The sequence below is a fragment of the Pseudomonas berkeleyensis genome (assembly GCF_014109765.1).
GTDB classification, from domain to species: Bacteria; Pseudomonadota; Gammaproteobacteria; order Pseudomonadales; family Pseudomonadaceae; genus Aquipseudomonas; species Aquipseudomonas berkeleyensis.
In genome coordinates this window covers 1936037-2166722 of record NZ_CP059139.1, presented here as the reverse complement: position 1 = coordinate 2166722, position 230686 = coordinate 1936037, and the positions used below count along the sequence as shown (strand labels likewise).

Annotated in this window: 209 protein-coding genes, 5 tRNA genes and 1 pseudogene (2 of these 215 cut by a window edge); 43 read left to right on the top strand and 172 right to left on the bottom strand. The window is 62.8% G+C overall.

Going from position 1 to position 230686, the window contains the following annotated elements; genetic code table 11:
* The 5 genes from ccmE to ccmA all read right to left on the bottom strand — a co-directional run.
* Positions 1-216: the 5' end (the start) of a cytochrome c maturation protein CcmE gene (gene ccmE / locus HS968_RS10140; protein ID WP_106739942.1), read on the bottom strand. It extends 273 nt beyond the left edge of the window; 216 of the gene's 489 nt are visible here — the first part of the coding sequence; the start codon lies at positions 214-216; its stop codon lies off the left edge, out of view.
* Positions 213-389, bottom strand: a complete 177-nt coding sequence (gene ccmD, locus HS968_RS10135; protein WP_119691762.1) for a heme exporter protein CcmD — start codon at positions 387-389, stop codon at positions 213-215. The genes ccmE and ccmD overlap by 4 nt, the downstream gene beginning before the upstream one ends.
* The gene (locus HS968_RS10130; protein WP_119691763.1) at positions 386-1141 is read right to left on the bottom strand and encodes a heme ABC transporter permease; all 756 of its coding nucleotides are present in this window, start codon (positions 1139-1141) and stop codon (positions 386-388) included. The genes ccmD and HS968_RS10130 overlap by 4 nt, the downstream gene beginning before the upstream one ends.
* A 65-nt stretch (positions 1142-1206) precedes the next feature.
* Complete coding sequence (ccmB, locus tag HS968_RS10125) at positions 1207-1878, bottom strand: heme exporter protein CcmB (RefSeq protein WP_037002833.1); 672 nt, start codon at positions 1876-1878, stop codon at positions 1207-1209.
* Positions 1875-2519 carry a cytochrome c biogenesis heme-transporting ATPase CcmA gene (gene ccmA / locus HS968_RS10120; protein ID WP_119691764.1) on the bottom strand — a complete coding sequence of 215 codons (645 nt, stop codon included), beginning with the start codon at positions 2517-2519 and terminating at the stop codon, positions 1875-1877. Before ccmA ends, ccmB begins: the two co-directional genes overlap by 4 nt.
* Before the next feature lie 221 nt (positions 2520-2740).
* Here ccmA and fliK point away from each other — a divergent pair, with 221 nt between their 5' ends.
* Positions 2741-4273 carry a flagellar hook-length control protein FliK gene (fliK, locus tag HS968_RS10115; RefSeq protein ID WP_182371141.1) on the top strand — a complete coding sequence of 511 codons (1533 nt, stop codon included), beginning with the start codon at positions 2741-2743 and terminating at the stop codon, positions 4271-4273.
* The gene (locus HS968_RS10110; protein WP_182371140.1) at positions 4270-4617 is read left to right on the top strand and encodes an EscU/YscU/HrcU family type III secretion system export apparatus switch protein; all 348 of its coding nucleotides are present in this window, start codon (positions 4270-4272) and stop codon (positions 4615-4617) included. The genes fliK and HS968_RS10110 overlap by 4 nt, the downstream gene beginning before the upstream one ends.
* A 23-nt stretch (positions 4618-4640) precedes the next feature.
* On the opposite strand, the gene HS968_RS10105 is transcribed toward HS968_RS10110, so the two are convergent.
* The 45 genes from HS968_RS10105 to HS968_RS09885 form a co-directional block, all read right to left on the bottom strand.
* Complete coding sequence (locus HS968_RS10105) at positions 4641-5054, bottom strand: DUF2802 domain-containing protein (protein WP_119691767.1); 414 nt, start codon at positions 5052-5054, stop codon at positions 4641-4643.
* A 3-nt stretch (positions 5055-5057) separates the two neighbouring features.
* Positions 5058-5537 (bottom strand): chemotaxis protein CheW, encoded by a 480-nt coding sequence (locus HS968_RS10100; RefSeq protein ID WP_003243242.1) that lies wholly within the window; start codon positions 5535-5537, stop codon positions 5058-5060.
* A gap of 95 nt (positions 5538-5632) precedes the next feature.
* Positions 5633-6445, bottom strand: a complete 813-nt coding sequence (locus HS968_RS10095) for a CheW domain-containing protein (protein ID WP_182371139.1) — start codon at positions 6443-6445, stop codon at positions 5633-5635.
* A gap of 84 nt (positions 6446-6529) precedes the next feature.
* The gene (locus HS968_RS10090) at positions 6530-7318 is read right to left on the bottom strand and encodes a ParA family protein (RefSeq protein ID WP_182371138.1); all 789 of its coding nucleotides are present in this window, start codon (positions 7316-7318) and stop codon (positions 6530-6532) included.
* Positions 7319-7400: 82 nt separating this feature from the next.
* Positions 7401-8210, bottom strand: a complete 810-nt coding sequence (gene motD / locus HS968_RS10085; protein ID WP_182371137.1) for a flagellar motor protein MotD — start codon at positions 8208-8210, stop codon at positions 7401-7403.
* A 12-nt stretch (positions 8211-8222) separates the two neighbouring features.
* Entirely contained in the window at positions 8223-8963 is a 741-nt protein-coding gene (locus HS968_RS10080; protein WP_106739921.1) for a flagellar motor protein, read from the bottom strand.
* A gap of 25 nt (positions 8964-8988) precedes the next feature.
* Positions 8989-10128, bottom strand: coding sequence for a protein-glutamate methylesterase/protein-glutamine glutaminase (locus HS968_RS10075; protein WP_182371136.1), 1140 nt, complete (start codon positions 10126-10128; stop codon positions 8989-8991).
* 42 nt (positions 10129-10170) lie between these two features.
* Positions 10171-12378, bottom strand: coding sequence for a chemotaxis protein CheA (locus tag HS968_RS10070; RefSeq protein WP_182371135.1), 2208 nt, complete (start codon positions 12376-12378; stop codon positions 10171-10173).
* A 12-nt stretch (positions 12379-12390) separates the two neighbouring features.
* Positions 12391-13179, bottom strand: a complete 789-nt coding sequence (locus HS968_RS10065; protein WP_179624598.1) for a protein phosphatase CheZ — start codon at positions 13177-13179, stop codon at positions 12391-12393.
* A 19-nt stretch (positions 13180-13198) separates the two neighbouring features.
* A complete protein-coding gene (locus HS968_RS10060; protein WP_169968482.1) occupies positions 13199-13573 on the bottom strand; it encodes a chemotaxis response regulator CheY in 375 nt (124 codons plus the stop codon).
* Between the two features lie 108 nt (positions 13574-13681).
* The gene (gene fliA, locus HS968_RS10055) at positions 13682-14428 is read right to left on the bottom strand and encodes an RNA polymerase sigma factor FliA (protein ID WP_170965121.1); all 747 of its coding nucleotides are present in this window, start codon (positions 14426-14428) and stop codon (positions 13682-13684) included.
* Positions 14425-15255 carry a flagellar synthesis regulator FleN gene (gene fleN / locus HS968_RS10050; protein ID WP_162843938.1) on the bottom strand — a complete coding sequence of 277 codons (831 nt, stop codon included), beginning with the start codon at positions 15253-15255 and terminating at the stop codon, positions 14425-14427. Before fleN ends, fliA begins: the two co-directional genes overlap by 4 nt.
* Positions 15256-15346: 91 nt before the next feature.
* Positions 15347-16657: a flagellar biosynthesis protein FlhF gene (gene flhF, locus HS968_RS10045; RefSeq protein WP_119691774.1), complete on the bottom strand. Its 1311-nt coding sequence runs from the start codon at positions 16655-16657 to the stop codon at positions 15347-15349.
* A gap of 11 nt (positions 16658-16668) precedes the next feature.
* A complete protein-coding gene (gene flhA / locus HS968_RS10040) occupies positions 16669-18792 on the bottom strand; it encodes a flagellar biosynthesis protein FlhA (protein ID WP_182371605.1) in 2124 nt (707 codons plus the stop codon).
* Between the two features lie 270 nt (positions 18793-19062).
* Complete coding sequence (flhB, locus tag HS968_RS10035; RefSeq protein ID WP_182371134.1) at positions 19063-20199, bottom strand: flagellar biosynthesis protein FlhB; 1137 nt, start codon at positions 20197-20199, stop codon at positions 19063-19065.
* A gap of 2 nt (positions 20200-20201) precedes the next feature.
* The gene (gene fliR, locus HS968_RS10030) at positions 20202-20978 is read right to left on the bottom strand and encodes a flagellar biosynthetic protein FliR (protein ID WP_119691776.1); all 777 of its coding nucleotides are present in this window, start codon (positions 20976-20978) and stop codon (positions 20202-20204) included.
* Between the two features lie 13 nt (positions 20979-20991).
* Positions 20992-21261: a flagellar biosynthesis protein FliQ gene (fliQ, locus tag HS968_RS10025; protein WP_119691777.1), complete on the bottom strand. Its 270-nt coding sequence runs from the start codon at positions 21259-21261 to the stop codon at positions 20992-20994.
* Positions 21262-21272: 11 nt separating this feature from the next.
* On the bottom strand, positions 21273-22058 hold the full coding sequence (fliP, locus tag HS968_RS10020; protein ID WP_119691778.1) for a flagellar type III secretion system pore protein FliP: 786 nt from the start codon (positions 22056-22058) through the stop codon (positions 21273-21275).
* The gene (gene fliO, locus HS968_RS10015; RefSeq protein ID WP_182371133.1) at positions 22058-22489 is read right to left on the bottom strand and encodes a flagellar biosynthetic protein FliO; all 432 of its coding nucleotides are present in this window, start codon (positions 22487-22489) and stop codon (positions 22058-22060) included. The genes fliP and fliO overlap by 1 nt, the downstream gene beginning before the upstream one ends.
* A 2-nt stretch (positions 22490-22491) precedes the next feature.
* Entirely contained in the window at positions 22492-22968 is a 477-nt protein-coding gene (fliN, locus tag HS968_RS10010) for a flagellar motor switch protein FliN (RefSeq protein WP_106739896.1), read from the bottom strand.
* A gap of 71 nt (positions 22969-23039) precedes the next feature.
* Positions 23040-24011: a flagellar motor switch protein FliM gene (gene fliM / locus HS968_RS10005; protein ID WP_119691780.1), complete on the bottom strand. Its 972-nt coding sequence runs from the start codon at positions 24009-24011 to the stop codon at positions 23040-23042.
* Positions 24012-24024: 13 nt separating this feature from the next.
* Positions 24025-24543 (bottom strand): flagellar basal body-associated protein FliL, encoded by a 519-nt coding sequence (gene fliL, locus HS968_RS10000; protein ID WP_119691781.1) that lies wholly within the window; start codon positions 24541-24543, stop codon positions 24025-24027.
* A 285-nt stretch (positions 24544-24828) separates the two neighbouring features.
* A complete protein-coding gene (locus HS968_RS09995; protein WP_182371132.1) occupies positions 24829-26046 on the bottom strand; it encodes a flagellar hook-length control protein FliK in 1218 nt (405 codons plus the stop codon).
* A gap of 77 nt (positions 26047-26123) precedes the next feature.
* Positions 26124-26477 carry an Hpt domain-containing protein gene (locus HS968_RS09990; protein WP_106739885.1) on the bottom strand — a complete coding sequence of 118 codons (354 nt, stop codon included), beginning with the start codon at positions 26475-26477 and terminating at the stop codon, positions 26124-26126.
* 82 nt (positions 26478-26559) lie between these two features.
* Positions 26560-28248, bottom strand: a complete 1689-nt coding sequence (locus HS968_RS09985) for a fused response regulator/phosphatase (protein ID WP_119691783.1) — start codon at positions 28246-28248, stop codon at positions 26560-26562.
* A gap of 2 nt (positions 28249-28250) precedes the next feature.
* Positions 28251-28556, bottom strand: a complete 306-nt coding sequence (locus HS968_RS09980; protein WP_182371131.1) for an STAS domain-containing protein — start codon at positions 28554-28556, stop codon at positions 28251-28253.
* 83 nt (positions 28557-28639) lie between these two features.
* A complete protein-coding gene (fliJ, locus tag HS968_RS09975) occupies positions 28640-29089 on the bottom strand; it encodes a flagellar export protein FliJ (RefSeq protein WP_119691785.1) in 450 nt (149 codons plus the stop codon).
* A gap of 70 nt (positions 29090-29159) precedes the next feature.
* Positions 29160-30506, bottom strand: coding sequence for a flagellar protein export ATPase FliI (fliI, locus tag HS968_RS09970; protein ID WP_182371130.1), 1347 nt, complete (start codon positions 30504-30506; stop codon positions 29160-29162).
* Positions 30496-31290, bottom strand: a complete 795-nt coding sequence (gene fliH, locus HS968_RS09965; RefSeq protein ID WP_182371129.1) for a flagellar assembly protein FliH — start codon at positions 31288-31290, stop codon at positions 30496-30498. Before fliH ends, fliI begins: the two co-directional genes overlap by 11 nt.
* Before the next feature lie 10 nt (positions 31291-31300).
* Positions 31301-32317, bottom strand: coding sequence for a flagellar motor switch protein FliG (fliG, locus tag HS968_RS09960; RefSeq protein ID WP_106739871.1), 1017 nt, complete (start codon positions 32315-32317; stop codon positions 31301-31303).
* Positions 32310-34094 (bottom strand): flagellar basal-body MS-ring/collar protein FliF, encoded by a 1785-nt coding sequence (gene fliF / locus HS968_RS09955; protein WP_182371128.1) that lies wholly within the window; start codon positions 34092-34094, stop codon positions 32310-32312. Before fliF ends, fliG begins: the two co-directional genes overlap by 8 nt.
* Before the next feature lie 10 nt (positions 34095-34104).
* Entirely contained in the window at positions 34105-34434 is a 330-nt protein-coding gene (fliE, locus tag HS968_RS09950) for a flagellar hook-basal body complex protein FliE (RefSeq protein ID WP_106739866.1), read from the bottom strand.
* 239 nt (positions 34435-34673) lie between these two features.
* Entirely contained in the window at positions 34674-36089 is a 1416-nt protein-coding gene (gene fleR / locus HS968_RS09945) for a sigma-54-dependent response regulator transcription factor FleR (protein WP_182371127.1), read from the bottom strand.
* A gap of 3 nt (positions 36090-36092) precedes the next feature.
* Positions 36093-37307 carry a sensor histidine kinase gene (locus HS968_RS09940; RefSeq protein ID WP_119691790.1) on the bottom strand — a complete coding sequence of 405 codons (1215 nt, stop codon included), beginning with the start codon at positions 37305-37307 and terminating at the stop codon, positions 36093-36095.
* A gap of 226 nt (positions 37308-37533) precedes the next feature.
* Positions 37534-39009 (bottom strand): sigma-54 dependent transcriptional regulator, encoded by a 1476-nt coding sequence (locus tag HS968_RS09935; RefSeq protein ID WP_106739859.1) that lies wholly within the window; start codon positions 39007-39009, stop codon positions 37534-37536.
* A gap of 260 nt (positions 39010-39269) precedes the next feature.
* Positions 39270-39563 carry a flagellar protein FliT gene (gene fliT, locus HS968_RS09930; protein ID WP_182371126.1) on the bottom strand — a complete coding sequence of 98 codons (294 nt, stop codon included), beginning with the start codon at positions 39561-39563 and terminating at the stop codon, positions 39270-39272.
* Between the two features lie 22 nt (positions 39564-39585).
* Complete coding sequence (fliS, locus tag HS968_RS09925; RefSeq protein ID WP_182371125.1) at positions 39586-39969, bottom strand: flagellar export chaperone FliS; 384 nt, start codon at positions 39967-39969, stop codon at positions 39586-39588.
* Positions 39970-40063: 94 nt separating this feature from the next.
* Positions 40064-40456, bottom strand: a complete 393-nt coding sequence (gene fliS / locus HS968_RS09920; RefSeq protein WP_119691793.1) for a flagellar export chaperone FliS — start codon at positions 40454-40456, stop codon at positions 40064-40066.
* A gap of 3 nt (positions 40457-40459) precedes the next feature.
* On the bottom strand, positions 40460-41929 hold the full coding sequence (gene fliD, locus HS968_RS09915; RefSeq protein ID WP_182371124.1) for a flagellar filament capping protein FliD: 1470 nt from the start codon (positions 41927-41929) through the stop codon (positions 40460-40462).
* Between the two features lie 80 nt (positions 41930-42009).
* The gene (locus HS968_RS09910) at positions 42010-42402 is read right to left on the bottom strand and encodes a flagellar protein FlaG (protein WP_182371123.1); all 393 of its coding nucleotides are present in this window, start codon (positions 42400-42402) and stop codon (positions 42010-42012) included.
* A 72-nt stretch (positions 42403-42474) separates the two neighbouring features.
* Complete coding sequence (locus HS968_RS09905) at positions 42475-43959, bottom strand: flagellin (RefSeq protein WP_182371122.1); 1485 nt, start codon at positions 43957-43959, stop codon at positions 42475-42477.
* 248 nt (positions 43960-44207) lie between these two features.
* A complete protein-coding gene (locus tag HS968_RS09900) occupies positions 44208-49766 on the bottom strand; it encodes a glycosyltransferase (protein WP_182371121.1) in 5559 nt (1852 codons plus the stop codon).
* A 71-nt stretch (positions 49767-49837) separates the two neighbouring features.
* On the bottom strand, positions 49838-50248 hold the full coding sequence (locus HS968_RS09895; protein WP_119691798.1) for a sugar 3,4-ketoisomerase: 411 nt from the start codon (positions 50246-50248) through the stop codon (positions 49838-49840).
* A 148-nt stretch (positions 50249-50396) separates the two neighbouring features.
* Positions 50397-51506 carry a DegT/DnrJ/EryC1/StrS family aminotransferase gene (locus HS968_RS09890; RefSeq protein ID WP_202884205.1) on the bottom strand — a complete coding sequence of 370 codons (1110 nt, stop codon included), beginning with the start codon at positions 51504-51506 and terminating at the stop codon, positions 50397-50399.
* 1 nt (position 51507) lies between these two features.
* The gene (locus HS968_RS09885) at positions 51508-51972 is read right to left on the bottom strand and encodes an acyltransferase (RefSeq protein ID WP_182371119.1); all 465 of its coding nucleotides are present in this window, start codon (positions 51970-51972) and stop codon (positions 51508-51510) included.
* Between the two features lie 128 nt (positions 51973-52100).
* Here HS968_RS09885 and HS968_RS09880 point away from each other — a divergent pair, with 128 nt between their 5' ends.
* Genes HS968_RS09880 through HS968_RS09865 form a run of 4 tightly spaced genes read left to right on the top strand, consistent with a single transcriptional unit; the run spans position 52101 to position 54980 of the window.
* A complete protein-coding gene (locus tag HS968_RS09880) occupies positions 52101-53165 on the top strand; it encodes a CDP-glycerol glycerophosphotransferase family protein (protein ID WP_115297426.1) in 1065 nt (354 codons plus the stop codon).
* Positions 53165-53686, top strand: coding sequence for an adenylyl-sulfate kinase (locus HS968_RS09875; RefSeq protein ID WP_013714963.1), 522 nt, complete (start codon positions 53165-53167; stop codon positions 53684-53686). Before HS968_RS09880 ends, HS968_RS09875 begins: the two co-directional genes overlap by 1 nt.
* Entirely contained in the window at positions 53683-54258 is a 576-nt protein-coding gene (locus tag HS968_RS09870; RefSeq protein WP_119691801.1) for a hypothetical protein, read from the top strand. Before HS968_RS09875 ends, HS968_RS09870 begins: the two co-directional genes overlap by 4 nt.
* Positions 54255-54980 carry a formyltransferase family protein gene (locus HS968_RS09865; protein ID WP_119691802.1) on the top strand — a complete coding sequence of 242 codons (726 nt, stop codon included), beginning with the start codon at positions 54255-54257 and terminating at the stop codon, positions 54978-54980. Before HS968_RS09870 ends, HS968_RS09865 begins: the two co-directional genes overlap by 4 nt.
* Before the next feature lie 12 nt (positions 54981-54992).
* On the opposite strand, the gene HS968_RS09860 is transcribed toward HS968_RS09865, so the two are convergent.
* The 16 genes from HS968_RS09860 to HS968_RS09785 all read right to left on the bottom strand — a co-directional run bounded on the left by HS968_RS09860 (position 54993) and on the right by HS968_RS09785 (position 72754).
* On the bottom strand, positions 54993-55733 hold the full coding sequence (locus tag HS968_RS09860) for a phosphocholine cytidylyltransferase family protein (RefSeq protein WP_119691803.1): 741 nt from the start codon (positions 55731-55733) through the stop codon (positions 54993-54995).
* Between the two features lie 7 nt (positions 55734-55740).
* Positions 55741-56343, bottom strand: a complete 603-nt coding sequence (locus HS968_RS09855; protein ID WP_238338930.1) for a gamma-glutamyl-gamma-aminobutyrate hydrolase family protein — start codon at positions 56341-56343, stop codon at positions 55741-55743.
* Positions 56340-58667, bottom strand: coding sequence for a PEP-utilizing enzyme (locus HS968_RS09850; protein ID WP_182371118.1), 2328 nt, complete (start codon positions 58665-58667; stop codon positions 56340-56342). The genes HS968_RS09855 and HS968_RS09850 overlap by 4 nt, the downstream gene beginning before the upstream one ends.
* 68 nt (positions 58668-58735) lie before the next feature.
* Positions 58736-60424, bottom strand: coding sequence for a flagellar hook-associated protein 3 (locus tag HS968_RS09845; RefSeq protein ID WP_238338929.1), 1689 nt, complete (start codon positions 60422-60424; stop codon positions 58736-58738).
* Positions 60425-60492: 68 nt separating this feature from the next.
* Positions 60493-62538 (bottom strand): flagellar hook-associated protein FlgK, encoded by a 2046-nt coding sequence (flgK, locus tag HS968_RS09840; RefSeq protein WP_106739810.1) that lies wholly within the window; start codon positions 62536-62538, stop codon positions 60493-60495.
* 9 nt (positions 62539-62547) lie between these two features.
* The gene (flgJ, locus tag HS968_RS09835) at positions 62548-63732 is read right to left on the bottom strand and encodes a flagellar assembly peptidoglycan hydrolase FlgJ (protein WP_182371117.1); all 1185 of its coding nucleotides are present in this window, start codon (positions 63730-63732) and stop codon (positions 62548-62550) included.
* A 14-nt stretch (positions 63733-63746) separates the two neighbouring features.
* Positions 63747-64826, bottom strand: a complete 1080-nt coding sequence (locus tag HS968_RS09830) for a flagellar basal body P-ring protein FlgI (protein ID WP_119691876.1) — start codon at positions 64824-64826, stop codon at positions 63747-63749.
* 256 nt (positions 64827-65082) lie between these two features.
* Positions 65083-65805, bottom strand: a complete 723-nt coding sequence (gene flgH, locus HS968_RS09825) for a flagellar basal body L-ring protein FlgH (protein WP_119691808.1) — start codon at positions 65803-65805, stop codon at positions 65083-65085.
* A 38-nt stretch (positions 65806-65843) separates the two neighbouring features.
* Entirely contained in the window at positions 65844-66629 is a 786-nt protein-coding gene (flgG, locus tag HS968_RS09820; RefSeq protein WP_182371116.1) for a flagellar basal-body rod protein FlgG, read from the bottom strand.
* Between the two features lie 46 nt (positions 66630-66675).
* Positions 66676-67416, bottom strand: a complete 741-nt coding sequence (locus tag HS968_RS09815; RefSeq protein ID WP_179624580.1) for a flagellar basal body rod protein FlgF — start codon at positions 67414-67416, stop codon at positions 66676-66678.
* 212 nt (positions 67417-67628) lie between these two features.
* Positions 67629-68999 (bottom strand): flagellar hook protein FlgE, encoded by a 1371-nt coding sequence (flgE, locus tag HS968_RS09810; RefSeq protein ID WP_119691811.1) that lies wholly within the window; start codon positions 68997-68999, stop codon positions 67629-67631.
* A gap of 36 nt (positions 69000-69035) precedes the next feature.
* A complete protein-coding gene (flgD, locus tag HS968_RS09805) occupies positions 69036-69701 on the bottom strand; it encodes a flagellar hook assembly protein FlgD (protein ID WP_179624578.1) in 666 nt (221 codons plus the stop codon).
* A 22-nt stretch (positions 69702-69723) separates the two neighbouring features.
* Entirely contained in the window at positions 69724-70167 is a 444-nt protein-coding gene (gene flgC, locus HS968_RS09800; RefSeq protein WP_013714948.1) for a flagellar basal body rod protein FlgC, read from the bottom strand.
* 11 nt (positions 70168-70178) lie between these two features.
* On the bottom strand, positions 70179-70586 hold the full coding sequence (gene flgB / locus HS968_RS09795; protein WP_119691813.1) for a flagellar basal body rod protein FlgB: 408 nt from the start codon (positions 70584-70586) through the stop codon (positions 70179-70181).
* A gap of 363 nt (positions 70587-70949) precedes the next feature.
* Positions 70950-71777, bottom strand: a complete 828-nt coding sequence (cheR, locus tag HS968_RS09790) for a protein-glutamate O-methyltransferase CheR (RefSeq protein ID WP_119691814.1) — start codon at positions 71775-71777, stop codon at positions 70950-70952.
* A 44-nt stretch (positions 71778-71821) separates the two neighbouring features.
* Positions 71822-72754: a chemotaxis protein CheV gene (locus HS968_RS09785; RefSeq protein WP_106739788.1), complete on the bottom strand. Its 933-nt coding sequence runs from the start codon at positions 72752-72754 to the stop codon at positions 71822-71824.
* A 77-nt stretch (positions 72755-72831) separates the two neighbouring features.
* Here HS968_RS09785 and flgA point away from each other — a divergent pair, with 77 nt between their 5' ends.
* The 4 genes from flgA (at position 72832) to HS968_RS09765 (ending at position 75423) form a co-directional block, all read left to right on the top strand.
* Positions 72832-73590, top strand: a complete 759-nt coding sequence (flgA, locus tag HS968_RS09780) for a flagellar basal body P-ring formation chaperone FlgA (protein ID WP_119691815.1) — start codon at positions 72832-72834, stop codon at positions 73588-73590.
* Positions 73591-73724: 134 nt separating this feature from the next.
* Positions 73725-74060 carry a flagellar biosynthesis anti-sigma factor FlgM gene (gene flgM / locus HS968_RS09775; RefSeq protein ID WP_106739783.1) on the top strand — a complete coding sequence of 112 codons (336 nt, stop codon included), beginning with the start codon at positions 73725-73727 and terminating at the stop codon, positions 74058-74060.
* A 50-nt stretch (positions 74061-74110) separates the two neighbouring features.
* The gene (locus tag HS968_RS09770; RefSeq protein WP_119691816.1) at positions 74111-74578 is read left to right on the top strand and encodes a flagella synthesis protein FlgN; all 468 of its coding nucleotides are present in this window, start codon (positions 74111-74113) and stop codon (positions 74576-74578) included.
* 95 nt (positions 74579-74673) lie between these two features.
* On the top strand, positions 74674-75423 hold the full coding sequence (locus tag HS968_RS09765) for a flagellar brake protein (RefSeq protein ID WP_119691817.1): 750 nt from the start codon (positions 74674-74676) through the stop codon (positions 75421-75423).
* A gap of 16 nt (positions 75424-75439) precedes the next feature.
* Here HS968_RS09765 and HS968_RS09760 read toward each other — a convergent pair whose 3' ends face one another.
* The 6 genes from HS968_RS09760 to HS968_RS09735 form a co-directional block, all read right to left on the bottom strand.
* On the bottom strand, positions 75440-76759 hold the full coding sequence (locus HS968_RS09760; protein ID WP_119691818.1) for an MFS transporter: 1320 nt from the start codon (positions 76757-76759) through the stop codon (positions 75440-75442).
* Between the two features lie 41 nt (positions 76760-76800).
* Positions 76801-78042, bottom strand: a complete 1242-nt coding sequence (locus HS968_RS09755) for a glutamine synthetase family protein (protein ID WP_182371602.1) — start codon at positions 78040-78042, stop codon at positions 76801-76803.
* Between the two features lie 231 nt (positions 78043-78273).
* Positions 78274-79164, bottom strand: a complete 891-nt coding sequence (locus HS968_RS09750) for a LysR family transcriptional regulator (protein ID WP_119691820.1) — start codon at positions 79162-79164, stop codon at positions 78274-78276.
* A gap of 43 nt (positions 79165-79207) precedes the next feature.
* On the bottom strand, positions 79208-80179 hold the full coding sequence (gene speB / locus HS968_RS09745) for an agmatinase (RefSeq protein ID WP_182371115.1): 972 nt from the start codon (positions 80177-80179) through the stop codon (positions 79208-79210).
* Positions 80180-80221: 42 nt separating this feature from the next.
* Positions 80222-81784: an amino acid ABC transporter permease/ATP-binding protein gene (locus HS968_RS09740; RefSeq protein ID WP_182371114.1), complete on the bottom strand. Its 1563-nt coding sequence runs from the start codon at positions 81782-81784 to the stop codon at positions 80222-80224.
* Between the two features lie 97 nt (positions 81785-81881).
* Positions 81882-82703, bottom strand: a complete 822-nt coding sequence (locus HS968_RS09735) for a transporter substrate-binding domain-containing protein (RefSeq protein WP_182371113.1) — start codon at positions 82701-82703, stop codon at positions 81882-81884.
* A 421-nt stretch (positions 82704-83124) separates the two neighbouring features.
* Here HS968_RS09735 and sstT point away from each other — a divergent pair, with 421 nt between their 5' ends.
* Together sstT and HS968_RS09725 are read left to right on the top strand one after the other, a co-directional pair.
* On the top strand, positions 83125-84348 hold the full coding sequence (gene sstT / locus HS968_RS09730) for a serine/threonine transporter SstT (RefSeq protein WP_182371112.1): 1224 nt from the start codon (positions 83125-83127) through the stop codon (positions 84346-84348).
* A gap of 146 nt (positions 84349-84494) precedes the next feature.
* A complete protein-coding gene (locus HS968_RS09725; protein WP_182371111.1) occupies positions 84495-85262 on the top strand; it encodes an ATP-binding cassette domain-containing protein in 768 nt (255 codons plus the stop codon).
* Positions 85263-85269: 7 nt separating this feature from the next.
* On the opposite strand, the gene fhuF is transcribed toward HS968_RS09725, so the two are convergent.
* From fhuF to HS968_RS09705, 4 genes are all read right to left on the bottom strand, one after another.
* Positions 85270-86019, bottom strand: coding sequence for a siderophore-iron reductase FhuF (fhuF, locus tag HS968_RS09720; protein WP_182371110.1), 750 nt, complete (start codon positions 86017-86019; stop codon positions 85270-85272).
* Between the two features lie 31 nt (positions 86020-86050).
* On the bottom strand, positions 86051-87031 hold the full coding sequence (locus HS968_RS09715) for a GNAT family N-acetyltransferase (RefSeq protein ID WP_182371109.1): 981 nt from the start codon (positions 87029-87031) through the stop codon (positions 86051-86053).
* Between the two features lie 59 nt (positions 87032-87090).
* Positions 87091-88413 carry a lysine N(6)-hydroxylase/L-ornithine N(5)-oxygenase family protein gene (locus HS968_RS09710; RefSeq protein ID WP_182371108.1) on the bottom strand — a complete coding sequence of 441 codons (1323 nt, stop codon included), beginning with the start codon at positions 88411-88413 and terminating at the stop codon, positions 87091-87093.
* Positions 88414-88581: 168 nt separating this feature from the next.
* Entirely contained in the window at positions 88582-89058 is a 477-nt protein-coding gene (locus tag HS968_RS09705) for a sigma-70 family RNA polymerase sigma factor (RefSeq protein ID WP_238338963.1), read from the bottom strand.
* 138 nt (positions 89059-89196) lie between these two features.
* On the opposite strand from HS968_RS09705, the gene HS968_RS09700 reads away from it, so the two are divergent.
* The 5 genes from HS968_RS09700 to fhuB all read left to right on the top strand — a co-directional run bounded on the left by HS968_RS09700 (position 89197) and on the right by fhuB (position 97622).
* A complete protein-coding gene (locus HS968_RS09700) occupies positions 89197-90195 on the top strand; it encodes a FecR family protein (RefSeq protein WP_182371107.1) in 999 nt (332 codons plus the stop codon).
* Positions 90196-90401: 206 nt separating this feature from the next.
* Positions 90402-92087: a cyclic peptide export ABC transporter gene (locus HS968_RS09695; RefSeq protein ID WP_182371106.1), complete on the top strand. Its 1686-nt coding sequence runs from the start codon at positions 90402-90404 to the stop codon at positions 92085-92087.
* Positions 92088-92201: 114 nt separating this feature from the next.
* Complete coding sequence (locus HS968_RS09690) at positions 92202-94610, top strand: TonB-dependent siderophore receptor (RefSeq protein WP_182371105.1); 2409 nt, start codon at positions 92202-92204, stop codon at positions 94608-94610.
* A gap of 98 nt (positions 94611-94708) precedes the next feature.
* Positions 94709-95635 carry an ABC transporter substrate-binding protein gene (locus HS968_RS09685; RefSeq protein WP_182371104.1) on the top strand — a complete coding sequence of 309 codons (927 nt, stop codon included), beginning with the start codon at positions 94709-94711 and terminating at the stop codon, positions 95633-95635.
* A complete protein-coding gene (fhuB, locus tag HS968_RS09680) occupies positions 95628-97622 on the top strand; it encodes a Fe(3+)-hydroxamate ABC transporter permease FhuB (RefSeq protein WP_182371103.1) in 1995 nt (664 codons plus the stop codon). The genes HS968_RS09685 and fhuB overlap by 8 nt, the downstream gene beginning before the upstream one ends.
* A gap of 55 nt (positions 97623-97677) precedes the next feature.
* On the opposite strand, the gene HS968_RS09675 is transcribed toward fhuB, so the two are convergent.
* From HS968_RS09675 to HS968_RS09650, 6 genes are all read right to left on the bottom strand, one after another.
* Positions 97678-98646, bottom strand: coding sequence for an alpha/beta hydrolase (locus HS968_RS09675; RefSeq protein ID WP_182371102.1), 969 nt, complete (start codon positions 98644-98646; stop codon positions 97678-97680).
* Entirely contained in the window at positions 98643-107747 is a 9105-nt protein-coding gene (locus tag HS968_RS09670) for a non-ribosomal peptide synthetase (RefSeq protein ID WP_182371101.1), read from the bottom strand. Before HS968_RS09670 ends, HS968_RS09675 begins: the two co-directional genes overlap by 4 nt.
* The gene (locus HS968_RS09665; RefSeq protein WP_182371100.1) at positions 107747-120532 is read right to left on the bottom strand and encodes a non-ribosomal peptide synthase/polyketide synthase; all 12786 of its coding nucleotides are present in this window, start codon (positions 120530-120532) and stop codon (positions 107747-107749) included. Before HS968_RS09665 ends, HS968_RS09670 begins: the two co-directional genes overlap by 1 nt.
* 63 nt (positions 120533-120595) lie before the next feature.
* Positions 120596-121567 carry a TauD/TfdA family dioxygenase gene (locus HS968_RS09660; RefSeq protein WP_182371099.1) on the bottom strand — a complete coding sequence of 324 codons (972 nt, stop codon included), beginning with the start codon at positions 121565-121567 and terminating at the stop codon, positions 120596-120598.
* Between the two features lie 12 nt (positions 121568-121579).
* Positions 121580-122311 carry a thioesterase II family protein gene (locus HS968_RS09655; protein WP_182371098.1) on the bottom strand — a complete coding sequence of 244 codons (732 nt, stop codon included), beginning with the start codon at positions 122309-122311 and terminating at the stop codon, positions 121580-121582.
* Positions 122312-122313: 2 nt separating this feature from the next.
* Positions 122314-122532 carry an MbtH family protein gene (locus tag HS968_RS09650; protein ID WP_182371097.1) on the bottom strand — a complete coding sequence of 73 codons (219 nt, stop codon included), beginning with the start codon at positions 122530-122532 and terminating at the stop codon, positions 122314-122316.
* A gap of 318 nt (positions 122533-122850) precedes the next feature.
* Here HS968_RS09650 and HS968_RS09645 point away from each other — a divergent pair, with 318 nt between their 5' ends.
* Positions 122851-123387, top strand: coding sequence for an RNA polymerase factor sigma-70 (locus tag HS968_RS09645; protein ID WP_179624557.1), 537 nt, complete (start codon positions 122851-122853; stop codon positions 123385-123387).
* Between the two features lie 59 nt (positions 123388-123446).
* Here HS968_RS09645 and HS968_RS09640 read toward each other — a convergent pair.
* The 3 genes from HS968_RS09640 to HS968_RS09630 all read right to left on the bottom strand — a co-directional run bounded on the left by HS968_RS09640 (position 123447) and on the right by HS968_RS09630 (position 128251).
* Positions 123447-123521: transfer RNA gene (locus HS968_RS09640), tRNA-Arg, on the bottom strand.
* A 76-nt stretch (positions 123522-123597) separates the two neighbouring features.
* Positions 123598-124710: a Leu/Phe/Val dehydrogenase gene (locus HS968_RS09635; RefSeq protein WP_182371096.1), complete on the bottom strand. Its 1113-nt coding sequence runs from the start codon at positions 124708-124710 to the stop codon at positions 123598-123600.
* A 73-nt stretch (positions 124711-124783) separates the two neighbouring features.
* Complete coding sequence (locus HS968_RS09630) at positions 124784-128251, bottom strand: indolepyruvate ferredoxin oxidoreductase family protein (RefSeq protein ID WP_182371095.1); 3468 nt, start codon at positions 128249-128251, stop codon at positions 124784-124786.
* A gap of 198 nt (positions 128252-128449) precedes the next feature.
* On the opposite strand from HS968_RS09630, the gene HS968_RS09625 reads away from it, so the two are divergent.
* Positions 128450-128917 (top strand): Lrp/AsnC family transcriptional regulator, encoded by a 468-nt coding sequence (locus HS968_RS09625; protein ID WP_013714912.1) that lies wholly within the window; start codon positions 128450-128452, stop codon positions 128915-128917.
* 53 nt (positions 128918-128970) lie between these two features.
* Here HS968_RS09625 and HS968_RS09620 read toward each other — a convergent pair whose 3' ends face one another.
* The 22 genes from HS968_RS09620 to phnC all read right to left on the bottom strand — a co-directional run bounded on the left by HS968_RS09620 (position 128971) and on the right by phnC (position 147376).
* A complete protein-coding gene (locus tag HS968_RS09620) occupies positions 128971-129855 on the bottom strand; it encodes a metal ABC transporter substrate-binding protein (protein ID WP_119693918.1) in 885 nt (294 codons plus the stop codon).
* Entirely contained in the window at positions 129852-130757 is a 906-nt protein-coding gene (locus HS968_RS09615) for a metal ABC transporter permease (RefSeq protein WP_119693917.1), read from the bottom strand. Before HS968_RS09615 ends, HS968_RS09620 begins: the two co-directional genes overlap by 4 nt.
* Positions 130754-131512, bottom strand: coding sequence for a metal ABC transporter ATP-binding protein (locus HS968_RS09610; RefSeq protein ID WP_119693916.1), 759 nt, complete (start codon positions 131510-131512; stop codon positions 130754-130756). The genes HS968_RS09615 and HS968_RS09610 overlap by 4 nt, the downstream gene beginning before the upstream one ends.
* Positions 131509-132447 (bottom strand): metal ABC transporter substrate-binding protein, encoded by a 939-nt coding sequence (locus HS968_RS09605; protein WP_119693915.1) that lies wholly within the window; start codon positions 132445-132447, stop codon positions 131509-131511. The genes HS968_RS09610 and HS968_RS09605 overlap by 4 nt, the downstream gene beginning before the upstream one ends.
* 14 nt (positions 132448-132461) lie before the next feature.
* Positions 132462-133028, bottom strand: a complete 567-nt coding sequence (locus HS968_RS09600) for a DUF6162 family protein (RefSeq protein ID WP_119693914.1) — start codon at positions 133026-133028, stop codon at positions 132462-132464.
* The gene (locus tag HS968_RS09595; protein ID WP_119693913.1) at positions 133025-133345 is read right to left on the bottom strand and encodes a hypothetical protein; all 321 of its coding nucleotides are present in this window, start codon (positions 133343-133345) and stop codon (positions 133025-133027) included. Before HS968_RS09595 ends, HS968_RS09600 begins: the two co-directional genes overlap by 4 nt.
* Positions 133342-133881, bottom strand: coding sequence for a thiamine pyrophosphate-binding protein (locus tag HS968_RS09590; protein WP_119693912.1), 540 nt, complete (start codon positions 133879-133881; stop codon positions 133342-133344). Before HS968_RS09590 ends, HS968_RS09595 begins: the two co-directional genes overlap by 4 nt.
* Positions 133878-135080, bottom strand: a complete 1203-nt coding sequence (locus HS968_RS09585; protein WP_119693911.1) for a PepSY-associated TM helix domain-containing protein — start codon at positions 135078-135080, stop codon at positions 133878-133880. Before HS968_RS09585 ends, HS968_RS09590 begins: the two co-directional genes overlap by 4 nt.
* A gap of 348 nt (positions 135081-135428) precedes the next feature.
* Positions 135429-136637, bottom strand: a complete 1209-nt coding sequence (locus HS968_RS09580; protein ID WP_119693910.1) for an MFS transporter — start codon at positions 136635-136637, stop codon at positions 135429-135431.
* A gap of 83 nt (positions 136638-136720) precedes the next feature.
* Positions 136721-137470 carry a phosphonate metabolism protein PhnP gene (gene phnP, locus HS968_RS09575; protein WP_179624554.1) on the bottom strand — a complete coding sequence of 250 codons (750 nt, stop codon included), beginning with the start codon at positions 137468-137470 and terminating at the stop codon, positions 136721-136723.
* On the bottom strand, positions 137461-138027 hold the full coding sequence (gene phnN, locus HS968_RS09570) for a phosphonate metabolism protein/1,5-bisphosphokinase (PRPP-forming) PhnN (RefSeq protein ID WP_119693908.1): 567 nt from the start codon (positions 138025-138027) through the stop codon (positions 137461-137463). The genes phnP and phnN overlap by 10 nt, the downstream gene beginning before the upstream one ends.
* Positions 138027-139172: an alpha-D-ribose 1-methylphosphonate 5-triphosphate diphosphatase gene (locus HS968_RS09565; protein WP_119693907.1), complete on the bottom strand. Its 1146-nt coding sequence runs from the start codon at positions 139170-139172 to the stop codon at positions 138027-138029. The genes phnN and HS968_RS09565 overlap by 1 nt, the downstream gene beginning before the upstream one ends.
* On the bottom strand, positions 139162-139878 hold the full coding sequence (gene phnL, locus HS968_RS09560; RefSeq protein WP_119693906.1) for a phosphonate C-P lyase system protein PhnL: 717 nt from the start codon (positions 139876-139878) through the stop codon (positions 139162-139164). The genes HS968_RS09565 and phnL overlap by 11 nt, the downstream gene beginning before the upstream one ends.
* 181 nt (positions 139879-140059) lie before the next feature.
* A complete protein-coding gene (gene phnK, locus HS968_RS09555; protein WP_119693905.1) occupies positions 140060-140869 on the bottom strand; it encodes a phosphonate C-P lyase system protein PhnK in 810 nt (269 codons plus the stop codon).
* Positions 140866-141735, bottom strand: a complete 870-nt coding sequence (locus HS968_RS09550; protein WP_119693904.1) for an alpha-D-ribose 1-methylphosphonate 5-phosphate C-P-lyase PhnJ — start codon at positions 141733-141735, stop codon at positions 140866-140868. The genes phnK and HS968_RS09550 overlap by 4 nt, the downstream gene beginning before the upstream one ends.
* The gene (locus HS968_RS09545; protein WP_119693903.1) at positions 141735-142811 is read right to left on the bottom strand and encodes a carbon-phosphorus lyase complex subunit PhnI; all 1077 of its coding nucleotides are present in this window, start codon (positions 142809-142811) and stop codon (positions 141735-141737) included. The genes HS968_RS09550 and HS968_RS09545 overlap by 1 nt, the downstream gene beginning before the upstream one ends.
* The gene (phnH, locus tag HS968_RS09540; RefSeq protein ID WP_119693902.1) at positions 142811-143422 is read right to left on the bottom strand and encodes a phosphonate C-P lyase system protein PhnH; all 612 of its coding nucleotides are present in this window, start codon (positions 143420-143422) and stop codon (positions 142811-142813) included. Before phnH ends, HS968_RS09545 begins: the two co-directional genes overlap by 1 nt.
* Positions 143422-143871 (bottom strand): phosphonate C-P lyase system protein PhnG, encoded by a 450-nt coding sequence (gene phnG / locus HS968_RS09535; RefSeq protein ID WP_119693901.1) that lies wholly within the window; start codon positions 143869-143871, stop codon positions 143422-143424. The genes phnH and phnG overlap by 1 nt, the downstream gene beginning before the upstream one ends.
* A gap of 11 nt (positions 143872-143882) precedes the next feature.
* Entirely contained in the window at positions 143883-144605 is a 723-nt protein-coding gene (gene phnF / locus HS968_RS09530; RefSeq protein WP_119693900.1) for a phosphonate metabolism transcriptional regulator PhnF, read from the bottom strand.
* Positions 144606-144625: 20 nt separating this feature from the next.
* On the bottom strand, positions 144626-145417 hold the full coding sequence (gene phnE, locus HS968_RS09525) for a phosphonate ABC transporter, permease protein PhnE (protein WP_169969771.1): 792 nt from the start codon (positions 145415-145417) through the stop codon (positions 144626-144628).
* Positions 145418-145499: 82 nt separating this feature from the next.
* Entirely contained in the window at positions 145500-146501 is a 1002-nt protein-coding gene (gene phnD, locus HS968_RS09520) for a phosphonate ABC transporter substrate-binding protein (RefSeq protein ID WP_119693899.1), read from the bottom strand.
* Between the two features lie 50 nt (positions 146502-146551).
* Positions 146552-147376, bottom strand: a complete 825-nt coding sequence (gene phnC / locus HS968_RS09515; protein WP_119693898.1) for a phosphonate ABC transporter ATP-binding protein — start codon at positions 147374-147376, stop codon at positions 146552-146554.
* Between the two features lie 393 nt (positions 147377-147769).
* Between phnC and HS968_RS09510 the strand changes: the two genes are divergently transcribed.
* A complete protein-coding gene (locus HS968_RS09510; RefSeq protein WP_106739667.1) occupies positions 147770-148087 on the top strand; it encodes an Arc family DNA-binding protein in 318 nt (105 codons plus the stop codon).
* A gap of 195 nt (positions 148088-148282) precedes the next feature.
* Here HS968_RS09510 and HS968_RS09505 read toward each other — a convergent pair whose 3' ends face one another.
* Positions 148283-149176, bottom strand: coding sequence for an AraC family transcriptional regulator (locus HS968_RS09505; protein ID WP_119693950.1), 894 nt, complete (start codon positions 149174-149176; stop codon positions 148283-148285).
* Positions 149177-149357: 181 nt separating this feature from the next.
* Between HS968_RS09505 and HS968_RS09500 the strand changes: the two genes are divergently transcribed.
* The 3 genes from HS968_RS09500 to HS968_RS09490 all read left to right on the top strand — a co-directional run bounded on the left by HS968_RS09500 (position 149358) and on the right by HS968_RS09490 (position 150902).
* Positions 149358-150080: an SDR family oxidoreductase gene (locus HS968_RS09500; protein WP_119693897.1), complete on the top strand. Its 723-nt coding sequence runs from the start codon at positions 149358-149360 to the stop codon at positions 150078-150080.
* A 68-nt stretch (positions 150081-150148) separates the two neighbouring features.
* On the top strand, positions 150149-150424 hold the full coding sequence (locus HS968_RS09495; RefSeq protein WP_394337719.1) for an Atu4866 domain-containing protein: 276 nt from the start codon (positions 150149-150151) through the stop codon (positions 150422-150424).
* A gap of 16 nt (positions 150425-150440) precedes the next feature.
* Positions 150441-150902: a nuclear transport factor 2 family protein gene (locus tag HS968_RS09490; RefSeq protein ID WP_119693895.1), complete on the top strand. Its 462-nt coding sequence runs from the start codon at positions 150441-150443 to the stop codon at positions 150900-150902.
* Positions 150903-150908: 6 nt separating this feature from the next.
* On the opposite strand, the gene mgtE is transcribed toward HS968_RS09490, so the two are convergent.
* Positions 150909-152351: a magnesium transporter gene (mgtE, locus tag HS968_RS09485; protein ID WP_119693894.1), complete on the bottom strand. Its 1443-nt coding sequence runs from the start codon at positions 152349-152351 to the stop codon at positions 150909-150911.
* 321 nt (positions 152352-152672) lie between these two features.
* Here mgtE and HS968_RS09480 point away from each other — a divergent pair, with 321 nt between their 5' ends.
* Positions 152673-153170 carry a DUF4124 domain-containing protein gene (locus tag HS968_RS09480; RefSeq protein ID WP_182371094.1) on the top strand — a complete coding sequence of 166 codons (498 nt, stop codon included), beginning with the start codon at positions 152673-152675 and terminating at the stop codon, positions 153168-153170.
* A gap of 44 nt (positions 153171-153214) precedes the next feature.
* On the opposite strand, the gene HS968_RS09475 is transcribed toward HS968_RS09480, so the two are convergent.
* The 29 genes from HS968_RS09475 to gspE form a co-directional block, all read right to left on the bottom strand.
* Positions 153215-153291, bottom strand: a tRNA-Arg gene (locus tag HS968_RS09475).
* A 73-nt stretch (positions 153292-153364) separates the two neighbouring features.
* A tRNA-Arg gene (locus tag HS968_RS09470) sits at positions 153365-153441 on the bottom strand.
* A 71-nt stretch (positions 153442-153512) separates the two neighbouring features.
* Positions 153513-153589 (bottom strand) — tRNA-Arg (locus HS968_RS09465).
* A 71-nt stretch (positions 153590-153660) separates the two neighbouring features.
* Positions 153661-153751, bottom strand: a tRNA-Ser gene (locus tag HS968_RS09460).
* A 61-nt stretch (positions 153752-153812) separates the two neighbouring features.
* Positions 153813-153998: a carbon storage regulator CsrA gene (gene csrA / locus HS968_RS09455; protein WP_003244478.1), complete on the bottom strand. Its 186-nt coding sequence runs from the start codon at positions 153996-153998 to the stop codon at positions 153813-153815.
* Between the two features lie 192 nt (positions 153999-154190).
* A complete protein-coding gene (locus HS968_RS09450; RefSeq protein WP_179624545.1) occupies positions 154191-155429 on the bottom strand; it encodes an aspartate kinase in 1239 nt (412 codons plus the stop codon).
* Between the two features lie 102 nt (positions 155430-155531).
* Complete coding sequence (gene alaS, locus HS968_RS09445) at positions 155532-158156, bottom strand: alanine--tRNA ligase (protein ID WP_182371093.1); 2625 nt, start codon at positions 158154-158156, stop codon at positions 155532-155534.
* Positions 158157-158425: 269 nt separating this feature from the next.
* Positions 158426-159430 (bottom strand): low-specificity L-threonine aldolase, encoded by a 1005-nt coding sequence (gene ltaE, locus HS968_RS09440; protein WP_182371092.1) that lies wholly within the window; start codon positions 159428-159430, stop codon positions 158426-158428.
* 282 nt (positions 159431-159712) lie between these two features.
* A complete protein-coding gene (gene astE, locus HS968_RS09435; protein ID WP_182371091.1) occupies positions 159713-160726 on the bottom strand; it encodes a succinylglutamate desuccinylase in 1014 nt (337 codons plus the stop codon).
* A 152-nt stretch (positions 160727-160878) separates the two neighbouring features.
* Positions 160879-161163: a topoisomerase II gene (locus tag HS968_RS09430; RefSeq protein WP_106739657.1), complete on the bottom strand. Its 285-nt coding sequence runs from the start codon at positions 161161-161163 to the stop codon at positions 160879-160881.
* Between the two features lie 19 nt (positions 161164-161182).
* On the bottom strand, positions 161183-162529 hold the full coding sequence (gene astB / locus HS968_RS09425) for an N-succinylarginine dihydrolase (protein WP_182371090.1): 1347 nt from the start codon (positions 162527-162529) through the stop codon (positions 161183-161185).
* Positions 162529-163992, bottom strand: coding sequence for a succinylglutamate-semialdehyde dehydrogenase (gene astD, locus HS968_RS09420; RefSeq protein WP_182371089.1), 1464 nt, complete (start codon positions 163990-163992; stop codon positions 162529-162531). Before astD ends, astB begins: the two co-directional genes overlap by 1 nt.
* Positions 163993-164050: 58 nt before the next feature.
* Positions 164051-165067, bottom strand: coding sequence for an arginine N-succinyltransferase (astA, locus tag HS968_RS09415; RefSeq protein ID WP_119693885.1), 1017 nt, complete (start codon positions 165065-165067; stop codon positions 164051-164053).
* A gap of 88 nt (positions 165068-165155) precedes the next feature.
* Positions 165156-166181, bottom strand: coding sequence for an arginine/ornithine succinyltransferase subunit alpha (gene aruF / locus HS968_RS09410; RefSeq protein ID WP_119693884.1), 1026 nt, complete (start codon positions 166179-166181; stop codon positions 165156-165158).
* A gap of 124 nt (positions 166182-166305) precedes the next feature.
* The gene (locus tag HS968_RS09405; RefSeq protein WP_179624538.1) at positions 166306-167526 is read right to left on the bottom strand and encodes an aspartate aminotransferase family protein; all 1221 of its coding nucleotides are present in this window, start codon (positions 167524-167526) and stop codon (positions 166306-166308) included.
* Between the two features lie 341 nt (positions 167527-167867).
* Entirely contained in the window at positions 167868-168848 is a 981-nt protein-coding gene (argR, locus tag HS968_RS09400; protein ID WP_119693882.1) for a transcriptional regulator ArgR, read from the bottom strand.
* A 55-nt stretch (positions 168849-168903) separates the two neighbouring features.
* Positions 168904-169668 (bottom strand): ABC transporter ATP-binding protein, encoded by a 765-nt coding sequence (locus HS968_RS09395; RefSeq protein ID WP_017677551.1) that lies wholly within the window; start codon positions 169666-169668, stop codon positions 168904-168906.
* Between the two features lie 28 nt (positions 169669-169696).
* Positions 169697-170395 (bottom strand): ABC transporter permease, encoded by a 699-nt coding sequence (locus tag HS968_RS09390; protein WP_106739650.1) that lies wholly within the window; start codon positions 170393-170395, stop codon positions 169697-169699.
* A 10-nt stretch (positions 170396-170405) separates the two neighbouring features.
* Positions 170406-171095: an ABC transporter permease gene (locus tag HS968_RS09385; protein WP_119693879.1), complete on the bottom strand. Its 690-nt coding sequence runs from the start codon at positions 171093-171095 to the stop codon at positions 170406-170408.
* 328 nt (positions 171096-171423) lie between these two features.
* Entirely contained in the window at positions 171424-172197 is a 774-nt protein-coding gene (locus HS968_RS09380; protein ID WP_106739648.1) for an ABC transporter substrate-binding protein, read from the bottom strand.
* 495 nt (positions 172198-172692) lie between these two features.
* A complete protein-coding gene (locus HS968_RS09375) occupies positions 172693-173214 on the bottom strand; it encodes a type II secretion system protein M (protein ID WP_238338928.1) in 522 nt (173 codons plus the stop codon).
* 5 nt (positions 173215-173219) lie between these two features.
* Complete coding sequence (gene gspL / locus HS968_RS09370; RefSeq protein WP_182371087.1) at positions 173220-174359, bottom strand: type II secretion system protein GspL; 1140 nt, start codon at positions 174357-174359, stop codon at positions 173220-173222.
* The gene (gspK, locus tag HS968_RS09365; RefSeq protein ID WP_182371086.1) at positions 174356-175330 is read right to left on the bottom strand and encodes a type II secretion system minor pseudopilin GspK; all 975 of its coding nucleotides are present in this window, start codon (positions 175328-175330) and stop codon (positions 174356-174358) included. The genes gspL and gspK overlap by 4 nt, the downstream gene beginning before the upstream one ends.
* A complete protein-coding gene (gene gspJ / locus HS968_RS09360; RefSeq protein ID WP_182371085.1) occupies positions 175327-176001 on the bottom strand; it encodes a type II secretion system minor pseudopilin GspJ in 675 nt (224 codons plus the stop codon). The genes gspK and gspJ overlap by 4 nt, the downstream gene beginning before the upstream one ends.
* A 164-nt stretch (positions 176002-176165) precedes the next feature.
* On the bottom strand, positions 176166-176549 hold the full coding sequence (gspI, locus tag HS968_RS09355; protein ID WP_119693874.1) for a type II secretion system minor pseudopilin GspI: 384 nt from the start codon (positions 176547-176549) through the stop codon (positions 176166-176168).
* Positions 176546-177067, bottom strand: coding sequence for a type II secretion system minor pseudopilin GspH (gene gspH, locus HS968_RS09350; protein WP_182371084.1), 522 nt, complete (start codon positions 177065-177067; stop codon positions 176546-176548). The genes gspI and gspH overlap by 4 nt, the downstream gene beginning before the upstream one ends.
* A 7-nt stretch (positions 177068-177074) precedes the next feature.
* Positions 177075-177461: a type II secretion system major pseudopilin GspG gene (gene gspG / locus HS968_RS09345; protein ID WP_218893459.1), complete on the bottom strand. Its 387-nt coding sequence runs from the start codon at positions 177459-177461 to the stop codon at positions 177075-177077.
* A gap of 42 nt (positions 177462-177503) precedes the next feature.
* Positions 177504-178721, bottom strand: a complete 1218-nt coding sequence (xcpS, locus tag HS968_RS09340) for a GspF family T2SS innner membrane protein variant XcpS (protein WP_182371083.1) — start codon at positions 178719-178721, stop codon at positions 177504-177506.
* A 123-nt stretch (positions 178722-178844) separates the two neighbouring features.
* Positions 178845-180332 carry a type II secretion system ATPase GspE gene (gene gspE, locus HS968_RS09335; RefSeq protein WP_182371082.1) on the bottom strand — a complete coding sequence of 496 codons (1488 nt, stop codon included), beginning with the start codon at positions 180330-180332 and terminating at the stop codon, positions 178845-178847.
* Positions 180333-180707: 375 nt separating this feature from the next.
* On the opposite strand from gspE, the gene HS968_RS09330 reads away from it, so the two are divergent.
* Together HS968_RS09330 and gspD are read left to right on the top strand one after the other, a co-directional pair.
* Positions 180708-181355 carry a type II secretion system protein N gene (locus HS968_RS09330; RefSeq protein ID WP_238338927.1) on the top strand — a complete coding sequence of 216 codons (648 nt, stop codon included), beginning with the start codon at positions 180708-180710 and terminating at the stop codon, positions 181353-181355.
* 4 nt (positions 181356-181359) lie between these two features.
* A complete protein-coding gene (gspD, locus tag HS968_RS09325) occupies positions 181360-183297 on the top strand; it encodes a type II secretion system secretin GspD (RefSeq protein WP_182371080.1) in 1938 nt (645 codons plus the stop codon).
* Between the two features lie 164 nt (positions 183298-183461).
* On the opposite strand, the gene HS968_RS09320 is transcribed toward gspD, so the two are convergent.
* A complete protein-coding gene (locus tag HS968_RS09320) occupies positions 183462-185165 on the bottom strand; it encodes an amidase (RefSeq protein ID WP_182371079.1) in 1704 nt (567 codons plus the stop codon).
* Positions 185166-185391: 226 nt separating this feature from the next.
* Here HS968_RS09320 and HS968_RS09315 point away from each other — a divergent pair, with 226 nt between their 5' ends.
* Positions 185392-185745: a DUF7079 family protein gene (locus tag HS968_RS09315; protein ID WP_182371078.1), complete on the top strand. Its 354-nt coding sequence runs from the start codon at positions 185392-185394 to the stop codon at positions 185743-185745.
* Between the two features lie 8 nt (positions 185746-185753).
* Here the strand turns inward: HS968_RS09315 and HS968_RS09310 are convergent, their stop codons facing one another.
* The gene (locus tag HS968_RS09310) at positions 185754-186668 is read right to left on the bottom strand and encodes a LysR family transcriptional regulator (RefSeq protein ID WP_182371077.1); all 915 of its coding nucleotides are present in this window, start codon (positions 186666-186668) and stop codon (positions 185754-185756) included.
* Between the two features lie 64 nt (positions 186669-186732).
* On the opposite strand from HS968_RS09310, the gene HS968_RS09305 reads away from it, so the two are divergent.
* Positions 186733-187350 (top strand): LysE family translocator, encoded by a 618-nt coding sequence (locus tag HS968_RS09305; RefSeq protein WP_182371076.1) that lies wholly within the window; start codon positions 186733-186735, stop codon positions 187348-187350.
* A gap of 52 nt (positions 187351-187402) precedes the next feature.
* Entirely contained in the window at positions 187403-187792 is a 390-nt protein-coding gene (locus HS968_RS09300; RefSeq protein ID WP_179624522.1) for a GFA family protein, read from the top strand.
* Between the two features lie 10 nt (positions 187793-187802).
* Here HS968_RS09300 and HS968_RS09295 read toward each other — a convergent pair whose 3' ends face one another.
* Positions 187803-188507, bottom strand: a complete 705-nt coding sequence (locus HS968_RS09295; RefSeq protein WP_182371075.1) for a class I SAM-dependent methyltransferase — start codon at positions 188505-188507, stop codon at positions 187803-187805.
* Between the two features lie 146 nt (positions 188508-188653).
* Between HS968_RS09295 and HS968_RS09290 the strand changes: the two genes are divergently transcribed.
* Positions 188654-189715 (top strand): AI-2E family transporter, encoded by a 1062-nt coding sequence (locus HS968_RS09290; protein ID WP_182371600.1) that lies wholly within the window; start codon positions 188654-188656, stop codon positions 189713-189715.
* A 176-nt stretch (positions 189716-189891) separates the two neighbouring features.
* Here HS968_RS09290 and HS968_RS09285 read toward each other — a convergent pair whose 3' ends face one another.
* The 5 genes from HS968_RS09285 to HS968_RS09265 all read right to left on the bottom strand — a co-directional run bounded on the left by HS968_RS09285 (position 189892) and on the right by HS968_RS09265 (position 194503).
* The gene (locus HS968_RS09285; RefSeq protein WP_182371074.1) at positions 189892-191133 is read right to left on the bottom strand and encodes a three-Cys-motif partner protein TcmP; all 1242 of its coding nucleotides are present in this window, start codon (positions 191131-191133) and stop codon (positions 189892-189894) included.
* Positions 191134-191160: 27 nt separating this feature from the next.
* The gene (locus HS968_RS09280; protein ID WP_182371073.1) at positions 191161-191949 is read right to left on the bottom strand and encodes a DUF5131 family protein; all 789 of its coding nucleotides are present in this window, start codon (positions 191947-191949) and stop codon (positions 191161-191163) included.
* A 252-nt stretch (positions 191950-192201) separates the two neighbouring features.
* A complete protein-coding gene (gene darG, locus HS968_RS09275; RefSeq protein WP_182371072.1) occupies positions 192202-193293 on the bottom strand; it encodes a type II toxin-antitoxin system antitoxin DNA ADP-ribosyl glycohydrolase DarG in 1092 nt (363 codons plus the stop codon).
* Entirely contained in the window at positions 193293-193934 is a 642-nt protein-coding gene (gene darT, locus HS968_RS09270) for a type II toxin-antitoxin system toxin DNA ADP-ribosyl transferase DarT (RefSeq protein ID WP_182371071.1), read from the bottom strand. The genes darG and darT overlap by 1 nt, the downstream gene beginning before the upstream one ends.
* Positions 193931-194503, bottom strand: a complete 573-nt coding sequence (locus tag HS968_RS09265) for a DarT ssDNA thymidine ADP-ribosyltransferase family protein (protein ID WP_182371070.1) — start codon at positions 194501-194503, stop codon at positions 193931-193933. Before HS968_RS09265 ends, darT begins: the two co-directional genes overlap by 4 nt.
* A gap of 721 nt (positions 194504-195224) precedes the next feature.
* On the opposite strand from HS968_RS09265, the gene HS968_RS09260 reads away from it, so the two are divergent.
* Positions 195225-195467: a hypothetical protein gene (locus HS968_RS09260; protein WP_182371069.1), complete on the top strand. Its 243-nt coding sequence runs from the start codon at positions 195225-195227 to the stop codon at positions 195465-195467.
* A complete protein-coding gene (locus tag HS968_RS09255) occupies positions 195460-195762 on the top strand; it encodes a LasR-specific antiactivator QslA (protein WP_119693859.1) in 303 nt (100 codons plus the stop codon). The genes HS968_RS09260 and HS968_RS09255 overlap by 8 nt, the downstream gene beginning before the upstream one ends.
* A 137-nt stretch (positions 195763-195899) precedes the next feature.
* On the opposite strand, the gene HS968_RS09250 is transcribed toward HS968_RS09255, so the two are convergent.
* From HS968_RS09250 to HS968_RS09215, 8 genes are all read right to left on the bottom strand, one after another.
* A complete protein-coding gene (locus HS968_RS09250) occupies positions 195900-196775 on the bottom strand; it encodes an AEC family transporter (protein ID WP_182371068.1) in 876 nt (291 codons plus the stop codon).
* A gap of 42 nt (positions 196776-196817) precedes the next feature.
* Positions 196818-197705 carry an NAD(P)-dependent oxidoreductase gene (locus tag HS968_RS09245; protein ID WP_182371067.1) on the bottom strand — a complete coding sequence of 296 codons (888 nt, stop codon included), beginning with the start codon at positions 197703-197705 and terminating at the stop codon, positions 196818-196820.
* Between the two features lie 49 nt (positions 197706-197754).
* Positions 197755-199014, bottom strand: a complete 1260-nt coding sequence (locus HS968_RS09240) for a TRAP transporter large permease (RefSeq protein ID WP_182371066.1) — start codon at positions 199012-199014, stop codon at positions 197755-197757.
* Complete coding sequence (locus tag HS968_RS09235) at positions 199011-199574, bottom strand: TRAP transporter small permease (RefSeq protein WP_119693856.1); 564 nt, start codon at positions 199572-199574, stop codon at positions 199011-199013. The genes HS968_RS09240 and HS968_RS09235 overlap by 4 nt, the downstream gene beginning before the upstream one ends.
* Before the next feature lie 2 nt (positions 199575-199576).
* Positions 199577-200548 carry a TRAP transporter substrate-binding protein gene (locus tag HS968_RS09230; protein ID WP_119693855.1) on the bottom strand — a complete coding sequence of 324 codons (972 nt, stop codon included), beginning with the start codon at positions 200546-200548 and terminating at the stop codon, positions 199577-199579.
* A 102-nt stretch (positions 200549-200650) separates the two neighbouring features.
* A complete protein-coding gene (locus HS968_RS09225) occupies positions 200651-201415 on the bottom strand; it encodes an SDR family NAD(P)-dependent oxidoreductase (RefSeq protein ID WP_182371065.1) in 765 nt (254 codons plus the stop codon).
* Positions 201416-201481: 66 nt separating this feature from the next.
* Complete coding sequence (locus HS968_RS09220) at positions 201482-202480, bottom strand: transketolase family protein (RefSeq protein WP_179624507.1); 999 nt, start codon at positions 202478-202480, stop codon at positions 201482-201484.
* Positions 202477-203328, bottom strand: a complete 852-nt coding sequence (locus HS968_RS09215; protein WP_182371064.1) for a transketolase — start codon at positions 203326-203328, stop codon at positions 202477-202479. Before HS968_RS09215 ends, HS968_RS09220 begins: the two co-directional genes overlap by 4 nt.
* A gap of 193 nt (positions 203329-203521) precedes the next feature.
* On the opposite strand from HS968_RS09215, the gene gcvA reads away from it, so the two are divergent.
* From gcvA to HS968_RS09190, 5 genes are all read left to right on the top strand, one after another.
* Positions 203522-204424 carry a transcriptional regulator GcvA gene (gene gcvA, locus HS968_RS09210; protein ID WP_182371063.1) on the top strand — a complete coding sequence of 301 codons (903 nt, stop codon included), beginning with the start codon at positions 203522-203524 and terminating at the stop codon, positions 204422-204424.
* A gap of 115 nt (positions 204425-204539) precedes the next feature.
* The gene (locus tag HS968_RS09205; RefSeq protein WP_119693851.1) at positions 204540-205100 is read left to right on the top strand and encodes a type 1 glutamine amidotransferase domain-containing protein; all 561 of its coding nucleotides are present in this window, start codon (positions 204540-204542) and stop codon (positions 205098-205100) included.
* Between the two features lie 164 nt (positions 205101-205264).
* Positions 205265-205804, top strand: a complete 540-nt coding sequence (locus HS968_RS09200) for a PAAR domain-containing protein (protein ID WP_106739610.1) — start codon at positions 205265-205267, stop codon at positions 205802-205804.
* 1 nt (position 205805) lies between these two features.
* Entirely contained in the window at positions 205806-206522 is a 717-nt protein-coding gene (locus tag HS968_RS09195) for a peptidoglycan recognition protein family protein (RefSeq protein WP_182371062.1), read from the top strand.
* Positions 206519-206806 carry a hypothetical protein gene (locus HS968_RS09190; protein WP_179624502.1) on the top strand — a complete coding sequence of 96 codons (288 nt, stop codon included), beginning with the start codon at positions 206519-206521 and terminating at the stop codon, positions 206804-206806. The genes HS968_RS09195 and HS968_RS09190 overlap by 4 nt, the downstream gene beginning before the upstream one ends.
* Before the next feature lie 7 nt (positions 206807-206813).
* On the opposite strand, the gene HS968_RS09185 is transcribed toward HS968_RS09190, so the two are convergent.
* Positions 206814-208508: a sensor domain-containing diguanylate cyclase gene (locus tag HS968_RS09185; RefSeq protein ID WP_182371061.1), complete on the bottom strand. Its 1695-nt coding sequence runs from the start codon at positions 208506-208508 to the stop codon at positions 206814-206816.
* 105 nt (positions 208509-208613) lie between these two features.
* The gene (locus HS968_RS09180) at positions 208614-209522 is read right to left on the bottom strand and encodes an alpha/beta hydrolase (RefSeq protein WP_238338926.1); all 909 of its coding nucleotides are present in this window, start codon (positions 209520-209522) and stop codon (positions 208614-208616) included.
* 282 nt (positions 209523-209804) lie between these two features.
* On the opposite strand from HS968_RS09180, the gene HS968_RS09175 reads away from it, so the two are divergent.
* Positions 209805-211856, top strand: a complete 2052-nt coding sequence (locus HS968_RS09175; protein WP_182371060.1) for a TonB-dependent receptor — start codon at positions 209805-209807, stop codon at positions 211854-211856.
* 160 nt (positions 211857-212016) lie between these two features.
* Here HS968_RS09175 and HS968_RS09170 read toward each other — a convergent pair whose 3' ends face one another.
* Positions 212017-212358 carry a YggL family protein gene (locus HS968_RS09170; RefSeq protein WP_119693845.1) on the bottom strand — a complete coding sequence of 114 codons (342 nt, stop codon included), beginning with the start codon at positions 212356-212358 and terminating at the stop codon, positions 212017-212019.
* A gap of 185 nt (positions 212359-212543) precedes the next feature.
* Here HS968_RS09170 and dacB point away from each other — a divergent pair, with 185 nt between their 5' ends.
* A complete protein-coding gene (gene dacB / locus HS968_RS09165; RefSeq protein WP_182371059.1) occupies positions 212544-213980 on the top strand; it encodes a D-alanyl-D-alanine carboxypeptidase/D-alanyl-D-alanine endopeptidase in 1437 nt (478 codons plus the stop codon).
* 69 nt (positions 213981-214049) lie between these two features.
* On the opposite strand, the gene rlmKL is transcribed toward dacB, so the two are convergent.
* Positions 214050-216230 carry a bifunctional 23S rRNA (guanine(2069)-N(7))-methyltransferase RlmK/23S rRNA (guanine(2445)-N(2))-methyltransferase RlmL gene (gene rlmKL / locus HS968_RS09160; RefSeq protein ID WP_182371058.1) on the bottom strand — a complete coding sequence of 727 codons (2181 nt, stop codon included), beginning with the start codon at positions 216228-216230 and terminating at the stop codon, positions 214050-214052.
* A 419-nt stretch (positions 216231-216649) separates the two neighbouring features.
* Between rlmKL and rmf the strand changes: the two genes are divergently transcribed.
* Positions 216650-216865 carry a ribosome modulation factor gene (rmf, locus tag HS968_RS09155; RefSeq protein ID WP_003244273.1) on the top strand — a complete coding sequence of 72 codons (216 nt, stop codon included), beginning with the start codon at positions 216650-216652 and terminating at the stop codon, positions 216863-216865.
* Positions 216866-216953: 88 nt separating this feature from the next.
* On the opposite strand, the gene HS968_RS09150 is transcribed toward rmf, so the two are convergent.
* Both HS968_RS09150 and HS968_RS09145 read right to left on the bottom strand, forming a co-directional pair.
* A complete protein-coding gene (locus HS968_RS09150; protein ID WP_182371057.1) occupies positions 216954-217976 on the bottom strand; it encodes a quinone-dependent dihydroorotate dehydrogenase in 1023 nt (340 codons plus the stop codon).
* A gap of 87 nt (positions 217977-218063) precedes the next feature.
* Positions 218064-218285: a DUF2835 domain-containing protein gene (locus HS968_RS09145; protein ID WP_179624496.1), complete on the bottom strand. Its 222-nt coding sequence runs from the start codon at positions 218283-218285 to the stop codon at positions 218064-218066.
* A 135-nt stretch (positions 218286-218420) separates the two neighbouring features.
* Between HS968_RS09145 and HS968_RS09140 the strand changes: the two genes are divergently transcribed.
* On the top strand, positions 218421-219296 hold the full coding sequence (locus HS968_RS09140) for a DUF6685 family protein (protein ID WP_182371056.1): 876 nt from the start codon (positions 218421-218423) through the stop codon (positions 219294-219296).
* A 7-nt stretch (positions 219297-219303) separates the two neighbouring features.
* Here HS968_RS09140 and recX read toward each other — a convergent pair whose 3' ends face one another.
* From recX to HS968_RS09125, 3 genes are all read right to left on the bottom strand, one after another.
* Positions 219304-219765: a recombination regulator RecX gene (gene recX, locus HS968_RS09135; protein WP_182371055.1), complete on the bottom strand. Its 462-nt coding sequence runs from the start codon at positions 219763-219765 to the stop codon at positions 219304-219306.
* 11 nt (positions 219766-219776) lie between these two features.
* Positions 219777-220820, bottom strand: coding sequence for a recombinase RecA (gene recA / locus HS968_RS09130; RefSeq protein WP_182371054.1), 1044 nt, complete (start codon positions 220818-220820; stop codon positions 219777-219779).
* An 87-nt stretch (positions 220821-220907) separates the two neighbouring features.
* The gene (locus tag HS968_RS09125) at positions 220908-221408 is read right to left on the bottom strand and encodes a CinA family protein (RefSeq protein WP_182371053.1); all 501 of its coding nucleotides are present in this window, start codon (positions 221406-221408) and stop codon (positions 220908-220910) included.
* Between HS968_RS09125 and HS968_RS26640 the strand changes: the two are divergent.
* Positions 221407-222228, top strand: a pseudogene (locus HS968_RS26640) (PAS domain-containing protein); the annotation flags it as partial. The gene HS968_RS09125 and the pseudogene HS968_RS26640 sit on opposite strands and share 2 nt — an antisense overlap.
* 18 nt (positions 222229-222246) lie before the next feature.
* The gene (locus HS968_RS26635) at positions 222247-222825 is read left to right on the top strand and encodes a methyl-accepting chemotaxis protein (protein ID WP_238338961.1); all 579 of its coding nucleotides are present in this window, start codon (positions 222247-222249) and stop codon (positions 222823-222825) included.
* Between the two features lie 326 nt (positions 222826-223151).
* On the opposite strand, the gene umuC is transcribed toward HS968_RS26635, so the two are convergent.
* The 9 genes from umuC to HS968_RS09075 form a co-directional block, all read right to left on the bottom strand.
* Positions 223152-224453, bottom strand: coding sequence for a translesion error-prone DNA polymerase V subunit UmuC (gene umuC, locus HS968_RS09115; protein WP_272970989.1), 1302 nt, complete (start codon positions 224451-224453; stop codon positions 223152-223154).
* Positions 224416-224853 carry a LexA family protein gene (locus tag HS968_RS09110; RefSeq protein WP_182371051.1) on the bottom strand — a complete coding sequence of 146 codons (438 nt, stop codon included), beginning with the start codon at positions 224851-224853 and terminating at the stop codon, positions 224416-224418. Before HS968_RS09110 ends, umuC begins: the two co-directional genes overlap by 38 nt.
* Before the next feature lie 145 nt (positions 224854-224998).
* A complete protein-coding gene (locus HS968_RS09105; RefSeq protein WP_182371050.1) occupies positions 224999-225478 on the bottom strand; it encodes a DUF2514 family protein in 480 nt (159 codons plus the stop codon).
* Entirely contained in the window at positions 225475-225951 is a 477-nt protein-coding gene (locus HS968_RS09100; RefSeq protein WP_182371049.1) for a hypothetical protein, read from the bottom strand. The genes HS968_RS09105 and HS968_RS09100 overlap by 4 nt, the downstream gene beginning before the upstream one ends.
* 330 nt (positions 225952-226281) lie before the next feature.
* Complete coding sequence (locus HS968_RS09095) at positions 226282-226518, bottom strand: hypothetical protein (protein ID WP_182371048.1); 237 nt, start codon at positions 226516-226518, stop codon at positions 226282-226284.
* Positions 226518-228233: a CBS domain-containing protein gene (locus tag HS968_RS09090; protein ID WP_238338925.1), complete on the bottom strand. Its 1716-nt coding sequence runs from the start codon at positions 228231-228233 to the stop codon at positions 226518-226520. The genes HS968_RS09095 and HS968_RS09090 overlap by 1 nt, the downstream gene beginning before the upstream one ends.
* Before the next feature lie 31 nt (positions 228234-228264).
* Complete coding sequence (locus tag HS968_RS09085) at positions 228265-228984, bottom strand: hypothetical protein (protein WP_182371047.1); 720 nt, start codon at positions 228982-228984, stop codon at positions 228265-228267.
* 72 nt (positions 228985-229056) lie between these two features.
* Entirely contained in the window at positions 229057-230097 is a 1041-nt protein-coding gene (locus tag HS968_RS09080; RefSeq protein WP_182371046.1) for a hypothetical protein, read from the bottom strand.
* Positions 230097-230686 carry the 3' portion of a hypothetical protein gene (locus tag HS968_RS09075; protein WP_182371045.1) on the bottom strand. Its footprint extends 2992 nt past the window's final position, so only the last 590 of its 3582 coding nucleotides appear in the window; its start codon lies beyond the right edge, outside the window; its stop codon occupies positions 230097-230099. The genes HS968_RS09080 and HS968_RS09075 overlap by 1 nt, the downstream gene beginning before the upstream one ends.

Below are 230686 nucleotides of genomic sequence, written 5' to 3'. Positions count from 1 at the left end.
CAGCGAATCGGCCGAACGCTTCACCGAGCCCTCCTCCACCAAACCGCCAGCGCGGATGCGCGTATCGACCGGCGCCTCGCCGTTGGCGATCTGGCTTGGGGTGTAGAACAGGTTGATGTTCTCCTGCAATGCGGTCAGCGCCAGCGCCACGGCGATACTGACGCCGCAGAGGATGGCCAGGACGATGTACAGACGTTTCTTGCGAACCGGATTCACTTCGACTTCTCCCGGCGCAAACGACGCGCCTCGTCTTGCAGGTAACGGCGGCGCGCCAGGATCGGCAACACCACATTCAACGCCAGGATCGCCAGGCTGATGCCGTAGGCGCTCCAGACGTAGGGGCCATGGGTGCCCATGGCGAGAAATTCGGCAAAGGACGAGAAACTCATGCCTTGCCCTCCACCAGGTTCTGCACTTCGGCTTTCACCCAGCTGCTGCGCGATTCACGCTTGAGCACTTCCAGGCGCATGCGATAAAGCAGCACAGCGCCAAAGAAACAGTAGAAACCCAGCACCGCGAGTAGCAACGGCAGCCACATCTCGACGGGCATCGCGGGCTTTTCGGTGACTTTGAAAGTGGCAGTCTGGTGCAACGAGTTCCACCACTCCACCGAGTACTTGATGATCGGGATATTCACCACGCCGACAATGGCCAACACGGCGCAGGCCTTGGCGGCACTGTCGCGGTTGCTGATGGCGTTGCCCAGGGCGATGACACCGAAGTAGAGGAACAGCAGGATCAGCATCGAGGTCAGGCGTGCGTCCCAGACCCAGTAGGTGCCCCAGGTCGGCTTGCCCCAGATGGCGCCGGTGAGCAGTGCGATAGCGGTCATCCAGGCACCGATGGGCGCGGCTTGCTGCAGCGCAACGTCGGCCAGTTTCATCTTCCACACCAGACCGACCAGACCGGCAATGGCCAACGTGACGTAGATGGACTGAGCGAGAAAGGCCGCGGGAACGTGGATGTAGATGATGCGAAAGCTGTTGCCCTGCTGGTAGTCCGGCGGCGCGAAAGCCAGGCCCCAGACCAGACCGGCGGCAATCAGCAACACGGCAGCGATGCTGAGCCAGGGCAGCCAGCGGCCGCTCATCTCATAGAACCACTTGGGCGAACCCCATTTGTGAAACCACGTCCAGTTCATGCTCGACTCATTATTCAGGCCTGATCCGGCGGCTATCCGGTTCAGATGTCAGTCACGGTTCGTTCTTATTCGCCGACGCTGATGGTCAGACCGGCGGCAATCGCAAAAGGTGTCAGGGTCACCGCCAAAGCGGTGAGGCTGGCCAGCCACAACAGATGACCGGTCGCCGGCAGTCCTTGCAGGGCCGCCTGCAACGCCCCGCTGCCCAAGATCAGCACCGGGATGTACAGCGGCAGAATCAGCAGCGCCAGCAGCAGGCCGCCGCGCTTGAGGCCCACGGTAAGCGCCGCGCCCACCGCGCCGAGCAGGCTCAACACCGGGGTGCCGAGCAGCAGGGAAATCAGCAGAACCGGCAGGCAACGCCCTGGCAAACCGAGCATCAACGCCAGCAAGGGCGCCAGCAGAACCAGCGCCAGCCCACTGAACAGCCAGTGTGCCAGCACCTTGGCCAACACCAGAAGAGGCAGGGGGTGCGACGAAAGGACCCACTGCTCGAGCGAGCCATCCTCGAAATCACTGCGGAAAAGCCCGTCCAGCGAGAGCAGCACGGCCAAAAGCGCCGCTACCCAGACCAAGCCCGGAGAAAGGGTTTGCAACAATTGCGTCTCCGGCCCCACCGCCAATGGAAACAGGGCGATGACGATGGCGAAGAACACCAGGGGGTTGGCCAGATCGGACGGGCGGCGCGCCAACAGACGCATCTCGCGCGACAGCAGCTGAGTGAAGACGTTACTCATGCGGCGTGTTGCCCCAGATCCAGGTCGCGATAGGTCGCCGGCTTGTGCTGCAGACTGTGATGAGTGGTCAGCACCACCACACCGCCGCGCTCGCAGTGCCCGGCCAGGTGCGCTTCGAGTTGCGCCACACCGCTCTTGTCCAAAGCGGTGAAGGGTTCATCGAGCACCCACAGCGGCGGCGTATCGGCAAGGTACAGGCGCGCCAGAGCCACGCGGCGCTGCTGGCCAGCAGACAGGGTGTGACAGGGAACGTCCTCGAAACCACGCAGACCGACCGCCTCAAGCGCCTGCCAGATCGCCTCGCGGCTGGCAGGACGGTGCAGCGCGCAGAGCCAGGCCAGATTCTCTTCGGCAGTCAGCAGGCCTTTGATGCCGGCGGCATGACCGATCCACAGCAGGTTGCGCGCCAGCTCACTGCGTTGCTCGGACAAGGCCTTGCCCTGCAGCAGGATATCGCCGGCAGTCGGCTGGCGCAGACCGGCAATCAGGCGCAGCAGGCTGGTCTTGCCGCTGCCATTGGGCCCACTGATCTGCAGCATGTCGCCAGCGTCGAGGCGAAACGCCAACTGCTCGAAAAGCATGCGCCAATCCCGCTCACAGCTGAGCGCCACGGCTTCTAGAAGGGGTACGGGACGGGTCATCGATACCTGGCAGGGTTAAAGTCGACGGTGCTCCGGCCGCTATACTGACGCGTGCCGGAGGTACTATGCGCAGCGGGGCGGCATTATACATGGCGCGCCGCTGTCCCCGCAGTCAGCATTTTCGACAGGGTGTGAATCGCGTAGGGTGCGCAGTGTGTGCCGCCAGCCGACGCACGGCGCCCCTACGGCACCTTCGATGGACGGAGCCTATACGAGAGCCCATGAGCGAAATCAGCAGCCCACGCCCGCTTCCCCCTTCGGCGCCGGTCATCCGCAGTACGGCGACGGCCGCCGATATGGCCGTGCGCCTGCTGCAACCGCTGGAAGGCATGCTGGCCGCCGGTGAAAGCGCCAAGGCCGAAGTGATCGCCGTACGCGAACAGGCGCAGAGCTTTCAATTGCTGCTCAAGCTGACGCTGGAAGGCGGCCGCCAGGCGACCGTGCAGGCGGACAGCTCACGGCCACTGGCGCAGGGTACTGCCCTGACCGTTACCGCACTGTCCGACACGCGCCTGAGCGTGCTGCTGCAACCCGGTGGCGACAAGGCCCTGACCAAGCTCGACCTGCAGCAACTACCACCCGGCACACTGGTACAGGGCAAGGTCGTCAGCAACGCTCCGATGCCTGCGCAGAATGCGCAAACGATCTATCGCCTGGTGGTCAACCTGCTCAACACACCGCTGGCCGGCAACCAGCTGGCCATCGACAGCCCCCTGAACCTGCCGCTCGGCAGCCTGCTCAGCGCCCAGGTACAAGGCAGCCAGAGCCTCGCCTTTCTACCGCTCAGCGGCCGCCTCGATCAGTTGGTACTAGGCCAGCAGTTGGCCGCTCAGCAAAACCGTCAGGCCTCGCTGGAGGGCTTGTTCAAAGGCTTGCAAGGACTGGCCGGCACCAACGACGCGCTGCGCGGCAGTATCGACAAGCTGCTCGGCGCCCTCCCCGACAGCAGCCAACTCAGCACCGCCAAGGGCCTGGCGCAGGCGCTCGAAGGCAGTGGCCTACTGCTTGAGGCCAAATTGCTGCAAGGCCAGACCAGTGGCCTGGCGCAGGATCTCAAAGCCAACCTGCTGCGTCTGATCGCGCAACTGGCCCCGCAACTGCCCGGCGGCGCCGGCACACTGACCGGCCTGCAGAACGCCCTCAACCAGAACCTGCCGAACCTGGCTCGGCAGTTGCTCGGCGTCAATGCCAATGGTACGGCCCGCCAGCAGGCGCTGACCTTTCCCCTGCCCTCACGACTGCTGCAGAACATGGACGGTGAGGCCGACCTGGAAACCCTGCTCAAGCTCGCCGCTGCTGCCATCTCCAGGCTGCAGACTCACCAGTTGTCGAGCCTGGCGCAGACTCAGGTAGACGCCAACGGCAACCTGCTGACCACCTGGCAGCTTGAACTGCCGATGCGCCACCAACAGGAAGTGATTCCCCTGCAGATCAAGCTGCAGCGCGAGGAACAGAACGCCAAGGGCGAGAGGAACGAACCCAAGGAAACCCTCTGGCGAATCGACCTGGCCTTCGATCTCGATTACCTGGGGCCGCTGCAGGTTCGCGCGCAGCTGCTGCGCGGCAGCCTCTCCAGCCAGCTGTGGGCAGAGCGCGCCGATACCGCATCGCTGATCAGCGCCGAGCTGGGCAACCTGCGTGAACGCCTGCAGTCCGCAGGCCTGGAGGTTGGCGAGCTGGCCTGCAGCCAGGGCATGCCGCCACAGGGGCCGAAGACCTCGCTGGAGCAACGCTGGGTGGACGAAACCGCATGAGCCGTAAGACGCCCCCCGAAGCTCGCCAGGCCATCGCCCTCAATTACGACGGGCAGAGTGCGCCGATACTCAGCGCCAAGGGCGATGACGAGCTGGCCGAGGCCATCCTCGCCATCGCCCGCGAGTACGAAGTGCCAATCTATGAAAATGCCGAACTGGTACGCTTGCTGGCTCGCCTGGAACTGGGCGACGCGATTCCCGAATCGTTGTATCGCTGCATCGCCGAAATCATTGCCTTCGCCTGGTACCTGCAAGGCAAGGCGCCCGAGGGTTTCACTCCCGGTGAGGAAACCGAGCACGACGTCACGCCGCCGCTGCCTCGCCTGAGCGGGCCAACGCGCTGAAGTAGGGGAAAGACGCGGTTGGACTATTGCGTCTTGGGCCGATGCAAGCGACTGATCAGCTCGGCTTCGGCCGTGCTCAGGCCGCAGGATTGGGTGAGGTCATCGACGCTGGCGCCCATCCCCACCAGCCGAGCGGCCTGGGTGAAGGACAGGCTGTCCGGATCACGCTGCTCGATCTGACTGACCTTGTCAGGTAGCGGCGCCACCACCCGGCGCAACTCGTGCAGCTCCTCGCCCATGCGGATGCTGCCGGTCAGGTAAGCATCCAGGCGCTTGCTGAGTTCGCGGATCCGACTGTCACGCACAGCATCGCGCTTGGCCTGCTCCGCCAGCATGCGCTGCTGATTGCGATACAGGCCGTTGCAGACGATGCCCAGTGCCACGCATAGCAGCGCCACGAAGGCCAGGGCCGCAGCAAGCATGGCAAACTCGGACATGGCTCAGATGCTCTCCAGCTCCGACCATTCTTCCTCGGACATCATCTTGTCCAGCTCGACCAGGATCAGCAGCTCGCCGTTCTTGTTGCACACGCCCTGGATGAACTTGGCCGACTCGTCGTTGCCGACATTCGGCGCGGTCTCGATCTCGGACTGACGCAGGTAGACCACTTCAGCCACGCTATCGACCAGGATGCCAACCACCTGCTTGTCCGCTTCGATGATGACGATGCGGGTGTTGTCGGTGACCGGCGCAGAACCCAGGCCGAAACGCTGGCGGGTATCGATCACGGTGACCACGTTGCCACGCAGGTTGATGATGCCCAGTACGTAGCTCGGCGCACCCGGCACCGGGGCAATCTCGGTGTAGCGCAGCACTTCCTGCACCTGCATCACGTTGATGCCATAGGTTTCGTTATCCAGGCGAAAGGTCACCCACTGCAGAATCGGATCTTCGGCACCTTGTGCAGAACTTTTCTTCATGTCCCTAGCCTCGTCAAAAACCGCTCAGTGCGGCATGCGCGGGTCGACCCGCTTGTCATCAACTATAGAGCCCGCTGACGCAGGCTCACCAATTCTCAATGCAGTTTTCCTGCGGCCAGGCGTTTGGCACCACCGCTGGCGATCAATTCGGCCAAGGCCGCGACGTCGAGCAGTGCGCACATGTGTTCGATCACTGTTCCCGCCAGCCAGGGCCGCTGGGTACGCTGACTGCGCCACTTGACCTCACTCGGATCAAGGCGAATCGAGCGGCTGACCTGATGCACGGCCAGCCCCCACTCGTAGCCTTGTACCGAAATCACGTACTGCAAGCCATCGCGAAAATCATCGCGATAGCGATCAGGCATCACCCAGCGCGCGGTATCCAGTACTTTCAGGTTGCCGGTCTGGCTCGGCAGAATGCCGAGGAACCATTCCGGCTGACCGAACAACGGCGTCAGCTCCTGCCCTTCCAGCGGATAGATCGATCCCAGGCAGATCAGCGGTACCGCCAGGGTCAACCCGGCGACATCGAACAGCAGGCACTCGAACGGTTCCTCGGCCCAGGTCGGCCGCCCATCTGCCAGAACACCGGCAGGCTGCGTGGCGAAATCCACCACAGCGGCAACCACTGGGGGCGCGATGTCCTCGACGACAGGCGCTTGCACCGGCGCAAGCAACTCGACAGGCGCGACCTCGACTGCTGCGAGCACCGGTGGCTCGACGATCTCGGCGAACGCGACGGGCTCGATCAGGCGCGCATCGCGCACCTGCTCCTCGAGCACGGCAGCCTCGAACTCGTCGAGACTGACGGACATCTCCAGCTCGGCAGCAGCCTCCTGCAGCAGACCATCGAGGTACGACTGCAAGGCCAGCTGGGAACGCGTGGCAGTGGCGAGGTTACGACTCATGACTGAAACCCGGAATGGAAAGCTTCACAGCCTATCGGCCGCAGCACGGCCCGACTTGAGCACAGTTCAACACAGACGCTCATTTCAGGCCACCTGCGCCGCTGGCTGATGATTCAGCAGATGCTTGAGCAGGGCACGATAAGCGATCACGCCGCGGCTATTGGCGTCGAACTGGGATGGCGTGCGGCCAGCGCGGCTGGCATCACGCAAGCGCGTGTCGACCGGAATGTACGCCGGCCACAGATGCTCGGGATAGGTATTGCGCAGCACGCGCAAGGTGCTCATGGACGCCTGGGTTCGGCGATCGAACAGCGTCGGCACGATGGTGTAGGGCAACGCCTGCTTGCGCGAACGATTGATCATCGCCAGGGTGCTGATCATGCGCTCCAGCCCCTTGACCGCGAGAAACTCGGTCTGCACCGGGATCACCAGTTGCTGGCTGGCTGCCAGGGCGTTGACCATCAACACGCCAAGCAAGGGCGGGCTGTCGATGACGGCGTGATCGAAATCACCCCAGAGTTGCGCCAGGCTCTTGGCTATCACCAGGCCCAGACCGTTCTGCCCAGGCGACTGGCGCTCGAGCGTGGCCAGCGCGGTGCTCGATGGCAACAGGGAAATCCCTTCGTGGCTGGTGCTGTGCAGCAACTGCTTGGGCAAGCCTTGCGGCACGTTGCCCTGATGCAGGAACAGATCGAAGCAACTGTGCTCCAGCGCATCGGGATCATGACCGAAATAACTGGTCATCGATCCATGCGGATCGAGATCGACCACGATCACACGCTTGCCGGCATCGGCCAACAGGCCTGCCAGGGCGATGGAGGTGGTGGTCTTGCCGACCCCACCTTTCTGATTGGCTACTGCCCAGACTTTCATGTTCTCTCATCCTCCCGGCGTGAGGCGCTCAGGCCGAGAATGGCTGTCGCCGACATGCAGCAGGCGACTGGGATTTGACGGCTCACGACTGTGGAACCCCCGACGCAGACGCTGGTGCAGGTTGCGTGCCAGCCTCGGACTGCTGAGTCGCGGCGCTGCCATCGCTGCGGCGGGTTTCGAGGTTACGCGAAATCACCAGTACCACCCGGCGATTGCGTCCCCTGCCCTCCGCCGTGGCATTGTCGGCCACCGGCTGGAACTCGCCGTAACCGACGGCCGCCAAACGCGAAGGGTCGACGCCATCCATAGCCAGCATACGCACGATGCTCGACGCGCGCGCCGAAGACAACTCCCAGTTGGTTGGGTACTGGGCGGTCTGAATCGGCAGATTGTCAGTGAAGCCTTCGACTTTTACCGGATTCTGATACGGCGCCAGAATCTTGGCGACCTTCTCGATAATGTCGAACGCCTGATTGTTCGGAATGGCGTCGCCGCTAGGAAACAGCAGGCTCGAACTCAGCTCGATCTCGATCCACATCTCGTTGCCACGCAGGGTCAACTGGTCGCTCTGGATCAACTCACCGAACACTTCACGCACGCTGGAAGCAATGCTCTGCAAGGTGGCGTCCGAGCTGGGATCGTCCAGTGCAGTGTTGTCGGGCTCACTGGTGCGTGGCCGCTCTTCACCCACCGGAATGGGCTTGATCGCGCGGTCAGGCTGGTTGAATACGCCTGTCAGCGACTCCGAGAGGATCTTGTACTTGCCTTCGTTGATCGAGGAGATCGAATACATCACCACGAAGAAGGCGAACAGCAGCGTGATGAAGTCGGCGTAGGAAACCAGCCAACGCTCATGGTTCTCATGTTCTTCCTGATGCCGCCTGCGTGCCATGCCATGCCTCCATCAGTCCATGAAGCCTTGCAGCTTCAGTTCGATAGAGCGCGGGTTCTCACCCTCGGCGATGGACAGGATGCCCTCCAGCAACATCTCGCGATAGCGCGACTGGCGCAGCGCAATGGACTTGAGCTTGTTGCCGATCGGCAACAACAGCAGGTTGGCGAAGCCGACGCCATAGATGGTGGCGACGAAGGCCACGGCGATACCGCTGCCGAGCATGCTCGGGTCAGCCAGGTTACCCATCACGTGGATCAGGCCCATTACCGCACCGATGATGCCGATGGTCGGGGCGTAGCCGCCCATGCTCTCGAATACCTTGGCCGCCTGGATATCGCGTGCTTCCTGGGTGTAGAGATCGACCTCCAGGATGCTGCGAATGGATTCCGGCTCGGCACCGTCGACCAGCAATTGCAGGCCCTTGCGCGCATAAGGATCGGGCTCGGCATCGGCCACCGACTCGAGGCCGAGCAGACCTTCCTTGCGCGCCACCATGCTCCAGCCCACAACCCGGTTGATGCCGCCCACCAGGTCGATGCGCGGCGGAAAGAAGATCCAGCGCACGATACCCATGGCGCGTTTGAACACACTGACGGGGGCCTGCAGGAACGCCGCGCCCAGGGTACCGCCGATAACGATCAGTGCCGCCGGGCCATTGAGCAGCGCCCCGGCGTTACCGCCTTCGAGATAATTGCCACCCAGTATCGCGACGAACGCCAGGATGACGCCGATTAGGCTCAATACATCCATGCAGACACGCTCGACTCAGCCTTCATCATTGGCAAGCCTCGGTCAGATGCCGACCGATGTCATCCAGGCTGTAGATCGCATCGGCCAGACTGGCCTTGACCACCGCCATCGGCATGCCATAGATCACGCAACTGGCCTCATCCTGAGCCCACACCTGACTGCCACCCTGCTTGAGCAGGCGCGCGCCCTCACGGCCGTCGGCGCCCATGCCGGTCAGTACCACTGCCAGCACCTTGTCGCCATAGGACTTGGCCGCCGAACCGAAGGTGATATCCACGCAGGGTTTGTAGTTGAGGCGCTCATCGCCGGGCAGAATCTTCACCACGCCACGGGCATCGACCATCATCTGCTTGCCGCCAGGAGCTAGCAGCGCCAGGCCAGGGCGCAGTACATCGCCATCCTCAGCTTCCTTGACCTGGATGCGGCAGAGCTTGTCCAGGCGCTCGGCAAAGGCCTTGGTGAAAGCTGCCGGCATATGCTGGATCAACACCAGCGGTGCCGGGAAATTAGCCGGCAATTGGGTCAGTACACGTTGCAGTGCCACCGGGCCGCCGGTGGAGGTACCGATGGCCACCAGCTTGTAAGACTTGCGCTTGGGCGCAGCCGAGCTCGGCGCGGCACTGGAAGCGCCTGGCGTCGATGCGGTACGCGGCGTGGCGGCAGGCGTGGCTGGACGCACTGGCGCGACAGCAGGACGACTAATCGGCGCCACTGCCGGACTGGCCGCAGTCGGCGCCGGAGCCACTGCAGCCGAGCTGAAACGGCGATTGCTGCGCGCGATGGTATGCACCTTCTCGCACAGCATCTGCTTGACCTTCTCGGGATTGCGCGAGATGTCTTCGAAATTCTTCGGCAGGAAGTCCACCGCCCCGGCATCCAGTGCATCGAGGGTGACACGGGCACCTTCGTGGGTCAGCGAGGAGAACATCAACACCGGCGTCGGGCAGCGCTGCATGATGTTTCGTACCGCAGTGATGCCGTCCATCATCGGCATCTCGTAATCCATGGTGATCACGTCAGGCTTGAGCGCCAACGCCTGATCGATGGCTTCCCGCCCGTTGGTGGCCGTGCCCACGACCTGAATACTGGGGTCAGCAGACAGAATTTCCGAAACGCGCCGGCGGAAAAAACCGGAGTCGTCCACTACCAGAACCTTAACTGCCATACACACTCCTAGACAGCGCAGACCTCGCCTGCGCCGCAACCATCAGAAACGTCGAGCATAGCGCTTGAGCATGCTCGGTACGTCGAGAATCAACGCGATGCGTCCATCACCAGTGATCGTGGCGCCGGACATCCCGGGCGTGCCCTGAAGCATCTTGCCCAGTGGCTTGATTACCACTTCTTCCTGGCCGACCAATTGATCGACGACAAAGCCGATGCGTTGGCTACCGACGGTGAGGATCACCACATGACCTTCGCGCTGACCTTCATGGAAGGCCTGCGGCACCAGCCAACGCTTGAGATAGAACAGGGGCAGCGCCTTGTCACGCACGATCACCACTTCCTGGCCATCGACCACGTTGGTGCGCGACAGGTCGAGGTGGAAGATCTCGTTGACGTTGACCAGCGGGAAAGCGAAAGCCTGGTTCTCCAGCATCACCATCAGCGTCGGCATGATCGCCAGGGTCAATGGCACCTTGATGATGATCTTCGAGCCCTGGCCCTTCTGCGAGAACACGTTGACCGTGCCGTTGAGCTGGGAAATCTTGGTTTTCACCACGTCCATGCCGACACCGCGGCCGGACACATCGGAAATCTCGGTCTTGGTCGAGAAGCCCGGGGCGAAGATCAGGTTGTAGCACTCGAACTCGTTCAGGCGATCGGCCGCGTCCTTATCCAGCAGGCCTTTCTCGACGGCCTTGGCACGTAGCACGTCGGCATCCATGCCTTTGCCGTCGTCGGTGATCGACAGCAGGATATGGTCGCCTTCCTGCTCGGCGGACAGCACCACGCGGCCTGCGCGAGCCTTGCCAGCCTTCTCGCGCTCTTCCGGGGTTTCTACGCCGTGGTCGACGGCATTGCGCACCAAGTGCACCAGCGGGTCGGCGAGAGCCTCGACCAGGTTCTTATCGAGGTCGGTCTCTTCACCCACCAACTCGAGGTTGATTTCCTTCTTCAGGTTGCGCGCCAGATCGCGTACCAGGCGAGGGAAGCGGCCGAAGACCTTCTTGATCGGCTGCATGCGGGTCTTCATCACCGAGGTCTGCAGATCCGCAGTCACCACGTCGAGGTTCGACACGGCCTTGGACATGGCCTCGTCACCGCTGTTGAGCCCCAGGCGTACCAGGCGGTTACGCACCAGCACCAGCTCGCCGACCATGTTCATGATCTCGTCGAGGCGAGCGGTATCGACCCGCACGGTGGTTTCCGCCTCGCTCGCCGGTGCTACCGCCTTGTCCGCAACCGGTGCCGGAGCGGCCGGCGCACGCGCCGCGGCAGGCTCGGCCTTGGCTGCGGGCTTGGCCGGAGCAGCCTTGGCTGCAGCAGGCTTGGCTACCGCAGCAGGTGCCGGTGCAGGCTCGCTCGGAGGAACGAATTTGCCTTTGCCATGCAACTGATCGAGCAGGGATTCGAACTCGTCATCGGTAATGTCATCACTGACCGGCGCAGCGGCTTCGACTGCCGCAGCGACCGGAGCGGCCGCTTCAGGTGCTGTGGAAAACTGGCCCTTGCCATGCAGTTGATCGAGCAGGGCCTCGAATTCGTCGTCGGTGATATCGTCACCAGCCGGAGTTGCGGCAGGGGCTGCCGCGACGGCAACGTCAGCCGAAGCCTCGACCGTACCGCTGAACTGGCCCTTGCCATGCAACTGATCGAGCAGAGACTCGAACTCGTCGTCGGTAATTTCATCGCTGGCAGCAACGCTCTCGCTGGCCGGCGCATCCCCCAGGGCATCGAGCAGTTGCTCGAATTCGCTGTCAGTGATGTCGCCCGAGGCGGGAGCCGCAGCGACCGGCTCGGGCACTGCTACAGGCTCGGGCTCACGAGCAGGAGCCGGGGCTGCGGGAGCCGAGTCGGCGCCCGCCGGCTCGGCCAGGCGCGCCAATGCCGCCAGCAGTTCAGGAGTGGCTGGTGTCGGCTCGCGGCGCTCACGCACCTCGCCGAACATGCCATTGACAGCATCAAGAGCCTCGAGCACCACATCCATCAATTCCGAATCGACGCGACGCTCACCCTTGCGCAGGATGTCGAAGACGTTTTCGGCGATATGGCAGCACTCCACCAGCTCATTGAGCTGGAGGAAGCCCGCTCCGCCCTTGACGGTATGGAAACCGCGAAAGATGGCGTTGAGCAGGTTCATGTCGTCCGGTCGGCTTTCCAGCTCGACTAATTGTTCGGACAACTGTTCGAGAATCTCGCCGGCCTCTACCAGGAAATCCTGGAGGATCTCTTCATCGGCGCCGAAGCTCATATTGTGTGCTCCTTAGAACCCTAGGCTGGACAGCAGGTCGTCGACATCGTCCTGGCTGGAGGCAACGTCATCACGCTTATCGGCATGAATCTGCGGACCTTCACCCCGCGATGGCTCTTTTAATTTTTCCTGTTCGGTGCGCAGCACTTCATGGTCGTGCTGAATACCGGCAAAACGGTCGACCTGACTGGCCATCAACATCAGCTTGAGCAGGTTGCTTTCCACCTCGGTCACCAGTTGGGTGACACGCTTGATCACTTGCCCGGTCAGATCCTGATAGTCCTGTGCCAGCAAAATGTCGTTGAGGTGACTGGAAAGTTTGTTGCCATCACGCTCGCTGCGAGCGAGGAAAAGTTCGATGCGTTTGGCCAACTCACGAAAGCCATCGGCGCCCATTTCACGACGCATGAAACGGCCCCACTCGACGCTCAGACTCTGCGCCTCATCGCTCAGGTCATTGACCAGCGGCGCGCTCTGCTCCACCAGATCCATGGTGCGATTGGCAGCCTTCTCGGTCATGGTGACAACGTAATTCAGGCGTTCGGTGGCATCGGCGATCTGCGACAGCTCCTGGGCATGCGGCATACGCGGATCAAGCTGGAAATTGACAATGGCGTTGTGCAGCTCACGGGTCAGCTTGCCGACCTCGTGATACAGGCCACGATCACGAACCTTGTTGAGCTCATTAATCAGTTGTACCGCGGCGCCGAAGTTGCCTTGTTCGAGGCTATCGACCAGATCGCGGGCATTGCTTTTCAGGGTCGACTCAAGGTCACCCAGCGTGGAGTCATCGTGTTCCATAGCACCCTCGCGGCCGACATCAGCCGTTGACCCGCTCGAAGATCTTCTCGATCTTTTCCTTCAGCACCTGGGCGGTGAAGGGTTTGACCACATAGCCGTTCACACCAGCTTGGGCCGCCTCGATGATCTGATCGCGCTTGGCTTCGGCAGTCACCATCAACACCGGCAGGTGCTTCAGGCGTTCATCGGCGCGCACGGCACGCAGCAGGTCGATGCCGGTCATACCGGGCATGTTCCAGTCGGTCACCAAAAAATCGAAACTGCCGCTTTGCAACATCGGCAACGCCGAGGTGCCATCGTCGGCTTCTGCGGTGTTGGTGAAACCCAAGTCCCGCAAGAGGTTCTTGATGATCCGTCGCATCGTCGAGAAATCGTCAACGATGAGGATTTTCATGTTCTTGTCCAAGTCGACCTCCGTACAGTCCCAAACGTATTGCGCTCGCAACCACGTCCTTTAATCATGAAACCGTTAACAGGCCGTTTAAGCCTGCGAATACGCTGTTCAGCCAGCGCGCCATTCACTCAGCCGCGAACGCAGACGCGCTGCGCACTGGCTGTGCAACTGGCTGACGCGTGACTCGCTAACCCCCAGCACTTCGCCGATTTCTTTCAAGTTCAGTTCTTCGTCGTAATACAGCGCCAGCACGAGACGTTCACGCTCCGGCAAACCAGCGATGGCATCGGCCAAGGCCGCCTGGAAGCGTTCGTCTTCGAGGTCCCGCGAAGGTTCGAGGTGGGTGTGCCCGGCGTCTTCGTGCAGCCCGCCATGCTCGCCGTCCTGCAACAGGTCGTCGAAGCTGAACAGGCGGCTGCCCAAAGTGTCGCCAAGAATGCCGTAGTAATCCTCCAGACTCAATTGGAGTTCGGCCGCAACTTCGTGATCTTTAGCGTCACGCCCCGTTCTGGCCTCAACAACGCGAATCGCATCGCTGACCATACGGCTGTTGCGGTGTACCGAACGCGGTGCCCAATCGCCCTTGCGCACCTCGTCGAGCATGGCCCCACGGATACGGATACCGGCGAAAGTTTCGAAGCTGGCGCCCTTGCTGGAGTCGTATTTGCGCGAGGCTTCGAGCAGACCGATCATGCCGGCCTGGATCAGGTCATCGACCTGCACGCTGGCCGGCAGACGTGCCAGCAAGTGATAGGCAATCCGCTTGACCAGTGGCGCATAGCGCTCGATCAGCTGATGCTGGGAATCCTGCGCCTGAGCCTTGTTGTACATACGAAGTCCAGAGGCTGCTGTCATACGGCCGAGTCTGCAGTCGGTTGCTGCACCAGACGCTCGACGAAAAACTCCAGATGGCCACGGGGATTGGCCGGCAACGGCCAGGTGTCGACCTTCTGAGCTATCGCCTTGAACGCCAGAGCGCACTTGGATCGAGGGAAGGCTTCATAGACGGCGCGCTGTTTCTGCACGGCCTTGCGCACGCACTCATCGTAGGGCACGGCACCGACATACTGCAGGGCGACATCGAGGAAACGATCCGTCACCTTGGTCAGCTTAGCAAAGAGATTGCGCCCTTCCTGCGGGCTGTGGGCCATGTTGGCCAAAACGCGGAAGCGGCTGATGCCGTGGTCGCGATTGAGCAGCTTGATCAGCGCGTAGGCGTCGGTGATCGAGGTCGGCTCATCGCACACCACCACGAGAATTTCCTGCGCTGCGCGAACGAAACTGACCACCGCATCGCCAATACCGGCCGCGGTGTCGATCACCAGCACGTCGAGGTTCTCGCTGATGTCGCTAAACGCCTGGATCAGGCCAGCGTGCTGCATGGGCGTAAGGCTGACCATGCTCTGCGTACCGGACGCCGCCGGCACGATACGAACACCACCGGGCCCCTGCAGCAGCACGTCACGCAGATCGCATTCACCGGCGATCACATCGGCCAGGGTGCGTTTGGGCGTCAGTCCCAACAGAACGTCGACGTTGGCCAGGCCAAGGTCAGCGTCCATCAGCATCACCCGACGGCCGAGATCGGCCAGGGCCATGGACAGATTGACCGACACGTTGGTCTTGCCGACGCCACCTTTGCCGCCAGTCACCGCAATCACCTGTACGGGATGCATACCCATGTTATTTCTATACCTTGTCTAACTTCGACTTGACCCTGACAGGCCGTTCACTCTCGCCTACTCGGCAAAAGGATGCACGATTCTTATTGCCTCAACCGGCACGAGCCGGCTTCTGGTAGAGCCCGGCAAACATCTGCGCCATGGCATCTTCACTCGGTTCTTCGGCGGCCTGCAAACCTACTGCGCGACTGACCAGTTGATGACTGCGCGGCACCTGCAGATCGTCCGGAATACGCGGCCCGTCCGTGACATAGGCTACCGGCAGATGCTGGCCTATAGCCAGACCTAAAACCTCGCCCAGGCTCACCGCCTCGTCCAGTTTCGTCAGTATGCAGCCTGCCAGTCCACAACGCTTGTAACTATGGTAGGCCGCCTTGAGCACTTGGCTCTGACTTGTTGCCGCCAGAACCAGATAATTTTTCGCATTGATACGCGCCGACGCCAGGCTTTCCAGTTGCAGACGCAGTGCGGGATCGTTACCCGGCAGGCCTGCTGTGTCGACCAGCACCACACGTTTCTTCGCCAGCGGAGTCAGCGCCTGCAACAACGACTGACCAGGATCGACCTGAGTCACCGATACGCCCAGGATACGCCCCAGGGTCTTGAGTTGCTCCTGCGCGCCAATACGGTAACTGTCCATGCTCACCAGAGCGACCTGCTGCGCGCCGTACTTAAGCACGTAACGCGCGGCCAGCTTGGCCAGGGTGGTGGTCTTGCCCATACCGGCCGGACCGACCAGGGCAATCACCCCGCCCTCCTCCAGCGGCTCTACCTTCGGCGTTCTGATCGCGTGAGCCAGGTGCGCCAGCAGCATGCGCCAGGCCTGGCGCGGCTCAGCCACACCTGCCACCTTGCTCAGCAGCGCCTGCGACAGCTCGGCAGACAGACCCATGCGTTGCAGGCGGCGCCACAGATTAGCTTGTTGCGGACGGCGATTTTGCAGCTGGCCCCAGGCGATGGAGCCCAGTTGCACTTCGATCAGCTCACGCAGGCCGTGCAACTCGAAACGCATGGCATCCAGCGCACGGGGGTCGACGGCCGGCGTAGCAGGTACTGCGGCCTCGACCGGACGCTGCGGCTTGACCGGAGTGGCTGGCAGCTCGGGTGCCAGCAGAGATTCGTTGGCGAATAACTGGCGATCCTTGCCGGCGTCCTGCTCGGCACGGGTGGCGAGTTCGGCCTGGGCACTGGCGATGCGCGCCTGGGTCTTGCGCAGCTCGGCTTCCAGCGCCGGGTTCGGTCGCACCGGAGCCGGCGTCACCTGATAGTCCAGCGCGGCAGTCAGCTCGACACCACCGGCCACGCGGCGGTTGCCAATGATCGCAGCATCGGCACCCAGCTCGTCACGCACCAGTTTCATGGCGGTTCGCATATCGGCGGCGAAGAAGCGTTTGACCTGCATGACCCTTTACCTCAGTTCTGGCCCACAGTGGCGACTATGGTGACCTGCTTGTTGTCCGGAATTTCCTGGTAGGCCAGCACGTGCATGCTGGATACCGCCAACCGCGCGAAGCGCGACAACATCGCCCGGATCGGGCCGGCCACCAGCAGAATCACCGGCTTGCCGAGCATTTCCTGGCGCTGCGCCGCTTCCACCAGGGAACGCTGCAGCTTCTCGGCCATGCCCGGTTCCAGGAGGATGCCATCCTCACTGCCCTGACCGGCCTTCTGCAGACTATTGAGCAATATCTGTTCCAACCTCGGTTCGAGGGTGATCACAGGCAGCTCCGGCTCTAGTCCCACAATGCTTTGCACGATTGCACGGGCCAACGCCACCCGTACGGCGGCGACCATAGCGGCGGGATCTTGACTCTTCGGCGCCACGTTGGCGATGGCTTCGGCAATGGTGCGGATATCGCGCACCGGCACCTGCTCCTGCAACAGCGCTTGCAGCACCTTGAGCAGGGTCGACAGCGACACCAGGCCCGGCACCAGCTCTTCGGCCAGCTTCGGCGAGCTCTTGGCCAGCAATTGCATGAGCTGCTGCACTTCCTCATGCCCGAGCAGCTCGTGAGCGTGCTTGTGCAGGATCTGGTTGAGGTGGGTGGCAACCACGGTACTGGCGTCGACCACGGTATAGCCGAGCGACTGCGCCTGATCACGCTGAGTGGGGTCGATCCACACGGCCTCCAGACCGAACGCCGGATCCTTGGCGGCAATGCCATTGAGTGGGCCGAACACCTGACCGGGGTTGATCGCCAATTCACGATCCGGATAGACCTCGGCCTCGGCCACGCTGACGCCCATCAGCGTCAAACGGTAGGCGTTGGGCGCCAGGTCGAGGTTGTCGCGGATATGCACCGAGGGCATGAGAAAGCCCATCTCCTGCGACAACTTCTTGCGTACGCCCTTGATCCGCGCCAGCAGTTGCCCGCCCTGATTACGGTCGACCAGTGGGATAAGGCGATAGCCAACTTCCAGGCCGACCATGTCCACAGGCATGACGTCATCCCAACCCAGCTCCTTGACCTCCTGCGCCTTCTGCGCCGGAATCAGCTCCTGCTGACGCTGCACTTCCTGCTGCTCGACCTCTTGCGCCCTGCGCTTCTTGTTGGCGATCCAGTAGGCGCCACCTGCAGCGATCAGGCCCAGACCAATGAAGGAAACATGCGGCATGCCCGGCACCAGGCCCATGACGATCAGGATGATCGCCGCCACAGCCAGCGCACGCGGCGAAGCGAACATCTGCCGGTTGACCTGCTGGCCCATGTCTTCGGAGCTGGATACGCGAGTAACCATGATGGCTGCAGCGGTGGACAGCAGCAGCGAGGGAATCTGCGCGACCAGGCCGTCACCGATCACCAGCAGCGCGTAGATCTTGCTCGCGTCGGCAAAGCTAAGGCCATGCTGCAGCATGCCGATGGCCATGCCGCCGATCAGGGTAACGAACATGATCAGCAGGCCGGCGATGGCATCACCGCGAACGAATTTGCTGGCACCGTCCATGGAACCGTAGAAATCCGCTTCCTGAGCGACTTCGGAGCGACGTTTCTTGGCTTCGGCCTGGTCAATCAGACCGGCGTTCAGATCCGCGTCGATGGCCATCTGCTTGCCGGGCATGGCATCGAGGGTGAAACGCGCGCTGACTTCGGAAATCCGCCCGGCACCCTTGGTGACCACCACAAAGTTGATGATCACCAGGATGGCGAAGACCACCACACCGACCACGTAGTTACCGCCGATCACCACCTCGCCGAAGGCCTGGATTACCTTACCCGCGGCGTGCGGCCCCTCCTGACCGTGCAGCAGCACGACACGCGTGGAAGCGACGTTGAGCGCCAGGCGCAACAAGGTGGCGACCAGCAGGATGGTGGGGAATACGGCGAAGTCCAGCGGGCGCAGCGCGTAGACGGCGACCAGCAGCACGACGATGGACAAGGCGATGTTGAACGTGAACAGGGTGTCGAGCAGTAGCGGCGGCACCGGCAGCGTGACCATGCCCAGCAGCGCCAACAACAGCAGCGGGATGCCAAGGCTGCCCTGGCGCAGGCCGGCCAGGTTGCCACGAGCGTCCCCGATGATTTGCGAGCGGTTGATGTTGAATGCCACGTGACTACCCCAGCCAATTCAATCTTTTGACGCAGAGCTGCGCTTTACAGGGGTAATGGCAAGAAGCGTTCCAGAAACGCGGCGACAGGCTACAAGCCTCGATCTACAGGGTAAAAACGCCTGGTTCCGTAGGGCGCACCGGGCGGCGATCCGTTCGCGAAGCAGTACGCTGCTGGATTTGTGCCGCGCCCAGACACGGCGGACTGTTCGCTGGCGCTCCTGAGTCCGCCCTACGAGCGGTCGGCGTCCCGATCCGCCCTACGAATCGCGGCGCAGATCCGGCGGAATCGGCAGATCGGGCAACGGCCCTGGCCGCTTGCCCTTGCCGGCGCGGTACTGACGCAACTGGTAGACGTAGGCCAACACTTGCGCTACGGCGAGATACAGACCGGCCGGAATCTCCTGTTCGAGTTCCGTGGAGTAGTAAACCGCCCGGGCCAGAGCCGGCGACTCCAGCACCATGACCTGGTGCTCCTGAGCGATCTCGCGAATCTTCAGCGCCAGGAAGTCGCCACCCTTGGCCAGCAGCACCGGTGCGCCGCCATTGTCCGGATCGTACTTGAGCGCCACGGCGAAGTGGGTCGGGTTGGTGATCACCACGTCAGCCTGAGGTACGGCCTGCATCATGCGGCGCTCGGCCATCTCACGTTGCAACTGACGAATACGCCCTTTGACCTCCGGCTTACCTTCGGTGTCCTTGTACTCGTCGCGCACTTCCTGCTTGGTCATCTTCAGCTTGTTCTTGTGGCTCCACAGCTGGAACGGCACGTCCACCGCTGCGATCAGAATCAGCCCACACGACAGCCACAGCGCGCTCCAACCCACCACCTGCAAGCTATGCAGGATGGCGGGTTCCACCGGTTCATTGGCGATGGCGAGCAGATCGTCCTGATCCATCGACAGCACCAGCAAGGCCACAGCGAGGATCACCAGAAACTTGGCTAGAGCCTTGAGCAGCTCAACCAGCGCCTGCACCGAGAACATCCGCTTGAGCCCGGCCAGCGGGTTCATGCGACTGCCCTTGGGCTGCAACGCCTCGACCGAGAACAACCAGCCGCCCAAGACGATGGGGCCGGCGATGGAGGCGATCAACAAGGCGATGAGAAACGGCAACATGGCCTGCAAGGCATGCTTGCCGGACGCGAGCAGGTGCAGCGCCATGCTGCCTTCGTTCATCAGCACGTCACGTGACAGGCTGAAGTTGCCGCGCATCAGGTCGAGCATGGCGTCGCCCATCTGCGCACCGAAGATCATCAGCGCGATGGTGCCGGTCAGGGTCACCGCCAGGGTATTGAGCTCCTTGGAGCGAGCGATCTGGCCTTTTTTCCGCGACTCTTCGAGCCGCTTACCAGTGGGTTCCTCGCTCTTGTCGGCGCCGCTCTCGCTCTCGGCCATGGCTACCTCATCCGGGCGAATTCGCCCAGTTGCTGCAAGGCTTCACTGGCCAACCCCTGAAACAGGTTGCCGAAGTCGGAAAGCCCCACCCAGAAGATCACCAGGCCCAGGGCCAGGGTCAGGGGGAAGCCGATGGAAAAGATGTTCAGCTGCGGCGCGGCGCGGGTCATCACACCGAAGGCCAGGTTGATCACCAACAGCGCAGTGACCATTGGCAGGGTCAACAACAGGCCAGCACCGATCACCCAGCTCAGCTTGCCAGCCAGTTCCCAGTAGTGGTTGACCATCAGGCCCTGCCCGGAGGGCAAGGCGACGAAGCTCTCGGCGAGAATCTCCAGCGCCACCAAGTGGCCATTGATGGCCAGAAACAGCAAGGTCACCAGCATCAGCATGAACTGACCGAGCACCGGTACCGACACACCATTGGCCGGGTCGACCATGGAGGCGAAGCCCAGGCCCATCTGCATGGCGATGATCTGCCCAGCCACGGCGAACAGGTGGAAAAACAGCTGCAGGATGAAACCGAACATGGCACCAATCAGCACCTGCTCGAGGATCAGCAACAGGCTGCGCAGGCTCAGCGCATCCACTTGCGGCATGGGCGGCAGGGTGGGCACCAGCACGACGCTGATGGCCAGCGCCAGGTACAGCCGCACCCGGGTCGGCACCAGCTGGGTACCGATGATCGGCATCACCATCAGCATCGCGGCAATACGGAACAACGGCAGCAGAAACTGGCCGATCCAGCCGCTGATCTGCTCGTTGCTCAATTCCAGCATCGTGCCCTGCCCCTCAACCTATGAGGTACGGAATGTTCTGAATCAGCGTCTGGGTGTACTCCATCAGCTGGCTCACCAGCCAGGGGCCGGCCCAGATCAGGGTGATCAGCATCACCATCAGGCGCGGCAGAAAACTCAACGTCTGTTCGTTGATCTGTGTAGCGGCCTGGAACATGGCGACCACCAGGCCCACCAATAGGCTCGGTACCACCGCCAGGCCGACGATCACCACGATCAGCCAGAGCGCTTCGCGAAACAGGTCAACTGCCACCTCGGGAGTCATCGTGAGCCTCGCTATATCGTGCCGAAACTGGCGGCCAGGGTGCCCATGATCAGCGCCCAGCCGTCGACCAGTACGAACAGCATGATCTTGAACGGCAAGGAAATGATCAGGGGCGAGAGCATCATCATGCCCATCGCCATGAGGATACTGGCGACCACCATGTCGATGATCAGAAACGGGATGAAGATCATGAAGCCGATCTGGAACGCCGTCTTCAGCTCCGAGGTCACGAAGGCCGGCACCAGAATGGTCAAGGGTACGTCTTCGACACCAGCCAGATCAGTGCGCTTGGACAGGCGCACGAACAGCGCCAGATCGCTCTCACGGGTCTGTGCCAGCATGAAGTCGCGAATGGGCACCTCGGCCCGCTTCAAGGCCTCCTGCGCGACGATCTCCTCATTGAGGTACGGCTGCAGCGCACTGGTATTAATCCGATCGAAGATCGGCGCCATGATGAACATGGTCAGGAACAGGGCCAGGCCGACCAGAATTTGGTTCGACGGCGTCTGCTGCAGGCCCAGGGCCTGACGCAGGATGGAAAAGACGATGATGATCCGGGTAAAGCTGGTCATCAGCATGACGAACGCCGGGATGAAGCTCAGCGCGGTCATGATCAGCAGAATCTGCAGGCTGACCGAATACTCCTGCTGACCTTGCGCATCGGTGGACAGCGTGATCGCTGGGATCGACAACGGGCTGTTGCCCTGCTGGATCAGCGAACTGCCTGTCGGTGGGTCTTCGGCAAAAGCCAATGAAGCGGCCAGGCTGAGCACTACCACCAGCAACAAACGCAGCATCAGGATTTGTCCTTCTGATCCTTGCCCAGCAGCTCCATCAGGCGCTGGGCGAACTCCGGCGTGGCCGGTTCGGCATCGGCCAGGTGCACCGGCTCCTTGAGCACGTGCAGCGGCGTGATGCGTCCGGCGGATAGACCCAGCAGAATTTGCTCGTTGCCCACCTGCACCAGCACCAGACGATCACGCGGGCCGAGCGCCTGGGTCGAGAGCAGCTTGATCACCTGCCCGCCCCGCGGGTTCAGTTGCTGCACACGGCGCAGCAGCCAGGCCAGCAGAAAGATCAGGCCGATTACCAGCAACAGGCCAAGCAGCAATTGGCCGAGCTGGCCGGCGATGTCGCTGCCCGCCATCGGCGTGGCGGCCTTGCCGGCAGGTTCGGCGGCCAGTACGGCACCCGGCAGCGCCAGCAGCAATGCGAAAAATCGAGCCATGATCAGCGCAGCTTCTTGATACGTTCGCTGGGGCTGATCACGTCGGTGAGACGGATGCCGAACTTCTCGTTGACCACCACCACTTCACCGTGGGCGATCAGCGTGCCATTGACCAGCACATCGAGCGGCTCACCCGCCAGGCGATCCAGTTCGATCACCGAACCCTGATTGAGCTGCAGCAGGTTGCGGATGGTGATATCGGTGTTGCCCACTTCCATGGAGATGGACACCGGAATGTCCAGAATCACATCCAGGTTGGGCCCCTCCAGGTTCACGGGGAGGCTCATGGCAGGCGGTGCGCTGCCGAACTCTTCCATCGGCGCTCGCGGCGCCGCAGGTGCTGCCGGCTGAGCAGCGCTCTGCCCGGCCAGCATGGCATCGATATCGTCCTGGTCGGCATCGCCCGCCTCGGCCAGCGCGGCCGCCCACTCATCGGCCAGCGCCTGCTCCTCGGGGGAGGTGTTTTCTTCATCTGCCATCGTCTTTCCTCGCCTGGCTTCAGCTATTCGTTCGCATTGAGCCCAATGGCCCTCTTGGAGTTACCAGCGTCTCAGCGCTGGCGTTCGATCGGTTCGAGCACTTGCAGCGCCAGATTACCCTTGTGGGCGCCCAGCTTGACCTTGAAAGTCGGTACGCCATTGGCGCGCATGACCACGTTCTCCGGTAACTCGACCGGAATCACGTCGCCCGGCTGCATATGCAGAATGTCACGCAGCTTCAACTGCCGACGCGCCACGGTGGCGCCCAGCGGTACGCTGACGTCGAGGATGTCCTCGCGCAGCGCCTTGATCCAACGCTCGTCCTGATCGTCGACGTCGGACTGGAAACCGGCATCGAGCATCTCGCGGATCGGCTCGATCATCGAGTAAGGCATGGTGATGTGCAGGTCGCCACCGCCACCATCGAGCTCGATGTGGAAGGTGGACACCACCACCACTTCGCTGGGGCTGACGATGTTGGCCAGCGCCGGGTTGACCTCGGAGTTGACGTACTCGAAGTGGATGTCCATCACCGCATGCCAGGCTTCGCGCAGGTCGACGAAGGCCTGGTCGAGCACCATGCGCACCACGCGCAGCTCGGTCGGGGTGAATTCACGGCCTTCGATCTTGGCATGGCGCCCATCGCCGCCGAAGAAGTTGTCCACCAGCTTGAACACCAGCTTGGCGTCGAGAATGAACAGGCCGGTGCCACGCAGCGGCTTCATCTTCACCAGGTTGAGGCTGGTCGGTACGTAGAGCGAGTGAACGTACTCGCCGAACTTCATCACCTGCACACCGCCGACCGCCACGTCAGCCGAACGGCGCAGCAGGTTGAACATGCTGATGCGGGTGTAACGGGCAAAACGCTCGTTGATCATCTCCAGGGTCGGCATGCGCCCACGGACGATACGATCCTGGCTGGTCAGGTCATATTGCTTGACGCTACCGGGTTCCGCGGCGTCTTCGGTCTCGACCAGACCGTCATCGACGCCATGCAACAGCGCATCGATTTCGTCCTGGGAAAGCAGATCCTGCACGGCCATGTTCAGCTCCCGGCTACTGCAAAACGAAGTTGGTGAACAGCACCTGCTCGACCACGGTGCTGCCGGTTTCCGTCTGGGCCAGTTCCTGCACGCTGGCCAATGCCTGCTGCAGGAGCATCTCCTTGCCCAAGGGGGTCTGCAGGGCTGCGAAATCCTGGCCGGAGAGCAACATCACCAGACGGTTACGCAGCACCGGCATGTGTACCTTGAGCTTCTCCATGCCAGCGGCATCGCGACTCATCAGAGCCATGCTCACCTGCAGATAGCGGGTACGGTTCTGGTAATTGAAATTGACCACGAAGGCCGGCTGCAGATCCTGGTATATCGCGGGCTGCCGCACTGGCGTCGCGCTGGCCGCTTCTGCCGGCTTGGCCTCTTCAGTCTTGTCACCCTTGCTGAGAATGAACCAGGTGCCGCCGATGGACAGGCCGATAGCCAAAAGCAAGCCCACAACGATGAGGATGATGAGCTTGAGTTTGCTCTTGCCAGCCGGCTGCCCGTCGGCGGCCGGTGCTGCTTCTTTCTTAGCCATGCCAATAATCCGTCACTGTCGGAGTTCTTTCCGCTTTCAAAGGGTTAAGAGCAAGTGTTATGCCAGCATATGAGCAGGCTTGTCTAACTCTGGGCTGCGGATTTAACAGGGCCGCGCCCTTGCTGTCACCCAAAATGCATTCGCCCAGGCGGCCTATCGACCACCCGGGCGAATACAAGTCTAGCGGAGTAACACCGACCAGCGGGGATCGAGCGCTTCATGTGTGGCTCAATCCTCACCGGCAGCCGAGGTGGGTGGCACGTCAATCACCCGCCTCACAGCGCTTCAGGCGTAGTAGTCGACCAGACCACGCCCCGAGCTCAGGTGCTCGCTGCGAACCTCCTGATGTACGCCTGGCAACGCCTCATCGGCAGCCAGGCGCCCGTCGGCAGAACCCGCACCACCACGGCCGCCCTCACCTTGTCCCTGTCCCTGCCAGCCACGATTGAGTGACTGATCGGAGACGTTGGCGTCAGCCAGGTTCATGCCCTGCTGGGCGAACAGCTCGCGCAGCCGATGCATCTGCCCTTCCAGTGCTTCACGTACACCGGCGTTGGGACTGGCAAAGGTCACCTGGGCCTGATCCTGGGACAGGTTCACCCGCACCTCGAGGCGCCCCAGCTCTGCCGGATCAAGCTGGATCTCGGCCGACTTGAGGTTCTGGCTGGACAACCACATAACGCGATCGACCACCGCCTCGCTCCAGCCCCCTTGATGCATGGGCACCGGCTGACCCGGCACCAACGGCAAGCGAGGCGCCGCCGTGGTCTGCTGGTTGAGCGCCTGGGTCAACGCGTTGAGCTTGCTGACGAATTGATCGGGACGGGTCGGTTGTACGCTGTCCTTGAGACTTTCCAGCGCGTCCTTGGCCAAGTCATCGAGTGGCAACTCCAGGCTCACCTCGTCGCTGGCCTTGGTCTTCTCCTCGCCCTTGCCCATGGCCGCCATTGCAGCAGCGAAGTCGGTGCTGTTCGCACGCGAATTCTTGCTCACGCTCTCCTGAGCCACTTGCGCCTTGCTGTCCTCTTCCGGCAGTTGCTTGAGCATGGCCATAGGATCGAGTGATTCGTCCTCCAGTACCGGCTCTGGCTCATCTGTCACGTTATTGGCAAGACCACTGATGATCAGCGCTGGCGCTTCCAGAGCATCCTCGGTAGGCGGCGCCTCCTCAGGCTGCGGCTGGATCCCGCCCAACGCCATGGCCAGCAGCGGATCGATGGCTTCAGGAGCCCGCTCATCGGTCGGCAAGGAATTGCCGGAGGCGGCAACATCCGCCTCCTCGGCGGCAGTACCGGGGGAGTCGGCCGCGGGCTTTGCCGGCTCCTGATTGTTTTGTGCAGAGCCATTGGCGCGCTCGCCAGGTTTGCTCTGACGCTCTTTGGCATACACCTCGGCAAAGCTCGAAGCCCCGTTCCTGCTGGGCTCCTGCGTTTTGGCGGGTGGCTGCGCTTTGCTCTTCACCTCAGGCGTGGCCTGTAGGCGTATGTCGGGCAACGCGGACATGGACGCTCTCCGTCTATTGGGTCGTGACGGTATCAGAGCAAAGGATGGGCCAAGTCGGGCAAAACGCGAGTGAAGGCTCAGACGCGGTAACGCTGGCGCTCGGATTTGAACAGGATGCGGACGATGGCGAACTCGCGCTCGATCTGCTCGATCAACGCGGGTGCCAGTTCCAGAGTCTCACGTCGGCCGGCATCTTCGAGCTGCTTGCACAGACCAGCGAGCATCACCGCCCCCATGTTGCTGCAGCTGCCCTTGAAGCTATGCGCAGCCAGGCGCAGTCCTTGCGCGTCACCTTCAGCTTCGGCCTGATGCAGAAGACGCAGGCGCTCTTCGGAATCTGCTACGAAGGTATCGAGCAGAATGGGGTATTCGTCTTCCATGACGTCCTGCAGGGCAGCCAGGACGGCATCGTCGAGATGGATATCGGACACCGAGAAACTCCCTGAACGACAACGATGCCTGCTCTGGCTTCAGCACGAGCAATGCGGCTGAGCCCGAGACAGAACCTGCACATTATGCCTCAGCGGCCCAACAAAACTCCACGCTGACGCCCTGCCCGTCAGGCCAGCCCTGGAATCCATCGCTGAGCTCACGCACCAGCGTCAGGCCACGCCCACACAGCGCTTCGTCCTGAGACGTGAGGAGGCTTGCCGGATCGAAGCCTGGGCCACTGTCCTCGACCCGTACGATCAGGCGACCACCACCCGCCTCCGGCAGCATCTGCAGATGAAAACGCACATAGCCATCGGTCAACGCCGCCAGGCGCAGGCGCCGCTCTCGATAGTACTCGGCAAACCCGCTGGCATCCTGTTTGAGTGACGAGTCCAGGCCCATCACGCCATGTTCCAGCGCATTGGAGTACAGCTCGGCCAGCACCGTGTAGAGCTCTCCGCCACGCGGCCTGAGCGCCTGCACATCCAGCAGTAACTGCAGCAGGAACGGCAAGGGATTGAAGTGACGCAGGCTCTGCGCACGGAATTCGAAACTCGCCGACCAGTCCAGCGGGCTGCTGTGGCCGCTATCGGCGAAGGCAAGCGGCCGAGGATGCTCGTCATCCTCGGCGAGGCCGACCTGAAGCATGCTGACGTCGTCCTGCTGCTCACCGCGAAACGCTACCAACGCCTGCTGGATTTCCTCGAACAGGGCCTGCGGTTGGCGATTGGCATCGAGCAAGGCCAGCAAGCGAGCTTCACCAAACAACTCACCCTGCTGATTGGTGGCCTCCAGCACGCCATCGCTGAGCAGGAAGATACGATCGCCAGTCGTCAGCGGATAAATCTCGCAGCGGTCGCTGAACGCTGCGGGCTCAAGAATGCCCAGCGGCAAGTGGCGCGACACCAGCGCCTGGCGAGGTCGCCCATCACCATGCAGCAGGTGCCCATCGGGCAGCCCGCCGTTCCATACCTCCAGCAGCCCGCGCTTGCTACTGATATTGAGCAAGGTGGCGCAGCAGAACACGCCGACCGGCAGGATGCGTTTGAGCTTGGCGTTGATCTCGCGAAGAATCTCGGCCAGGGCATGACCCTTGGCGGTCATGCCATAGAACACCTCGGCCAGCGGCATGGCGCCAATTGCCGCCGGCAGACCATGGCCGGTGAAGTCGCCGAGCATCACGTGCATGCCGCCCGAGGGCTTGTAGGCAGCCAGCAGCAAATCGCCGTTGAACAGCGCGTAGGGCGATTGCAGATAACGAATATTCGGGGCATTCAGACAACCGGAATGCGCCACCTTGTCGAATACCGCCTTGGCCACACGCTGCTCGCGCAGCAGGTGCTCGTTGTGCCGGGCGATCAGGTCACGCTGCTGCAGCACCGTGTCCTGCAAGCGACGCAGACGATCCATGGCGCCGATCTTGGCTTCGAGTATCACGCGGTTGTAGGGCTTGGCGAGAAAATCGTCACCACCGGCCTCCAGGCAGCGAACCAGCGCTTCACCTTCGGTCAACGAGGTAAGAAAGATGATCGGCACCAACGCCTCGCCGGCCTGTTGCTTGATCCTGCGCGCTGCCTCGAAGCCGTCCATTACCGGCATCAGAGCATCCATCAACACCAGTTGCGGACGCTCCTGCTCGAACAATGCAACGGCTTCCAGGCCGTTGCTGGCGGTGAGCACACGATGCCCCTGGCGGCTGACGATGGTGGACAGCAGCATGCGGTCGGCCGCGTTGTCCTCGGCGATCAGGATCGACAGGCGCTCAGGCATGCTCAACTGATCTGAAACAGTTGCTCGAAGTTGGAAATCGCCAGGATCTTGCGTACATCGCTGCTGCAATTGAGCAGGCGAATCTGTGCCGCATCACCACCGGCGTGATCACGCAGCAACAGGAGCATGCCTAATGCCGAGCTGTCCAAATAGCTGGTGTCCTGCAGGTCAACCTGATAACGCTTCGGTGTGATGTTGATGCGTTCGTAGGCGTCGCGAAACTCCTGGTGAGAGGCGAAATCGAATCGCCCTCGAATCACGATGGTCAGCTCTTGCCCGTCTGCGGACGGTTGCGAGGTGATGGCCATGTCTGCTCCTTAGTCGAGACCTTGCCGGATTAGTCGGCTTACGCTCAAGGTGTAGCATTTGGCAGAAAGCGAGACAACTGCTATCAGGGTTCGCCGCGGTCTGTCAGGCGTTGCGCCAGCTCATCGAGCAGCTTCTGCTCCCGTTTGTCCTCGGCCAGCCGCGCCTCGGTTATGTAGCGTTGCACCAACTTACGCAGCCCCTCCAGACGCGCATATCGTTGCTGCCAGATGGCGCGAACCTTCTCCAGGTTGGCACGATGCCATTCGATGCTCTGCTGCTGCTGGGCGACGGCCGTTTCCAGTTGTGAAAGGAAACGTTGGTAGTTCATCAGCCACTGCCCGGATACGCCCTTGCTGCCTTCGCTGATCCATTGCTGCTGGTAATCACCGCGAAAACGCTCCAGCTCGCCCAGCTTGGCCTCAGCCTGGCCAACCAGCCCCTGGCAGTGTCCCATCTGGCGCGCAGCCTCTCGCTCGGCCTTTTCCGCCATATCGACGACTGGTTGCAGACGCTTGGCGCGACTCAGGCTCATCCGCACCTCGATAGGCGGGGGCAGCCCGTCAGATCGCCCCAGCGGGTGTTATCCGCCCTACGGCCGCAGATCACTGCCCCAACACCCCGGCCAGTTGATCGCGACTTTGCGCCATCCCAACACTTTCACTGAGCCCCTGGCGCAGGTATTGCGCCATCACCGGCTGACGGGCAATGGCCAGATCGGTATCAGCATCGCCGCCAGGCACATAGGCACCGACGCTGATCAGGTCGCGACTTTGCTGATACCGTGCCCACAACTGCTTGAAGCGCTGCGCCTGTTTCAACTGCTCGGGCGGCACCACCTGCGGCATCACCCGACTGATGGAGGATTCGATGTCGATGGCCGGGTAATGCCCCTCTTCAGCTAGACGCCGCGACAATACGAAGTGCCCGTCGAGTACGCCGCGTGCGGCGTCGGCGATGGGATCCTGCTGGTCATCCCCCTCACTGAGCACGGTGTAGAACGCAGTGATCGACCCGCCGCCGGCCTCGGCGTTACCGGCACGTTCCACCAGCTTGGGCAGCTTGGCGAATACCGAAGGTGGATAGCCCTTGGTCGCGGGCGGCTCGCCGATGGCCAGGGCGATCTCCCGCTGAGCCTGGGCATAGCGGGTCAACGAATCCATCAGCAGCAGGACGTTCTTGCCCTTGTCGCGAAAGTATTCGGCGATGCGTGTGCAGTATTGCGCCGCGCGCAGGCGCATGAGCGGCGCATCGTCGGCAGGCGACGCCACGACCACGGAGCGCTTGAGGCCTTCCTCGCCGAGAATCTCGTCGATGAACTCCTTGACCTCACGGCCCCGCTCGCCGATCAGGCCGACCACGATGATCTCGGCCTCGGTAAAGCGAGTCATCATGCCCAGCAGCACCGACTTGCCCACGCCGGTACCGGCGAACAGGCCCAGGCGCTGGCCACGCCCCACGGTCAGCAGGCCGTTGATCGAGCGAATGCCAACATCCAGTGGCTGGCTGATGGGATCACGATTGAGCGGGTTGATAGCCGGCCCATCCATCGGCACCCAATCTTCGGCCTTCATGCCGCCCTTGCCATCCAGCGCGCGGCCGGCGCCGTCGAGCACCCGCCCCAACATGGTCATGCCCATGGGTAAACGCCCGGCGTCTGGCAATGGCACCACACGTGCACCCGGCGCAATACCGGCCAGGCTGCCGACCGGCATCAGGTAGATCTTGCCACCGGAAAAGCCCATGACTTCGGCTTCCACCTGCACCGGGTGATAGCTGTCGCTGTTGATCACCAGACAACGGCTGCCGATGGCAGCGCGCAGTCCTTCGGCCTCCAGGGTCAGACCGACCATGCGCAACAAGCGCCCTTCGAGTATCGGCTGACTGGGTAGGCTGATCGCGTCGCTGTAGCCCTCCAGGCGCCGGGCGAAACTCACGCGATCAATGCGCATCGGGGTTGTCCAGATCCAGGCTGATGTCCGCCTCCGGCGGCTCGGTGATCTGCGCCCGCTGCTGCTCGAACAACTGTTTGAGCGCTTGGGCCATGCGGGTTTCGACACTGGCATCGATCTGGCTGTGTTCTGCCTCGATGCGACAACCGCCCGGCAGCAGGCTCTCATCCTCGAGAATGCGCCAGTTCTCTTCATGGCGCTCGCGCAGTGCCTTGACGGTTTCGAAGTCTTGCGGATTGATCTGAATGCGCACGTTGCCCGCGCCCATCGGCAGCAGCTTGAGCGCCTCGCGCAATACCTGGCGGATCTGGCTGGAGTCGGTGCTCAGCTCGCGCTGAATGACCTCACGCGCCATGTGGCTGACCAGATTTACCAGAGCGACCTCCAGCTGCTGATCCTGGTCGGCGATGGGATCGAGCAACTGCGTCATGAGCTTTTCCAGGCCATTGACCTTGACCGCCAGGGCCGCGTCGGCCTCTTGCTTGGCCTTGATCTGGCCAGCGTGGAAGCCATCTTTCTCGCCGGTGGCAAAACCTTCGTTGTAGGCGTCCTGGCGAATGGCTTCGAGCTCATCGAGCGTCAGCGGCTTGACGTCCTCGAGCGCGACTTCCTCGATTTGCCCGGTTTGCTCAGGTTCGACGGGAGTGGCGGCCGGCTCGGCCGGCACCTCTTCGACCTCTACCGGCTCGGCACCTGGCTCGTCGAAGCTGGGCAGCGCCCAGCGGTCGAACATGCCGAGATCCTTGGCGCGAATCAGCTCGCTTTCCGGCTCCTTGGCAGCCATGGGTCAGCTCCTAGACCATCTCTTCGCCGCCCTTGCCGCCGAGCACGATCTCTCCGGCTTCGGCCATGCGGCGGGCGATGGTGAGGATTTCCTTCTGTGCAGTCTCGACGTCGCTGACACGTACCGGGCCCTTGGCCTCCAGATCGTCGCGCAACAGTTCGGCCGCGCGCTTGGACATGTTCTTGAATACCTTGTCCTTGATAGCTTCGTCGGCGCCCTTGAGCGCCAGCACCAGCACTTCGGAAGAGACCTCGCGCAGCAGCGCCTGGATGCCCCGGTCGTCGACGTCGGCCAGGTTGTCGAAGACGAACATCAGATCCTCGATCTGCGTCGACAGGTCTTCGTCCACTTCGCGGATCGAGTCCATCAACTGACCCTCAACCGAGCTGTCGAGGAAGTTCATGATGTCCGCCGCACGCTTCACACCGCCCATCGAGGCCCGCGTGGTGTTGGCACTGCCGGAGAACTGTTTCTCGAGGATCTGGTTCAATTCCTTGAGCGCGGATGGCTGCACGGTGTTGAGCGAAGACACGCGCAGGATGATGTCCAGGCGCACCTTGTGATCGAAATGGCTGAGCACTTCGCCGGCCTGATCCGGATCGAGGTAGGCGACGACGATGGCCTGGATCTGCGGGTGCTCGTAGCGAATCACGTCGGCAACGGCACGCGGCTCCATCCACTTGAGGCTGTCCAGGCCGCTGGTGCTGCCGCCAAGCAGAATACGGTCGATCAGGTTGCCGGCCTTGTCCTCGCCCAATGCCTGGGTGAGCATCTTGCGGATATAGCCATCGGCACCGACGCCCAGGCTGGTCTGGTCGCCGACGATATCGACGAATTCGGCCATCACCTGCTCCACCTGTTCGCGGTGGATGTTGCGCATGCCGGCCATGGCCACGCCGACTCGCTGCACTTCCTTCGGCCCGAGGTGACGCAACACCTGGGCGGCGTCGGTCTCACCGAGCGACAGCAAGAGAATGGCGGCCTTGTCGACCTTGTTCAGCTTGGTAGCGGTACGGTTGTCACTCATCGGCGTTGATCCACTCTTTCACGACCTGCGCGACGCGGCCAGGATCTTCCGCTACCAGACTCTTGATAGCGTTCAGTTGTGCATCATACCCCTCACTGGGGCTGGGCAACATGATGCTCTGCGGACCGCCGAGGCTGACCCGATCATCGGAGAGCTCGCCACCCAGACCACCCATCTCACCCAGCTCTACATCACCAGAACCTGCCAGATCCTTGCCGCGGCCACCACCGGTAATGTTGTTGAGCACCGGGCGCAGCACGCCGAATACCAGCACCAGGATGAACAGTACGCCGAGCACTTGCTTGACGATGTCCCAGAACCAGGGCTGGGTATAGAACGGAATGTCCGGAATTTCCTCGCCCAGCGAAGCGGTGAACGCGGTGTTGATCACGCTGACGCTGTCGCCACGGCTGGCATCGAAGCCCACCGAATCCTGCACCAAGCGGGTGAAGCGCGCCAGGTCATCGGCAGTCCATGGCACTCGGCTGGACTCGCCAGTGGCCGGATCGACACGCACCTGATCATCCACGACCACCGCAACCGACAGGCGACGCAAACGGCCCTGCTGCTGACGGGTGTAGCTGATGGAGCGATCCAGTTCGAAGTTGCGGGTGGATTGCTCACGCTTGTCCGCCGGATACGGTGCCAGCATCGGCTGACCAGTCGCCGGATCCATGATCTGCTGGCCATTGGCATCGACCAGCGGTTGGCCGGCGGCGATAGGCCCAGCAGGTGGTGCGGCGCCAGCAGCCTGCTGCGGAGCGGCAGCCGGGCCTGGCGGCTGGTTGGACAGCGCGCCGGGGACGCCTTGCGGCGGCAGGCTGCTCTGGCGCTGCTCGTTGACCTGTTGCTCGCTGCGCAGCGCTGGTTGATCCGGATTGAACATCTCGGAGGTGGACTCCACCGCGCTGAAATCGACGTCGGCGGAGACTTCTGCCTTGTAGCGGCCAGTACCCAGCACCGGCTGCAGAATGTTGTGCACGCGCTGTGTGAACAGGGTTTCCATGCGGCGGGTGTAGTCGAACTGCTTGCCGGCCATGGTCAGCTCGGACAGCTCCTGCTGATCGGACAGCAGATTGCCCTTCTGGTCGACGACGGTGACCTGGCCCTTGTCCAACTCCGGCACGCTGGTCGCCACCAGATTGACGATGGCCATCACCTGACTCGGTTCCAGGTTGCGGCCCGGGTAGAGCTCCACCAGTACCGAGGCGCTGGGCTTGCGCTCGTCACGCACGAAGACCGATGCCTTGGGCATGGCCAGGTGCACGCGCGCAGCCTTGACGTTGTTGAGGCTGGCCACCGTACGTGCAAGCTCGCCTTCGAGGCCGCGGCGATAACGGGTCGCCTCCATGAACTGGCTGGTACCCAGGCCCTGCTCACGGTCGAGAATCTCGAAGCCGACGCTGGTGTCGGTCGGCGCCACGCCGGCAGCAGCCAGACGCATACGCGCCCGAGCCAGGTCGTCGGCCTTGACCAGCAATGCGCCGGAGTTGGGTTCGATGGTGTAGTCGATGCCGGAGGTGGTCAGGGTGTCCACCACCTGAGTCGCATCCATGCCATTGAGGCTGCCATACAGCGGGCGGTAGTCCGGCTGCTGCGACCAGAGCACCACGGCAAAACCGATCGCCACGCTGGCCGCCAGGCCAACCAGCAGACCGAGCTGACGCAGCACCGACATCTCGGCGAGGTTCTCCAGAAAGCTCAACCCGAACAGCGGCCCCTTGGGCTCGCCAGAGGCGGCTTTAGCCGGTACGTTTGCTACTGCTGCTTCAGCCATGAATCAATCCTCAGACCGGCATCTGCATGATGTCTTGATACGCCTGAACCAGCTTGTTACGCACCTGGGTCATGGCCTGAAAGGATACGCTGGCTTTCTGCGAGGCGATCATCACGTCGGTCAGATCGACCCCGCTCTGCCCCATCTCGAAAGCGGTAGCCAGTTTATTGGAAGCCTGCTGGGTCTCATTGACGTTGTTCACCGCTTGGCCGAGCATTTCCGAGAAACTCGGCGCCCCTTGCACTGGCTCGCTCACAGCAGGTTTCTGACGCGCCATGGCCTCAGCCTGCATGGAACGCATTTCCAGCATCAAGCGATTGAATTCGACACCTTGGCTCATGACTTCCTCCACTGCCCGCTTTTTGACGCTAGCGGCGCTATGCAGGGGTATCTGCAACAAGGGTGCCAGAATATGAGAAAGAGCGCAGAACGCGCACGACCAGAGCTCTAGTCGTCATAGTCGGTGCGCACAGCGCCCCCTACGGATAGGGCATCCGCAGGGTGTGCCGTGTGCATCGTAAACAGGAATCGCCATGGAGCGCCGCCCCTGACAGGTCACGACGACGCCGTTGAAACGCTTCAACTGGCGTAGAGATAAGCCTCGACATCCATGCCGGCATCACGCATCTGCGCCAGCTTGTAACGCAGGGTGCGCGGACTGATGCCCAGACGCTCGGCGGCCTCCTTGCGACGCCCACGTTCGGCACGCAAGGTATCGATGATCACCTGGAATTCACGACGCCGAAGATCCTCGCCCAGCGCGCCGGAATCAACGGCATTCGGCGACTCGACAACCTGCGGCAGAGGCGGCGTGACACTAGACACCACGGCCAGACGCGGCGCCGCACTCTGCACCGTCTGACCGATGGGCGCATGCAGGCAGAGATCCTGTGCCTGAATCACCCCACCCTGCTGCAGGATCAATGCGCGCTGAATGGCGTTATCCAATTCACGCACGTTGCCCGGCCATTGATGTTGCACCAGGCTCTGCGCGGCGGACGCAGAAAGTCTTACTTGAGCCTGATTCATTTTTTTGACGTGCTTGGCCAGCAGTCGCTCGGCCAGCGGCAGAATGTCGGCAGGACGCTCACGCAACGGCCTCCAGGCCAACGGGAATACCGACAGGCGATAATACAGATCCTCGCGGAAACGCCCGGCCGCCACTTCACTGGCCAGATCACGGTTGCTGGTCGCCAGCACGCGAATGTCCAGATTGATCGGCTTGCGCGCACCCACCCGCTCCACTTCACGCTCTTGCAGCACACGCAGCAACTTGGCCTGCAGCCCCAGCGGCATTTCAGAAATCTCGTCGAGCAGAATGGTGCCGCCATCGGCCAGTTCGAACTTGCCCGGCTGAGCGGTGACGGCCCCGGTGAAGGCCCCTTTCTCATGACCGAACAGCGTGGCCTCAAGCATGTTGTCGGGAATCGCCGCGCAGTTGATGGCGATAAATGGGCCGGATGCCCGCGGCGACTGCTGATGGATATAGCGCGCCAGCACTTCCTTGCCGGTACCGGACTCACCGGTAATCATCACCGTCGAATCGCTCTGCGCCACACGGGCTGCCAATTCCAACAATTGCACGCTGGCCGGCTCAAGCGCCACCGGGCCGTCACGATCGCCTGCCGTCAACTTTCCAAGCGCATGCTTGGCCACCAGTTCGAGCAGCGTACGCGGCTCGAATGGCTTGACCAGGTAATCGGCAGCCCCCTGGCGAATGGCATCCACCGCACGCTCGACCGCGCCAAAAGCCGTCATCAACAACACCGGCAGTTGCGGGTAACGGCTGCGAATCTGCGCCAGCAACTGATGTCCGTCCATGCCTGGCATGTTGACGTCGCTGACCACCAACCCAAAAGGCTCCTCGGTCAGCGCGACCAGTGCCGCCTCGGCACAATCGACAGCCCGATAATCATGCCCTCCCAGGCACAGCGTATCGGCCAGGGCTTCGCGCAAGGCGCGATCGTCTTCAACCAGCAGGACTTTGGCAGCCATGGGTTACTCCTGATTCGAATGAGGCGCTGCATCGAGCAGCGGCAGAGAAACGATGGCGCAGGTTCCACGACCCGCGCGCGATTGCAGCAGCAGTTGGCCCTGATGAGCGCGCGCCACTGCCTTGACCACGGCTAGGCCGAGACCGGTTCCGGTGGTCTTGGTGGTAAAGAAGGGTTCGCCCAGACGTGCCAGGGTTTCCTTGTCCATCCCTGGCCCGTTGTCACTGACGCACAGGCGCAACTGGTTAGCGCGGCGATACAGATGGATCTTCAGGCGCGCATCGCGCCCAGAGGCCTGAATGGCGTTGTCGATCAGATTGAGCACCGTGCCGACCAAGGTGTCGCGGTTGCACAGCAGCTCGCCGTCACGCACATCGCACTGCCAGCGCACGGCCATATCGCCCACGTGAGCCTCGGCAGCAGCACGCAAGGCATCGAACAGCACCACCGGCGACAAACGATCCGGCAGCGGCAGTTCGCCCCGAGCAAAGATCAGCATGTCGCGCACCTGGTTTTCCAGCTCGTGCAGACGCTCCTTCAAACGGCCAGCAAAGCGCTGCTGCTGTTCGGCAGGCAGCACCTGCTCGTTCAGATGACTGGCATAGAGCAGCGCAGCAGAGAGAGGCGTACGAATCTGATGCGCAAGGGAGGCAACCATGCGCCCCAGGGCAGAGAGGCGTTCATGGCGAGACAGCTGATCCTGCAGGCGACGGGTTTCTGTCAGATCAGTCAAAAGCACGAGCTGCCCCGGCTCTCCATGCAGGGAACGGGTGGCAATGGATAAACGACGGCCGTCACGCATGGAGATTTCGTGACCATCGTCTTCACGCGGCGCGAAGTTGCGAGCAATCACCTGGCGCCAGAGCATGCCAACCAATGGCTGCCCGAGCAGCGCCCGGGCCACGGGGTTGGCCTCACGCACCACGCCCTGACCATCGATGACGATCACCCCACCGGGCAGCAGATCCAGCAAACTTTGCAGGCGGTGAGCCAGACGTTCCTTCTCCGCCAGCTCCTGCATACGCTGAGCACTGACCAGCGCCAATTGCCCCTTCAGCTCATTGACTCGCGCCTCGAGCAAACTGTAGGACTCGCTGAGCTGGCTGGACATCTGATTGAACAGGGCAAAAGCCTGCTCCAGCCCGGCACGACTGGCTTGTTCGAGGGGGGCCGAAACGCTTGGCTCGGCTGACTCGGAGGGACGAAGGTTGGCTGCCATCTGCTTCTCTCGCATGACGCACCGTCAGAAGACGGTCGGATACAAGAGCTTTAGCAATACCCGTGCCTACTTTTTTATGCTTATTTTTCAATAGCTTGAAAAAACAAAGCCGGAGCTTGCGTCAAAGCTCCGGCTTTTTGTTTGGCCATTCCCCCGTAGGATGCGCAGAGCGCACCAGATCTACGGGGGAATGGCTGCCCTACTGCGCGGCCGATACCTAGCCGAGTCAATCCTCGTCCTGGCCATCCTCTTCGCGGCGGCTCATGCCGTACTTGCGCATCTTCTCGACCAGCGTGGTACGGCGAATACGCAGGCGTTCGGCAGCACGCGCCACCACGCCCCCCGCATCATCCAGCGCCTGCTGGATAAGTCCTTGCTCCAGATTGCCGAGGTAGTCCTTCAGATCCAGACCTTCCGGCGGCAGCATGGCAGGCGTATCGAGACCCGGCAGGCCAGCCATGATCGCAGCACGCTCCTCCATCTCATCGCGCAGGCTGGCGGCGAGCTGTTCATCCTCGTCATCGACATGACGGAATTTCTTCGGCAGCTCGCCCACACCGATCACGCCATAGGGATGCATGATCGCCATGCGCTCCACCAGGTTGGCCAGCTCACGCACGTTGCCCGCCCAGTCATGCCGGCACAGCGACATGATCGCCGCCGAGTTGAAACGGATGGAACCGCGCTTTTCGTGCTCCATGCGCGAAATCAGCTCGTTCATCAGCAGCGGAATGTCTTCGATGCGCTCACGCAACGGCGCCATCTCGATCGGGAAGACGTTGAGGCGATAGTACAGATCCTCACGGAAGCTGCCGTCCTCGATCATCTTCTCCAGATTCTTGTGCGTGGCAGCGATGATGCGCACATCGGCCGTCTGCGTCTTGTTGCTGCCCACACGCTCGAAGGTGCGTTCCTGCAGCACACGCAGCAGCTTGACCTGCATAGGCAGAGGCATGTCGCCGATTTCATCGAGGAACAGTGTGCCGCCGTTGGCCAGTTCGAAACGCCCTGCCCGGCTGGTGATGGCACCGGTGAAAGCGCCCTTTTCATGCCCGAACAGCTCGCTTTCCAACAACTCGGCAGGAATCGCACCGCAGTTGACCGGCACGAACGGTGCTTCGCGACGCTTGGAGTGGTAGTGCAGGTTGCGCGCCACCACTTCCTTGCCGGTTCCGGACTCACCGAGAATCAGCACGCTGGCCTCGGTATCGGCAACCTGCTGCATCATCTGCCGCACCTGCTGGATGGCGCGACTAGTACCAACCAGGCTGCGGAACAGGTTGGGCTCGCGCTGCCGCCCACGATCTCGGGCCTGGTCGTACATCTCGCGATAGACCTGGGCACGGTGCAGGGAATCGAGCAGCTTGTTGTAGCTGAGCGGGGTTTCCAGACTGGCCAGCACACGCCTGCGCAGATCTTCCGGCCATTCACTGGCGGTGGACTCACCCACCGTCAGCAGCGGCAAAAACTCATCCCAGCCAGCAATATGCTTAGTCAGCTCGAGTGCACCGCCCTTGGACTCGACATCCCCCAGCAACACACTCAGCACTTCACGACTCGAACCCAACTCGGCAACCGCGTTGCGCCAGTCCTGACTCGTGCAGGCCAGATGCTCCTCGCCGAGAAAGCTCAGAATGATCGCCAACTCGTGGCGGCGCGCAGCATTGTCATCGATCAACAGGATTTTGGTTTCACGCCACATCTTGTGTTTGTCTGACCCGAGGAGTGAAAGAAATTGCGCGCCAGATCTTCGGCGCGCACCGGCAATTGGCCACTAGTAAAGTCAAAAAATTGGATCCAGTCAATTTTATGGCGTAATTTTTTTGCCCGTTAATGACATTAGCTAAGCAGCTGTTTGCATTATCGGGTAGCGAAAACCGATAAAAAGAGAAAGTTACTAGAAGCGGAAGAAGAGAGAAACCGAGCCGAACCTGTCGGCTAAGCTCGGAAACTGCGGTGAAGTCAGCCGAACAGCTGATAGACCTTAGCGCCCTGATGGGACTGATTGAGTTGAATCAGCTCACTGGCCAGACGCTGTTGCTCTGCCTGACAGACGGTCACCAGCTCACGGTAGAGCGCCAGCAGGTTTTCCATACTGCCGCGTAGCTCTTCTTCATCACGGCTGTCGACCATGGCCGCATCGACCGCGAGGCGGCACTGCAGATCAAGCTCGCCAATGGCTGCCCAGTCCTGCTTGGCCAAAGCGTCACGCATCGCTGAGCCGGTCGCTTGCAAATGCTGGACAGATGAACTCATTCGCTTCTCCTCCGATGCTCGCTCATTGCTGAGCGATGGCATCCCAACCCTGCTTGACGTTACGCAGCAAAACCGACACTTCTTCCAGAAGCTCCGGCTCGTTGCTGACGTTGGCTTCAGTCAAACGGGCGATCATGTATTCGTACAGGCTATCGAGGTTACCGGCCAGTTCGCCACCTTGCTGGTGATCGAGACTCTCGCGCAGTCCCGCGACGATGGCAATACTCTTGCCGATCAACTCGCCTTTCAGCGCAGTCTGTCCACGCTCCATGGCACCACGCGCCTGAGCGATTCGAGACAGCCCACCCTCCATCAACATCTGAATCAGACGATGAGGGCTGGCCTCTGCAGCCTGCGCTTGGTTGTTGACGGTCTGATACTGCTTGAGGGCCGCCATTGCGTTCATAGTCGCTCTCGCTCTACCGGTGGGCTGATACTCTGAGTATCGGCGTTGTCGAGCAAAGCTTTAGCGCTTTATGTTGCGAAAACTGCCGACTCGATCAGCCTGCGGGAGCGGGCTCGACTTCAGGGCCAATGGCATCCCAGGCGCTCTTGATATCGCCCAGCAGCGCCTGAACCTCTTCCAGATTACGCGGCGTATCGTCCAAGGCCACGCCCGCCAGACGACGGGTCATATAGTCGTACAGCGCATCGAGGTTCTCGGCGATTTCACCACCCAGTTCCTTGTCCAGAGCGGCCTGCAATACGCCCAGGATGGTGATCGTACTGCCCACTGCCATACCACGAATCTCGGTGTCGCCCTCGGCCTGTGCGTGCTTGGCAAGCATTACACGCTGAAGTGCCCCTTCAAGCAGCAACTGCACGGTGCGATAGGGAGAAACCTCTTGGCTGGTCTTGACCTGCTTGTAGGCATCGATAGGGTTCTTGCCCATTGCTTAATCCTTTTTCACGAAACCGGGGAGGTTGGCCAGCATACCGCTCAAGCTATCGCTGGTACGGGAGAGCTGTGCCACCAGGGAGTCCATTGCGTTGTACTGGGCATAGAGACGTGTTTGCAGGCTTTCGACGCGCTTGTCCAAGCTCTCCCGTTGTTTGTCAATGTTCTTCAGTGTGCCTCGCAAGGCACTGTCGCGCTGTTTCAGCACACCGTCGGTAGCCACATAATCGGAAACGAAACCAGAAAGACGCCCCATCAAGCCATCACTGCCGGTGAGGTAGGCACCGACCTGCTCAAAATTGCTATCCAGCGCCTTGGTCAGCGTGGCGTCATCGAGAGCCAGCTTGCCATCTTTACCAGTAGTGATACCCAGATCAGCCAATGCACGTACGCCAGTCTCACCGCCTCCGGTCATCTTAACGATTTCATTGCGCAGCCCCGCCAGTACGCTGCGCACCGTAGAGTCGCCGACCAGCGGGCCAGCCACGGGCTTGGAGCCTTCCACTTCCACGACGGCCGTCAGTTGAGCCGAGGACGTGATCAGGGCGTTATAGGCATCGACGAACTTCTGCAGGTTGCTCTTGACGCCCGACTTGTCGACGCCAACAGTAAGATTGATGGTCTTGCCATCCGTCAGATCAGCGGCGCTCTGTACGGCGACCAAGTCGAGCGTAACGCCCTCGAGCGCATCTTCGATCTTGTTACTACTACGCACCAGCTGCAAACCATCGATGGTCAGTTTCGCAGACTTGGCTTGGCTGATTACCCCACCCGCGCCACTGTCCGAGCTTGGCTTGAGGAAAGCGCCAGCATTGTCAGGATCAGCTTCTGGCGTGAACGCTTGAGTCGTCAGGGCGTTGCTGCCGGTCGTTTCACCATCTTCGGTAACCGCTACCTTGATGTCATTGCCTTCGCCAGTCTTGGTCGAACTCAATACTAGGCGGGAACCAGAATCATCGGTAATGATGGTTGCGCTTATACCGCTGCTTTTCCCGGCTTCGTTTATCGCGTCACGCATACCGGCAAGCGTGTTGTTGGCCGCCGTGACATCGACACTGATGCTGGTGTTGCCGGCGGAAATTTCCAGCGTACCGCTGTTGAAAGTAGCCGGGGCATCACCTACACGCGAAACGGACTGCAGGGCTACCTTGCTGCTGGCTGCCAGTTGCTGGACCTGAATGCTGTAGGTGCCGGCAGGGGCTGTGGTGGCCGCGGTAGCCTTGAGCACGCTGCTGTTGGAAGTACTTGCAGTGCGAGACTCGAAAAGCGCAGGCTTGTTGAGCGCATCGAGAGCGGTCTTGAACGAGTTCATCGCCCCGGTGAGCGTACCGATCGCCGAAATACGGGTGGTAGTCTGCTTTTCCAGGCGATCGAGCTGATTGGTCTTGGGCGCTCGCTCAGCATTGACCAACGCTGTAACGATATCGTCGATCTTGATGCCCGAACCGATTCCCGTGATACCCGCCATGATCTCGTACCTCGTCAAAAATTCGACTGCGCCCTGTAGATAGTGGGTTTACAGTCAAAACTCGTGCCAAGACAGTAGAACTATGCCTCGGCCTTGAACAGCAGGCTGCGCACCTCCGACAGATTCTCTGCCAGCTTGAGCGCCTCCTCCGATGGAATCTGTCGGATCACGTCGCCCGACCCGGCATCCGTCACCTTGACCACAACGCGCCCAGAGCCGTCATCCACCGCAAAGTTGATACTGCGACGCACAGACTGGACGAATTCCTGGATGGTGGCTACTGCATCCTCGACCTGTTCCCGACTCACATCCTGAGTCGGAGCAACTGGGCGAGCAGTGGATTGCTCATCGGCCGACTGGGCCGAGGCGATCTCCGCCAGGCTCTGCTTCTGCCGCGAATCCACAGCTGTGGAGACACCGCCATCACGAACCAGTGGGGGGTTAACTGGGGACTTTATCGAACCGACGTCCATAAATTACTCCTCAGAATGAGGTAACGGGGAGAAGAGCCAGGCCCTTCCCCCCGTAGTCTAGCGCCTTCGAGCTTAGCCCAGCAGACTGAGAACAGCCTGCGGCAGCTGGTTGGCCTGGGCCAGGATCGCGGTACCGGCCTGCTGCAGGATCTGATTCTTGGTCAGTTCCGAAGTTTCGGCAGCGAAGTCAGTGTCACGGATCCGGCTACGAGCAGCAGAGGAGTTCTCAGCGATGTTCTGCAGGTTCGAGATGGTGTTCTCGAAGCGGTTCTGCACGGCACCGAGCTGAGCACGCTGGCTGTCGATGTTGGAGATCGCACCGTTGATGATACCCAGGGCACTCTGCGCCCCAGTCGCCGTACTGATGTCGATGGTATTCACCGCATCCAGCTCACTGAAGCCATCGGCACCCAGACCGCCAGTCATGCCAGTAACCTGGAAGGCATCGGCTGCTTCGAGTTGCACCTGACCGTCGGCGCGAGCACCGCCACCGGCAACGATGGTAGCCACAGCACCGACATCGTCTGCGCCATCGAAGCTCTTGGTCTGCAGAGTCGCACCACCCGAACCAGCGTAGTTGGTGATCTGGATCGCATCACCGCGCGAGCTGACCAGCTCGATGGTGTCGCCTTTGGAAACAGCCGAGATGCCGGTTTTGCCAGTTTCACGGTTGATGGCGTCAGCCAGCGAGGACAGGTTGGAGAGATCGGTCACTACAGCGGACACGGTGGCAGCGTCGGCCTCCAGAGACTTGCTGGTCAGACCAGACAGGTTGAAGGAGACGGTACCCGAAGCAGTGATGCCGCCGAGCGTTGCCACGGTACGGGCGTTGGCGGTCACGCCAGTTTCATCACTCTTGGCGTTGATGGCACGAGCCACATCGCTGGCAGAACCGCTAGCTGCACCGGAGATGGCGACATCACCGTCGGACAGTTTGGAGTTGATGTTGAACGAAGCACTGCTGTAAGCGCTGCCCGAGGTGGCACTGAAAGCGGCACCGGAAGCGATGGCCTGAGCGCCCCCACCGGAGGTGGTCACACGGTTGATACCGATACGATCAGTGGCAGCGGAGCCAATGGAAACGCTGATGGTTTCGTAGGCGTTGGCACCCACCTGGAAGCTTTGCGAACCAAAGCTGCCGTCGAGGATCTTGCGACCGCCGAAGCTGGTGGTATCGGCAATACGATTCAGCTCTTGTTGCAACTGAGCGACTTCACCCTGAAGGGCGGAACGCTCGACGGCGCCGTTGGAACCGTTGGCCGACTGCAGGGCCAGGTCACGCATACGCTGCAGAATGCCGGTGGACTGCTGCAGGGCACCTTCAGCGGTTTGCGCCAGGGAGATACCGTCGTTGGCGTTACGGGTCGCTACGCCCAGGCCAGTGATCTGGCTGGTCAGGCGGTTGGCGATCTGCAGGCCGGCAGCGTCGTCTTTGGCGCTGTTGATACGGTAGCCAGTGGACAGGCGCTGGAGGGAAGTATCCAGGCCTTTGGACGAGGTGTTCAGGTTACGCTGAGTGTTGAGGGACGCAACGTTAGTGTTGACTGTAAGGGCCATGGTATTGCCTCCAGATGACCTTAGAACCGTTTGTCTGAGCTTGCGAGCTCGGGCCTGCATGCTCAGACGCCCAGAGAGTTCGCATTCGATCTCTTTATCGGCGCTTGCCTAAGGAGCTTTAGAGACAATTTTCAGCTTTTTTTTATTCTTTACAGTCAACCACTTAACCAGTCACTCACGCTTTATGGACGCCTTTGACTGAAATCCGTCGAGCGCTATTACAGCACTCGACGGTTTTTGCGGCACATTCAGTCAGGCATCCAGGCCTTGCGCCAGCGTTCCAGGTTCTCACCGTCCAGCATCCAGTCGCGATAAACCGCTTCGCGCAGGCGATCACCCGCCTGAGCAGTGGCATCCAGATCGCTGATATGCATGCGGATGGCGTCGACCCAATCGCGGAAGCGATTTTTCACCCGCGTCACAGGAAGATCTCCGCGATAGCACACCAGATCACTGCAGATCACCGGAAAGCCGCAGGCGCCATACTCCAGCAGGCGCAAGTTGCTCTTGCACTCGTTGAACAGATTGGCCTCCACCGGCGCCAGCGCCAGATCAAGATCCAGATTCGCGAGCGCAACCGGGTAAGACTCGATATCGACACCTGGGTGAAATTCATTAATGAAGGGCCGGATAGCATCCGGGCACATGCCCATGAATACCCACTCGACCTCTCCCGTCAACTCGCGGACGACATCGACGATCAGATCCAGGTCGCCGGTATGGCTGACCCCACCGGCCCAGCCGACCCGAGGCTTACGCCCTCGCCGGCGCTGACTTTGCAGCCCCTTCCACCATTTCAGAGGCAGGCGGTTCTCGATTACCCGGATATCACCATGCAAACCGGCGAACGCCTCTGCCAATGGCTGAGTGGAGACTACAAAGCGGTCGACGAACTCCAGACCGCGACGCAGAGACTTGAGGATATCGCGGGGCATCTGATCCCGATGCACGCTTTTCAGCGGCAGATTGGGTAGATAGTCGTCCAGCTCGTAGACCTTGAACGCGCGCGAGAAACGCTTGAGACGGCGCATGGCCTCCAGGCGATCATCGCCAATCTGGCGCTGCAACACGACCACGTCTGGGTCGTAGCGCTCCAGGTCGGTTACCTGCAACAACCCCATGGACAGGGTGCCGTCGGCCAGCCCCTGAGACTTAAGCGCAGAGAGCGGTTGGATGACGCGGTAATGACCACAGCCCCAGGGATCGGCCGGATGGGCCAATACCACCGGTAAAGGGCGCCAACTCAAGGGACGCCAGGTCAGGGACGCATCGCTTTCCAGATCGAAGCCCCGCCCGCTCAATGCCAGATTACGGTTGTAAGCACGGTCATTTGCAAGCTGCGGCAGGTAGCGCTCGTAGAGCTGGTCTTCTGCTGCAGTGCTGGCCCGTACCCGCTCCGCCTCATGCAGGATGATCGCGTTTGCCGCCCAGACTGTCAGATACCCGGCATCGCGCACGCGCAAGCAGAGATCCACATCGCGGAAGGCATTCAGCCCGGCATCCATCCCACCAATCTGACGGAACACTTCGGCACGCACCATCAGGCATTGCTCACCGACGGCGCTGTAGTTCTGATCCACCTGCAGACGTTGCATATAGCCCGCCGCATCCATCGCCTCACCGGCGAAGGCGGCAGTCGCCGGACCATTGACACCCAACAGCAGCCCAGCCTGGGCGATACGTCCGTTCGGCGTCAGCAGCTTGCCGCCGACCACACCGACCTCCGGCCTCTGAGCGTGGTTGAGCAACTCATCCAGCCAGTCAGCATTGACGATGGCCGCTTCGCCAGAAAGCAGCAGCAAGTATTCGCCACGTGCCTGCTCGGCAGCGCGGTTCTGCGCCAGCCCAGTTTCTGCGGGAAACACGCGAACCTTGTCGTCACCGAGTAACGCCACCTCGCGCAACCAAGCGCTGACGTCAGCCCGCGTGCCGCTATCGGCCAGCAACAGCTCGTAATGACCGTAGGCCGTCTTTTCCAGCAGGCTGTCAGTACAGCGCTGCAAAGCGGCCAACGGCACATCCGTGGCGAGAATGATCGACACCAGGGGAACAGCGCCATGGCCGTAGTGCACCCGATAACGCCCCGGCAAGCCGGGCAGCACCTGAGCCTGATAGCCTCGATTACCCAGGTGACGCTCGATTACCCGGCGCTCGTCAGGATTATCACGCAGTGCAGGCGCTTCGGTGATCAACAGCGGTTCATCGATATGCCCCAGGCCAGCCAGGCCTTCCTGTTCGATGAAGCGGGTCAGCAGTTCGAACTCAAAAGCATCGGGGAACGCCGAGTCGAAGCCACCGACAGCGAGGAACAGATCGCGGCGATACAACCAATGACGCGCCATCACCATCGGGAAGCTGAGCAGCAGATCCAGGTTGAAGCCCGGCAGGAAGGCCCCGCCCAAGCTGCCGTCCGGCAGGCGTTGCAGTTGATCGCCATACACCGCGCGGCATTCGGGGTTACCAGCCAGTTCGAGCCCGGCGACCATCAGACCGCTCTGGGTAAACTCATCGCCGGCACGCGCCAACATGAACCACTGGCAATCGCTCGCCTCGACCGCGCGGTTGATCTGCGCAACCATGGGCTCATCAGTCATTTGCAGGAAATGCAGCTTGTCCGCCGCCGAGGTGGCGGGCACGTCGGCCGGGGTGATCACCAGGATACGCAGCGTCGCATAGAGGCAGCGCTCGCCGAGCAGGCTCTTGAGCGTGACCATCAGCGCCTCGGACTGCCCCTCGGTATCGACTACCACCACGCCAATCAGCGGCCCGCCCTGGCGCCCCTGCAGATAGTCGGAGATCAGGCGGTTTTCAGCTGCGGTCGGCAAGCGTTTGGCCAGCCACTGCGCAAGCCCATCCCTGGGTCGTTCCCCCAGGCTTTCGAGCATCTGCTGACGACCACGCTGCTGCCCCTCGCTGGCGGAACCGCCGTAGCGCTCGTAGAGCTCGCGATACAGCGCCGGGAAGTTCTTGCGCTCACGACCGAGCATGTGGTCGCCGCCGGCGCCCGGGGCACGGGTGTGGACTTCGCTGGTCACCGTCGGTACGTGCACGAACGGGTAGCGCGTGGCCATACGCAGGAGCATGTCCCAGTCTTCGAACGCCGCCAGCCCGGTGTCGAACTCACCGACAGTGGCCAGCATCTGGCGCGGATGTGCCCAGGTGTTGACCGGGATGTAATTCTGCACGAACAGGCGATCGCGGTCGAACACCTCGTGCCTGAACGGCTGGTCACGACCAAGCTCGATACGCTGGCCATCCTCCAGCTTTTCATTGACGTACTCGACGCCGGTATAAATGACGCTATCTGGATGCTGCTCGAAGGCCTCGGCCAACACAGCCAGGTGGTTGGGCAGGTAGATGTCGTCATCGTCGAGGTAGACGATGTAGCGCCCACGCGCCAGCTTGAGACCGGCGTTACGCGCGGCTGACAAGCCCTGGTTGCGGCCCTGGCGGATATAGGTGATGGGGAACGCGTAATCGGCCAGCAGATGTTCAACCGGCTCGCCGTTATCGTTGATCAGAATGACTTCGAAATCGCGCAAGATCTGGTTGCCGACGCTGGCCAGAGCATCCTTCAACAGATCGGCACGGTTGTAGGTGGTGAGGATGATGGAGAACAGGCACGTCGCAACCTCATCATGGCTGTTCTGCTCCAGCAGCGCACGGCGGACGGCATCGATGCGCACCTGCAGCGGCGCCCGAACCTCGGCCGGGTAGGCCTCGAAACGCTGGCGGTAGAGCTGCCAGATCGGTTGCGCAGCGCCTCGCATGCGCACACGGGTCAGCGCGTCATCCAGACACATCTCGAGAATCTCGGTGTGCTCGCGCAGCGGACGGTCACTGCCATAGAAACTCTTGGAGATCTGTCCGCCGTGCACCCGATAGCCGACGCTGGGTTGGCGCAGGAATACGAAATCGGGCGCCACACGGGCCAGGCGAATCCACAGTTCCCAATCGCCAGCGAGCATGTCGTGGCGGTGGATGCCGCCTTCCGGCAGTGCGACGAGATGCAGTGCACTACGGCGCAACATGGCGGCGGAAGGCGTGATGTAGTTGTCGAAACACAGCAGGTCGATTACTTCGTCGCGCCCACCGCAATACGATGCACGCCGGTGCCCTGGGTGATCCGCGTACTGCTGGCGTACCCCCTGCTCGTCGATCCAGTAGCACTGGGTATAGCCCAGCGCAGCCTGCGGACTGGCATCCATGGCCTCGACCAACGAGGCCAGGTGGCCCGGGTAGAGCACGTCATCGGAACCCAGTACCACCACGTAACGACCGCGCCCGGCCGCCACGCACTTGTTGTAGTTGCCGGTCATGCCCAGGTTCTGGGGGTTGACCTCGAAATGCAGGCGCGGCTCGCCGGCATAGCGTTTCAGAACCTCCAGGCTGTCGTCTTTCGAGCAGTCGTCGTAGACCACCACCTCGAGCCGTACACCCTCCTGAGCCAGGATCGAATCGAGGGTCTGAGCCAGGAATGCGGCATTGTTGTAGGACATCACCGCAACGGTGACATCTACGCCCTCCTCCTGTGGCTCGACAGAAAGCGGCTCGGGCAGCGTTCTGCGGCGCCGCCCGGCGAGCTCGCTCTGCAAAGTCGCGACGCCCAGCGGCTGCTCAGGCAGCGCCTGGCTGGCGCGCTGTGCATCCTGGGCCAGCCATTGGCGCAGGGCCTCGATGGGAATTTCCACGTTCCAGTGGTAGACAACGCTGTGGGTGCCCGGCAAGCCCTTGACCGGGTGATAGACCAAACGCACGCCCACCGCAGCAGCCAGGGCATGGAAGAACCAGTACCACATCTGCGGATTATCCTGGATCAGCATCACCAGGGTGCCGCCACGGGGCATCCACAGAAGATTGGCGGCAGCCGCGCCAGAACCGAGGATCGCCAGTTCGCAACCGGCGAGCGCACGCACCTGCGAGGCAAAGTCGCGCACCTCCGGCTGAAAAGCCTGAAAGCCATCGCGACTGAGCTCGCGGATCAGCTCCTGCTGGTTGACGATGGTACGGCCATTGCCGCCCGGCGGCCGAATCAGATAGGCCTTGTCCTGGCCCTCGACCGCAGCGCAGCGGGCCTTGACCTGGCTCGCCATCCAGGCAATGGCCGGCGGATAGAGATGGTATTCGTCACCGCGATAGACGTAGCCGGCACGCGGCTCCCAGATATCGGCGGTGTCGGAGAAATGGTGCAGCACAGCCACCTGGCAAGCACTTCCCGGCGGCACGCAAAGCGTACGCTCACGCGGCCAGAACAAGGCCAGGGCATCCATGATAGAAGCCGGCAAGCCAGCCTCGACCAGCACCACGGTATCGTGTGGCAGGTCGGCCTGCTCGATCCAGTAGAAGCGCCCGAGCTTCTCGCTCAACCAGTGCGCATAGTTGCCGTTTTCCCAGCCGAAGAAGCTGATGGCATTGGCCACCTGCAACGACTCGCCCTTGCCGGCGAAAAACGCGCACGCGCCGCTGTCATCGACACGCAACCCATGCTTTTCATACCAGGCGTTATTCACTCGCCCAAGGTTGTCGTACACACCGTCGCAGACATACTCACCATTGGCGATATCGCCAATGCCGGCCATACCGGCGACCAGGCGCACATCGTGAAAGCGTCCGCGGTACTGAGCCAGCATGCGCTGCCGGGCCTGCCGTAGGCTTTCCGGCAGAGAGAACCCCACCATCTCCAGCGGTGCCGGCGACCAGCTCTCGGCGGCGGCCAGCTCGGTCAGATCGACACAGCCCTTGGCGCTTCGGGCGGAAACGACCCTGGCGCTGACCACTGCGTCTGGCAGATGACTTCCCTGGGACATGCAGAAAACTCCGATTGAAAAAAGTGAAAACAGCCAGCCGGGTTATGGCGGCCACGGGCCATGGCAGCAGCTTACTTGCCGCTGGCAGCCAGGGAGAACTGGTCGTAGTCGCGGTAGTAATCGTCTTCGCTGTAGTGCTCGGACGCCAGCACCATGCACACCGAGCCGCTGGAGAAGTTGTCGATCTCGCGCCAGATCATCGGCGGAATATAAAGACCGTAATAGGAACGGTTGAGGTGGTACTTGAACTTGGTTCGCCCATCATCCAGCAGGATGTCGAAACTGCCCGACATGGCGATCAACAGCTGGTGCAGCCCCTTGTGAGCATGGCCGCCGCGGTGAGAGCCGCCGGGAACGTCATAGAGGTAGTAGACACGCTGGATATCGAAGGGAATGTGTCGCCCTCCCTCGATGAAAGTGAGGTTGCCACGCCGATCCTCGACGATTGGCAGATCGATGATCTTGCAGTGCTGAAGAGACATAGAACGCTCCAAATACGCTGGTGTAACCCATTCGCGCCTGCCTCTCGATCACCTTCCAGGTGACCGAGCCCCGTGCAGTCGCTGCGTCAAGAAAACATGATCGACAGGGTCGTTGTGGCTCCGAAGCAAAACTCGAACCACCTTCCCATCAGACGCGGAAAGCGTTGCACGCTTCAATGGTCTGCTCGACCCATTCATTTGCCATTCCCGGGTATAGCGGCAAGCTGAGCACCTCGCCAGCCAGGCGTTGCGAGAGCGGCAGGTGCCGATCGGCAAACTCGGCGTAAGCGGCCTGGCGGTGGATGGGAATCGGGTAGTGGATCAGGCTCGGTACGCCATGACGCTCGAGATGCGTCTGCAAGGCCTCTCGTGCTTCGCAGCGCATGACGAACTGGTGCCAGACATGACTCTCGGACACGTGCGGAACTTGGGGCAGTTGCAGATGCTGGTTGTCGATGCCGGCCAGATACCGCGCCGCCAGGTCGCGTCGGGCCTGGGCATCATCGGCCAGGCGCGCCAGCTTCACCCGCAAAAGCGCAGCCTGTAACTCGTCCAGGCGCGAATTGATACCCTGCAACTCGTGCACATACTTGCGGCTGGAGCCGTAGTTACGCAGCTTGCGCACCTGCTCGGCCAGGGCATCGTCGTTGGTGGTCAGAGCACCGGCATCGCCAAGTGCGCCAAGGTTCTTCACCGGGAAAAAACTGAAGCCTGCCGCATCGCCGAGGGCACCCGCAGCGTGCCCGCGGGCGTCCACTGCGCCATGCGCCTGAGCCGCATCCTCGATCAGCAACAGCCCGTGCTGATCGGCGAGTGCGCGCAGACGCTGCATGTCAGCCAGACGCCCGTACAGGTGCACGGCGATGATTGCCCGTGTGCGCGGGCTGATAGCGGCCTCGACGGCGGCCGGATCGATGTTGAACGTGTCCAGCGCTGGCTCGACCAAGACCGGCGTCAGCCCGGCCTCACTGACGGCCAGCGCGGTGGCGACAAAGCTGTTGTCGGGCAGGATCACCTCGTCACCCTCGGCCAGGCGCCCCAACTGCCGATAACCACGCAAAATCAGGGTCAGTGCATCGAGGCCGTTGCCCACACCGATGGCATGCGCTACTCCACAGGCAGCCGCGTACTCCGCCTCGAACGCGGCGACTTCGGTACCCAGCACATACCAGCCAGAACGCAGCACCCGCTGAAACGCCTCGGTCAGTGCCGCTTCATCGCGCCGGTTGATCCCGGCCAGATCGAGAAAAGGAAACATGTCACTCATCCAGGTAACGCACGATACGTGCAGGGTTGCCAACGACCAGCGCGCGGGCAGGAACGTCGCGGGTCACCACCGCGCCAGCGCCGACCATGGCACCGGCGCCGATGGTCAGGCCTGGCAGGATGACCGCCCCGGCACCAATGGAGGCGCCGCGTTCGATCACGGTCTGCGGGAAGCTGTCGGGATATTGCTTGGAACGCGGCAATCGGTCATTGGTGAAGGTGGCGTTGGGACCGATGAAAACATCGTCGGCGACACGCAGGCCGTCCCACAGGTACACGCCGCATTTCACCGTAACCCGATCACCGAGCACCACGTCGTTCTCGATGAAGCAGTGGGCGTTGATATTGCAGTCGCGGCCGATGCGCGCCTGCGCGAGGATCACCACGAACTGCCAGACCGTGGTGCCCTCACCAATCAACTGGCTTTTGACGTCCGCGGACGGATGGATCGATGCCATGTATGGACTGCCTTTGAGAGAAGTTTCGAGCGTAGCAAGCCTAGCCTGAAGCGTCACGGAAGAAGCGCCTCAACCGCCGGTTAATTTCCAGTAACATGGCGCATCGGTAATCGCCAGGACGGGACGGCATGGCTAGCGAACTCGAACGCTTCGGTTTTCTGATTCACAACCCTGAGATGTTCAATCACTACCATGCGGTCTGGCAGCATCTGCCGGCAGGCAGTGTGGAGATCGCCGTTACCGGCAAGACGCAGCAGGACATCGACGCCGTGGTCGCCGGCTGCCAGCGGTATCAGTTGCCGTGGCGCGACGCACGGGAAATGCTCGCGCGCAAAGAGCGCTACACCACCCTGGTGTCGAACTTCCCCCAGCATTACCTGCGTGGCCCCGACTCACCCTACCTGCCCAAGTCCATCGGCCGCTACAACCTGCGGTTCATGTATGCCAACGGTAAGGCTGGCTGGAACTTCCAGTCCTGGAACCAGGTGTACGACAGCATCCTCTGCTTCGGTCCTTATCAGGCTGAGCATCTGGAATTCTGCCAAGACACGCTGAAGATCCAGATGGGCTACCCTCGCTTCGATCGTTTCTTCAATCAGCCTGTGGATCGCACGGTGCGCCTGACCGAGCTGAAGCTCGACCCCAGCCGGCAGACCGTGGTGTGGCTGCCGACCTGGAGCACGCTCAGCTCGATCGACCTGTTCGCTGCCGCAGTCGCACGTTTGCAGGCGCGCTACAACGTCATCGTCAAACCCCACCCGATCACCATCACCGACGAGCCGGCGCGCATGCGCGAGCTGGAGCGCTTCACCTGCGTGATCCGCGAACATATCGACAACGTCGAGCTGTTCCAGCTCGCCGACTTCCTGCTGTGCGACTACGGTGGCTCCGCCTTCGGCGGCATCTACACCGATCGCAACGTGCTGCTCCTCGACCTGCCCAACGCCGAAGCCGACCCGCTGATGGGCGAGGACTCCTCGGACATCTGGCTGCGCAAATACCTGCCTCATCTTGGCAACCAGCACAGCGGTCGCCTCGAAGAGTTGCTGGAGGATGCCGGTCTGTGGGAGGCCCAGCGACCGATCCGCAAGACCCTCAGCCAGTACTACTTCGCACCGTTCTATGGTTATGCCGGTCAGGTAGCCGCTGTGGCGATCGCCAACAGTGCCCGCTCCCTGGCAGGGAGAGGCTGATGGTCATCTGGTTGATCGGCCTGTCCGGCTCGGGCAAGACCACGCTCGGTCGCGAAATCACCCGCCAATGGAAGCAGCAGGCAGCCAATACTCTGCTGGTGGACGGCGACGAGGTTCGGCGCATCTTCCGCCAGGACACCCAGGCCGCGGACTACAGCCTGGCAGGGCGGCGTCTCAACGCCGAGCGCATCTTCGAGCTGTGCGCCTGGCTCGATGCGCAGGAGATCAACGTGGTGTGCAGCATCCTGTCGATCTTCCCCGATCTGCGTGCGCTCAACCGCACACGCTTTCGCCACTACTACGAGGTCTACCTCAACCCGCCGATGCAGACGCTGGTCGAACGAGACACCAAGGGGCTCTACCGCCAGGCGCTGGCCGGCGAGATGAGCGACATGGTGGGCGTGGATATTCCCTTCCCGCCCCCCAGCGCAGCGGATCTGGAAATCGACACCAGCCAACCAGCCGACATCGCCGAACTGGCCCGTGACATCCTGCAACGAGCACAGGGATCGATGGCATGAGCGACATCGACTACCCCTACAGCCAGGGTGATCGGCTCGAGGAACGCAACACCTACTTCTACAGCCAGTACCACGGCGCAGCCTTTTTCCCGGCCTGGCGTGCGAGCCGTCAGGCGGCGCTGATGCAACTGCCACCAGCGCAGGCCGTGCCGTTACCAGTGGCCGCCGAACGAAACGCACACCATGTGGATACGGCTGCGCTGCTGGCCGACCTGCTGCACGCGGCCGCGGATGCACCGAGCAAGCGGCGCCTGGCCGAACGTCTGCTGCAACGCTTCGAGGTCAGCAAGCGCCTGCACCGCCGCTATGACGCGAATTACAAAGCGGTCGCCGACAGCGGCTACGATGACCTGGAACTCTACCTGCAATTCGCCGCGCTGTGCCTGCACCTGTCCGAGCAGCCTGGCGCCCTGCCCTTTCTCAATGGTTTGCTCAAGGTCATCGACAGCCTGATCTCGATTCTCCCGCGCCTGAGCCCGGCCCAGGGCGCTCAGCTCGCCTGGCTGATCGCGGCCGAACAGGACTGGGTCGCTCGCATTGCATCGCAGGCCAACGTGGAGCTCGCCCCATGACCCACCTCGACGACGTTCTGCTGATCGCTGCGCACAGTGCGCGCAGCCAGGCTTACGTGCAGACCCTGGCTGCCCATGGCCTGATGCCCTCCCACGCCTTGCTGCTCGGCGAGGCGCCGCAATCCCCCACGACGCCGAGCGAGCCTGCCCGAGAGCTGATGGGAGTTCTGCTGCCGGATCTGGGCATACCCCTCAGCCGCACCCTGGCCGACTGCGATGTACCCATCACCTGCCTGGCAACACGCGACATCAACTATCAGCAGGTCATCGATGCCGTGCGTGAGCGGGCACCGCGCCTGGTGATCTTCTCAGGGTATGGCGGGCAGATCGTCAAACCGCCCCTGATCGAACTGGGCATCCCGCTGCTGCACGTGCACAGCGGCTGGCTGCCCGACTACCGTGGCAGCACGACCGTCTACTACAGCCTGCTGGAAGAAGGTGTCTGCGCCGCCAGCGCCATTCTGCTCGATACCCAAATCGACACCGGCCCGGTACTGGCTCGCAAACGCTACCCGGCACCGCCGCTGGGCACCGACATCGACCGCCGCTACGACACGGCGATCCGCGCCGACCTGCTGCTGGAGGTGCTGCGCCGCTATCAGGCCAGCGGCGAACTGGACGTGGTGTTGCAGCAGGAAGCCGAACAGGGCAACACCTACTACGTCATTCACCCGGTGCTCAAGCACCTGGCGCTGCTCAGCCTGCCCGGCGCGGCAGACTGAACGCGTAGTCGTTCAGGCGTGTAGCGCCTCTGGGGTGAACAGTCGGTGATAGAGCGCCAGGTCATCGGCAGCGTCCACCTCCCCCCAGGGGCCTTGTACCGGTGACACAGCGATTGGCAGGCCGGCCTGCAGCATCAAGCGCAGCAGGCTGGTCATGTCCAAACGGTCTATCGCCTCGTCGCCTCGCTGCAGCAACAACTCGCGCACCTGTGCCCAGCCGGACGGGGTGAACTTGAGCAGGCCCATGTACTGTCCCTCGATCTCAGCGACACTCTGACAACGCTCGCCAATGGTTGCCAGATTACCGCTGGCATCCAGACGGAAACTCTCGGCATCGGCCAGCGGGTCGGCGAAACGTTGTGACCACAGCGCATGCCAGTGCGGGTCATAGGCAATCGCCAGGTCGGCCTCGACCCGGCTCAGGGTCGCCACGGTGGCGGCACTGTAGAAGATGTCGCTATAGCTGACGATGCAGGCCTCCGCTGACAGCCAGGCATCTGCGGCCAGCAGGGTGCGCACCATGTTGCTCTGTTGCCAACGGGGGTTTTCGAAGTAGGTCAGCGGCTCGTCAAAGCACTCGCCGCGATACCCCCGCACCAGGGCCAGGCGCTCGATACCGGCTCCACGCAGCGCCTGCAGTTGCCAGTCCAGCAGACGACGACCGTGCAGGCGAGCGAAGCACTTGGGCTGTTCGGCGGTCAGCTCGCCCATGCGGCTGCCGCGCCCGGCAGCGAGGATGATGGCACGTGTCATGGAAAGCTCATTCCTTGTTCAGACAGCGATTCAGGAGCAGGCCGTCCAGCTCGGCGAAGGGCGCTTCCCGCTCGGGGTGCCACATCACGCCCAGCAGCGGCAGCTGCGGATGAAAGAAGGCCTCGATCACGCCATCTTCACTGCGTGCCAGGACTTCAAGGGGCGCCGCCAGCGAACGACACCCCCATTGGTGGTAGCTGTTGACCTCGGTCTCACGTCCGTCGATCAGCAGACGGTGACGCGTACCGACATGCCCGCCCACCCGTTCCAGGCGATTGCCGAAGGCATCGAGCAGCAGTTGCGCACCACGGCACAGGGCAAACAGCGGCACCTGCTCGGCCATGGCCCGCGCCAGCAGCGCGCGTTCGACAGCATCACGTTCCGGGGCATCGCCGCCGTACTCGGCCAGGTCATTGCCGCCGCTGAGCACCACGGCGGCGGGCTTCAGTTGCGTCCACAGGGCGTCCAGGCGCTTGGCCCGATTGGGCACCGGCACCGGCAACAACCCGTGGCTCGCCAGCCAGTCCGCCAGGCGCTGATCCAGTGCATCGCGGCGCTCGCCGCGGTCAGCCAGCACATCGACGCGCTGACTGACCAGCACCACCCTCACCGCAACACCTCGACGCGTCGGTTAGCGCAGTCGATGTTGAGCATCTGCGCGGCAGCCCACTTGCGATAAAGCACCTCTCCTGCACCGATCACGGCAGGCAGGCCAAGTTCGTTGGCGCGGATGGCCATGTGCGAGTTGGTACCGCCATAGGCGGTGATGAAGCCAGCGATGCGGTGAGAGAAGATCCAGTCGAACCCAGGGTCGGCGCTGGGAATCATGACGATGGCCCCGTGCAACTGGTCGCGCTGGTGGTAGTCCATCACCGCGCCAGTCACCTGGCGCTGGGTGATGAAATTCGGCTCGGCCTGCGGTAGGTGAAAACAGAAGGCGTCTTCGGCGCGGGTGATCAGCGGCGGCAAGACGATCTGGCAGGTTTCGCCGTAGCGCCGGCGCCCTTCCTCGATGCTGGCAGCGATCAGTTCCCGGGGATCGGCGCTGGCAGCATGCAGCTCCTTGATCAACTGGATGTTGGCGTAGGACATGTCCTCGGCGCTGAAGCCCAGGTCATGGCCCAATTCACGAAACAGCGACAGCGCATCGGACAGATTGCGCGTGAACACAAACTTGGCGTACTCGCGCAATTCGATGCCGGCCTGGAGGAAATCGAACAATCCCACCACGTCATGGGACAACCCGTGCTCGCTGAGCAGGCGGCTGATCTCGCGCATCTGCGCCAGCGACAGGGCGAAACGGGCACTGTCGTGGCGCGCCTCGACCGCCAGATTGTGCCAGTCGAAATACAGATCGGGCGCCTCGTCGTAGCGCGGCGAAAGGATGTCGTAAGTGCCTGGCCGCAGGTGGCCGTAGCGCGCCAGGAAGGTGGTGCGATCCAGCTGCGCCAGATCCTGAGTCATCTGCCCGCTGACCGTGGATAGACCGTTGAGAAACGCGTCGTACTCGCTCTGGTCGAGCACGCCCACGGTGACCAGCGAACGCAGCAATTGCACGGCGATGAAGCCGGCCCGCGCCAGCCCGGCGAACGGCAGCGTACCGTAACGACGGCAGTCTTCCAGCAGCCAGTAGATGCGCGTCACCGGATCGGTATCGGCACCGAGGATCTCGTCGCGTCTGGCCAACAGCACGTCGAGCTTCTGTCGGTCAGTGCGCCACAGGCCGGTTTCGTTGTGGACGATACGGTTGGTCAGCTCGCGCAGGCTGTCGGCCAGGCGCCGGCACTCGGCCTCGGTGAACCCCGCATCCTGCAGGGCCTGCAGGCGTTGCGGCAGATCAAGCGTGTAGCAGGAGAAGACGATCTCGAACTCGACCTTGTCATGCAGATTGGGCGCGGCCAACAGGCGCTCGATGTAGTAATTGACCAGTTTGTCAGCCAGGGCACCGTCGATGTCGCGCGGGATGAAGGAGTTGAAGCTGACACGCACATCGATGTAGGGCAGTCCGTGAAAATGCAGCATCAGCGGGAAGCTGCGCAGGTTGCGGTAGCCGTAGTTGTTGCGCTGGTAGGCCCAGATCATGTCGGTCACCAGCTCACGGTACAGCGACAGCGCCAGCGGCCGTGGTCGCACACCGATGATCTCGGCTGGATTCCAGTCCGGCATCACCCCGAACACGGTGCGCTCGCCATGCAGGAAGGGTTGCGGGCGAATGCCCTGAGCAATGCGATCGTGAATCAGGCGAACCAGCTTGCCATGCGCCTGGACATCGGCCGGTTCGGCGCCGAGCACCAGCGGTCGTACCTGCAGCAGGTACAGCCGTGCCTGCGCGTCCACGGCGAATTCGATATCGATGGCCTGGCGCCCGAACAACGCCTGCAACTCGCGCAGAAGCGCCACCACTGGGGCCAGCGTGGCCGGCAATTCACCGGCCGCATGATGGGCATAGAAAGTACGCAGCTCGTTGGAGCGCCCGGAGGTCACGGCATCGGTGCGTCCGCTACTCTCGTCGTAGTTGATCACGAAGTACGGCGCCAGCGTGGCCGGGTCGATGCCAAACCCAACCCCGGCCATGCGCACGTCGCCGACCATGGGCTGGACGAAGACCTGATCGTGCGCACTGGCGCCCTGCCCGCCCATCGACTCGAGCACCTGCTCGATGGCGGCCGACAAGCCGTAGGTGTCGACGTTGAGGCAGGAGTCGAACGCCCCGGCGGCCGACGACTGCTCACCATCCTCACGGCTACTGCTGCTGCGCACGGCCATGCTGGCCCAGCCCTTGGCGCGTACCTCGGCCAGACAGGCTTCAGCGCTCTCGCGCCACTGCGCGACGCTGAAGATCACCTGCGGCAATACGCAGGCACTGTGCAGGCGACCGTCGAGCAGCGCGAGCGAACCCGCCTTGGTGGAAAAAGCCAGAATCTGTTCGGTCATGCCGCTGCCATATCCCTGATGAGTAGAACGTACCCTGCCGCCAATGCGAGCGGCCAGGCGACTGCGGCTCAACGCAGCTGGTTGAACAGGTTCAGCCCGGCGATCTTCACGTAGCTCTGCTGCGCCGCTTCGAGAATGATGGTCTGGAACGACAGGCGCGACAATGCCTCGGCGTAATCCAGCTCGCGCAACTCGGCCTGCACCGACTTGTTCACCAGGGTCACGTCCTCGTTGTCGACGCTAGTGGTGTCGATCATGTTGAGGCGCGCGCCGATCTCGGTCTGCACTTCCAGCACGTTGCCCATGCCGTTGTCGAGGTTCTTCAGGGCGATGGCAACCTCATCGCGGATGGCCAGGTTGCCGGCCGGCGAGGTCGGTGAGGACTCCAGCGCCTGACGCAGACGGGAGATGGTGTTGAGGATGCTGCGCTGCTCCTGAAACTGCGGCTGCACGCCGAACTCGTCTCCGCCTGCCGCGGCTGCCGGGCCGGACATCGTGAACTCCGCACCATAGACCGTGAAGGTGGCAGGATACGGAGCCGTAACGGTTCCGGTGGTCAGCACCGGACTGCTGGGGCCGACCGGCTGGGCATACACCTCGTAGTTGGTGTCATCGGTGAAACGCAGCACCACGCCAGAGGTGGGGAACTGGCTGTCGAAAACGGCCTGGTTGACGATGTTGCCCCCAGCCACCACGGCGGCCGAACCGTTGGTAGAGGCACGGGTCACCGCGAACTCGGTCGGCGCGGACTGCAGCGTGAAACTATGGGTGCCGATACCGGGCGAACCGGCGGTGGCAGGCGGCTGGATGTCGGCCAGCAGGTTGTCCAGATCCAGCACGTTGTCGCCCTCTTTCAAGACGACATCGAGTTGAAAACGCATACCACGGAAGTTGATGACGTTGCCGCCATTGACCAGCGGATCGATCTTGCCGCCACCCGGAATCTCCGAGGTGACATCCGCACCGCTGGCATCGTAGATACGGAACTCGGTGCCACTGACGAAGGCCAGCGAATAGGGCTCGCCGTTGCGGAAATCAGCGTTGAACGCGCGGTTGTCCTCGACCAGACCAGGCGAGATGAATACCCGCTGCTCGTCGGTGGGCACGGCGGGAATGGTGGTTGCCGGCAAGGGCGGCGACGGCAGTGCCGGGTTATTGACTCCATTGCCGTTAGCCACACGATTGGCGTTGGTGACATCCTCGAACAGGCGCTTGCCGTTGTCGTTGATCGCCACATTGGTCGAACTGGCCACCTGCAGCGTCCGCTGCCCTTCGTCACCGAAGTACGAGTAGGTGCCATCCGGGTTACGCACGAACGGCTCGTTCTTGCCCAGGAAACCGGAGAACAGGTACTCGCCACGGGCGTTGCGGCTGTTCATCAGGTTGAGCAGCTCGGCCTCGCGCTCGGAAAGCTCCTTGGCGATCGAGTTGCGGTCTTCCGCCGACAGAGAACCACCACCGGCGCGTACTGCCAGCTCGCGCACACGCTGCAGCACGGTATTGACCGAATTAAGCGTGGTCTCTTCCTGCGTCAGACTGTTCTTCGCAGCAGTCAGGTTGTCGCTGTACTGCTTGAGCACCGCCTGTTGTTGCTCGAGCTGCAGCAGGCGCACCGAAGCCACCGGATCATCCGCCGGGGTCAGGATACGGTTGCCGCTGCTGATTTGCTCCTGGGTGCGAATCAGATTCGAATAATTGCGCCCCAGACCGGAAACGCCGTTATTGAATGCCTGAATGGATGAGATGCGCATAACCATGGGGCTTGCCTCTTGCAACGCCTGTCATCTGTACAGGCCGCGCTTTCCCGAACTGGGGAAAGCGACTATCAGAATGTATTGATCAGAGTATCGAACAGGTTACGCGCAACTTGAATGATCTGCGCAGATGCCTGGTAGTACTGCTCGAACTGGATCAGTTTCGCCGCTTCTTCATCGAGGTTGACCCCGGAAACCGAGTCACGGTTATCGGTGGCCTGCTTGAGAATCGCACCGGTCGCCTCGCCATCTACACGCGCCTGACTGGTGAGCGTACCGACGCGTTCCACCAGATCGCCGTATGAGTCGGAAAAGCTCGAACCCGTGGTGTCGGGCGCCGCTGGGTTGATCCCGATCACGGCTTTGTTCTGCAGGTTGACCAGATTCAGCGCGTTGCGGTTATCCGAGACGCCATTGGTATTGAACGATACCGAGAAGTTGTCGCCGGCCGACGGTCGACCGCTGATGGTCACCTGGTAGTCGAACGCAGCGGGAACCGCAGGTGGGTTGGCTGGCACGCTGATGGTCAGCGCGTTGTCCTGCCCCGGGACGATGCTACCGGTGTCGATCACGTTGCCGTTGATGTCGACCACGTCATAGCTCTGCGTCGCACCGCCGCCGGCGCCCATCACGATGCGCAGCGGCGGCGCATTGCGCAGGCTGGTCTCCAGATCCGCCTGTGCGGCCGGATCGTAGATGTTGATTTCGGTCAGCAGCTTCGGCTGGGTGATCTTGCCGGTGCCGATGTTGGCCGGGCTGGTTTCAGCCTTGAGCGGCGCAGCGAAGGCCAGCTCCTCGGGGTTCTTCATGTCCGCACGAACATCACGACCGGCGTTACGGGTCGGCATCACCAGGAAGCGATCACCGGCCGCGAAGGTGCCACCGGCCACGCCGAGGGAGAAGCCGTCCACTTCGGGCGCAGGCACCGTGGTGATGTCGAAGGTCGCCGGGGTCGGCGGAAACAGCGTGCCATCGGACGTCCGCCGAATCACGTATTCAGTGGCGCTGGTGAACTGCACCTCGTAATCGCTGGTGGTCAAGCGCGAGGTGTCGGTGAGCGTGACGTTGAGGTTGGCGTTCGGATCGCTGTTGCCGACCCGCGCCAGGCTGCGCTGACTGAGCAGAGCAGGGTCATTGATCGAACGGAACAGCTCGTTGCCGAACTGACCATTGAGGTCCAGGCCCTGCCCCAGTTGCCGATTGATCTGGTCGGCGACCGACAGTGCCAGGCGCCCCACGGCATTGAGCGACGTATCCAGCACGTCCTCACGGTAGCGCAGCAGGCCGCCCATCTCTCCGCCGGTGATCAGCGAGGTGACGTTCTGCCGTGAGTTGCCGCTGACGAACTGCACCTCGTGGCGCAACGGATCGGCCTGCCCCGGCACCACTTCAAGCCGGGCGGCCTGCTTGCCGACGACCAGGGGCTGACCGGAGCCGATGAACAGGTTGTAGCTGCTGTCGTCCTGCGGCACCACGGTCACACCGACGAACTCGGAAAGCTTGCGCACTGCCTCTTCGCGGGCATCGAGCAGATCGTTCGGCGCCTGCCCATTGGAAGCGGCCACGGCGATCGCATCGTTGTAACCGGCGATCGCGGTGGCCAGCTGATTGACCTGATCGGTAACCGCCGACAGCTGCTTGTTGATGAATGCGTTCTGTTCGTTCAGGCGGTCGTAGACGGTATTGAAACGCTTGGCCAACCCCTCCGCTTCCGACAGCGCCAACTGCCGCGCAGGTACGTTGGCCGGGTCTTCGGCCGCGGTCTGCAGGGCCGAGAACAGCTTCTGCAATCCTGGCGTGATGCCGGTGTTACTCCCGGCAAGCAGGGAGTCGAGCTGGTTGATCTGGCTCAGATACGCCTTGGTGTCGCTGTTCAGCGCGGTGCTGCTACGTACCTGGGTATTGAGAAACTCGTTGTAGATACGCCGAACGTCGGTCAGGGTCGTCCCCGAACCGATATAGCCTGCGCCACTGAACTGCGGCGTACGCGTGGCCTGGATCGTCTCCTGGCGAGAGAAACCGGGCGTGTTGACGTTGACGATGTTGTGACCGGTGACCGCCAGGGAGGTCTTGTTCGCCGACAGGCCCGAGAGGCCTATGTTCAATAGATCAGCCATGGTTCAGCCTCAACTCCTTGTCGTGCCGCTGTCAGCAGCAGCCACGGCCTGATAGGTCTGCATCTTGCGAGCGATCTGCGAGATCTTGCGCGCGTAGTTCGGGTCGGTGGCGTAACCGGCCTGCTGCAGCTCTTTGACGAAACGCTCCGGGTTCTCGGTGGCGTTCAGCGCTTTTTCGTAACGACCATTGCCCTGCAAGAAGCTCACGTAATCATCGAAGCTATGGGCATAGGACTCGTAAGTACGGAAACTGGCGGCTTCCTTGACGGCCTTGCCACCCTTGTATTCGGTGGTGAGGACTCGTGCCGAGTCGCCTTCCCAACCACCATGAGCCTTGATGCCGAACAGGTTGTGGCTGCTGTCGCCATCGCTGGTGCGGATGATCGACTTGCCCCAGCCCGTTTCCAGAGCGGCCTGTGCCACCAGATAGCGCGGGTCGACACCGATCTTCTCAGCCGCTGCTTCAGCCATCGGCAGCATGGTGGCGACGAACTCCTGCGGCGAACTGAACGCCGCCTTGCCCGGCGCCAGCGGAGGCTGAGCGATACGCCGCCCGGTCAGGGCATCACTGTTGCCCAGGCTCAGGCTCTTGCCCTGCGGAGCAGGTGTTGCCTGCGCTGGAATCCAGTCGCTGCCGCTCAGGGTCTTGCCATCGCCCTCTGCGGCCGAAGGCACGATGCCAGCCAACAGACGATCCGCCAGCTTGCCCGGCACAGCCAGGCGGCGACGGTTGAGCAAGGCAACATCGTCACGGAAACCTTCACTGCTGGCGGCTTTGTCAGCATTCGCTTCACTCTGCGCCGCAGCGGGCTGCTCGATCTGCGCGAACGGATTGGGCCGGCTGGACGCCTGCTTGATCTTCGACATCTGCCGCACCAGCACGTCAGCCAGACCAATACCACGGCCCTCCTTGGAGAGGGTCACGGCCAACTGCTGGTCATGCATGTCCTGGTAGGTCTTGCTCTCGTTGCTGTTCATGAAGTTGCCTTCGCCAAACGCGGCGTTGGCCGAGCGCATGGCCTTGAGCATTTCATTCATGAACAGCGATTCGAATTCCTGAGCGACCTTGCGGATGTTCTGCTCGGTGTCGCCGCCCACCTTGAACTGGTTAAGACGGTTCAGGTCGGTGAAAGCGCCGCTATCGACGGGGCTTTTACTGTTGCCGAGCAGACCGGCTGAGAGTCGAGAATCCATATCAGCAATCCTCCTCAGATCACGATCAGGTCGGCCTGAAGGGCGCCGGCTTGCTTGAGCGCCTCCAGGATGGCCATGAGGTCAGAAGGTGAAGCGCCGACCTGGTTAACCGCGCGCACGATCTCGTCGAGGCTGGTGCCGGGGCCGAACTTGAACATCGGTTTCTTTTCTTCCTCCGCGCCAACGCGCGAGCGCGGCACTACGGCAGTCTGGCCACCGGATAGCGCCTCAGGCTGGCTGACGATGGGGTCTTCGGTAATGGTCACGGTCAGGCTGCCGTGAGTCACGGCGGCTGGCTGCACCTTGACGTCCTGGCCGATGACGATGGTGCCGGTACGCGAGTTGATGATGACCTTGGCCACCGCCTTGCCGGACTCCACCTGAAGGTTCTCCAGAATCGACAGGTAGTCGACGCGCTGGTTGGGATCGAGCGGCGCACTGACGCGAATCGAACCGCCATCAATGGCCTGGGCGACGCCAGGGCCAAGCAGGTCATTGATCTGGTCGACGATGTTCTTCGCCGTGGTGAAATCGGGACGGTTGAGGTTCAGAGTCAGGTAGTTGCCCTGATCGAAACCGCTCGGCACCGGGCGCTCCACGGTGGCGCCACCGGGAATACGCCCGGCAGACGGCACGTTGACGGTGATGCGCGAGCCATCGGCGCCACTGGCGTCGAAACCACCGACCACCAGATTGCCCTGGGCGATGGCGTAGACGTTGCCGTCGATACCCTTGAGCGGCGTCATCAGCAAGCTGCCACCACGCAGGCTCTTGGCGTTACCGATGGAGGAAATGGTGATGTCGATGGTCTGACCCGGCTTGGCGAACGCCGGCAGGTCGGCATGCACCGACACCGCCGCGACGTTCTTCAACTGAACGTTGCCGCCTGGCGGCACCTTGATGCCGAACTGCGCCAGCATGTTGTTGAAGGTCTGTACGGTGAACGGGGTCTGGGTGGTCTGGTCGCCACTGCCGTTGAGGCCGACCACCAGGCCGTAACCGATCAACTGGTTGCTGCGCACACCCTGGATCGAGGCCAGATCCTTCAGACGTTCGGCCTGAGTCGGCAGGCTCAACAGCATGCACGCGAGCATGGTCGCCAGCAGCAGCCAGTCATTGGCGCCACGACGACGGTAGCCGCGATGCGCGACCGCGAACTGGCGACGGCACGCGCCGACCTGGGCCGACTCACGACCATGAGCGCGCGCACCTCGCTTGGTAGACGAGGTCACTGCGAAGGCCTTGCGCGCCGAGCCGCTGGCCGTCACTCGCGCGTACCAGTGGGTCAGGTGCTCGAGTAGTACGGACGGAGAATGAGTCAGCCAGGTTTTCATCGAGAGCACTCCGCGATCAGAACGGCCACAGCGGGCTCATGAAGAAACGGCTCATCCAGCCAGGCTGGCTGGCGTCGGCGAAGGCGCCAGTACCGGAATAGGTGATGCGCGCATCGGCCACGCGAGTGGAAGACACGGTGTTGTCGGTGGAGATGTCGTCGGCACGCACCAGCCCGGAAATACGCATCAGCTCATCGCCGGTATTGAGGGTCATCCACTTCTCGCCACGCACCGCCAGAATGCCGTTGGGCAGTACTTCGGCGACGGTCACGGTGACCGAGCCAGACAAGCTGTTGCTCTGCCCCGCCTGACCGGAACCGGTGTTGGCGCGCTGGGAATTCCAGCTCGCCTCCAGACTCAGGTTGTCGTTGGTCATACCCAGAGCGCTGAGGCTGCGCAGCGGGTTGTCCGGGGCAACGGTCATGCCGAACAGATTGGGCACGCCCAAGGTTCCGCTGCCGTCTTTCTTCAACGCACTGTTGGCGTTCTTGCTGGCCTGGGTGCGTTCGTTCAGCGTGATGGTGATGATGTCACCCACGCGAAATGCCTTGCGGTCGTCATACAGACCGTTCTCGAAACCGGCCTGATAGATCGAGCCGTTGTTCTGCGCAGCCGGCAACGGCGTACGCGGCAACACCGGCGCGTAATAGGGATCATCCGGCTTGGCTGTTGGCGCTACGCAGCCGCTGCTCAGCAACAGGCCAGCCAACAGGGGGAAACAGAGCATTTGCCGGTTCATAACCACTACCTCGCGGCGTTCAAAACAGTGTCAAAGAATCAGAGGTTCTGCGTTACGAAGGACAGCATCTGATCAGCGGTGGAAATCACCTTGGAGTTCATCTCGTAAGCGCGCTGGGTGGTGATCATGTTCACCAGTTCCTCCACCACGCTGACGTTGGAGTTCTCCAGGGTGTTCTGCAGTGTGGTACCCAGACCATTGAGCCCTGGGTTACCGACTTGCGGCGCGCCACTGGCGCCGGTCTCCAGGAACAGGTTGTTGCCGATGGCTTCGAGACCCGCCGGGTTGACGAAGTCAGCCAACTGGATGTTGCCAATGATCTGCGGCTGCGCGTTGCCGGCAGTCGTTACCGAGACGGTGCCGTCTTCACCGACAGTGAAGGTGCGCACCTCGGCCGGCAGAACGATGGCCGGCTCCAGGGCAAAGCCCTGGGAGGTGACAATCTGCCCGTCGGAGCTCAGGTGAAAGCTGCCATCGCGGGTGTAGGAAACAGTGCCATCGGGCTGCAGGATCTGGAAGAAGCCGCGGCCGTTGACGGCCAGATCCAGCGGCTGCTCGGTGGTTTGCAGGCTGCCTGCGGTGAAGATCTTCTGCGTTCCGACCACACGCACACCGGTACCGAGCTGCAGGCCGGACGGCAGTTGGCTGTCCTGGCTCGACTGGCCACCAGGCTGACGGCGGATCTGGTACAGCAGATCCTCGAACTCGGCACGGTCGCGTTTGAAGCCGGTGGTGGCGACGTTAGCCAGGTTGTTGGAAATGGTGGTCAGGTTCATGTCCTGAGCGGACAAACCGGTCTTGCTGACCCACAGTGCCGGAAGCATATCGTTTCTCCTCGGGCGCCGGTTTTACGGCGCCACGTGCTGGTAATTAGCTAATCTGCAAAACCCGCGCCATGGCCGACGAGTTGTCCTCGGCGGTGCGCATCATCTTCACCGACAGCTCGAACTGACGGGACAGGGAAAGAATCGCGGTCATCTCCTCGACGGCATTGACGTTGCTCGCCTCAAGGAAGCCGGAGGTCAGCTGAACAGTGGCATCGGCCTCTACCGCGGGCTGCCCCTTGACGCGAATCAGGCCATCGGTGCCCTTCTCCATGCTTTTCGGATCCGGGTTGACCAGCTTGATACGATCCACCTCGGCCAGCACGTTGGGGTTTTCGCCAAGGGCACGAATGCTGATGGTGCCGTCCTGGCCGATCTCCACTTTCTGCTCTGGCGGCACGGCAATCGGCCCGGCGTTGCCCATCACCGGCAAACCATTGCCGGTGCGCAGTATTCCCAGAGCATCGATGTTCAGGCTGGCGGTGCGCACGTAGGCCTCACTGCCATCGGGTGCCTGTACGGCGACCCAGCCCTTGCCGCCAATGGCCACGTCCAGGTCGCGTCCGGTTTCCTGCAGCGAACCGGGACGAAAATCAGTGGCAGGACGTTCGCTCATGGCGAATACGCGAGCGGGATAGGTTTCACCGAACAGCGGCATGGAACGCGCTTGCTCGAAGTCCCGACGGAAACCCGAGGTGGAAACGTTCGCCAGGTTGTTGGCGTGGGCGCGCAGAGCCAGTGTGTTGTTCTGCGCTCCGGTCATGGAGACGTACAGCATCTTGTCCATGGTAATTCTCCGAGTGGGCGACGTGCCCTTGGCTCTTTGCATTGACTACAGCAAGCGTCGTGCCAGGCTCGAAAAATAAACTCAAGACATTGATTTTAAAGGGATTAACTGGAGATAAAGAAGTATTCAGAAAAGCCGGCGGCGAGGTTTTGCCGGCTCCGGAACGGCAAAGCGGCAAGCCAGGCTTGCCGCTTTGTCTCAGCCCGAACTCATCAACGCAGATTGATGATGGTCTGGGTAATGGCGCTTTCTGTTTCGATGGTCTTGGCGTTGGCCTGATAGTTGCGCTGAGCCACGATCAGGTTCACCAGTTGATCCGACAGTTCGACGTTGGAGTCCTCCAGCGCCCCCGCCTGCAGAGCACCCAGAGTACTGCTGCGCGGCGTACCAATCACCGGCTCACCGGATTCGAACGACTGCGCCCAGGCCGTCTTGCCTGTCGGCGTCAGCCCCTGGACGTTGGCGAAGTTCGCCAGCAGCACCTGGCCTTGTACCTTGGACTGGCCGTTGGTGTAACGGGCGAAGATCACCCCGGTGTCGTCGATCTCGATACCGGCCAGCTGGCCGGTGGTGTAGCCGTCCTGGCTGACGGCATTGACCCCGAAGGATGCCGCATACTGCGTCGAGCCACGCATATCGAAGGTGAAGGCCTCGCTGTCGGCACCGTTGGGCACCATGGTTCCAGGGTTGACCGGATCCTTCTCGGCGGGCACCCAGTCGGCTGCAGCCAGGCTGAAGATGCCATTGGGCGTGCCCGTAGGAATGGCCGGCGCATCCAGAGCCGGGTCCGGCGGCGTGCTGGCCAGCGGGGTCAGCGCTGGATTGGCCAGTTGGCCGGCCGCATCGTAGTTCACCGCATAACTGTATGGCTGAGTGCTGGTGGGGTCACGCGGGTTGACCCCATCAATCAGCACATGCATGACCCAGCCATTGTTGGCCGGCGCCTCGTTCTTGACGAAGTACTGGCTCATCACGTGGGCGTTGCCCTGCGAGTCATAGATGTTGGTCGAGGTAGACCAGTTGAAAGACTTCGAATCGCTCGGATCGAATGTCGGTGCCGCCATGGTGCCGGCATTGGCAGGCCGCACGGCATTGGAGTTCAGGTTGAGGCGCTGGGTAACGCTGGTGGTCGCCTTGGGCTCCTGCTGACCAGCACTGATGCGCAGGTCGGACTGCACCGGCAGGATGTTGCCGCTGTCATCGGCCGTATAGCCCTGCAGGCGATAGCCGAAGTTGTTGACGACATAGCCATCACGATCCGTACCGAAGTAACCGGCGCGGGTATAGCCAATCTCGCCATTGTTACTGGTCATGAAGAAACCATTGCCATTGATGGCCAGATCCAGTGCGTTGTTCGTGTAGTTGACGTTGCCCTGGTTGAACAGCTGCGACACATCAGCCAGCAGCACACCGCTGCCTTGCGCGTTCTTGCCGGTACCCAGAACGGAAGCGGCATAGACATCGGCGAACTCGGCACGCGACTGCTTGAACCCCGCAGTACCGGCGTTGGCGATGTTGTTGCCGGTGACATTGAGGTCGCTGGTCGCGGCACGCAGGCCACTGAGACCAATATTGAACGACATGGAAGACTCCTTTGCCGGGACTGCCGGCGGCAATAGTTACTGGCCGATGACCTGCACTTGAGAAAGCGGAACGCTGCCCAGACCGGCAAGGTTGAGCATCAGCTCGCTGCCGCCCAGGGTGACGCTGTCGACGTTGGCCGGCAGCAAGGTGTACAGCCCCTTGGTTTCACTGCCGTAGGTGGCCTGCGCCTCGAACTTGTAGGTGCCCGGCGGCACCACGTTGCCGTCGGCGTCCTTGCCATCCCAGATGAAGCTGACGTTGCCGGCAGCCTGCTCACCCAGGTTGACGCGGGTAACCAACGCGCCGGAATTGTCATAGACGTTGACGTACACGTTGCTGCTGCTGACCGGCAGGATGGTGCTGGCCTTGAAGCTCTCACTGGTGTCGACCACCGCCTTCTCGCTCGGCACGATCACCTTGCGGCCGACCAGCGAAGACGCCTGCAGTGCCTGGGAAGACTGGAAGCTGGAAAGCATCGAGCCCATGCTGGTGTTGAGCTTCTCGATCCCTTCCACCTGGCTGAACTGCGCCAGCTGGGCGATGAACTCACCATTGCCCTGCGGCTCCAGCGGGTTCTGGTTGTTGAGTTGGGCCACCAGCAGGTTGAGAAACTCGTTCTTGCCGAGGTTGTTGTTTTTCGGCGCATCCTGCTTGATCTGGTACTGATCCAGTACCGAACTGCTGCCATTTACGGTGCTCATGACCTGATTTCCTCGTCTCGTCTTACTGACCCAGGGTCAGCACGCGCTGCAGCATCTGTTTGGCGGTATTCATCATTTCCACGTTGGTTTGGAAGGCGCGACTGGCGGAAATCATGTCGGCCATCTCCTCGACCACGTTGACGTTCGGGTAGTAGACGTAGCCATCGGCGTTAGCCATCGGATGATCCGGCTCGTAGCGCGGCATCAGGCTGCTCTGATCCTCGATCACACCGAGCACCTGCACACCGCGCCCTGCTTCATCCTGCTCGGCAAACAAAGAACCACGGTCGCCACCTTGTGCCTGCTGGAATACGGTGGCGAACACCGGATGACGGGCGCGGTAGGTCTGATCCAGGCTCGACGACACGGTCTCGGCGTTGGCGATGTTGCTGGAAATGGTGTTCAGGCGAGTGCTCTGGGCGCTCATGCCGGTTCCGGCGATATTGAAGACACTGGCAAGGGACATGGTCGCGCTCCTTATTCGCCGCGCAGGGCGGTGGTCAGCCCTTTGAATTTGCTATTGAGGAAGGTGAAGCTGGCCTGGAACTGCACGGAGTTCTCGGCATAGTTCGATTGCTCGATCTGCAGATCGACGCTGTTCTGATCCAGCGACGCGTGGAAGGGCGTACGGTATGGCAGCTCAGCGTCACCCGTCTTCACGCCATCGGCCGGAATGTGGCGGCTGTCAGTACGGTTGAGAGAAACTCCGCCGCGCTGCATACGGCTGCTCTGCTCGGCCAGTACGCTGGCGAAATCCAGATCGCGGGCCTTGTAGTTCGGGGTATCGGCGTTGGCGATGTTGTTGGCCAACACCTCGGCACGCTGGGCGCGAAAGCCGAGTGCCTGCTCATGGATGCCGAGTGCTCTGCCGAAGTTGATGCTCATGTTCCGAACCTTTGCCGCTGAGGCCATGTGGTCACTGTTGCAAGCTATTCAGCAAAGGCTGTGCCAACTTATTTAATTCAATAAAATCAATGGATTAAGAAGAAATAGAAGCGGAAAAAGCGGCAATGCGGCAATGGCTTTCCGCCTGTTGGCAATCAAGCGGCAAAGCCTGCCGGGCAGATTGCCGCCCCGCCGAACCCTAGGGTGCGCCATGCGCACCGGCTCTTCAGCCCCGTCGGATCGCTGGTGCGCACAGCGCACCCTACCCAACCGGTCACGTGCAACCGAACCGTCATTTCCAGCTCTGGAAACGCAAACGGGAGGCCAAAGGCCTCCCGTTGCTGTACCAAACATGCCTTGCGCCTATTTGGCCTTGTAGATGATCCCTGGGCTGCACTGCACCATCTGGTACTTCTCCGGCAGGCCATTGAGCGCCTCGGAAGCCCCGAGGAACAGATAGCCGCCCGGCTTGAGGGTGGCATGAATGCGCGTGAGGATGTCCTTCTTCACTTCAGCCGAGAAGTAGATCAGTACGTTGCGGCAGAACACGATGTCGAACTTGCCCAGCGCCGCATAACTGTCGAGCAGGTTGAGCGGACGAAACTCGACGCGACTCTTGATCGGCGCCTTGACCTGCCAGCGCCCAGGCGCCTTGGGATCGAAGTAACGCTGCAGACGCTCCTGGGACAGGCCACGGCCCATCGCCAGGCTGTCGTATTCACCGGATTTGCAATTGCTGAGCATGGATGGCGAAAGGTCGGTGGCAACGATCTGCACACCGGCCTTGAGCTGACCGAGGTTGGTGCGCTCGAACTCGTCGATGGACATCGACAAGGAGTAAGGCTCCTGACCGGACGAGCATGCCGCCGACCAGATGCGCAGGCGCTGGGCCGGATAGGCCTTGATCAACTCCGGCAGCACACGGCTCTTGAGCACCTCGAAGGGGTAGGTGTCGCGAAACCACAGGGTCTCGTTGGTGGTCATGGCATCGACGACCTGCTCACGCAGCCCTCCGCGCGGCTGGCTTTGCATGCGCTGCACCAGCTCACCCAGGGTCTTGATGCCGTTCTGTTCCATCAGCTTGTTCAGACGGCTGGAGACCAGGTACTGCTTGTTGCTACCAAGCAAAATACCGCAGGCCTTTTCCAGGAAAGTCCGGAACTGCTCGAAATCCAAATTACCTGAAGACACTAGTGCCGCCTCACCTACCATAACGTTCGCCGAAGGTCGCCCCTTCAGCCCCCATCCGATACCCGGATACGATCGACCACGCGCGCTGCCAGATCATCTGGCTTGAACTTGGCGAGGAAGTCGTCAGCGCCGACCTTCTTCACCATTGCCTGGTTGAACACACCGGAAAGCGAAGTATGCAGGAGGATATGCAGCTTCTGCATGCGTGGATCGCTACGAATCTCCGTAGTCAGGGTATAACCGTCCATTTCCGGCATCTCGATGTCGGAAATCAGCATCAGCAGTTCCTTGTCGGGATAACGCCCCTCATCCGCCATTTTCTTGAGGAAAGTGAGCGCCTCACGCCCATCGTTCAGGGCGGTCACCTCAACACCGACGGTCTGCAGGCAGCGCGACACCTGCTTGCGCGCCACCGAGGAGTCATCGACGATCAGCACATGCTTGGTCACCGCCTGACTCTGCACCTGATCATCGATGACGCCTGCGGAGATCACTTCGGAGGTGGGCGCCACCTCGGCCAGAATCTTCTCCACGTCGATGATCTCGACCAGTTGCTGGTCGAGCCGCGTGACCGCGGTCAGGTAATGATCGCGCCCAGTGCCCTTGGGTGGCGGATGGATCTCTTCCCAGTTCATGTTGACGATGCGCTCCACCGAACGCACCAAAAAGCCCTGAACCTTGGTGTTGTACTCGGTGATGATCACGAAGCTGGTCTTCAGATCTTCCAGCGGTGCCCGCCCCGTGGCGATGGACAGGTCGAGAATCGGGATGGTACCGCCACGGATATTGGCGACCCCCCGCACGACCCGACTGGATTTGGGCATGATGGTGAGGTTGGGGCACTGCAGCACCTCCTTCACCTTGAATACGTTGATGCCATAAAGCTGTGGGCCTTCCAGGCGGAACAACAACAACTCCAAACGGTTCTGCCCTACCAGCTGAGTGCGCTGGTTAACCGAATCCATCAACCCGGCCATGCCCGGACTCCTTCTTGTCTAGTAACGCCTACCCCTAGCAGCCTAGCAGGCGGCACGGGGCTTGCTTTGCATTGGTCATGAAGCCAAGAACGTCATCATTCCGTCAGCTACTGGCAAAGTGCCTTGCCCCTTTGCCCGTTTTACTCGCTTTGCCGGCAATCGGCTACAGCGGTACCGCGGCGGCGACCTTTACCAGCACCGAACAGCTTATCGGCGCCACCGAAGCCTTTCTTGAGCAGGCGACCACTGAATATCTACAGCGTAGCGAAATCCAGGGCCGCCATGAGATTCGCGTCAATCGTCTCGACCCGCGGTTGCGTCTACCGCTTTGCGATCAACCACTGACGACGACGCTGGAAAGCCCGGCGCAGCCCCTGGGCCGCGTCACCACCCGCGTACGTTGCGACGGCAGCGCCCCCTGGACCGTATTCGTACCTGGCGAGGTACGCCTGTACCGTGCGGTCGTCGTACTCACCCGCCCACTCAAGCGCATGAGCGTAGTCAAAGCGGCGGATCTGAGCTTGGTGGAACGCGATGTGGGGCAGCTCGGTCAGAACTTCCTGACCGACCCAGCACAGGCAATCGGCAAGAAATTGACGCGGCAGTTAGGTGGAGACCAGGTTCTGGCCCCCAACCATCTGCAAATCGCCGAGGTGGTGCGCCGCGGCGATCAGGTGGTCATCAGCGCGCGCGGCACCACCGTGAACGTGCGCATGCCGGGTGAAGCCCTGACGGACGGTGCTCCTGGTCAGCAGATCAATGTCCGCAACCTGCGCTCGCAACGGGTGATTCGTGCCCGCGTGGTCGGCCCGGGACAGGTGGAAGTGTCCATATAGGCATGTTTCTTGTAACGTAATGGCTTGGCGATCACCTACACTGTTTTCTGACGCATGAAATTAGCCCTAAAGTTTTCTCGGCAGTGGCCGAAAAGCTTGGCAAGCGTCCACCATATCGTCTGAGGTTTTGCATCATGGTCATCGACTTCAACCGGCTGAACAACGCCAATACGCCCGCCAATGCGGGACGTACCGGCTCGACTCAGGCTGGCAATCGCAGCGAGTCGGCACAGCCGAACAAAGCGCCTGTCACCGGCAGCGATGAACAAACCACCGCAAAAAGCGGTGAATCCGTGCAACTGAGCCGTGAGGCACAACAGTTGCAGAAAATCAGCGAAAAGCTGAGCGATCAGCCAATCGTCAACAAGGAGCGTGTGGCCCAATTGAAACAGGCCATCGCTGACGGCAGCTATCAGGTCGACAGCAAACGCGTCGCTCAGAAACTGCTCGACTTCGAATCCCAGCGCTAGTCCCAGGGCTGCGCTGGGGGTGTTGGACGCCCGACCCCCAAGAGCCCGCCATGCACGACACAGCCCTGCTTGACCTGTTCACCACCGATATCGGCACCGCCGAGCAACTGCTTGAGCTGATCGACGCCGAATTCCAGGCCCTGAGCGAACGTGATCTGCCGCGTCTCGACGGCCTGCTCAATGACAAACAACCCCTGCTTGCCCTGCTTCAGCAGCATGGCAACGAACGCAGCCGCCTGCTGCAGAGCGCTGGTCTGAGCGCAGATCGTGACGGACTGAGCGCCCTGGCAGCGAACTCCACCCAGGGTGAGCAGTTGCTGGCTCGCAGCGAAGAACTGTCCAACCTGCTGCAACGCTGCCAGGAAGCCAATCTGCGCAATGGCCGCCTGGTGCGCGCCAACCAGGCATCGGTGCGCAGCGTTCTCGGCATTCTGCGCGGCGGCGAAACGCCTGGCCTCTATGACAGTCGTGGCAGTGCCGCTAGAATCGCGCAGCAGAGGCCACTCAGTCAGGCCTGAGCCCCCTACCGACAAGCGAAAAGCACAGGGACATGCAGGCACTTAGCCAGTATGCTAGTGCCGTTGTAGTCTTTTGACTCGGAGAGTTCCGAACTGTGTCCAGCGCGTTCAACGACGAGAGCGGCCCCCAGCCGCCAAAGGTGCTCAAGGCACCCGTGGAGATCATTGCCACCCTGCGCCAATTGCAACAGAACCATGATCCGCTGGTGATCCAGTTTAAGGATCGCAGCCAGCGTTTTCAGAGCTACCTGGTAGAGATCGACCGCGATCGGGCTCGCATCGCCCTCGATGAAATCATCCCGAACGATGGCGAACGCTTCTTCAAGCAAGGCGAGGGTTTCAAGGTCGAAGCGTTCCGCGATGGTGTACGCGTGGCCTGGAGCTGCGAGCACGACGTACAGCCAGGCGAGTTCGAAGGCGCCCCCTGCTACTGGGCGCCGCTACCGCAGGAAGTGATTTACCACCAGCGCCGTAGTGCGTTTCGTGCACCACTCAAGCAAAGCGACCTGGTCAAGGTCGTGCTCAATGGCGACAAACTGCGCGAACCCATTCCCGGTCACCTGCTGGATATTTCCGCCACCGGCTGCAAGCTGCGTTTCGCCGGCAACCTCACCCAGCAATTGAGCAACGGTCAGGTACACGAGCGCCTCACCGCGCAACTGCCCTTCGGCGCGATGACCTGCGCCGTGGAACTGCGCCATGTGCAATACGAAGACAAGGTCGACATGACCTTCGTCGGCACCCGCTTCCACCGCATGAATGGCCTGGAGCAACGCCAGGTCGAGCGCTTCGTCTATCAGCTGCAGCGTGAAGCACGCCGCACCGAGAGCGACGGCCCCTTCTGAAACAGCGCGGCAGCCGCTATTGGGCTGCCCGTGACTCTTGCTCGTTCTGCTCGTTGACCTCGGCTGCCGCTGCGGCCGGTTCTTGCATCTGTTCCTGCACCGTTTGCTCGTCGACCCGCGGATCGAGCGCCGCGACCAGCGGTGAGCTGGTGACATTACCCGGCATGGCCATGTGCTGCAGCGGCGCATCATCCACCTGATGCAGGTGGGTGACCACTTCGGGGCGAATTCGCCAGATCAGGATCAACGCGCAGACGCAAACGAACACGTACAGCATGTTGGCCCCGTAGAAGCGCATCAACACGCCCGTCAGCAGCGGGCCAATGCAGGCACCTACGCCAAAGGTGACCAGTAGCATGGCGGTCAGCGATACGCGTCGCTCCGGCTCGACATGGTCATTGGCCAGTGCCACCGCCAGCGGGTATAGGCTGAACTGCATCAGGCTGACCAGAAAACCGACGACGATCAGCAACCCCAGGAAAACCTCGGGCAACGCAGCCAGCGGCAGCGCTGCCAGCAGCAGCAATACCGCACAGCCGCGGATCAGGCGTACGCGGTCATGACGATCCGACAGCCAGCCCAACGGCCACTGCACCAGCAGACCTGCCAGAATGCAGCTACCCATGAACAGGCCCACCTCTTCGGTGGAAAGGCCCATACGCGTGGCGTACAAGGGCGCCAGACCATAGAAAGAGCCGATCAGCAGACCGGCCACCGAAATCGTGGTCAGCGACAACGGCACACGACTGAGGAAGAAGCGCAGCTCCAGCGGCGCCGGATGCAAAGGCGCCGGGTGCAGACGTCGCGTCAGCGCCACGGGCACCAGGCACAGGGCAAAGCACAGGGCGACCAGCATCAGCAACTCCAGCCCCAGCGTCGGATGCACCACCAGGGTCAGTTGCCCGAGAATCAGCCCCAGGTAGGACGCTGCCATATACCCACTAAACACCAGGCCACGCTGCTTCGCTTCAGCCTGCTCGTTGAGCCAGCTCTCGATCACCATGTACTGGCACATCATGCCCAGGCCTACCAGCATGCGCAGGAACAGCCAGAACGGCAGCCACTCCACCAGACCGTGACCAAGCACCGCGGCGGTGACCACCCCGGCGCAGGCAACATAGGCGCGAATGTGCCCTACCCGACCGATCAGCCGATGCCCCAGCTTGCCGCCGAGCACCAGACCGAAATAGTTGGCCGCCATCAGCGCACCGACCCACAGACCATCCACCGTATCGGCCAGACGCAAGGCCAGATAAGTACTGAGCAAACCGGAGCCGAGCAACATGAGCAGGGTGGCAAAGTACAGCGAGCGGAATGACTTCCAGATCAATCGCATTGGTGGGTAAAGCTCCTTGTGCACGGAAACCGGGAATGGCGTCAGGCTTGTGCGGCCAGAACACGGCGCTCCCAGGGTGTAATTTCATCGTAGAAGCTGGTCAGCTCCAGCGTCTTGCTGGCGATGTAACCTTCGATGAATTCCGCACCGAACAGTTCGATTGCCAACTCGCTGCGTTTCAGACGCTCGATAGCAGCGTGCATGGTACAGGGTAACGCCAATTCTTCCGGCACCTCGAACTCCCCCTGGATCGGTGTGCTGGGTTGCAGCTCGCGCTCCAGGCCGTGCAGCCCGGCGGCCAGGCTGGCAGCCAGGGCCAGATATGGATTGGCATCTGCGCCCGGCAGGCGGTTTTCCACACGCCGCGCCACCGGCGCACTAGCGGGAATGCGTAGGCCAGCAGCACGGTTGTCGGCAGACCAGCAGGCATTGTTCGGCGATGCATAGGGATGACACAGACGTTGGTAGGAGTTCACATGCGGTGCGAACAGCAGCGTGAAGTCGGCCAGCGCCGCTTGTTGACCGCCGATGAAGTGATAAAAGGCCGGCGTCGCTTCGCCCAGCTCGTTGCTGAATATGTTGCGCCCCGTCCCCTGTTCCACCACGCTCTGATGGATATGCATGGAGCTACCCGGCGTGTGCGCCAAGGGTTTGGCCATGCACACCACGGACAAACCGTGCTTGAAGCCGACCTCCTTGAGCAGGTGCTTGAACAGAAAGGTCTGATCGGCAAGCTGCAGCGCATCGCCGTGCAGCAGGTTGATCTCGAACTGACTGACGCCCATCTCGTGCATGAAGGTATCGCGCGGCAGGCCAAGCGCCTCCATGCAGCGATAGACCTCGGTGAAGAATGGTCGCAAGCCATTGCCGGAGCTGACACTGAACGCCGAACCGCCATCCTCGCGACGGCCATCCAGGCCCACTGGCGGCTGGAACGGCTGCTGCGGATCGGGATTGGCGGCGAAGACGAAGAACTCCAGCTCGGTGGCCACCACCGGTTGCCAGCCATGCTCGGCGTAACGCGCCAGCACGCGTTTGAGCAACGCACGGGTGGACAGCCCGGAGCTGCTCCCATCCAGCTCGTCCGCATCGCAGATGGCCAGTGCGCGTGGCGGCTCGCTCCAGGGCAGGCGATGAATCTGGTTCGGCTCGGCATTGAGCACGAGATCGCCGTCATCGCTGCCGTAGAAGCGCGCCGCCGGATACCCTCCCATGATGCATTGCAACAAGACGCCGCGGGCCAGTTGCAAACGCCGCCCCTCGCTGAAGCCGCTGGCCGTCATCACCTTGCCGCGCGGCACGCCATTGAGATCCGGGGTCACGCAGTCGATTTCATCGATGCCACTGAGGAGAGTTTCCAGCGAAAGATGGCCGTCGTTGCTCATCTGCTGTTGTCCTTTGCCATTGGAAGTCCGTCGAGCGACGGGCAGTGACACAACATACGCAACGGGCGTTCAATATTTCAAGCAGTGCCGTGCGGCGGCCTGACTGGACTCACCCACGGGCTCTCAGGTTTAGGCGAGCAACAGCTCCTGCAGACGACTCACCGCAGGCTTCTGTTCCAGGCCCTGGCGCACGATGCATTCGAACTGCGCCTCGAAAGACAGACTGTCGGGGCGTATCGGCCGCAAACGCCCGCGATCCACCCAGGGCTGCGCATAGTGCGTGGGCAGGTAACCGATGTAGGTGCCGGAAAATATCAGCAGCGCTGTCGCTTCCATGGTGTAGGCATTGACGAAATGCTGAAAGCGCAGCTGGTGTGGCCGCCGACTTTCACTCAGATAACCACGATCAACATAAACGGCTTCGCTCAGGATATCGACACTCAGGCGCTCGTCCTTCATGGCGAAGAACGGATGAGCATCGCTGCAATAGAGCACATTGCGCTCACGACACAAGGGCGTGTAGTTCAGCCCCGAGAGATGGTGATGGAACGCACCGACCGCCAGCTCCAGGCGCTCATCCAGCACGGCCTGCTCCAGTTCGTCCGGCCGCATGATGTGCAGCTCGATGCCGGTTTCCGGAGTGACCTTGCGCAAGGCGGTGATGGCCCGCACCAGCGGAAACGCCTCGAAACTGGCCAGGGCGTCGACCGCACCGATCAACAAGGTCTCCCGCGGCCGCTGGCTGAGCGATGTGGTGCGATCCTGAAAATGCGAGACGCTGGCGAACAGCTCCTGAGCGGCGGCGTAGGTCTGCTGGCCTTGCTCCGTCAGCTGGAAGCCGGACTTGCCGCGCTTGCACAGCGAATAACCAAGGCGCACCTCCAGATCGCGGACGATCACGCTGAGGCGCGGTAGGCTGATGTTGAGACGCGCCTGGGCAGCCGTGAAGCCGCCCGCCTCGACGATGGCGCAGAACGTGCGCAGCATGCGCAAGTCCACGTCGCTCAGGTTGCCTCGCATCGCTGATGTTCCATCCGAGTGTTAGCAGAGCGAGGATTGTGCCTCATTTGGGCGTCTGCAGCGCCCGGTCGGCCACCGATTCGGCAACGATGCACAGCAGTTCGAACAGCATCGTCGCCCCCACCAGCGCGGTACAGCCGCCGACATCGAAAGGCGGCGCGACCTCCACCACATCGGCACCGATCAGGTTCAGCCCGCGCAGGCCGCGAATCAGTTGCTGCGCCTGCAGCGTGGTCATGCCGCCGATCTCCGGCGTACCGGTGCCGGGCGCGAAGGCCGGGTCGAGCACATCGACATCGAAGCTGACGTAGGTCGGTTCGTTGCCGACGATCCGCCGGGCTTCGCGCAACGTGGCCTCGACACCGATATCGGCGAACTCCTCCATGGTGATGATGCGAATACCGACCTGCTCGGCGAAGTCCGTGTCGCTGGCCGACGCCAGCGAGCCACGAATGCCGATTTGCACGGTGCGTTTGGGATCGAGCAGCCCCTCCTCGACCGCACGGCGAAACGGTGTGCCATGGGTGTAGGGGTTGTCCCCGAAGTAGCGGTCGTTGGTGTCGGAATGGGCATCGAAATGCACCATGCCGATCGGCCGCTGACGGGCGATGGCGCGAAATACCGGCAGCGTCACCAGATGGTCGCCACCGACCGACAGCGGCACGGCACCTGCCGCGTGGATGGACGCGAGAAAGCCCTCGATACGCTTCAGGGCATCGAGCAGATCGATCGGATTGACCGGGGCATCGCCGAGATCGCCAACCCGAACCGCATCGTAGGGTGACAGCCCGGTGACCGGATGTACTCGGCGGATGAGGCTGGACATATTGCGCACCTCGCGCGGGCCATGCCGTGCACCGGCTCGGTTGGTCGTGCCACCGTCCCAGGGAATGCCGAGCAGCGCGATCTGCACCTGGGCGGGGTCTTCGAACGCCGGCAGGCGCATGAACGTAGGAAGGCCCGCGAAACGCGGTACCTGGTAAGCATCGAGGGGCTGGGGAAATGCATGCGACATGATCGTGACTCCAGGGATGGACAGGATTACAAGACCGGCCGCTCAGGCAACCGGCGAAGGTTCGGGGGAGATCGAGCGGTCTTCGAGCTTCATGAAGCGGCGCACGCGCTGGATGGCTGGCGATGCCGAAGCGCAGGCACCACGCTGAATCTGCAGCGGCGAAGCATCGAGCTGGATACGCCCCTGCTCCATGAACACGATGCGATCGGAGGTCGACAGCGCGAAGTCCATCTCATGGGTTACCACGAGCATGGTCATGCCCTCGCGGGCGAGGTCGCGGATAACGTTGAGCACATCCACCACCAGCTCAGGGTCGAGCGCCGAGGTCGGCTCGTCGAACAGCAGGACATCCGGACGCATGGCCAATGCACGAGCGATGGCCACCCGCTGTTGCTGGCCGCCGGACAATTGATGCGGATAACGATTGGCGTGACTGAGCAAACCGACCTTGTCGAGCAGCGCGAAGGCGTTTTGCCGCGCCGCCTGCGGCGTATCCAGGCCATGGCGAAGCGGCGCCAGGGTGATGTTTTCCAGCAAGGTCAGATGCGGAAACAGCTGGAAGTTCTGGAACACCATGCCGATCCGGCGAATGCCCTGACGTACCTGTGGCGCGGTCGGTGAAATGTCCGCGGTGATGTAAGGCGCATCGAACAGCACGATCTCCCCCTGATCGATCCGTTCGAGCGCATTGATGGTACGGATGAGCGAGGTCTTGCCCGAGCCGGATGGGCCGATGATGCTCACCACCTGACCGCAGGAAATCTCCAGATCGATGCCCGAGAGCACCGTATTACGCCCATAGGATTTGTGCAGATTGCGCAGCCGCAGCGCCTTCGGCGCCCCGGCCTGCATCCTTGGCTGCACGACCGCCGGACTGGCGGGCATGACTCTCGCCGCCTGGCAGGCATCGGCGTCGAGCAAGGCGGCGGAGCGACGCCCCAGGTCGAGGGAGCGCTCCAGGCGGCTGAATCCCCAGCCGAACAGGGTAACGATGAGCACGTAATAGACGGCGACAGCAGCGAGGGTCTCCAGAACCAGGAAGTTCTGCGAATACAGACGCTGACCCGTCATCAGCAATTCGGGAAGCGAGATCACCGACACCAGCGAGCTGAGCTTGACGATGGTCACGTACTCGTTGACCAGGGTCGGCAGCGAGATACGAAATGCCTGCTGCACCACGACCAACCGCAGCGTCGTCCAGTAGGTGAAGCCCAGCGCGTGCCCGGCCTCGCGCTGACCAGCTGCGACGGACAGCAGGCCGCCGCGATGAATCTCGGCCATGTAGGCGGCCTCGGTCGCCACCAGGCCGATCAGCCCCGCGGTGAACGGATTGCCCAGCCAGGCGCCAGTCTGCGGGAACAGCTGCGGCAGGTTGTAGACGAACACCAGCAGAACCAGCAGCGGAATGCTGCGAAAGAACCAGATGTACAGCCGCGCGGGCAGATTGAGCCCGCGCTTGGGCGACATCCGGGCACAGGCCAGCAGGAAACCAAGGCCAAGCCCCAGCACCCAGGCCGCGCTGCTGAGCACGATGACGGTGACGCATGCACGCCAGAAGTCGCCAAGGGTGAACAGCGACAGAAAATAAGACCAGTCGAAAGTCATGAAGAACCTGCGTCAGGGCGATCGAGAAAGAGGCAACGTGGCGCAGCTCAACCGGGCGCCTTCACTGACGCCCGGTTGATCGGCGTGGGGTGACGCATCACTCCTGCGTCACATCCTCGAGCTCGTACTTCTTGAGCAGGGCCTGGTGCTCCCCGCTTTGGCGCATGGCGGCCAGCGCCTGACGCAGCTGAGCCTGGAGGGCGTCATTGCCTTTACGCGTGAAAATGCCGAGGGTCTGCATGTAGATCATGCGCGGTGAGCTGACCACCAGACGGCCACGCGAGCGCTCGGCGAACATCTTGGCGGTACCGGCGATCTCGATCTGGGCGTCGATGTTCTTCGACAGCAGGGCCTGCGAAGCCTCTGGCGCCGTCGGGAATTCGCTGACGACGATCGGCGCCTTGCCGTTGGCGACACAGTGGCTGTCGGACAGCTCGCGAATCGGGGTGACCCAGGACGTCCCCTGCTGCAGCCCCACTTTCAGTCCGCACAGTGCTTTCTCGTCCTCTGGCTGTACCGGGCTGTCCTTGTTGACCAGGATGAATGCACCGCTGCGCGCATAGGCAATGGCATCGGCCTGCGCCAACCGCGGCGGCGTGATGTACAGCGCGGAAATGGTGGCATCGAACTTGTTGCCATTGAGCCCCAGGATCAGGTTGGCGAACTTGGTGTCCTGGAAACGCACGTCCAGCTGCATGTGCCGGGCGATGGCCTCGCTGAGTTCGGCATCGAAGCCGACTACCTTGCCGTTCTCCCAGGACTCGAATGGCGGGTAATTGATTTCCATCGCGACGTTGAAGGTACCAGGCGTGATGACGCTTGCAGCACTCGCGGATTGGGCGACGATAAGCGCAGCAGAGGCGATCAACGCCGCCGCGCACAGTACCTGCCGCCCTTGCTTGCAGACATGTCCGAGCATGGGAAGTCCTTATGAGTTGGCATTCTCGTGGGGGCAGGTTTGCAAGAGCCGGGGCCATGAAACATGGCTGAGCCGACTGAAGTCTTCACGCTGGTGCGTGATTATCGTTGTGCGTGGCGAAGTCACGATAAAGAGGAGGCAGGCCAGGTTGAATCCCGACTTGCAAAAGCTGGCTTTCGTATTTCCATAAATGAAGGCAACACGTGGACAAGCGGCTGCGCAGGCTCGGCAATCTCGCGGCCGGAACGCGCTGAGAACGACTGCCGGGAACGCCGGGGTTTGCATCCATGCGACAGCTAATTGCAGCCCGTCGCCCTCCATTGCCCGGCGTCAAAGCAGCCAGTCAGGACTGTGCTAGAGTCGCGCGCTCTTTTTTGGCCCCCCTCCCAAGGCGGCCCTCCAAGCCCACAGAGACAGCGACATGACTGCCACCACCCAACCCCTACTGCGCCGGATAGCTCGCATCAGCCTGGTTGGCCAGATCGCCATTGGCCTGATCGCCGGTATTGCCCTGGCCTTGCTCGCCCCCGAGGCAGCGAGCTCCATCGCCCTGCTCGGCGAAGTCTTCATCGCCGCCCTGAAAGCCGTGGCACCGGTGCTGGTACTGGTGCTGGTCACCGCGTCCATCGCCAACCACCAACACGGCCAGCAGACCCATATTCGTCCGATTCTGGTGATGTACCTGATCGGCACGCTGTCGGCAGCGCTGATTGGCGTCGCGGCCAGCTTCCTGTTTCCGTCGAGCCTGGTACTGAGCAGCCCGGCAACGGAACTGAGCCCCCCCGGTGGTATCGCCGAAGTGCTGCGCACCCTGCTGTTCAATGTGGTCGACAATCCGATCAACGCCCTGCTCAACGCCAACTACATCGGCATTCTGGCCTGGGCCATCGCCCTGGGCCTGGTGTTCCGGCACGCCAGTGCGGGCAGCAAGCAACTGCTTGGAGAACTGTCCGACGGCATCACCCGCATCGTACGCATGGTGATTCGTCTCGCTCCACTGGGCATCTTCGGCCTGATCGCCGCTACCCTGGCCGACTCCGGCCTGGACGCCCTGCTCGGCTATCTGCACCTGCTCGCCGTGCTGGTCGGCTGCATGCTGTTGGTGGCGCTGGTGGTCAACCCGCTGCTGGTGTACTGGAAAATCCGCCGCAACCCCTACCCGCTGGTGCTGACCTGCCTGCGCGGCAGCGCGATCACTGCGTTCTTCACGCGCAGCTCGGCCGCGAACATCCCGGTCAACCTGCAGCTGTGCAAGGATCTGAACCTGCACGAAGAAACCTACTCGGTCTCCATCCCGCTCGGCGCCACGATCAACATGGCCGGCGCCGCCATCACCATCAGCGTGTTGAGTCTGGCGGCAGTGCATACCCTGGGCATTGCCGTCGATCTGCCGACCGCCCTGCTGCTCAGCGTGGTCGCTGCGGTCTGCGCCTGCGGCGCCTCTGGTGTCGCAGGCGGCTCGTTGCTGCTGATTCCACTGGCCTGCGGCCTGTTCGGCATCCCCAACGACGTCGCCATGCAGGTGGTGGCCATCGGCTTCATCATCGGCATCGTGCAGGACTCGGCGGAAACCGCCATCAACTCCTCCACCGACGTGGTCTTCACCGCTGCCGTGTGCTGGGCCGAGGATCAACGGCAGGCCTGAGCCCCGCATGAAGGCTTGTACGACGTACAAGCCTTTCCCCAGCCAATCACGCAGTAACCCAGGCGAAACACACGGCAAAATTGATAACGATTAGCGTTTGAATTAGATTGGCGGCCTTACCGAAATCCACTCCCGCGGATGGCCCCATGTTCGAATTGGAAAGCGCCAGCTTCAGCATTCCTGAACGCACCTTGCTGCACCCCCTGAACCTGCGCATTGCCCCCGGGCAGATGGTCGGCCTGATCGGTCACAACGGCTCGGGCAAATCCACCCTCATCAAACTGCTGGCACGCCAACAACAGCCCAGCGCTGGCAATATCCGGCTCAACGGCAAAGCCTTGGACGCCTGGGGTCAACGCGACTTCGCCCAGCAGGTCGCCTACCTGCCACAACAACTGCCGCAGACCGATGGCCTGACCGTACGTGAACTGGTGGGCTTCGGCCGTTACCCGTGGCATGGCGCGCTCGGTCGCTTTGGCGCAGAGGATCGGGCGCACATCCAGCGCGCCATGGAGTTGACCGACACCAGCGCGTTTGCCGAACGCCTGGTCGATCAGCTCTCCGGCGGCGAGCGCCAGCGCGTCTGGTTGGCCATGCTGCTGGCACAGAACACCCGCTACCTGCTGCTCGACGAGCCCACCTCGGCGCTGGATATCGCCCATCAGGTCGAAGTCCTGTCGCGTGTCAGCGATCTCAGCCGTGAACTGGGCCTGGGCGTACTGGTGGTGCTGCACGACATCAATATGGCTGCGCGCTACTGCGACGAACTGCTGGCCTTGCACAGCGGCCACCTACTGGCTCAGGGCAGCCCAGCCGAGCTGATGCACGGTGAGACCCTGGAGCGTATCTATGGCCTCCCCATGGGCGTGATGGCCAATCCCGTGGACGGCTCGCCGATCAGCTACCTGCACTGAGCGAGCGCTACAGATCGCTGGTAAGAGGCAGAGGCTGATCGAGCAAGGGACAGTTATCGCAATGCCCGAGGCTGTCCAGGCGATAACGAATGCAGCACACCCTGCGCTGACGCCAGAGGCCGTCGGGGCGCAGCGCCTGGCTGACCGGCACATACCGAATCGGCCGGAACAAAGGGTTGCGAACGCCATCGGCACGCCGCTCCTGTTCCATCAGTTCGTGACCGTGAACCAATAGCGAGGGAGGCAAGACCTTGCCCATTTCCCCCACGAACCATTCCAGGTAATTGCCCGCATTGCTCCAGAGCACCTTGGGCGACAACCGTGCCTCCGTCGCCAGTATCTGGATGAACGTCTGCAGATGGTCGGTCAGCTCGGCGAAACGCTGAAAGGCATCGGACGGCGGCGCAGCAAAAGGTTCACCATCGCTAGGCAACTTGAAGGCCTCTGGCAGCCCCTGCTCGTCCAGCACCACCTCGATGGCATCGAGCGCCAAGGGCAGACGATGCCCCAACACCAACGCCGCGGCGACCACCGGCGGAATCAGTCGAACCAGATAGTGCTTGGACCACTGCGAGGCCAGTGCTCGGCGATCCTGGCCGGCGTGCAAGGGGTCGAAGCGCTGCAAGACCGCATCGAGTTGAGCCGTTTGCAGGAGTCGGCGTACCGGCAGCGATGGCCGCGGGTCGTCGAAGGTGGTCAGTACGTCGCGATAACTCGCAAACTCGCCAAAAAATAGCGGAGCGAGGGCGGCAATCATCGCCACCCCCTGCGAGCTCTAGAGAAACGACTCAGCACAATCGGCATCGGTCGAAGAAGCGCTCGCGACTTTGCACCATCAATGCAGCGCGCTTGTGCGGGAAATCGAACTCTTTCTCCTGCCAAAAGCCCAGACGCTGCATGTGGTCGATCATCCGCTGATTGTCGGCACGCGGCTCGGCAACGATACGCTGGGTACGCGGTTCATCCAGCAACAGATAATGCACCAGCGCCGATAGCCAGCTCTCCACCTTGTGCGGCCCGCGATGATCTTCCTCGCCGACCAGCATGTGGATACCTCGATCGTAGTCATCGACCGCATAGAAAGGCGCTATGCGATCCTCCTTGGCCCAGTAAGCCTCGAAATAGGCGAACGGCTGATCGTCGAAACACCCGATCAGAGTCAACACGTGTGGATCGGCCGCCAGCCGCTCCAGGTATTCTCGGTGCTGCTCGAGGCTACCCTGCTCCTGCCAGAACTCGGCCACCCGTGGGTGGTTCTGCCAGCGACTGAAACGCTCCAGGTCGACCGCGATATCCAGCGCACGTAGCGAGATCCAGTTGCCCAGGCGCCTGTCGAAACGCCGATACAGTTCACCATCGGGCTTCGGCGGGCGCTGCGGGTGGCGCCGCCCATCGCTGAGCACGAAACGCTGCGGATAGCTCTCGCTGGCCGCCCCGCGTCGCCAGGGCATGGGCAATTGCCAGAACATCGAGCGCTGCACCTGCCAGAGGCCACCCGCCTCAGGGCTGAGCAGCCCCCCTTGCACCAGCGCAGCGGGGCAATCGTCCAGCTTCAGCAACAGTCTCTGGCAGGCTGGATCGATCGCAAACGCCTGGTAGGCAAACGCCCAGACTGCAAGCGGCATATCGCGTCCCTGCAGCCACCAGACCTCGTCCTGACGCTCGGCGCGCAGCAGCGGCTGGCCATCGAGCAGCAGAGTCAGCTCATGTGCGCCGCCATCGACCAGCAGCGTGCGCCCATCAGGCAGGGCCAGGGAAACACCGGGCATGGATATCACCTCGAAAACCTCAAGACGGATGGCAGATGAAAATATTTAGTCGAATCAACTCAGGCACTTTCCAGCGCCCGAGACTGAGTCGAAATTGCCGCCGGCAAGTGCTCGAATAGCGATTGAGAAATCTCCTGAGCACGTATCGGTAACACCGACAGCAAGGTGTCGCTCAGGCCGTGGCTGCTCTGGCTGAAACCCTGCAGATAGATGCCCGCCCGTAGGCGTGCATCGGCGCGTACGCGGTAGTCGCGCTCGACGCGGAAGTCACCCAGGTATTCCTGCAGTGGCGCCAGCAACTCACGGTGCGAGTTGCGCTCGTAACCGGTGGCGAGGATCACCGCATCGTAGCGCTTGCTCTCCACACCACCGGTGGCGCTGTCGCGCAGCGCCAGCTCGATACCCTCGTCGCTGGCACGGGCGCTTTCCACCGTGCGCCGGCACAGGAAACCATGGCGCGCCTGTTTGGCCACCTTCTGCCGATAGAAGATGCCGTAGATACGCTCGATCAGATCCAGGTCGACCACCGAATAATTGGTGTTGTGGTACTCCTGAATCAGCTTTTCACGCTCGGCCTCAGGCTCGTTGAATACCAGATCGGTGTAGTCGGGGGTGAATATCTCGTTGACGAATGGGCTGTCGTCAGCCGGCTTGAGCACTGCCGCACGCAGGATCATGTCCACCTGCACCGATGGGTAGCTGTCGTTGAGGTCGATGAAGGCTTCTGCCGCACTCTGGCCACCGCCAACCACGGCGACGCGCATCGGCTCATGGCGAGTGCAGGGCTGGCTGGCCATGCGCTCCAGATACTGGGCGTGATGGAAAACTCGCGCATCATCACGCAGATGGGAGAAGGCCGAGGGAATCCGCGGAGTGCCACCGGTACTGAGGACGATGGAACGCGCCAGACGAAAACGCTCGTTGCCCTGGCTGTCGACGGAGATCACTCGCAATTGGTCGATACCCTGGGCGCCGTGCACCGGTTCTACGCGAACCACCGACTCGCCATAGGCGCACTGATCAGCGAACTGCTGGCCGACCCAACGCAGGTAGTCGTTGTACTCCAACCGGCACGGGTAGAAGGTTCCGAGGTTGATGAAATCGACCAAACGCCCCTGCGCATGCAGGTAGTTGACGAAGCTGTAGGGGCTGCTGGGGTTGCGCAGCGTCACCAGATCCTTGAGGAAGGAAATCTGCAATTCACTCTGGCTCACCAGGGTATTGCCGTGCCAGCGGTAATCCTGCTGCCGGTCGAGGAACAGCGCGTGGTAAGCACGCCCTTCCCGCTCGGCCTGCTCCTGCAGGGCAATAGCCAGTGCCAGGTTGGAGGGGCCGAAGCCGATGCCGAGCACGTCGTAGGTCGGAACGATCAACTGAGTCATGATGCCTGTGTCCTTTAGCCGTTTGCCACGAACAAGCCATAGGCTTGCCTGGGGTAGTCCGCTTGCTCGGCCAGAAGGCGTGAGGCTGCGGTCTTGAAGAAAAGACGAGGCAGTCGCTCAGAAATTTATAATCATTCTCATTATTGATACTTGATCGACAGTCCGATCTCACCCCGCCCACTGGCGCAGGCGTATACGGCAATGCTTCATGGCATTGACGATGTGCTTCTCCACCATGTCGCGAGAGATGCCCATGCGCTCGGCGATCTCGGCATGGGAACAACCTTCCATCTTGCGCAACAGAAATGCCTGACGACAAACCGGTGACAGCTCGTCCAGTGCCTGCCTCAGCAACCGCAGCTGCTGCGCGTGACTGGCCTGAGCCTGCGGATCGCACGCGTCGTCGAGTTCATCATGCCCCAGTGATTCGAGCGGCTCATCGCCACGCACCTGCGCACGCCGGTGCCGGTCGACACTCAGGTTGATGGCGGTGCGAAAAAGAAAGGCGCGCGGTTGCTCGATAACATCCATAGTCTTTCGCTCGAGCAGCCGCAGGAAGCTTTCCTGAGCCAGATCCGCAGCCGCCTGGCGATCACCGAGCGTACGACTGAGGTAGCGGATCAATTCTTGGTAATGCTGTATCACAACGCTCTCTAAACCCCTGGCGGAACCGCCCCGCGCAGGTTCCTGATGTGTCACGGCAACAGACACTTGCTGACAGCCTGGGCCAGCGATACTTATAATCACTCGCATTTTGTGCAAATGAAAGCCTGGGACGCCCGAATGATCGAGCAGCAATCCACCGATGAAGACGAGCGCCTCAGCGCCGAGGCGGCGTACTGGTGCGCGCGCCTGCATGACGTGGACTGCACGAACGAGGAGCGCCAGGCCTTCGACCGCTGGATAGCCGCTGACCCCAGCCACCAGCACGAATACGACGCCATGCTGGTGATCTGGCAACTGGCCGATCAACTAAGCCCGGCCCACGCCCCCACGCCTCGGCACTCGTCAGCTCGCCCTCGCCGCCAGCGCAGCGCCTGGCGCGCAGCCAGAATGGCCACTGCCGCCATGCTGGGTGCGGTGACCATCTGGCTGAGCGGTTGGTCGGCCGGCCTGCTGCCGGCGCAAGCAGGCTACTACACGGCGCAGGAGACCCCACGCAAGGTCATGCTGGCAGACGGCTCGCGCGTTCAACTCAATAGCCACAGCAGACTGATCTTCGCCACCTTCCGCGACCGCCGCAGTGTCTGGCTCAAGAGCGGCAGCGAGGGCTATTTCGAAGTGGCCCACAACAGCGAACAGCCGTTCAGTGTGCTGACCGACAATGGCCAGGTGCGTGTCACCGGCACCCGTTTCAATGTCTGGACGGATGACCGGCAGATGCTGGTCAGCCTGCTCGAAGGTGCCGTGGTGGTCAGTCCACCGAATGGCGTGCAGAGTGCCCAGGCGCAACTGTCGCCCGGCATGCAAGCGCGCTACCGCCAGGGCAGCAACCAGATCGACGTGGAACACGCGAGCACTACCAGCGCCATTGCCTGGATCGAAGGCAAGCTGGTGCTGGATGACCTGACCCTGAGCGCCGCCCTGCCACTGATCAACCGCTACCTCGAGCAGCCGGTGCGCCTGGGCGACACAGCCAGTGGCAACCTGCGCATTGGCGGCATCTACCGTACCGATGACCTCAAGGCGCTGATCGAATCACTGCCGACCGTACTGCCCATCGAACTCAGGCGTCACGATGACGGCGGACTGGTACTGAAGAGCCGCTACGCCTCGCTCTAGATGGGCCCGCCATGCGCATCGAGACCAACGATCTCGCTTGCGCCTGAAGCGAAACCAGCGCTGCCAACCACCATCCCCGGTTTTCTTTGAGTTTTCTCCTGCCTCATTCGTCTTAACAGGAACGATTCGGGTTTGCAGTCATTTCGATTGCAACCGCGTCGCCCCGTTTTCCGGCGCAGCCCTGCGCCGAGCCTCAGGACTGGATGATGCAGACACCTCCGCAAAGCACGATCCGCGAACTCTTCCGGCTGTTACGCCCGTTCGCCCCACAACTCGCCGCCGCCACCCTGCTGGGCATTCTTGGCGGCGCCAGCATCACGGCACTGCTGGCCACCATCAACTACAGCCTGCATTCTGACGAAGGCATGCAGAGCGCTCTGCTGCTGGGTTTCGCGGGCTTGTGCCTGCTGGCGTTGGTCGGTTCGATCATCTCCGATATCGGCACCAATTATGTCGGCCAACACGTCATCGCCAGGCTGCGCAAGGATCTGGGCAGCAAGATCATCTCGGCACCGATCGACCAGATCGAGCGCTACCGCAGCCACCGCCTGATCCCGGTGCTGACCCACGATATCGACACCATCAGCGACTTCGCCTTCGCCTTCGCGCCACTGGCGGTATCACTGACCGTCACCCTCGGCTGTCTGGGCTATCTGGCCTCACTCTCGCTGCCCATGTTCCTCACCACCGCCCTGGCGATCGTCATCGGCAGCGCCATCCAGTACGTGGCGCGCAGCAAGGGTATCCGCGGCTTCTTCCAGGCCCGTGATGCCGAGGACGACCTGCAGAAGCACTACCGTGCCATGGCCGAGGGCGCCAAGGAACTACGCATCAGCCGTCCGCGCCGTTTCCAGCACTACAGCGAGCGCCTGCAGGGTACAGCCGAACGCATCTGCGACATCCAGATCCGCTCGATCAACCTGTTCGTGATCGCCAAGGGTTTCGGCTCGACCCTGTTTTTCATCGTCATCGGCGTGGCCCTGGCCTACCAGAGCTTCTGGCCGAGTACCGACAAGGCGACACTGAGCGGCTTCATCCTGGTGCTGCTGTACATGAAAGGCCCCCTGGAGCATCTGGTCGGCCAGTTGCCTATCGTCAGCCGTGCCCAGGTAGCCTTCCGCCGCATTGCCGAGCTGTCGCAGCGCTTCTCTTCGCCGGAACCCAACCTGCTGCTACGTGATGACGGCCGCAGCGCACCGCCGATGCAAGGCATCGAGCTGCGCGGCCTGCACTACAGCTACCCCACCGAAGAGGGCGGCGAAGGTTTTGGCGTCGGCCCGGTGGATCTGCACATCCGTCCCGGTGAAATCCTCTTCATCGCGGGCGAGAACGGCTGCGGCAAAACCACCCTGATCAAATTGCTGCTGGGCCTCTACGTGCCCAAGAGCGGTACGTTGCTGCTCAACGGTGAGCCGGTGACAGACGCCAATCGCGATGATTACCGCCAACTGTTCACCACCATCTTCGCCGACTATTTCCTGTTCGAGGATCTGCTCAAGGGCAGCCAGGACATACCCGCTGAAGCCAACCGCTACCTGGAACGCCTGGAGATCGCCCACAAGGTCAGCCTGGACGACCACAACTACTCGACCACCGACCTTTCCACAGGCCAGCGCAAACGCCTGGCGCTGGTTCAAGCCTGGCTGGAGAAGCGTCCGGTGCTGGTGTTCGACGAGTGGGCTGCCGATCAGGATCCCGAGTTCCGCCGCATCTTCTATACCGAGCTGCTGCCAGAGCTTCGGGCTCAGGGCCGCACCTTGATCGTGATATCCCACGACGACCGCTACTTCCACGTGGCCGACCGCCTGCTGCAAATGGCCTACGGGCGAATCGTTTCGCTGCAGGAGCAGCACCGTGGCGCCACGGAACCAGCCAAGGCCCCTGCCGGATAAAGCGCGAGAAGCGCATGAATTTGAAATTTCTTTTCCGGTTTCTGCGCACCCATGCGTCTTAAAGCAAATCATTCTAATTAAAACCAACACTACACATCGATCAGGAGTACTGCAGTGCATTCTTCGCGTTCACTCTTCAAACCCGACACTTCGCTCGCTCCCCTTGCCCGACTGGTTCGCGCTGCGGCGTTCGGCCTGGCTCTTGGAGCCTCCGCACCACTTCTGGCTGAGCCTGTACGCATCGATCTACCTGCACAACCGCTGGCCTCGGCACTGACCAGCCTCGGGGCGCAGACCGAACTGCAGATCCTGTTCAACCCGGCCCAACTCAGCCGCCTGCGTAGCAATGCCGTGGTTGGCGAGATGGAGGCCGTGCAGGCCCTGGACGCCTTGCTCGAAGGCACCGGCGTGCGCTATCAACTCGACGGCAACCGCGTCAGCCTGTTCACCGGCACGGGCGACAGTGCGCTGGCCCTGCCCGCACAGGTGATCGAAGGGCGCAGCGAAGGACAGAACAGTTTCGTGCCCCGAACCAGCAACAGCGCCAGCAAAACCAACGCCTCGCTGCTGGAAATCCCCCAGTCGGTATCGGTGATTACCCGCGCCCAGCTCGACGCCCAGGGCGCACAGACCGTTACCGAGGCGCTGCGCTATGTGCCAGGCGTGAAAGTGGAGACCTATGGCCTCGACCCGAAAGGCTACGACTGGCTTTTCATTCGCGGCTTCAACGGCCAAAGCACCAGTGATTACCTCAATGGCCTGCGCCAGCAGACCAACGACTACGCCATGTTCCGTAGCGAGCCTTATGCGCTTGAACGCGTTGACGTGCTGCGCGGTCCAGCCTCGACCCTGTTCGGCCAGGTCGATGCTGGCGGCGTGATCAACCGGGTCAGCAAGAAACCTACCGCCAACCAGGTCAACGAAGTTCAGCTCACTGCCGGCAGCCATGACCGTCGCCAGGGCCAGTTCGATGTCGGTGGCGCGCTCGACGAACAGAACCAGTTTCTCTACCGCGTCGTCGGTCTGTACCGCGAAGCCAATACCCAGGTGGAGTATGACGATGGCCATGAGCTGGAAGATGATCGTCAGTACATCGCACCGTCCTTCACCTGGGCGCCGAACGAAGACACCAGCCTGACCCTGCTCACCGACTTCCTGCGTGATCGTAACGGCGGCAGCCTGTTCGTCTACACCAAGCCCAATGGTCACACCACCGATACGCTGCTGGGTGATCACAGCTTCAACCGCTTCGACCAGGATCAGTACAACCTCGGCTACGAGTTTCGCCACCGCTTCAACGATGCGCTGGAGTTCCGCCAGAACCTGCGCTATGGCCAGGTAGATCTGACGTTCAATAACCTGTTGCCCAACTGGGCCGCATTCAACCCAACCACCGGGAATCTGGTGCGGATTGCGGATCGTCGTAATCAGCACATGAATACTTTCGCGCTGGACAACCAGCTACAGGCCGATTTCATTACTGGCTCGATCCGCCACACCCTGCTTAGCGGGGTGGACTATAGCTGGCAGGATGCAGACGTTACCTTCTACCGGAACTTAGGCCCGACCCTGAACGTGTTCAACCCTGTCTATGGCCAGCCTGTACCGAAGCCGGGCCCAACCAACGGGCTAACACAGGCCGACTACAACCAAACCATCGAGCAACTCGGGGCCTACGTACAAGATCAGATCCACTTCGACGATCACTGGCTGCTGACCCTCGGTGGCCGCCATGACCGGGTTCGTAACGACTTCGACAACAATATTCCCAACAGTCGATCCACTAACCAGAAAGACGACGCCTTCACCGGCCGCGTGGGCCTGACCTACCTAACCAACTTCGGCCTGGCGCCCTATATCAGCTACGCCGAATCGTTTTCACCCAATAGTGGCGTCAGTCGCCTGGGCAACACCTTCGACCCGAGCGAGGCCAATCAATGGGAAGTGGGGGTGAAGTACCAGCCGCATGACGACCTGCTGCTGACGCTGGCTGCCTTCGATCTGATCAAGACCAATATCCTCACCGTCGAGCGTGACAGCAACGGCGTCACCACAGGCTTCAACGTTGCAGAAGGGAAGCAGCGCTCACGTGGCATCGAGGCAGAGGCTCGCCTCAAGCTGGATGAGCACTGGGATATCCTCGGCTCGTACACCTACACCAAGGCGCAGATCACCCGCAGCAACGACGGCAACCAGGGCAACCGCCCTGCAAACGTGCCGGAGCACATGGCCTCGGCCTGGGTGAACTACAACTTCACCAATGGCTCGCTGCAGGGCCTGACCCTGGGCGCGGGCGCCCGCTATGTAGGCTCGATGTATGGCAACAACGCCAATACCTTCGGCGCTGACAGCTACACCCTGTTCGATGCGTCGGCCAGCTACAAGCTGACGCCGCAGGTCACGCTGGCCGTATACGCACAGAACCTGCTGAATGAGGACTACATCGCTACCTGTGACGCCGCAACCAGTTGCTACGTAGGCCTGGAGCGCAACCTGATGACCAGCGTCAAGTACAGCTGGTAACCAGACGCAAAGCCCGGCACCGCCAATGGCGGTGCCGGGCTTTTGCTTGCTGAATGTTCAGGCTCCTGCGGGAGCCTTGCGCGTATCTGGAGAACGCCTTGCCAGCCTCAACCAACCGCCCCCACCGACTGCTGAAACGCCGCCAATTTCTTCAGGCCATGGCCATCGGCGGACTGGCCCTCGGCTGTGGCTTGCCACTGCGCGCAGAACCGCTGCAGCGGGTAGTCGCCATCAACTGGGGGGCAGCCGAAACCCTGCTGACCCTCGGCGTGGAGCCACTGGCCATTTCCGATGTCGGCTACTACCGCCGGCGTATGCCTGGTTCGCCATTACCGCAGACAGTGCTCGATATAGGCCCCTACTGGGAGCCCAATCTCGAATTGCTGCATCAGTTGAACCCACAACTGATCCTCAGCGACGCCTTGCCCAACAGCGTATTGCGTGCGCTCGGTGATATCGCGCCGACCGAGGTGGTGAACATCTTTCCCACTGACAAGGGGGTCTGGAACAGCGCCAGCGCCTTCATGCGCCAATTGGCCGAACGCCTGCATGTGAGTGACCGCGCCGACATTTATCTGCAAGCCGCGGAGCAGCGCCTGAAGGTGCTGCGAACCCGTTTGGCGCTACGCCCACAGCCGGCCCTGTACATCGCCGTGCTCAACCAGGATGGTCGCCACGCCACGGTCTACGGCCAGCACAGCATGGCGCAGGACGTGCTCGATCGGCTGGGGCTACGCAACGCCTGGAGTGGCCCGAGCAATGCCATGGGCTTCAGCCTCACCGGTATCGAGCGCCTCAGCGAACAACCCGATGCCCATCTGCTGTACATCGAAATCCCGACCACGTCGGCGCGCCTGCAGAGCCTGCGTCAGCCCAATGCCTTGTGGAACAACCTGCCGGCGGTACGCCGCGATCAAACTCAGGCACTGGGCAAATTCTATCCCTATGGCGGCGTAGCCTCGTTCCTCAGCCTGGCCGAGCGCATTGCCGACTATCTGGACAGCCAGGAGGTGCAGCATGGCTGAGTCACTGAGCCTGCCTGCGCAGCGCCCCCGGCACAGCCTGGGCTCGGCGCTGTGCACCCTGATCATCGCCACGCTGGCTGCACTGCTGGTGTGGCGCGGACTCAACGGCCTGCTACCGCGCGAGCTGTGGTGGCAGGCGTTGTGGTCACCGGATCTGGACAGCCCCAATCAGGTACTGCTGCATTTCAGCTTCGCACCACGCCTGCTGGTCAGCCTGATGGTCGGCGCCGCCCTCGGCCTGGCCGGCACCCTGTTCCAGCAGATTCTGCGCAACCCGCTGGCCGAACCGGTGACTCTGGGGGTCGCCGCCGGCGCCAACCTGGCGCTGTCGGTTACCACCATCTGGGCACCGACATTGCTGATCCATGGCCTCGAAGCCGTGACCCTGGCAGGGGCTGGCCTGGCCACGCTGGCCCTGTTCAGCTTCGCCTGGGGTCGCCAGTTGTCCCCGCTGCGTTTCATCCTGGCCGGCATGGTGATCAGCCTCTACTGCAACGCGCTGAACGCCCTGCTGGTGTTGTTCAACCACGACTACCTGATCGACCTACTGCTGTGGCAGGCCGGCTCGATCAACCAGAGTGGCTGGGACGGCGTGCTCTACCTGGCGCCACGCCTGGCCGTCGCCGCCGCACTCGCGGTGCTGCTGATTCGCCCACTGGCCGCACTCGGCCTGGAAGATCAGAGCGCAGCCAGCATCGGCGTGTCGCTGCGCACCACCCGTGGCCTCGGCCTGCTGATCGCGGTGGCGTTGAGTGCCTTCGTCACCAGCGTGGTCGGCATCATCGGTTTCATCGGACTCGCCGCACCGGCCATCGCGCGCATGACCGGCGCGCGCACCCTGCGCCAACGGTTGCTGTGGGCGCCTCTGCTCGGCGCCGCGCTGCTGTGCCTGGTCGATCAGTGCGCACGCGAGCTGTCGCGCCTGGTCGGCGAAGTCCCAGCCGGCATCCTCACGGCGGTGTTCAGCGTGCCGCTGCTGCTGTGGCTGCTGGCGCGCCAGCGCAGCGGCGGTATCCAGCCGCACAGAACGAGCCTGGGGCAGCCAACGGCGCATCCGTGGCGACCTATCCTGCTGGTTGCCGGATTGCTGGTCGTGCTGCTGATACCCGCCGTGTTTCTGGCCAAAGGGCTGCATGGATGGCAGTGGGCCGAATTCAGCGAGCTGCACTGGCGCCTGCCACGCGTGTTCGGTGCACTAGCCGCCGGCGCCATGCTGGCCATGGCCGGGTTGCTGGTGCAACGCCTGACCGGTAACCCCATGGCCAGCCCGGAAGTGCTGGGCGCCAGCTCTGGCGCGGCGCTGGGCGTGCTGGTGCTGTTCCTGCTGGTACCGCAGCCGCAGGCGCTGATGCTACCGGCAGCCAGCCTGGGCGCCCTGCTGACCCTCGCGGCCCTGCTCTGGTTCGCCTGGCGCAGTGCCTTCAGCCCTGAGCGTCTGCTGCTCACCGGGGTATGCCTGACCACCTTGATGGGCGCGTTGAGCACCCTGCTGATGGCCAGCGGCGACCCACGCATGACGGCGCTGATGAGCTGGATGACCGGCTCGACCTATCAGGTCGATGCCGCTGCCGCCACGACCGCCGTGATCCTGGCCGTACTGCTGGGCGCCGCTGCAATGCTGCTGGCACGCCCACTCGATCTGCTCGGGTTGGGCAACGGTACAGCGGCAGCGCTCGGCCTGCGCCTGAGCGTCAGCCACCTGACTATCCTGCTGCTGGCCGCCCTGCTCACCGCTGCTGCGACTCTGATGGTCGGCCCATTGAGCTTCGTCGGCTTGATCGCACCGCATATCGCCCGCCACCTCGGCGTGCGCCGTGCGCTGCCGCAACTGCTGCTGAGCGCGGGTGCCGGCGCGCTGATCATGCTGCTGGCCGACTGGCTGGGGCGCAACCTGGCCTATCCCTGGCCGGTTTCCGCCGGGTTGCTGGCTGCCTTCATCGGCTGCCCGTACTTCCTCTGGCTGATGCAGCGCGAACGTCGCGGCTAGCACATCGTCGACGGCTGGTGCGCGATACGCACCAGCCTCTCGTTGATCGATACGCCTACCAGCAGCGCCGCAGAAACGCTGCCGCCTGCGCGTAGTACTCCAATACCTCCGGCACCAGCCCGGCCATACGCAGGAAGTCATGGGTCATGCCACGGCATAGCCGGCTTTCTACGACCACACCCTGCTCGCGCAGATGCTCGGCATAGGCCAAGCCCTCATCCAGCAAGGGGTCGAACTCGGCGATCAGCAGCAGCGCCGGCGCACTACCACGCAGTTGTCCCTCAGCCAACAGCGGCGAGCAGCGCCAGTCACAACGCTGCTCCGGCTGTGGCACGTAGTGCTGATAGAACCAGGCCAGTGTCGCGCTTTCCAGCAGGTGCCCTTCGGCGAACAACTCGTGGGATTCGCTGGCTTGCCGGGCGTCCACCGCCGGATAGAACAGCAGTTGCGCACGAGGCTTGGCCCCCTGCGTGGCCGCCAGTTCGGCGCAAATCACGCTGGACAGGGTCGCACCGGCGCTGTCGCCGCCCAAGGCCACTCGTGCGGGATCCAGCCCCAGCGCCAAGCCGTCTTCTTGCAGCCAGTCCCAGGCATCGCGCACATCCTCCAGAGCAGCGGGAAAGTGATGCTCTGGCGCCAGTCGATAGTCCAGCGCCAACACCGCACACTGCGCGCTGACGGCCAGTTGCCGACAGACCGCATCGTGCGAGTCCAGGCTGCCGATGCAATAGCCGCCGCCGTGCAGGTAGATCAGGACTGGCAACGTCGCATTGGCCAGCGCCGGCCGATACAGCCTTGCGGCCATTTGACCGTGTCGCACCGGCAACGATAGTGGCTCCACGGCACAGGCCGGCGCGAATGACGGCAGGCTGCGCGAAGCGGCCTCGAACTCGGCACGCGCCTGTGCTATCAGCAGCTCGTGGGGAGCCGGCCGCCCTGCCCGTCGGCCCTCGTCGACCATATCGAGATAGGCGGCGATTTCCGGGTGTAGTTCGCCGGGAGTAGTAGAAAGGGCAACATTCATAGCGCGAACGCCTCCTGCGCGGTCTGCGCGCAACAATGATCGATGACTGCCAGCAACTCCGCCTCGAACGACGCCATGAAGCGCTCGATGCTGGTGGGACGGAATACCCGCCGACTGAACAGGCAGCGCAGCGCCAATTCGCCGTCGTGCACCTGACCGACGATTTCCAGCCAGTTGTTCAGCGGCGCGCTCGCGGCATAGGCATCGCCTGGCCGCTCATCGAGCAGGCTGAACAAGGCCTCATCGTCGGCGTTCTGGTCGAGCTGCCCCAGGTAATTGAAGGTCACCCGCGGCTGCGCCCGTGTCGCCAGCCTGCTGCGCGTCTCGCCATCGGCCAGGTAGCGCAGCACACCGTAGCCGATGCCCTTGTTCGGCACCGTGCGCAGACGTTGGCGCAGCGCCGTGATGGCCTGGCCATAATCACCCTCGCCAGCCTCCAGGCGCACTGGGAACAGGCTGGTGAACCAGCCCAGGGTGCGGCTGTGGTCGAGGCCGTCGAACAGATCCTCACGACCGTGCCCTTCCAGCCCGACCAGCACCGCACGCTGCTCGCTCCAGCCACACAGGGCGCGGCCGAGGGCGGCCAGCAGCAGATCGTTGATCTGCGTGCGATAGGCTTGCGGCGCGACTTTGAGCAGGCGCGTGGTAGCGGCTCGATCCAGGCGCAGGCTGATCTGTTCACGCAGCGCCACCTGAGCCCGGCCACGAGGGTTGTCACGCGGCGGCTCGCCCAGCCCCTCGCTGGCAGTCTGCTGCAGCCAGTACGGCAACTCCTCGCGCAGGCTTGGCTGACTGGCATAGGCATTCAAGCTGTGCGCCCACTGGCGATAGCTGCAGGAGGCCGGCGGCAGGCTCGGCGTTTCGCCGCGCTGCAGCGCCCCATAAAGCCGCTGCAGATCCTCCAGCAATACCCGCCAGGACACGCCGTCCACACCCAGGTGATGGATCACCAGCAACAGGCGGCGACTACCATCGGCCAGTTCGCTGTAGACCGCCCGCAGCAAGCGACCCTGGCCGATGTCGAGGCTACGCTGTGCACGGTTGGCCAGTACCAGCGCCTCGTCGGCGTCACTCGGCTGCCTATGCCAGAGCAGCGGGTCGGCCTCCAGCCCCAGTTCGTCGAGCTGGCAATAACGCTGCCGCCACTGACCGTCATCACCCCTGGCGAAGGCCAGGCGCAGGCTGCCATGCTCGGCCAGCAGCAAGCGCAGTGCCTGCTCCAGCAGGCTGGCGTCCAGCGGTCGATGGCAGGCCAGCAGCAAGGCCTGGTTGAAATGGTCGGGCTCGGGCAGATGCTGCTCGAACAGCCATTGCTGGATCGGCAGCAGGCTGAAGTGGTCTTCGTCCTCGGCCATGTCCGTCACCCGCGTTGGCGTCGGTTCGCTGACCTGCTGCGGACGCTCCAGCAAGGCGGCGATGCTCTGGTACTGCAACAGGTCGCGCAAACGCAGCTCCAGGCCAAGCCCCTCGGCCTGACGCGCACGCGACACCACCTGCAGGCTGAGAATCGAATCGCCGCCCAGGTCGAAGAAATTGTCGTGAATGCCGACCTGCTCGACCTGCAGCACCTGCGCCCAGATTTCGGCCAGGATGCGCTCGGCCTCATTACGCGGTGCGACATAACCCGCACTCTGCCAGTTCGGCTCCGGCAGCGCCTTGCGGTCGATCTTGCCAGCCGGTGACAGCGGCATGCGCGCGAGCCGGAGAATCTGCGCCGGCACCATATAGTCCGGTAGCTGCGCCCGCAGGTAGCTGCGCAACGCGTCAGCCTCGACCTCACCGACCACATAGCCGATCAGTTGCTTGCCGCTGCCGCCCTCACGCGCCACCACCACGGCTTCACCCACCTGTGCATGCGCCTGCAGGCGCGCCTCGATCTCGCCAAGCTCGATGCGGAAACCACGAATCTTCACCTGATGGTCGATACGCCCCACGTACTCGACGACGCCATCAGCGCGACCACGCACCAGATCGCCACTGCGATACAGGCGCGCGCCCGGCTCACCGAAGGGATCGGCGACGAACCGCTCGGCGGTCAGCCCCGGTCGCTGGTGATAACCGCGTGCCAGCAAGTCGCCGCCGATATACAACTCACCGGCTACGCCGAGCGGCACCGGGCGTAGCTGCGGGTCGAGGATGTACAGGCGGCGCGCGCCGACCGCCTGGCCGATGGGGGCATAGGCGGCCTGGCAACGGGTGCTCGCATCGGCCTTCCACAGCAGCGGCGTGACCACGGTTTCGGTCGGCCCATAGCCGTTGATCAGGTACTCGGCCTTGAGGGTACGGCGCGCCAGCTCGAAGGCGGCTTCTGGCACCGCATCACCACCGAAGCAATAGATGCGCATGCTCGGCACATGGCCAAGCTGCGCGGCCTGATCGGCCAGTTGCAGCAGGTACGCCGGCGGGAAGGCCGCGACCGTGACCTGGTGCTCGCGCAGTTGCGTCAGGGTCTGCTCGGCGCTCCACAGCGCCTCCCCACGGATCAGCAGACTGCCGCCATGGCTGAGGGTGGTGAGCCAGCGCTCATGAGCACCGTCGAAGGCGAACGACATGAAGATCAGTTCGCGATCCTTCGCCGTCATGGCGTAACGCTCGCCGATGGCGCGGCAGTGCGCGGCAATCTGCCCGTGCGCCACCGCTACGCCCTTGGGCTGGCCGGTGGAACCCGAGGTGTAGATCAGATACGCCAGATTGCCGGGCTGCACGGTTACCTGGGGCAGCTCGCAGGATTCGGCGGAGAGATCGAGCCTGTCCAGCTCCAGGCACACCACGTCCTCGGGGACGGGCAGGCGCTCACGCAGGCGGCTGTCGGTCAGCAGCAAGGTGATGCCTGCGTCCTGCATCTGGAACGCCAGGCGCTCACGCGGGTAGTCGGCGTCCAGCGGTACGTAGGCGCCTCCTGCCTTGAGCACGGCGAGCAACGCCAGCGGCAACTCGACACCACGCGGCAAGGCCACGCCCACGCGCACCTCGGGGCCAACGCCGAAGGCAATCAGCCGCTGGGCCAGGCGGTTGGAGTCCAGCTCCAGACGCTGACGGTCAAGACGCCCCGCCTCGTCGATCAGCACAGGCTCCTGCGGCCGCTCGCGGTTGTGTCGGGCGATGCTCAGGTGTACCGGCTCGAATGCAGTGGGCAGCGACGCCTGACCGTGCAGACGCTGGTGCGCCTCGTGTTCGAGCGTGCTCAGGCAATCGAGATCGCCGAGACATTGCTCGCCCCCCAGCAGCATGGCGGCAAGAATCTGCTCGAAGTTGGCGCGGATACGCAGTACCGCGTCCTCATGAAAATGGCTACGCAAGTACTGGTATTCGATCTCCATGCCCTCGCCCAGGCGCACGGCCAGATCCATCGGCACGCTGGTCACGTCCTTGGACGCCAGCTCGCCGAAACGCGGCCCGTCGCCGCCACCGCGTCGCAGCGCCTCGTCCACCGGGTAGTTCTCGAACACGATGATGCTGTCGAATAGCGCCTGGCCGCCATGACCCGCCCAGCGCTGGATGTCGTACAGAGGCGTGTGCTCGTATTCGCGCACCTCCAGGTTGTACGCCTGGAGTGCTCGCAGCCAGTCACCGAGCCCCGCATCCGCCGCTGGCGCCTGCACCACCGGCAAGGTGTTGATGAACAGCCCCAGCAGCGTCTCGGCGCCCGCCAGGCTGGTGGGTCGTCCGGCGACGGTGGCGCCGAAAGTGACCCGCTGCTTGCCGGTGTAGCGCTGCAACAGCAGCAACCAGGCGCCCTGCAACAGGGTGTTGAGGGTCACGCGCTGCCGCCGGGCAAAGGCTCGCAAGCGCTCGGTCGCTGTTGCATCGTAATGGCTGTAGGTCACGCCATGGCCACTGCCTTCAGCGGGACGCGACAGGCTGTCGGCCAGCAAACAGGGTTCCTCCAGCCCGGTCAGACGCTGCCGCCAGAACGCTTCGGCAGCGTCGCCGTCCTGGCGCTGCAGCCAGGCGATGTAGTCGGCGTAGCGTGCGACGGGCGCTGGCAGACGCTCACCGGCATAGACCTGCAGCACCTCCTTGATCAGTTGCGCGCCGCTCCAGCCATCGGTGACCAGGTGGTGCATGGTCCACACCAGTTGCCAGCGCCCCTCGCCCAAAGCCAGCAGGCTCATGCGCTGCAGCGGCGGTCGGGCCAGATCGAAGCCTTCAGCGCGGTCTCGCTCGGCGAAGGCGATGACATTTGTCTCGCCCTCGATCATCCGCACCTCGGTCGGCACCTGACGCTGCACCACCTGCAAGGGCTGGCGTAGCCCGCCCTGCCAGAGAAAACCACTGCGTAGCGTTTCGTGGCGCGCCACCACCTGCGCCCAGGCCGCCTGCAAACGTGGCGGATCGAGCTGCTCGACCGCCACGCTGATCTGGTTCACGTAGAGCCCGGAGCCGGGATTGTCGAGGGCATGGAACAACATGCCCTGCTGCATCGGCGACAGCGGGTAGATATCCTCGATGGCAGCGGCGGGCAGTTCGAGGGTATCGAGCTGCGCCTGATCGAGACCGGCCAGGGGGAAGTCCGCCGGCGTCACGCCACCTGCGCCCGGTGTCAGGCAATGGGCGATCAGCGCGCGCAGCTCGGTCAGGTAACGCTGCGCCAGTTGCATGACCGTCGACTCGTCGAACATCTCGCGGCTGAAGGTAAAGCGCAGGCCCAGGCGCGCATCGAGCACCTGACCATCGATGCTCAGCCAGTTGCCCAGCGGCGCGTCGCCATCGCGATTCGCCCCGGCGCTTTCGCTGGCCAGACGCAACAGGGCATCGCTGGCGAAGCTCGCATCGAACTGGCCCAGATAGTTGAAGGTCACCCTTGGCTCATGCAGGCCATCCAGGCCCTGGCCAAGATGACGCAACAGGCCGTAGCCAAGCCCCCCACGCGGCACCGCACGCAGTTGCTCCTTGACCGCCTTGATCGCCGCACCCGGCTCGCCGTCAGCCTGCAGGCGCAGCGGGTAGAGACTGGTGAACCAGCCCAGGGTACGGCTCAGGTCGATATCGTCGAACAGCGTCTCGCGGCCATGGCCCTCCAGCAGCACGGCGGCACTGCCCTGCCCGCTCCAGGCACACAGGGCACGGGTCAAGGCGGTCAGCAGCAGGTCGTTGACCTGGGTGCGATAGGCCGTTGGCGCCTGTTGCAGCAGGGCGCGGGTTTCACCTTCATCCAGCTCCAGGCGCAGAGTGTGGGCATGACGTTCGGCCAGGCTGGCATCGGCGCGGGCGCCGGGCAGGCTCGGCGCCTTGGCTTCGAGCTGGGCTCGCCAGTAATCCTGCTCGCCGCTCAGCTCGGAGCTGGCGGCGAGATCGACCAGACGCTGCGCCCAGCGTTTGAACGAGCTGCTGCGCGGTGGCAGAGGCTGGCCCGCGTAATGCGCCTGCAGATCCTCCAGCAGCACGCGCCAGGACACGCCATCGATCACCAGGTGATGGACGACCAACAGCAAGCGCTGGCTACCGTCGGCCATGTTCACCAGCATGGCGCGCAGCAACGGGCCGCGCGCCAGGTCGAGGCTGCGCTGCGCGGCGGCGCAATGGTGCTCCAACTCGCTGACATCGGCCGCTTCGCGCAGCCAGAGCACCTCGGCATCCACCTGTTCGACGTGCACGGCGTGGCTACCATCGGCAGCGAAGCGCAGGCGCAGGGCATCGTGATGGGCCTGCAGCGCCGCCAGCGTTGCGGCCAGACGCTGCGCGTCCAGCGTCTCGCGGCAATGCAGCAGCACGGCCTGGTTCCAGTGCGCACGCTGCGGCATGGGCGTGGCGAAGAACAGACGCTGGATCGGCAGCAAGGGCGTCTCGCCCTGCTCCGGCCCCTGCTCCGGCCCCTGCTCGGGCTCGCTCACCGCCTCACGAACGACAGAGGCCAGGGCACGCAGACTCTGATGCTGGAACATGTCCTTGGGGGTCAGTTGCAAACCGGCCTGACGGGCACGGCTGACCACCTGAATGGAAACGATGGAGTCGCCACCGAGTTCGAAGAAATTATCCTCACGGCCGACCTGGGCCACACCCAGCACGCTCTGCCAGATCTCGGCCAGCAGCCGCTCATGTGGCGTTTCCGGGGCCTGGTAATCGGCCTGAACGGCGCTGAACTCCGGCGCCGGCAAGGCTTTGCGATCCAGCTTGCCGTTCGGTGACAACGGCATGGCATCCAGCACCATGATGCGCGCCGGCACCATGAACTCCGGCAACTGCTCGGCCAGCGCCTGGCGCAGTGCTTCACCGTCGCAAGCGGCCACGGCATAGCCCACCAGTTGCTTGCCCTGCGGCGTGTCGCGCGCCACCACCACGGCTTCTTCCACCTGCGGGTGTGCTTGCAGGCGCGCTTCGATCTCGCCCAGTTCGATACGCAGACCACGGATCTTCACCTGATGGTCGATACGACCGACGTATTCGATGGCGCCGTCCGCGCGCCAACGCGCCAGGTCACCGGTGCGATACAGGCGCCCGCCTTCGCCAAAGGGATCGGCGACGAAGCGCTCGGCGGTCAGCCCCGGACGCGCGTGATATCCCCGCGCCAGGCCGACGCCGCCGATGTACAGCTCGCCGGCCACGCCCTGCGGCACCGGCTCCAGCCAGGTGTCGAGGATGTACAGGCGCAGGTTGTCGATGGGCCGGCCGATGGGCACGATGTGCCGCTCGTTCTCCTCGTCGCAGGCCCAGTAGCTGACGTCGATGGCCGCTTCGGTGGGGCCGTAGAGGTTGTGCAGCTTGGCGCTGTGGCGCTGGCGGAACTGCTGTTGCAGCTCGTAGGGCAGTGCTTCACCGCTGCACATCACCTGCCTGAGTGACGGGCAATGTTCCAGTTCGCCCGAAGCAGCGAAGGCCTGCAGCATCGACGGCACGAAGTGCAGCACGCTGACGTCACCCTCATTGATCACCTGACGCAGGGCCAGCGGGTCGCGGTGCGCGCCCGGCTCGGCCACCACCAGCGCCGCGCCAGTCAGCAGCGGCCAGAAGAACTCCCACACCGACACGTCGAAGCTGAACGGGGTCTTTTGCAGCACGCGATCAGCCGGCGTCAGGCCGTATTCCTTCTGCATCCAGTGCAGGCGGTTGATCAGCGCCTGGTGGCTGTTGCCAGCCCCCTTGGGCTTGCCGGTCGAGCCGGAGGTGTAGATCAGGTAGGCCAGATTGTCCGGTGTGCCCTGAACGGGCAGATCGCTCCCCTCAAGCCCTTCCACTTCCGGCCAGTCGCTGTCCAGGCAGAACGTGCGAGCGTTCGAGGCTGGCAGCGCATCACGCAGATGCGCCTGGGTCAGCAGCAGCGTCACACCGCTGTCGTCCAGCATGTGCTGCAGACGGTCATGCGGGTAATCCGGATCCATCGGCACATAGGCGCCACCGGCCTTGACGATGGCCAGCAAGGCCACCACCAGCTCGATGCTGCGCTCGGCCGCCACACCCACCAACATGTCAGGGCCCACACCTTGAGCACGCAGCCAGCGTGCCAGCTGGTTGGCGAGCTGGTGCAGCTCGCGATAGCTCAGGCGCTGCGCGCCGAACTGCAGCGCCAGGGCGTCCGGGGTTTGCGTAGCCTGCTGTTGCAGCAGGGTTTGCAGTTGCACGTCAGCAGGGAACGCCGCCTCGGTGGCGTTCCAACCCCTGAGCAGTTGCTCGCGCTCTGCGCCTGCCAGCATCGGCAGACGCCCCACCGGGCACTGCGGGTCGTCCGACAATGCTTTCAGCAAGTTGAGGAAGTGACCACACAGACGCTCGATGGCGGCCGCCTCGAACAGATCACTGGCATAGGCGAACTGCCCACGCACCGCGCCCTCACGGTTCTCCTCGGTCTGCAACATCAGATCGAACTTGGCGATGCCGGTCGCCAGTTGCAGAGGTTCCATCGTCAGTGCCCCACCATCGGCAGCGGGCAACTCGCACAAGGCATCCAGCGCGCTGGGCAAATGGTTGCAGGCCACCTGAAACAGCGGGTTGTGGCTCAGGCTACGCTCGGGTTGCAGGGCTTCCACCAAGCGCTCGAAGGGCAGTTCCTGATGGGCCTGTGCCTCCAATACGGCCTGGCGTACCGCGCCGAGCAGGTCGATGAACGAGGCGCTCTCCTCGACTTCGCCACACAGCACCTGAGTGTTGACGAAAAAGCCCACCAGGCGCTCGCACTCGGCTCGGCCACGGTTGGCCACCGGCACGCCGATACGCAGTTCGCGCTGACCGCTGTAGCGCACCAGCAAGACCTCGAATGCCGCCAGCAGCACCATGAACAGGCTGGCGCCCTGGCTACGCGCCAGGCTGCGCAGCTCGCTCACCAACGCCGTGGGCAGTTGGAAGTCCAGCGTGGCGCCCCGGTAACTCTGTTCCGGCGGGCGCGGTCGATCGCTGGGCAGGCTCAGCAGCAGCGACGGATCGCCGATGCGTTGCGTCCAGTACTCGAGCTGACGCTGCTCCTCCCCCGCCGCCATCCACAGACGCTGCCAGCGCGCATGGTCGGCGTACTGAATCGGCAGCGGCGGCAGGCTGGCTTCATGACCTGTGACGCAGGCGCCATAGAGGCTGGCAAACTCATCGATCAGCACGCCCATCGACCAGCCATCGGAGACGATATGGTGCAGGTTCAGCAGCAACAGGTGCTCGCTATCGCTCAATCGCAGCAAGTGCAGGCGCAGCAACGGGCCATTGGCGAGATCGAAAGGCTGCCGCGCCAACTGTTCCAGGCGCTCACGTGCAGCGGTCTCACGCGAGTCTGACGGCAGAGCGGAAAGGTCTTCCTCCAGCATGGCCAGAGGCAGGGTCGGCAGGATCACTTGCAACGGCTCGCCGCCTTCCTCGCGAAACAGCGTACGCAGACTCTCGTGGCGCGCCACCAATGCCTCGAAAGCCTGGCGCAGTGCCTCTGTATCCAGCGTGCCACGCATGCGCAAGGCCGCCGGAATGTTGTAGGCCGCACTGTGCGGTTCCATCTGCCAGAGGAACCACAAGCGGCTCTGCGCCGGCGACAGGGGCGCACTTTCACAGGGCTGACGCGTGATCGGCAGGCGCTCCAGGCTCACGCCCTTCTCTCGCAGTTGCTGCAGGAAGGTCAGTTGCTTTTCTTCAGGGAGCGCCGCCAGGCGTTCGGCAACGGTGCGCAGTTGTGCATCCAGCATGGTCATCAGAGGTTCTCCAGCTCGCCCAGCAATTCGTCCATCAGCTCCAGCTCGGCCTCTTGCGAGGGCGCGCTATCACGTTGCGCCTGCAGGTGGCTGGCCAATGCCTGGATGGAACTCAACTCGAACAACGCGTGCAGCGGCAGCGTCACGCCCAGGCGATTGCGCAGGGTCATGCCGACCTGAGTCAGCAATAACGAATGCCCGCCCAGTTCGAAGAAGTCGTCGTGGATACCGACCCGCTCGACCTGCAGCACCTGCGCCCAGATCGCCGCCAGCTCACGCTCCAGATCATTGCGTGGCGCCACGTAACCCACAGCCGAAGTACCGAACTCCGGCGCCGGCAAGGCCTTGCGATCCAGCTTGCCATTCGGCGACAGCGGCATCGCATCCAGCACCAGGATGCGCGCCGGCACCATGAACTCCGGCAACTGCTCGGCCAGCGCCTGGCGCAGTGCTTCACCGTCGCAACCGGCCACGGCATAGCCCACCAGTTGCTTGCCCTGCGGCGTGTCACGCGCCACCACCACCGCTTCTTCCACCTGCGGGTGCGCCTGCAGACGCGCTTCGATCTCGCCCAGTTCGATGCGCAGGCCACGGATCTTCACCTGATGATCGATACGGCCGACGTATTCGATGGCACCGTCCGCCCGCCAGCGCGCCAGGTCACCGGTGCGATACAGGCGCCCGCCTTCGCCGAATGGATCGGCGACGAAGCGCTCGGCAGTCAGCCCAGGCCGCGCGTGATAACCCCGCGCCAGACCAACACCGCCGATGTACAGCTCGCCCGCCACGCCTTGCGGCACCGGCTCCAGCCAGGTGTCGAGGATGTACAGGCGCAGGTTGTCGATGGGCCGCCCGATGGGCACGATGTGTCGCTCGTTCTCCTCGTCACACGCCCAGTAGCTGACATCGATGGCCGCTTCGGTAGGGCCATAGAGGTTGTGCAATTTGGCGCTGTGGCGCTGGCGGAACTGCTGTTGCAACTCGTAGGGCAGCGCCTCGCCGCTGCACATCACCTGCTTGAGTGACGGGCAATGCTCCAGTTCGCCGGAGGCAATGAAGGCCTGCAGCATCGACGGCACGAAGTGCAGCACGCTGACCTCGCCCTCATTGATTACCTGACGCAACGCCAGTGGGTCGCGGTGAGCCCCCGGCTCGGCCACCACCAGCGCGGCGCCAGTCAGCAACGGCCAGAAGAACTCCCACACCGACACATCGAAGCTGAACGGGGTCTTTTGCAGCACGCGATCAGTCGGCGTCAGGCCGTATTCCTTCTGCATCCAGTGCAGGCGGTTGATCAACGCCTGGTGGCTGTTGCCGGCACCCTTGGGCTTGCCGGTGGAACCGGAGGTGTAAATCAGGTAGGCCAGGTTGTCCGGTTTGCCTTGGATCGGCAGATCACTCCCCTCCAGCCCCTCCACTTCTTCCCAGTCGCTGTCCAGGCAGAACGTGCGAGCGTTCGAGGCCGGCAACGCATCACGTAGATGCGCCTGGGTCAGCAGCAGCGTCACACCGCTGTCGTCCAGCATGTGCTGCAGACGCTCGTGCGGGTAATCCGGATCCATCGGCACATAGGCGCCACCGGCCTTGACGATGGCCAGCAAGGCCACCACCAGCTCGATGCTGCGCTCGGCAGCCACGCCCACCAGCACGTCCGGGCCTACGCCTTGATTGCGCAGCCAGCGGGCCAGCTGGTTGGCGCGCTGGTGCAGCTGGCGATAGTTCAGGCGCTGCGCGCCGAACTGCAGCGCCAGGGCGTCCGGGGTTTGCGTAGCCTGCTGTTGCAGCAGGGTTTGCAGTTGCATGTCAGCGGGGAACACTGCTTCGGTGGCATTCCAGCCACCCAGCAGTTGCTCGCGCTCTGCGCCTGCCAGCATCGGCAGATCCCCCAGACGGCGTTCGGCACCCTCGGCCAGGGCCAGCAGCAGACGCTCGAAATGCTCACGCAACTGCTCTACCTGGCTGGGCGCCAGGCGGTCGGCACGGTAGGCGTAACGGATATCCAGGCATTCGCCCGCGCTGGCCACCAGGGCCAGGGCGAAATGGGTGCTCTCGACCGGGCGCTGGCCGAGTACACGCAGGCTGTCGCCGCCGCCGGCAAGCACGCTGTCCATAGGGAAGTTCTCGAACACCAGAATGCTGTCGAACAACGCCTGGCCCGGCTTGCCGGCCCAGCGCTGGATATCGTGCAACGGGCTGTGCTCGAACTCGCGAGCGTGCAGGTTGAGCGCCTGCAAATCGCGCAGCCAGTCGCCAACGGCCCAGTGCGGCTGGATCTCATGGGCAATCGGCAAGGTATTGATGAACAGACCGAGCAGACTTTCCGCGTTCGGTAACTCAGATGGACGCCCGGCGACAGTGGCGCCGAAGCAGGGTCTCACCTGCCCGGTGTAACGCTGCAGAAGCAGCAGCCAGGCCCCCTGCAGCAGGGTGTTGAGGGTCACACGCTGCGCCTGGGCAAACTGCTGCAACCTCTGCGTCAGCTCGGCGCTCAAGCGGCCATGCACTTCACGTGCAGGCTCTGCGGCGGCCTGCCCCAGCGCCCCCGCCAGCAGGGTCGGCTCGTCGAACGCGGCCAGGCGCTCGCGCCAGAAGCGCTCGCCAGCGGCTGCATCCTGAGCCTGCAGCCAGGCGATGTAGTCGCGGTATTGGCCAGGCTGCGCCGGCAGTGTTTCACCGCGGTAGAGCGCCAGCACCTCACCCACTTGCCGAGCGCTGCTCCAGCCGTCGGCAATCAGATGGTGGCAGGTCCATAGCAGGTGGTAGCGGCGCTCACCCAGGCGCACCAGGGTCAGACGCTGCAGCGGCGGTACAGCGAGGTCGAAGCCTTCGGCCCGTTCGGCTGCAGCCAGTACATCCAGGGCTTCGGGCTCGGCAGACCGTGAGCGCCAGTCGTGCTCACGCACCGGCAGCTCGGCATGACGCAGCACGAACTGCAATGGCACACCCGCTTCGGTAAGCAGGAAGCCGCTGCGCAGCACGGCATGACGCGCCACAACCTGCCGCCACGCGGCGATAAAGCGCGGCGCATCCAACCCATCCAGGTCGACCCGCAGCTGGTTGACGTAAAGACCGGAGCCCGGCACGTCGAGCGCATGGAACAACAGTCCCTGCTGCATGGGCGACAACGGATAGAGATCGTCCAGCTCACCCACCGGCAGATCGAGGCTGTCCAGCGTCGCCTGATCCACGCCCGCCAACGGCACGTCGCTCGGCGACAGACGCGGCGTGGCAATGCGCACATGGGCCAGCAGCTCATGCAGTGCCTGCTCCAGCCCCTGCACCAGGGCATCGATCGCCTCGGCCGGGAACATGGCCTGGCTATAGGTCAGCTCCAGCTCCAGACGTCCGCCCAAGATGCGGCCATTGATCACCAGCCAGTTGCCCAGCGGAGCATTCTCCGGCTGGCTATGGCCAGCCGACTCGCTGGCCGGGCGCAGTACGGAATCACCGGTGAATTGCTGGTCGAACTGCCCCAGGTAGTTGAAGGTGACACGCGCCTGCCCCGCTGCTTGCAGCGTCTGGCCATGCTCGCTCAGGTAGCGCAGCACGCCGTAGCCGATGCCGGCACGCGGCACATCACGAATGCTTTCCTTGACCGCGCGCAATGCCGCACCCGGTTCGCCGGTCGGGCGCAGACGCAGCGGATAAAGGCTGGTGAACCAGCCAACGCTGCGCGACAGCTCCAGCGGTTCGCCCTCATCGAAGGCATCGCGACCATGGCCCTCAACTTCCAGCAGGGCCTCCTCGCTCCCCGTCCAGTGGCACAGGGCGCGGCCAACCGCCGCCAGCAGCAGGTCATTGATACGCAGACGTTGCGCCGCCAGCATCGGGCCGAGCAGTTCGGCGGTAGCGTCGCGCTCCAGAGCAATGTGGCGCTGCCGTGCCTCGCGCCAGGTGGCCGCTGCGTGGCGATCTGCCTGGGGAATCGCCGGAGCATCGGCCAGTTGCGCCAGCCAGTACGGCAGTTCAGCAGCCAGTGCCGGGCTCGTCGCCAACGCCTGCTGACGGGCAGCCCAGATGGCATGCGGGTCGCCTTCGGCCGGCAACACGGCAGGCTGACCTGCGCGGATGGCGCCATAGGCAGCGTGCAGATCGTCCAGCAGCACCCGCCAGGAGACGCCATCCACTGCCAGGTGATGGATCACCAGCAACAAACGCTCACCGCCCTCGTCCAGACTGACATGCATGGCCCGCAGCAATGGGCCGTGACGCAGATCCAGGCTGCGCTGGGCTTCGTCGCACAGGCGCTCGAGCGTATGCCGATCAGCGGCATGACGGCGCCAGAGCAGCGTCAGGTCGAGTGCGCCCATCTCCGCGATACGCAGACGCGCCTGCTCGCCTTCCAGACGCAGGCGCAACGCCGGGTGGCATTGCAGCAAGGCATGCAGCGCACGTTCCAGCGCGGTGAGATCCAATGGCTCGCAGGCCTCCAGCAGGATCGCCTGGTTCCAGTGGTTGCGCAGGGCAGCCGGTACACGCTCGAAGAAGCGCGCTTGCACCGGGGCCAGCGGCGCACCGCTGTCGAGCGGTGCGTTGATGATGGCCGGTGCCGTGGCAACTGCCGGCACCTCGCGTGTTTGCAGCCACTGCGCCAGTTGGCGCACGGTCTGGCGCTCGAACAACTGCTTGGGACTGAGCTTGAAACCCAGTTTGCGAATGCGTGCAATGATCTGCAGGCTGAGGATGGAATCGCCACCCAGCTCGAAGAAGTTGTCCTCGGCGCCTACCCGCTCGACCTTGAGCACGGCCTGCCAGATCGCCGCCAACTGGCTTTCCAGCTCGCTCAGCGGCGCCTCCTCGCGCGGCTTGGCAGCCACGTCCGGGCGCGGCAGGGCCTGGCGATCGACCTTGCCATTGGCCGTCACCGGCAAGGCTGGCAGCAGCATCAGGTGCGCCGGCAGCAGGTAGTCCGGCACCTGGGCGGCCAGCGCCTGGCGCAGCGCTTCGGCCTCGCCATCGGCCACGCACCAGGCCAGCAGGCGCATCGGGCCATCGCCTTCGCGCTCGGCGAGCACCAGGGCATCGAGTACACCTGGCAGACGCTTGAGCACCTGCGCCAGCTCGGCCGGCTCCACCCGATAACCGCGGATCTTTACCTGCTCGTCGAGGCGACCGAGGAATTCGATCTCACCATCGGCACGCAGGCGCACGCGGTCGCCACTGCGGTAATAGCGCTCACCCTCGAGCAGGATGAAACGCTCCGCCGTCAGTTGCGGCTGGCCGAGATAGCCGTCGGCCAGGCCGGCACCGGCGATCAGCAACTCACCCGGCACGCCAAGCGGCAGACTGACGAGTTGCTCGTCGACCACCCGCACGCGGATATTGGGCAGCGCCCGGCCGATGGCCAGATTGCCCGGCGGCAGGGCATCGCCGAGGCGCCATTCATGGGTCAGCACGCCCACCGTGGTTTCGCTCGGGCCATAGTGGTTGACCACCCGCAAACCCTGGGCCAACTCACGCACGTGCGCCAGCAGCGGTGCCCCGCAGGCTTCGCCACCGAGCACCAGCAGACGCGACGGCAATACCTCGGCAGGTTGTGGCGCGGCAGCCAGCAGGCCACTGAGATGGCTGGGCACGATCTTCAGCACGGCCACGGCACGCGTCTGGATGAAGGCGGCGAAACGCTCGGCATCGGCCACCTCCTCGGCACTGGCCAGGCAAAGCCGCCCGCCACTGCACAGCGCGCCGAACAGGCTGGTATTGCCGAGATCCGCCGCCACAGACGACACCATCGCCCAGCCCTCACCGGGCCGGCTGTCCAAGCGGGTCAGCACGCCCTGCACGTAGTTGGCCAGGGCGCCGTGGCTGACCACCACGCCTTTGGGCTGACCACTGGAGCCGGAAGTGAAGATCACATAGGCCGGGCTGGTCGGATCGATCACCACGGCAGGCGCCTGCGCCGCACAGTCCAGCGGCCCGCTAGCCTCGACCCGCAATGCCTGATCCGGGAACAGCACAGCGGTTTCGCGCTCGCTCACCAGCACGCAGCGCGCGCCACTCTCGGCCAGCAGTTGCTGCAGACGCGCGCTCGGCAATGCCGGGTCGAGCGCCACGTAGGCAGCGCCAGACTTCAGTACCCCCAGCAGCATAAGCAGCCAGCGTGCGCCGCGCGCCTGGCATAGCGCGACGCGCTCACCCGCACCAATACCCTGAGCGCGCAAGGCGTTGGCCAGACGGTTGGCCGCCGCATCCAGCTCGGCATAGCGGTATTGGCCATCCCAGGCCTCGACCGCCATTTCATCCGGACGTGCCGCGCACTGCCGGTTGAACAGTTGCAGCACATCGGCAGCCGGCCATGGACGGCGCTCGCCAGCCAGCTCCGAACGCAGGTCGGCTGGAGCCAGTGCCAGTTGCTTGAGTGGCTCGAATGGCCGGGCACAGAGTTGTTCCAGTTGCCAGGTGAAGGTGGCGACGATGCGCGCCACCGTGCTGGCATCGAACAGATCCTGGGCGAAAACGAAGCTGCCGCGCAGATGGCCATCCTCGCTGGCCTCGGCCATGTCCAGGGCCAGATCGAAACGCGCACCGTACTGCTGCTCGCTGAACAGCTGCAGCTTCAGCGGGCCGGCATCCGGCAGGCGGCTGACGTCGAAACCGAAGTTGAATTTGACCTGTGCCAGCGGGTTCCAGGCCAGGCTACGCTCCGGCTGCAGCGCCTCGACCAGTTGCTCGAAAGGCACGTCCTGATGCGCCTGGGCACCGAGCGCCAGCGGCTTGAGCGCGGCCAGCAGATCGCTGAAGGAAGCCTGCGCGTCGACCTGGCAGGGATAGACCAGGGTGTTGACGAAGAAGCCGATCAGCCCTTCGGTTTCCAGTTGCTGGCGGTTGGCGACCGGCACCGCGATACGCAGATCGCTCTGGCCGCTGCAACTGCGCAGCAAGACGCCATAAGCGCCCAGCAACAACATGAACAGAGTGACGTCCTGGCTACGCGCCAATGCTCTGAGGCGGTCGCTCAGCGCCGCGTCCAGCTCGAAGCCGAGACTGCCGCCGCGGTAGCTCTGCTGCGCCGGACGTGGACGGTCGCATGCCAGATCGAGACGCGGATTGTCCCGCCCCAGTTGCTGCACCCACCAGGCAAACTGTCGCTCGCCCTCGCCACCGGCGAGCAGGCTGCGTTGCCACTGGGCGTAGTCGGCGTACTGCACCGGCAGCGCCGGCAGCGCGGCCTGGTTGCCCGCCAGCGCGGCACTGTACAGCGCGGCGAACTCATCCATCAGCACACGGATCGACCAGCCATCGGAGGCGATATGGTGCAGGGTCAGCAGCAGCACATGATCCTCTGCGGCCAGACGCAACAGCGTCAGGCGCAACAGCGGGCCGTCGCGCAGGTCGAACGGGCGTCCGGCCTCCTCTTCGGCCAGGCGATGGGCCTGAGCCTCGGCATCACCGTGGGCGGACAGATCCAGACGCACCATGGGCAGTTCCATCCGCGCATGGATGACCTGGCACGGCTCGCCGTCGCGCTCGTCGAAGGTGGTGCGCAGGGTCTCGTGACGCGCCATCAGCGCAACGAATGCCTGGCGCAGCGCGGCTTCGTCCAGCGCGCCGCGCAGGCGCAGGGCACCGGGGACATTGTAGGCGGCACTGTGCGGCTCCATCTGCCAGAAGAACCACAGGCGCGCCTGCGCCGGGGACAGCGCCAGCGCGCCATCACGCGGCACGCTGCGCAGTGGCGGGCGGCTGTCGGGGGCACCGAGCGCCGCCACACGGGCGGCGAAGGCATCCAGCCGCGAGGCCTCGAAGATCATCGGCAACGGACACTCGACGGCGAGGCGTTGGCGTATCCGCGAGACCAACCGGGTCGCCAACAGCGAATGCCCCCCGAGTTCGAAGAAATCATCCTCGCGACCGACACGCGGCAGCTCGAGCAACTCGGCCCAGAGCGCGGCGAGCTGGCTTTCCAGGCCCTCGCGCGGCGCAGTGTAATTGTCATTGACTTCCGCCACGTCGGGCAGGGCCTTGCGGTCGATCTTGCCATTGACGTTCAGCGGCAGCTGCGCCAGCGCGATGATCTGCGTGGGCACCATGTACTCGGGCAGTTGCTCGCGCAGCGCCGCCTTCAGCGCCTCGGTCGCCTGCAGTGGCGCCACGTAGGCCACCAGCCGGCGCCCCGCTGCGCCATCGCGACAGATCACCGCCGCTTCGCTGACCCCATCGAGCATGCGCAAGCGTGCTTCGATCTCGCCCGGCTCGATGCGGAAGCCGCGAATTTTGACTTGCTGATCGACGCGCCCGAGGTAATCGAATGCGCCATCTTCACGCCAGCGCACACGGTCGCCGGTACGGTAGAGACGGCCACCCGCCATGCCGAAGGGGTCGGCGACGAAACGCTCGGCGGTCATGCCGGGACGTTGATGATAACCACGCGCCAACAGCTCGCCGCCGATGTACAGCTCACCGGCCACACCGCGCGGCAGCGGCTGCAGATGCTCGTCGAGCACGTACAGATCGCGAGCACCCACGGCCTCGCCGATGGGCGCATAAGCGGCGCCACAACGGCTGGCCGCATCGGCCTTCCACAGCAGGGGCGTGACCACGGTTTCGGTCGGCCCATAGCCATTGATCAGGTGCTCCGCCTTGAGGCTGCGCCGTGCCAGCTCGAATGCCGCTTCCGGCACCGCGTCACCACCGAAGCAGTAGATGCGCATGCTCGGCGCATGACCGAGGCGCGCCGCCTGCTCGGCCAATTGCTGCAGGAAGGCCGGCGGGAAGGCGGCAACCGTCACCTGGTGCTGCTTAAGGCGTTCCAGGGTCTGCTCCGGCGTCCACAACGCAGCACCGCGAATCAGCAGACTGGCGCCGTGGCTCAGCGCGGTGAGCCAACGCTCATGGGCACCGTCGAAGGCGAACGACATGAAGATCAGCTCGCGGTCGCTCGGCTGCATCGCATAGCGCTCGCCGATGGCGCGACAGTGCGCGGCGATCTCGCCATGCGCCACGGCAACGCCCTTGGGCTGGCCAGTGGAGCCGGAGGTGTAGATCAGGTAGGCCAGGTTGGCCGGATGAACATGGGAAGTCGGGCATTGCGCCGGCCAGGCGGCATCATCGAAACGGTCGAGATCCAGACGCTGCACAGAATCGCCAATCGGCAAGTTCTCGGCCAACGTGGACTGACTGATCAACCAGCCGATGCCGGCATCCTCGATCAGCCAGGCCAGGCGCTCGCGGGGATGATCCACATCCAGCGGCACATAGGCGCCGCCCGCCTTCATAACGGCCAGCAGAGCCAGCGGAATGTCCACGCCGCGCGGCAGGGCCACGCCAACCCGCGCCTCGGGGCCGACCCCCGCCGCCACCAGCGCCTGAGCCAGACGGTTGGCGCGCGCATCCAGCTCGGCGAAGCGCAGGCTACGCTGCTCATCCAGCACTGCGATGGCCTCGGGCTGGGCGGCAGCCTGCACCGCGATGCGCGCCGCCAGCGGCTCGAAAGCCTCAGTGCTGGCTGGCTCTGCGCGGCGCCACAGCGCCTCGTCGAGCCAGGCACGCGTCTCCAGCGGCGCGTCCGCCGGTTGCGTCGGCAGTGCCCGCAGCAGCGCGAGGAACTGCTCGGCCATGCGCGCCATGCCAGTAGCGCAATAGCGTTCGGCGGCATAACAGAAACTCAGTTCGATACCTGCCCGACTCTCGCGCACACGCAACACCAGGTCGAAGGGGGTTTCCAGGTCGATCTGACGCAGGCCTTCCACGTTCAGCCCCTGCAACACCACCTCCTCTCGCACCTGATGGTCGAACGCCACCTGGCACAGCGGATGGCGGCCGTGGCCGCGTTCGGGCTGCAACGCCTGCACCAGTTGTTCGAACGGCAGATCCTGATGCGCCTGGGCATCCAGCAACCCATCGCGCACCTGGCACAACAGTGCGCTCAGGCTCGGGTTGGCCGACAGGTCACTGCGCAACACCAGCAGGTTGACGAAGAACCCTACCAGGCGCTCGCTGGCGAGCTGTTCACGCCCGGCCTGGGTAAGACCGATGCGCAGATCCTGCTGGCCGGTAAAGCGCTGCAACAACAGGTTGAAAGCGGCCAGCAGCAGCATGGCCAGGGTCACGCCGTGCTGCTGTGCCAGGCGCCGCAACTCGCCACTCAAGTCATCGTCGAGATGCTGTTCGATAAACGCAGCACGTCGCCCACCTGGCCCTGCCGTCTCGTTCAGAGCGTAAGGCAGCTCCAGCGGCGGGTGCTCTTCACCCAAGCGTGCGCGCCACCACTGCAGCAGACGGGCGCTCGCCCCGCTGTCCAGCCTCTGCTGTTGAGCGGCGGCGATATCGATGTACTGATGGCTCAGTTGCGACAGCTGCGCGGCCTGACCTTGCAGACGCGCCGCATAGCACGCCGCGAATTCCTCCAGCAGCAGGTTCAGCGAGGCGCCATCGGCGATGATGTGGTGCACGCACAACAGCAGCGTCTGACGGCCTTCGCCCAGGCGCTGCAGACGCAGGCGCAGCAACGGGCCGCGGGCCAGGTCGAAGGGTTCGCCGGCGAACTGCAGCGCATCGCCCTCAGCAGCGCTCGGCTGGCCACTCAAATCGATCTGGCTGAACGGCACCGGCGCGACGCCGGCCAGGTGCAGGCGCACCTCGCCATCGCCCTCCTCGACGAAACGACTGCGCAGCGTCTCGTGACGCAGTTGTAGATCGACGAATGCCTGTTGCACGGCGTCGACATTCAGCTCACCGCGCAACGTCAGGCCACCGGCGATGTGGTACAGCGGGCTGTGCGGCTCCAGCTTCCAGAGGAACCAAAGACGGCGCTGGGCCGGCGACAGCGGCAACGAGCCATGGCGATCCAGACAGGGCACTTCGGCGCAGGCCGGTGCGGCTGCGACATGGCTGGCCAGCGCGGCGACGAAGGCGCCCAGCACCGGCGCCTCGAACAGCAGGCGCGGTTCGACTGCCCGGCCATGGCGCTCACGCAGGCGTGCCAGCAACTGGGTCGCCCGCACCGAATCCCCACCGAGCACGAAGAAGTGGTCGTCACGTTCGACCGCCTCCACCTGCAGCACCTCACACCAGAGGGCGGCCATGGCCTGCTCTGCCTCACTCAGCCGAGCAGTGCTCACCTGATCCCCTTCCAGCAGTTGCCCGGCACGCTGCACCGCGTAAGCCGCCAGGGTGCCGTCGGCCAATTGCTGGCGACATGCAGAGCGCTGCAGCTTGCCGCTGGAGGTCTTCGGCAACGCGCCCGGTTCCAACAGTGCCACCAACAACGGCGCCTCCTGGAAGCTGTCGGCCACGGCCGCCGAGATGGCCTTGATCAGCGCCGCCGCCGGTATCAACTTGCGCACGCTGCGGCCGATCTCGGCGGCGATACCGATGCCCTCGCGCCCGTTGTGCTCCACGGCGAATGCAGAAATGCGGCCCTTGCGCACCACGTCCACTTCTTCTTCGACGCAGCGCTCCAGATCCTGTGGATAGAGGTTCTGGCCACGCACGATGATCATGTCCTTGAGCCGCCCGGTGACGTACAGCTCATCGTTATGCAGGAAGCCCAGGTCGCCGGTACGCAGCCAGGTGCGACCATCGCGCTCGACGAAGGCCCGCGCACTGGCCTCGGGGTTACGCCAGTAGCCCAACGCAACGCTGGGGCCACTGCTCCAGATCTCGCCAACCTGTCCTGGCCCCAGCGCTGCGCCACTGTGCGGATCGACCAGTTGCACCTCATGCTCAGGCTGCAGGTGCCCGCAACTGACCAACAAAGTGCCGCGGCCAGGGCGCCCCAGGTTACTGGCCAGTGCCGTCGGATCCACCTCCAGCAAACCGATACCCTTGCCGCGCTGACCACCGGCAACGAACAGCGTCGCCTCGGCGAGGCCGTAGGAGGCATAGAGTGCGTCGGCATCGAACCCGACCGGCGCGAAGGTGGCAGCGAAGCGCTCCAGGGTGTCAGGGCGAATCGGCTCGGAGCCGGAGAACGCCAGACGCCAGCGACTCAGATCGAGCCCCTCCATGGCTGTCTCGCCGATACGTTCACAGCACAGCCGATAGGCGAAATCCGGGCCGCCACTGACCGTACCGCCGTAACGGGAGATAGCCTCCAGCCAGCGGCGCGGACGCTCGAGGAAATAGCGCGGCGACATCAGCACGCAGGGAATGCCGCTGTAGATCGGCTGCAAAAGACCGCCAATCAAACCCATGTCGTGAAACAGTGGCAGCCAACTGACCATCACGTCATCGGCACCGATACCCAGACCATGGCGGATCAGCCGCTCGTTGGCCAGCAGGTTGCCATGGCTGACCTGCACGCCCTTGGGTGTCGAGGTGGAACCCGAGGTGTATTGCAGGAAGGCGATATGCGCATCGCTCAACTCCGGCATGCGCCAGGCCAACCCCAGGCCAGCTGGCGTATGGTCAACGGCGAGCAGTTGCAACGCGGCACCACCGACACCCTGACAGGCAGGACGCAGGGCTTCCAACAGGCTGGAATCGGTAAGCACCAGGCTCGGTTCAGCGTCGCCGAGAATGGCCTGCAAACGCGCCAGGTGCTGTGGCCTGACCGACTCAGGCGGATATGCCGGCACCGCGATGATGCCGGCATACAGGCAGGCAAAGAAGGAAACCACGTATTCCACACTGCTGTGCATCAGCAAAACGGCGCGATCACCGGGTTGGCCATGCTGCAGCAACCAGACGGCCAGATCCCGAGCGCGCTCGTCCAGCGCTCGGTAAGTCAGCGCTTCGTCCACCCCTTCGGCAATGAAGCGCAGGGCGATATCGCGCGGCGTTTCAGCGGCACGCTGGACGAGCGCCTCGACCAGGTTGGTGGCAGCATCGTAACGATCATTCATGGCATCACCTTGAATCGCGATGGGTGCACTGCACCCGCCGTGTGAAATGGAATATTCGGGGGCTCAGAGCAGATCCAGGCCATGGCCTTGCGCCATGGCAACGATGACCTTGCGCGGGCCACTGAAAGGCGCGCGAGCATGGGCAGTCAGCATGTTGTCGAGCATCAGCACGTCGCCACTGCACCAGGGAAAGCTGACCGTGGCTTCGGCCAGCACGCCGCGTATGTCGTCGAGCAGGGACTCCTCGATCGGGCTACCGTCGCCGTAATAGACATTGCGCGGCAGATCGTCCTCATCGACGATTTCCAGCAGGCTTTCGCGCACCTCGGCGGGCAGGTTGGAGACGTGGAACAGATGCGCCTGGTTGAACCACACCCAGTCGCCGGTGCGTGGATGACGGGCAACTGCCTGACAGCGCTGGCGAGTGCGCAGTTCGCCGTCGTCCTTCCACTCGCAATCGATCTGGTGAGCCCGGCAGTAGGCCTCTACCACCGCACGGTCGCTGCTGTTGAACACCTGCTCCCAGGCAACGTCCAGGCCGTTGCCGAAGTTGCGCACATACATCAGCCCACGCTCGCTGAAACGACGGCGGATCGCCTCGCCGACCTGGCGGTAGATCACCCGGCTGTCGGCAATCGGCGTCTCCCCGCCACTCTGCGCAGCCTGCACGCAGTAGAACCAGATACGCATCGGCCACTCGCGGGTATAGGCCTGCTCATTGTGCAGCGGAATATGCTGGTGCGGCGGATACTCGGTGGAGGTGTAGACGCCAGCGGTCACGTTACTGCGTGGCGTGGAACCGAATTCGTAGTTCAACAGCGGGTCGCCGAATGCGGCAGCGAACGCACGAAAGCGCTCGGCTTCACCCACGTCGAAACCGCGCAACAGCACCCCACCACAGCGTTCGAGGTGTTGATCGATCAGCTCGCGCAGCTCCTGCTGGCTCGCCAGCAGGTCGATTCCGTCGTCAGCCTGCACCAGCAGCGGTAAACCACCGCGCGACTCAGGCAAAGGCTTGATGGAGAAGAAAGTCATCACATGCTCCTCTCAGGCCTCGATGGCCTGGAGATCGCGCCCACTGTCACGCAGCTTGCCGAGCATGTACTCGAGCAACTGCTGTTCGCAGGCGTTGATGAAAAAATGGTCGCCCTCGAACATCTCCAGCGAGAAGTCATCGGCGGTTTCGTCCTGCCAGGCTGCCAGCGCATCCACCGACACCCGATCGGCCTTGCCGCCCAGCACATGGATCGGGCAACCGAGCAGCGCACGTCGGTAGTAGCGGTAACGGCCACACAGGAGAAAATCGGCGCGCAGCACCGGCAGGGTCAGACTGAGCATCTCCGCATCGTCAAATACGGCTGCGGGCGTACCACCCAGAGATCGCAGACGCAGCAACAACTGCTCATCGCTCTGCTCTTGCGCCAGTTCGAGGTGGGTCTCGCGGCGCGACGGCGCCGGTGCTGCCGAGGCGAACAGCGCCTGCGGAGCTGGCATGCCGAGCTGGCGCAGCGCATGGGCCAACTCGAAAGCCAGCAGGCCACCGAGACTGTGGCCAAACAGCGCGTAAGGCTGCCTGAGCGACTCGCTCAACTCGGCCGCGAGCTGATTGGCCAGTGCCTGCATATCGGTCTGCAACGGTTCATTGAAGCGTCGACCCCGCCCAGGCAACTCCAGCGGCAACACCTCGACCCATGCCGGCAGGGAACGACGCCAACGCGCATAAGCCATTGCGCTGGCACCGGAATATGGCAGGCAGTACAGGTGCAAGCGGCCGGGCATCATCACTGCTCCGCAGCCTGGCCGCTCATCGCCTGACGCAAGCTCAGTGGACGCATGTCGACCCACTCCCGCTCAACATAGGCCAGACACTCCGCCTTGCTGCCACGCTGCTGCGTCTCACGCCAGCCAGCGGGCACAGCCTTGCCGTCTGGCCACAGGGAATACTGCAGCTCGTGATTGACGAGAACCTTGAATGTCGCGTCGTCGCGATCAAATGCCATCTCTGCCTCCTTCTCGCCCGGGTTGGGCGGCTTTCCGATGAAGACGAAGGAGAGAAGCGAATAGTTAGGATTAACTCATGAGATTAATTATCATAAGTGCCGTTTGAGAGGATATTCTCATCCGACTGAACGCTTTGATCGCGGATTGAGTCAGAGGCTGCGTAACAGTTGATAATAATTATCAACTCCATTAGATTTGGCCGCCTCGATACCGGCGCAGGAACCGCCAGGCAGGGCTAAAAGACCCGCGCAATGGATTCGCGCCAGATCTAACCCATGTGGACGCCCATCACGCTCTGGCCGCATAGGAAACATCTCATGCCCAAGACGCTCCCCACTCAGCAGCATCTGGCCCTGCACGACCTGTTCGTCACCCGCAGGCAGACCTTCATCAACGCGGCGGCGCGCATCCTCGGTTGCCGCAGCCACGCCGAAGATGTGGTGCACGACGCCTATATCAAGCTCAGCGCCGCGAGCATGGTGCCAAGCATCCAGTCGCAAAGCAGCTACCTGCTACGCGTGGTGCGCAACCTGGCGATCGACCTCTATCGTCGTCAGGCTCTGGAGAAACGCTATGCCGGCAGCGAGGAAGAAGGCCTGTATATCGCTGCCCCTGGCGCCTCACCAGAGACCAGCCACGAGAGTCGAGAGACCTTGGAAATGCTCTCCTCGGCCTTGGCGCAAATGCCCGAACGCACTCGCTATGCCTTCGAGATGTACAAATTGCACGGGCGTACGCAGAACGATATCGCCAAGGAGCTGGGGGTTTCACCAACCCTGGTGAACTTCATGGTGCGCGACGCACTGCTGCACTGCCGGCAAGCGCTCAAGCGCATGGAGAGCAAGGCGCACTGAAACGAGAAGGGAACATCTGCGACGCGCCACTGGGAACTGGCCCAAGGGTCTAGAAGAGATGGCGTCCCCTGCTGGAATCGAACCAGCATCTAGCCCTTAGGAGGGGCTTATTCTATCCGTTGAACTAAGGGGACACGGCCGTATTGGCAACGGCCGGGCCGCATCTTAGCGGCGGCGCGCGCATTTGTCATGTCGCGCACCGCTCCGTACCTAGCGCTGCCAACCCAGGGAAACCACCTTGGCGCTAGCGGCAGCACGCACGGGTTGCAGGCCGCCGCGTAAACGCTCCAGCGCCATGCGGTCGGCAATCGCGGTGGTGGTCTCACCCTCGCGCTCGGCACGCTGGAAGATCTCCGTCAGGGTCGGGCCGATACCTTCGATATGCGCCTTGAGCTGCTCGGCGCTGCCACCGGTGCGCTCGTAGCAGACATCGATGATGCCGCCGGCATTGATCGCGTAGTCCGGTGCATACAGGCACTCACGGCGACGCAGCAGCTCGGCCAGGCTGGCGTCGGCCAGCTGGTTGTTGGCCGCACCGGCGATGATCGGCGCGCGCAGGGCTTCCAGCGTCTGCAGGTTGATGATGGCGCCCAGTGCGCACGGCGCGAATACGTCCACATCGAGGCGGTAGATCTCGCGCTGGCCAACCGCTGTAGCGCCCAGCTGGCTGACGGCGCGCTGCACGTTGGCCTCGACGATGTCCGTCACCCACAGTTGCGCACCGGCCTCCTTGAGCAGTTTGGCCAGACCGAAGCCGACCTGACCGACACCCTGGATGGCCACGCGCATGCCGGACAGGTTCTGCCGCCCCAGGCGATGCGCCACAGCCGCCTGGATGCCGATGAACACACCGTAGGCAGTCGAAGGCGACGGATCACCGTCACGGCTGCCGCCACCGAAAGCCTCGCGCTGCCCGGCGCCGGCCACGTGGCGAGTGCGCTCGGCCATGATGCGCATCTCGGCCACGCCAGTACCCGAGTCGGCCGCGGTGACATAGCGCCCACCCAGGCTGTCGACGAAATCACCCATGGCCTGGAACAACGCTTCGCTCTTGCCAGTATGTGGATCACCCATGATCACCGCCTTGCCGCCACCGAGCGGTAAGCGGGCCAGCGCCGATTTGTAGGTCATGCCGCGCGACAGACGCAGCACGTCGCGCAGTGCCTCCTCGTCCGTGGCGTAGTTCCACATGCGGCAGCCGCCCAGTGCAGGGCCAAGGGTGCTGTCGTGAATGGCGATGATGGCTTTCAGGCCGCTGGCCTTGTCGTGGCCGTAGACCACCTGTTCGTGCTGATCGAAGTCGACGTGATTGAAAACGGACATCGGGTTACCTCGGATATAAAAAGCCGCCCCTCCCCCGCACGGGAGAGGGTGGCAAAGGGGATGGGGTTGAAGCTCAGGCAGCCGGTTCGAACAACTGCACCGCTGCGATCTCGCTGACAGTCAGACGCGCCTTGAGCTGACTCGCCTGCTCGCGCGCCTTGGCCAGCGCCGCTTCCTTGACGTGACCGTAGCCGCGGATCTGCTCCGGAATTTCGGCCAGCGCCACTGCCGTGCGGTAGTTACCGGCGTTGAGCTCGGCGAGCAGGTAGGCCACGTTGGCTTCGTACTCCTCGATCAGTTCGCGCTCCAGGCGACGCTCGGCACTGTGGCCGAACGGATCGAGCACGCTGCCACGCAGGAACTTGAAGCGCGCCAGTACGCCGAACGCCTTGAGCATCCAGGGGCCGAAGCTGCGCTTGCGTGGCTGGCCAGTGACCGCATCGGGCTTGCTCAACCAGCTCGGCGCCAGATGGAACTGCAACTGGTAGTCGCCTTCGAACTGTGCTTCGAGCTGCTTGCGGAAGGTGGCATCGCTGTACAGCCGCGCCACTTCGTACTCGTCCTTGTAAGCCAGCAGCTTGAAGTAGTAGCGCGCCACAGCCTTGCTCAGGCTCTGCTCGGCAGAGGTATCGGCCTTGCGCACACGCTCGACCAGCTCACGGTAGCGCTCGGCATAGGCGGCGTTCTGGTAGGTGGTCAGGCGCTGCACGCGGTCGGCGATGATCTCCTCCAGCGTGCTGCAATGCGGCGCCTCGACGACCTTGGGTGCAGCGACCTTCTCCACTGCGGCCAGGTCATGCGCGGCCCGGCGGCCCCAGAGGAAGGCCTGCTGGTTGAGCTGAACGGCCACGCCGTTGAGCTCGATAGCCTTGTTGATCGCCTCAGCCGACACCGGCACCAGCCCCTGCTGATAGGCGTAACCGAGCATGAACAGGTTGGTGGCGATGCTGTCGCCGAGCAAGCGAGTGGCCAGACGGGTAGCGTCGACGAAGCGGGTCTTGCCCTCGCCCACCGCCTCGCTGAGCGCTTCGCGCATTGCCGCGCCAGGCACTTGGGCGTCCGGGTTGCGGGTGAACTCGGCAGTGGCCGCCTCATGACTGTTGATCACCGCATGGGCGATCTTGTCGTTGAGCTTGGCCAGCGCCTCTTCACTGGACGACACCACCAGGTCGCAGCCCAGCAGCAGGTCGGTTTCCCCGGCGGCGATGCGCACCGCGTAGATGTCGCTCTGCCGCGCGGCGATGCGAATGTGGGTGATCACCGGGCCGAATTTCTGCGCCAGGCCAGCCTGGTCGAGCACGGTGCAGCCCTTGCCTTCGATATGCGCGGCCATGCCCAGCAGCGCACCGACGGTGGTCACGCCGCTGCCACCGACGCCGGGCAGGAGGATGTTCCAGGGCCGGCTAAGGGCCGGTTGCTTGGGCTCCGGCAAGGCGATGAACAGCGCGCTCAGGCCAACGGCCTCGGGCTTGCGCAGGCTGCCGCCATGCACGGTAACGAAGCTCGGGCAGAAGCCTTCCAGGCAGCTGAAGTCCTTGTTGCAGGCGCTCTGGTCGATCTCGCGCTTGCGCCCCAGTTCGGTCTCCAGCGGCAGCACCGACAGGCAGTTGGATTTCACGCTGCAGTCGCCACAGCCTTCGCACACTGCCGGGTTGATGAAGGCGCGCTTGGCGGGATCGACCATCTTGCCGCGCTTGCGCCGACGGCGCTTCTCGGTGGCGCAGGTCTGGTCGTAGAGGATCACCGAGCAACCCTTGACCTCGCGCAGCTCACGCTGCACGGCGTCCAGTTCGCGTCGGTGGTGGAAGGTGACGCCTGGCGCGAAGGTGGCGCGGGTCGGGTACTTGTCCGGCTCGTCGCTGACCAGGGCGATGCGTTTGACGCCCTCGGCATGCACCTGCTGGCTGAGCTGGTCGATACGCAGCTCGCCGTCGATGGGTTGGCCGCCAGTCATGGCCACCGCGTCGTTGTAGAGGATCTTGTAGGTGATGTTGACCCCGGAGGCCACGGCGGCACGCAGGGCCAGGTGGCCGGAGTGGAAGTAGGTACCGTCACCGAGGTTCTGGAACACGTGCGGCGTATCGGTGAATGGTGCCTGGCCGATCCAGGTGGCGCCCTCGCCGCCCATCTGGGTGAAAGTGTCGGTGCTGCGATCCATCCACTGGGTCATGTAGTGGCAACCGATGCCACCGAGGGCGCGACTGCCTTCCGGCACCTTGGTCGAGCTGTTGTGCGGGCAACCGGAGCAGAAATGCGGGGTGCGCGCAGTTTTGTGCTTGGGCGCGGCCAGGGCCTTCTCCTTGGCATCGAGGAAGGCAAGGCGCTCCTCGATGGTCGGGCTGCTGTAGATCGGCGCCAGGCGCTTGGCGATCACCCGAGCGATCATCGCCGGGGTCAGCTCGCCGAGGTTGGGCAGCAGCGAATTGCCCTGCTCATCGAACTCGCCGACCACCCGCGGGCGCTTGCCTACAGGCCAGTTATAGAGCTGGCCGGTCAACTGGTCTTCGATGATGCTGCGTTTCTCTTCCACCACCAGGATTTCGTCCAGGCCCTCGGCGAACTGATGCACCGAAACCGGCTCCAGTGGCCAGCTCATGCCGACCTTGAGCACGCGCAGGCCAACCTGGGCGCACAGCGCCTCGTCCAGACCGAGGTCATCCAATGCCTGGCGCACATCAAGGTAGGATTTGCCGGTGGTGATGATGCCGAGGCGCGGGTTGGGCGAATCGAGCTTGACCTGGTTGAGGTTGTTGGCCAGGGCGAAGGCGCGCGCGGCGTAGATCTTGTAGACGTTGAGGCGTTTTTCCTGAGCCAGGGGCGGATCGGGCCAGCGGATGTGCACGCCGTCTTCGGGCAGTTGGAAATCCTCGGGGATCTTGATCTGGATGCGCAGCGGGTCGACATCCACCACGGCCGAGGAGTCGACGTTCTCGGCGATGGTCTTCAGCGCCACCCAGCAACCGCTGTAACGCGACAGTTCCCAGCCGATGATGCCGTAGTCCAGCACTTCCTGAATGTTGGCCGGGTTGAGCACCGGCATCGACGCCGCGATAAAGGCGTGTTCACTCTGGTGGGCGATGGTCGAGGACTTGCAGCCGTGATCATCACCGGCCAGCACCAGCACGCCACCATGTTTGGAAACACCGGCCGAGTTGCCATGCTTGAACACGTCACCGCTGCGGTCGACGCCCGGCCCCTTGCCGTACCACATGGCGAACACGCCGTCGTAGCGGGCGCCAGGGAACAGGTTGGCCTGCTGGCTGCCCCACACCGCCGTCGCGCCCAACTCCTCGTTGACGCCGGGCTGGAAGTGGATGTGGTTTTCCTTCAGGTACTCGCGCGCATCCCACAGGCTCTTGTCCAGGCCGCCCAGGGGCGAGCCGCGATAGCCGGAGATGAAGCAGGCGGTATTGAGTCCGAAGGCGGCGTCACGCTGCTTCTGCAGCATGGGCAGGCGGGTGAGCGCCTGAGTGCCGGTCAGGTAGAGGTGACCGGTAGCGAGGCGGTATTTGTCATCCAGGCGGATTTCGGCCAGTGACATGGAGCGCTCCTTTTATTTTTATGGCGAGCACAGGGAGCGCGACGGTAGACACGCTCCGTTGAGTCCTGCCGCAGGATCACTGCGACGGATTTGCCTAAAGCATGACTGGAGGGTTCCGCTTTTTTCTTTCTATTTTCGAGTAGCGAAGGCGATACTTCGCATGATCCTTCCAACAATCACAATAAATTGGAAACAATCATGCAGGACAAGCTCAGCCCCATTGATCGTCGGATTCTTCGCCTGCTGCAACACAACGCCGATCTCTCTGCCGCCGAGGTGGCGGAAAAGGTCGAGCTGTCGCAATCCCCCTGCTGGCGGCGAATCAACCGTATGCAGGAAGAGGGACTGATCGAGCGCAAGGTCGCCCTGCTCAACCACAAGCGCCTGGGCTTCGGCATCACGGTGTTCGTCGACATCAAGCTGTCGGCCCATGGTCGCGGCAATCTGGATGAGTTCGAGCAAGCCGTGGTCGGCTACCCGCAGGTGCTGGAGTGTTACAGCATGGCCGGCGGCTCGGATTACCTGCTCAAGGTGGTGGCCAAGGACATTGCCGATTACGAGCGCTTCCTGCGTGACCATCTGCTGCAGCGCCCGCACGTGCACGAGGCGCACTCGCATATCGCCATGAGCGAGGTCAAACGCACCACGGAGCTGCCGCTGGATTGAATGGGTTTACACGCGGCACCTGCGCGGCGCCGCGTGGTTCTGAGGCGTCCGCCCTATTCCTGAGAGAGCCCTTCGATCACCTGCTCGATGACGCCCGCCAGAGCCGTCACCGGATCGTCGAACTGCCCGTCGATCACTAGCAACCGTGCACCGGCCGCCTCGATGGCGCTGGCCAGAACCTCGTCCGCCTTGCGATCGCTCAGCACCAGGCGCACCTCATTGTCCTCCAGCGTCCTCTGGAGCTGCTCGAGCGAGGCCTTCCCGCCACCGGCCAAGGCCGGCAACTCCACCACATCCAGATTGAGGCTGCTGGTCAGGTAAGCAAAATCAGGCGACAGGCTGGCGACAGCGAGGTTGTCCAGTTCAGCCAGACGGTTTTCGCTGGCTGCGCTCAGCGTCAGCAGGCGTTGCTTGATCGCCGCCAGATTGCTCGCGATCAGCTCGGCATCATTGGGGCTCAGGCGCACCAGATCGGCAGCGATGACATCAGCCATCCGGCCGAGGTTGTTGATGCTCAGCCAGGGTTGCTCAGCCAGGGCATTGCCACCGTCCGGGCGCAATGCGATGCCGGGCAGCGCACCATCCACGGGGCGTGCACCATCCACCTCGACGATGCGAATGTTGCTGCGGCGTGCCAATGGATAAAGCGGATCGTCCGGCCACAATGAACGCAGTGCGATCACCGCATCGGCATCACGCGCGGCCTTTTCCAGAGCACCAGCCCCTCTTCCCGTGAAGAACGACACCTGGCGGCTGGCCGGCAGATTGGCAGGCGCCGCTCGCACGAGCTGCGCCTGCGTACCTTGCAGGAGAATGGAACCGAGACCATGGGTGATCGGCAGGCTGGCGAGCACCCGCACGGGCTCAGCCGCCACCGTCATCGAGGCAACGAGCAACGCACCAATGGCAGCAGCGAGATTGACGAATACTTTGTTCATCCCAGATTCCCTTTGAGACTCGGCAGCAAGCTGCGGGCGATAGCGGCGCCAGCGAAGACGATGCCAGCCATGATGATGATCGAAGCGCCGGACGGCACCGGCAGCTCCAGGGCGATGGGCAGGAAGATGCCGATCAGCGTACAGAAGGTGGCGATCAGTACCGACAGCCAGAAGAAGCCTTTCAACGACTGACTGAGCAGCCGCGCGGCGGCAGCCGGGATCACCAGCAGCGCACCGACCAGGATGGCGCCGATGACCTTCACCGCCGCCACGGTGACCAGCGCCACCAGCATGACGAACAGGTAGTCCAGCGGTTTGACCGCCACACCCCGCACGCTGGCCAGTTGCGGGTTGAAGCTGGCCAGCATGAAGCGGTTGTACATCGGAATGGTCAGGGCCATCACCAATAGCGAGACCAGGGTCAGCACCGCGAGATCCTGGGCGTTGACCGTCAGCACCGAGCCGAACAGTACGTTCTCCAGGATATGGATATTGATACGCCCGGCCAGCACCAGCAGCAGGCTGGCACCCACTGCCAGCGACACGGAAAGGAATACGCCGATCAGGGTGTCCGGCGACAATCCCGTGCGGTTGCGCAGGTAGTTGAGCAGCAGACCGAACAGCAGGCAGTAACCGAACAAGCTGCCGTAGGGGCCCGTATAGGGCTCACCGAGCAGGATGCCGATAGCGACCCCCGTCAGTGCCGCGTGGCCGACCGCCTCGGAGAAGAAGGCGAATCGCTTGACCACCACCAGGGTACCGAGGCCGCCAAGCACCGGGCCGATCAGCAAGCCAGCGAACAGGGCATTGACCACGAAACCGTAGGCCAACGCCTCAGGCAGATAACCGGCACCGGCCCAGCCCTGAATCAGCAGGCGCAGTTGCTCGAAGAACGCGCTCATACGCCGCCCTCCCCGCCAGCCTGCGGCTGACTGGAGAACAGTTGCAGCAACCTCTCCGGCTGCAGCGCTACCTGCGGCGCGTCGTCGAACAGCACGCGGCGATTCAGGCCCGTGACGCGATCGGCCAGACGCCCGACCGCTTGCAGGTCGTGTTCCACCCAGAGCACGGTCACACCCGACCGACGCCAGTCGTTCAGCAAGCGTTCGAACACCTGCATGCCGGGCTCATCCAGGGCGGCCATGGGCTCATCGAGAATCAGCAGTTGCGCTGCCGGCACCAAACCCTGGGCCAGCAACACGCGCTGGCGCTCGCCACCGGACAATGTGCCCATACGCCGCTTGCGCTTGTCCAGCATGCCCACACGTGCCAACGCCTCTTCGATGGCCGGGGCATGGCGCCGTGACAGGCCAAGAAAGGCCGGCCGTACCTGGCACATGGCGGCCATGAAATCGTCCACCGTCATCGGCAGACCGCGATCGAATTCCAAGGCCTGAGGCACGTAGCCGATGACGCCTGGCGCATCCGGCCAGTCCAGGCTCAGCTCACCACGGTGTGGCATCTGCCCGAGCAGGGTCTTGATCAGCGAACTCTTTCCGCCGCCGTTGGGGCCGACCAGCGCATGCACGCTACCGGCACGCACCTGAAAGGAGATTCGCTCAAGGATACGCGTGCGGCCGAGTTCGAGACTGACGCCGGCGAAGTCGATGGAGGGACCGCTGACAGCCGCGACGGGCAAGGCTTCGACGGCGGTCATGCGCCGTTCTCCTGGATCGCCCGCACCACGGTATCGAGGTTACGGGTCATCTCCTCCTCGTACTTGCGCGGGGTGTACTCGCCGTAGGAAATATGCGTGAGCGGATACAGGTGCACACCGGACTCACGCTGAATGGTCTCGACGTAGGTCGAGGGGAAATCCATCTCCGAGAAGATCACCTGCACGTCCAGTTCCTTGAGCTGATCGATGGTCTTCTTCAACTGGCTCGGGCTCGGCTCGATACCGTGCGCAGGCTCGACCACCGCCGTCACTTCCAGACCGAATTCACGCAGCAGGTAGTCGTAGGCACCATGGATGGTCGCCACACGCAACTCGGCCCCCCGTTCCTGGCTCAATTGCCCCAGCGCCTGGGCACGCAGTGTGCGCAGGCGTTTGCCGTAGGCACGGGCATTCTGCCGATAGGCCTTGGCGTTATCCGGGTCGAGCTTGCCCAGTTCACGGGCAATGGTGTTGACCTGGGCGATCGACGCGCTGATCGACAGGAAGGTGTGCGGGTTGACCACCTTGCCTGCCCCGCGCGCCGCCTGGCCGGTAGCCGCGAGCAAGGGCACGCCGGCATTGGCCTCGATCAACGCCACATCCGGTTTCTCGCTGGCAGCGATCATGCGTTCGGCGAAATCGTCGTGGCCCACGCCATTGAGCACCACCACATCCAGGCCACCAATGCGCTTGATGTCCTCGGCACGCGGCTCGTAGGCATGCGGATTGAAGCCGGCGGGGATCAGCGGCACCACCTCGGCCTTGTCGCCGACGATGTTGCTGACGTAGCTGTAGTAGGGATGCAGGGTGATGCCGATGCGCAGGCGCTTGCCCTCGGCGGCATTGACCAGGTCAGGCAGCACTGCGGCACCAAGACAGATGAGGGCGGCAGCCAACAGGCGGCGACGCAATGGGGAGCGATGAAGGGTCGACATGAGCAAATCCAGAGTCAGTGGCGGTGTTGCCGGGTAACGCCGGCATCGAACTGGCTGGCAACCTGGCGCCAGCCGTCATCAGTCAGCGTCTGGTCGCGCAGATCCTTCGGAGCCTCGGTCAGGGCGACGCGGTTGAGCCAGACGCTGGTGTTGTCACCGTCGAGGCGCAGCAGGAAGGAGCCCGCCACTGCCTCGGCCGCACTGCGACCGAAGTAGGCGGCATGGGCGTCGGTCTGCAGAAGCTGCCAGGCATGGCTACCACGATTGGCGGCGCTGGCATCGGCAATGAAGGGAGGGAAGCCCTCATCTGCCAGGAACTGCGGTTCGGGCAGCGCCTGTTCCTCTTCCTGGTACAGATGAATCTCGTCGAGGGCCACCAGCAGATCGGTGTGAATACCCTGCTCGGCGGCGTTCAGGTCACGGCGCGCGTCGAACTGGTCGGCGGCTATCGCGACGCTCTGCTCGGGCTCGGCTCGCCACACCACCACTGCACCCGCCAGCAGCACGATGGCCAGGGCGAGCAGGAACACATTAAGCGTTTCATGCCCCGCACCGGCGGGGCGTATCACCTGAACGCTCATGGGGCTTCGATATCCGCGTGATCGATCTCCACCACATGGCCGGGGCCTGCGTCGAACAGCACGTAGAACTCACCGTCCGGGCGCTTGAAACTCAAGCGTGAGTCGCCGTCGAGCTTGCCGGCCACGAGAATTTCCTCGTCGTAGCCAATCACATCGAGGGTCACGCCGGGCGCGCCGCTGCCATCGGAGAAGCCCCCGACACAGAGGATTTCCTCCTCGCCGTGAGGTTCGCACTCACAGATCGGGTTGTGGGCCATGGCCACTGAGCACAGGGTGCTGGCGCCGATCAGCAGCGACAGTCGATACAGGTTGTTCATGGCTTGCCTCCTTGTCGATTGAGCCAGGTGAGGGTCGCGGGCGAGGCCTGGGCGAGCGGAATGGATGCCTGATGCATCGAGCCGTCCCAACCCTCCATGGTGATCCAGAGTTCAGCGTCGGCCTTGGTACGTGGCGGGATCGGTACGCTGGCGCCCATGCGATAAGGGCTGCCGAAGAAGATCGCGCCGGCGGCACGCAGGCTGCGCGGCTTGCCGATACGCAGGTAGGTGGCCTTGACCTCGCCGATACAAGCCGAACACAGCGCCGCGTTGAAACTCTTCATGTAACCGGCAGGCCCTTCCAGGCGCGGCGGCTCTTCGAACAGCTCGGCCAGACGCAGGCTCCAGGGGCCAACCTGCACCTCGCCCGCCTCCCGCTCGCCCAGGCCGCTATCGCCACGAAACAGTGCGACCTGGTGGAAATACTTGGGCATGAAGGCCAGCGGGATGATCACCAGCAGGATGTTCAGGTGAAACCGCCATTTGTGCCAGAAACGGCCCAACGTGGTGGTTGGCATGGTCGCGGCCTTGCTCATGACTGCCCCTCCGTGACTTCATCGAGGCGGATCGGCACCGGTCTAGGCTCGCGGGCCGCACGCGGCTTGCGCTTGGCCAGAGCGGCGGTGGCCTGTACGGTGCGCTTGCTCCAGATCAGCAGCCCACTGAGCACCATCATGCTCAGCAGCAGGCCGAAGACGAACCACACCAGCTTGAGCCACAGCCCACCGAAGTCGCCGGTGTGCAAAGGGCGCATCGATTCGGTGACGAACTCCAGAGCGGAACGATCCGACAGCAGGCGGGTTTGATCGACATTGCCGTTGTAGGGGTTGATCGAGGCATTCTGGAACATCAGCGGGTACCAGCCGCGCCCCCAGACGGAAATGTGGCTGTAGGCATTGCCCGGCAAGCCGACGAAGCTGGCCTCCAATCCGGGAATGCTGGCGCCGGCTATCTCGACGGCCTGATCGACGTCGATACGCTGCACACTGGCGCCCGGCTCGACCAGAGGCACCTCGTCGCGCGCCACCACGGGCGGTATGCCTTCGGTGGAAATGGAGATGTGGTTATCGGCAAGCAGCGCCTGGATCAGGAACCACACACCCGTGATGGAAATGACGGCAATGAACCAGATCGACCAGATGCCGGACAGTCGGTGGAAATCCCCCCAGAAGATGCGTGCACCCTGGTTGAAACGTAGGGTTGGCTTGAAGAAACCTCTCCAAAACTTCTTGTAGACCACCAGACCAGTAATCAGAGACGCCAGCATCGGCAGTCCCATCAGCGATACCAGGTACCAGCCCCAGCTGAACCCGTTGGTGAACGGCACCAGCCACCATCCGTGCAAGGCACGGGTGAACTGGCGAAAATCGAACTGCGGACTGACGCCCTGGATGCTCCCGGTATAGGGATTGACGTAGAGAGTCGGAGAAGTACCGTCCGGATAACTGACCCGGGCAGTGAGCGCGAAATGATCTTCCTGCGGCCGGCTGATCCACTGCACGATGGTTTCCGGCTCGGCACGGTTGATGGCGTCCAGTACCTGGCCATAGCTGAGGCGCTGCGCGTCATCGGCGGGTTTACTGGCGCGCACATCCGGGTTGGCCAGCCAGACGATTTCCTGGCTGACCGTGGCCAGGGTACCGGTCACGCAGATGATCAGCAGGAAAAACCAGACCGGCATGGCCAGCCAGCTATGGACGAGGAACCAGATTCTGGAACGGGACTTCTTGGACATCGGCAAACCAGGAGTGGGTGCCACGCAAACGGTGGCAGGGTGCATGAGGCGCAAATTGCGTATTCATCTAGGTAAGACGGATGAGATGCGAAAAACCTGCAGGTGCAGATGAAAGAAATTTTTATTCAGCACCAATCGAAGCCGACTGGCTCATGCCACAGGGCTGCGAGGCCTAGTGCTGCCTGACTGTTACAGGGGTCTGATTGGCTAATGCGGATGCAGGCAGGCTCACGCTTCTCGGCGTCACAAGCCGATAGGCGCATTGCCGGGCAAGGTGAACACCTCGGTCAGTGGTATCCACTAACGGTGCTCAGGCCATTTTCAGCACAGCGATGGACTGGGCGCCAATCACTGGGCTTGAGCGCACCCCAAGCCAGAACGGGCCTTGCCCGCCCACCACAAGGCAAGCGGACCCAAGGTCAGTAGCAGGCCCATCAAGGCGAACGCCGCCCACCAGCCGAGCAACTGCTGATCGCCCAGCATGTCGAGGGTCATGCCGAACAGCAACGGGCCGAGAAAGGCACCGGTAAAACCAGTGCAGGAGTACAACGCCATCGCCGCGCCACGATGGCTGGCCGGGGCCACGCTGACCAGCCCGGCGGTCAGCGACGCGGAGTCGGCAGTCACGGTCACCGCGTAGATCAGGATCAGCACCAGCATCACCCAGAACGGCAGCGCCGCGCCCAGGCCGACCACGGCAGCCAGTACCGCAGAGCTGAGCATCACGCCGATCAACCAGCGCTGGCGCCCAAAGCGCAGCGCCAGCTCATTGCCCAGAATGCTCGACGGCATGCCGATCAGGGTCGCCAGCATCGCCACCCAGGTGCCGGACAACCAGGGATCGATGCCTTGCAGATGCCCGGAGAACACCACGAAGGCCACCAGCCAGGCACGCAGGGCGAACAGTTCCAGGTTGTGCATCGCGTAGGCCAGGCAGTACGCCAGCACTGCACGGCTTTTCAGCGGTGCCAGATCCAGCAGATTGCGCGGCGCGTGGGCGACCACCGGTTTTGGCGCAAGGCCCCAATACACCAGCGCCCAGGCCAGCAGCGCGCAAGCACCGCTGAGCAATGCCGGCAGTTGCCAGCCGCCGAGCTTGGCCAGCTCACCAGACAAGGTGAAGGACAGCGCCGTGCCCAGGCCAAAACTGGCGGTATAGAAGGCGATTGCCCGCGACTGCGAAGCACCGTCGATGCGCTCGGACAGGGCCTTGAGCCCCGGCATGTAGGTGCCCGCCAGGCCGATGCCGGCGAGCACGCGCCAGAGGAGCGCCGACCAGAAGCCGTCAGCGAAGACGAAACCGGCGCTGGCCACAGCCGTCAGCAACATGGCCCACAGGTAAATCAGCCGGGCATCATGACGGTCGGTCAGGCCTGTGAGAACCGGCACGGCCAGCATATAGCCCAGAAAGAAACCGCCACCGATCCAGCCGGCTTCGGTATTGCTCAGCCCCCAGAGCGCCTGGAACTGCGGCAGCAGCGCGGCGAACAGGGCGAAACCGGCCATACCCAGGGTTTCGGCCGTGCACAGCAACAGGGTAATGCGGCGAGCATTCATGCTTTTCTTACGGCAAAAAGTCAGAAGGCTTTGCACTGTAACGGCAAAGCGACACGAATCGGAAATCTTTGGTTACACGCAGTTCAAAGCACAAGGCCGTCGCTGGCCAGGCTCACGCCAGATGGCAACGCTTCGGGATGTTCCAGCAGCCAGGCATCGAAACGGTGGCCGATATGGGTCAGCACAGCTTGCGCCGGTTGCAGGCGCTCGATGATTTGCAGCGCGCGAGTCAGGTCGTTGTGGTTGCGCGGTGCCACCGCCTGCGGCGCGCTGGAGCAATCGAGCACCAGCAACTCCAGCGGCGCGCGTTGCAGTTCGACGCAACTGGCCTCGGGCACGCCAATGGTGTCGGTGAGGTAGGCGATGCGCCTGCCCTGCCCTTCAAACAAATAGCCGAAGGTCGGCTTGGAATGATTCAACGGCAGCGCGGTGATGTTCAGTTCGCCCAGTTGGCGGCGCTCGAAGGCAGTGAACGGCTGGCTGAAGTCGAGGATGCCAGGGTGCTTGTATAGATCGGCCAAGCCTTCCGGGTCATCCGGACCATGCACCGGAATAACCAGGCCCTGCCCCCAGCGCAGGTGCAACAAGCCTTGGGCATGGTCGGCGTGGTAGTGGGTCTGCAGGATGCCGCTGAGGCTGTGCGGCGGGAAACGCTCGGTGAGGTCGCTCAGACCGCTGTCGATCAGCCAGCGTTGCGTGCCGCACTCGATCAGCGCGCAACAGGGGCCACGGCGCCGCGACGGGTAGACCCGCGCCGCATCGCAGGCCGGGCAGCTGCAGTTATAGACCGGCACCTGGCGGGCATCGCCGGTGCCAAGCAGGGTCAGGCGCATCGGCGGGTCTCGTCGAGCAGGTGCAGCAGACGATTCACGGTCTGTTGCAGCGGGCCGGAGTTGTCCAGGGTGATGAGGTTCGTTTCGGCTGCCGGCACGGTTACGCTCAAGCGACGGCTGCGAGCCAGGCGCTGCTCGATCTGCTCCGGCGTCTCCCGGCCACGGGCCAGCAGGCGCTGGCGCAGCACCGCTTCATCGACCTGCAGAAGAATCGCCAGCAGATCGGGATAGCGCTGACGCGCAGCCTCGAGATGGCCGCGCGAACCATTGATCAGCACGTCCTGCCCATTGGCGAGCCAGTCGTCGATCTCACGCGGGATGCCATAGGCCAGGCCATTGGCGCGCCAGCTCAGGGCGAAGCCGCCCTCGCTCTCCAGGCGCTCGAACTCGGCCGGGGTCATCCCCAACGCATCCTCCCCCACCGATTCGGCGCTGCGGGTGATCACCCGTCGGGCGAAACGGCAGCCGTGCGCCTCCAACGGCGCACGTGCGGCTTGCAACAGGCTGTCCTTGCCCGAGCCCGAAGGCCCCATCAGATAGATCAACCTGCCCTGCATCAGAACACCCTTCGTGCTTGGCGCCACACCTGCTGGATCACCGGCTGCTCGCCGTGAGCCCTGGCCTGCACCAGATCGGCCCGCAACCCGACGCGAATCTCGCCGCGATCCTCCATGCCGGCCGCCCTGGCCGGCGCGCGGCTGACAGTGGCGATGGCCGCTGGTAAATCATAGTCATTGTCCTGCCCGGCGAGCAGCCAGGCCGCATGCAGCAGGCTCGCCGGGTAGTAGTCGCTGGAGAGGATGTCCAGCACGCCGTGGCGCGCCAGTTCGGCGGCGGCGATATTGCCCGAATGCGAACCGCCACGCACCACGTTCGGTGCGCCCATCAGCACGCTCAGACCATGTGCGTGGCTGGCCTTGGCGGCCTCCAGGGTGGTGGGAAACTCAGCGATAGCCATGCCGAAGCCGGCCGACTCCTGCACATGCGCCAAGGTCGCGTCGTCATGGCTGGCCACCGAGATACCACGGGCATGACAGTCCTCGACGATGGCGCGACGCTGGCGGTCGCTGTAGTGCTGTGAGTTGGCGATCTGTTCCTGAATGAAATCCTCCATCTCCGCCGGGCTGAGGTGGTATTTGCCCGTGTAGTACTCGCGGTACTTCTCCACCTTGGCGAACTGGCGCTGGCCGGGCGAGTGATCCATCACCGACACCAGCGATACCAGCGGGTGCTCCACTAGGTCGCGATAAATGGTGAGGGCATCGGGATGGCACAGCTCGCAGCGCAGGTGCAGGCGATGCTCGGCGCGGGTCTGCCCGGCGGCCTCGCTGGCGGCGATGGCTTCGATCATCGCCGGCAGTTGCTGCATGCGCCGGCCGCGCGGGTTGATATCGCCGATGGACAGCGCATCGAATACCGTGGTGATGCCGGCGGCGACGATCTGCGCATCGTGGGTCAGCACCGCCGAGGCTGAAGGCCAATCGACTCCCGGCCTGGGGCTCATATGCTTCTCCAGGTTGTCGGTGTGCAGCTCCACCAACCCCGGCAGCAGGTAATCGCCACCCAGATTCTGGGCCTGCGGCAGGTGACTGGCGCCCTCGTCCACCGCGGCGATCAGGCCGTCACGCAGCAGCACCGCCCCGAGAAACTCGCGCTCGGCGGTGACGATGCGGGCATTGCTGAGAATCTGTTCAGACGACATAGACGTACTCCGCTTGCGCCGCCTCGGCGCTCATGTCGAGGTAACGGTCGGCCACCGCCTCGCGGGCGGTGCGATCATGGAAGATGCCGATCAGCGCGCTGCCTGCGGCCTTGGCTTCGTTGATCAGCGCCAGCACCACCTGGCGGTTGGCGTCGTCCAGCGAGGCAGTGGGCTCATCCAGCAACAGCACCGGCCACTCGACCATGAAGCCGCGGGCGATATTGACGCGCTGTTGCTCGCCGCCGGAGAAGGTACCCGGCGCCAGTTGCCAGAGCGCCTCGGGGATGTTCAGCCGCGCCAGCAATGCCTTGGCCCGCGCCTCGGCGTCGCTACGCGTCCAGCCGCGTGACAGCGCCGGCTCCATCACCACGTCCAGGGTCGAGACGCGCGGGATCACCCGCAGGAACTGGCTGACGTAACCCAGGCTCTGCCGCCGCACCTCCAACACCTGGCGCGGCTCGGCGCCGACCAGCTCCACCGGAGTGCCCTGATGACGGATGCGGATGCTGCCGCTGGCGGCCAGGTAGTTGCCGTACAAGGTGCGCAGCAGGGTCGACTTGCCGGCGCCGGACTGGCCGTGCAGCACCAGGCACTCGCCGCCGCGCACACTGAAGTTCAGATCACGCAGCACCTGCAGGACGACGCCGTTCTGTTGGTGCAGGGTGAAGGTCTTGCTGAGGCTGCTGACCTCGATCAGGTTGTTCATATACACCTCGATTGCTGTCGTAGCCCGGATGCAATCCGGGGGTGGCGGGCACGGGCTTCCCGGATTTCATCCGGGCTACGGGTTGACGGTTGCAGGCCGTAGGGCGGGTGTAACCCGCCATTGCCGTGGCGGGTTACACCCGCCCTACATCCCGCGTCATGCGCAAGCGGGCAGTTCTCGGTCATGGCTGCAGCACCGACGAAACCAACAGCTGCGAATACGCATGCTGCGGATCGTCGAGAATCTGATCGGTCAGCCCCGCCTCCACCACCTTCGAACGGCGCATCACCATCAGCCGATCGGCCAGCAGGCGCGCCACCGCCAGGTCGTGGGTGACGATCACCACCGCCAGATCCAGCTCACGCACCAGGCCACGAAGCAGGTCGAGCAGGCGCGCCTGCACCGACACGTCCAGCCCTCCGGTCGGCTCGTCCATGAACACCAGGCGTGGCGCGGACACCAGGTTGCGGGCGATCTGCAGGCGTTGCTGCATGCCGCCGGAGAAGGTACGCGGCAGGTCGTCGATACGTGCCGGGTCGATCTCCACCTGGCTCAGCCAGTCGAGCCCGGCGGCGCGCAGCTCACCGTAGTGGCGCACGCCCTGGGCCATCAGCCGCTCGCCGATGTTGGCGCCGGCCGACACCGCCATGCGCAGGCCGTCACGCGGGTTCTGCTCGACGAAGCCCCATTCGGTACGCAACAGCGTGCGCCGCTCGGCCTCACTGGCGCTGTACAGGTCGAGCCACTGATCGTCGCGGCCGCGATAACGCACCATGCCGCGATCCGGCGGGCAGCGCCCGGAAAGCATGCTGAGCAAGGTGGACTTGCCTGACCCGGACTCACCGACGATACCCAACACCTCACCGGGATAAAGGTCGAAGCTCACGCCCTGGCAGCCCTTGTCCGGGCCGTACAATCGGGTCAGGTCACGCGCCGAGAACAGCGGCTCGGTCGCTGCCACGGCAGGTTGCAGACGTTCGGCGGCGCTCATTGCAGGTTCTCCTCGGTGCGCTGACGGCAGTAGTCGGTGTCGGAGCAGACGTAGCGCTTGCTGCCAGCGTCGTCGACGATCAGCTCATCGAGGAAGGACTCGGTGCTGCCACAGAACGCGCAGCATTCGTCCCACTGCTGCACGGCGAAGGGGTGATCTTCGAAGTCCAGACTGACCACCTGAGTAAAGGGCGGTACCGCGTACAGGCGCTTCTCGCGGCCGGCGCCGAACAGCATCAGCGCCGGGCTCATATCCAGCTTGGGGTTGTCGAACTTGGGAATCGGCGACGGATCCATCACGTAGCGCTCGTCCACCGTCACCGGGTAGGCATAGGCGGTGGCGATATGGCCGAAGGTGGCGATGTCCTCGTACAGTTTCACGTGCATCACGCCGTAGTCTTCCAGCGCATGCATGGTGCGCGTCTCGCTCTCGGACGGTTCGATGAAACGCAGCGGCTCAGGAATCGGCACCTGATAGACCATGATCTGCCCGGCCACCAGCGGCGTTTCCGGAATGCGGTGGCGGGTCTGGATCACGCTGGCATCACGAGTACGTTCGGTGGTGGCGACGCCGGCAGTGCGGGCGAAAAAGCGGCGGATGGACACCGCATTGGTGGTGTCGTCGGCGCCCTGATCGATCACCTTGAGCACATCATCACGGCCCAGGATGGCGGCGGTAACTTGCATGCCGCCGGTGCCCCAACCATAAGGCAGCGGCATCTCGCGGCCACCGAAAGGCACCTGATAGCCGGGGATCGCCACGGCCTTGAGCAGACCACGGCGGATCATGCGCTTGGTCTGCTCGTCCAGGTAGGCGAAGTTGTAGGCCGACGCCTCGCGGGCGCCGCTTGCAATGGAAGCGTTCATCAGCGGTTCTCCTCTGCCGGCGCCTGGCGACGCAGCTTGCGGATCAGTTCCAGTTCGGCCTGGAAGTCGACGTAGTGCGGCAATTTGAGGTGCGAGACGAAGCCCGCCGCCTCGACGTTGTCGCAGTGCATCAGCACGAACTCCTCCTCCTGCGCCGGGCCCTGCACTTCTTCGCCGTACTCGCCGGCACGCAGCGCGCGGTCGACCAGCGCCATGCCCATGGCCTTGCGCTCGGCGTAACCGAAGGCCAGGCCGTAGCCGCGGGTGAACTGCGCCTGCTCGGCGCTTTCACCGACGAACTGGTTGACCATCTCGCATTCGGTGATTTCGATGTCGCCCAACGGCACGGCGAAACCCAGTTCGGCGGGCGTCATCCACACCTCCACGGCGCCGATGCGGATTTCCCCGGCAAACGGGTGGTTGCGCCCGTAACCACGCTGGGTGGAATAGCCGAGCGCCAGCAGAAAGCCCTCGTCACCACGGGCCAGTGCCTGCAGGCGCTCGGCACGCTTGGCGGGGAACGCCAGCGGCTCGCGGGTGATGTCCGGCACCGGCGCGCCGTCGTCCTGCTCGCGGGCCATCAGTCCTTCCTCGGCGAGAAAATCCAGCACCCGAGGACAGGGCTTGGGCTCATCGGTGAGCGTGCTTTGCGGCGCCGGATGCTCGCCCTCGGCCAGCAAGGCGAAGTCCAGCAGGCGGTGGGTGTAATCGAAGGTCGGCCCGAGCAACTGGCCCCCAGGCAAGTCCTTGAAGGTGGCGGAGATGCGTCGGTCGAGCTGCATCCGGGTGGTGTCCAGCGGCTCGCTGTCCCCGAAACGCGGCAACGTGGTGCGGTAGGCGCGCAGCAGGAAGATCGCTTCCATCAGGTCACCCGCCGCCTGCTTGATGGCCAGCGCAGCCAGTTCCTCGTCGTACAACGAGCCCTCGCTCATGACGCGGGCCACCGCCAGTGACAGTTGCTGACGCACCTGCTGCACGTCCAGTTCGGCGATGGTGGTATCGCCACGACGACGGTTGGCCAGCAGTTGATGGGCGTTGTCGATGGCGCGCTCGCCACCCTTGACGGCGACATACATCAGGCAGCCTCCTCGGTTTCGATCAGCACCCGGGTGCTGCGCGGCAGGCCGATGACTTCGTCGCCCGCAGCGAAGAAGCAATCCAGGCCACGGGGAAAGGCGCTGCGTGCCTGGCGCTGCTGCCAGAACGTCGCGGTCAATGGCAGGCTGACGCTGCGCACGTCCTTGATGCCCGGCCCGCGCCAGCGCAGAGGGACACCGGCGTGCAGATCAGCCAGTTGAATCAGCAGCGTGCACGACTGATCCGGGTAGCGTTCGCTGCCGTTGTCGAAGTCCGACAGATCATCCAACTCACGCTCGTCGAGCAGGGCGAACAGGGCAATCTCGCGCTCGGCGACGATCGGGCAGCCGCAATGGAACGCCAGGTTGGCGCGGATCAGCGGCGTGTCGAAGCGCGGCGCCAGCCACAACGGCGTATCGCTGTCGAGGAAGGCCAGGCACAGGCCATAGGTGGCCGGTGCCAGTTCACCCAATGCATGGGCGCGATCCATCGCACGCGGCAGACCCGGCTCGGCCAGGGCAGCGAGGGCCGCGCGGAAGCTGACCTGGGCGTCCAGCACCGGGTCGTCGAAAGCCGGTTGCAGCCAGTGCGAGCTGTGCGGCGTAGTCATCAGTCCTCTCCTCTGACCAGGGTGAAGAATTCCACCTGGGTGGTGGCGGTTTGGGCAGCCCGAGCCAGGCGCTGCTCGCGCTGCTGGCGGGCCAGGGGTTCGATCAGGTCGCTGAGCCAGCGCGCCTGGTCGCTGCCCTGCAGGTGGGCATCGGCCAGCGCCGCCAGTTCGGCGCGGCGCTTGTCGCGACCGGCCAGGTAGCTGTAGCCGGTACGGCCATCGGCCAGGCGTACCACGCAGCGGGTCACGCTCATCTCGCCAAGGTTGAAGGCGCTGCCGGTGCCGCCCATGCGTCCGCGCACCAGGGTCATGCCCACTTCGGGGGCGCGGATCAGCTGGTAGGCGCTGTCTTTCAAAGCCGCTTCGTGGGCATCCAGCGCCTGGCCGGCGCGCGCCAGCACGCCCATCCAGCGCTGACGCGCGGTGGTATTCGGGTCTTGGTGGTTCATGCGGGTCTCCATCAGGTCGCGACCTGGTACTGGAAGCGGTCAGCGCGGCTGCTGGATTGCGCCAGCTCCACGGCACGACCGGCGGGATCACGGGACAGCGTGAGCACACTGAGCAGCGGCGCATGACGCGGCATCAGCAGGTGCGCAGCCTCCTCGCGGCTGGGCAGGCGTGCACCGATCAGGCTGAAAGTGCGCGCCAGCGGCAGGTCGCGCTCAGCCAGGTACTGGCGCAGCGAACCGCCCCGATAGTCGGCCAGCAGCGGTGCCAGACTGGCGCAGAAACGGTGACGGATCAGACTCAGCGGCTGGCCGTCGAGCAGGCGCAGGGTGGCCAGTTCGACCAGCTCGCTGCCGTCGGGCAATTGCAGATGGCGACACTCCTCGTTGCTGCCGCTGCGGCGCAGGCGCTCGAGCAACTGCGCCTCGACGCGGTGCCCGAGCGCCGACAGCGACTGACTGAAGGCACTGCCCGCCTCCACCGGGTACACCAGCGGCCTGGCCAGCACTTGGGTGCCCTTGCCCTGGCGGCGCAGCAGCCGACCTTCGAGCACCAGTTCGTCGACCGCGCGGCGCAAGGTGTGACGGTTCACCGAGAAGCGCGCGGCCAGTTGCATCTCTCCGGGCAGGTAGTCACCCGGGTTCATGCGCTGCACGTCTTCGCGCAGCACGGCGGCCAGTTCGCGGTACAGCGGCTCGTTTTGTCTAGACAAGTTCATCGTTTGAAAAGGGCGCACACAGGCGCCCTCCTTCTCCTTCAGATAAAGAGCTTGCGCAGGCGCTGGGACAGAATGTCGATGGCACTCACCACCAGGATGATCACGATCAGCAACGCGCAGGTCTGGGCGAACTGGAAGCCGCGAATGGCCTCCCAGAGGATCACGCCGATGCCGCCGGCCCCGACCATGCCGACCACCGTGGCCGAGCGCACGTTGGACTCGAAGCGGTACAGCGAGTAGGAAATCCACAGTGGTAGCACCTGCGGAATGACACCGAAGATCACCTCCTGCAGAGCACTGGCACCGGTGGCGCGCACGCCTTCGACCGGGCCCGGATCGATGGCCTCGACCGCCTCGGCGAAGAGCTTGGCCAGCACCCCGGTGGTGCTGATGAACAGTGCCAGCACGCCGGCGAAGGGGCCGAGCCCGACCGCAACGACGAAGAGCATGGCGAAAACCATTTCGTTGATCGAACGGCAGGCATCCATCACCCGGCGTACCGGCTGGTACACCCACCAGGGCACGATGTTCTCGGAGCAGAGGATGCCCAGCGGAATGGCGCAGACGATGGCCAGCACCGTGCCCCAGAGGGCGATCTGCACGGTGGTCACCATCTCCTTGAGGTAGTGCTGCCAGTTGCTGAAATCCGGCGGGAAGAAGTCGGCAGCGAAGGTGGCCATGTTGCCGGCATCGCGCACCAGCGCCAGCGGGTTCATTTCCGCGCCCTGCCAGGACCAGGCGAGCACGGCGAAGAACAGGCCCCAGCCGATCAGTTGCAGCCAGCTGCGCTTACCCTCGGCGACCGGGGTAGCGGTGGTCAGTGTGGTCATGGGTAACTCTCGTTCCAGTGGGAGGCGCTTCAGCGGCGAGCTTTTCGAAAACCGCCCCACTTTCGCGGGGCGGCTCCGAGGCTCAACCGGCGCTGGCGCCGTTTTGCTTCTCACGCTCGGCCATGCGCTGCTCCAGCTTGGCCAGCTCGGCGTCCAGCGCCTTGAGTTGCGCCTGCTTGTCGGCGTCCTTGAGTGCGGCGTTGTTGGCCACCTCGGTGCGTTTCTTGAACAGTTCGAGCTGACGAATCGGCAGTAGCTGATCGTTGTCGGACTGCTTGAACTGGCCCCACTGCAGGCCTTCGAGCACTTTCTTTTCTTCCGGCTTGGCGCCGTAGCTCATGAAGAAGTCGCGCAGCTTGTCGCGGGTTTCCTGCGGCAGGTTCTTGCGCCAGACGATGGGGTCGGACGGGATCAGCGGCGACGTCCAGATCACCTTGAGCTGCGCGGCCTTGTCCGGTGCGGTGACTTCCAGGCGCTCCATGCCCTCGCTGTTGAAGGTGCCGACATCGACCTGCTTGTTGGCCACCGACAGCGCGTTGACCTCATGGCTGCCATTGAGCGAACGCTTGAAGATCTTGCTGGCGTCGACGTTGTTCTGGGCGAACACGTAGTAGCCGGGTACCAGGTAACCGGAAGTGGAGTTCGGGTCACCGTTGGCGAAAGTCAGCGACTTGGCGTTCTTGAGCATGTCCTCGACCGAGTCGATCGGGCTGTCCTTGTGCGCCACCAGCAGGCTGTAGTAACCCTGCGCACCATTGGCCGCCACGGTCTGGGCGAAGATCTCGCCACCGGCGCGATCCACTGCTTCCATTGCCGACTTGTTGCCGTACCAGGCCACGTCGACCTTGTCGAAACGCATGCCCTGGATGATTCCGGCATAGTCCGGGGCGAAGAAGGCGTTGATCTTCACGCCGGTCTGCTTGCTCATGTCAGCCAGGAAGGGATCCCACATGGCCTTGAGGTTCTGCGAGGACTCGGTGGAAATGATGCCGAAATTGAGTTCCTCGGCTGCCTGGGCCGAGCCCAGCAGGGAACCGGTGACGAGCGCAGAGGCAGCCAGCACCTGGCCGATGCGTTTGAACATGGAGCACACTCCTGTTGCGGGTTGGCGTTAGGGTTCGAATCTGAGGGACGTCAGGCCTTGGCCAGCGTCAGCGGACGCTCTACAGCCCGTGGGCGCTGCCCTTGCGGCAGCAGCAGGCTGATATCGAGATCGCCGCCGTAGAGGTCATTGAGGAAATCGGGGTTGAAGCCTTCGGTCGGGCCGTCGAAATGAATGCGCCCGTTCTTGAGCGCCACGGCGCGCTGGCAATAGCGCACCGCATAATCGACTTGATGCAGGGTCACCACCACCGTCTTGCCGTCGCGGCGGTTGATGTCGGCGAGAATCTCCATCACCTTGCGCGCCGACTCCGGGTCGAGCGAGGCAATCGGCTCGTCAGCGAGAATCACCTCGGCCTGCTGGCACAGCGCACGGGCGATGGCCACGCGCTGTTGCTGTCCACCGGAAAGAGTCGAGGCACGCTGCGCGGCGAACTCGGCCAGCCCGACCCGCTCCAGCGCCTGCATGGCGCGCTGTTTCTCTTCGACGCTGAACAGACTGAAACTGCCGCGCCAGCGCGGCATGCGGCCCAGGCCACCGAGCAGCACGTTCTGCAGCACGCTGAGGCGGCCAACCAGGTTGAACTGCTGGAAGATGTAGCCAATGTCGGCGCGCTGCCGACGTACATCGCCATTCAAGCGGCCGTCAGCCTGTACCTGGCGCCCAAGTACCTCGATGCTGCCCGCGTCACCGCGTGCCAGCCCCGCCAGATGCCGCAGCAGCGTCGACTTGCCCGAGCCCGAAGCGCCGATCAGCGCGACCATCTCGCCCGGCTGCACCGACAGCGCCAGGTCGAACAGTGCCTGTTTACGGCCGAAGCTCTTGTTCAGTCGGTCGACTCGAATCGCTGCGCTCATATGCTGGCCCTCTACTATCATCAATGAACAGAGGGCAGCTCGACCGCCTTCTGGTGTAGACCAAGGTAGGCAGATCCTGTGTCAGAGCTGTGAAATGGTCGTTACGTTTGAGTGACTATCACTTGAATCTTTTGTGTGTAGTGGCGTCGAAACGGAGGGCTTAATGCTGAGTACTGCGCATTTCTGACAGCCGGTGCTGGCATAAAGCCTTTACCTGAAGCACAATGTGCCACGTATTTGGCGTCAAGGAACTGTTCAGATGACCCCAGGGTCATAACGACGCAGAACGCGATACCGGTTGAACGGCTAGTGCGAAAGACGGTCAAACCGGTGACAATCTTGAAACTGACTACCAGTATCGCTCCCTGAACTAACCGGTAATGTAAGCGCCCTATGAAACAGGCTATCTATTCCAGCCGCACGGCTGACAAATTCGTTGTTCGCTTGCCCGATGGCATGCGTGAGCGTATCGCTGATGTAGCACGCAACCATCACCGCAGCATGAACTCGGAAATCATCGCTCGCCTGGAGCAAAGCATGCTTCAGGAAGGCGCTCTGGATGACGATCTCAACATTCGCCTCGACAGCCCCGAGCTGAGCCTGCACGAACGCGAATTGCTGCAACGTTTTCGTCAGCTTTCACGCCGCCAGCAGAACGCGCTGGTTGCACTGATCGCTCACGACGTGGAAATGGCCGCCGAAGAAGCCTGAGGCGAGCCCTAAGAGCCTGTTCAAAGTCTCGCGAGCTAGAGCAATGCAAGGCGAAAACAGGCGAGGACGCGGAGTTTACGAGCTGTAAATGAGCAGTCCGAGCCTGTTTTTAACGCCGCAGTGCCGACGCGCAGCAGACTTTGAACAGGCTCTAAAGACAAGACCGGCCCCTGGCCGGTCTTTTCGTTGGCTGCATCAGGAGGCGACATCCACCGCCGGCGCCATGGACAGCAGCGCCTTCAGGTGCCGCGTCTCATGTACGGGTGAGCGACCGAACAGGCGCTTGAACTCGCGACTGAACTGCGACGGGCTCTCGTAACCCACCCATTGAGAAGCACTGAGCGCACTGGCGCCCTCACGGATCATCAGCAAGCGTGCCTGGTGCAATCGCACGGTCTTGAGGTACTGCAAGGGCGATGACGAGGTCACCGCCTTGAAGTGCACATGAAAGGCCGGCACGCTCATGCTGGCCATATCGGCCAGGGTCGGCACATCCAGATCTGCCTGGTAATCGCCGTGAATGCGCTGCAGCACACGGGCGATTCGCCCGAAGTGCCCGCCCTGAGCCAGACTTGCACGCAGCCCTGCGCCCTGCTCGCCCACCAGAACCCGAAAGACGATCTCGCGCATGATCGACGGCCCGAGCAAACGCGCCTCCTCCGCCGAGCTCAACGCCTCTAGCAGACGCAACGTCGCATCCGCCAGCTTGGCGTCCACCGGTGTCGAGCAAAGCGGTTCCAACTCCGACGCTAGCGAGCCACCCGAGTCGTCCAACCCCATCGCCAACTCGGCCACCACGGGCTGGTCAATACGCAGGGCCAAGCCCAGCATGGGCTCCTGCTCGCTCGCCTCGGTCTCAATGGTGAACGGCAATGGCACCGACAGCACCAGATAATGCCGAGCGTCATACACATACAGCTTTCCGCCATGCAGCCCCGTCTTTCGCCCCTGAATGACGATGACGATACTCGGCTCGTACAAGGCCGGAGTGCTGGGTAGCGCCCGGTTGCTGCGCATGAACGTCACGCCATCGAGACCGGATCGGGTATAGCCCTCTTCTGGCGCCAGCCGCTTCAACAATTCAACCATGCGCCGATGCGACGCCTCGGGAATCACACTCATCGTCGTCGGTCATCCAGAACCCGATAGAGCCACATTCTAGGGTTCATTCAATAGAAACAGGCAATATCGAAAGAGTAACCAGACTTAGCGAACACCCCTGCCCCGCCTAGCATGGACTCGTCCCCAAGACATCCAAGCAGGAGTTCATATGAGCAAAGTCATACTCATCACCGGAGCCAGCAGCGGCATCGGGGAGGCCATCGCCATTCACCTGGCGAGACAGGGCCACAAGGTCGTGCTCGGCGCACGTCGCACCGAGCGCCTACAAAAGCTGACCGAAGAACTTCAGGCCGAGGGCCTCAATGCTGCCTTCCGCGAACTGGACGTGACTCGCCTGGACGACATGCAGGCCTTCGTCGCCTTCGCCGAGGATCGTTACGGTCCGGCCGACGTGATCATCAACAACGCAGGTGTGATGCCCCTGTCACCGCTCAACGCGCTGAAAGTGGATGAGTGGAACCGCATGATCGACGTCAACATACGCGGCGTACTGCATGGCATCGCGGCCGTTCTGCCAGGCATGGAAAGCCGTGGACGCGGCCAGGTGATCAATATTGCCTCCATCGGCGCCCATGCGGTGTCGCCCACCGCAGCGGTGTACTGCGCGACCAAGTATGCCGTGTGGGCGATTTCCGAGGGGCTGCGCCAGGAAAACGAGCGTATCCGTGTCACCACTGTCTGCCCGGGCGTGGTTGAGTCGGAACTTGCCGACAGCATCTCCGACACCAGTGCTCGCGAGGCAATGAAAGCCTTCCGCCGCGTTGCCATCACGCCTGATGCCATCGCCCGGGCCGTCGCCTATGCCATCGAGCAGCCTGATGACGTCGACGTCAGCGAGCTGATCGTGCGCCCGACCGCCAGCCCGTATTGATGGAGAGCAGCATGTCAGCGAAGACCACTGTTGCAGCGCTGCTGATCAGCGGACTGCTGTCGCCAGAGATGGCCATGGCAGAAGCGAAGAACCCACATCCCTACGTAGGGATGTGGGTAACGGACGATGGTCACGTCCGCCATGAGCTACTCGCCAACGGACGCTACGACGAGGCCCGCGGGAATCGAGAAAGCGCCTACCAGGGCAGCTACCACCTTACCGACAACCATATCGACTATGTCGATGACACAGGCTTCACCGCCGACGGTGAATTCATCGACGACGTGCTCTACCACGGCGGCATGGTGCTGCGCCGACAAAGCCGCCCAACTGACGAACAATGACACGAGGAAAAAGCCTATGAACATGCACAAAGTCGCCGCTGCACTGCTGCTCAGCGCCTCGATCTGCCTACCAAGCTGGGCGAGTGACGACGCCGAAGCCAATTCAGCCCTGATCCAGAAAGCCTTCGATGACTGGCGCGCCGGCCAAGGCGGCATCTTTCAGTTGCTCGCCGACGATGCCGTCTGGGTCGTGGCCGGCAACAGCCCGGTCTCGGGCACCTACCGCACGCGCGAAGCCTTCATGGAGGATGCGGTCAAGCCCATTACCGACAAACTGGCGACCCCCATCGTGCCCACCGTTCGCCAGATCGTGGCACAGGGGCCCCATGTCGTCGCATTTTGGGATGGCCAGGCGACTGCCAAGGACGGCAGCCGCTACGAGAACAGCTATTCCTGGCACATGCAGCTGGAGAACGGCCGGATCACACAGGTCACGGCCTTTCTCGATACCTGGCGCCTGGTCGAACTGATGAACTGACCCGACTTACAGCAGGAAGATCGACGCCAAGCCCAGGAAGATGAAAAAGCCACCGCTGTCGGTCATCGCGGTGATCATCACGCTAGCCCCCATGGCCGGGTCGCGCCCCAGGCGCGCCAGGGTCATGGGGATCAACACCCCCATCAGCGCAGCCAGCAGAAGGTTCAGCGTCATTGCCGCGGTCATCACCACACCCAGCGACCAGCTGTCGTACAGGTAATAGGCCACCCCACCAATCACGCCGCCCCAGAGGATGCCATTGATCAGGGAAACCCCCAGCTCCTTGCGCACCAGCCGCGCGGTGTTACCAGTGCTGACCTGATCCAGCGCCATGGCGCGCACGATCATGGTGATGGTCTGGTTGCCCGAGTTGCCACCAATCCCTGCCACGATGGGCATCAGCGCCGCCAGCGCCACCAGCTTCTCGATCGAGCCCTCGAACAGGCCGATCACCCGCGAAGCGAGGAAGGCAGTCACCAGGTTGATCGCCAGCCAGGCCCAGCGGTTGCGAACCGACTTCCACACCGAGGCGAAGATATCTTCCTCCTCGCGCAGACCGGCCATGTTCAGCACTTCGCTTTCGCTTTCCTCACGAATCAGGTCGACCATCTCGTCGATGGTCAGACGGCCGATCAGCTTGCCGTTCTTGTCCACCACCGGAGCGGAAATCAGGTCGTAACGCTCGAAGGCCTGGGCAGCGTCGTAGCCGTCCTCATCCGGGTGGAAGCTCACCGGATCATCGGCCATGACCTCGCCGACCTGCTTCTCGGGGTCGTTGACCAGCAGGCGTTTGATCGGCAGCACGCCCTTGAGCACGCCGTCGTAGTCAACCACGAACAGCTTGTCGGTATGGCCTGGTAGCTCTTTCAGGCGACGCAGGTACCGCAGCACAACTTCCAGGCTGACGTCTTCACGGATGGTGACCATCTCGAAGTCCATCAGCGCACCAACCTGATCCTCCTCGTACGACAGCACCGAACGCACACGCTCGCGCTGCTGCGCATCGAGCGACTCCATCAGCTCATGGACGACGTCGCGCGGCAACTCAGGGGCTAGGTCAGCAAGTTCGTCGGCGTCCAGATCCTTGGCAGCCGCAAGAATCTCGTGATCATCCATGTCGGCGATCAGCGTTTCACGCACCGAGTCGGAAACTTCCAGCAGGATGTCACCGTCACGCTCGGCCTTGACCAGTTGCCAAACGGTCAGACGCTCATCGAGCGGCAAGGCTTCGAGGATGTGGGCGATATCCGCGGGGTGCAGGTCTTCGAGCTTGCGCTGCAGCTCGGCGAGGTTCTGCCGGTGAACCAGGCTCTCGACCCGGTCATGATGCTGGCCTTCCTGACGATGGGTCAGGTCTTCGACCAGCTTGTGCCGATGCAGCAGTTCGACCACCTGGGCCAGGCGATCCTGCAGGCTCTCTTGCGGCTTTTTGGTTTCTACTTCAGTCATAGCGCGCTCCACCCCCAGTTGGCGGGCACGCCAAAGGGGATCAATCAGGTCTTACACGATTGTGCGATGGGAGTATTGAGTAACTACTGGGTAAGTCCATGGTGGTATTCCACAAGCCCCGGCGGGGCTGACGCGGCGAATGATAACACCGCAAAACAGCTTTGTACGTGACAAAAGCGTGGCAAGAACAATTGCTTGCGTCGCAAACTTCAATCCCGCATTAAACCTTGGCTATGCGACGCCAACTATCGACGCCAGGACACCCTGGCGAGTGCGAAAAAACGGTCTAACCTGAACTTGCAACGTCATGGAGGACGATTCATGCAAGGACGGCACTTCGCAGCGCTATTCACCGCTGCGCTTCTCTACCCTATTCAAGACAGCTCGGCCGCCAGCGTGTTCCGCTGCGTGGACGCAGACGGCCATATCACCTTCACCCGCCACGGCTGCAACAGCGAGCAGGAACAACACCTGCAGGATGCACGCAACCACACCCCCAGTAGCGGAAAAGCCATTCCCCTGGCCGCCCCCAACCGCCGCGCGAGTGGCACAGCGACAAATCCTGGCGAACTGGTGATAGTTGGCCAGCAGGAAGACGGCTGCGGTAACCTGCTGACCAGCAGCGAGAGACGCCAGGCCATCATCCGCAAGGAAATCCGCCGCGGCATGAGCCGTGCTGATGTGGAAAGCAGCCTGGGCAAACCGGACAGGGTCACGGCAAGCAACGGTCAGCAGCGCTACCACTACCGCGAAAAGCGCAAAGGCGGCAGCAGTCGCCAAGTCAGCTTCGACGAAGCCGGCTGCGTGAAAGGCAAATGACGGACAAATAAAAAGGGCCTGCATTGCTGCAGGCCCTTTTGGTATGGCGGACTCAGGAGGATTCGAACCTCCGACCGCTCGGTTCGTAGCCGAGTACTCTATCCAGCTGAGCTATGAGTCCATTTGGCGCTTTTAGACCAGATCACCGCTGGTTGAAACATCATGACCTTGCATCGCTGCAGTGCCACTCGATATGGCGGACTCAGGAGGATTCGAACCTCCGACCGCTCGGTTCGTAGCCGAGTACTCTATCCAGCTGAGCTATGAGTCCGTTTGGCGCTTTTAGACCAGATCACCACTGGTTGAAACAAAATGGCTTGCAGCGATGCAAGCCATTCAATATGGCGGACTCAGGAGGATTCGAACCTCCGACCGCTCGGTTCGTAGCCGAGTACTCTATCCAGCTGAGCTATGAGTCCGGTCGGTGCTTTTATACCAGATCACCTCTGGTTGATTCGCCAGCTCGGCTTTCGCCCAACTCGCTGAATAATGGCGGAGAAGGGGGGATTCGAACCCCCGACACCCTTTTGAGGTGTACTCCCTTAGCAGGGGAGCGCCTTCGGCCACTCGGCCACCTCTCCGCAACACGGGGCGCATGATAAACATGTTTTCCCCGTTTGCAAACCAAAATTTCGAGAAAAATTAGTGGCTTGGTTCGTCACCCTTCTCTTTCTGGATGCGCTGGTAGATTTCCTCACGGTGCACGGCAACCTCCTTGGGCGCGTTAACGCCAATGCGCACCTGATTACCTTTAACGCCCAACACGGTGACAGTCACATCATCACCGACCATCAGGGTCTCTCCGACCCGGCGAGTCAGAATCAGCATTCCTTTCTCCTCACGGATTACATTTCAGGACAACAGTCTGCAAAAAAGAAAATGGCGATGGCCTACAGCGAAATCAAGCAGCGCTGAAAGCCTCACCCAAGTATTGACCAGCCAGCGTAGAAAGAAAGTCCCCGCGTGCCGATCAAAAAGACGAAAGGCGCGGAACCAGCCGCGCCTTTCGGGATAAGGGTATCACTCGCCCTGTCGGGACGGAGCATCGAGCTCGAAGGCAGTATGCAGAGCGCGAACCGCCAGCTCCAGGTACTTCTCTTCGATGACCACAGATACCTTGATTTCCGAAGTGGAGATCATCTGGATGTTGATGCCCTCTTTGGCCAGCGCTTCGAACATGCGGCTGGCGACACCAGCGTGCGAACGCATGCCGACGCCGACGATGGAGACCTTGGCGATGTTGGTGTCACCCACCACCTCACGCGCGCCCAGCTCGTCAGCGGTCTTCTGCAACACGCCCAGAGCGTTGTTGTAGTCGTTGCGGTGCACGGTGAAGGTGAAATCGGTGGTGTTATCGTGCGCCACGTTCTGCACGATCATGTCGACTTCGATATTGGCGGCACTGATCGGGCCGAGAATTTTGAAGGCAATGCCTGGAATATCCGGCACCCCACGGATGGTCAGCTTGGCTTCGTCGCGATTGAAAGCGATGCCGGAAATGATCGGCTGTTCCATGGATTCCTCTTCATCAAGGGTAATGAGGGTGCCCGGCCCCTCCTGGAAGCTGTGCAGAACGCGCAGCGGGACGTTGTACTTGCCGGCGAACTCCACCGAACGAATCTGCAGCACCTTGGAGCCGAGGCTGGCCATTTCCAGCATCTCTTCGAAGGTGATCTTTTCCAGGCGCTGAGCCTTGGGCACCACGCGCGGATCGGTGGTATAGACGCCATCGACATCGGTGTAGATCTGGCACTCATCGGCTTTCAGCGCCGCTGCCAGGGCTACGCCCGTGGTATCGGAGCCGCCACGACCAAGGGTGGTGATGTTGCCATGCTCGTCGACGCCCTGGAAACCGGCGACGACGACGACACGGCCAGCCTTGAGTTCAGCGCGAATCTTCTGGTCGTCGATCTGCAGAATACGCGCCTTGTTGTGCGCGCTGTCGGTGAGGATGCGCACCTGGTTGCCGGTGTAGGACACCGCCGGCACGCCACGCTTGATCAGCGCCATGGCCAGCAGGGCAATGGTCACCTGCTCACCAGTGGACACCATGACATCCAGCTCACGCGCAACCGGCTCGCCATCGGTGATCTGTTTGGCCAGATCGATCAGGCGGTTGGTCTCGCCGCTCATGGCGGAAACCACGACGACGATGTCGTCACCGTTCTCGCGGAACTTCTTCACCTTGTCGGCCACCTGCGCGATGCGCTCAATGGTGCCGACGGAGGTGCCCCCAAACTTCTGTACGATCAAAGCCATTTCAAAAAGCCGCCTGATTCCTCGAAGGGCGCCCATTAAACCCGCATCGGGTCATACTGCCAAGGCCCGCCGGACGCACTGCGGGCCCCGCTTTCTCGCTCGTTACGAAGCCTGCTCGACCAGGGTTGCGGCCAGCGCCAGCGCTTCATCCAGTTTGTTCGCATCGACACCGCCACCCTGGGCCATGTCCGGACGACCACCGCCCTTGCCACCCACGGCTGCAGCGGCCTGACGCATCAGGTCACCGGCCTTGACCTTGGCGGTCAGATCCTGGGTCACACCGGCGACCAGCACCACCTTCTCGTCGAACACACCGCCGAGCAGGATCACAGCGCTGCCCAGCTTGTTCTTCAGTTGGTCGACCAACGCCAGCAGCGCCTTGCCGTCCAGACCATCGAGACGCGTGGCCAGCACCTTGGTGCCCTTCACCTCGATTGCGGAGCCAGCCAGATCGTTGCCTGCAGCGCTGGCGGCCTTGGCCTTGAGCTGCTCCAGCTCTTTTTCCAGCTGGCGGTTACGCTCGATCAGTGCCGAAAGCTTGTCCAGCACGTTGTCGCGGCTGCCCTTGACCAGCGAAGCGGCTTCCTTGAGCTGCTCCTCGGCACCATTGAGCCAGGCCAACGCAGCGGCGCCGGTGACCGCTTCGATACGACGCACGCCAGCGGCCACGCCGCCCTCGCTGGTGATCTTGAACAGGCCGATGTCGCCGGTACGCGATACGTGGGTACCGCCGCACAGCTCGACGGAGAAGTCGCCGCCCATGCTCAGCACACGCACCTGATCGCCATACTTCTCACCGAACAGCGCCATGGCGCCTTTGGCCTTGGCGGTTTCAATGTCGGTTTCCTCGGTCTCGACCTCGGAGTTCTTGCGAATCTCGGCGTTGACGATGTCTTCCAGCTGCTTCAGTTGGTCGGGCTTGATCGCCTCGAAGTGGCTGAAGTCGAAGCGCAGACGCTGACTGTCGACCAGCGAGCCCTTCTGCTGCACGTGGTCACCCAGCACCTGACGCAGCGCGGCATGCAGCAAGTGGGTTGCGGAGTGGTTCAGGGCAGTGGCCTGACGCACGCTGGCATCAGCCTCGGCCTTGACGCTGGCACCGACGCTCAGGCCGCCCTTGGCGACCACACCGTGGTGCAGGAAGGCGCCGCCCGCCTTGGTGGTGTCGCGCACATCGAAGCGCACGCCGGCCGCTTCCAGATAGCCGCAGTCACCAATCTGACCACCCGACTCGGCGTAGAACGGGGTCTGATCCAGCACCACCACGCCCTCCTCGCCTTCGGCGAGGCTGTCGACGGCGCTGCCAGCCTTGAACAGGGCGATCACCTTGCCTTCGCCACTGGTGCCTTCATAGCCGAGGAAGCGAGTATCGCTGTCGACCTTGACCAGGGCGTTGTAATCCATGCCGAAGGCGCTGGCGGAACGGGCGCGCTCACGCTGCGCTTCCATTTCACGCTCGAAGCCGGCCTCATCCACCGACAGTTCGCGCTCACGGGCGATGTCGGCGGTCAGGTCGACCGGGAAACCATAGGTGTCATACAGCTTGAACACGACATCACCCGGAATGACATCGCCTTTCAGCCCCAGCAGATCCTGCTCGAGAATCTTCAGGCCCTGCTCCAGGGTCTTGGCGAACTGCTCTTCCTCGGTCTTCAGTACGCGCTCGATGTGCGCCTGTTGCTGCTTGAGCTCAGGGAAGGCTTCGCCCATCTCGGCCACCAGGGCGGCGACGATCTGGTAGAAGAAGCTGCCCTTGGCGCCCAGCTTGTTGCCATGACGGCAGGCACGACGAATGATACGGCGCAGCACGTAGCCACGGCCTTCGTTGGACGGTGTCACGCCATCGGCAATCAGGAAGCTGCAGGAACGGATATGGTCAGCCACCACTTTAAGCGAGGCTTCGCCTGCGTTGGCGCAGCCGATGGCCTTGGCAGAAGCGGCCAGCAGGTTCTGGAACAGGTCGATCTCGTAGTTCGAGTTGACGTGCTGCAGCACGGCGCTGATGCGCTCCAGGCCCATGCCGGTGTCCACGCTCGGTGCCGGCAACGCGTGCAGTACGCCATCGGCAGTGCGGTTGAACTGCATGAACACGTTGTTCCAGATCTCGATGTAGCGGTCGCCATCTTCTTCCGGGCTGCCGGGTGGGCCGCCCCAGATGTGCTCGCCGTGGTCGAAGAAGATCTCGGTGCATGGGCCGCACGGGCCGGTATCGCCCATCGCCCAGAAGTTATCCGATGCGTACGGCGCGCCCTTGTTGTCACCGATACGGATCATGCGCTCGGTGGGAATGCCGACTTCCTTGGTCCAGATGTCGTAGGCCTCATCATCGGTGGCGTAGACGGTGACCCAGAGCTTTTCCTTGGGCAGGTTCAGCCACTTGTCGGAGGTCAGGAACTCCCAGGCGTAATGGATGGCATCACGCTTGAAATAGTCGCCGAAGCTGAAGTTGCCCAGCATTTCGAAGAAGGTGTGGTGGCGCGCGGTGTAACCGACGTTTTCCAGGTCATTGTGCTTGCCGCCGGCACGCACGCACTTCTGGCTGGTGGTAGCGCGAGTATAGGCGCGCTTTTCCAGGCCCAGGAAGCAGTCCTTGAACTGGTTCATGCCTGCGTTGGTGAACAGCAGGGTCGGGTCGTTCGCCGGAATCAGCGAGCTGGAAGCGACACGGGTGTGCCCTTTTTCTTCGAAGAAGCTCAGGAAGGCTTCACGGATTTCTGCGCTTTTCATAGGGATATCCACGGAATCAGGCGGCCACGGCAAAGCCGGCGAAGCAGACAAAGTGAGAACGTCGCGAGCGAAGGTCAGGCAAGGCAAAAGCTGGCGAAGAAGCGCAGTTTACGAGTTGTAAATGAGCATTCTGAGCCGGTTTTTAACGCAGCATGGCCGAGCGCAGCAGTTGTCACGCAGTCTGCAAAGGGTCGCATTATATCGGGCCTACCGCGCGCGGCTAGTACCTTATTGATAGCGTGCGCCTATCGGCAGCGCACGCCTGACGCTCAATGCGAACGGAAAGCAGCAAATGCCTCGATCACCCGCTCGATTTGCTCGGCACTGACGTCCAGATGAGTGACCAGGCGCAGGCGTGGCGCGGCACTGACGGCGATGCCGTGTTCGGCCATGAAGGCCTTGACTTGCCCGGCACGCTCGCCGAGTTGCACATAGACCATATTGGTCTGCACCGGCTCGACGCTGTAGCCCAGCTCGCTCAGAGCTGCACCTAGACGTGCAGCGTTGGCATGATCCTCGGCCAGGCGCTGCACCTGGTGCTGCAGGGCATACAGCCCCGCCGCCGCCAGCACACCGGCCTGGCGCATACCACCGCCGACCATCTTGCGCTGGCGGCGCGCCTTGCCGATCAGCACGGCGCTGCCGCAGAGCACCGAGCCGACCGGCGCACCGAGGCCCTTGGACAGGCATACCGATACGGAATCGAAGTACTGGGTGATCTCGCGCGCCGGCACACCGAGCTTGACCGCCGCGTTGTACAGGCGAGCACCATCCAGGTGCAGGCTCAGGCCACGACGACGAGTGAGTTCGCGGGCAGCAGCCAGATACTCAAGCGGCAACACCTTGCCCTGCATGGTGTTTTCCAGGGCCAGCAAGCGGGTACGAGCGAAGTGGAAATCATCCTGTTTGATCGCTGCCTCGACCTTGCTCAGATCGAGCGAGCCGTCGGCCTCACCGTCGATCGGCTGCGGCTGAATGGAACCGAGCACGGCCGCACCGCCGCCCTCGTACTTATAGGTATGCGCCTGCTGGCCGACGATGTACTCGTCACCTCGCTCGCAGTGCGCCATCAGTCCCAGCAGGTTGCTCATGGTGCCGGTGGGTACGAACAGCGCCGCCTCGAACCCCAGCTCCTTGGCCAACCAGGCCTCCAGGCGATTGACGGTGGGGTCTTCGCCATAAACATCGTCGCCCAGCTCGGCTGCCAGCATGGCCTCGCGCATGGCCGCGGTGGGTTGGGTGACGGTGTCGCTACGCAGGTCGATCAGGGGCATGGCAGGCTTTCCCAGCTATTGGCGAAAAGCCCATGCTAAAGAGGTCGCTCGGGCACTCACAAGATACAGTTGGGGCAAAATAGAGTGGAACGCCAAGCGGGGCTGCAGGAGCGTATGAGCGGCATTCCGCTTTAGCTGCGAAGCGAGAAGAGCAGATCGCGGCTGAAGCGGAATGCCGCCCAGCCACTCCTACGCCGCATCTAGAAACGCCATGTCAACGGCGTAGCCCGGATGAAATCCGGAGAATAACCCAAGCAGATCATTTCCCGGATGACACGCAGGCTACGCCAGTCCGGAGCCATCGTCCGGGACGATCAGGATGCCGGCACGCAGGCCGTTCCTGACCTTGGGATTGGGAAAGATGATGCGCGCGCCCTGCTCTTCCACCACCCAGCGGGTGTCGGCAATGTCTTCGGCAAGCAGGTAACCAGGCGCCAGCTCGGTGAAATTCTCGATATCTGCAGGCAGGTGCAACTGGAAACTGTCGCTGTGCTTGATGATCTCCCGCGAGACCGCGAACAGCTGCAAACCATCCAGAGTCGGCTCGCCAGTGATCACCTCGCGCCCCTCGATCAACGCATGCAATGCGTTTTCCAGCAGATCGAGATTGACCAGTTCGTTCTGCCCGAAGGCGCGCGCCTTGCCCAGTTCCAGGGTGAAGGCCTCGGCACCGAGCTGCGCATAGGTGTAGGCGCTGAAGGTGATCGAGGACTTGTTCTGCAGCAACACGGCCTCGATACCGGCGGCGCGCAAACGCTCCAGCTCGCGGCGGGAATGCGCACGCCCCTCCTGCCAGGGATAGAGGGCGAACTGCTCGATCTTCGAGCCACGAATAGCGGTGTGCAGGTCGTAGTGCAGGCGGGTGCGACCGGTGTCCTTGCCAAAGAAGGTGGCGCTCAGGTGTTCCAGATCACAGGCGCGAATGGCCTCGAAACCACTGGTTTGCTCATGCCGGCCACTGAACAGGCGATTGAGATCCTGCTCGACGTAGCGCTCGCCGCGGCGCATCGCCTCGGGGTTGCCGAACAGAAAGAGCATGCGCGCCGCCGGATGCAGCTCGTTGCGTGCAATGCCACGCAGCAGGCGGTCGAGCAGCTCGATCGGCGCAGTTTCGTTACCGTGGATACCGGCCGACAACAACAGATCGAGGCCATTGTCACGCGCTGCCGGCGGAGTCACCTCCAGCGCGCCTTCGTCGAGCCAGCGCAGACGCGTGCCATCGGGCGTCAGTTGAATCTTCGCCGACGGCTCATGGCCGGCCAGGGTCAGTTCAAGCAGTTTGCCGAGGGCAAGCATCGAATACTCCTTGGTCAACAGCACTTTTTTTGTGGAGCGCGCGCCGCGAGCGAAGATTTGCGTTGCCTGGATTCGCTCGCGACGCTCACTCCGGCAGTCTCCGCAGGGTGGGCTGAAGCGGAGCACCGCCCGGCCCACCCTACAAGGTTCAATCAGTGATTGCAGCCAGGGCCATGCACGTGATCGTCCTCATCTTCATCCTGCTCCACCGGCTCCATCTCCAGCTGCAGGCTGACCAGGTTGGTGGCTTGCGGACGCAGCAGCAGGTTGGCGTACTCGGTATCGCCCTCCTCCACGTCGACGCCGATCAGCAACTGATCGCCGACGGCCTGAACCCACAGTTCCTTGCCCTGCCAAACCACGGCAAAACGGCTGCAGGAAGTTTCCAGTTGGGTGCCGTCGTTATCTTCGAGAATCAGTTGCAGAGCGTCGCTCATAAAATCTCCGGAATGTGGGTTAGGTCAGTTGGAAAGGATAGACCGAGCCCAGTTTAAGGATCTGCGTCAGTTCATCCAATGCCGTACGGCATTCGGTCAGCAAGTGCGGGTCAGCCAGATCGGCTTCGCTGAGGCGGTCGCGGTAATGTTTGTCGACCCAGGCCACCAGCGTGTCGTGTAGCGCGTCACTCATCACCACGCCGGGATTGACCGCCGCCAGCTCGTATTCATTGAGCGCGACGCGCAAACGCAGGCAGGCAGGACCGCCACCATTCTGCATACTCTGCTTGAGGTCGAAGACGCGCACTTCGCGGATCGGCCCAGCACTGCCAGTCAGTTGCTCAAGGTAGCGCCAGACGCTCGGGTTGTTCCTGCACTCCTCCGGCACCACCAGCAGCATGCTGCCATCGGCGCGGGTCAGCAGCTGGCTGTTGAACAGGTAGGAGCGCACTGCGTCCTGCACGCTCACGGCAGAACCCGGCACGCAGACAGCCTGGAAGTTGCCGCCGCGACGGGCCAGCTTGTCGCCCAGTTCGGCCAGCACCTTGTCGGTCTCGAGGAAAGCGTCCTGGTGATAGAACAGCACCTCGCCATTGCCCACGGCGATCACGTCGTTATGGAATACGCCCTGGTCGATCACCGCCGGGTTCTGCTGGGCGTAGACCACGCCCGCCTCGCTCAGCCCGTGCAGACGTGCAACCGCCTGACTGGCCTCCAGTGTCTGCCTCGCCGGATAACGTGCCGGTGCCGGGTAACGGGTGTCGAAGGCACTGCGGCCATAGACGAAGAACTCCACTCCCGCGTCGCCATAGCCCTTGCAGAAGCGCGTGTGGTTGGCCGCGCCCTCATCACCGAACTGCGCCACGGCCGGTAGCGCCGGATGATGGGCGAAGTGCCTGTGGTCAGCGAACATGGCCTGCAGCACACGGCTGGTGGTCGGGTGCTCGATGCTGCGATGGAACTTGCAGTTGAGGTTGGCTGCAGTGAAGTGCACACGACCATCGGCCGTATCGGCACTGGGGCTGACGGTGCAGGCGTTGGCCGTCCACATGCTCGATGCCGAACAGCTCGCCACCAGCAGCGGCATGGCCTCGCGCGCAGCACGTTCGATCACTTCGGCATCGTTGCCGGTAAACCCCAGGCGCCGCAGTGCGGTGACATCCGGACGCTCCTGCGGGGCCAGTACGCCCTGCTTGAAGCCCATGGCCATCAGCGCCTTCATCTTCGCCAAGCCTTGCTTGGCGGCCTCCTTGGGATTGGAGGCAGCCTGGCTGTTGCTCTGTGACGCCACGTTGCCGTAGGACAATCCACCGTAGTTGTGAGTCGGCCCGACCAGGCCGTCAAAGTTCATCTCATAGGCGGCCATCACAGGGTCACTCCCGGGGTCAGGGTCGTGGGCAAGGCCAGGCTCTCGCTCTCCAGCGAGGCGACCGGGTACGCGCAATAATCAGCGGCGTAATAGGCACTGGCTCGATGGTTGCCAGAAGCACCGATGCCACCGAACGGCGCACTGCTGGCGGCGCCGGTGAGCTGCTTGTTCCAGTTGACGATACCAGCGCGGCTGTGCAGCCAGAACTGCTCGTAACGCGCACGCGAGTCGGACAACAGCCCGGCTGCCAGGCCATAGACCGTGGCATTGGCCTCAGCGATGGCGGCCTCGAAGCTGGCGTAGCGAATCACCTGCAGCAGCGGCCCGAAGAACTCTTCGTCAACACGCTCGGCAACTGCCGTGACATCGAGGATACCCGGCGTCAGCAGGGCGGCGTTCGCCTGCGGCTGGGTCATCGCCAGCAGCGCCGTCGCCCCCTTGGCCAGCAGATCCTGCTGTGCCTGCATCAGTTGAGCAGCCGCCTGCAAAGAGATCACCGAGCCCATGAACGGTGCCGGCTGCTCGTCGAAACGACCGACCTTGATCTGCCCGGCGACCTGCACCAGGCGCGCCAGCAGCGCATCCCCCCACTCCCCTAGCGGCACCAGCAGACGGCGCGCACAGGTGCAACGCTGGCCAGCACTGATGAAGGCGGATTGCACGATGGTATAGACGGCGGCATCGACATCGGCCACCTGGTCGACGATCAACGGATTATTGCCGCCCATCTCCAGCGCCAGGATCTTCTCCGGGCGACCGGCGAACTGCGCGTGCAGCAGGTTACCGGTGCGGCTGGAACCGGTGAAGAACAGCCCGTCGATGCCAGGATGACCGGCCAGCGCAACACCCGTCTCACGACCGCCCTGCAGCAGGTTGAGCACACCGGCAGGCAGACCGGCATCGATCCAGCACTGCACGGTCAGCTCGGCCACCTTGGGCGTCAGCTCGCTGGGCTTGAAGACCACGGCATTACCCGCCAGGAGCGCTGGCACGATATGCCCGTTGGGCAGGTGACCGGGAAAGTTGTAAGGGCCGAACACCGCGACCACGCCATGTGGCTTGTGGCGCAGCACGGCGGTGGCGTCGGCCAGCGGGCCGCTCTTCTCACCGGTGCGCTCACGGTAGCTCTGGATGGAAATCGTCACCTTGCCGACCATGCTGTTCACTTCCGTGGTGGCTTCCCACAGCGGCTTGCCGGTCTCCTCGCCGATGGCACGGGCGATGACGTCGGCCTGATCCTTGAGGCGCACGGCAAAACGTTCGAGCACCGCGATGCGGCTGTCCAGCGACTGTGCAGCCCAGGTGGCGAACGCGGTACGCGCCGCGGCCACGGCAGCATCGACCTGCACGGCATTGGCGCCACGGCCATGCCACACCACCGCCTGAGTAACTGGATCGAGAGACTCCAGGGGCTCGCCCTGGCCGGCCAGCCAGTGGCCCGCAATGTAATGAGTGCTCATTGTATTTTTCACTCCACGCATTCACAGCCGGCAGGCAACCGGCTCGCTACAGAAGACTTCAGGATTTTGCCGACAGCGCCACCGCGCGCACCTGATCACCCGCCGACAGGCGCAGGCGCTTGGCCGTCATCGGGTCGACCACCAGGGTGCCGGCTGCCAGTCGCGCCGGCGCGGCGGTGATGCGGCAATCCTGACGCTTGCGGTTGTGCACCAGGAAAGGCTCGGCATCGTCGCCTGGGGTACCGATGGCCAACACCAGGTTCTGGCTGTGTTGCACGGCGCGGATCTTCGCGGTTTCCGCCTCGATCGCCGGGCCGGCATCGAAGATATCGACATAACCCTGGTAGCTGAAACCCTCGGCCTTGAGCATCGCCAACGCCGGTTCGGTGTCCGGGTGGACACGGCCGATCACCGCCCGCGCATCCTCGGAGAGGAAGCAGGTGTAGAGCGGGAACTTGGGCATCAACTCGGCGATGAAAGCCTTGTTGCCTACGCCGGTGAGGTAGTCCGCCTGGGAGAATTCCATCTTGAAGAAGTGCCGGCCGAGGCTTTCCCAGAATGGCGAACGCCCGCGCTCATCGGACATGCCGCGCATTTCGGCGATCACCTTGTCACCGAACAACTCACGAAACTCGGCGATGAACAGAAAGCGCGCTTTCGACAGCAGGCGGCCATTGAGACCGGTGCGGTGATCGGCATGCAGGAACAGCGAGCACAGCTCGGAATTGCCGGTCAGGTCATTGGCCATGAACAGCGTCGGCACCTGGCGGTGGATGTTCAGCTCCTGCGAGGCGCTGACGGTCAGGCCGACCCGGTAGTTGTACCAGGGCTCGCGCAGGCCGACGGCGCCAGCCACGGCGGAAATACCGACGACCTTGCCGGCATCGTCTTCGAGCACGAACAGGTAATCGGCATCGGCGCGCTCGGCCTCGCCACGGAAAGTCTTTTCCGCCCAACCGACCCGGTGCGCCAGTCGCTCCTCGTTGGCTGGCAGCGTGGTCAGGCCAGCGCCGGTGCTGCGAGCCAGGTCGATCAGGGCCGGTAAATCGGCACTGCGCACGGGACGAACGATCATTGGATCCTCCGGATCAGCTATTGGCTTCAAGCGGCAAGCTAAAGGTTAAAAAACAAGCCGGCCTGCCGCTCTGGCTTGCTGCTTCGATTCAAATCGCGACCAGCCTGACGCTGGCACCCTCACCCACGCCCAATGCCTCGGCCGCTTCCTGGCTGAGGATCACGGGTTTGCCGGGCACCCAGTCCAGGTCGGCGACGATGGCGCGAAAATCCTGCAACTGACCGTTACTCACCAGATACTGACGTCCGCCTGGCTCGGCCTCACCGCTGGCAGCAATGCGCACCGGCACCAGGCGGCTCTGCGCGATGCTGCGAATGCCCGACGTACGCGCATGCAGGGTCGGGCCACCGTCGAAGATGTCGATGTAGTGGTCGGTCTCGAAGCCTTCACGCATGAGGATGTCGAAGGTGATCTGCGCGCGCGGATGCACCTGGCCCATGGCCTCCTGCGCTTCATCCGAAAGCAGCGGCACGTAGATCGGGTAATGCGGCATCAGCTCGGCGAGGAAGGTACGGCTCTTCAGCCCGCACAGCCGCTCGGCCTCGGCGTAGGTCATGTCGAAGAAGTTGCGCCCCACGGCGTCCCAGAACGGCGAGTCGCCGTGCTCGTCGCTATGGCCGACTATCTCCACCACCACCGCGTCGGCGAAGCGCTCCGGGTGCCCGGCCATGAACAGCAGACGCCCGCGCGAATTGAGCTCGGCGAAGGCACTGCCGACCAGCGGACGCTCGACGTAAAAACTGGTGAGCAGGCTGTTGCCGGTCAGGTCGTGACACAGCGACAGCACGTGAATCTTGTTGTGAATCTTCAATTCGCGCGAGTTGTGCACGAAGGTTTCGTTGCGAAAACTGTAGAACGGCTCGGAATAACCAGCCGAAGCGACAATGCCGGAGCAACCGACCAGGCGGCCGCTGGCGGTGTCTTCGAGGACGAAGAAGTAACTCTCCTCGCCATTGAAGCTGACCTCGGCGGAGAAAGACGCTTCCGACGCGGCGATCTTGTCGCCCAAGCGGCCAGCATCGTCCGGCAACGAAGTGACACCCACCGGGCTGTCCGCGGCCAGGCGCTGCACGTCGGCCAGGTCTGCCATTTGCGCGGGGCGCATCACCAGCATGGGGTCACTCCTCTAAACACGGAATCTGTAGGACTCACAGCCAGGGTCAGGCGGACAACCGTGGGAGGCGCTTCAGCGGCGATTATCGCGGCTAAAGCCCCTCCCACAGTCAGTCAGCAAGAGCTCAGGCCGCTGTCAGTTTGCTCAGCGCACGCTCGAAACGAGCCAGGCCTTCATCGATATCGGACTCTTCGACCACCAGGCTCGGGGCGAAACGCACCACGTCCGGGCCGGCCTGCAGAATCATCAGACCTTCAGCCGTAGCGGCGTCGAGCACCTGCTTGGCCTTGCCCTTCCAGGCGTCATTGAGCACGCAACCGAGCAGCAGGCCCATGCCGCGCACCTGCTCGAACAGGCCGTACTGCTTGCCGAGGGCTTCCAGACGGGTCTTGAACTGCTCGCTCTTGGCCTTCACACCATCCAGGGTCTGGCGGGTGTTGACGATATCCAGCACCGCCTCGCCAACGGCGCAGGCCAGTGGGTTGCCACCATAAGTGGTGCCGTGGGTACCCGGAGAGAAGTGCTTGGCCAGATCGGTAGTGGTCAGCATCGCGGCGATGGGGAAACCACCGCCCAGGCTCTTGGCGCTGGAGAGGATGTCCGGCACCACGCCGTAGTTCATGTAGGCGAACAACTCACCGGTACGACCCATGCCACTTTGCACTTCATCGAATACCAGCAGCGCGTTGTGCGCATTGCACAGCTCGCGAGCGCCTTCCAGGTACGCCTTGTCGGCCGGCAGCACGCCGCCCTCACCCTGGATCGGCTCCAGCACCACGGCGCAGGTCTTGTCGGAAATCGCAGCTTTCAGCGCGTCCAGATCGTTGTACGGCACATGGGTGATGCCCTGGATCTTCGGCCCGAAGCCGTCGGAGTACTTCGGCTGGCCACCCACGCTGACGGTGAACAGGGTACGGCCATGGAAGCTGTTGGTCGCGGCGATGATCTCGTGCTTTTCCGGGCCGAAACGGTCATGGGCGACGCGACGGGCCAGCTTGAACGCAGCCTCGTTGGCCTCGGCGCCGGAGTTACAGAAGAACACGCGCTCGGCGAAGGTCGCCTCGACCAGCTTCTTGCCCAGACGCAGAGTCGGCTCGTTGGTGAAGACGTTGGAGATATGCCACAGGGTATTGGCCTGCTCGGTCAGCGCCGCGACCAGCGCCGGATGGCAGTGGCCGAGCACGTTGACGGCGATGCCGCCGGCGAAGTCGATCAGCTCTCGACCGCTCTGATCCCAGACTCGCGAACCCAGGCCGCGCACGGGGACGAAGGCAGCAGGGGCGTAGTTGGGAACCATGAACTGGTCGAAATCGGCGCGTTGCACCGCATCGTGCTGAACGGACATCAAAGCTCTCCTGATGAGAAATACCAGCCGCAGAGAGGCGACAAAGCGCCCGAAACGACAGGGAATGCAAGGATTGTAGGGACTGAATCAGGGCCGGCATTGTCGCCATGCGACAACTTCTTACAGCGCCACCCCAGGTTTTCCGCGGGTTTTCGTCCAAGCGACAGAAAGCGTCGGAAAGGCGCAGTTTAATCGCAGATCACGGCTCGGAGCACGCCGCAGGAAAAAATCTCCGCAGGCTGACCGTGCAGTATCGAAAGTCCTGCTCGCGTAGCCCATTCACGACCTACTCCCTCTCTCGCAATCGGGAGAGGGGAGACAAGCTCGTAGAAGACGCCGTCTCAGCCGCGCTCAATCGGCGTAGAGGTCAGCTCGAAGGGGCTATTGCTGCGCCGCTGGTTGCGATCATCACGCGGCGTGGCGCCGAAGAAGTTACGGTAGGCACTGGAAAAGTGCGGCCCCGAGGAGAAACCGCAGGACAGCCCGATCTGGATGATCGACTTGCTGGTCTGCATCAACAACTGGCGCGCCTTGTTCAGACGCAACTCCAGGTAGTACTGGCTGGGCACGCGATTGAGGTACTGCTTGAAGATGCGCTCCAACTGGCGACGCGACACGCAGACGTGCTGGGCGATCTCGTCGGTGGTCAGCGGTTCCTCGATATTGGCTTCCATCAGCAGCACCGCCTGGGTCAGCTTCGGATGGCTGGAACCGAGGCGGTTCTGCAGCGGAATGCGCTGGCGCTCGCCGCCCTCACGAATGCGCTCGACCACCAGCTCTTCGCTCACTGCACCGGCCAACTCGGCGCCGTGGTCGCGCGCCAGCACCGCCAGCAACAGGTCGAGCACTGCCAGGCCGCCACACGCAGTCAGCCGGTCGCGATCCCAGTCGAACAGATGACTGGTGGCGATGACCTTGGGAAAGCGTTCGGAAAAATCATCCTGCCAGCGCCAATGCACCGCTGCGCGATAACCATCGAGCAAACCGAGCTGGGCCAGCGGGTAGACCCCGGCAGACAGGCCGCCAATCACGCAACCGCTGCGCACCTGCTGCTTGAGCGCAGCGGCCAGGCCGGCGGAAACCTGCGCTGGCGGCGCATCGGCAAGCAGAAACAGCTTGTCCAGCCCCTCCAGGTGCCCAGCCCAGGGCTCGCCCGGCAGGCGCCAGTCACCGGCGGCCAGCGGTTCGGCCTGAAGGAAGACCAGTTCGTACAGCACTTCCGGATGCACACGCTGGGCAACACGCAACGCTTCCTCAGCCAGGGACAAGGTCAGAGGCTTGGTGCCGGGCCAGTAGAGAAAGCCGATTCGATGGGGGGTCATGAGTGCCTGTCAAACGTCCGCTGCGCACCAGTTCAGTGCGAAGTCTAGCTTCTTATTATTTGAGACTGCCGGAAAGGAACTGCTGCAGTCGCTCGGATTGCGGATTGGCCAACACTTCTTTCGGACAACCGCGCTCTTCCACCAGCCCCTTGTGCAGGAATACCAACTGGTTCGACACCTCGCGGGCGAAGCCCATCTCGTGGGTCACCACCACCATGGTGCGGCCTTCGGTGGCCAGATCCTGCATGACCTTGAGCACCTCACCGACCAGCTCCGGGTCGAGCGCCGAGGTCGGCTCGTCGAACAGCATCACCTCCGGCTCCATAGCCAGAGCGCGTGCGATGGCCACACGCTGCTGCTCACCACCGCTCATGTGCGCGGGGTAGGCATCCTTGCGGTGCGCCACACCGACCTTGGCCAGGTAGTGCTCGGCCTTGTCACGGGCCTCGGCCTTGCTCATGCCGAGCACATGTACCGGCGCTTCCATCACGTTTTCCAGGGCGCTCATGTGCGACCACAGATTGAAGTGCTGGAACACCATCGCCAGGCGCGAGCGCATGCGCTGCAGCTGCTTGGCATCGGCTGCACGCAGCGAACCGTCCTTGGCCGGGACCAGTTTCAGCTCTTCGTTGTTGAGCAAAATCTTGCCGGCATGTGGCTGCTCCAGCAGGTTCAGGCAGCGCAGGAAGGTGCTCTTGCCCGAGCCGCTGGAGCCGATGATGCTGATCACGTCGCCGGCCTTGGCCGCCATCGACACGCCCTTGATCACCTCATGGCTGCCGTAACGTTTGTGCAGATCCTGAACTTCGAGTTTGTACATGTTCGGCTTCTCTTGAATCGTCATGGCATCAGGCCTTGCGCGGTGCCAGATAGGCCAGCCAGCGGCGCTCGGCCAGCTTGAACAGGCGCACCAGGATGAAGGTCAGCGCCAGGTAGAACAGGCCGGCGGTGACGTAGGCTTCGAACGGCAGGTAGTACTGCGAGCTGACGGTCTTGGCCGCGCCGGTGATGTCGATAAGGGTCACCACCGAGGCCAGGCTCGTCGTGTGCAGCATCATGATCACCTCATTGCTGTACTGCGGCAGCGCGCGGCGCAACGCCGAAGGCAACAGGATGCGCCGATACAGCTTGCCACGCGACATGCCCATGGCCTTGGCCGCCTCGATCTCGCCCGGCGGCGTGGCCTTGAGGCTACCCGCCAGGATTTCAGCGGTGTAGGCACTGGTATTGATGGCGAAGGCCAGGCAGGCGCAGAAGGTGGCACTGGACAGGTAAGGCCACATGAAGCTCTCGCGCACGGCCTCGAACTGGGCCAGGCCGTAGTACAGCAGATACAACTGCACCAGCATCGGCGTGCCGCGGATCACATAGGTGTAGAGCCAGGCGGGGAAATTGATCAGCGCTTGCCTGGATACCCGCATGATCGCCAGCGGCACCGCCAGCAGCAGGCCCACGGCCAGAGCGACGAGCAACAGCTTGAGGGTCACCAGCACACCACCGAAGTACAGCGGCAGGCTGTCGAGTACCACGTTGTAATCGAAAAGCATGGTGACTCCCTCAGAGCTCGGCGGCTTTCACGCCGACCGAATAGCGGCGCTCGAGATAGCGCAGCACCAGCAGCGAAACGCTGGTGATCGCCAGGTACACGGCCGCCGCCAGGAGGATGTAGGTGAACGGCTCGCGCGTCGCATCACCGGCACTCTTGGCGCGGGCCATCATGTCCTGCAGGCCGACCAGGGAGATCAGCGCAGTAGCCTTGACCAGCACCAGCCAGTTGTTGGTGAGGCCGGGAATCGCCAGACGGATCATCTGCGGCACGAGGATGCGAAAGAACACCCGCAGCGGGCTCATGCCATAGGCCATGCCGGCCTCGCCCTGCCCCTTGGGGATGGCCATGAAGGCGCCGCGGAAGGTCTCCGACAGATAGGCGCCATAAATGAAGCCCAGCGTACCGACACCGGCCACGAATGGATTGATGTCGATGTAATCCTCATAGCCCAGCAGCGGAGCGATGCGGTTCACCAGATCCTGGCCGCCAAAGAAAATCAGCAGGATCAGCACCAGTTCGGGAATGCCGCGAATCACCGTGGCGTAGGTCTCGCCCATCAGGGCCAGCCATTTCACCGGCGACAGACGAAACGCTGCACCGAGCAGGCCAAGTGCGACAGCAACCGCCATCGACAGCAGCGCCAACTGCACGGTGAGCCAGGCACCGTCGAGAATGGTCGAGCCGTAGCCTTGAAGCATGCGCCAATACCTCTCAGGCACCACGACGGCGCCGTATAGCACAAAGGAAATTGATGTCGCCCGAGCGACGCACAACGCCTGAACGCCAGCACAGGCGAACGGGCAGCCGATCTCTACAGGATGAACCAAGAAAAAAGTGGCACAACCTCAGAGGATGTCTACAAATTGCTGCGCTCGGCCATGCTGCGTTGAAATCAGCCTCAAAATGCTCATGTACTATTCGTACACTCCGCTTTCTCGCCTGATCTCGCCTTGCCTGACCGTCGCTCGCTGCTTTGTAAACACCCTCTATGCAAAGGTTAGTGCCACTTCATCTGCCTCGGAGCGCTTACTCGCCGTAAACGTCGAAGTCGAAGTACTTGTCCTGCACTTCCTTGTACTTGCCGTTGGCGCGGATGGCCAGGATGGCAGCACTGATCTTGTCAGCCAGCGCCTTGTCGCCCTTGCGCACAGCGATGCCCTGGCCTTCGCCGAAGTACTTCACGTCGGTGAAATCCGGGCCTACGAAGGCGAAACCCTTGCCGCCGTCGGTCTTGAGGAAACCGTCATCGATGTTCACCGAGTCGGCCAGGGTGGCGTCCAGGCGGCCGGACTGCATGTCGAGGAAGATTTCGTTCTGCGAGCTGTAACGCACGATTTCAGCGCCAGCCGGGGCGAAGATGTCGGTGGCGTAACGGTCATAGACGGACGAGCGCTGCACGCCAACCTTCTTGCCTTTGAGGTCGACCAGCGGATCCTTCAGCTCGGTACCGGCTTTCATCGCCAGCTTGGCCGGGGTGGCGTAGTACTTGCCGGTGAAGTCCACGGACTTCTTGCGATCTTCGGTGATCGACATCGACGACAGCACGGCGTCGAACTTGCGCACTTTCAGCGCCGGGATCAGGCCGTCGAACTCCTGCTCGATCCACTTGCACTCGACCTTCATCTCTTCGCACAGGGCGTTGCCGATGTCGTAGTCGAAGCCGGCGATCTGGCCATCGGGAGTCTTGAATGCGAAGGGCGGGTAAGCCGCCTCGATGCCAATGCGCAGCGGCTTCTCGGCCAGCGCCAGGGGCGACATCAGGGAAAGCGCCAGGGCGCCGAGCAGTGCGATCTTCTTCATTCTTTGCTCCTTCGAATTGGGTATGGCATCGATGGCAGTGAGGGGCCCGGGCCTTTTATGGATTGTAGAAGGCGGTGCTGCGCTGTCGTGGTGGACGAGCGACAAAGGGGCCTTGGCTGGGTGAGCGGCATTCTAGCGGCAGGCAATGAGGCGATATTTCCTCAATGCGACAACTAATTACAGAAGCACCGGATGCGTCGGGCACAGATATTGACAGCCCGCAAAAGGAGTGATCAAGCAGAAAAGGGTAAACAGATATCTACAGCAATACTCAGGCCACAAACCACATGACACGCGAAACGCGGGCGTTAGAGCCACTCCGTAGTTTTTCACGGAACCACTGACGGCACCTTATCAGGGCACAGACGTTCCCTAACCGCCCAATCGGGTGCGCGCTGTTACCGTGGCGCCATGCAAACCGTAGGGTGCGCCAAGCGCACCGACATAACAAATGCTGGTAGCGAAACACACAAGAAGCCGGTGCGCGTGCCCCCCCTACCCATCCACGCGCAGACTGAGGCGTGCGGTCACACGGTTTTCCTCCGCACGATCCAGTCCGGCTTCCTCGACGCGCACGCCCTGCGTTTCCAGCGCTTCGATCCAGCGCAGCAACTGGGCAAACGCCACCGGCTGCAGGTTGACCTGCACCGCGCCATAGCCCTCGGCATCCAGGCGCTCGATCACCAGCCCCTGCTGCGCCGCACTTGCCGTGACCACACCCTGCAAACGCACCGGGTCGAGGCTGGCACGCGGCTGCAGATCGCGCCCCTGTACCTGCGGCGCACGGCTTTGCATGTAGGCATAAAGAGCCCGCTGCTCCTCGAACGCGGCGCGCGCTGCCTGCGCATGGCGTTGCGCCGGTTGCCACAAGGCCAGATAGAACAGCACCAGCAACAGGAAGACGCTCAGCGCCATCAGTGCCAGGCGATCACGCGCCGGCAACGTCTGCCAGCGTTGCGCCAGCGGCGAGCGCTGCCAGTGCAGTTGCAGGCTTTCGGTCAACCCTGTTCTCGACATGCCACTCATCCTCCTATCACCACGCGTGCGCTGACGCCTTCGGCTTCACGGCTGGCCGAGCCCATCTGTACCGACAGGCCAGACGCTTCCAGGCGCTCACGCAAGCGCTCCAGCTCAGCGAACCCAGGCGCCTGCAATTGCAGTGACATATCGGCCCGGGTCGCGCTGTAGTCGAGCTGATTGACCTGCACCTGTGGTGCGCCCTCGGCATGCAGCGCTGCCGCCACCTCGGCCAGCAGACCCAGAACCGGACTGTCGCGACCAGCAGACTGCGCGAGATGTTGATCGAACTGCGCACGTAGGTTGATCAACTTGTTGTCCTGCGGAAACAGCTCTCGGTACAGCGCCTCGCTGGAAGCTGCATAGGCATCGGCCTCACGCTGCAGATACCAGCCCTGAGCCAGATTGAACCCCCACTGCAGAAAGAGACACAGCGCCAGCACCCCGGCCAGCGGACGCCAGCGCAGCCAGCCATCGCCACTCTGGCGCAAGGCGAATTCCCCCTGAGCCAGATCGGCACCACCACCTTGGCGCACCAGCCATTGATGTGCATCCTCCAGCAGATGCGCCTCGTCAACCGGCTCCGGCAGCGCCTGACCAACCGGCGCACTGACGATGCACGGCGATGGACAACGCCCCGCCAGCGCCGGCCAGTCCTCAGCCTGCAAGGCCAGACGCCAGGGCGCCTCGCCGCCGAGCAACCAGCGCGAGTGCAGCCAGAGCAACTGACTGCCCTGGCGCGGCAGCAGGTCGGCATCGACACGGATCGCCTGCGGCGGCTGCGCCGCGAACAGCGCCAGGCACTCGCGCAACCAGTTGGCGCGCAGCGCATAGACGCGATGACGACCATCGGCCAGCTGTTCACCCAGCGCAAGGTGCATCAGCTCGACATCCTCAGCCAGCAGTTCCTCCACCGCGAACGGTAGCGCCTGGCGCATCCAGCGTGCCTTCTGCGTCGGCAACTGCACGGCGCAAGCGGTGACCACCTCCACCGGCAAGACCAACTCCCAGTGCACAGGCAGCTCGGCCAGCGCCTCGGCCAGGCTCAAGGCGCGACACTCATCAAGGGTGACCCGCTGCACGGGTAGATCCACTGACAAGTCGTGACACGCCTCGGGCGGCAGGAATATCCATGTCGGGTTCATTCTTGTTCTTCCTCGATTGGACGTGGTGGCATGCCGGCCTGCCCCAGATCACGCGCCAGGACACTGACCTGGCCATCATTGCTGCGCTGCAACAGGCTGCGCAAGACCACCCGGCGTTCGCCCAGGCTCACTTCACTGAACACTTCGAAATACTGGCTGCCGACCGCCAGCCCTTGCACCACCTGCTCGCCCAGCCCCGCAAGTGCAGGCTGAGCAGCGAATGCGGCAGCGCTGGGATAGCCTTCGGCACCACGCCCGGCGATCAGCGACACCGCCGCATCCGGACTCAAGCCGTCGGACAGGCTGGAGAGCACCATCGAGCTGGCCGTATTGACGTTGAGCAGCGCATCGCTCGGCAAGGCGCTGACGAAGGGCTGCAGGCGGCGATAGTCGGCCTCCTTCATCTCCAGCAATAGGCGCAACTCGGACACATCGCTGATCTCGCGATTGGCCGTGCGGTAAGGCGGCGTCGCCAACAGGTATTGGCCATCCTCGGCGCCATTGCCGCCTTGTGGCTCGCTGTCGGTATCCAGCCAGTCCAGCAGGCGCTCGGCATAAGGCTTGTCTATCCCCAGACGCAGCAACAGACGGCGCAAACGCAGCACCGCCAGCTCATTGGGCCGCCCCTGACGCACCAGACTGTTGAGATTGAAACGACCGCTGGGGTCGACGATACGCACACGCAGCTCGCCGCCCTCATCCAGCGGGAACGGTGCCAGCGGTCTGGCCCAGGGCTCCAGTGGATGATCCACCGGCTGGCGCGGATCGCCCTGGCGCAGGTCGCGCTCGAGGATCGCCTTGGCCAAGGTTTCGCCGCCCAGGGCGTAATGCCAGGCCTGGGTCACGTGCAACTGGTTGGCGCTGCTGCGGATCGACAGTTGCTGGCGAGCGATCAAGCCGGCGCAGACCACCGTCACCACGGCGACCACCAGCAATACCGTAATCAGGGCCACCCCATGCTGCCGCCTCATGACTGCGGCACCTCATCCGGCGACTCCGGCGGAGCGCCGGCACGGTTCTCCGCCGGCAGATCCGGCAAGCGCAGCAGGCGACGCAATTCGCCATAACGCCGATGCTGCAGACGCAGCTCGATCGCGCGCGGCAAGTCGGTGAGCAGGCCATCGCCGGAGGCATTGGCCGGCGGCCAGTCGGGCTGCCACTGCCCCTCCTTGTCCAGATAGCGCAGGCTCAATGACTCGACACCATCGAGCGCCTGCTGGATCTGCGGCGCGCTGTCCTGCGCGCGATCCAGCACACGCCAGTAACGCCGCTGCCACTGCTCACCACTGAGCTGCCAGCGCACGCGCTGCACCTCGGCACGCGGCTGGCCGAGCGGGTTGCGCCAGCCGGCACGGGTCAGCTCCAGAGCCGTGGCATCGGTCAGATCACCATGCAGCGCCGGTTGTGGATCGCCGAAACCATCGCGAATCGGCCGTACCGTTACCTGGCGCAGGTCACGCTCGAAAGCTGACAAGGCGCGCGTCAGTTCGCGCAGTTGGCGTTCGTGTTCGCGGGTGACGGCATCGGCGCTGAGCACGCTGTCGAGCATGCGGTAGGTGGCCAGGCCCAGCAGGGCGAAGATGGCGATGGCGATCAGCAGCTCCAGCAGGGTGAAGCCGCGCTGAGCGCTCCCACACATCATGGAGCCCCCAGAAAGCCGCTGAGGGTCACCAGTTGGTGGGGTGGGCTTTAGCCCGCCAAGGCTGGCCGCTGTTGGTGGGCTGAGGGTCACCCTACGAGCTGGAGCGAGCGTCGCGAGCGAAATGGCATCGCCACGGATTCGCGAGCAGAGCTCGCTTCTACGCATCATGGCGCCCCCAGGAAACCGCTGAGGGTCACCAGCGCCCGCTCGCGCAGATCACCGCTGACGCCGCGTTCTTCAACAGCAACCCACAGCGTCACACGACGCATGGCCGGTTCGCTGGTGGCCTGGATTTCGCTCTGCCATGACCAGCGGCGCCCGGCGAACTCCACCTGGCCCTGGTCGCGGCCATCGGCCGGTGGCGTATCGGCCAGTTGCAACTCCGTCAGGCGGTTGTCGGCCACCCACATGGCCAGGGTCTTGTCTTCCAGTTGGCTGGCGGTGCGCACGCTACGCGCACTGGCGGTCAGCACGCTGGCGGCGACCAGGGCGAAGATCGCCAGGGCCACCAATACCTCGAGCAGCGTAAAGCCGCGCGCGCCCTTCATCCGGCACGCCCCGTGCCCAGTTCCTCGACACGCGGCAGGCCGAAGCCATCGCTGGACAATTGCAGGCGCAAGCCATCGCGACGACGTTCGGCCATACGCAGGCGAAAGGGTGTCAACTCGCCACTGGAGAGAATCAGCAACTGCGGTGCTTCAGCACTGTCTTCGGTCGCAAGGCTCAAGGCCTCACCCTCCACTTCGAAGGACAGCTCGGCCCACTCCGGCAGGCGATGAGCCTGACGATCCAGCGCCTGCCACTCGGCACGTTGCGGGTCGTAACGCAGTACCCGATAGCCTTCGCGAGTGAAGCTCAGGCCGTACTCGCGGTTATCCAGCACCGCCTCATCGAGCAGCACACCAATAAGCCCGCTGAGGCGCTCGGCTTCGCTGCGCAATTCGCGCCCTGGCCCGGCGATACCAGTGCTGAACACCGCCAGACCGATCAGGCTGCCGAGAATCACCAGCACCACCAGCAGCTCGATGAGGGTGAAGCCGCGCGTCTTTGCCGGCACGCCGATCATGCTCGGGTCAGAGATCCCAGTTGCCGATATCGGCGTTCAGGTCGCTGCCGCCCTGCTTGCCGTCGGCGCCGAGCGAGTAAAGATCGAAGGCGCCCTTGGTGCCGGGCGCCAGGTATTGATAAGGGTTACCCCAGGGGTCGATGGGCAGGCGCTTGAGATAGCCGTCCTTGTTCCAGTTCTTCGCCGGCGGATTGCCGCTCGGCTTGCTCACCAGTGCCTCCAGGCCCTGCTGGGTGCTGGGGTAGTTGTGGTTGTCGAGCTTGTACATATCCAGCGCCGCACCGATGGCACGGATGTCGTTCTGCGCGGCGGTGACCTTGGCCTGATCCGGCCGGCTCATCACCTGCGGCACCACCAGCGCCGCCAGAATGCCCAGAATCACCACCACCACCATGATTTCGATGAGCGTGAAGCCCGCCTGAGATTTTCTCACCTGCTATCCCACCATTTGGTTCAAAGAAAGAATCGGCAACAGGATAGCCAGCACGATCACCAGCACCACTGCCCCCATGAATACCAGCATGAACGGCTCGAACAGCCCGACCAGCAGGGCGATCTGCGCGCTGAGGTCGTTTTCCTGGTTCTTCGCCGTACGCGCCAACATCTGATCCAGCTCGCCGGAGCGTTCGCCACTGGCGATCATGTGCAGCATCATCGGCGGAAACTGCCCGGTGGCCTCCAGCGAGCGAGTCAGACTGCCACCTTCGCGTACCTTCTGCGCGGCCACCACGACCTCGCCACGGATCACCCGATTGCCGATCACCTCACCGGCAATCGCCAGCGCCTCCACCAGCGGTACGCCACTGCGGGTGAGAATGGCCAGGGTCGAGGCAAAACGCGCGCAATCGGTGGCGCGACCCAGCCGCCCAATCAGCGGTATACGCAGCAGGAAGCGATGCCAACGTAGCTTGAATGCCTCGTCACGCAGGGCTGCACGCAAGGCGAAGACCGCCAGCGCCAGCACCACCAACGCGACCAGCCCCCAGGCCTTGACCCAATCACTGAGGGCGATCAGCCCACGCGTCAGCGCCGGCAGGGTCTGCCCGGAGTCGACGAACACCTTGACCACATCCGGCACCACGTAGCCGAGCAGAAAGCCGACGATCAGCAACGACGCGCACATCAGGATCACTGGATAGAGCAGCGCCAACTGCACCTTCTGCCGCGACTGCTGACGCTGCTCGGTGTAATCGGCCAGCTGCTCCAGCACCGGGCCGAGGTGCCCGGCATGCTCGCCCGCCGCCACCGTGGCGCGGTACAGCTCGGGGAAGGCCGCAGGAAACTCCTTCAGGCTGCCGGCCAGGCTGTGGCCTTCCAGCACGCGGGCACGTACCGCCAGCAGCATGCCCTGAATACGCGAATTGGTGGATTGCGCGGCAGCCGCGCGCAGCGCTTCTTCGATCGGCAGCGCCGCCTGGATCAGCGTCGCCAACTGGCGGGTGACCAAGGCCAGATCACGCGCCGACAGGCCACGGGCAAAGCCCAGGCGTGGCTGGCCACTGCCCTGCTCACGGCTGCGCGTGGCCTTGACCTCCAGCGGTGCCAACTGCCGCTCGCGCAGCAACTGGCGCACCTGACGCGCGCTGTCGGCCTCCAGCACGCCCTTCTGCTGGCGACCACGCCCGTCCAGGGCAATATATTCAAAGGCCGCCATCGGCAAATCGCTCCGACTGTAAATGTAGGAGCGGCTTCAGCCGCGATATGCAAAGCCTCGCGGCTGAAGCGGAATGCCGCCCAGCCGCCCCTACAAGAGCCGATGCCAACATCCCAATCGCCATCATTCCTCTCGCGTCACGCGTAGCACTTCCTCGACCGTGGTCACCCCTTCCAGCACCTTGCGCCGGCCATCGTCACGGATACTCGGCCCCAGCGTGCGGGCATGACGGGTCATGTCCTGTTCGGAAGCGCGGCTATGCACCAGCGTGCGCATGCTTTCGTCGAACACCACCAGCTCATAGATGCCGGTACGTCCACGGTAGCCCTGCTGATGACAATGCGCACAACCACGGGCGTGGTACAGGGTCGGTGGCGAGCTGGCAGGCACGCCGAGCAATGCGCATTCGGCCGCATCGGCGGCATAGGGCTCCTTGCACGATGGGCACAGCACGCGCACCAGGCGCTGGGCCAGCACGCCGAGCAGCGATGACGACAGCAGGAAGGGCTCCACGCCCATGTCCACCAGGCGGGTAATGGCGCCGATGGCGCTGTTGGTGTGCAACGTGGATAGCACCAGGTGGCCTGTGAGCGAGGCCTGCACGGCGATCTCCGCGGTTTCCTTGTCGCGAATCTCGCCGACCATCACCACGTCCGGATCCTGGCGCAGGATGGCGCGCAGGCCACGAGCGAAGGTCATGTCCACCTTGGTGTTGACCTGGGTCTGGCCAATGCCTTCGAGGTGGTATTCGATGGGGTCTTCGACGGTGAGGATGTTGCGCGTGTGATCGTTGAGGCTGACCAGGCTGGCGTACAACGTGGTGGTCTTGCCCGAGCCGGTGGGCCCGGTGACCAGCAGGATGCCATGCGGCTTGCGCACGGTTTCTTCCATCAGCGCACGATCCTCGGCGCGCATGCCCAGGTGCTGGAGCGACAGTCGCCCGGCCTGTTTGTCGAGCAAACGCAGCACCACCCGCTCGCCGTTGGCCGACGGCAGCGTCGACACGCGAATGTCCACCTCGCGCCCTCCGACCTTGAGCGAAATGCGCCCGTCCTGCGGTACACGCTTCTCGGCGATGTCCAGGCGCGCCATCACTTTTACCCGCGATACCAGCAGCGCTGCCAGTTCGCGCTTGGGCTCGAGCACCTCGCGCAGGATGCCGTCGACGCGAAAGCGCACGACAAGACGTTTCTCGAAGGTTTCCAGGTGGATATCGGAGGCGTTTTCCTTGATCGCTTCGCCGAGGATGGCGTTGATCAGACGGATGATCGGCGCATCGTCCTCCTGCTCCAGCAGATCCTCGGTTTCCGGTACCTGATCGGCCAGAGAGGCCAGATCGAGGCTGCCACCGATGTCCTCGGCCAGTTGCATGGAGGCGGAGTCATGTTGATAGGCCGCGCCCAGTGCCTGGGCGAACGCCTGGGCATCTAGCACCTGCAGCGGCAGGCTACGCCCGGCGAAACGCTGCGCCTCGGCCAGTGCCACCAGGTCACAGTCGGGGCGATGGGCCAGGCTGGCGCGTCCATCATGCGTGACGAACACCAGGCCGTGACGCTTGGCAAAGCTGAAAGGCAGGCGGCGCAGCGGGGTTTCGAGCAACGAAGCGTTCATGCGAGACCTTAGAACAGAACCTTATCCCGGTATTACAGCCTAACCTGGCCGTTTTAGCCCAATGGGCCACCTCTAGGACGGTCTTCTTGTATGTTTATGCAATTATCTTTAAGAACCTGTTCAGGATCTCGCGAGCTAGAGCCATACAAGGCAAAAGCAGGCGAGGAAGCGGAGTTTACGAGCTGTAAATGAGCATTCCGAGCCTGTTTTTAACGCAGTAGGGCCGACGCGCAGCAGATCGTGAGCAGGTTCTAACACATTGCCAGGAACAGCACACCCACCCTATTTGGGGGATGCCAAGCGCGCGCAGACTGCTATGATCAGCGCGCGACGCCCAGCACACATAAGAAGAATTAGAACGTCGTTTCCGGAGTGATGCTTTTGCCCATCTCGGCCCTTTCCCAGCGGCTCAAGGACAATGCCCCGAGCCTGATCGGCATGCTCGTGCTGATCGCCCTGAGCGTCAGCCTGGCCTGGCAGAGCGCCGAACTGCTGCGCCTGGTGCGCGGCCCAGTGGAACAGCCCCCCAGCCAAGCAACCCCCGGCCTCGAACAACGTGCCCAGGCGCCCATCGCCCAGCTATTCGGTACGCCACGCCAGGCCGACAGTGGCCCGCCGCCGGCCACCAATCTGCAACTGACCCTGCTCGGCAGTTTCGTGCACAGCGACCCGCAGCGCTCCAGCGCGATGATCCAGCGCCAGGGTCAGAGCCCCCAGCGTTATGCCATCGGTACGGATGTGGACAACGGCGTACGCCTCGATGCCGTCTACGCCGACCGCGTCGAACTGGTGCGCAACGGCCGCCGCGAAAGCCTCACCTTCCCCCGCTCGCAAAGCGGGCAATACAGCTATACCCCGCCAGTCGAAGCCGCAACGGAAGACCCGCTGCAGCAGTTCGATCAACTCGGCCAGGACAACCTCGAACAACTGCGCCAGCGCATGCAAGCGCTGCGCGAACAGATGGAAGCCTCTGGCACCCTGCCCGTGGAAACGCCCTCCGATCAGCCCATGGAAAGCGACTGAACCGATGCCTGTTCTCCGAAGCCGACTGACCCTCGCCCTCCTCGCCGCCAGCCTGGCTAGCGCCCCCCTGCCTCTGCTCGCGCAGATCCAACAGACTCCGGCCAGCGCCAACCAGCAGGAAGAAAGCTGGACCATCAACCTCAAGGGCGCGGACATACGCGAGTTCATCGACCAGATCGCCAGCATCACCGGGCAGACCTTCGTCGTCGACCCACGGGTGAAGGGCCAGGTCAACGTGGTATCGAGCACACCGCTGGGCCTGTCCGAGGTCTACCAGTTGTTCCTTTCGGTGATGGCCACCCATGGTTTCAGCGTACTGACCCAGGGCGACCAGGCGCGCATCGTGCCCAACGCCGAGGCCAAGGCCGAAGCCGACGCCGGCCGGCCCGCACCGGATCGTCTGGAAACCCGCCTGATCCAGGTGCAGCACGCGCCGGTTGCCGAGCTGATTCCGCTGATCCGCCCACTGGTGCCGCAATACGGCCACCTGGCCGCCGTCACCTCGTCCAACGCACTGATCATCAGTGACCGCAGCGCCAACATCGAACGCATCGAAGACCTGATGCGCCAGCTCGACCAGAGCGGCGCGCAGGACTTCAGCGTGGTTACCCTGCAACACGCCTGGGTGATGGACGCTGCCGAAGTGCTCAACACCGCCATCGCTCGTGGCCAGGCCAAGGGCACCAGCGCCACCCAGGTGGTGGCCGACGCGCGCACCAACCGTTTGATCCTGCTCGGCCCGCCGGATGCCCGCGCCAAGCTGGCCGACCTCGCCCGCTCGCTGGACAGCCCCACCAGCCGCTCGGCCAACACCCGGGTGATTCGCCTGCGCCACAACGATGCCAAATCCCTGGCCGAAACCCTCGGGGAAATCTCCGAAGGCCTGAAGAATCAGCAAGCCGGCGAAACCACCGGCAAGCAATCGAACATCCTCATCCGCGCCGATGAAAGTCTCAACGCGCTGGTGTTGCTGGCCGAGCCGGATCTGGTCGCCACCCTCGAAGACATCGTGCGCCAACTCGATATCCCACGCGCACAGGTGATGGTCGAGGCGGCCATCGTCGAGATTTCCGGCGACATCACCGATGCCGTTGGCGTGCAATGGGCGGTAGACGCACGCGGCAGCACCGGCGGCCTGGGCGGAGTGAATTTCGGCGGCACTGGTCTGTCGGTTGGCACCGTCCTGCAGATTCTGCAAAACGGCGAAGTGCCGGAGAACACCACCCTGCCCGACGGCGCCATCATCGGCATCGGCAGCGACCGTTTCGGCGCACTGATCACCGCGCTGTCGGCCAACAGCAAGAGCAACCTGCTGTCCACGCCGAGCCTGCTTACCCTGGACAACCAGAAGGCGGAAATCCTCGTCGGGCAAAACGTGCCCTTCCAGACCGGCTCCTACACCACCGATGCCTCGGGTGCCGGCAACCCCTTCACCACCATCGAGCGCAAGGACATCGGCGTGACCCTCAAGGTCACCCCGCATATCAACGAAGGCGCCACCCTGCGCCTGGAGATCGAGCAGGAAATCTCCTCTATCGCCCCCAGCACCGGGCTCAACGCCCAGGCGGTCGACCTGGTGACCAACAAGCGCTCGATCAAGAGCACCATCCTCGCCGACGACGGCCAGGTGATCGTGCTCGGCGGGCTGATTCAGGACGACGTCACCCAGGCCACCTCCAAGGTGCCACTGCTCGGTGACATTCCGCTGATTGGCGGCCTGTTCCGCTCCACCCGCGACTCGCACATCAAGCGCAACCTGATGGTCTTCCTGCGGCCCACGGTGGTACGCGACGGCGCCGGTTTGGCCGCGCTATCGGGCAAGAAGTACAGCGACATTCGCATCCTCGGCGACGGCACAAATGGCCGCCCGAGCATCCTGCCCAGCACCCCGGGCCAGTTGTTCGACGGCCAGGGCGCACCGGCAGTGGATTTGCGCCAGTGAAGACAGGGCCATTCATCTCGTAGGGCGGGGGAAACCCACCATTGCCATCGCGGCGGGTTGCACCCGCCCTACAACTGAGGAGAGCCATAAACCGTGGGAGGCGCTTTAGCGGCGACATATTCGACAGCCGTCGCGGCTAAAGCCCCTCCCACGGGGACGGCGACTCACCCCAACGGCGGAGTACGCGGCGGTACCTGACGCTTGTTGCCGGTCGACTCATACGCCGCTGCCAGTTGCAGCAACGCCGAATCATCGTAGGCACGCCCCGCGAAGGTCAGGCCCACCGGCATGCCGATATCGGCCATCACACCCATCGGCACGGTGACGGTCGGCACGCCCTGGTGACGGATCGCCAGGTTGCCATTGGCCACCCACACGCCGTTGCTCCAGGCGATATCGGCGGAAGCCGGGTTCACATCGGCATCGGCCGGGCCCACATCGGCCACGGTGGGGAACAGCACCGCATCCAGCCCCAACCGATCCATCCAGTCTTCCAGATCGATCTTGCGGATCTGCTCCAGGCCGCGCAGGCCGTCGGGCAGCGTGGCGATCTGATCCCAGGGCTTGATGCCGCGCTTGGCCATGTTGACGTATTCGTCCATGCCCGCCGCCAGGTCGCCCTCGCGATTCGGCAGCGTGCCGGGGTCGTGCGGGAAGATCTGCGGGCCATCCACATCGGCCAGGCGATTGAGCTTGGGGTCGTCGTTGGCACGCAGGAAGTCATCGAAGGCCCAGCCACTCAACTCCCACAGCTCGTCATGCAGGAACTCGGGCGTGACGATGCCGCGATTGAACACGGTCGGCGCGCCGGGGCGATCACCCTCGCAGTTGGACACCAGCGGGAAGTCCACCTCCAGCACTTCGGCACCGGCCGCTTCCAGCGCCTGGCGCGCAGCCTCCCACAGGGCGATCACCGTCGGCCGGGTGTGGATGCGCTGGCCGGTCGGCCCGCCGATCCCCGGTGCTTCGCTGGTACCGGCCTCTTCGTCCTTGTTGATGAACATGCGCGGCACGCCCAGACGCTTGCCGGCCAGCGCATCAGCCTTGGCCGCCAGCGCCAGGTAGGACGCGGGGCGTACTTCGGAGGCCCGCGGGATCGGTACCCAGGGCTGCAAACGCCACAGATCGCCACGCGTGTCGGCATCGTCGGCCACCACCACGTCGAGCACTTCCAGCAGATCGGCCATGGTGCGGGCGTAAGGCACCACCACATCCATGGTCGGCGTCAGCGGCCAGTTGCCGCGCACCGAGATCACCCCACGCGACGGGGTGTAGGCGCACAGGCCGTTGTTGGAGGCCGGACCGCGCCCGCTGGACCAGGTTTCCTCGGCCAGGCCGAAGGCGGAGAAGCTGGCAGCGGTTGCCGTACCGGCACCATTGGACGAGCCCGAGGCGAACGGCGCGGTCAGGTAGTCGGCGTTGTAGGGGCTTTCGGCGCGACCATAAACGCCACGCTGCATGCCGCCATTGGCCATCGGCGGCATGTTGGTCTTGCCCAGGCAGATGGCACCGGCCGCGCGCAGGCGCTCGACAGTGAAGGCATCGCGCTGCGCCACCAGATCCTTGAACGCCGGACTGCCGGAGGCCGCTGTCAGGCCCTTGACCAGATAACTGTCCTTGGCCGTGTAGGGAATACCATCCAATGGGCCGAGGGTTTCGCCACGGGCGCGGCGCGCATCAGAGGCTTCTGCTTCCTTCAACGCGTCGGGGTTACGCACCACCACCGCGTTGAGCCGGGTCGGCGTATCCGGGCCATCGTAGGCGTCGATTCGCGCCAGGTAGGCCTTGACCAGCTCGACCGCCGTGGTGCGGCCGGACTCCAGCGCGGCGCGCAGCTCGGCAATGGAAACTTCGGTTACCTCGATCATGGTGTCATCACTCGCAAAGGACGGGCCGGTGTCATGGCCCCGGATACGAAACAGTGGCGGCGTGGCCGAACCCCACACGCAGGTTCGAACGCGAAAACAGGCTCCCGATGATACATGCCGCCAAGGCTTCGCAGCAGCCCGCAGCCGATGGCCAGGATGCACGCCAGCCCTTACAGTCTCACCCTGTACCAGGCGGCATTCATGACACGCAATTGAGCAGAACGAGATGACCCGCGAAGAACGCATCCAGCTGTGGTCGGCGCTGTCGGACGTATTCGTCGACAACGAAGTCGACTACGCCGGCATTGCCCGCCAGCTCACCGAGTTCGACCGCACCACGGTGGAAGCCGCCTTCTACGAAGACGTTGCCCCGGCGTGCTACACCAACCTGCTCGCGCCCATCCCACCGATCTGGACGGACTTCGACAGCGCCTGGCTCAGCGAAACCATCGAACGTAATCAGGCCGCCCGACAACGCTGGCCGCTGCGTCGCCTGCGCGACCGCCTCCTCATCGCCTGCCTGCGTCGCACCCTGAGATCGGAATGGGCGAAGGTCGTGCGCGAGCTGGATCGCCTGTAAAGAACCAGCTACCTGCCCACTTCCCGCAGCCAGGCCAGCAATTCGGCCTGCAGGCTCTCAGGCGCCAGTGCATCGGGTGAGAGCAGGCAGTAACGCGAACCGTCCTCGACGAAACCAAGCGGTGCGCCCAAGAACCCGCTGTCGATGTCGTCGCGCACCAGATGCCATGGCCCGATAGCCACGCCCAGGCCGGCCACCGCAGCCTGCAGGCTGAAGTAGAAATGTTCGAAGGTCTGCGCAGGGCCATCTGCAGCGCTGGCACCTGCGGCATTCGCCCACTCCGCCCAGGCACTCGGCCGAGTGCGCGTATGCAACAGCGGCGCATCCGAGCGCAGGCCGTTGGCGGTGAACCATTGCTCGACCTTGTCCGCCCGGCAGACCGGCCCTACCCGCTCGGCAAACAGCGTTTCGGCGTGATAGCCAGCCGGCCAGGGGAAGTCATCGCGACGGATGGCCAGGTCGATCCCCGCCTCGAAGGAGAACGGCCCACCGCCCGCCAGCAGGTGAATCTCCCGCTCCGGCTGATGCGCCTGAAACGCACTCCAGCGCGGTATCAGCCAGCGCATCAGCAGCGTCGGCTCACAGGACAACGCCAGCGGTCGCGTCTGCCGGGCACTGGCGCGTAGCTCGCGCGTGGCCTGGCGCATCAGCCCCATTCCATCGCTCACCGCGCGCGCCAGCTTGCGTCCCGCCTCGTTGAGAAACACCCGACGACTGCGCCGCTCGAACAACTCGACACCCAGGTCGTCTTCCAGCAGACGCACCGCCCGACTGACCGCGCCATGGGTCAGATGCAACTCCTGGGCAGCGCGGCTGAAGTTCTCGCAGCGCGCCGCCGCTTCGAAACAGCGCAGCGCTAGCAACGAGGGCAAACGCGCATCACCCATCTGTGTGTCCAGCTCACTATCCATGTCAGAACTCATCGTTATTCATCGCTGTTGATCATCGGAATAATTGGCTCAACCTCAACGAACGCAAGAATACGCCATGACCGAATGGATAGCTGTAATCACCATTACCTTGCTTGCCGTGATCAGCCCGGGAGCGGATTTCGCCCTGGTCACCCGCAACAGCCTGCTGCTGTCGCGCCGTGCCGGTGTGCTCACGGCGCTGGGCATCGGCCTGGGTGTACTGATCCACGTCGGCTACACCCTGCTCGGCGTTGGCCTGCTGCTGCAGCAATCGACCTGGCTGTTCAACGCCCTCAAGCTGGCTGGAGCGGCGTACCTGATCTACCTTGGCGTGAAGATGCTGCTGAGCAAACCCGACAGCGCAGCAGCCGACAGCCAGCAGACGCCGCCGGCAGACAGTGCCGCACTACGCACCGGCCTGCTGACCAACGCCCTTAACCCCAAGACGGCGGTGTTCATCGTCAGCCTGTTCATGCAGGTGGTGCAGCCCGGCACGGGCCTGGCCACACAACTGGGCTATGGTGCTTTCATCGCCCTGGCTCATATCGGCTGGTTCACGCTGGTTGCCCTGTGTTTTTCCGCCGGTGCCGTGCGCGACCGACTGCTGGCCGCCAGACTATGGATCGACCGCCTGTTCGGTGGCCTGCTGATTGGCTTCGGCGCCCTGCTGGCGCTCGCCAGTCAGCACCGATAGCGCGGCAAGCCTTTGCTAGGCTGGCGGGTACCCCATTCCAGAGGACAAGAAGATGGATCGACACAGCGGCGGTTGCCTGTGCGGCCAGGTACGTTTCGAAACCCGCGGCCAGCCTTATCGGGTCGGCGTCTGCCACTGCCTGGACTGTCGCAAGCACCACGGCGCCCTCTTCCACACCTCGGCCATCTTCCCGCAGGAGGCGGTCACGATAGAGGGCGAGACCGGCCACTATGCCGGTCGTCATTTCTGCCCCCTTTGTGGCTCATCGGTATTCTCGCGCTCGGCGGATGAAATCGAAGTGAACCTCGGTTCGCTGGATGCGCCGGATCAGTTCACGCCCACCTATGAACTGTGGACGATCCGCCGCGAAGCCTGGCTGCCGCCCTTCCCCTTCGACCGGCACTACCCGCGCGACCGCGAGAACGACACGCGTCGCGAATAGCAAGCGCCGCTCAAGCCACTGCTTCGCGCTGGCACAACCAGCCGTGCATCAGCCCCGCCTGGAAGAACTGCACGGGCACCTCGAAGCCCGCCGCCTGGATGATGCCGGCCACCTGCTGCGCCGGCAGCACTGCCACATCACGGGCATAGGCTGCTCGCGCCCGCTCCAGCATTTGCGCATCGACGCCAGCCGATGACATCAGCGTCATCCAGCCAGGCAACAGCACCTCGTAGGCTGGCGAATGAATGTCCGATGCCAGGTCGGCATTGGCCAGCAGCCCACCCGGTTTCAGGCGCTGAGCGATCTGGCGGAAGAAGCCCGTGCGTGCCGCCGGTTCAAGCAGGAACTGCGACACCAGAAAACAGGTGGCGCCGTCATAGGCCGGCCCCGCTGCCAGCGTGTCGAGGTAACCCTCGTGGAACTCGCAACGATGCAAGAAACCGCCGCGCTGCGCACGCTGACGGCACACCTCCAGCATCGCCCCGGACGGATCGAGCGCAGTGAAGTGCCAAGCGGGAAAGCGCTCGGCCAAGTGAGCGATTTCCGCTCCCGTGCCGGCGCCCACGCAAAGAATCCGCGCATCGGCCGGCAACCCTACGAAAAGCGCGTCGAGCAGCAGATACAGTGCCTCGCGAATCGGCGCCATCCCCACCCACTGCTTGTCGTAACCGGCCGCCTGCTGGTCGAACAGCGCCTTGAGTTCCTCTTCACGCATGGCAAACCTCCGTTGAATGATCGTACTCACGCCTTCCAGTATCCCAGAGCTGTCAAGCCCTGCCGCCTCGGCCCAATCCAACTTTGTGGGCACTTTGCCAGGGCTTCGGGGGACTAACTGGCATGCCCCTTCCCGACGAGCCCGCCATGCCAAGCCCGACCTTCGAACAGAAAGCCTTCATCCTGCTGCTCGTCCTGGTGACCGTGGCCTTCTTCTGGATACTGCTGCCATTCTACGGCGCCGTGTTCTGGGCGATGGTGCTGGCCGTGGTATTCGCGCCCCTGCAAGAGCGCCTACTGCGGCGTATCGGCGGCAAAGGCAACCTGGCCGCCCTGCTGACGCTGATCATCTGCCTGCTGGTAGCGATCCTGCCGGTGATCTTCATCACCTCGGCGGTGGTGGCCGAGGGCACTGCGCTGTACCAGAAACTGGAATCGGGCGAGCTGGACGCCGGTGCTTATGTCACCAGCTTCATCCAGATGCTGCCGCCGTCGATACAGGAACAACTCGACCGTGTTGGCATGACCAACCTCGAAGGCCTGCGCGAACAGATCTCCAAAGGCGCCATGGCTGGCAGCCAATACCTGGCCACCAAGGTGTTCGCCATCGGCCAGGGCACCTTCGAGTTCTTCATCGGCTTCTTCGTCATGCTGTACCTGCTGTTCTTCCTGCTGCGCGACGGCAAGGATCTGGTACACAAAATCCGCGCGGCCGTTCCGCTGGCCGACAGCTCCAAACGCCGCCTGCAGATAAAGTTCACCCGCGTGGTACGCGCCACGGTGAAAGGCAACGTGGTGGTCGCCGCCGTTCAGGGCGCGCTCGGTGGCTTCATCTTCTGGGCGCTCGGCCTCTACAGTCCGCTGCTGTGGGGCGTACTGATGGCGTTTCTGTCACTGCTGCCGGCTGCCGGCGCGGGCATCATCTGGGCACCGGTGGCCATCTACCTGATGCTCAGTGGCAGCCTGGTACAAGGCATCATCCTCACCGCCTTCGGCGTGCTGGTGATCGGCCTGGTGGACAACATCCTGCGCCCCATCCTGGTCGGCAAGGACACCCGCATGCCCGACTACCTGATCCTGATTTCCACCCTAGGCGGCCTGGCCCTGCTGGGCCTCAACGGCTTCGTGATCGGCCCGCTGGTGGCGGCGCTGTTCGTGGCCAGCTGGAATCTGTTTGGGGCGAAGAAGAAGGTTCGGTTGCCGGAGTGAGTCAGATGTGAAGATTTAGGGAGCAATAACATCCTTGCGAGGGCCCTCTAATCAGCGGCAGCTTCCGGCCAAAAGCAGACGTTGATCAGCTACAGAGTCAGTGTCTATTGCGCTTGTGCGTTGTAACTAACCGGTATGCAGATGTCAGTGATAGATGCTGGATCTATTAGAGCCCGCTAGGTCTTGCGCTGGAACATCGGGAAGAAGCTGGTCTGGGATTTGAGCTTAATTGTGTCTTTGATGTCGATCTGGTTCGCTTTACGCCGTGTTCCACCTGACGGAGTGATGATCTCGAGGTCGGGATTCTCGATCATCGTCACATGAATGTCGTCGCTATGCGCTGGGGTGTGGTTGTAAATGCGGCCATAGAACTCGGCCATGTTCAGCGCATCACCGAACTCCGAAATCAGCTTGGGTATATCGTCATGAAGCTGACCTTTAGCCTCATCCCGCGCATTCACATCGAACAGGTATAAGGTGCCTTCTTCCTGAGGATCGTGAGCCAGCATATTCAGGCCTGAGCGACCGAAGTGAGCTTGAGACTTGCTGTTCTTATGCAGCACGTTGTTGTACACCTGACGTGCCCGGTAAGAGCTGGCAAGGTGTATCAGCCAATAACGCCACCCCTGAGGGTTGTTGATGGAGAAGGGGCTGACAAACTGTGCGCATTTCTGGAAGGCAGAGAAGACGATATTTTCTGCCGTTCCGAGCCATTGGCGATTGCTCATTTGCTCGGATAGAAGATCGAGATCGAGTTTGCTTATAGAGAGGTGCGCCAATTGCCGCTCGAGCATTTGCGGATTGTGTTTCTGCAGGTAAGTCAGCAACGCAGTAATCATGAAAGTGTAGAAGATCTCGGTTGAATTGTCCGAGTTCATGATGTCCCGCAGTGTTTCGGTCGTGACGTGGCTGTGCCCGCACTGATCTAGGTTGAACAGGATGTTCCGAAATCTACCTCGCTGCAGGTACTCCTTAATTCGTGGGTAAACCTTCTCGAACTCATCGTTCAAGTAGTCGATTTGGACTGATAGGTACTCGCTTGAGTCGACGTACTCAACGAGGACTGGGGCTATGTGAGTTTTGAGGGAGTCTAGTGCAGCTGGCTCGTAGTCGTTTAGCACCATGGTGCATTCAATACGGATAGGCGCGAGGTTCTGCACCGCTCGATTCACATTGATGTCATTAATTGCTCGATGAAGCTCTTGGATGAAGATCAGAGGAGAGCCTGGTGCTCCACATTTGTATCGTCCTCCGCCTGCAAATCCATCCACAATCGCTAGGCGAAAACGCTCCATTTTTGGTGTCTGGCAGCGGGTGATGACGTACTCGTAGAAATACTCACTTAGGATCTGGTGTTTCATTTTAGAGTGGTCGGCCAGTTCAGCACCGTCTTCCCAGTCGTACTTCTTTCCTACCATCTCAATGTCCCTATCAAGCCGTTATTTTTATAGGTAAGCAGCGCCTACGATGTTGACGGGCATTTCATCCCAAGTCTTGCCTCGATACTCACGTCCATTCGCTTTCTTGGATCGACGAATGTTGTCCTTGCCCCAAGTGCCCCACTGTTTGAAGAAGAATGCAGTATCGCTCCTAAGGCATTGAGCATAAATTTCATCAATCCAGCTTTCCTTGATCTGGCGGGCTTTGTTACCGCTCTCGCCACCAACGATGGCCCAATCTATTCCTGTTAGATCAATCGGGCCCACAGAATCAATTAAAGGCTCAAACGAGATAAACCGGATCTGTGCCGGGGTCTCCTTGATGTGCTCAACACGAAAGGCGGTTTCGCTGTTCTCAATCGATGTGCCGAGCCAAACGTTAGGAAGAACCTCTTGAATGATGTCCTGGAGGATTTGCTTCATTCGCTCAGGGCGCTTCGTCAGGATCTGATAGTTATGCTGCGGGGTCTCCCGCATCACCCTCCAGACGTCCTGGATGAAGCTATCGCTGACCTGTTCGTGGAACAGGTCGCTCATGGAGTTAACAAACACTTTACGAGGCTTTTTCCAGCGATAAGGGATTTCGAGTGATTCCCTATCCTCAATGACCTTGCCATTCCAGACCACACGCTTGTTTTTCTTGCGGGTCAGACCGGTATACTTGGCCATACCCATAGACTCCAAGCGTCTGGCCATCTCCATGGCGTAGCAGTTCTTGCAGCCTGCGCTGATGATTGAGCAGCCAGCCACCGGGTTCCAAGTGGAGTCAGTCCACTCGATCTGTGTCTCTGCCATGTCCTTGTCCTGCTCCCGTTCGCTGGCGTTCCTGTTTGGTGCACCTCAGACACGAACGGAAGAAATTTGATCGCTATTTTAGAGAATGCTTGGCGAAAAGGGCAGGCGGCTCTGCCTGAAAACGAGCAAGTTATTACCACCGCCGTTCAGGCGCAGCTTGAGTAAGGGCTGGCGTGACTAGGTAGTTTTTACCTTCGTCAGGGCGGCCCCTGGAAAGCCGGGGCTTATTTATACCGTTTTAGATGACTTAGTCTACTGAGTCGAAACCTCGTCCAAGCTTGGTTTCGGCGGAGTTAGGCGTTGAAGGGCAATCTCCAGTGAGTGGTCGTCAAACAAGCCATTCTTTCTTTCTGCAGCACCCTGCCCTCCACTCCAATGCTGCAAGCCTTCTCGTAAGGCGGTCACTGTGGGCTCGATGTTCTCCCTAGTCAGTAACCAGTCCACCGTTGCCAAAAGCTCCATCCCATAGGGAGACTCAAAGCCATCGATCAATGCGGCTGTATACTCAAGCGCAGGCACATAGGCTTTAGCCTCACTTCTAAGGTAGGTCTGTACAAACGCTTTGCGTTCATCGTTGAACCAAATCACATCGAGTGGACCTGCGTCGCTAATCCGCTTGTCGCAGTGCAGATAGCTACCATCAAGATTGTTCAGTAAATGGTCGAGCCGGTTGGCGTAAGGGCCGTATTTGTGAGCAACAAATTGCAGTTTGAGAGGGTTCTCAACAGAAGCACAGCGGTCGATTGCACGTTCTAGAAACCATGCGAGCTTCTGAATCTCCAGCAAGCTGCACTCCATCCCTAGCACCCAGTAGCGCCGAACCAACTCAGCAATCAGAGCGCGGGCTGGTGTCAGTTTTTCCACGCCACTGCGCTTCGCGACGTTCTGGTATTGCTTTGTAGGTTCAAACACAAGGATCTCAGTTTCAAGATCACTTAGCGTGGCCTCAATGTGCTCACGTACAGCATCCCACTCCAAGCCGCCATTACCGGCACCTAGCGGAGGGATAGCAATAGACTTGACTTGGTTTTCAATCAGAAAATTGCGCAGATCCTCCAGCCCCTCTGTAATCCAGGCCATCTGGGAGGGGGAGCGCCAGTGTCGCTTGGTGGGGAAGTTGATGACCCAGCGGGGGCCATCAAGCTCTCGCACCTCGGTAATGAACATCTTTCCTGTCTGAACCTGCTTCGCTTTACAGGCAGAGGCATACAGGCGAAAGTTTTCAGCAAAGCGCTCTTTGAACATTAGAGCGATACCTTTGCCCATAACTCCTACGGTGTTAACCGTATTAACCAATGCCTCGACCTTCGCCTCAAGCAAATTGCCTTGCGTGTATCTAATCATCAAAAATACCAGCCTGTACGGGTATGAACCGATAGGTTCAGGTTACGCCTCTGAATTTCCTGCTCAATACGTCTCTTCACTGCGTCTGTGTAGCAAATAATGCCCATGAGACCTTCTATCGGCAGATGTCTGTAGACCAGCGCTTCTGCTTGGTAGCGCTCCATTTTACGTGGGTCGTCTGGGTCACGCTTGAAATCGCGATGCTGCAGAATGCTCCAATCGATCTGATTGAGCCGCTCTAGGTCGCTGTAATAGCTAGTCCAGTGAGGGTAGGCGTGTGCATTGGTAAAAACGAAAGGTAGTCCTAATTCCTCAATCCGATGGAGACTGGACACTAAAATCACGATTTCTTCATTGCGACGCTGCTGCACGCTCCAGCCAGAGTGTATGTTCTTCATCATCACTGAGAAGGGTGTGAAGTAGAACGGCACGTAGTCAGCTAGCGTGCCTTTTGGCGCGATGGGGACAGCCCGATGGCGACGCTTGTCGATCAGGTCTGGGTTGCCGATATTGACGTAGTTAGGCGATAGCACGCCGGAATTGGCGCAATGCAAGCCATTGTCAAGTATCCAAGGCAGATTGTCGCGATGGACAATACGCCAGATCAGCGCCTTTTCGGGATTAAGACTGTTGTAAATCATCGGAGGAACATGGCTCTGTTAACGTCAACCTCAAGAGAGAGCCTCAGTCTGGCAATCTCATGGGCTACGGCCCCCGCTACCCTGTCAGTGGGTGCGTAGACCCTGAAGAAATGTGCTGAAGGCACTGGGTTCGGTGATAGGCACTCAGCCATACAAACACTCTTGCAAACTGGGTCATGGTAGTCGCGACGACTCATCATCTCCCAGTCTATTTGGGCAAACCCTTCGTTGTAGTCGAGTAGCTGAATGGCGCTGTTGGCTAGGGGATGGCACGGGACAACCTTCCAGTTGCCTTGCTCAGCCAGTGTCCGCCTTACGGTTATCAATACAAATTGCTCAAGAGGCCGATCATACTGGACTCGACCGTCGAAGGGGTTTCGAGAAAACCAGTGAAATGGAACGTAATTTTCGAGTCCTAAAGCCTGTCGGTTGGTGATGATCTCTTGATCGGCAACATCCTCAAAATTGCGTAACTGTGCTCGAGGCATCAAACCGCGTTCTAGGATTGAGCGAACGTTTTGCAGGCTGGTCAGGTGATACAGCAGCTTCTGGTTTCGAATGTCAGCCATTGATTAGATCCTTCTCATCAATAAGTAGGGAGGGCTTTCCAGTAGAGAGTGGGAGCGATTTCCATCTCTGCTCATAGTGGTTGGTGTGCAGTCGCTTAAGGCCGTCATAGCGCTCGATATACACGAGCACCAGTGCACCATATGCCACCAGCGTGTGAGCAGGATCAATCCCTTTGAAAGCAGATCATGCCTCTTGAGGTGACGATATGTCTTCAAAAAGCGCAGCTATGTAGGCAGCTGCACATCACTCTCTGATCAGTTAACCAAGCCAGAGCTACGGAAGCTCCTTGATCTCGGGCATGTGGCAATACTCTCGGATGAGTGACCGCTTTTGGCCGATAGCTGCCCCTCACAAACTTGCCCTCCCATCTCCCCCGCGCTACAGTCCGCCCTGTCACGGTCAATCCCGTGACCGGGCGTGACAACCCGAATTGTTCGAGGCGCGGTAGCGCCATAGCCGAGAGCAGGCGCTTTTTTTGTGCCTGCTGTTTTCTCGTGCCTTTATGGCGGGCCGTATGGGGCAGGCTTCGGCCTGGCCGGTTCCCTCGGACGCCGGTTTGTCACCCCCGTACGGTCCGCCTCCCATAACCGCGTGACAACGGCGGGTGGCGGCTCCTTAATCGTTCGAGGAGCATAAGGAAAATGCACTATCCCCCTTTTACCCAAGGGCTCCGCCCTGGGCTGCTGGCTGTTGTGCCGACTTCCACTTTGGAGGTGCTGCATGACCAAGTCTGAATCCGTCGTTATCCCCTTCCCTTCAGCACGCAATCCATTGCAAAGCTTTGTAGCGGACGAGTGTCCGTTGCAGGCAGCAGCCGAGTATCGGGCGGCGTTGCTGGCCAAGCTGTTGCGGCGAATGCCGGAGCCGGAGTTGGCCAATAGCACCAGTGCGCTGCTAAGCGAGCTGATCGTGCTCTACCGCCGAGCCATCGCTCCGGCAGCCGGGAGGGCAGCCCATGATTGAACTGCAGCGGTATCTCACTCACCTGCCCGCCCATGACGGACAACCGCCTGCAAACTTCGGCTGGAACGCAGATTGTCAGGCGAGCTTCGGCCACGGTGTGCAAACCGCGCAGGCCTGGCTGGACGATGCCAACAGCGGCTGGCTATGGGCCAATCTGCTGCTGGAGCGCCAGCTGTACCCACCGGGTGCTCAGCGACATGCCTTCGAGCTGGGCTTTCTCAGCCGCATCCACCAACGCTTGTGCTCGCCGCTTGGCGGCGAGCATCAGGCCAGGCGTACGGAGTTGAAGCTATAGGCTTGTGGCCTGCGCTTGGGCCGTCGTTTGAAATAGAGAAGCCCACTTGCTCGCACTCGGTGAGTGCCGAGCGAGTGGGCTTCGTTCTGTTTTGATCAGCCATAACGCCGCATCGCCAACGGTATGCACGCGAACCTCTACGCCAACCGTAGAGCCAGCGCCAACGAGATGGAAAGCAGCGCGACCAGATTGCCGAGGATCACTATCGACGCGACCTTCTCCGGCTCCTGGGCGTAACGCTCGGCGAACATGAAGTTGAGCACCGCTGGCGGTAGCGCGCCGAAGATCAGCAGGATGTCGGTTTCGCGACCCGACAGGTCGAAGGCCAGGCAAAACAGGTAGGCGATCAACATGCCGGTCAGCGGCGTCGCTACGGCGCCGACCGTGCCGATGCGCCATTGTGCGAAGGGCGCGGTGTTCAGGCGCACGCCCAGAGCGAACAGCATCAGGCCGGTGGAGACGTCGGCAATGATCTTGATCGCGGAGAGAAAAGGCGGCCAAAGCGCGATCTCCGACAGGCTCACCAGTACGCCTGTGATCCCCGCGATGATCACCGGTTCACGCAACAGGAGCCAGACCTTGGCGTTGCGCCCGAGCCACCAGGTGGCAATGGCAAAATGCAGGATGTTCTCCACCAGAAACAGCACCACCGCCGCCGGCAGCACCTGCTCGCCGAAGGCGAACAACAGCAACGGCAAGCCCATGTTGCCGGCGTTCTTGAACATCATCGGCGGCAGCAGGGTCTTTGGCGCATAACCCAGCCAGCGGGCGATGGGCCAGCCGAGCAAGCCGGAACCGAGCACGATGACCAGGCCGCCGAGGGCGATCATCTGCACCTCGGCCAGGTCGACGGATTTGCCCGCCAGCGCGGAGAAGATCAACGCGGGCACGAAGATGCCCATGTTGACCTGGTTGGTCGCGAGCATGTCAGGGCGATGCTTGCGGCCATACAGGTAGCCAACCGCGATGACCGTGAACACGGGGAAGACGATGCTCACGATCTGCACGAGCATGGGGCAACCTTAGCCGCTGGCGAGTGGGTGGTGCTGGGCGACTCAGCCCTGCGTGGGCGTACCGTTGAGGGCGTAGTAGCTGCGGATCACCTGGCTGTCATCAGCCCGCCCCTCGCCGCGCCCGGAGGTGGCGAGAAACAGTTGGTGCGCCACCGAGGCAATCGGCAGTGCGGCCTGCGCGTCGCGCCCGGCTTCGAGGACGATGCCCAGATCCTTGACGAAGATGTCCACCGCACTGCTGACCTCGGGCTCAGCCTGCAACATGCGCGGGCCGCGATCCTTGAGCATCCAGCTCGATGCCGCTGAGCCGCCCATGATCTCCAGCAGCACCGGCAGATCGACACCGACCTTGGCTGCCAGCGCAAAGGCTTCGGCGACCACCGCGATGTGCACGCCGCACAGCAGTTGGTTGACGGCCTTGACCGTAGCGCCCTGGCCGGCGCGTTCGCCAACATGGAAGAGGCGTTGGCCGATGCCTTCGAACACTGGCTGCAGCGCCTCGAAGGTGGCACGTTCGCAGGCGGCCATGATGGTCAGTGAACCGGCGATGGCGCCAGCGGTGCCGCCCGAGACTGGAGCATCGACGAAGCGGCGCCCCGCTGCGCTTACCCGCGCGGCGATGCGCTCGACCGCAGCGGGTGGACAGGTGGCCATCAGGCAGACGATGCCATTCTCGGCCAGCGCATCCAGCGCGCCGTTGTCGAACAGCACCTGCTCGGCCTGGGCGGCATTGACCACCATCAGGATCAGCACATCGGCATCTTTGGCGGCAGAGGCTGCGTCCGCTGCCGGCTCCGCACCGGCCTGGGCGAGCGTGGCAAGCGCCACAGGGTTGAGATCGATACCGCGCACGCGATGGCCGGCGGCGAGCAGGTTCTTGGCCATGGGCAGGCCCATCGAGCCAAGCCCGGCAAATGCAATTATGGTCATGGAGGTTCCTTGCCTTGCACGGCCCCTGCACACGCAGGGGCCGTACCAATCAGTAGAGGGTGAAGGCTGGTACGAAAGAGATCAGCCCAAGCACGGTGAATGCCACCAGGTAGAACGGCCACAGTTCACGCACTACCGCGCCGACCCGCTCACGCGAGATCGCCGCTGCGATGAACAGCGTGGTGCCGACCGGCGGAGTGAAGAGGCCCATGCTCAGGTTCACCGCCATCATGATGCCGAGCTGGATCGGATCCAGACCGATGGCGCTGCCGATGGCCGCTAAGGTCGGGCCGAGCAGCAGGATCGCCGCAGGCAGATCGAGGAACATGCCCACGACGAGCATGATCAGGTTCAGCATCAGGATGACCATCCACGGCGACTGCAGGGTTTGCGCCGTCCACTCGGCCACTGCGGTCGGGATCGCCTCGACGGTCAGCACGTAGCCCACCAGGTTGGAAGCGGCGATCACCAGCATCACCACGCCCGTCGTCACGGCGGTATGCACCAGCGCATCGTAGATGCGGCGCAGGGTCAGGTCGCGATACACCAGCATGCTCACCAGCAGACCGTAGAACACCGCCAGCGCGCTGACCTCGGTCGGCGTGGCGATACCGGTACGCAGCAGGATCACGATGAAGGCCGGCATCCCCAGTGCCGGAGCGGCTGCCAGGGTCGCACGCAGCACGCCTTTGAGCGTTACCTCATCGGTCAGGCGCTTGAAGCCGCGCAGACGGCCCGACAGGTAGCAGACGATCATGAAGCCAGCAGCGAGCATCAGACCAGGCAGGATGCCGGCGAGAAACAGCGAGGCAATCGACTGGTTGGATACCGTGGCGTACAGGATCAGCGGGATCGACGGCGGAATCAGGCAGGCGATGGTCGCCGACGAGGCCGTGGCCGCCGCGGCGAACGCACCCGGATAGCCTTCGCGTTTCTGCCAGGGGATCAGCATCGAGCCGAGCGCCGAGGCTTCCGCCACTGCCGAGCCGGACACGCCGCCGAACACCGTGGAGCCGACCACCGTCACCTGGCCGAGACCACCGTGAAAACGGCCGACCAGCAGAGTGGCGAAGTGGATCAGGCGCTTGCCCAGCGTGCCGCCCATCATCAGGCTACCCGAGAGCATGAAGAACGGGATCGCCAGCAGCGGGAAGCTCTGCGTCGGCTGGAAGATCTTCACCACCGCGGCCACGCTGGGCATTTCACCGATGGTCACCGCCGCCAGGCCTGCGCTGATGATCAGCGCATAACCCACCGGCAGGGCCAGTGCCATCAGGACACCGAAGACCAGAAGCATCATTAAGGTCATACACCCTCCTCGATCTGCTGGGCACGTACCGCTAGCGGGTCGCTTGCCCGCAACAGGTGAACGAGTGTGGTCAGCGCGGTGAGGCCCAGCCCGACGAAGCCGACGATCAGCGACAGGTAGGCCCATTTCGCCGTGATGCCGGTCATTGGGTAGATTTCACTGCCGGTGATCTCGACGACGTCGAGCCCGACCCACGCCAGGTAAAGGAAGGCCACGGCAATCAGCACCTGATGCCCGGCCACCAGTACCCGGTTGCCGACGCGCCCAATCATGCTCTGCAATGCGGTAACGGCGATGTGCTGGCCGCGTTGGGCAGCCAGGACGATGCCGCCCATGATCAGCCACGGGAACAGCAGGTTGGGGATCTCGGTGGGCCAGCCCATGCTCTGGTTGGTGATGTAGCGCGCCACCACCTCGGCCATCAGGGACAGGAACATGACGACCATGGCGGTGAGTGCGACCACTGTGCTGATGGCCACGATGAGCGTGTCGATCCATTTCGCAGCCACGGCGATGACGCCTCCAGACGCCGCAGCGCTGGAAGAAATATGCGCGGCCATGCTTACTTGCTCGCTTGCGAGACGATCAGCTCGACGAGCTCGGGGTACTGCTTCGACCACTTGTCGTAGACCGACTTGGTCTTGGCAGCGAATGCAGCCTGGTCGATCTCGTTGATCTGCACGCCGGCCTCGGTGAGCTTGCTGCGCAGCTCTGTATCCGCCGCCAGTGACATCTCACGATTGAGCTTGCCGGCTTCCACCGCAGCTTCCTTGATCGCCGCCTGATCGGCTTTGGACAAGCCCGCCCAGATCATCTTGCTGGCCAGCAGTGGCGTGGTTTCATACTTGTGCCCGGTCAGCGAGATGTACTTCTGCACCTCGTACAGCTTGGACGAGTAGACGTTCATCAGCGGGTTCTCCTGACCGTCGAAGACGCCCTGCTGCAGTGCAATGTACAGCTCGGAGAAGGCCAGCGGGCCCGGGTTGGCACCCAGCGCCTTGAAGATGTCGAGGGTCATGGTGTCAGGCGGGGTACGCACCTTGATGCCCTGCAGATCTTCGGGTTTGACGATGGGACGCTTGTTGTTGCTGGTGTGGCGGATGCCGTTGTCCCACAGCGCCAATACCACCAGCCCTTTCTTGTTGGCGGCCTCGTCGAGCTTGGCGCCGACCGGGCCGTCGACCACCTGGTAGGCATGTTCGAGATCGCGGAATAGGAACGGCAGGCCGACCACGTTGAACTCCGGCACCACGCCGGCGGTGCTGCCCTGGGAGTTGGTGCTGAAGGCCAGCGAGCCCAGACGCATGTTGGTCAGGGACTCGACGTCGTCGCCGAATTGCGCGCTGCCGCCCACCTCGACCTTGACCCGGCCCTCGGTCTTCTCGGCGACCAGTTCGGCGAATTTTTGCGAGGCCACCGCTTTCGGATTGCCCGGCGCGGCGTTATGGGAAAGGCGCAGCACTTGCTGAGCCCAGCTGGTGGAGGCAGTAGCCAGTGCGAAGGTCGCCGCGATTGCGATCAGTGTCTTCTTCATGAGCTTAACCCTACTTTTCTTATTGATATTGTCTGTATTAAGTACTGCACATTACTCGTGCAGGCCTTTTTTTGGCCTGCACGTAAACAACCTGCGTGATCCTCAGCCGTGGATGAGCATGCCTCCGTTGACGTCGATCACGGCACCGGTGATGTAAGCCGACAGGTTCGAGGCCAGGAACAGGTAGGCACCGGCCACTTCCTCGGCGTTGCCCAGGCGGTTGAGCGGGATGCTGGCGGCGATCTCAGCCTTCTGCTGATCGCTGAGCTTGCCGGCGCTGATATCGGTCTGGATCAGGCCGGGCGTCACGCAGTTGACGCGAATGTTGCTCGGGCCGAACTCGCGCGCCATGGCCTTGGCCAGGCCCAGCACACCGGCTTTGGCCGCAGAGTAATGCGGGCCGCCGAGAATACCGCCGCCACGCTGGGCCGATACCGAGGACATACAGGCAATCGCGCCACCGCCCTGCGCCTGCATGTGCGGGATGACCGCCTGGGACAGGTAGAGCACGCCGCGCAGGTTGACGTCGAGGATGCGATCCCAGCTCGCCGGGTCGATCTCCAGGGTCTTCACCGGCTGGGTAATGCCGGCGTTGTTGATCAGTACATCGATCTGACCGAAGTCAGCGATGGCGCGCTCGGTGGCCTTGAGGCAGGCGTCCTTGTCCGCCACGTTGCAGGCGTAGCCACGGTGCTCGGGGCCGATGGCGGCAGCGGCCTCGATGGCAGCCCCTTCATCCAGATCGAGAATCGCCACCTTGGCGCCGTGGCTGGCGAACAGGCGAGCGGTGGCCAGGCCGATACCGCGCGCCGAGGCCGCGCCCGAGATCATGGCGACCTTGCCAGCGAGAAGAAGAGCGTTGTTCATGCAAAAGATCCTTGCAGTAGCGCCAGCAAGCGGCGCGTGGAAATGTGGGTCAGCGTGGCGCCGCGTTCAGCCGAGCCAGCCCTTGATGGTGGCCGACATCGCCTCAGTGGAAATCCCGTAGCGGTCGTGCAGCGTCGGCAGCGCGCCAGCGTCGAGGAAGGCATCGGGCAGCGCGATCTGACGAAATTGCGGGGTCACGCCAGCGGTCAACAGCGCGGTCGCGACGGCTTCACCAAGGCCGCCAATCGAGCTGTGGTTCTCGGCCACGACCACCAGACGCCCGGCGCGGCCGGCTTCACGCAGAATGGTCGTGACATCCAGCGGCTTGATGGTCGGCACGTGCAGCACGCCGACGTCGACCTTGTCCGCCTCCAATGCCTTGGCCACTTCCAGTGCGCGCATGGTCAGAATCCCGGACGAGATCACCAGCACATCACGGCCGTCGCGCAACATCTTGGCCTTGCCCAGCTCGAAGCTGTAGCCGTATTCGTCGAGCACCAGCGGCACGTTGCCACGCAGCAGACGCATGTAAACCGGACCGTTGTGATCGGCGATCTGCGCCACGGCCTGTTCGGTGTCGAGCGCATCGCAGGGGTCGACGATGGTCATGCCGGGGATGCCACGCATCAGCGCGATGTCCTCGGTGGCCTGGTGGCTGGGGCCGTAGCCGGTGGTGAGGCCGGGCAGCGCGCAGCACAGTTTGACGTTGAGGTTTTCCTCGGCGATCACCTGGTGCACGAAGTCATAGGCGCGGCGGGTGCCGAACACCGCGTAGGTGGTGGCGAACGGCACGAAGCCTTCCTTGGCCATACCGCCGGCGGCGGCCATCAGCAGTTGCTCGGCCATGCCCATCTGGAAGAAGCGATCCGGGTAAGCCTGACCGAACAGGTGCAGGTCGGTGTACTTGGCCAGGTCGGCAGTCAGGCCGACGATCTCCGGGCGGTTGGCGGCCAGTTCGACCAGGGCCTTGCCGAATGGGGCCGACTGTACGCGCTGCCCTTCGGAGGCAATCGAAGCGATCATCGCCGAGGTGGTCAGGCGGGGTTTCTTGACGGCGGTGCTCATCGGGCGACTCCCTGGGCTTGGTCGAGAATATCGAGGGCCTGCTGCCACTCGGCCTGGTCGACACGAATGAAGTGGTTCTTCTCGCGGGTTTCGAGAAATGGCACGCCCTTGCCCATCAGGGTGTCGCAGAGGATCACGCGCGGCTTGGCTTCGGTGAGGTTGCGCGCGGTATCGAAGGCCTCGATGACCGCGGCGAGGTCGTTGCCGTCGACACGCTGTACGTGCCAGCCGAACGCGGCCCACTTGTCAGCGAGCGGCTCGAAGCCCAGCACCTTGGTCGAAGGGCCATCCGCTTGCTGGTTGTTGATGTCGACCAGGCAAATCAGGTTGCCCAGGCCGTGGTGGGCCGCGCTCATCGCCGCTTCCCAGGTCGAACCTTCGTCCAGCTCGCCATCGGACATCGAGTTGTAGACGAACGCCGGGTTGCCCTTCAAGCGCAGGCCGAGCGCCATGCCCACGGCAATCGGCAGACCCTGGCCGAGCGAGCCGCCGGACATTTCCATGCCGGGCGTGTAGGTCGCCATGCCCGACATGGGCAGGCGGCTGTCATCGCTGCCGTAGGTTTCCAGTTCTTCTTCGGGGATGACCTTCGCCTCGATCAGCGCCGCGTAGAAGGCAATGGCGTAGTGACCGTGGGACAGCAGGAAGCGGTCGCGGCCTTCCCAGGTCGGGTCTTCGGGGCGCAGGTTCAGCGCATGGCAGTAAGCGGTCGCCAGCACGTCGGCATAGCCCAGTGCCTGGCCGACATAGCCCTGACCCTGAACCTCGCCCATCTGTAGCGCAAAGCGGCGGATGCGGTAGGCACCCTCGGCAACGCTGGCGTGAACTAAGGAATTATTGTTCTGCACGCAGTTCTCCTTGATATGGCCCGACGTCTGTTGCTGCCGGGCCTCATTCGTCTCGGTTGGAGCGTGAATCTCCAGGCCTGCCAAGCGCCTCAACTGCACGCTTGGCGAGTGAGAGAAAGCCTATGCCCTTGCTTTTTTGAGCTCAAACGAATAGTTAAGGCAGATAGGTGAACTGAGCTAATGTGAAAACACCATGCAAAACCGGGTATCACTCAAGGCCATTCAGGCATTCGAGGCTGCGGCGCGGCTGTCTTCCTTCGCACTCGCGGCGGAGGAGCTGTTCGTCACGCCGTCGGCGATAAGCCATCAGATCAAGCTGCTCGAAGAGCAATTCGGCGTTCGCCTGTTCCACCGCGTTCATCGAGCGGTGGTACTGACCGATGCCGGCCGCTTCTACGCCGAGGAGGTCTCGGCGGCCTTCGCCAAGATCGATCTGGCGACCCGCGAGCTGGGGCGAACCGCGAAAAGCGACATCCTCACCGTACACTCCACGCCCAGTTTCGCGACCCAGTGGCTGATGCCGCGGCTGGCCCGTTTCAGCGCCCTGGAACCCGATATCGACGTGCGGCTGAACTCGTCCTATCCGCCACCTGCCGACCTGCTGACCCAGGGCGTGGACATCGACATCCGCTACGGCATGAAGCGGCTGCAGCCTGCCGGCACCATGGTGCTGCCCTTCCCCGCCGAGACCATCGTGCCGCTCTGCGCGCCCGCGCTTGCCAATGGACCGCAGGCGATCCGCGCCCCCGAGGATTTGCGCCACCACACCCTGATACACAGCGAGGTGTGCCTGATCAGCTGGCGCGACTGGATGCGCCAGCATCGCAAGGTTCCCCTGGATATCTCGCGCGGGCCGCGCTTCGACCGCTCGTTCATGGCCATCAGCGCAGCCGTGGACGGCCTGGGCATCTGCCTCGAAAGCCTGCTGCTCGCGCAACGTGAGCTAGCCAGCAGGCAGTTGATTGCACCGCTAGGCATGACCGGGCCCAAGGTGCAGGGCTACACCTTCAACCTGCTGCGCTCACGGGCAGAGCTGCCGAAGATACGCAGCTTCCAGGACTGGCTGTTTGCCGAACTGGAAGGCCGCGGCCACTAACACCAGCCCCCTCGCCCCTCGACCAATCAATTCGAACTTCTGCGCCTCACACGTCTCAACCCTGATGCATGCCGCGTTCGTCAACGCGGCCACTCAGTGCATCCGGGAGGTATTCATGAGTTCGAATCTGCAAGGCAAGAAAGTGCTGTTCATCACCGCCAACAGCGGCATCGAGCGCGACGAATTGCTCGAGCCGATGCAGGCGCTGAAGGATCAGGGCGCCAGCGTGACCCATGCCAGCATCAAAGGTGGCGTAGCCGAGACCTGGCTCAAGGACAGCGAGAAAGACATTACCGTGCAGTCCGACACCTCGCTCAAGGGGCTCAGCGCTGCGAACTACGACCTGCTGGTGATCCCCGGCGGTACGGTGAATGCCGATACCCTGCGCCAGGACGAAGACGCGCAGCACCTGGTGCAGGAATTTCGTGACGCCGGCAAGACGGTCGCTGCGATCTGCCACGGCCCCTGGCTGCTGATCGATGCCGGCGTGGTGCCAGGCAAGGTGATGACCTCTTACGCCAGCGTACGCCTGGATCTGGCCAACGCCGGTGCAAGCTGGGTGGACGCCGATGTGCAGGTTTGCCCTGGGCAGAACTGGACGCTGATCACCTCGCGCACCCCGGACGATATTCCGGCCTTCAACGCGGCAATCAGCCAGGCGCTGTTGGCCGCCTGAATGCAGCTGGCGCGCACCACACAGCGTGAGCACCCGACGACCGGCAGCCTGGGCAGGCGAAAATGTTAAACGGGTCGAATTCCGCGGGATAGCGGGTCGATAGAACTTGCCTGCCTTGCTAGGGTCTTTTTACCCACCACTCACCGACTACGAAGGGAACTCGTATGGCCAAGCCTGCTGCCCGTCTCTCCGACCCCACCAGTTGCCCCGTGCCGGGCCACGGCGTAAACCCCGTCGCGGCCGGCTCGGGCGATGTGTTGTTCGACAGCTTGCCCGCTGCCCGCCAGGGCGATCCAAGCGCCTGCGGCAGCCCGCTGGTTGGTGCACTCGCCTCTACCGTGCTGATCAATGGCCGCCCGGCCGCGACCGTCGGCAGCGTCGGTGCCCATGGCAATACGGTGATCGCCGGCTCTGGCAGCGTGCTGATCGGGGATAGTCACGCGGCTGCGCCGTTCGTTGCGCCAGCGCCGCTGGATATCGCCATGTCCTACGCCCGCAGCTTCGCCATCACCGATAGCGAAACCGGCGCGCCGCTGGCCAATCGCAGCTTCGCCGCCACAGTCAACGGTCGGCAGCAGTACGGCACCACCGATGCTGCGGGCATCGCCACGGTGCGGGCCAACAGCGAGAGCGACCAGATTTCCATCCACGTGTATTTCCAGTCCCCTGCTCGCCAGTTGACCGAATTCCAGGAGGGAGCCTGATATGGGAGGCACGGCATTCGAAACCACCGCACCGGCGCAACAGGTGCAGCCGGGCCAACCGCAGGCGCCGGTGGCGATTACCGTCAACGACCGGGCAGCGACGCGCGAAGCGATCATCCGCAAGGTGCGTGAGATGAACCACGAATTCATCGAGCGCTCGCAATGGGGCGCGGTGAAAGGTCGGGCCGAGGATACCGACTGGGACTACAGCATGGTCGCCCTTCATCACGCCGGCCGCAGCTACGCCTGCAGCAGCGGCGCCGATCAGATGCTGGAAACCCAGAGCAAGCACATGGGCCAGGGCTATGACGACATCGGCTATCACTACGGTGTCGATTGCTCGGGCATCGTTTACGAAGGCCGCGACATTCGCCTGAAGGGTTCGAACGTGAGCAACTTCAACACCGGCGTGATCGGCATCGTGATGCTCAACAACCTGACCACGGCCGAGGAAGGCGGTGGCATCGTCGCCATCGGCCGGCAGTTGCAGGAATCCTTCGGCTACAACACCACCAATGCCATTCCCGCAGCGCAGCGCCAAGGAGTGCTCGACTTGCTCGCCGCGCTGAGAAGCGTATTCGAAATCCGCCATTTCGGCGGCCATCGCGAATATCCCAAGCAGCAGAACGACGGCAAGGTCTGCCCCGGCAACGTCGGCATGGAGCTGGTGCAGCAGATCCGTGCCGGCAGTGGTCTGCAGGTGCCGCCCAACTCATGAAGACTCTTGCCGCCGCGCTCGCCCTCGCCCTGCTCGCCATTATCTTCGTGGGGTACTACGACGCCCTGGACGATGCCGATATCAACCGGGTGTTCTTCATCAAGAAGGCGCCCACCTGGCAGGTCGAGTTTCGCAACCTGTTCGCCAATGACGCCGACGACAAGCCTCTGGAACGCCTGACGCCCGAGGAGCGCGACGAGGTGATCGCCTATTGCCGTTATCGCCTGGGCATCACCACCGAGCTGAACACCCAGGCCGAGCTGGAGCGCTGCAAGCCGCGCTGATCAGTTGTCAGTGATGTTCGATACGATTGCGCCCGCCGCGCTTGGCGCAGTACAGGGCGATATCGCTGCGCGACAACGCGGCCTCGACGCTGGCGTCGCTGGCATTGAGCGATGAGATGCCGACGCTAACGGCCAGGTAGATTCGCTCATCGGCATGCACGATCGGCGCCTTGGCCAGTTCGTTCTGGATACGCGTGGCAAAGTGCATGGCCTTGTCCAGATTCGCCTCGCTGAGCACCACGGCGAACTCCTCGCCACCCAGGCGCCCAGCCGTATCACTCTTGCGCAACTGGCTACAGAGAATCGCTGCAAAGTGGCGCAGGGCCTGGTCGCCGACATTGTGGCCCCAACGGTCGTTGATGGCCTTGAAGTAGTCCAGGTCGAACATCAGGATCGCCGCGCTCTGCTCGGGGTTGCGCTGCAGACGCGCCAGTTCGGCTTCGAGCTGACGCATGAAGTGCCGGCGGTTGGCAAGTTGGGTCAGGAAGTCGGTGGTGGCGAAGGCCTGCAACTCGGCTTCAATCTGCTTGCGCGCGGTCACGTCGGTCATGAAGCCGTGCCAGATCACGCTGCCGTCTTCTTCGCGGCGCGGGCAGGCTTCGCCCTGGCACCAGGCGATGTCACGCCCAGGCACCTGCACGCGGAACTCCAGGTGCCAGGGCGTCAGCTGGACAGCTGAAAGCTGGAAGGAGTCGATGAATGCCGCCCGATCATCCGGATGGACGATGGCCGTCAGCGCCTGGGCATCCTGCATCAGTTGCAGGGCGCTGAGGCCGCAGATGGCCTGAGCGCCGGCGCTGACATAGGTGAAGGCGAAGCTGCCATCGGCCTGCAGACGAAACTGGAAGACGATGCCGGGAATTTCATTGGTCAGGTCGGTCATCAGGGCAGCGGTCTGCTGCACTTGCTCGGACAGGCGCCGCATGGCGGTGATGTCAGTGGTGGTGCCGATCATCCGCAGCGGTTTGCCGTGCCTGTCGCGTTCGACCACCTTGCCGCGGCTGCACACCCATTTGTACTGGCCGTCACGGCAACGCAGGCGATGCTCGACCTCATAGGCGTCGGTGTGCTGATCCAGATGCGCCTGGATGGTCGCACGGACGTAGTCGAGATCGGCCGGGTGTACACGGGTGTAGCTTTCCTCGATGCGGTTGCCGATTTCATGATCGGCATAACCCAACAGCGCCTTCCAAGTGCTGGAGTAGTGAATCTCGCCGGTGCTGATATCACGATCCCAGATGCCGGTGCCGCTACCGTCGATGGCCAGCGCCATGCGCCGTTCGCTGTCGCGCAGCTCGGCGATTTCCTGGCGTTGCCGGATTTGCGTCAGCAGGTCGAGCGCCAGGGTAGCGAAGTCCTTCAGGGCGTCGCGCTGATGGGCATCGAGTTCGCGCGGCTGTTCGCCGAGCAAATACAGGGTGCCGAGCCTGTCGCCCGCTTGCGCCAGCAATGGCCAGGTTACCCTGGGACGCATGCCGAACAGATGATGAGAGCCGTCGTTGGCGGCACCATCGTCTGCCTCGATGATCTGCGCCAATAGCTCATCACCCAGGCCAGGGCTGGCCCAGATACGTCGCGCGCTCCCTACGCTGAAAACCAGCATCACAGCCGCGTCGAAATACCGACCGACCAGACGCACGAACCCGTCGAGCCTCTCATCGTTGACGCCGACGGGCGCATTGACCGAACACAGGGGCTGCATATCAATTCTGCTTGGATAGAAACGCGGAAGGCGCCTGATATTGATACGCCATTAGTGGGCCGGCGTCTAATCGTTCGTGATGACCGTTTGGCTGCAAAACCTCGGTCAGACGCGACTGGCGTTGCCGAGGTACTGGACGATTTTCGCCAACGCCTGACGCCCCTCGGGAATCGGCAATATCGGCCAGACGTGAATCATCCCCTCGCCCACCACGCACTCCACTTGCACACCGGCGGCACGGCAGCGCTCGGCGAATAGCAACTCGTCGTGATGCGCGATATCGCGCGTGCCCGCAAAGATCAGCAGCGGGGGCAAACCGCCGAGATCGCCCTCGATGGGGCTGACATGGGGATGATCCACACCCAGTTCACCGGCATACAAACGCCCTGCCTCACGCAAGCCGATGGCAGCCAGCATCGGGTCATCCTGCTCGCTGCCCGCGATGGCAGCGTGCTGCATGCGCACATCGACCCAGGGACAGATCAGCACCAGCCTGGTCGGCAGGACGCTGCCCTGTTCACGCAGTGCATCGCAGAGTGCGAGCGCCAGACCACCGCCTGCCGAGTCGCCCATGACCCCGAGCGCCGGTAGTCGCTCCTGGGCGCACAGTTGCCGGTAGATCTGCACCACGGTCGCAACGGTGCGCTGGCAGTCGCTCTCCGGCGCCAACGGATAGAGCGGCACGCTGATCGTATGGCCCGAGCGCTCGACCAGTTCATGCAGAAAGCGCCAGTGATGACGGGTAATCGGCCGCACGTACGCTCCGCCATGCAGGTAGAGCAGGTGCTGGCCGTGTGCGGTTGGAGTACGAGGCGCCAGGCGATAGACCGGCACGCCAGCCAGGCACTGTTCACGGATGTCGAGACATCGCTTCATGCCGGCCGATGGCTGCGCCGGCCCTGCTTGCCTGACCTGGCGAATGCCATCGAGCAACGCCTGCACCGAGCTGTAGATACGTTTGCGGCGGGTCACACGCAAGAAGGCAATCACCAGTTGGCTGCGAAGACTGGGCATGGGTCGGCTCGGTGCATTGTTGTTTGCGGTGATCTTACTGGATGGCGAGCGCGGCAGAGTGTTGGCTAGCCGACAGTCACCGGCCAAGGGCTCTGCCTTGCACGTTCAGGCGAGATTTGTCGTGTTGCAGGTGCTGGTCAGTCGAAATAATATTGTTATGATATAACATATTTAACGATATCGATCTGACCATGCCCATTCGCACCCCGTAACCCCCGCACTCAAGAAATCGCCGCATCCGTGAAGCCCTCGCCGCTCACGCACGACCTACCAGGAATACCCATGAAAGCTACTTCGGCCTCTCTCGCCGTTCTCACTGCCCTGGTCACGCCCGACCTGCACGCCGCCTCTGGCAACTCCACCGTCTCGCTCGGCGAGGTGTACATCACGCCCGATCAGAGCGGCACGTTGCGTACCGACAGCATCCTGACCTCGGTCGACATCATGGGCAGCGACAAGATCGAAGATAAGAACGTGATGAACAGCTGGGAGCTGGTGGGTCAGATGCCCGGCATCCAGTTGACTGAAACGCGCATGGGCGCCGAGTCCGGCAAGGTGACCTTCCGCGCCTTCAACGGCGAGGGTTACATCAACGGCATCAAGACGCTGATCGACGGCGTGCCGAGCAACGTCAACAGCGGCAACCAGCGCTTCATCGACATGGTCTTCCCGCTGGAGCTGGATTACATCGAGGTGGTGCGGGGAACCAACGACCCGCGCTACGGCCTGCACAACATTGGCGGCAACATCAATTTCGTCACCCGCCAGGGCGGCAACTACACCGACGGTCGCGTGACCTACGGCAGCTTCAATACCCGCGAATTCCAGCTGGCAGTCGGTCACGAGGAAGGCAACTTCGCGCAGAACTACTTCATGGCCAAGCAGGACTCCGACGGTTTCCGCGACCACAGCGACTCCAACAAGTATTCACTCGGCGGCAAATGGTTCGTCACCGATGACGAGCAGACCATGAAGCTCGGCGTGATCGCCCGCCTCTACCACCATCAGGCAGAGGAAGCCGGCTTTCTCACCGCGCGGGAGCTCGCCGCCAGTCGCAAGCAGTCGCCGGCGAAGAACGCCAACGACGGCGACGACCGCGACATGAAGCACCTCAGCGCGCATGCCGATTTCCAGCTCAGCGACGACCTGAGTCTGAGCAACAAGCTGTACTACAACAGCTACGACGATGACCGCACCGTGACTTTCACCAGCTACCCAGTCGGCAATGCGCCGCGTCAGCGTCGCCAGTGGCAGGAACGTCAGACCGGCGTGCTGAGCAACCTGACTTGGCGTGCCCACGACATGCTCACCCTCGACGGTGGCATCAACTACGAACAGCAGAACAACGAATACCGCCGCTACCGCTACAACTTCGGGATCCCCACCGATTTCGACACACCGCCAGCACGCACGCAGAACGACGACCGTTACACGCTGTACAACACCGGCGTCTATGCCCAGGCGATCATCCAGCCCATCGAGCAGTTGAAGATCATCCCGGCGTATCGGGTGGACAAGTTCTCCGGCAACACCGAGCTGATGAGTGGCGAGAAAGCCGAACTGCAGGACTACGGCTGGATCAAGCAGCCCAAACTCAGCGTGGTCTACAGCGTCACGCCGGATGTGAACGTCTATGCCAACTGGGGCCGTACCTTCCAGATACTCACCGGCTCCACCGCACCGGCCTACATGACGGCCGGGCAGGCTTCGTACCGGCCTTCGATCAACACCGGCAAGGAGGTGGGCGTGAAGTTCAAGCCGTTCACTGGCTCCGAGGCACGCATCGCCGTCTGGCAACAGGACGCCACCGACGAAGTGGCCAACATGCCGAGCACCGGCACCACCGTCGGCCTGGGTGAAACCCGTCGGCGCGGCATCGACATGCAGCTCACCGCACAGTTGAACGACCAGTGGACGCTGTGGGGCTCGCACGCCATTCAGGAAGCAAAGGTGGTCAGCGCCTTTAGCGCAAGCGGGCAGTCGCTGTCCGGCAAGGAAGTATTCTCCACGCCGCGCTACATCAGCAATGCAGGCGTCGATTATCAGTTCAACGACGCCTGGCGCTTCGGCCTGTCAGCCCGTGCACAGGGCGACTACTACATCGACGAGTTGAACGAGCAAGGCAAGTACGGCGGCTTCGCGGTGCTGGATGCCAACGTGCGTTATCAGCTGTCCGCCACTACCAGTCTCGACCTGCAGCTGAAGAACCTGACGGATCGTGATTACGAATACGTGTGGTTCGACAATTTCTTCTGGGCCGCTGGCGACGAACAACCCATGTTCTCCCCTGCGCCGGGCCGCTCTGCGTACCTGTCGGTGAACATGAAACTGTAACGCCATGCGCAGCCGTTGCCGGACTCGATGTGCAGATCGCCAGCGCATGATTGGCGCGCTGCACCTGCCACGCCGACAAACAAAAAGGCCAGGGCTAAACCCTGGCCTTTCACGCGCGAGCCATGCCTGGATCAACCGAGGGCATGGCAGCGATACGGGATCACGCCTGGTTGATCGGGTTCTCCGGGTACCAGACGTCCTGCAGCGGGCTGAGCTCGAACTTCTCCAGCTCGTCACGGCCTTTCAGCCAGGCCTCGACGGCAGCGCGCTGCTCTTCGTTGACCGAGCCACGCTTGGCCAGGCAGACCAGACCGAAGTCTTCGCCACCAACGTAATCCAGGCCATTGCCAGCGATGGCTTGATCGAGGAACTGATCGACGAAATCGTCGAGGGTCTTGTCGCTCAGGTCGGCCTTGAAGTTCAGGGTCAGCTCGAAGCCCAGCTCCTGGAATTCATCGACACAGAGCTTCTTGCGCAGACGGCGGGAACGGTTGGTCGCCATGAAACAATCCTCAAAGGTGATAACGCGCGGCACTCTAGCAGATCGGCCGAGTTGTCGCTCGCTGTCCGGCCGCCTTGCGGCATAATGGCGGCAACTTTCTTCAGCCACAGACGGTCGTTAGCTACAACTGCACTGTCTGATCCACCTTTCTGTTGTAACCGCCCGAGCGCGCAAGGTTTTCCAACATGATCCAGCGGTTTCGCCAACTGGCGCTGAGCGCCCTGCTACTGCCCCTCGCCCTCTCCTGCCATGCCGCCAATGGCGCCCTGCCTGCCAAGGTCGAGCAGGCGCTGAAGGCCAACAAGATTTCCAACAACTCCCTCTCGGTTATGACCGTGCCCCTGGGCGGCCAGGGCGGTGGTCTGCAATTCAACGCCGATGTGTCGGTCAACCCGGCTTCCACCATGAAGCTGGTGACCACCTACGCGGCACTGGAGCTGCTCGGCCCCAACCACCAGTGGAAAACCGAGTTCTACGCCGACGGCCCGGTGAAGGACGGTGTGCTGCACGGCAACCTCTACCTCAAGGGCGGTGGCGACCCCAAGCTGAACATGGAAAAGCTCTGGCTGCTGCTGCGCGACCTGCGCATCAACGGCGTACGCCAGGTACAGGGCGATCTGGTGCTCGACCGCAGCTTCTTCGTCGCGCCGCAGTTGCCGGCGTTCAACGATGACGGCGGCGATGCCAACAAGCCTTTCCTGGTCACGCCCGACTCCTTGCTGGTCAACCTCAAGGCGCAGCGTTTCATCACCCGCGCCGAGGGCGGCAAGGTCTCCATCGCCATGGATCCGCCGATCGCCACGATACGCATCGACAATCAGGTGCGCCTGCTCAAGGCCGGCACCTGCCCGGCCTGGCCGGATGTGCGCTACAACGCCGTGGAGCAGTTCGATGGCACCACGCTGATCGTCACCGGCCAACTGGCCGAAGGCTGCACCGCGCAGACCTACCTGTCGCTGCTCGATCACCCCAGCTATGCCGCCGGCGCCGTGAGAGGCATCTGGCAGGAGCTGGGCGGCAAGATCCTCGGCAAGGATCGCCTCGCGCCGCTGCCCGAAGATGCTCGTCTGCTGGTACGCGCCTTCTCGCCGGACGTGGTTGAGATCGTCCGTGACATCAACAAGTACAGCAACAACACCATGGCCCGGCAGTTGTTTCTCAGCATCGGCGCGCAGTTCCGCACCGAGGCCGACCAGGACGACGCCATGGCCGCACAACGGGTGATTCGCAGCTGGTTGGCACGCAAGGGCATCACCGCACCGCACCTGGTGCTGGAAAACGGCTCCGGTCTTTCACGCGCCGAGCGCATCAGCGCCCGGGAAATGGCCGCCATCCTCCAGGCAGCCTGGCGCAGCCCCTACGCCGCGGAATTCCGCAGCTCGATGCCACTGGTAGCGATGGATGGCACCATGCGCAGGCGCCTGCTGCGCACGCCGCTGGTGGGCGAGGCGCACATCAAGACCGGCACCCTGAACAACGTGCGCGCCATCGCCGGCTACAGCCGCGACAGCAATGGCCAGGACTGGGCCGTGGTCGCCATCCTCAACGACCCGAAACCCTGGGGCGCCACTTCGATTCTCGATCAGGTGCTGCTCGACACCTACAGCCAGCCCAAACGCTGACAAGCACATAGCCCGGTGCAATCCGGGGCCAGGATCAAAGGCCCCCCGGATTACAGCCGGGCTATGGAATCAATGGGCGGTCAGACGCCAGGCGCGGTGGATCTTCGAATTACGCGCGAAGTCCGGGTCGAGGGTCTGTGCACTGATTTCCTCCACCTGGTAGCGCGCCGCCAAGCCCTCGTCGAGCTGGAACTTGCGGAAGTTGTTGGAGAAGTACAGCACGCCGCCACGGGCCAGACGCGCCATGGCCAGGTCGATCAGTTCGACGTGGTCGCGCTGCACATCGAATACCCCTTCCATACGCTTGGAGTTGGAGAAGGTTGGCGGGTCAATGAAGATCAGGTCGTACTCGCCACGATCCTCGCCCAGCCAGGCCATCACATCACCCTGCTCCAGACGGTTCTTGTCGGAAAAACCGTTGAGCGACAGGTTGCGCCGCGCCCAATCGAGATAGGTCTTCGACAGGTCGACACTGGTGGTGCTGCGTGCGCCGCCCTTGGCCGCATGCACGGTGGCCGTGGCGGTGTAGCAGAACAGGTTGAGGAAACGCTTGCCGGCCGCCTCGCGCTGGATACGCAGGCGCAACGGGCGATGGTCGAGGAACAGGCCGGTGTCGAGGTAGTCGGTAAGATTGACCAGCAGCTTGGCGCCGCCTTCGCTCACCTCCATGAACTCGCCCTGGCTGGCCTGGCGCTGGTACTGCTTGGTGCCGGCCTGACGCTCACGGCGTTTGATCACCACGCGGTTCTGCGCCACACCCAACGCTTGGGGAATGGCCGCCAAGGCGTCGAGCAGTCGTGCCTGGGCCTTGTCCGGATCGATGGACTTGGGTGCGGCATACTCCTGCACATGCACCCAATCGCGGTACAGGTCGATCGCCAGGGCATATTCCGGCATGTCGGCATCGTACAGGCGGTAGCACTCGACGCCTTCGCGGCGCGCCCATTTGCCCAGCTGCTTGAGGTTCTTCTGCAGACGATTGGCGAACATCTGTCCGCCTTCGGAGAGCAGAACCTGCGTCGGCGCCTCAGCTGGCGTCTGCTCATCCTCGACACGGCCACGCCGGTCGTTGGTGACGAATTGCTCGACCTGCACCTTGATCAGCAGCAGCTTGCACGGCAACGCGCCGTTCCAGAAGGCGTACTGCTTATGACTGCGCAGGCCCATGCGCTTGCCCAGCTCCGGTGCCCCCGTGAACACTGCAGCCTCCCAGCCCAGGCATGCCTGGCGCAAACGCTCGCCCAGGTTCTGGTAGAGGTACAGCAGGCTGGCTTCATCACCCAGCCGCTCGCCGTACGGCGGGTTGCTGATCACCAGGCCTTTCTGATTCTGATCCGGACGCGGCTCGAAGCTGCCCACCTCGCCCTGGTAGATCTTCACCCAATCGGATAGACCGGCACGCTCGACGTTGTTGCGCCCAGGCTGGATCAAGCGCGGATCAGCTTCGTAGCCGCGAATCCACAGCGGCGGCTTGGCCAAGCCGGCAGCGGCACGCTGCTCAGCCTCGGTATGCAGTTTCTTCCACAGCGCCGGCACGTGCCCCAGCCAGTTGCTGAAGCCCCAGCGCTCACGCTTGAGGTTGGGAGCGATGTCGGCGGCCATCAGCGCCGCTTCGATGAGGAAAGTGCCCACGCCACACATGGGGTCGGCCAGAGCGCCACCTTCGGCAGCGATGCGCGGCCAGCCTGCGCGGATCAGCACGGCGGCTGCCAGGTTTTCCTTCAGCGGTGCGGCGCCCTGCTGCAAGCGATAACCGCGCTGGTGCAGGCTATGTCCGGAGAGATCCAGCGAGAGAATCGCCTCACCGCGATCCAGACGCAGGTGCACGCGCAGATCCGGGTTGAGCTTGTCGATGCTCGGGCGCTCACCGCTCGCCGTGCGCAGACGGTCGACGATGGCATCCTTGACCTTCAGAGCACCGAAGTGCGTGTTGTCGATGCCCGAACCATTGCCACTGAACTCGACCGCCAGGCTGCCGGATGGCTCCAGATGGTCGCGCCAGTCGATTGCCTGCACGCCGTCATAGAGATCGTCGGCATTGGCCATGGAGAAGCGCGACAGCACCAGCAGCACACGGTTGGCCAAACGCGACCACAGGCACAGGCGATAGGCGGTTTCCAGCTCGGCCTGGCCACGCACGGCAGCAGTCTGCTCACGCGCCTCTTCCAGCCCCAGCGACCTGGCCTCCTCCAGCAACAGGGTTTCGAGCCCCTTGGGGCAGGTCAGTACGATTTCATAACGCTCGGACATGGAGTATCCAGTGCCAATGGCATTCGGGGAGGCGCGCTTCAGGCAGCGCCTCGACTTAAAAATAAGTGACAAAGTGTCACAACGCGACCCTTCGTCGGAATAAGCAGCAGTCTCATTTGCAATGGCAATCTGACCAAGCGACCCGCCATAGCCAGGCCTCACGCTGCCTGCCCAAAGATGCCTGGACGTTTGACCAGGCTCGTTATGGCTTCACCTACACTTCGGTTAAGCCCTTATGACAAATCGATCATTCACAGGCCCCGGTGCATTCGTTAGAACTCTACCTAGGCTTTCGTTGCAACGGCGAAAGCGCAGGAGGTTCGCCACGCCGGCAGTGAACCTCCGCAGGCAGAAACTCTCTGCCAGGCCTTGCTACAAGGCCAACGGGACATAACAGTCAACAGTGAGGGCAACACCCTATGAGAAGACTTAAGCGTGATCCGTTAGAAAGAGCTTTTTTGCGCGGCTATCAGTACGGCATCAATGGTAAATCCCGCGAACTATGCCCCTTTACCCTACCTTCGGTTCGTCAGGCCTGGCTCAATGGCTGGCGTGAGGGCCGTGGCGACAACTGGGATGGGCTGACCGGCACTGCCGGTATTCATCGCCTCAACGAACTTCACGCTGTCGGCTGATCAGGATCACACCCGACTTCACCATGCCGACCCCCTCCGGGCGGCGGGCGCAAGCCCAAGGGCTCCTTCGGGAGCCCTATTTATTTGTCTACTTACGCAAGGCGGCGATGGCATCCACTGCTTCGCGAATCAGCGCCGGCCCTTTGTAGATGAACCCCGAATAAATCTGTACCAGGCTCGCACCTGCTGCGATCTTCTCCGCGGCGTGATTGCCCTCGGTGATACCGCCGACGGCAATGATCGGCAAACGTCCGCTCAACTCCCCTGCCAGCACCTTGACGATATGCGTGCTCTTGTCGCGTACCGGCGCGCCAGACAGACCACCGGCCTCGTCGGCATGCGCCAGCCCCTCGACACCCTCACGGCTGAGCGTGGTGTTGGTAGCGATGACCGCATCCATATCCGCGCCCAGCAGCGCCGCAGCCACCAGAGCGGTTTCCTCGTCGCTCATGTCCGGCGCTATCTTGATCGCCAGCGGTACACGCCGGCCATGCTCCTGGGTCAGATCTTCCTGGCGGCGGCGTAGCGCTTCGAGCAGTTCCTTGAGCGAATCACCAAACTGCAGACTGCGCAGCCCGGGCGTATTGGGCGAACTGACGTTGACCGTGACATAGCTGGCATGGGCATACACCTTGTCCAGGCAGGTCAGATAATCGTCCACCGCTCGCTCGACCGGCGTATCGAAGTTCTTGCCGATGTTGATACCCAGCACACCCTTGAATTTCGCCGCCTGCACACGCGCCAACAGGTGGTCGACACCCAGATTGTTGAACCCCATGCGGTTGATCACCGCCTCGGCATCCGGCAAACGGAACAGACGTGGCTTGGGGTTGCCTGGCTGCGGCCGCGGCGTGACGGTACCGATCTCGACAAAACCGAAACCGAGCTGAGCAAAGCCGTCGATGGCATCGCCATTCTTGTCCAAACCGGCGGCAAGGCCGACGGGATTGGGAAACTCCAGGCCCATGACCGACACTGGCAAACTGGCCGGCGCCTTGGTCAGCAAACCATTGAGCCCCAGGCGGCCGCCCGCACCGATCAGATCGATGGACAGCTCGTGAGAGGTTTCCGGGGAGAGTTTGAACAGCAGCTCGCGGGCCAGGGAGTACATGGGCAGGCTCAGCTCGACAGGTGAAGGATGGGCAGACCGCCGATTATAGCCGCGCGCACGCACTGGACGCGAGGCAAGCGCGCCAGATCAAGGCAAAGGGCGTAAGCTCAAGAGTTCGCCCGAACTGCTGAACTCCAGCACGAAGGAACCATAGATGCCGGCATGAGTCAGATAGGGCCGCAGGTGATGGGCCGGTAAACTGACGCGACGGCCGTCGCGGCTTTGCGCAATAATCCGGTTGGCATGGCCACGATAGACCGCCTGCAACCGTTCGGCCGATAACGCAATATCCAGCACCAAGCTGGGCATGGAGGCACCCTCGCAAATGAATGCGGCTATTTTGCCACAACCCCGTACAGCCACCGTCGTACACCCGACTGTATGGGCAATAGCCGCCAGTGTCTGCCACACTGCATTAGACGCTTCAGGAGCGATCAGCCGGCCATGAGCCTGTCCGAGCCTTCCACCCTCAGCACTCGCCTGACCGCCCTGGCACAACGCCTGGGGCTGATCGGACGCGGCTCGCGGCAAATTTTTTCCAGGGCCAGCACCTTGCATCTGCCCTTCAAGGCTCTGCCGACACCTGGCGACAGCATCTGCTGGCACGAAACCCCACAACTGCAACGGCTGCTCAACCTGCCTCGCGGCGCCCTCTCCGGCCCCGTTCAAGAGGACAAGGCCCAGGCACACTCCGCGCTGACTCAGGTGGTGGAGGCACAGACCCAGCAACTGCAATCCTTCGACCTGCGCATGATCGATGGCTTTGCCTGCAGCACCGCGACACCGGGGTACGCCAGCTTCGAGGACTATGCGGCCAGCGAACACTGCAAGCAGATTCGCATCATCAGCTACAAGGACTTCCTCAAGACCATCAGCCTGCCGTTGCCGCGCTTCCTCGCAGGCGATTCGATCGAGCTGCGCCAGGCCAACTGGCGCGGCACTCGCACCTTCTGGGCAGGGGAACAACAGGGCGAAGCCTTCGCCAGCGCCATCGCTTACGCACGCATGCGTGGGCTGGAAGTGCTACTGCCAGCCAATCTGGTTCGCTACAGCCTCAATACCGCGGGATTGGACAATCTGCAGAGGCGCTACCACGTGCTCTCCATGCCAGGTGAAGCCTGGAGCGACCCGAGCTTCATGGGCCTGCTGCTGGACAATGGTCTGCCCTACGCTCGCCTGTCACTGCTGAAGACCACGGGCTCTCCCGAGTTTCTTCTGCTACCCAAAGAACATCTGGAAGCGACCGCACTGGGCGAAGGCCTACGCCTGGCAGGAGCGCCTGATGTGCTGACCTACCTGCGTCAATTGGTGATGGAATAGCCGCAAGTTATTCGTCACAACCACGCAGCAGACGCCCGATCATCTCCAGCGAATAACCACGATAGGTAAGAAAACGGCCTTGTTGCGCGCGCTCACGGATATCGGCCGGTAGCTGCCCGGCGAATTTTCGCTGCCAGGTTTCACGCAGTTGCTCGAACCAGTCGATGCCACTGTCACGCAGTGCCTGCTCGATATCGCTACGCGCCAGGCCACGTTGCCCCAGCTCTTCACGGATACGTTGCGGGCCATAACCGGAGCGCGCGCGGTAGGCGATGAAGCTTTCCAGATAACGGGCCTCGGAAAGCAACCCTTCCTCCGCCAGCCGCTGCAAGGCAGCCTCGATCAGCTCGTCAGGAGCGCCGCGCTTGCGTAGCTTGCGCGTCAGCTCCACCCGCCCATGCTCGCGCCGCGCCAGCAGATCCATGGCCGCCCGCCTGACGGCGAGCGGGTTATCCAGCACAACGGTCATTACAGAAGAACTTAGAAGTCGACTTCGGCGTCAGCCAGATCGGCAGCCGGAGCCTTGGCCGGAGCACTGCTGACCAGCAGTTTTTCGCGAATCAGACCTTCGATCTCGCGCGCCACTTCCTGGTTCTCTTCCAGGAATTTGGCCGCATTGGCCTTGCCCTGACCGATCTTGTTGCCCTTGTAGCTGTACCAGGCGCCCGACTTCTCGACCAGGCCCTGCTGCACGCCGAGATCGATGATCTCGCCATTGCGGTAGATGCCTTTGCCGTAAAGGATCTGGAATTCGGCCTGGCGGAAAGGTGGAGCGACCTTGTTCTTGACGATCTTCACGCGGGTTTCGCTGCCCACAACTTCCTCGCCTTCCTTCACCGCGCCAGTACGACGGATGTCCAGACGAACCGAGGAGTAGAACTTCAGTGCGTTACCACCAGTGGTGGTTTCCGGGCTGCCAAACATCACGCCGATCTTCATGCGGATCTGGTTGATGAAGATCACCAGGCAGTTGGCATTCTTGATGTTGCCGGTGATCTTGCGCAGCGCCTGGCTCATCAGACGAGCCTGCAGGCCAACGTGCATGTCGCCCATTTCACCTTCGATTTCCGCCTTGGGCACCAGGGCAGCCACGGAGTCGACGATGATCACGTCGATGGCGTTGGAGCGCACCAGCATGTCGGTGATTTCCAGAGCCTGTTCACCGGTATCCGGCTGCGACACCAGCAGGTCATCGACGTTGACACCGAGCTTGCCGGCATAGTCAGGATCCAGGGCGTGCTCGGCATCGACGAACGCACAGGTCGCGCCCAGCTTCTGCGCTTCGGCAATCACCGACAGGGTCAGTGTGGTCTTACCGGAGGATTCCGGACCGTAGATCTCGACGATACGACCTTTCGGCAGGCCGCCAATGCCCAGGGCGATATCCAGCCCCAGCGAGCCAGTGGAAATGGCCGGAATGGCCTGACGCTCATGGTCACCCATGCGCATGACCGCGCCTTTGCCGAACTGCTTCTCGATCTGACCCAGGGCAGCCGCCAAAGCGCGCTTCTTGTTCTCGTCCATTACCATCCTCACGTATTAACAAGGGCCTCGATGGCCGCCAACAACTGTATAAGTAGCCAGTATTATTCCACAGGGCAAGCCGCCCGCCTACCCCATAACCGGATTTTCCTCCGCCAACAGGCGCAGAAGCCCCGCCAGAGCGGTCTCGACCGTTTGTCGGCGTACCTGATCGCGGTTACCCGCAAACTGCTTGCGTACGCTGAAAAAGCGCTCGCCATCGCCCCAGGCCAACCAGACGGTACCTACCGGCTTTTCCACAGAACCGCCATCAGGCCCGGCTACCCCGCTGACAGCCACCGCATAGCGCGCGCCACTATTGCCCTGCGCGCCACGCACCATCGCTTCGACCACTTCGCGACTGACGGCGCCTACGCTCGTGAACAATGCGGCCGGCACCGCCAATTGCTTGCTCTTTTGCGTATTGGAATAAGTGACATAGCCGGCTTCAAACCAGGCCGAACTACCGGGAATACGCGTAATGGCCTCGGCGATACCGCCTCCCGTGCACGACTCGGCCGTGGTGACCTGAGCCCCTTGCGCTTTCAACGCCTTACCCAGTTGCTCAGCCAGTTCGCTGATCCTGTCCATGCCCGCTCCTCCATCATTGAACTGCAAACCCTACACAGCTTGCCCAGCCGGTGGAAACCACAAACGTCGTCTACTGTTAATTCTTGCGATGGAGCAAGAGGAGGCACTGACCATGTGGCTGTCACGGAACAAGGAGCACAAGGACGCGCCAAACGAGGGAGCAGCAGAGCTGCAAGCCATTCGCCAATCCATGGCGATGATTGAGTTCACGCCCGATGGCATCATCCTCAACGCCAATGATGCCTTCCTCTCCGTGGTGCAATACCGCCTGGAGGAGATCATCGGCCAGCACCATCGTCTGTTCTGCTCTCGCAACCTGAGTGAGAGCGCCGCCTACCAGCAATTCTGGCAGCGTCTACGCCAGGGCGAACATTTCAGCGACCGATTTCCTCGGCTGACGCGAGATGGCAAGGAGGTCTGGCTCGAGGCCACCTACATGCCGATACGTGACGCTCAAGGTGCAGTGACCAAGGTGATGAAGATCGCCACCGACATCACCCGCCAGGTGGCCGTCGAACACATGCACGAGAGCTACATCAAGGCCATCGACCGCTCGATGGCAGTTATCGAGTTCAACCTCGAAGGCGAGGTGGTGAGCGCCAACCAGAACTTTCTCAACCTGATGGGCTATCGCCGCGAGGAAGTGATTGGCCAGCATCACCGCATCTTCTGCTTGAGCGAGGACAGCCGCAGCGATGACTACCGGCAGTTCTGGACTCGTCTGAACAAGGGCGAATTCATGTCTGATCGCTTTTGCCGTGTCACCAAGCAGGGCCAGCGGGTCTGGCTGCGCGCCACCTACAACCCGCTGTACGACGCCAGCGGTCGACTCTATGGCGTGGTGAAGTTCGCCAGCGACATCACTGCCCAGGTGGAACGGCGCGATTCGGAAGCTGCAGCCGCCCAGCTTGCCCATGACATCGCCAAGGAAACTGACGTATCTGCCGATCATGGCACCCGCACCGTGGCGCAAACGGTAGCCGTGGTCACCGACATTGCCAGCGAGCTGGCCAATGTGGCCGAACAGATAGAGGGCCTGAACAAGCAGTCCGAACAGATCACCAGCATCGTCCAAGTCATTCGCAGCATCGCCGACCAGACCAACCTGCTGGCGCTCAACGCAGCGATCGAGGCTGCGCGCGCGGGCGAGCAAGGTCGCGGGTTCGCGGTCGTCGCCGACGAGGTTCGCCAGCTTGCCTCACGCACCAGCCAGGCCACCCAGGAAATCAATGGCGTGGTTCAGCAGAACCAGAGTCTCGCGCGCAACGCGGTCTCCAGCATGGCCACGACCCAGGAACGAGCACGGCAGAGCGTCGACCTGGCCAACCAGGCCGGCGAGGTGATTCGTGAGATTCGCAGCGAATCGCAGCGCGTGGTCGAAGCCGTGGCCCAGTTCTCGGTGACCTTCACCGACTGAAGAGGTAATCGCGTCATATTCGCAGCCCACGTGAGGGGCGAAGTATGGGAAAATTCCCGGCTTCGTCACACCTACCGCACGTAAGGCCCGGCATGACCGATCTCTCAGCACACACCCCGATTGTGCTGGCGTATTTGGTCGCTTTCCATGTAAAGCCAGCATTTACTGGGCTAGACCGGGTATTCCACTTAGTGCATTGATGTCTTTATCGGCATCAGGTGGCATAGAGTGGCGTATGGTTTGCCCCAAATCTGCCCCAGCCAAATCGCAGGCACAAAAAAAGGCCCGGTGCCGCAGGGTATCCCCACAGCACCGGGCCTCTTGCATCATCTGACAACCCACAACGACCCAAGGTCGGTCGTAAAACTCCGACTCATCAACTCGCGCTTCATCCCCCACCCAGGCGTCGGCGGCACCACGCCTGGGCGTAGCGTTCCCCTACCCCACTTCGCATTCACAGCATCCAGCACCGCCATAACCTGGCGCGAGGCTTCGGGCTGGGTCGGGGCGAACAGGTCGTCGGTGTACTCGCCGCGTTGGCAGAGATCGAGCAGCAGCACCTCTGCTTTGCTGAAGGCGAAGCCGGGGCGGTAGACCTGCTCCAGGCCGTCCAGCGCTGCTTTGGTGATCAGTCGGGTGTCGTCACTTGGGTACGGCAGTTCGCACATAATCCCTCGGGCGAACTTGGGTTCGTCTGGGTTGAACATGCCCGTGCGGATGCTGACCCGCACCCGCTTGCACACCGAGCCCTGAGCCCGCAACTTCTCGGCCGCCCTGGCGGCGTAAGTGGCCACCGCTTCGCGGATGGGCGGCAGTCCGTGCAGGCGCTTGCCGAACATCCGGCTGCAGCAGATCTCCTGTTTTGGCGGAGCCTCCCCGTCCAGCTCCAGGCAGGGTATGCCGCGCAGCTCACGCGCCGTCTTTTCCAGTACCACGCTGAACTGTTTACGCAGTGTCCATGCGTCGGCAGCGGCCAGATCGGCAGCGGTTTTGATGTTCAGTTCACCCAGGCGAGCAGTCAGCCGGCGGCCAACGCCCCACACTTCACCGACCGGCGTTGCCGCCAGCAGCTTCGCGCGGCGCTCCGGATCGCGGATATCGACCACACCGCCCGTTTGCTTCTGCCAGCGCTTCGACGCGTAGTTGGCCAGCTTCGCCAGCGTCTTGCTGGGGCCGATGCCAACGCCGGTCGGTATGCCGGTGCACGCCAGCACCTGAGCGCGGATCTCCCGACCCAGCGCATCTAGGTCGCCCAGCACGCCGGTCAGCTCGGCGAAGGCCTCATCAATGCTATATACCTCCAAGGCCGGCACCAGGCCTTCAATCACGGTCATGACCCGCTCGCTCATATCGCCGTACAGCGCATAGTTCGAACTGAACGCCATGCCGCCTGCCGCTTCGAACGCCTTGCGGATCTGGAACCACGGCTCGCCCATCTTGATGCCCAGTGCCTTGGCCTCGCTCGTGCGGCTGACGACACAGCCGTCGTTGTTGGACAGCACGACGATGGGCACGCGCGCCAGGTCAGGCCGAAACACACGCTCGCAGCTGCAGTAGAAGGCGTTGCAGTCGATCAGCGCGAACACGCGGTCAGCCACAGTGGCGCCCCTGGCGGCATAAGCCGACATAGACACCCCACACCTGAAACTCCTCTGCCTCGAGCACGTAGCGCGGCGGGTAATGGGGATTGGCCGACAGCAAGATGACTTGGTGCTGATCACCGCCAAGGATCTTGAGCAGCGGTTCCCCGTTGACGCACGCGATCACCACATCGCCCCGCTTGGCCTTCGCGGCTTTGTCGATCAGCACCAAGTCGCCATCGAGAATGCCCAAGCCCTGCAGGCTTTCACCCGCTACGCGCGCCAGATAGATCTGCGGGCGGTGCAGGCCGAACAGTTCGTCGAGAGAAATGCGTTGCTCAAGATGATCCTGAGCCGGACTGGGGAAGCCGGCCGGGACACTGGGGAGGAAGTAAGGAACCTCGATACCACCAGCTTCAACCTGGCCGAGGATGGTGACGCTGTCCAAATCTGAGCACCCGAATACTGTATATGCAAACAGTATTTGCATTGGCACGATCAGCGTCAATGCCATGATCGAAGGAGTCGACAAAAGGAAAGGCTCACCATTGGCGCGAGGAAGCAAAATCGAAAAAGGCCCGGCGCCGGGCCTTTTATCTTTGATCCACTACTGCCTTCACTCCGTCATAGACTCGCTCACAGGTGAGGCCTGCAGCTCGGGCACGGTCAGCTGCTTCTGCCATTGCACGCCCTTCTGACTCCATCTCACCAAGCACCCGGACGAACACTGCGGCGGCGCCTTCCCTTGCCGTGCGCTCGCCGGCAGTTCCGGCATTACAGGTAGCGAGCTGAGTGGCCAAGCTGCTGGCTTGCTTGCGCAACCCGTCAGCAGCAGCCCCAGCATCAGCAGCACGACGCCGCAGCCCTTCAAGTTGGTCATGACCCTTTTGCCCCTCTGCGTCTGCGACGCTCTGTTGTTGCCGCTCGACGACGCGAACGACGGTGACGGCCTCGACCTGGCCCTGGGCAATCCCCTCGCCCAGCCGCCAGCCGTTGACCTTCCAGCCCCCCAGGAAGCCGAGCGCCGCAACGATGCCCAGCACCATCGAGCGTTCTGCTAGTGCGGCGATCATGTCGCCACCTCTTCCAGTGCCTGCGCATACAGCGCAGCCCAGGTGCGTCGATGTGGTTTACCGGGGCGCCAGGTGCGTATGTACAAATCCCATGCAGCAGCCACCTCACCGAGCGCCGGTAGCGGCCGAGGATCTGACCACAGCAACAGTCGGGCGAAGCCAGCCGCAAGCACATCGTCATGCTCCAGGGCGGCATATACCGCATCCTCGGTTGCCGGCACCCCGCGCGCCTCGCAGAGCACTCGGGCATGCCCCGCAGTGGCGGTGTGGCGCAGCACACCACGCACGCCACCACCCTTCTCGAACTGCCAGAAGCCACGAGCAGGCCCGCCGATCTGGCGACGGTGAGTGAAGCGGGATTCCTGCAGGCCGTTGGCCAACAGCGAGACAACAGCAGCCTTGCTGCCCATGGCAGGCGGCAGCAGCGCAAGCGCAGGCGTGATCGCCTGATCACGGATTTCAGATAGAGTCATATTTTCTCCAGGCACAAAAAAGCCCGCACTGAGCGGGCTGGTTGGGTATGGTCTACCCTGCTAGTTCACAAACCCAGCAGGGAGGCGTTATGGGACTTGTCGTTGCGCGCAAGGTTGATGAAGTGGTCGAGCTGTACGTAAAACCCGGCACCGATCCAGAGGAACTGGCAGCAGCGCTAAGCGCTGGCATTGCCATCCGCATTCACAGCGTCCAGGGAATACGCGGCGAGCAGCCCAGGGCCTGGCTCGATATCGAGGCCCCCGAACAGATCGGAGTCGTCCGACAAGAACTGCGGCAGCCTGGGGCAGAGCCCGCCTCCTCACGCCCGGTTATACGTCTACGTCGAAATGCGGCAGATCCGGCGCAGGGCCAGTGATCACACCGTCCGCAATGTAGGCCTTGCTGTTCACCGGCACGTCGACACCGCGAACGGTGACGCGCGTGCCAGTGCGCAATTCCGCCTCGCTCGTGCCGGCCGACGTGTTGATGCTGCGCACGGTGGCCACGGTGCGCACGCCACCAGGCAGCAGGCCGATGAAGCGCTTCCAGGGATTGATCGTTGCCATCAGTGGTGCCGCTCCAGTTTGATCTGTTGACGCACGCGCACAGCTCCGGTGCCTTCGGCGCTGATGTCCACGCCCAGGCACAGGCCGACCCAAGGGCCAGCCTCCTCGGGCACCCGGTACAGGTGCGCCGGCAGGATCAGTCCGACGCCGTGGTCATCGCTGAACGGGAACAGCGGAATGGTCACGCTGACAATCTCGATGTTGCCGCCCTTGCTCAGCTCGTGCGTGCCGCGCGCCTGGTTGGCAGGTTGGTCAGTCAGCCAGTCGTCGAACACGTCGGGCGTTGGGTTGTCGCCGGCAGTGCCGGCGCGACGCACGAGCATCGAGCAGCCGACCGAGGTGCCCGAGGTGTAGCAGGCATTCCACGCCGGCTGCGGCGTCCACTCGCCGCCCAGGTCGGTCATCATCGCGGGCGGGATGATGCGCTCGATGGGCGCGTCTACCTGGCCCCACTCCCACGGCGGCGCCGGGTAGCGCGGCACGATGTCGATGTGATCGCTATCGCGAGACGGCAGCACAACGGCGCCCACCGTCTCGGCCAGCCGGGCGATGACCTGAATAGCCGTCTGGCTCTGGTAGCTCAGCGAGCCGGCCGGGAAAGTCCAGTCAGTTGCCTGCCAGTCGAGCGTAAACCCGGTGAACTGCAGTTCGCCTTCTGCCGCCTGCGCGGCATTGATCGGCGCCGAGTTCAGCGCACTGCGCAACGGCGCATAGGGCGCCGCCAGCAGCTGGCCACGGGTTGCCCCGGTGATGGTGTAGGCCTCGGTCGGAAACTGCAGCTTTCGGCTATAGCGCTCGACCAGCACGACCCACTTCCACCCGTTGATATCCAGCTCCAGCTCGCCGGCACCTCCGGCATCTGGCTGCACCAGCTCCAGGGCGGCGCGAGTGAAAATGTCCGCACTGAACGACCAGCTGAACGAATCGGCGTCGAGCCCTATCTTGATGTTCTTCGCCTCGATAGGCGTGCGGCTCGGCAACGCCACGAGGTTGACGGTATTCGCAATCATGTAGGTATCCAGAATGGTCGGATCTGGCGGCGGCTCCGGCAGCGGTTTGACCGGACCGGGATAGTCGACATACGGCAGCTCAGTCAGTCGCCCGTCGAGCACCCGCGCCTTGCCCCACGGCAGCCATGCCCGTTGGTTGAGTCGGCGCGCGGACTCCCAGCGCAGCGCCTGGCCGCCCGTGTCGGTCGGCTGGATCGGCGGGCGCTCAGGCTCATAGCGGAAGTCGAAGAACACCAGCGGCGACGACGGCGGCGTGTAGCGCTGGCCACTGAACGAGAACGACAGCGCTGAGCTGCCGGGCACGTACAGACTGGCCTCAACCGCTGCAGCAGCATCGAAGCGCGGGCCGTGCTCGTTCGAGCGCCTGGCCCGCCCACGCACAAACGCATCCTTTGCCGCTGGCTTCGGGTTGTAGATCAGCCGGAGGCGCACATCGAGCGGCCGTAGCCGATTGCCCCAGCTACCGCGCAGGCCCATATCACAGACCGGCACCCACCCCCAGGGCATGCCCCAGGGCGCGGCAGTTGCTGGAGCCGCTGCACCCCAGCCATGCAAGCATGCAGCATCGAGCGCCGGCACAGCGCCCCACTCTGCCCGCGAGCGGATCTGCTGCGCGATGGCCTGCCCCCAACCTGCCCGGGCCTGCAGGTCGCTTGCCAGCAGGGCGTTCCACGGCACGCTATCAGGCGCGCGATCAGCGGGCACAGCGCGAGACCAGCGCCCCCCTACCCTTGCGTTAATCATCGACCAGCTCCACCGGGAAAGGCCCGTGCGCAAGCGGGCGGTAGTAACGACGGGCGACCGCCCGGCCGGTGCCCAGCTCGCGCGAGTCCTCAACTGTGATTGGCCACCAATCGGGCTCGGTCGGCGGCAGCGTGCCGGCTTCGGTGATCTCGTACAGCACACCCGCGAACACGCTCGGACGGATGCGCTGGCCGACCGCGACGACAAGGCCCGGCGAGAACGCAACGCCGTAGTCATCGACAGCCACGGCGAACACGCGCCCGCCGGTCACGGCAAGGTCGATGCTGGCCAGGCCGTCCGCATCGGTCTGGCCGCGCCCGGCGATGCGCCACTCGCCAGTAGCCGGTCGCTCGATCACAACAACCTCACGCACGGCCGGCAGACGGTCGACTCGCACGCTGGCGTCAACCAATGCCGGGTCTGTCACGTCGCCCCCGCTGCCGCTGGTGATGTTCAGCGTGAACACCCCACCCAGCGACAGGTCGAGATATTGCGTGATCGCAAGGCGCGGCGTTGCATCGTCGATGGCCACCACCGCCCACTCGCCCCGGTCGACCAGCAGCTGGATGGGAATGCTGACCTCGCGAGTGAATTCGCCATCGACCGTCGGCTCGCCAATATCCAGCTGGCTGCCGGTATCCCAACCGCGGACGACGCGAACACGCTTCACAGATGCCGTGACCTGGCCGTCGCGAAGCAACCGGAAGCGCACCGAACGACGCCCAATCTCAGGCTGCAGCTGTGCCGCCGCAGGAACAACGCTAGTTGTTATTGGCATTGTTAGTTACCAGAGAGCAGGGTTATCCGATATGACGCAGCGGCGGCCCTGGTTAGTTTGTGACATGGGAACTAAGTACGAGTACCCGTCCGCCATTAGTGACGGAGTCATGATATGAGTGGCCCGCACAGGACTTACATCTTGAATCAGCGCACGGTAAATAATGTCCCCTCTGGAGTGTCCAGACATTACATCGAGAAAGCCGCCGCGCAAGTTGCCCGCATACTTGCTGGCACATGCCCATTCGATAGGACACATGTTCATTACGTCTTTGTAAAAGACGGTGGCACCAGTTGAGGGAGAAATAGAGAAAAGACTTACCACCTGCGTGGTAGCTGGGGCACCCCCCGTGTCAATCAACAACCCCGTGTGAGGATTCCGCAGGGTAGTTATAGCCTGATGATCAAAGTAGGGCGCCGTAATAGCGTTTACTGCGCTGGTGAGTTGGCCACCCACCGCAATGAAACTTCCCTGAGAATCATCGCCGACATAAAAGCAATTGTTCCAAGTCCCAACGGCAAGACTCTGGTCGAGGACGTTGGTATTAGTAAAGTTTCCATAAGGGTTGCAGTGGTGCATAAACCAGAAACTTCGGTCATCCGCGAGCAACGTCCATAGCGCCGTATTTGCGTACTGAAACTGATAGGTAGAACCACAGTAATGCGGCACTGAGTTGCCCGCCGCAGTGCCAGTTACCACCCCCTCCCCTTGCGGCACACCATTCACAATCCCCGTGTAGGTGTTGTGCAGGTATATCCGGTAAAACTGGTCTCCCGAGAAGTTGGTTGGGGACATGAACAAGTAGAAGGACGAGAACGTCACGTAGCTACCCGAGGCATTGCGCAGGGTGATCGTTCGATCACCCTCCTGGATCAATGCCCAGCCCGCTGCTGGCTTCGCACTTCCGCCAGAGCCGTACCCATTCACGAGCACGGCTATCAGAATCTGCTTGAGGCAGCCAAACCGGCGAATATCGACGGCCCCCGCTGATGCCGGAATATCCAGCACAGGAGCGCCGGCGTCGGTGCTCTGATAAAACCTGGCCATCAGTCCGCATCCCCCCTCACTTGCAGTTCAAACTGATCATCGTCAACGGTGCCCTGCCCGCTGATCACGGTGCGGATGCACCACAGCGGCCCGAGCGCCGAGTCCGTGTTGAAGCGCACGGCGTTCCCCGCAGCCCAGCCACTACCCCAGCCCTGCCAGCGAATCAGAAAGAACGGCTCGCCCGTCAGTGGGTTGACCGGTGAGCAGTCCGTCGTGATGTTGCCGGTGGCGATCACGCCCAGCTGCTGCTCGACGACCTGAAACGCGGTCGAGCTGGTGAACACCAACGCCCAGCGCCCATCGACAGCACCACGGTTGGTGATGATCGGCGGATAAGCCAGGCTGTTGTATTGCGCTGTCGTCGTGTTGCCGACGGGCAGATCCGTCCAGTTCGGCGCACCCGTGCTCCACGTTTGCTGCGTGAACCACGTATGCACACGAGCCTGCAGGTCGCCCCAAGTCACGGCGCTGGAGACGTAGGCCTCCCCGGCCGGCAGATCCCACGGCAGCGGCGCGCTGAATGCCAGTTCGCCCGTGATCTGCACTTCGGTGCACATGGTCATGTGCTCGACGCGATCAAGAATCACCA

Bases quoted from the DNA above. Each gene is read 5' to 3' on its own strand.
- HS968_RS09385 (WP_119693879.1), bottom strand. From the start codon at position 171,095: ATGCTTCAAGGCTACGGCTCGACCATTCTCGACGGTGCCTGGCTCACC.
- phnP (WP_179624554.1), bottom strand. From the start codon at position 137,470: ATGCGCCTGACCCTGCTTGGCACCGGCGATGCCCGCCAGGTGCCGGTC.
- HS968_RS09390 (WP_106739650.1), bottom strand. From the start codon at position 170,395: ATGCTTTTCGATTACAACGTGGTACTCGACAGCCTGCCGCTGTACTTC.
- HS968_RS09230 (WP_119693855.1), bottom strand. From the start codon at position 200,548: ATGAAGAAGACACTGATCGCAATCGCGGCGACCTTCGCACTGGCTACT.
- rlmKL (WP_182371058.1), bottom strand. From the start codon at position 216,230: ATGTCCGAGCGTTATGAAATCGTACTGACCTGCCCCAAGGGGCTCGAA.
- phnL (WP_119693906.1), bottom strand. From the start codon at position 139,878: ATGAACAACCTGATCGAGGTCAGCAGCCTCAGCAAGACCTTCACCCTG.
- phnE (WP_169969771.1), bottom strand. From the start codon at position 145,417: ATGACCACACTGACCACCGCTACCCCGGTCGCCGAGGGTAAGCGCAGC.
- HS968_RS09095 (WP_182371048.1), bottom strand. From the start codon at position 226,518: ATGGCAACGATCAATCCCTGGAAGCGCTTCATCGGCCTGCTGCCTGGT.
- HS968_RS09595 (WP_119693913.1), bottom strand. From the start codon at position 133,345: ATGAACAACCTGTATCGACTGTCGCTGCTGATCGGCGCCAGCACCCTG.
- HS968_RS09980 (WP_182371131.1), bottom strand. From the start codon at position 28,556: ATGGCCATCACCTCGCAACCGTCCGCAGACGGGCAAGAGCTGACCATC.
- HS968_RS09905 (WP_182371122.1), bottom strand. From the start codon at position 43,959: ATGGCCCTTACAGTCAACACTAACGTTGCGTCCCTCAACACTCAGCGT.
- astB (WP_182371090.1), bottom strand. From the start codon at position 162,529: ATGGCCGCCTATGAGATGAACTTTGACGGCCTGGTCGGGCCGACTCAC.
- HS968_RS09250 (WP_182371068.1), bottom strand. From the start codon at position 196,775: ATGCTCGTGCAGATCGTGAGCATCGTCTTCCCCGTGTTCACGGTCATC.
- speB (WP_182371115.1), bottom strand. From the start codon at position 80,179: ATGTCGCATGCATTTCCCCAGCCCCTCGATGCTTACCAGGTACCGCGT.
- fliS (WP_119691793.1), bottom strand. From the start codon at position 40,456: ATGGGCAAGAACCCTATCGATGCCTACAAGCAGGTCAAGACCAGCCAA.
- gspH (WP_182371084.1), bottom strand. From the start codon at position 177,067: ATGATCGGCGTGCCGGCAAAGACGCGCGGCTTCACCCTCATCGAGCTG.
- HS968_RS09565 (WP_119693907.1), bottom strand. From the start codon at position 139,172: ATGTCGTCTGAACAGATTCTCAGCAATGCCCGCATCGTCACCGCCGAG.
- HS968_RS09175 (WP_182371060.1), top strand. From the start codon at position 209,805: ATGAAAGCTACTTCGGCCTCTCTCGCCGTTCTCACTGCCCTGGTCACG.
- HS968_RS09875 (WP_013714963.1), top strand. From the start codon at position 53,165: ATGGTCATCTGGTTGATCGGCCTGTCCGGCTCGGGCAAGACCACGCTC.
- astA (WP_119693885.1), bottom strand. From the start codon at position 165,067: ATGATCGTTCGTCCCGTGCGCAGTGCCGATTTACCGGCCCTGATCGAC.
- fliJ (WP_119691785.1), bottom strand. From the start codon at position 29,089: ATGAGCCTGAGTCGCGCCAAGCGTCTGCAACCAGTCGTCGATATGGCG.
- alaS (WP_182371093.1), bottom strand. From the start codon at position 158,156: ATGAAAAGCGCAGAAATCCGTGAAGCCTTCCTGAGCTTCTTCGAAGAA.
- phnD (WP_119693899.1), bottom strand. From the start codon at position 146,501: ATGTTCAAACGCATCGGCCAGGTGCTGGCTGCCTCTGCGCTCGTCACC.
- gspD (WP_182371080.1), top strand. From the start codon at position 181,360: ATGCCTGTTCTCCGAAGCCGACTGACCCTCGCCCTCCTCGCCGCCAGC.
- fliR (WP_119691776.1), bottom strand. From the start codon at position 20,978: ATGCTGGAATTGAGCAACGAGCAGATCAGCGGCTGGATCGGCCAGTTT.
- phnG (WP_119693901.1), bottom strand. From the start codon at position 143,871: ATGAACCACCAAGACCCGAATACCACCGCGCGTCAGCGCTGGATGGGC.
- phnH (WP_119693902.1), bottom strand. From the start codon at position 143,422: ATGACTACGCCGCACAGCTCGCACTGGCTGCAACCGGCTTTCGACGAC.
- astD (WP_182371089.1), bottom strand. From the start codon at position 163,992: ATGAGCACTCATTACATTGCGGGCCACTGGCTGGCCGGCCAGGGCGAG.
- fliP (WP_119691778.1), bottom strand. From the start codon at position 22,058: ATGCTGCGTTTGTTGCTGGTGGTAGTGCTCAGCCTGGCCGCTTCATTG.
- darG (WP_182371072.1), bottom strand. From the start codon at position 193,293: ATGATTAGATACACGCAAGGCAATTTGCTTGAGGCGAAGGTCGAGGCA.
- motD (WP_182371137.1), bottom strand. From the start codon at position 8,210: ATGGCACGCAGGCGGCATCAGGAAGAACATGAGAACCATGAGCGTTGG.
- HS968_RS09940 (WP_119691790.1), bottom strand. From the start codon at position 37,307: ATGGCAGCCAACCTTCGTCCCTCCGAGTCAGCCGAGCCAAGCGTTTCG.
- fliH (WP_182371129.1), bottom strand. From the start codon at position 31,290: ATGGCTGCCAAGGAGCCGGAAAGCGAGCTGATTCGCGCCAAGGATCTC.
- HS968_RS09105 (WP_182371050.1), bottom strand. From the start codon at position 225,478: ATGATCGCCGCACTAGCAGAACGCTCGATGGTGCTGGGCATCGTTGCG.
- HS968_RS09845 (WP_238338929.1), bottom strand. From the start codon at position 60,424: ATGGTTATGCGCATCTCATCCATTCAGGCATTCAATAACGGCGTTTCC.
- argR (WP_119693882.1), bottom strand. From the start codon at position 168,848: ATGACCCCCCATCGAATCGGCTTTCTCTACTGGCCCGGCACCAAGCCT.
- HS968_RS09620 (WP_119693918.1), bottom strand. From the start codon at position 129,855: ATGAACAAAGTATTCGTCAATCTCGCTGCTGCCATTGGTGCGTTGCTC.
- umuC (WP_272970989.1), bottom strand. From the start codon at position 224,453: ATGTCGGCTTATGCCGCCAGGGGCGCCACTGTGGCTGACCGCGTGTTC.
- HS968_RS09145 (WP_179624496.1), bottom strand. From the start codon at position 218,285: ATGCCCAGCTTGGTGCTGGATATTGCGTTATCGGCCGAACGGTTGCAG.
- HS968_RS09305 (WP_182371076.1), top strand. From the start codon at position 186,733: ATGACCGAATGGATAGCTGTAATCACCATTACCTTGCTTGCCGTGATC.
- darT (WP_182371071.1), bottom strand. From the start codon at position 193,934: ATGATTTACAACAGTCTTAATCCCGAAAAGGCGCTGATCTGGCGTATT.
- HS968_RS09890 (WP_202884205.1), bottom strand. From the start codon at position 51,506: ATGTTTCCTTTTCTCGATCTGGCCGGGATCAACCGGCGCGATGAAGCG.
- HS968_RS09505 (WP_119693950.1), bottom strand. From the start codon at position 149,176: ATGGTTGAATTGTTGAAGCGGCTGGCGCCAGAAGAGGGCTATACCCGA.
- HS968_RS09655 (WP_182371098.1), bottom strand. From the start codon at position 122,311: ATGCCCGGCCGCTTGCACCTGTACTGCCTGCCATATTCCGGTGCCAGC.
- HS968_RS09740 (WP_182371114.1), bottom strand. From the start codon at position 81,784: ATGACTTTCGACTGGTCTTATTTTCTGTCGCTGTTCACCCTTGGCGAC.
- fliQ (WP_119691777.1), bottom strand. From the start codon at position 21,261: ATGACTCCCGAGGTGGCAGTTGACCTGTTTCGCGAAGCGCTCTGGCTG.
- HS968_RS09260 (WP_182371069.1), top strand. From the start codon at position 195,225: ATGACCAAGTCTGAATCCGTCGTTATCCCCTTCCCTTCAGCACGCAAT.
- HS968_RS10100 (WP_003243242.1), bottom strand. From the start codon at position 5,537: ATGAAGAAAAGTTCTGCACAAGGTGCCGAAGATCCGATTCTGCAGTGG.
- HS968_RS09180 (WP_238338926.1), bottom strand. From the start codon at position 209,522: ATGCCCAGTCTTCGCAGCCAACTGGTGATTGCCTTCTTGCGTGTGACC.
- HS968_RS09615 (WP_119693917.1), bottom strand. From the start codon at position 130,757: ATGAGCGCGTTCTTCGAGCAACTGCGCCTGCTGATTCAGGGCTGGGCC.
- aruF (WP_119693884.1), bottom strand. From the start codon at position 166,181: ATGCTGGTGATGCGCCCCGCGCAAATGGCAGACCTGGCCGACGTGCAG.
- flgJ (WP_182371117.1), bottom strand. From the start codon at position 63,732: ATGGATTCTCGACTCTCAGCCGGTCTGCTCGGCAACAGTAAAAGCCCC.
- HS968_RS10065 (WP_179624598.1), bottom strand. From the start codon at position 13,179: ATGGAACACGATGACTCCACGCTGGGTGACCTTGAGTCGACCCTGAAA.
- HS968_RS09750 (WP_119691820.1), bottom strand. From the start codon at position 79,164: ATGCGAGGCAACCTGAGCGACGTGGACTTGCGCATGCTGCGCACGTTC.
- flgB (WP_119691813.1), bottom strand. From the start codon at position 70,586: ATGAGCATCAACTTCGGCAGAGCACTCGGCATCCATGAGCAGGCACTC.
- HS968_RS09885 (WP_182371119.1), bottom strand. From the start codon at position 51,972: ATGGCATCGATCCATCCGTCCGCGGACGTCAAAAGCCAGTTGATTGGT.
- HS968_RS09190 (WP_179624502.1), top strand. From the start codon at position 206,519: ATGAAGACTCTTGCCGCCGCGCTCGCCCTCGCCCTGCTCGCCATTATC.
- ccmB (WP_037002833.1), bottom strand. From the start codon at position 1,878: ATGAGTAACGTCTTCACTCAGCTGCTGTCGCGCGAGATGCGTCTGTTG.
- HS968_RS09605 (WP_119693915.1), bottom strand. From the start codon at position 132,447: ATGTCGACCCTTCATCGCTCCCCATTGCGTCGCCGCCTGTTGGCTGCC.
- phnN (WP_119693908.1), bottom strand. From the start codon at position 138,027: ATGCAGGGCAGGTTGATCTATCTGATGGGGCCTTCGGGCTCGGGCAAG.
- HS968_RS09895 (WP_119691798.1), bottom strand. From the start codon at position 50,248: ATGTCTCTTCAGCACTGCAAGATCATCGATCTGCCAATCGTCGAGGAT.
- HS968_RS09625 (WP_013714912.1), top strand. From the start codon at position 128,450: ATGCAGGACAAGCTCAGCCCCATTGATCGTCGGATTCTTCGCCTGCTG.
- HS968_RS09600 (WP_119693914.1), bottom strand. From the start codon at position 133,028: ATGAGCGTTCAGGTGATACGCCCCGCCGGTGCGGGGCATGAAACGCTT.
- HS968_RS09320 (WP_182371079.1), bottom strand. From the start codon at position 185,165: ATGATCGAGGTAACCGAAGTTTCCATTGCCGAGCTGCGCGCCGCGCTG.
- HS968_RS09900 (WP_182371121.1), bottom strand. From the start codon at position 49,766: ATGTCCCAGGGAAGTCATCTGCCAGACGCAGTGGTCAGCGCCAGGGTC.
- HS968_RS09860 (WP_119691803.1), bottom strand. From the start codon at position 55,733: ATGACACGTGCCATCATCCTCGCTGCCGGGCGCGGCAGCCGCATGGGC.
- fliA (WP_170965121.1), bottom strand. From the start codon at position 14,428: ATGACAGCAGCCTCTGGACTTCGTATGTACAACAAGGCTCAGGCGCAG.
- HS968_RS09550 (WP_119693904.1), bottom strand. From the start codon at position 141,735: ATGAACGCTTCCATTGCAAGCGGCGCCCGCGAGGCGTCGGCCTACAAC.
- HS968_RS10110 (WP_182371140.1), top strand. From the start codon at position 4,270: ATGAGCCGTAAGACGCCCCCCGAAGCTCGCCAGGCCATCGCCCTCAAT.
- HS968_RS09480 (WP_182371094.1), top strand. From the start codon at position 152,673: ATGCAAGGACGGCACTTCGCAGCGCTATTCACCGCTGCGCTTCTCTAC.
- HS968_RS09510 (WP_106739667.1), top strand. From the start codon at position 147,770: ATGAAACAGGCTATCTATTCCAGCCGCACGGCTGACAAATTCGTTGTT.
- flgM (WP_106739783.1), top strand. From the start codon at position 73,725: ATGGTCATCGACTTCAACCGGCTGAACAACGCCAATACGCCCGCCAAT.
- HS968_RS10080 (WP_106739921.1), bottom strand. From the start codon at position 8,963: ATGGATGTATTGAGCCTAATCGGCGTCATCCTGGCGTTCGTCGCGATA.
- HS968_RS09585 (WP_119693911.1), bottom strand. From the start codon at position 135,080: ATGTCCAAGAAGTCCCGTTCCAGAATCTGGTTCCTCGTCCATAGCTGG.
- gspK (WP_182371086.1), bottom strand. From the start codon at position 175,330: ATGAGGCGGCAGCATGGGGTGGCCCTGATTACGGTATTGCTGGTGGTC.
- phnC (WP_119693898.1), bottom strand. From the start codon at position 147,376: ATGAGCGCAGCGATTCGAGTCGACCGACTGAACAAGAGCTTCGGCCGT.
- HS968_RS09235 (WP_119693856.1), bottom strand. From the start codon at position 199,574: ATGGCCGCGCATATTTCTTCCAGCGCTGCGGCGTCTGGAGGCGTCATC.
- HS968_RS09870 (WP_119691801.1), top strand. From the start codon at position 53,683: ATGAGCGACATCGACTACCCCTACAGCCAGGGTGATCGGCTCGAGGAA.
- HS968_RS09125 (WP_182371053.1), bottom strand. From the start codon at position 221,408: ATGGACAGGATCAGCGAACTGGCTGAGCAACTGGGTAAGGCGTTGAAA.
- HS968_RS09295 (WP_182371075.1), bottom strand. From the start codon at position 188,507: ATGCGTGAAGAGGAACTCAAGGCGCTGTTCGACCAGCAGGCGGCCGGT.
- HS968_RS10105 (WP_119691767.1), bottom strand. From the start codon at position 5,054: ATGTCCGAGTTTGCCATGCTTGCTGCGGCCCTGGCCTTCGTGGCGCTG.
- fliG (WP_106739871.1), bottom strand. From the start codon at position 32,317: ATGAGTGACAACCGTACCGCTACCAAGCTGAACAAGGTCGACAAGGCC.
- HS968_RS09240 (WP_182371066.1), bottom strand. From the start codon at position 199,014: ATGACCTTAATGATGCTTCTGGTCTTCGGTGTCCTGATGGCACTGGCC.
- HS968_RS10075 (WP_182371136.1), bottom strand. From the start codon at position 10,128: ATGGCAGTTAAGGTTCTGGTAGTGGACGACTCCGGTTTTTTCCGCCGG.
- HS968_RS09995 (WP_182371132.1), bottom strand. From the start codon at position 26,046: ATGTCCGCGTTGCCCGACATACGCCTACAGGCCACGCCTGAGGTGAAG.
- gspJ (WP_182371085.1), bottom strand. From the start codon at position 176,001: ATGATGTGTGGGAGCGCTCAGCGCGGCTTCACCCTGCTGGAGCTGCTG.
- HS968_RS09880 (WP_115297426.1), top strand. From the start codon at position 52,101: ATGGCTAGCGAACTCGAACGCTTCGGTTTTCTGATTCACAACCCTGAG.
- fliF (WP_182371128.1), bottom strand. From the start codon at position 34,094: ATGGCTGAAGCAGCAGTAGCAAACGTACCGGCTAAAGCCGCCTCTGGC.
- HS968_RS10095 (WP_182371139.1), bottom strand. From the start codon at position 6,445: ATGAGTCGTAACCTCGCCACTGCCACGCGTTCCCAGCTGGCCTTGCAG.
- fliS (WP_182371125.1), bottom strand. From the start codon at position 39,969: ATGAACGCAATGGCGGCCCTCAAGCAGTATCAGACCGTCAACAACCAA.
- HS968_RS09850 (WP_182371118.1), bottom strand. From the start codon at position 58,667: ATGACCGAACAGATTCTGGCTTTTTCCACCAAGGCGGGTTCGCTCGCG.
- fliI (WP_182371130.1), bottom strand. From the start codon at position 30,506: ATGCGCATTGATCGCGTGAGTTTCGCCCGGCGCCTGGAGGGCTACAGC.
- HS968_RS10060 (WP_169968482.1), bottom strand. From the start codon at position 13,573: ATGAAAATCCTCATCGTTGACGATTTCTCGACGATGCGACGGATCATC.
- fliE (WP_106739866.1), bottom strand. From the start codon at position 34,434: ATGAGCCAAGGTGTCGAATTCAATCGCTTGATGCTGGAAATGCGTTCC.
- HS968_RS09310 (WP_182371077.1), bottom strand. From the start codon at position 186,668: ATGAGTTCTGACATGGATAGTGAGCTGGACACACAGATGGGTGATGCG.
- HS968_RS09590 (WP_119693912.1), bottom strand. From the start codon at position 133,881: ATGAGCAAGGCCGCGACCATGCCAACCACCACGTTGGGCCGTTTCTGG.
- flgC (WP_013714948.1), bottom strand. From the start codon at position 70,167: ATGTCCCTTGCCAGTGTCTTCAATATCGCCGGAACCGGCATGAGCGCC.
- ccmA (WP_119691764.1), bottom strand. From the start codon at position 2,519: ATGACCCGTCCCGTACCCCTTCTAGAAGCCGTGGCGCTCAGCTGTGAG.
- HS968_RS09770 (WP_119691816.1), top strand. From the start codon at position 74,111: ATGCACGACACAGCCCTGCTTGACCTGTTCACCACCGATATCGGCACC.
- fhuB (WP_182371103.1), top strand. From the start codon at position 95,628: ATGGCTGAGTCACTGAGCCTGCCTGCGCAGCGCCCCCGGCACAGCCTG.
- fliL (WP_119691781.1), bottom strand. From the start codon at position 24,543: ATGGCTAAGAAAGAAGCAGCACCGGCCGCCGACGGGCAGCCGGCTGGC.
- mgtE (WP_119693894.1), bottom strand. From the start codon at position 152,351: ATGACTGAAGTAGAAACCAAAAAGCCGCAAGAGAGCCTGCAGGATCGC.
- gspL (WP_182371087.1), bottom strand. From the start codon at position 174,359: ATGAACCCGACATGGATATTCCTGCCGCCCGAGGCGTGTCACGACTTG.
- HS968_RS09985 (WP_119691783.1), bottom strand. From the start codon at position 28,248: ATGCCTGAGCGCCTGTCGATCCTGATCGCCGAGGACAACGCGGCCGAC.
- gspI (WP_119693874.1), bottom strand. From the start codon at position 176,549: ATGAAGGGCGCGCGCGGCTTTACGCTGCTCGAGGTATTGGTGGCCCTG.
- flgA (WP_119691815.1), top strand. From the start codon at position 72,832: ATGAAGCCAAGAACGTCATCATTCCGTCAGCTACTGGCAAAGTGCCTT.
- HS968_RS09710 (WP_182371108.1), bottom strand. From the start codon at position 88,413: ATGACTCAGTTGATCGTTCCGACCTACGACGTGCTCGGCATCGGCTTC.
- HS968_RS09245 (WP_182371067.1), bottom strand. From the start codon at position 197,705: ATGACCATAATTGCATTTGCCGGGCTTGGCTCGATGGGCCTGCCCATG.
- fleR (WP_182371127.1), bottom strand. From the start codon at position 36,089: ATGGCTGCCAAAGTCCTGCTGGTTGAAGACGATCGCGCCTTGCGCGAA.
- flgG (WP_182371116.1), bottom strand. From the start codon at position 66,629: ATGCTTCCGGCACTGTGGGTCAGCAAGACCGGTTTGTCCGCTCAGGAC.
- HS968_RS09910 (WP_182371123.1), bottom strand. From the start codon at position 42,402: ATGGACGTCGGTTCGATAAAGTCCCCAGTTAACCCCCCACTGGTTCGT.
- xcpS (WP_182371083.1), bottom strand. From the start codon at position 178,721: ATGGCGGCCTTTGAATATATTGCCCTGGACGGGCGTGGTCGCCAGCAG.
- HS968_RS09200 (WP_106739610.1), top strand. From the start codon at position 205,265: ATGGCCAAGCCTGCTGCCCGTCTCTCCGACCCCACCAGTTGCCCCGTG.
- sstT (WP_182371112.1), top strand. From the start codon at position 83,125: ATGACTGCCACCACCCAACCCCTACTGCGCCGGATAGCTCGCATCAGC.
- HS968_RS09220 (WP_179624507.1), bottom strand. From the start codon at position 202,480: ATGAGCACCGCCGTCAAGAAACCCCGCCTGACCACCTCGGCGATGATC.
- HS968_RS09380 (WP_106739648.1), bottom strand. From the start codon at position 172,197: ATGAAGAAGATCGCACTGCTCGGCGCCCTGGCGCTTTCCCTGATGTCG.
- dacB (WP_182371059.1), top strand. From the start codon at position 212,544: ATGATCCAGCGGTTTCGCCAACTGGCGCTGAGCGCCCTGCTACTGCCC.
- HS968_RS09660 (WP_182371099.1), bottom strand. From the start codon at position 121,567: ATGACTTTCTTCTCCATCAAGCCTTTGCCTGAGTCGCGCGGTGGTTTA.
- HS968_RS09545 (WP_119693903.1), bottom strand. From the start codon at position 142,811: ATGTATGTCGCCGTCAAGGGTGGCGAGCGCGCCATCGACAACGCCCAT.
- HS968_RS09290 (WP_182371600.1), top strand. From the start codon at position 188,654: ATGCCAAGCCCGACCTTCGAACAGAAAGCCTTCATCCTGCTGCTCGTC.
- HS968_RS09495 (WP_394337719.1), top strand. From the start codon at position 150,149: ATGGCCATGGCAGAAGCGAAGAACCCACATCCCTACGTAGGGATGTGG.
- HS968_RS09755 (WP_182371602.1), bottom strand. From the start codon at position 78,042: ATGACGGCCAGCGGCTTCAGCGAGGGGCGGCGTTTGCAACTGGCCCGC.
- fliN (WP_106739896.1), bottom strand. From the start codon at position 22,968: ATGGCAGATGAAGAAAACACCTCCCCCGAGGAGCAGGCGCTGGCCGAT.
- HS968_RS09665 (WP_182371100.1), bottom strand. From the start codon at position 120,532: ATGAATGATCGTTACGATGCTGCCACCAACCTGGTCGAGGCGCTCGTC.
- HS968_RS09315 (WP_182371078.1), top strand. From the start codon at position 185,392: ATGACCCGCGAAGAACGCATCCAGCTGTGGTCGGCGCTGTCGGACGTA.
- HS968_RS09785 (WP_106739788.1), bottom strand. From the start codon at position 72,754: ATGGCCGGGTTGATGGATTCGGTTAACCAGCGCACTCAGCTGGTAGGG.
- astE (WP_182371091.1), bottom strand. From the start codon at position 160,726: ATGCTTGCCCTCGGCAAACTGCTTGAACTGACCCTGGCCGGCCATGAG.
- fliD (WP_182371124.1), bottom strand. From the start codon at position 41,929: ATGGCGGGTATCACGGGAATCGGTTCGGGCATCAAGATCGACGATATC.
- flgH (WP_119691808.1), bottom strand. From the start codon at position 65,805: ATGAACCGGCAAATGCTCTGTTTCCCCCTGTTGGCTGGCCTGTTGCTG.
- HS968_RS09375 (WP_238338928.1), bottom strand. From the start codon at position 173,214: ATGTCGAGAACAGGGTTGACCGAAAGCCTGCAACTGCACTGGCAGCGC.
- fhuF (WP_182371110.1), bottom strand. From the start codon at position 86,019: ATGATTGCCGCCCTCGCTCCGCTATTTTTTGGCGAGTTTGCGAGTTAT.
- HS968_RS09725 (WP_182371111.1), top strand. From the start codon at position 84,495: ATGTTCGAATTGGAAAGCGCCAGCTTCAGCATTCCTGAACGCACCTTG.
- HS968_RS09300 (WP_179624522.1), top strand. From the start codon at position 187,403: ATGGATCGACACAGCGGCGGTTGCCTGTGCGGCCAGGTACGTTTCGAA.
- flhF (WP_119691774.1), bottom strand. From the start codon at position 16,657: ATGCAGGTCAAACGCTTCTTCGCCGCCGATATGCGAACCGCCATGAAA.
- HS968_RS09670 (WP_182371101.1), bottom strand. From the start codon at position 107,747: ATGACCATGCTGGATGCACAACTGCGCACCGTTGCCGAACGCCTGGCG.
- csrA (WP_003244478.1), bottom strand. From the start codon at position 153,998: ATGCTGATTCTGACTCGCCGGGTCGGAGAGACCCTGATGGTCGGTGAT.
- HS968_RS09500 (WP_119693897.1), top strand. From the start codon at position 149,358: ATGAGCAAAGTCATACTCATCACCGGAGCCAGCAGCGGCATCGGGGAG.
- HS968_RS09635 (WP_182371096.1), bottom strand. From the start codon at position 124,710: ATGTCCGTTTTCAATCACGTCGACTTCGATCAGCACGAACAGGTGGTC.
- flgK (WP_106739810.1), bottom strand. From the start codon at position 62,538: ATGGCTGATCTATTGAACATAGGCCTCTCGGGCCTGTCGGCGAACAAG.
- HS968_RS09225 (WP_182371065.1), bottom strand. From the start codon at position 201,415: ATGAACAACGCTCTTCTTCTCGCTGGCAAGGTCGCCATGATCTCGGGC.
- gspE (WP_182371082.1), bottom strand. From the start codon at position 180,332: ATGAACGCTTCGTTGCTCGAAACCCCGCTGCGCCGCCTGCCTTTCAGC.
- HS968_RS09580 (WP_119693910.1), bottom strand. From the start codon at position 136,637: ATGAATGCTCGCCGCATTACCCTGTTGCTGTGCACGGCCGAAACCCTG.
- HS968_RS10130 (WP_119691763.1), bottom strand. From the start codon at position 1,141: ATGAACTGGACGTGGTTTCACAAATGGGGTTCGCCCAAGTGGTTCTAT.
- HS968_RS09490 (WP_119693895.1), top strand. From the start codon at position 150,441: ATGAACATGCACAAAGTCGCCGCTGCACTGCTGCTCAGCGCCTCGATC.
- gcvA (WP_182371063.1), top strand. From the start codon at position 203,522: ATGCAAAACCGGGTATCACTCAAGGCCATTCAGGCATTCGAGGCTGCG.
- ltaE (WP_182371092.1), bottom strand. From the start codon at position 159,430: ATGCCCCTGATCGACCTGCGTAGCGACACCGTCACCCAACCCACCGCG.
- HS968_RS09140 (WP_182371056.1), top strand. From the start codon at position 218,421: ATGAGCCTGTCCGAGCCTTCCACCCTCAGCACTCGCCTGACCGCCCTG.
- HS968_RS09695 (WP_182371106.1), top strand. From the start codon at position 90,402: ATGCAGACACCTCCGCAAAGCACGATCCGCGAACTCTTCCGGCTGTTA.
- gspG (WP_218893459.1), bottom strand. From the start codon at position 177,461: ATGGTGGTGGTGGTGATTCTGGGCATTCTGGCGGCGCTGGTGGTGCCG.
- HS968_RS09760 (WP_119691818.1), bottom strand. From the start codon at position 76,759: ATGCGATTGATCTGGAAGTCATTCCGCTCGCTGTACTTTGCCACCCTG.
- HS968_RS09650 (WP_182371097.1), bottom strand. From the start codon at position 122,532: ATGGCATTTGATCGCGACGACGCGACATTCAAGGTTCTCGTCAATCAC.
- HS968_RS09935 (WP_106739859.1), bottom strand. From the start codon at position 39,009: ATGTGGCGTGAAACCAAAATCCTGTTGATCGATGACAATGCTGCGCGC.
- HS968_RS09185 (WP_182371061.1), bottom strand. From the start codon at position 208,508: ATGCAGCCCCTGTGTTCGGTCAATGCGCCCGTCGGCGTCAACGATGAG.
- HS968_RS09170 (WP_119693845.1), bottom strand. From the start codon at position 212,358: ATGGCGACCAACCGTTCCCGCCGTCTGCGCAAGAAGCTCTGTGTCGAT.
- HS968_RS09645 (WP_179624557.1), top strand. From the start codon at position 122,851: ATGCCCAAGACGCTCCCCACTCAGCAGCATCTGGCCCTGCACGACCTG.
- HS968_RS10070 (WP_182371135.1), bottom strand. From the start codon at position 12,378: ATGAGCTTCGGCGCCGATGAAGAGATCCTCCAGGATTTCCTGGTAGAG.
- HS968_RS09610 (WP_119693916.1), bottom strand. From the start codon at position 131,512: ATGACCGCCGTCGAAGCCTTGCCCGTCGCGGCTGTCAGCGGTCCCTCC.
- HS968_RS09865 (WP_119691802.1), top strand. From the start codon at position 54,255: ATGACCCACCTCGACGACGTTCTGCTGATCGCTGCGCACAGTGCGCGC.
- HS968_RS10090 (WP_182371138.1), bottom strand. From the start codon at position 7,318: ATGAAAGTCTGGGCAGTAGCCAATCAGAAAGGTGGGGTCGGCAAGACC.
- fliK (WP_182371141.1), top strand. From the start codon at position 2,741: ATGAGCGAAATCAGCAGCCCACGCCCGCTTCCCCCTTCGGCGCCGGTC.
- phnK (WP_119693905.1), bottom strand. From the start codon at position 140,869: ATGAGCGCCGCCGAACGTCTGCAACCTGCCGTGGCAGCGACCGAGCCG.
- HS968_RS09280 (WP_182371073.1), bottom strand. From the start codon at position 191,949: ATGGCAGAGACACAGATCGAGTGGACTGACTCCACTTGGAACCCGGTG.
- HS968_RS09265 (WP_182371070.1), bottom strand. From the start codon at position 194,503: ATGGCTGACATTCGAAACCAGAAGCTGCTGTATCACCTGACCAGCCTG.
- HS968_RS09285 (WP_182371074.1), bottom strand. From the start codon at position 191,133: ATGGTAGGAAAGAAGTACGACTGGGAAGACGGTGCTGAACTGGCCGAC.
- HS968_RS09715 (WP_182371109.1), bottom strand. From the start codon at position 87,031: ATGCCCGGTGTTTCCCTGGCCCTGCCTGATGGGCGCACGCTGCTGGTC.
- HS968_RS09735 (WP_182371113.1), bottom strand. From the start codon at position 82,703: ATGCTCGGACATGTCTGCAAGCAAGGGCGGCAGGTACTGTGCGCGGCG.
- HS968_RS09430 (WP_106739657.1), bottom strand. From the start codon at position 161,163: ATGAGCGACGCTCTGCAACTGATTCTCGAAGATAACGACGGCACCCAA.
- HS968_RS09150 (WP_182371057.1), bottom strand. From the start codon at position 217,976: ATGTACTCCCTGGCCCGCGAGCTGCTGTTCAAACTCTCCCCGGAAACC.
- HS968_RS09205 (WP_119693851.1), top strand. From the start codon at position 204,540: ATGAGTTCGAATCTGCAAGGCAAGAAAGTGCTGTTCATCACCGCCAAC.
- rmf (WP_003244273.1), top strand. From the start codon at position 216,650: ATGAGAAGACTTAAGCGTGATCCGTTAGAAAGAGCTTTTTTGCGCGGC.
- fleN (WP_162843938.1), bottom strand. From the start codon at position 15,255: ATGGGTATGCATCCCGTACAGGTGATTGCGGTGACTGGCGGCAAAGGT.
- HS968_RS09405 (WP_179624538.1), bottom strand. From the start codon at position 167,526: ATGTCCGTTCAGCACGATGCGGTGCAACGCGCCGATTTCGACCAGTTC.
- fliT (WP_182371126.1), bottom strand. From the start codon at position 39,563: ATGAGTTCATCTGTCCAGCATTTGCAAGCGACCGGCTCAGCGATGCGT.
- recA (WP_182371054.1), bottom strand. From the start codon at position 220,820: ATGGACGAGAACAAGAAGCGCGCTTTGGCGGCTGCCCTGGGTCAGATC.
- fliM (WP_119691780.1), bottom strand. From the start codon at position 24,011: ATGGCCGTGCAGGATCTGCTTTCCCAGGACGAAATCGATGCGCTGTTG.
- HS968_RS09330 (WP_238338927.1), top strand. From the start codon at position 180,708: ATGCTTTTGCCCATCTCGGCCCTTTCCCAGCGGCTCAAGGACAATGCC.
- recX (WP_182371055.1), bottom strand. From the start codon at position 219,765: ATGACCGTTGTGCTGGATAACCCGCTCGCCGTCAGGCGGGCGGCCATG.
- HS968_RS09675 (WP_182371102.1), bottom strand. From the start codon at position 98,646: ATGAATGTTGCCCTTTCTACTACTCCCGGCGAACTACACCCGGAAATC.
- HS968_RS09630 (WP_182371095.1), bottom strand. From the start codon at position 128,251: ATGTCACTGGCCGAAATCCGCCTGGATGACAAATACCGCCTCGCTACC.
- HS968_RS09815 (WP_179624580.1), bottom strand. From the start codon at position 67,416: ATGGACAAGATGCTGTACGTCTCCATGACCGGAGCGCAGAACAACACA.
- flgD (WP_179624578.1), bottom strand. From the start codon at position 69,701: ATGAGCACCGTAAATGGCAGCAGTTCGGTACTGGATCAGTACCAGATC.
- flgE (WP_119691811.1), bottom strand. From the start codon at position 68,999: ATGTCGTTCAATATTGGTCTCAGTGGCCTGCGTGCCGCGACCAGCGAC.
- HS968_RS09395 (WP_017677551.1), bottom strand. From the start codon at position 169,668: ATGTACAAACTCGAAGTTCAGGATCTGCACAAACGTTACGGCAGCCAT.
- HS968_RS09700 (WP_182371107.1), top strand. From the start codon at position 89,197: ATGATCGAGCAGCAATCCACCGATGAAGACGAGCGCCTCAGCGCCGAG.
- HS968_RS09255 (WP_119693859.1), top strand. From the start codon at position 195,460: ATGATTGAACTGCAGCGGTATCTCACTCACCTGCCCGCCCATGACGGA.
- HS968_RS09450 (WP_179624545.1), bottom strand. From the start codon at position 155,429: ATGGCTTTGATCGTACAGAAGTTTGGGGGCACCTCCGTCGGCACCATT.
- fliO (WP_182371133.1), bottom strand. From the start codon at position 22,489: ATGGCTCGATTTTTCGCATTGCTGCTGGCGCTGCCGGGTGCCGTACTG.
- HS968_RS09830 (WP_119691876.1), bottom strand. From the start codon at position 64,826: ATGCTCGCGTGCATGCTGTTGAGCCTGCCGACTCAGGCCGAACGTCTG.
- flhB (WP_182371134.1), bottom strand. From the start codon at position 20,199: ATGGCCGAGAGCGAGAGCGGCGCCGACAAGAGCGAGGAACCCACTGGT.
- HS968_RS09100 (WP_182371049.1), bottom strand. From the start codon at position 225,951: ATGACTCTATCTGAAATCCGTGATCAGGCGATCACGCCTGCGCTTGCG.
- HS968_RS09195 (WP_182371062.1), top strand. From the start codon at position 205,806: ATGGGAGGCACGGCATTCGAAACCACCGCACCGGCGCAACAGGTGCAG.
- HS968_RS09080 (WP_182371046.1), bottom strand. From the start codon at position 230,097: ATGGCCAGGTTTTATCAGAGCACCGACGCCGGCGCTCCTGTGCTGGAT.
- ccmD (WP_119691762.1), bottom strand. From the start codon at position 389: ATGAGTTTCTCGTCCTTTGCCGAATTTCTCGCCATGGGCACCCATGGC.